Source organism: uncultured Tateyamaria sp., assembly GCF_947504105.1.
Taxonomy (GTDB): Bacteria; Pseudomonadota; Alphaproteobacteria; order Rhodobacterales; family Rhodobacteraceae; genus Tateyamaria.
This window is the reverse complement of the sequence record NZ_CANNGP010000005.1, coordinates 1-180,442: the sequence shown is the minus strand read 5'-3', so window position 1 is coordinate 180,442 and position 180,442 is coordinate 1. Positions and strand designations below refer to the sequence as shown.

The following is a 180,442-nucleotide window of genomic DNA, read 5'->3' as shown; positions in this document are numbered from 1 at the left end:
CTTGGTGGCCACGATGAGCAACAAACCCTCTCTTAGCAAATACCGCTATTTGGACCCATAGGCGCTGACGTCAGACAGCAGACAGGTCTGCTTCACATCCAAATCGACGGGCGAAACGTACTGTGCCCGACAGAACGATGGCGAGATCAACGCAGTCGCCCATAGTCAGCCTTTGTCCGGCTCGGAACGTACGGGGCTGGATGCATCCGTTTGAATCCAGCCTGCTGCTTTGCAAATGCGCCAATCTGTCGGTTATGTGGCGTGCCCATGGCATTTCCGAATTCCATCCCGGTGTTTGCTTGGCTCAGAATAATTGATGGGCGAAAAGCGTCGTTGAGATTTGTCAATGCGACCTCAGCGGAGGCCGAAATAGACAAGCAAGCTTGCGAGGAAGCTGACCAGGACCAGCACGGAATCCAAACCCACATTGCCGATCTTCGGTTTGCGACGGATCAGGAGGCCGGTCAGGAAGATTGCGGTGACAACGATTGCCATGCCCAACGAAGCGAGTTCCATCGGCGTGTTCGAACGCAAGATAGGACCGGATCGATAAAGAACATCTGCGGGAAGAACCAGCATGAGCATAATCAGATTGCTCCCAAATATATTGGAGATCGCCATTGTGTAGGACCCTATCCGCACTGCAGCGATACTTGTCGTTAGCTCGGGCAGAGAGGTTGCGCCAGCCAGTAGGGTCACACCGATGAAACTGGAACCTAGCCCGGTCTGTAAGGCCAAGCGCTCCGCGCTGGTCACGAGCAGAATGCCAAAGATGAGGATCAGTGAACACGCGATCAACGCCTGCAACAGCAGCGCAGACGTCGATGAATGCATCAAACCGGTGGGCGCCGGAAACGGCAATGGGTCAGGATCAGGCAGGTCTACCGGGACCCAGTCATTTGCCCCGTCATATGTGCGCAGTAGCCACAGCGACCCTGCATAGACAAACGCAATGACAACCGAACCCAAACCCACTCCGGCGATGGCAATGGGTTCGCCCACCATCAGGACTACGATCATCAAGCTGAGCATGAGAACCAACAGCGTGGCTTCGAGCGCATGATTTGCCTTGCGCGGATAGTTTGTGATTGCTCCGCGTGCCCAGAAATCCGACATTGCTAGGATTGCTGTCTGCAATGCGATGCCGCCGAAAAGATTGTTCAGCACCAGCGCGCGCGTTGCGTGCACCGCGGCGGTAAGGGTGGTGGCGATTTCGGGAAGCGACGTTGCCACCGATAGAAACACAAGGCCAACCACAGATTTGGCCAGCGTTAGCCGATCTGACAATGCGTCAGCGAGATAGGCGAGGCGCGCCCCGGCGACCCAGACGGCAAATGCGCTTGCCGCAAACGTGACGAGGCTCAGCGCAAGGCTGCTCGTGATATGTTCCATACCGCTGATCTACGTACTGGACCGGTGAGGATACTGACATTTCTCAAGGGCGGGGCAGGGTGTGCAGCGAGAGATTTGAGCGAGATCAATGGCGGCGGCCGGACAGCACGTAAGATACGACCAAAAGGATGGTCGTCATGTTCTCTAATGCGCGAACAATCGTCACCGTTTTTGGGTTTGGGATACGCGTCGATCCCAGTTGGATTTTGATTGCGGCATTGATCGCCTGGAGCTTGTTTCAATATACCTTTCCTCTGGCCTTGCCCGGTCTGACGCAGTGGACTTACGCGGCAATGACGATCCTGGGTATGCTGCTCTTTTTTGTTTCTTTGATAGGGCATGAGTTGGCGCATGCCTTAACCGCAAGAAGATTCGGGGTCGAAACAAAGGGCATTACCCTGTTTCTGTTTGGTGGTGTTGCCGAACTGGCCCAAGAACCGAGAAAGGCAATGCACGAATTCTGGATCGCACTCGCCGGGCCGTTGATGAGCTTGGCGCTGGCCTTTGCCTTCGGCAGCTTTGCAGCGGTGAGCGAGGTTCTGATTGGCGGCGGAGCCGTTGTAGAAGTGTTCCGCTACCTTGCGCTGATCAACTTGGTTCTTGCCCTTTTCAACCTGTTACCCGCCTTTCCGCTGGATGGCGGGCGAATCCTGCGCGCGTGGCTGTGGCAGCGTAGTGGCGATATGCTGGCTGCAACAGAAACCGCAGCGCGGTCGGGCACAATTCTGGCGTACGGGTTGATGGGTTTGGGGCTGCTTGGATTGTTTCAGGGCGTGCTCATTGCCGGATTCTGGCAGATACTCATTGGCCTTTTCATACTCGCGGCTGCGCGCAGCAGTCTTGAGGCGCAGCGGATGAAAACCTATTTCGGCACCCGGCAAGTGCAAGCGCTGATGACCACGGATGTTGTAACCACCGGCCCGAACACCACGCTTGCGGCATTGGTAAACCGAACAATGCTGGCCAACGGTATTGGCTTTGTGCCGGTCGTTGAAGATGGCCGCCTGCTCGGCCACATAGACACTTGCGTGTTGGCCAGAATTGATCGCGAAAACTGGGCCAACACCACCGTCGACGATATCTTTGTAGAGTTGAAGCAAGCCACCTGCATCCCGCCGGATATGCTGATACTGGAACTCTTTGACCGTATTGCGCGGACTGGCCAACGCAAGTTCATGGTTGTTGAAAGCCGCCAATTGCTCGGGGTGATTTCTCTGTCCGATCTCACTCGATACCTGGGATTGTTGGCTGATCTTGGAAAAAGAGGGGTGGAAGTTGCGGCGGCCCGCACATAATCGCGTAACCGCTTGACCTGTATTATGCCGTTTTGATCAACTTGGTCGAGTGTAACCCTGAAGCAACCTGGTCAAAGCCATTGGATCACGCCAGAGACGCAGCCCTGTTAACCGCCCTGATGGAGGCCGCCGCCGATGCGATCATCGTGTCCGACAGCGAAGGTACCATCCTGCGCGCCAACCCTGCGTCGGGCCAGTTGTTCGGATGCAAGAGCGGTGAGCTGATCGGACAAAGTGTCAACGTTCTCATGCCCGAGGCCCTGGCCAAAGTGCATGGCGATTTCATGGCACATCACCTCAAGACCGGAGAAACACGCATCATCGATATTGGTCGAGATGTAGAGGGCCGACGTCAGGATGGGACGGTGTTCCCCTTGCATTTGTCTGTGGGGCGCGCCGTCATCGACGATCAGGCGGTATTCATTGGCATCTTGCACGACCTCACGGAACGCCATGCGGCGCAAGAAGCATTGGCGCGGTCGCAGCGGCTTGATGCGGTGGGACAATTGACCGGCGGGATCGCGCACGATTTCAACAACCTTCTGACCGTTATCATTGGCAACCTGGAATTGTTGCAGATGCGTGGCACGACGGAAAAACAGATTGATCTCATTAACGATGCATTGGCGTCGGCTGAATTGGGGGCCGATCTGACGTCGCGTCTTCTGGTTTTTGCGCGAAAAGGAAACCTCAAACCTGTTGAGGTCGATCTGCGCGAACAATGCCGTGACGCTCTCGCCATCCTCAAGCGCACCATCGGAGAGCGGTACACGATCCGCACAGATTTTGCCAAAACACTCAGCCCGGTCATGATCGACCCAGTGCAGTTGCAATCCACTTTGATCAATCTGGCGCTGAATGCCCGTGACGCAATGCCGGGTGGGGGCGAGTTCCTGATTTCGGTTGCGGATGTCACGATCGACGATGACTACATGGCTCAGGAAACCGATATCGCGCCGGGTGACTATGTCCGGCTGTTCATCAGCGATGATGGTGCCGGGATGACGCTTGATGCACAGCGCCGTGCGTTCGAACCATTTTTTACAACAAAGGCTGCCACCGGCGGTACAGGTTTGGGGCTGGCCATGGTGTATGGTTTTGTTCGGCAATCCGGGGGGCACATCACGCTCTACAGCGAACTGGGGCATGGTACGAGCTTCGGGCTCTACTTTCCCGCCCTGCGGGCAGCGCGTTTGGCCGATGATACAAACTTGAACGCAGATGCTGGCGATATGCCGCGCGGGAACGGTCAGGTCGTTTTGGTTGTCGAAGACAACCCGCGTGTACGCAAGCTCTCACTCGAACGCGTACGCGATCTGGGCTACCAGGCGCTGGAAGCTGCGAACGGAGACGAGGCCTATGCTCTGCTGCGCTCGGGCAGGCATGTTGATGTGGTGTTTTCCGACCTCGTGATGCCTGGGTCGTTAAATGGATACGGCCTCGCCGCCAAAGTGCGCGAAATGCTTCCGCATGTAGGGATACTGCTGACGTCTGGCTATGCCAGTGATGTCATTACCAGCAAGATGGGTCCAGCAGGGGATCATAGGATTCTGCACAAACCGTATCGCCATTCTGATCTGGCCGAGCGACTTTACGCACTTTTGTGAAGTGATCCGTTTGCCTGTTTACGTTTTACCTCGCAGGCAAAGGTATAGCCGACACCGCGCACTGTTTTGATCAGGCGTGGCTCTGAAGGATTCCGTTCAATCTTTTTGCGTAGCCGGGCCACCTGATTGTCGATCGTTCGATCGAGGGGGGACCATTCAACACCTCCGGTCAGGTCCATGAGCTGATCGCGCGACAAAACCCGTTTGGGCCGCTCCAGAAACACTTTCAACAAGTTGAAGTCTCCGCTGGTCAGTGCGCAATCGGTGCCGGTGCGGTCGATTACCTGCAAGCGGTCTGGTACCGCAATCACTCCATCGAAATGGTACGCTGCGCTGCCCGGAATTCCGGGCGAGATATGGGTACCCTTGTGTGCGTCCGCCTCGGCAAATTGATGGCGGCGCAGGACTGCACGGATGCGGGCAATAACCTCGCGCACGTGGAAGGGCTTGGTGATATAGTCATCTGCCCCGATCTCGAGGCCCACAACGCGGTCGATTACGTCATCCTTGCCTGTGACCATTACGATCGGCACAGTTGAGACTGCGCGGATTTCGCGCGCGATATCAAAGCCACTTTCGGTTCCCAGGTGAACGTCAAGGGTCACCAGGCTGAGGTCAGTTGATGCAATACATGCGCGTGTCTCGACGTCATTACAGGCTTCGGTCACTGCGAATCCATCATCTTCCAGCACGTTCCGCAGCAGGGTCCGTACTTTCAGATCGTCTTCCACAACCAATATTGTCGGCTGCTGTCCCACGTCGCGCTCCACCGGCTTGGCTCATATGCGCCTGCTGCTCACAGGAACGCACGTATGTGGTCCCGAGATGCATTACAATTTGATACAAAACTGTCAGATCGAAGTGTACGTCAGAATACATGACCGGTCCACCAACGTTCCCGCACTTATCAGGGGACTTCGAATGTACGTCACATTGTCTGCGGAAAACCGCCCGATCCAGGACCTGCACTCAGCTCAGAGCGTTGCGCGAAACGCGCTCCCAGCACGCCTCAAGGCGGGAAAGCATCTGTATCACGAAGGGGATGAGGTTGAGTACGTATACCAAGTTGTCGGTGGCGTTGTACGCTTGACCCGCATGCTGGAAAACGGTCGGCGACAAGTCATCGCCTTCGGTTACCCCGGAGACATCATTGGATTTCCTGCAGACGGATGCCACCACGCAGATTGCGAAGCCCTGGTCGATACGACGATCCGTGCATACCGGCGGGCCGCCTTGGACCATGGCGACGGCGACCCTGATCTGCATATGGCACTTCTGCAGGCCGCCCTGCAGGAGATCAGCGCCATGCAAGACCATGTGATGATGCTGGGACAGAAATCGGCAGCTGAGCGAGTCGCATCTTTTCTGAACGTGATTACAAGCCGCCATGGTGAGAACCAGGGTGTTCACCGTCGGATCGCTCTGCCCATGTGTCGCAATGACATAGCCGACTTTCTTGGCCTGACCACGGAAACCGTCAGCCGGTCCTTTACGGCATTACGCAAAGCAGGTGTTATTGCGCTTGATGGGGCGCAAACAATCACCGTGCTGAGATCCGATGCCCTTTTGGAGCTGTCACGTGGCGCCGACTAAGGCGCTTTCCAATATTCGCGCATCTCTTCCGGCAGACATGCCCGGACATCCTCGATCTCGCCTCGGCTGATCCGAACGTTCAACAGATCAAAGACGTAACGAACGTCTTCGGGTCCCCGGAACTCGGCTGTGTCTTGCATTGCGTCGAGAATGGTAGGCTCGAGTTTGAGCGATGTTTTGGGTAACAGCTTTGGCTGCCAGCCTTCGAACATGATTCCGCGGATCAGTAGCGGCAGCTGCGCTGAAAACTGCGCCATCTCATCCTGGGGCAATCTGTCACGCAACAAATGCAACACTGTACGCAGCAGGCGTAAGGTGCTGCGTTTAGATGCATAGCCTACCCGTTCCGCCAGTTCATTGATCCACTCATGCGTCAGGTGCACAGTTTGATCGATAACTTCGAGGCCTTGACTGGACATGGGCATTCTCCTTTTCAGCTTGAGGCGTCAGTGTCATCTACCGGGCGCATATCCGCGTCCAAGGCGGGATCGATATCGGGAACCAGGGCAAGAAAGGCGGCATGGGTCATTGCGCCGACGCCCAACAGGACGAGGGTGTAGTTTGCGACCCAGCCAACGAATGGAATGAAGTTCAGCAGCGCCACCACGATTATGGCCGCTGCAAAGACGACAAGTCGCGTGACGATGGCGGGGTCAATTGCTCCGCCCAGGCCGGTCCACAAGCGCATGGCGATGGCATAGGCCCCCAATGCATAGGCGAGGGTCCAGAGCAATATAACTGCCAGCAGGGCGACGGGCACAAAAGGCAATCCGACAATGGTCAATGCCATGACCGGGATTGCCCCCAAAAAGATCGATAGGCCAACGACCCCTTGTAGCAGCGTCCGGCCTGGTGCTGCTCCGATCGACTTGCGCAGCCAGGAAACCTGTCGGGGCGCAAAGCCAAGCGCGATGGCGCCCAGCAATACAAAAAACAACAGGGTGACGAGAAAGCCAAAGAACACCGATGCAAATGTCGGAAAAACTGGCATGTCCCGAATACCAGTCCATTCACGTTTCAGAACGCCACCGGAAAAGGCTTCGAACACCACGCGCGTGGCGGGGGCAACGCGTTCTGGCACATCAGTCTTCTCTTTTGTTGTATATATAAGGCGACCCGACACCACTCCCTCGGGACCAAAGCGCAGGGTGCGGGCGAAAATACGTACATCCCCGGCAACGGGTGCGTTCAGAAGCACATCGCGCCCCGTCACGGACAACGCTCCATCTATTGGACCTTCGATTTTAACTGTGGCGCCCGCCAATCGGGCGTTACCTGTAACGCGTGATGTGGCTTCGGTCCGGACTGTGACGCCTGCTGCGGAAAAATCTTGAGCCACGGTACCCTTTAGCGTGACGGTTGCCCCCGCCGCATAAGCGTCTTCGCGGACCCCGGCATCAATCACCACATCAAAGCCCGAGGCATGAAAATCACCGTCCGTCTGGCCCAACACCGTCGTGGACCGGCCCATGGCAAAAACGTCGCCGGTGGCATCCAGTGTTTGGGTCAAAGTCTCTCCTGTGACAAAGGTGTCGCCACCGTTTTCCATTACATTCGTCTGTGCCCAGCCTTGCGAGACGGACAAAAGGACTGCCATTGCCACGGCAGATACGTATCTCGTCAACATGCCAACCGCTCCCAAATATTGATGGCAATTGGATAGCGCTGGATATCAAAGCCGGATTGACAACGATCAATTGGGGCAGGGCCGGATTTGCTAGATCAAGATGACGGAGCCTCAATCATCCAGAAAAGGAGCGCCACAATGTCCAGACCAAATCTTCCCAAGCGAGCAGGCGGCTTCTACCCGCCGTTTTTTCAGTCTTTCCAGAATGAAATGGCTCAGATGCTTGACCACTTGCGGGGTACCGCAGTTCCGCAACCAACCGAGGATTTCTTTTCGAGCGGGGCGATGCTGGTGCCTGCGATTGACGTGGCAGAGACAGAAACGGGGCTTGAAGTCAGCGCAGACATCCCCGGCGTCAGCAAGGATGATATTGATGTCATGGTGCAAGGCGACACGCTGGTGATCAAGGGCGGGAAAAGCACTGAACGCGAGGAAAAAGAAAAGGATTATCATTTGGTCGAGCGGCACCGTGGCAGTTTCCGTCGCCATATTCCGCTGGGATTTGTTCCTGCTGATGGCGCAGTGGACGCGAACTTTTCCAACGGGGTTCTCACGCTCAAAATCGAGCGGCCCGAAAACGCACCAACCGGCGTTCAGAAAGTCAGTATTGGCACATCGTGACTGGCATGATCCGGTCGCCATTGCAGCCGGATTAATCTTCTCACTCCGGAGGGGGATCTCATGGAACCGAAGACCATCCTTGTATGTCTGACCACCAAGGAGCACGCGGCGACATTGATGAAGGTAGCCGTACCATTGGCCCGGCGCACAGGCGCACATCTGATCGGCTTGCACACCTTGGAGGCGCTCGAGGTCTATCCCGGGATCGCTGTGCATGTGCCCGCCACGGCATTTCAGGCGTTTAGCGCCAGTCAGCAAGCGGTTGCGGAAGAGATCAAGGCGATCTTTGAATCCTATACGGATGTCGAAGATTTCGTCGGCGAATACCGCCTCGTGCAAGCCCAGTCGAATACCGCCTCGGAACGAATGGTCGAAAGCGCGCGCGCTGCAGATATCGTCATAATGGCGCATGAGGACAAGGAGGTCGATCGATACGATCAGCGCCGGGCACAGGCGGACGTCATTCGACAAAGTGGTCGTCCGGTTATTGTGGTACCGCATGATTACGAAGGGCCGGAAATTGGCAACAAGGTTCTGCTGGGTTGGAGTGAAGCGCGCGAAGCTGCGCGCGCGGCCCATGACATGCTGATGGTGGCGAAACCAGAAGCAGAGGTGGTTGTTTTGCGCGTCAAGAACAACACGCTGAACGAGATGCAGGATTCCGACATGCTTGATATAAGCACGGCCCTGGCACGTCACGGGCACAAGGTCGAACTACGCCATCTCAACCAAGCGGGCACGGCTATCGCGAACGTCTTGATGGATTGCGCTTTTGAAAAAGGGGCTGACTTGGTCGTCACTGGTGCGTTCGGTCACTCCTACGCCTATGACTTTGTGGTGGGCGCGACCAGTAAAGCACTGCTGAGACATGCGAAGTTGCCGGTCCTGCTGTCCAAGTGAGCAACGCTGCTACACCTGCTCGCGTGGTTAAATCGCCCGACCTGTCGTTTTTACATGGAAACATCGGTGTGTTCACTCACCGACTTAGCTCCATAGCTTGATGCTGAAAGAACACCTCCACGCAAGCGCTTTGTCAGGCGTGGCTCTGGCTTTTGACGCCTAAACCCGAATAGCCGATTCCATAAGTCCAGCACGCACCCTGCGTTCCTTGGACTTTCCATTTGAACGTGCTCTTTACACGGTCTTGGCGTCGGTTTGCCAAACTATGTCGCAGCCGTGGCATTCGAAAGTATCGCTATCCTTCCCCGGCGTCGTCGCAAAAACGTCCCGCGTAGTGTGGAATGGCGGAAAATCACGTAAGTATATGAAAAACAGTGATTATTGGCGGAGAGACAGGGATTCGAACCCTGGGTGGGCTTGCACCCACAACGGTTTTCGAGACCGCCCCGTTCGACCACTCCGGCACCTCTCCGCGGGGGTCTGGTGCGCTCAATTACGGTGTACGAGGCCGACGCGCAAGACAGTTTTTCGCCAAAGCCGCTCACACAGGGAATTTGATGGACGCGCCCGCAAAAACGCATACCCTTGGCTCAATGACCAATATGCCCGAGCAGACAGAAATGAGGTATCATATGCGCACCCTTCGATATGGATTTGCAGCCCTGATCCTGACACTTGCCACATCCCTGTCCGCCTTTGCGGCAGATCGGGCGAAGCTGCAGGATTTCCTTGAAGTCACAGGTTTCGACGTGGCGCTGGAGAGTATCCGCCTGTCTGCCAGCTCTGCCCCCGAAATGCTGGGCTTGCAGGCCGAAGACTTTGGCACCGAGTGGACGCGATTGACACAGGATGTCTTCAAGACCGAGGTTATGCATGATCTAGCGTTAGACATTCTGGAAAAGACGCTTGAAGATGAAATGCTGACCCACGCGGCTGAATTTTATGCATCTGACCTCGGGCAGCGTTTGGTCAAAGCCGAGAATGCCAGCCACATGAAAGAAGACGATGCGTTGAAGCACGATAGCGGGGAAGCTATCGTTGCAGGGCTTGAACGCTTGGACAGTCCAAGGCTCGAACACCTCAAGCGGATGAACAAAGCATCTGACAGTGCCGGCGTCAGTGTGCGCGCAATTCAGGAAATACAGGTGCGTTTCCTGATGGCTGCGGCTGCTGCCGGCGTGATCGAATTGCAGCTGGACGAGCCGGACTTGCGGGAACTCCTGTCCAGTGACGAGGACGTTTTGAAGGAAGAGATTGCGGCAAGCGCACTGACTGGTGCGGCATACACTTACCAGTCCTTTTCTGATGAAGAAGTGCTTGAATACGCCAAAGCGCTCGAAAATCCCAAGATGCGCCGTGTGTATGACCTGATGAATGCTGTCCAATACGAGATCATGGCCAACCGGTTCGAGGCATTGGCCCGGGCCATGCAGACACTGCAACCCAGCCAGGAGCTGTAGATGCGCCTTGCCGTTTTCAGCTTTTCGCTGTGGATGCTCGCACAGTCGGCATGGGCAGATGTCAATCGCCTGATCGACGCGATGGGTGTTCCCGAACTGATCGCTGCATTCGTCACCGAGGGATTGGAAGCGGGTCAATCGATTGACGAGGTGTTTTTGAACGGGCAGGGCGGCGATGTGTGGGTGGACACAGTGCGCCGACTATATGATCCGTTGCGGATGGAAACCGAATTGCGCAGGGTGATGGCAGAACGACTGGATCCGGATGTCGCGGCGCAGGCACTGCTGTTCTTCGAAAGTGATCTAGGCGCGCGGATCATCACGTTGGAAGTGCAGGCCAGGCAGACTTTTCTGGATGACACAGTTGAGGAAGCAGCGAAAGCCAGCCCGACTGCGCAGGGCGAGCAGGTGACTGACTACCTCGTTTCACGAGACTTGATCGAGCGGAACACCGATGTCGCCGTTGCCGCACAGGCCGCGTTTTTGGAAGGATTGTCAGACAGTTCGGGTCGCAGCGAAGACGCTCCTGATATGGATCAGTTGCGCGCCCGGATTCTGGTCGACACAGAGGGCTGGTTACGTGGGTACAATGCGCTGGTACAATCAGCGATGACCAAGGACGACATCGCCATCTACACTTCATTCTGGGAGACCGATGTCGGGGCAGCTGTAGATGATGCGCTGTTTCTGGCGTTTGGTCAAAGTTACACCACGCTTTCATATGCACTGGGTCAGGCTGCCGGGCGTCTCCTGCCACAAAATGAGCTTTGATGGCGGGCTACGGTTGGTGGTTGATCCACATAGTCTTTATCAACAAGTAATGAGATATTTGGGAAAACTGCCGTGTTCTCCAGAGTTCTGAACGAGCAGCCTCGTTGCTCAGAGACCAGTTGCCACTGTGCGAATCTAATACGACGTCACAGCAGGGTAGGTTTTGTCAGCCTCAGCACCATCCGCTTGCGCCAATTCAGGAAACAACAAATTTCTGGTAAGGGTAGTGTCATGCTCAACCTATTTTTGGCAGACAGGATCATCGGAACAATCCTCTGCTTCGGTTAGAACTGTGGGCGCGTTTTTCTGCAGCCAGCAAAGTTCTGCCGAAACGAATAGCGTCGACGGTCATGTCAGGCCCTTGACTTGCTCTTGGAATACTTCAATAAGCGCCCACTCTGACAACGGATACGTTGTTGGATCATATGGATATCGCCCGGATGGGCGCGCTGTCTGAGGTGGCATATGCCGTGAACACCCGGGATCGGGGACCACACGACGCGGAAGCAAAAAGGAAAGACGCATGTTCGCGGTTATGAAAACCGGCGGCAAACAGTACAAAGTTCAATCGGGCGACACGCTCCGCGTTGAAAAACTGGCCGCAAATGCAGGTGACAAAGTCCAATTCAACGAAGTTCTGATGGTTGGCGGCGACAAGCCCCAAGTCGGTTCCCCCGTTGTTGCAGGCGCAGGCGTACAAGCCGAAGTCATCGAACAGATCAAAGGCCCCAAGACGATCAACTTCGTCAAGCGTCGCCGGAAGCACAGCTCGAAGCGCACCAAGGGTCACCGTCAGCAACTGACGCTGGTCAAGATCACTGACATCCTTGCCTCGGGCGCGGACAAGTCCGGTGTGATGGCTGCCGAAAACGGCGCAGGGTTTGGCGTGGCCGCCGTAGTTGCCGCTGCCGCAGCCCCGAAGAAAGCCAAAAAGGCCGCAGCGCCCAAAGCTGAAGCCCCGAAGGCTGAAGCACCCAAGGCAGAGCCCAAGAAAGAAGCCAAGAAAGTAGCGCCCAAAAAGGCTGCAGCCGGTGGCGACGATCTGAAGGAACTGTCCGGTGTTGGCCCCGCACTTGAGAAGAAGCTGCACGAAAACGGTGTAACAACTTTCGCGCAGATTGCAGCATGGACCCCAGAGGACGTTGCTGATATGGACGAGAAACTGTCTTTCAAAGGCCGGATCGAGCGTGAAGGCTGGATCGCTCAGGCCCAAGAAAAGACCCAAGGCTAAGGAGAGAGACGCATGGCACATAAAAAAGCAGGCGGTTCGTCCCGTAACGGTCGCGACTCCGCTGGCCGCCGTCTTGGCGTGAAACTCTATGGTGGCCAAGCGGCCATCCCCGGCAACATCATCGTGCGTCAGCGCGGCACCAAGTTTTGGCCGGGCGAAGGCGTAGGCATGGGTAAAGATCACACGATCTTTGCGACTGTCGATGGCGCCGTCACATTCCACAAAGGCCTCAAGGGTCGCACGTTTATTTCCGTGCTCCCAGCCGCGGAGGCTGCTGAATAAGCCGTACCCGGAAGGTTTTGACAAAATCAGGGATCGGCGGAAACGCCGGTCCCTTTTTCGTTTCCGTCCCCCGCCAACAGCGAGGAGGGTCTGATGACAGGCCTTATGAAAACCGAACGTCTGACACTGCGCGCGCCTCGGAAAGAGGATGCGGCGAATATTGCTGCGCAGGTTGGTGATCTAGAGGTGTCCCGCTGGCTGACGCGCGCGCCACACCCTTATGGGCTGTCTGATGCGAGAGAGTTCATTGACGCGGTCCAAAGTGGGAACGGAAACGTGTTTGTCGTTTGTGCAGGTACACAGCTTGTGGGGTGCATCGGGACGGAGAGCCAACTCGGCTATTGGTTTGGCAAGAACCATTGGGGCCGCGGATATGCGTCCGAAGCATGCAGGGCAATGATCGAACGCCATTTCAATCAAGGTCACTCAGAGTTGCAGAGCGGCTATTTTGCTGAGAATGCGCGCTCGCGCCATGTGCTGGAAAAGTTGGGTTTTCTCCGGACATCGCAAGAACAGGTGCGCAGCCCGGCGACAGGCGACTGTCACGTGCTGCAGCGTATGGTCTTGACCCAAAGCATGTGGGAGACGCAGGCATGACCGAGTCAACCAAACAGGTGCTGCGCGGTCCACGCGTTGTGCTCCGCGACGTGGTTCCAGGTGATGTCGATGCACGTTTTGCGTTGGGAAACACCCCGGACATCGTCAAGATGTTTGGGGGGGATCCAGGGCAGGTGCGGGATATCACCCGCGATGCTGCAGAGGCATGGGTGGCTGCACAGCAAGAGGACCGCCACGCTTGGGTGATTGACGTCGATGGTGTCTTGTTAGGCGCCATCCGTCTGCACATGATCAACCGCGCCGACAAGCGGGCCCTCATTGGTATCGGCATCCTCGATCCCAATGCTTTGGGGCAGGGGTATGGCACCGAAGCAATGCGCCTGCTGGGCGCGCATGCATTCGATGACATGGGGTTACACCGGTTGGGTTGTCGGGTGCTGGCATTCAACGCCCGCGCTATTGCCGCCTACAAAAAAGTGGGGTTTGTCGTCGAGGGACGTGAACGCGAGTCGGCGTTGATTGAGGCGGAGTGGCACGATGATCTGATCATGGGTCTGATCGACCGCGATCTGATGCGTTTATCATGAGCGTCGCGGCGATGTCCTTTGCGGTGTTTGCGGCCAGTCAGGTTGGAACACCGGGCCCTGCGAACATGGCGCTTCTGGCAACAGGGGCACGGTATGGTTTCCGTGCCGCCTTGCCATTCGTGGCGGGCGTCGCACTCGGCAAACAGTTCATCATTTGGCCTGTTGGATTTGGTTTGATGGAACTGGCCGCTCGTGCACCATGGGTTTTTGAAACACTGAAGTGGGTATCAGCCGTCTATATTATTTGGTTGGCTTGGAAGGTCTCTCAATTGCGTCTCGGCGTATCCGGTCCGGCGGTCGATGCTCCCGGATTTCTGGCGGGTCTCATCGTGCATCCTCTAAACCCGAAAGCATGGGCAATGATTGTGGCGGGTTTCACAGGTTTTGTGACACCTGGGACCGATCCCGTTATCGCTACGGCAACGATTGGTGGAATATTGCTGACGACACAGGTGCTTTTGCACCCACTTTGGACACTTGCGGGTGATCGTATTGCGCGAACCCTCGCAGGAACGTCTGCGGAACCTTATTTGATGTATTGCCTCGCGGCCCTGACAGTCGCGTCGGTTCTTTTTGTTTTGTTTGGAGGAGGGACATGACTGTGGAGATGGAAAAAATCGTGACCCAGGATGTGATCGAAACAGAGCGCTTTGTACTGCGCCCGCTGCGCCGGTCAGACATGGGGTTGATCGAGATGTACACGAGCGATCTGCGTGTGGCCCGCAACACGCAATCCATCCCACATCCCATCCCACCGGGCATGACCGAAGCTTTTTTGGCACGTGCCATGGCAGATGAACGTGAGGAAGACGTATGGGCCATGGATGGACTCAAATCCGGTGGCGCCGAAATAATGGGCCTGATCTCGTTGACGCGGATGGATCGCAACCAATCCGAGGTCGGATATTGGGTCGCCCCGTATTTCTGGAACACCGGGCTTGCGTCCGATGCGGTTCAGGCCCTTGTTGACGCAAACCCGATGAACAACGCCACGATGTTTGCCAGCGTGTTTCAGGACAATCCGGCCTCGGCTCGCGTGTTGACGCATTGTGGTTTTGAGTATTTGGGCGACGCCGAAGGGTTTTCGGTCGCGCGCGATGCGACCGTGCCCACATGGACCTATAGTCGCAAACTCTGATTGCGGGGGCTGGGCCCCCGCGCTAGGACACCATTCATGAAGTTTCTTGATCTGACCAAGGTCTACATCCGTTCGGGTGCAGGCGGAAATGGGTGCATCTCGTTTCGGCGCGAAAAATATATTGAATACGGCGGTCCTGACGGTGGCGATGGCGGCGGCGGTGGCTCGGTCTGGGCCGAGGCGGTTGACGGACTGAACACGCTGATCGATTTCCGCTACCAGCAGCACTTCTTTGCCAAGAACGGCCAACCGGGTATGGGTCGGCAACGCACGGGCAAGGACGGTGACGGTATTCTGCTGCGTGTCCCCGCGGGGACAGAAATCCTTGACGAGGATCAGGAGACGGTGATTGCCGATCTGGTGAATGTCGGTGATCGGGTCGAGCTGGCGCGTGGCGGCAATGGCGGTTGGGGCAACTTGCATTTCAAATCAGCCACCAACCAGGCACCACGTCGCGCCAATCCCGGGCAGGAGGGGGTTGAACGTACTCTGTGGTTGCGTCTGAAGTTGATCGCTGATGTGGGGCTGCTGGGCCTGCCCAACGCGGGCAAGTCGACCTTCCTTGCCACCACGTCGAATGCGCGGCCCAAGATCGCGGATTATCCCTTTACCACTCTGCACCCGAACCTCGGCGTCGTGGGCGTGGACAATACGGAATTTGTGGTCGCGGACATCCCCGGCCTGATCGAAGGTGCGTCCGAGGGGCGGGGCTTAGGTGATCTGTTTCTGGGTCACGTTGAACGCTGTGAGGTCTTGCTGCATCTGGTGGATGGCACTTCCGAGACGGTGGCCGAAGATTATGCGACCATCATTGGTGAGCTTGAGGCCTATGGCGGTGATCTGGCAGACAAGCCGCGCGTGACCGTACTGAACAAGATTGATGCTTTGGATGAAGAAGAACGGGCCGACGCCTGCACCGCGCTCGAGGAAGTATCGGGCGGCCCGGTCATGCTTATGTCGAGCGTTGCACGAGACGGTGTGACGCAGGTCCTACGCACACTCCGCGGCCAGATCGATGATGACCGCCTCCGTCACCGCCCGCAGGAAGAGGCCGAGCCATGGCGCCCCTGACCAAGGCTAAGAGGCTTGTGGTCAAGATCGGGTCGGCACTGTTGGTCGATCGAGCTACGGGCGCGCTGCGCAATGACTGGCTGGCGGCACTGGCACAGGATGTCGCTTGGCTGAGATCGCATGGTGTTCAGGTCGTGCTCGTGTCGTCCGGGTCCATTGCGCTTGGGCGTGGCGTTCTGGGATTGCCTGCAACTGATCTTGCTTTGGAACAATCGCAGGCCGCAGCAGCGGTGGGACAAATCCGACTGGCGCGGGCCTATGAAGAAGCGTTGGCGCCGCACGACATCACCACCGCGCAGGTGCTGATGACACTAGAGGACAGCCGTGACCGCCGTCGCTATCTGAATTCCCGGGCCACGCTTGAGCAATTGGTTGGCTTGAATGTCGTGCCGATCGTCAATGAAAATGATACGATCGCGACGGATGAAATCCGGTTCGGCGATAATGACCGGCTGGCCGCCCAGATCGCGGCGACCATAGGGGCTGATGTTCTTGTCCTGCTTTCGGATGTGGATGGGTTCTACTCTGCCAATCCCGCAGATGATCCGAGCGCAAAGCGCTATGATATTATTGATGATATCACGCCAGAGATTGAGACGATGGCGGGTGACGCCGGGTCCGGTCTGTCAAAGGGTGGAATGAAGACCAAACTTATGGCGGCAAAAACTGCGACGGCGGCGGGATGTGCAATGGCGATCTGCCACGGTGCTGCCTTGCGCCCGCTCGCGGGGCTTGAGACAGGTGCGAATGCCACATGGTTTACTGCTACACTTGACCCGCAAGTTGCCCGTAAGCGTTGGATCGCTGCAATGAAACCGCTTGGCACAGTGACATTGGATACGGGCGCTGCACTGGCATTATCAAGAGGAAACAGCCTCTTACCTGCCGGAGTTCACGCGGTTTCGGGAATGTTTGGCCGTGGTGACCCGGTGGCGATCACAGGTCCGGATGGGCATCAACTTGGTTTGGGCCTCAGCCGCTACACAGCAGAAGAAGCACAAAAGATCAAAGGCCACCGGAGTGCCGAGATCGAGATGCTGCTAGGATATCCGGGACGAGCTGCCCTGATCCACCGCGATGATATGGCGCTGTGATCTTCTTCTGACTATAAATACGACCGCCGGAGGCACATTGATCTGCGGCGCACCGCCTGAAAAAGGACGTGATCCATGAAAGACTTCGCCGACATTCCCGCATTGATGGTCGATATCGGCATTCGCGCAAAATCCGCCTCGGCGATACTTGCCTTTGCCAATGCCGAGCGTAAGCATGCCGCTCTTGTCAGCGCTGCGGAGCATGTCTGGAACAGCCGTGATGCAATCATCGCCGCCAACGCACTGGACATGGAATTTGGTCGGAACAAGGGCTTGTCCGATGCCATGATGGATCGCTTGCGACTGGACGAAGACCGCATCCGCAGGATTGTCGACGGCCTGCGTGCTGTGGCTGAGCAGTCCGATCCGGTGGGTGAGGTGCTGGCGGAATGGACGCAACCTACGGGGCTGAACATCCAGCGCGTCCGCACGCCTTTGGGTGTGGTGGGCGTTGTTTATGAAAGCCGCCCCAATGTGACGGCGGATGCTGGTGCGTTGTGCCTCAAGGCCGGGAATGCAGTCATCTTGCGCGGTGGATCTGAGAGCTTTCATTCATCTGGTGCGATCCACGCCGCCCTGCAAGCTGGCTTGCGCGATGCGGGCCTGCCCGAGGATGCTGTTCAGTTGGTGCCGACGCGCGACCGCGCCGCGGTTAGCGAGATGCTGACCATGACCGACACGATTGATGTCATCGTCCCCCGCGGCGGCAAGGGCCTTGTCGGCCTTGTGCAACGGGAGGCACGGGTGCCAGTCTTTGCCCACCTCGAAGGGATCGTGCACATCTACATCGACAAGCATGCGGATCCCGAGAAAGTGCTCAAGGTCGTGTTGAACGCCAAGACACGGCGCACAGGCATTTGTGGAGCCGCCGAGTGTTTGTTGATCCATCAGGATGTCGCGCCCACCATTGGTCAAGGGGTCGTTCGCGCGTTGATGGGCGCGGGCGTGCGTGTCCATGCCGATCTGGAGCTTCAAACCATCGAAGGCGTGTTGGCCGCAACTGATGGCGACTGGGGCAAGGAATATCTGGATATGGATATCGCGGCACGCGTGGTTCCCGGAATTGATGCCGCGATTGAGCACATCCGCACCCATGGCTCAAATCACACGGATTGTATCCTGACCGAGGATGCAGGCGCTGTTGCCCAGTTTTTCAACGAACTCGACAGTGCGATCCTGATGCACAACGCCTCGACCCAGTTTGCGGATGGGGGCGAGTTCGGTATGGGGGCGGAGATCGGCATCGCGACGGGCAAGATGCACGCACGCGGACCGGTGGGTGCAGCGCAATTGACCAGTTTCAAGTATCTGGTGCGCGGTGACGGAACTGTACGGAGTTAAAACCTGATCGTAAGCCGCTCTGGCAGAGTTTCGGTTTTCAGCGTTCGCTTTGCGTCCGCCGCTACTGCGGGCAATAGAGCAAATTGTACATGTGCTGGCGCCAGGTCGTCGATGACATCGCCCATTAGAAGGCCCCAAAGCGACGCATCGATACTTTGTTTCGTGGAATGCCCAACGATGTCCCAAGCGCCGTTGCTGCACGCTATCTCGATCCGCCCGCCATAAGGCAGGGCAGTTTCCAGGCACTGCACCGCAAGAAAGGCCATGCGCACCGCCCAGCGTGGTTGCGGGTCAAGCGGACCATAGACGACTTTCAGGCGTTCGCCGCGCATGCTGTCCGACAGGATCGATACGATCTCGGCCCGGCCCAAGAGTTGGTCACTTGCTGCGCCGTAAGCAATGCGAAAGAACCGGATGCGTGCGCTTGCGTTGCCCACGCTTTCAGAAATCAGATCAAGTTCCGGGCCCTCGTGCCCATCGGACATGCCGAGCAATTCCAGACCGTTGTTGATGGCCCCGATTGGCGATATGAGATCATGACAGATGCGGCTGCCGATCAATGCAGCCAAGTTGATATTGCTTTGGCCCATCAGCGGCCCCCCAGGTGAAAAAGTAGTAGAGGGCCGTAAATGGAAGATCTGAACGCCATTCTGGCCCCCGGCATGTTGGTGCGTCACCCCCAATACGACGATTGGGGCATTGGACAGGTCCAAAGCAACGTAGCAGCCAAGGTCACCGTGAATTTTCCCAATGAGGGCAAGGTGGTGATCGATGGGACACGGATTGCCTTAATCCCGGTCTTTGATGCCTGATCATCCTTTCTGAAACCTTAACGTGTTGCAACCTCTGGTCGCATACCGACCGGATCTCTACACTTTTCCAGGATATGCCGCTACACCGCCCGCGATGAGCCCGACCAAAGACCCTGAATTTCGCGTAAGCCTTGTGAACGACCCAGACGACCTGCGGGCGGCGCAGGCGTTGCGCTATGATGTATTTGTGCGTGAGTTGGGCGGTGGTGGCGTGATGGTCGACCACGATGCGGGCCTTGAATGCGATCGTTTTGATCCCTTCTTTGATCATCTCATCCTGCATGACGACGCGGTGGGCGGGGTCGTTGCCGTCTACCGCATGCTACGGGCTGAACGGGCCGAGGCTGCAGGGCAATTCTATTCCGAGGATGAATATGATTTGGCGCGGCTGCGGGCCACGGGTCGACGATTGTTGGAACTGGGCCGATCCTGTGTGCACCGCGACTATCGTGGTGGCCCCGCGATGTATCATCTTTGGAATGGGCTTGCTGCATACGTTGCCGAGCATAAGATCGACATCATGTTTGGTGTTGCGTCGTTTCACGGAACGGATGTGCAGGCCTTGGCACAGCCGTTGTCGCTGCTCCACCATCGCCACCTTGCGCCCGAGACACTTCGTGTGACGGCGCGCGCGCCGCATGCGGCCACGATGAACCTGATGCCCGAAGACCAGATCGATCGTCGCGCGGCTATGGTGGAAATGCCTGCGCTGATCAAAGCTTACCTACGCCTTGGTGGTGTCGTGGGCGAGGGGGCCTATGTCGATCATGCCTTTAACACAACGGACGTGTGTTTGATGATGGACACCGCTGCCATGTCTGAGCGCCAGAGGCGAATTTATGGAGCCGTTTCATGAACATGACGTGGGATGGTGCACCGCCACCTGATCATGTGGTGCGGGGGAAAATGGCGGTTTTGCGCGTCCTTTGGCGTGGGATCGGGATCATGTTGATCATCTTTGTCGGATTGGCACTGCTTTTACCCGTACGTCTGATCGAGCGCCCGTTTTTTGGACTGGCGCGTCCCTGGACACCCTGGATCACACAGGTGGTGTGCCGTCTGTCGCTGTTCTGGCTGGGTCTATCCTATGTGCGCACGGGGAAGCCGATGAAGGGGCGGGGTGCAATCGTGGCAAACCATTCGTCATGGTTGGACATCTTTGTTCTGAATGCGGCGGATCGCATCTATTTCGTATCGAAATCCGAAGTGGCGGGCTGGCCCGGCATCGGAACACTGGCCCGCGCTACGGGTACGTTGTTTATTGCGCGTGATCCACGGGCTGCGCGAATCCAGACAGAACTGTTTCAGGAACGGCTGCTTGCCGGTCAGCGCCTGTTGTTCTTTCCCGAAGGCACCAGCACCGATGGGTTGCGTGTGTTGCCATTCAAGACCACGCTCTTTGCATCGCTCTTTGCATCGTTCTTTGCCGAGGACTTGCACCCACATCTGTATGTGCAGCCCGTCACCGTTGTATATCACGCGCCGCAAGGGCGTGATCTGCGCACCTATGGCTGGTGGGGCGACATGGGGTTTGGCACGCATTTGTTGGCTACGCTTGCCCTGCCGCGACAAGGGCGGGTCGAAGTGATCTATCATCCGCCTTTGGCCGTGTCGGATTTTGCGGACCGCAAGGCATTGGCAGCCGCCGCCGAGATTGCGGTGCTGAACAGTCATGAGCCTGCGACCAGTCAACGCAAGGTAAACGATGGCGCTTGAATTTAACCTTTTGTTGCGCGGGATGCAGAACTGCCGCAGGCTGTTTCGCCTGTCACCCCTAGTGCCCTCCATGCGCGGGGGATGCATCGGCCTATGACAGATCACCTATTGTCCACCAGATACTGTAGTTGGGTGACCCGGTAGTTGGGTGACCCGAAGGACGCGCTTGAGCGCGACACCGTTTTCAGGCGCAGGTGGCTGATGTGCTCGCAATTTTCCTGAGCCCTATGCATGCTGGCGATTGGGGCTTGCCATTTCGGGACGGTTGGCATAATCGGCGCGCACAACTCCGCAGTTCGGGGCGGGCAGATGGGGGAGACATCCCCAGATGTCCACCGGTTGGTGCATATGCGCTGATACCCCGGGCAAGGCGAAAACCGGAAAAGGATAAAGCACATGGCTCTTCCCGAGTTCTCCATGCGCCAGCTGCTCGAAGCAGGCGTACATTTTGGTCACCAGACACAGCGCTGGAACCCGCGCATGTCGCCCTTCATCTATGGCGCGCGCAACGGCATTCACATCATGGACCTGACACAGACGGTTCCTATGCTGGACCAGGCCCTGCAAGCGGTGCGTGACACCGTTGCAAAAGGCGGTCGCGTTCTGTTCGTTGGCACCAAGCGTCAGGCGGCACAACCCATCGCGGATGCGGCCGAGAAATGTGCACAGTATTATATGAACCACCGTTGGCTGGGTGGCACGCTGACCAACTGGCAGACCGTGTCGCAATCCATCAACCGCCTGAAGGCGATTGATGAGCAGTCCGAGAACGGGTTCGAAGGCCTGACCAAGAAAGAGCGTCTTGGCATGGAACGTGACCAGGGCAAACTGCAAGCCTCGCTGGGCGGTATCCGCGAGATGGGCGGTCGTCCTGACCTGCTGTTCGTCATCGACGTCAAAAAAGAGGCTCTGGCCGTGGCCGAGGCCAACAAGCTGGGCATCCCGGTCGTGGCTGTGGTCGACACCAACTGCTCGCCTGATGGTGTCGATTACATCATCCCTGGCAACGACGACGCGGCCCGTGCCATTTCGCTGTATTGCGATCTGGCATCGCGCGCGGCACTTGACGGCATGAGTGCTCAACTGGGTGCGGCTGGTGTTGACCTGGGTGCCATGGAAGAGGCTCCGGTTGAAGAAGCTGTGGCCGAAGAGGCCCCTGCAGCAGAAGCAGCCGCCGAAGCGCCTGCTGAAAGCTAAGCCTGTCACACATCTGACATGTGCGGCGGGCTAAGCCCTGCCGCACCCCATACCTATTTGAGGAGAGCCAAGAGATGGCAATCACAGCAGCATTGGTGAAAGAACTGCGCGACAGCACCGGCGCGGGCATGATGGACGCGAAAAAAGCGTTGACCGAAACCGGTGGCGACATGGAAGCCGCTGTCGACTGGCTGCGCACCAAGGGTCTAGCGAAGGCTGCCAAGAAATCGGGCCGGACGGCTGCCGAAGGTCTGGTTGCCGTCGTTGTGGACGGTGGCACTGGCGTCGCGGTTGAAGTGAACTCGGAAACCGACTTTGTTGGCAAGAATGCCGAATTCCAGGAGATGGTGTCGGGTATCGCCACTACCGCTCTGGGTGTTGACGATGTCGAAGCATTGGTTGCTGCCGACATGGGTGGCAAGTCCGTGGCCGATGTGGTGACCGACAAGATCGCCACCATCGGTGAAAACATGAGCGTGCGCCGCATGGAGAAGATCTCGGGCGGTACGGTTGTATCCTACGTCCACAATGCCGCGACTGTCGGCATGGGCAAGATCGGCGTTCTGGTTGCCATGGATGGCGGTGATGAGGCGTTCGGCAAGCAGGTTGCGATGCATATCGCGGCTGTGAACCCTGCCGCTTTGTCCGAAGCCGACATGGACCCCGCCGTGATCGAGAAGGAAAAGCAGGTTCAGATGGATATTGCTCGCGAAAGCGGCAAGCCAGAGCAGGTTATCGAGAAGATGATCGTTGGCCGGATGAAGAAGTTCGTCGGCGAATCAACCCTGTTGAACCAAGCCTTTGTTGTGAACCCCGATCTGACTGTCGAGGCTGCCGCCAAAGAGGCTGGTGCCACGATCACTGGCTTTGCCCGTCTGGAAGTGGGCGAAGGCATCGAAGTCGAGAAGGAAGACTTTGCAGCCGAGGTTGCGAAAGCCGCTCAGGGCTGATCTTTCCCTTGCATTGAGTTTGAAACGGCGCGTCCATGGGGCGCGCCGTTTTGCTTTGGAGGGGAGATGCCTGTGCTGGATGTCGGAGAGGGTCATCGGCTTTGGTTCGAACAGGCCGGGCAGGGCGTCGACGCCTTGGTATTGCATGGTGGCCCCGGGTCTGGCTGCAAGCCCGACCACTACGATCTCTTCGATTTGTCGCGATACCGCGTGACGCTGCTGGATCAACGCGGCTGCGGTCGGTCGACGCCCGTGGCGTCGGAGACGCTTGATGCGTTAAAGGCCAACACGACGCCTCATCTGATCGCGGACATTGAAGCGCTGCGCAGACATCTGGGCGTGGAAGCGTGGGTGCTGTTCGGCGGATCATGGGGATCGACGCTGGCACTGGCCTATGCGCAGGCCTATCCGGCGCGCGTGCGTGCTATGGTTTTGGCGGGAGTCGCGACAACGACTGAGCGGGACTTGTGTTGGCTTTACGGACACGTAGGGAACATATTTCCCGAAGCTTACAAAGCTTTTTGCGCGCAAGTGCCTGAGGTTAGCAGCCAACCTGCAGCAACGCGGGAACGGATCCGCGCCTATGCCGGGCTATTGCGTGATCCGGTGCACGCCCAGTCTGCGGCGGATGGCTGGTGTCAGTGGGTGACGGGCATCTTCGGTGGTGACATTCATGCCCCGGGGTCACGCTATGCCGACCCCACCTTTCGGCTGGGCTTTGCTCGGATTGTCACACATTACTTCGCTCAAGGTCCGTGGATGGAGGATGATCAATTGCTGCGCGGCGTCCCAACCATCGCGCATATCCCCTGCACCATGATCCACAGCCGGTTCGATCCATCCTGCCCTCTGCGTGCACCATGGGAATTGAAACAAGCCTGGCCGACTGCAAGCCTGCAGGTGTTAGGCGGTACATGCCATTCGGCTCTGGATTGTGAGATGACCGACGCCATTCGGTCTGCGATGGATTCTTTGGCAGTTTGAATACGGGGGTGGACGGGATCGCGTTTGGGGGCGCAATCCCGTCCGTTTGTCGGCGTCCTTGGCCACGGGGATGAGACACGTGGACGCTACAAATCCGACCCACCTGCTGATCAATACACAGGCGAGCCGGGTCCGGAAGAACCGGTCGAAACGTAGAGCCCTCGTAATTGCGAGAGGTCCGCTTCGCTGTTCCCTGGCTAAAGCCACCACTCACGGAACATGAGTACAATGCCAAATTTACCCCACGTTAGCAAAGTGGGGGATTCCTTACCTGATGGTCAAAAATTTCAAATGCCGTCGCGGAAGTTGTATTATTATGTCAAATTGACAGGCTTTTGATCCAGAAAACCATAAAGTGACTGTCGAGAATCAAAGTGCGAAAGCTTGTTCCAACGATTGCCATGGCGTGGTCGCCTGCAGTGTCGCCCGATCAAACGTCGTTAGGTTCCCACCACCGCCGGGTCCTTGGTCATGGTCTCGGCTGATTGGGGTCGCGGCGCAGGCACAGTAGAGCAGGGTGCCAACCGCACCATGTCCGACGACAAGCATGTCACCAGGCGGTGCGGCCTGCGTCATGTGCAAGATGCTGGAGAATATACGATCCTGTGCATCCTTCGCGCGTTCCCAGCCGCGAATTGACTGGTCTGGGTCGGCAAAAAACGCATCCGCTGTAGTCTCGAATTCGGGTGGCGGTAGGTAACCCGTTGAAGCTCTGTCATTTTCGTAGCTGTCTTTTGCTACGGTCACATCCAACCCCAACGCTGCCGCGAGCGGAGCAGCCGTGTCGCGCGCTTTGCGTTCTGGACTGGTAAACACCGAAAATGTGTCTTGCAGTCTATTGGCAATGACCTGGGCCAGCGCGTTAATCCGTGTCTGACCGACACTGTTGAGCGACCACTCTGTCACCGGAACGCGGGGATCTATCTGAACTTGCGGATGGCTCAGATATCTCAACTGCGGGCGATGCGCCATTAGGCCTCGAGAATGAACATCTGGTTTGCAAAGGCGGCCTTGAGCACAGCCTGCGCTGTGGTTTCAACGGCCAGGGCCTCACGCGCGAGGCGAAGATGCTTTTCAACTGTGGCGGATGTCAGTCCCATGAGAACTGCAATATCCTGCATAGTTTTGCCGTCGCCCACCCATTCAAGCGCTTCACGCTGGCGCTTGGTCAACGAGCGGTTTGGTGCGGTATAGGGCAGCGTGAGAATCTTGAGATGCGCGACATTGTTCATCAGGTGGATGTCACGACCATGTTCGGCCCATACGGCATCGACTTCCTCTTGTGTCATGCCTTCGCGAGCGGTCAGCGCAATGGCGCCCTTGGACCGCGCCGAGACCGACTTGAAGCTGATGGTGTAGCCGACGGTCACGCCCATCGAATAGTTGAACTCGAGAACGCGCTGTTCGGATGCGCTCAGTGTTTCTGTGGACTGCATCTGCGCCAGTATGCCCCAGCTGCACGCGCCCTCGTTGTTCAACGCCCAATTGACCATGGGCGCGTGAGCGTAGTGCTGTTCGCCAAGAAATACGTCCGAATAGGCGCGGTCGTGATTTGTGAGGATGATAAAATCCTCCGGATCACCAAGTGAATTGCCGGACCGGTAGCGCGTAAAACCGTAGATCAGTCTGTCAAAGCCGTACTCTTCCATCTTCTTGGTGTGGGCTTCCCACAGCTCTTCGATGGTTTGACAATTTGACAGTCTGTGCAAATAGCTTTTCACGTGCGCGCCCCAAGATGCCCGATCAATGCGTCCAAGGCCAGAGTATAGCCGCTCACCCCAAAGCCGCAAATCATGCCTATCGCGACCGGCGCAATATAGCTGTGATGGCGAAATGCCTCGCGTGCATGGATGTTGCTGAGATGCAGTTCGACCACTGGCAATTCTGTTCCCAGGATCGCGTCATGCAGCGCGATGGATGTATGTGTGTATGCGCCCGCGTTCAAAACGATCCCGTCATGCGCACCCTTGGCCGCATGGATTGCATCAACCAGCGCGCCTTCGTGATTGGATTGGGCGCAAATGACCTCAATCCCTTGGGCGGTGCCGTGATCGCGACAAAGCTGCTCGACCTCGGGCAGTGTGGTCGCGCCGTAAATCTCGGGCTGACGTGTGCCGAGCAGGTTCAAATTGGGACCATTCAGGACCAGAACAGAAGTCATGGGAAATAAACCTTAGATTTGCGCCGGTGTTATCCATTATGTCCTGCATCTGTCCAGTGCGGCGTTACGCGGATGCGTCAAACACAGCCAATCCAAGCCATTCTGCAACAAGTGCGGGCGTTTCTGACCCGTCGATTTCGATCATCAGTGCAAGGGTACGCAATAGCTCCGTTGCGTTGCGTTTGGTAACTTGGCTGAGGGTGAAGCGCCCGCGCAGCCGGTCGCCCGGGCGCACGGGTGTCAGGAATCGCAAGCGATTGAAGCCATAGTTGATACCCATGGTCTGTCCATCCATGAGGGGAAAGCAGTCATAGGCGAAGCGTGAGGCAAGGCTGAGTGTCAGGAACCCGTGGGCGATGGTGCTTTCAAACGGCGTGTCTGCAGCGCGTTCAGGATCAATATGGATCCACTGATCATCATGTGTTGTGGCTGCAAATTGGTCGATCATTGGCTGATCGACCGAGATCCAGTTTGATACGCCTACTTCGGTGCCGATTTGCTGCGATAGACTGGCAAGCGCGTCGTCAATGCTCATGGATCAGCGCCCACGCGCACCATGCGCTTTCCCGTATTGTCGCCATGCAACAGGCCGATAAGCGCTTGCGGTGCATTTTCCAACCCTTCAACGATATCTTCCGTAACCTTGATCTTGCCTTGCGCGACCCAGGCTTGCAGGGCCCGTGTTGCCTTGGCGTCATCGCGGGCGAAATCCATGACGATGAAGCCCTCCATCCGGAGTCGCTTGACCACGACAACACCTGGCAGGTTGCGCGGGCCGGTTGGGTTCGGTGTGTCGTACTGGCTGATCGCGCCGCAGCATGCAACGCGGCCGCGTTCATTCATGAGGGCGAGTGTGGTTTCCAGAATGTCACCGCCCACGTTGTCAAAGTAAACGTCGACCCCATCAGGACAGGCATTGCTCAATGCTTTGAACACGCCACCCGCGCGATAGTCTACACAGGCGTCAAAGCCAAGTTCGTCGGTGACGAAGGCGCATTTCTCGGGCCCGCCGGCGATCCCCACGACACGGCAACCGAGCGCCTTGCCGATCTGGCCGACATAGCCGCCGACGGACCCGGCCGCTGCGCTGACCACGATGGTTTCACCTGCAAGCGGTTGACCGATCTGCAGGAGTCCATGAAAGGCTGTCTTGCCAGCAATGCCATAGACGCTGAGCAGATGGCTCAGCGGTTGGACCTTGGGCAGCTTCTGTAGCTTGTGGGCGGGGCGGGTCACGTGGTCAGCCCAGACGCTCTCTGCTGCGACGATGTCACCAGGTGCAAGGTGCGGCGACTTGCTCTCCATCACTTCGCAGATCGAATAGGTTGGCATGGGGTCGCCCGCATGCACCGCATCGCGATAGGTGGCCCCTTGCATCCACGACCGGTTGGCGGCGTCGATGCTCATGAGGATCGTTCGCAGAAGTACCTCGCCGTCCTGTGGTACTGGCATCGGAGTGTCCTGCAGCTCGAAATGCTCGGGTCCAAGCACAGCTTGCGGAAGGTTGGCAACAACGATCTGACGGTTGGTCATGAGATGGCTCCTGTGTATGAGGGGGCATGACAAAAGAATATCGCCAGCCTGTTTATGCGCCGCCCAAGGGGGCAACAGATGTGTTTCTGATCCGGCACGGGGAAAGCGCGCCTGCGCGCGCCGGCATGAGTTTTCCGATGAAAGATGGCAGCGGTGATCCCCCTTTGCATCCGCAAGGTGAGCGACAGGCATTGGCCGTTGGTGAGCGATTGAAACATGAAGCGTTTGCAGCGCTTTACGTGACGAAGTTGACGCGCACGCACCAGACGGCTGCCCCTTTGGCGGCGCATCTGGATATGACCCCGATTGAGAACCCTCATCTGCACGAGGTGAATCTGGGCGATTGGGACGGCGGTCTTTATCGAATCAAGGCTGCAGAAGGTGACCCGATCTACAAGCGCGTGAGGGAAACGCAGGATTGGTCTGCGATCCCGGGCGCCGAAACACGGGATGCATTCTTTGGCCGCGTGCGCAGGGGGCTGCTGACTGTTGCTCAGGCGCATTCGGATCAACGCGTCGCCGTCTTTGTCCATGGCGGCGTAATCGGTGCTGCACTTGCGATTGCCACCGGCTCGGAGCCGTTTGCCTTTCTGGGCGCCGCCAACGGCTCGATCAGTCGCATGGTGATACATGGCGAACGCATGATTGTGCGGGGGTTCAACGAAACGCAGCACCTGGACCACCTTTAACCGTTTGTCAGCACGACCTTGCCCTGGACCTTACGGTCGGCGATCAAGTCCAACGCCCTAGCGGCGTCTTGCATGGGGAAGCTGGCCGATATGTGCGGCTTCACTTGACCTTTCTCATACATCTCAAAGAGTTCTGCGATGTTTTGCATGTGGCCCGCCGGATCGCGATAGATGGACGCGCCCCAGAACACGCCGACGATCTGGCATGATTTCAGCAATGTCAGGTTCAATGGGATCGATGGGACGCCCGCCGGGAACCCAACCACGAGGAACCGGCCGCCCCAGGCCATCGACCGGATCACCGGCTCGGCATAGTCGCCGCCAACGGCGTCATAGGCCACGTGGACACCTTCCGGGCCTGCGACCTTCTTGATGTCGCCCGACAACGCCTTTTGTGCGTCGCGGTCCATCGCGCGCGGGTAGATGATGGCGTCGTCTGCGCCCAAGCCGCTGCAGAAATCCGCCTTTTCCTTGGAACTTACGGCCGCAATCACCCGGGCTCCGGCCGCTTTGCCCAGTTCAATGGCCGCAGCACCAACGCCGCCCGCGGCCCCAAGGATCAGAAGCGTCTCACCCTTCTTTAATTCTCCACGGTTTTTCAACGCATAATAAGACGTTCCGTATGTAAAGATAAAGCACGCGGCCTCGTCAAAAGGCATGTTGTCCGGGATCTTCACACAAGAAGTCGCCGGAGCGCACAGATGGGTTGTGAAACCGCCAAAGCCGGTCATCGCAAGGACGCGGTCGCCTACCGCCAGTTGCGACACGCCATCGCCCAATGCTTCGACCACGCCGGATACTTCGCCTCCGGGGGCGAAGGGCCGCGGCGGTTTGACCTGATAGAGATCGCGAATGATGAGCGTGTCGGGAAAGTTGACGCCCGCAGCTTTCACCGCGATCCGCACTTCACCTTTCTTGGGTTCGGGCGTTGGCCCGTCGGTCCATTCAAGTGTTTCAGGGCCACCGGGCGCGGTGCTGAGCATGGCGTGCATATCGGGTCCTCCCACCCATGACGTTACGGCAGGGGTGCAATGTGCCTGCCTTTGTCTCATCCTGCAGTTGAGGAGGCGCGGCTGTAAAGCCGTGGGCAGGGCGACGTAACGGCAGCCGGCAGATCGGAGGAGAGAACCATGGATCCCAAGACCCTTTTTTCATTGGACGGAAAGGTTGCGTTGGTCACAGGCGGCGCAACAGGTATTGGGCGGATGGCTGCCACCGGCCTGATGATGGCAGGCGCCCGTGTGTTGATCGCAAGTCGCAAAGGGGATGCCTGTGAGGCCGTGGCGGCCGAGTTGAACGCCATGGATGCGCCAGGTTCCGCCGACGGGTTTGCAGGCGATGTCGGCAGTGAAGAAGGTATAGCGGCGCTGGTCGCTGCGGTATCGGCGCGCACCGACAAACTGCACATCCTGATGAATAACTCCGGTGTCACATGGGGCGCGCCAATGGGGCAATTTCCGCATGAGGCGTGGGAAAAGGTGATGAATGTCAACGTGGCAGGCCTGTTCCACCTCACGCAAAGCTTGCTGCCGATGTTGATCAAGAGCACAACGGCGGATGATCCTGCGCGCGTGGTTAATGTTGGATCTGTCATGGGCGACACACCGCTAGGCGACGGCGCATATTCCTATGCCGCGTCCAAGGCCGCCGTCCTGCATATGACCAAGATCATGGCCAAGGAGCTGGCATCTCACCACGTGACCGTGAACGCGCTGGCCCCGGGCCCGTTCGTGTCGAAGATGACCGCCTTTGCAACTGCTGACAAAGGCATGCGTGACAAGGTTGGGTCAGATGTTCCCCTTGGCCGCGTGGGCCGCGATGAAGACATCGCCGGTTGCATGCAGTTCCTGTGCGGGCAGGGCGGTGCATATCTGACCGGTGCCATCCTACCCGTATCCGGCGGCATTCAGGTGATGTCAGGTCCAAACCTGTTCCGGGCGGCGCTGGAAGGATGATCCGCTTCGACGATCAGGTTGCGATTGTCACCGGCGCTGGGGCTGGCTTGGGCCGGTCTCATGCGTTGGGCCTGGCCGCGCGCGGTGCGCGTGTCGTGATCAACGATATGGATGACGCAGGCGATGTGGTGGCCGAGATCGAAGCTGCGGGTGGGCAGGCGATGGCCATCGCGGCAGATGTATCCGACCCGCGGGCTGTTGGCGAAATGGTCGCACAGGTCATGGATCGGTGGGGTCGGATCGACATCTTGATCAACAATGCGGGCATCCTGCGTGACAAGACATTTTCAAAGATGGATATGGCTGATTTTGCCAAGGTCATCGACATCCATCTGATGGGCACGGCGCAGTGCTGCCATGCCGTGTGGCCGCTCATGCGCGACCAAGGCTATGGCCGCATCGTTCTGACGGCATCTGGTTCAGGGCTCTACGGTAACTTCGGGCAATCAAATTACGGTGCTGCCAAGGCCGGAATGGTCGGACTGATGAATGTGCTTCACCTTGAAGGTGCGCGCGATGATATCCGGGTCAATACACTCGCGCCCACCGCCGCGACGGCAATGACGGAAGGGTTGCTGCCGCAAGCGGCGCTTGACCTGCTTCAGCCAGAAACCATTACGCCCGGTGTGCTTCACCTTGTAAGTCGGGATGCACCAAGCCGCACGATCCTTTCAGCGGGCGGAGGTACGTTTGCCGTGACGCAAATCACGGAAACCCAGGGCGCCTTGATCAAAGGTGACATTACGCCCGAGGCGGTCGCCGAAGCATGGTCGGATATCACCGACCCAAGAGATGCCGAACCGCTGGAAAACGCCTTTGCCCAAACGCGCAAATACGCGTTGCGCGCGGCGAGGGCCAAGGGGGGCGATCTTGACTGGTAGATGCCAATACGCCTTCATCTTGCCAAGTAAACTCCGGGGTCCGGGGCAGCGCCCCGGTCCATCGCTTTCAATTCAAACAAGGACCAGATAAATGCGCGACGCTGTCATCGTCTCTACCGCTCGTACTCCCATCGGCAAAGCCTATCGCGGGGCGTTCAATGCGACGACGCCGCAAACGTTGGCGGCACATGCGATAGAAAACGCGGTGAAACGTGCCGGTGTTGATGGGGCAGAGGTGCAGGATGTGATCCTTGGCGCGGCCTTGCAGCAGGGTCACACCGCCGGAAACATTGCGCGACAGGCGGCCATTCGGGCCGGATTGCCTGTGACTGTAGCGGGCATGAGTGTCGACCGGCAATGCGCGTCCGGCATGATGGCCATTGCCGCGGCGTCAAAGCAGGTCGTGCAAGATGGGATGGATGTGGTCATCGGCGGTGGGGTCGAATCCGTGTCGATGGTGCAGACACCCGAGATGCGGACGCATGGCGATCCATGGCTCAAAGCCAAAAAGCCAGAGATCTACATGACCATGTTGGAGACGGCCGAAACCGTCGCCGCCCGCTACGGGATCAGCCGCGCGGCACAAGACCGCTATGCCGTACAGTCGCAGGCCCGCACGGCCGCCGCCCAGGAGGCAGGTAAGTTCGCGGATGAGATTGTGTCCGTAGCGACCATCATGAAGGTGCAGGACAGGGAAACCAAAGCCATCTCGGAACATGAAGTCACGCTGGAGAAAGACGAGGGCAACCGGCCCGGCACGACCTATGAGAACGTCGCGGGACTAAAGCCGGTTTTTACGGACGGTATCCATGTTGCTCAGGGCGAATACATCACCGCAGGAAATGCGTCGCAGTTGTCAGATGGTGCATCCGCCGCGGTGGTGATGGAGGCGTCTCTGGCTGAAAAGAAGGGGCTGGTACCGCTTGGCCGCTGCATAGGCGTGATGGCTGCAGGATGTGAACCGGACGAGATGGGCATTGGTCCGGTCTTTGCCGTGCCGCGCTTGCTCGAGGCGCATGGCCTTAAAATGGATGACATCGGTCTGTGGGAACTCAACGAGGCTTTTGCCGTTCAGGTGCTGTATTGTCGGGACACCCTTGGCATTCCCGATGAGCTGCTGAACGTGAACGGCGGTGCAATCTCGATCGGTCATCCCTATGGCATGTCGGGCGCACGAATGGTCGGGCATGCACTGATCGAAGGCAAACGGCGTGGCGCAAAACATGTCGTATGCACGATGTGCGTTGGTGGCGGGATGGGGGCGGCTGGCCTGTTCGAGGTACTTTGACATCAATGCTGCGTGAACCGGCGACGCCTTACTTGGAAAGAAAGAAGACTGGACCATGGCGGACAACATGATGGCACAAGACAGATTGCCAACCGCGCTGCGGGGGTTGCGCATTCCGATGATCGCGGCCCCCTTATTCATTATTTCGGTGCCCGAACTGGTGATTGCTCAATGCAAGGCCGGCATCGTCGGGTCGTTTCCCGCGCTGAACGCCCGCGAAGGTGAAGGTGATCCCCCGCTTCTCGATGCGTGGCTGACCCAGATTTCGGAAGAGCTTGATCGTCACAATCAGGCAAATCCGGACACACCAGCCGCCCCTTTTGCAGTCAACCAGATCGTGCATCGGTCGAATGCGCGACTTGGGCGGGATCTTGAGATTTGCGCCCGGCACAAGGTGCCGATCTGGATTACGTCGCTGGGCGCAAGGATCGAAGTGAACGAAGCCGCCCATTCCTGTGGGGGCGTGGTTTTGCACGATATCATCAACAACAGGTTTGCCCGCAAGGCGATCGAAAAGGGTGCTGACGGGCTGGTCGCTGTCGCCGCCGGTGCGGGCGGGCATGCAGGCCAACAATCCCCCTTTGCCCTGATCCGCGAAATTCGGGAATGGTTTGACGGCCCATTGGCCCTATCCGGTGCCATTGCCACGGGCGAGGCGTTGCTGGCCGCGCGCGCGCTTGGAGCGGATTTCGGCTATGTCGGATCGCCTTTCATCGCAACGGACGAGGCCAACGCAGTGCAGGGATACAAGGACATGATTGTGGACAGTGGGGCCGAGGATATCGTCTATTCCTCTCTCTTTACCGGGGTGTGGGGCAACTACCTGCGCGGTTCGGTCGAGGCGGCTGGTATGGACCCCGACAACCTGCCTACAGCAGATGCGACATCGATGAACTTCTCTTCAGGCTCGTCAAAGCCAAAGGCATGGAAAACCATTTGGGGATCCGGGCAAGGTGTGGGTGCGGTAACATCCGTAGGTCCCGCGGCCGCAATCGTTGACCGGATGGCACAGGAATATGCAGAAGCCAGGGCGCGGCTGGCACAGGATTTTGCAGGGACTTAGGCATGGACACCCAGACACTCGATACGGCGGCTGTTTCGGCCTTTCTAAAAGACAAGCTGCCGGGCTTCGACAAGGCCATCGAGGCGACGAAGTTCGCGGGGGGCCAATCAAATCCAACCTTTCTGTTGCAAACGGGCGCCGGGAACTATGTCCTGCGTCGCAAACCACCCGGTCAGCTCCTGAAATCAGCTCATGCCGTGGATCGCGAGTTCCGGGTGCAAAAGGCGCTGTACGGGTCCGACGTGCCCGTCGCCAGAATGCACGTGTTGTGCCAGGACCCATCCATCATCGGTTCGGATTTCTACGTGATGGACCATGTGCCGGGTCGAAATTTCAATGAACCGACCATGGATGGCCTAAGCAATGCTGACAGGACCGCCGTCATTGCGGATATGAATCGCGTATTGGCTGCCTTGCACGAGGTCGATATCGATGCAGTTGGGTTGGCCGACTATGGCCCGCCGGGCCACTACTTGGAACGACAGGTGGGACGCTGGACCAAGCAGTATCGGGCATCCGAGACCCAGGATATCCCCGCCATGAACACGTTGATTGAACGGCTTGCGGCGGACATGCCAGAAGATGATGGACAGCGGACGCTGGTGCATGGCGATTACCGTATCGACAACATGATTTTCGAATCCGAGGGCACGCGCTGTCTGGCCGTGCTCGATTGGGAGCTCAGCACGATTGGCCATCCCTATGCTGACCTTGCGTCAGTAATCATGCAGTGGCAATTGCCCCCCGGGTCGCAAGGTCGCGGACTGATGGGCGTGGAGCGCGCGAGTTTAGGGCTGCCATCAGATGAGGAATTTATCGCGGATTACTGTCAAAGACGCGGTTTGCAACGCGTGGACAGGTTTGGTTTCTTTGTGGCCTTTTGCTTTTTCCGCATGGGTGCGATCATTCAAGGTGTTCTTAAAAGAGCCATTGATGGCAATGCATCCAATCCGGAGCGGGCCATGCAAGTGGGTGCCTTTGTTCCCGTGTTCGCTGATAACGGACTGAAGGCATTGAAAAATGATAAATAACAATAAGCTAAGAAACCAAATTAAAGTGAAAGGTGAAGTTTCTGTGTCGGCGGCAATCCAATGCCCGAACTCAACCTAGACGCTTGACTTATCCTGTGCCTGTGCAACGCTGGACCTATCCCGCCTCGTAAACTGGCCCGAAAGAGGTCGCCCGGGCGGTCCGCGCTCTAGGGAGGAACATAATGCGCACTAAGACGATTCTTGGGCTGACCACGGCCCTCACCTTGGCCGTCAGCGCCTTTGCTGCTGGCGCTGACACCATCAAGATCGCCTTTATCGACCCATTGTCTGGCCCGTTTGCCGGGACTGGCACCAACGGTCTGCACCAGTACCAATTCGCCGCCGAAGAGCTGGTGAACAAGAAAGGCGGCGTGCTTGATGGTGACATGTTCGAGATTGTCGCCTTTGATAACAAGATCAGCCCCAAAGAGTCGTTGATCCAGCTGCAGGTCGCGATTGATCAGGGCATTCGCTACATCGCGCAAGGCAATTCATCGGGCGTGGCCAACGCGCTCACCGAAGCGATCAACAAGCACAACCGCCGCAACCCGGACGGCCGGGTGTTGTTCCTGAACTATTCTGCCGTGGATCCGGCGCTGACAAACGACAAGTGCAACTTCTGGCACTTCCGCTTTGACGCCAATGCAGACATCAAGATGGATGCGCTGACCGACAGTATCGTCAGCAATGATGCCATCGAAAAGGTCTATATCATTGGGCAGGACTACAGCTTCGGCAAAGCTGTGGCGGCTGCAGCAGTCAAGTATCTGGGTGAAAAGGCGCCCGAGATCGAAATCGTCGGGAACGAGTTACACCCCATTGGAAAGGTCAAGGATTTCACCCCCTACAGCCGCAAGATTGTCGCTTCCGAGGCGGACGCTGTAATCACAGGCAACTGGGGTGCCGATATGGTCGGTTTGGGCAAATCTGTGCTTGAGAATGGATTTACGGGTCCGATCTACACGTACTACGCGGCAGCGGATGGGATCACTGCCGCCTTCGGTGATGCCGGGGTGGGTAGCTTGCGGCTCGTGGCAGAGGGTCAGTTGAACCCACCGGCAAATGACACCGCGTCAGAATATATTCAGGCGTTCAAAACCAAATATCCGGATGGCAATTTAAGCCAGGCCCGTATCACCAACGTGATCGAGATGTTGGCCAAGGCGATCAACGAAGCCGGGACAGCAGATGATGTCGTGCCGGTCGCGTATGCACTTGCGGGAATGGAGCACGAAAGCCTCTGGGGTGGCCAACTCATGATGCGCGAAAGTGATCATCAGTTGATCCAGAACGTACATATCATGGAGCATACCGATGACGTGGTGTACGACTACGACAATTCCGGTTTCGGCGTGAAGGTGGTCAAAACGGTCGAGATGGCCGCGGCCGACAGTCCCACAAGCTGCCAGATGCGTCGCCCGTGATTTGATCCGGTGGGGCCGCGTTTCGTTGGCCCTGCATGCTTCTTTTGACCAAAAATACGACGGGGAGTTTGAGGGGGGGAACCCCTCAAACTCAAACAGAAATCGCGTCGCGCAAGCGGCATTGGGATCACGCCTGATATGGACCTTATCCTTGTCAATCTGATCGATGGACTTGTGACCGGCCTTCTGCTTTTCATGCTGTCAGCGGGCTTGACGCTCATCTTTTCCATGATGGGCGTGCTCAACTTTGCCCACGCCAGTTTTTACATGCTGGGCGCATATTTTGCCTTCCAGATCAGCCTGTACATCGGTTTCTGGATGGGCTTGCTTATCGCACCGCTTGTTGTTGGTGTGCTGGGTGCAGGTGTGGAACGCTACGGGCTCAGGCGTGTGCACCAATATGGCCACGTGCCAGAGCTGATCTTTACCTTCGGCCTCGCGCTACTCATCGAAGAGGTGGTGCAGTTCATCTGGGGCAAGAACCAGATGCCCTACGCCACACCCGAGATATTGCAGTTCACCGCGTTCTCCATCGCAGGCAATTCTATCCCGGCCTACAAGATATTCATGATCTTTATTTCGATCGCGATCTTTATTGGATTGCTTTACGTCCTGACGCGGACGCGCGTTGGCATGATCATCCAGGCCGCCCTGACATATCCCAAAACAGTCGAGGCTTTGGGGCACAATGTGCCGCTGATCTTCATGGGTGTGTTTGGCGTCGGTACGGCGCTTGCTGGTGTGGCTGGCGTCATCGCGGGGCCTGTGCTGGGCACATTTCCGGGTATGGCCTTTGTCCTTGGCTCAATCGTTTTCGTCACAATCGTCATTGGCGGGCTGGGCTCGCTTTGGGGCGCGCTTGTCGCTTCTTTGCTCATCGGTTGGATCACAACCTTTTCCAAGGCATACAATCTGCGGATGGAAGATCTGCTCACATGGGCAGGCTTTACCAAGCCCGAACCGATCTGGGACAGCGCTTGGCGTGATTTATGGTCGATCACCAGCCCACAGATCGCGGACATCCTGCCATATATCCTTATGGTTTTGATCCTGATCTTCCGTCCTTATGGCCTGTTCGGAAAGCGTGACGCATGACAGATCAGTTCACCTCAGACCCGACAAAAGCTGCACAGCGGATGCGCGCCGGTTCTATGGTCATCCCACTGATGCCATGGGGGATCGCAGCAGTATTGCTGATGGTTCTGCCGTTCATTTTTACGGCCAATTCTGCCATAACCATTATGAACCAGATGGCCATCACGATCATCTTTGCCCTGGCATACAATATGCTGCTGGGGCAGGGCGGCATGCTGTCCTTCGGCCACGCAGTCTATGCCGGTGTTGGCGGGTTTGCCTGTGTTCATATCATGAACATGGACGATTTCTTTGCCGGTATCCCGCTGCCCGTTCTGCCCATTTTTGGCGGTCTCATGGGTATGGGACTGGCGACTATCGTCGGAAGCTTTTCAACCCGCAAGGCGGGTACGGTTTTCGCCATGATCAGCCTGGGCGTTGGCGAACTGATCGCGGCCTGTTCTGTCATCATTGTCGCCTTTTTCGGTGGCGAAGAGGGCATCTCGGGCGACCGCACTTACGGCATGCCGTTCTTCGGCGTCGAATTTTTGCAACAGATCGAGGTCTACTACCTGATAACTGCATGGCTTCTGATATCTGCTGCACTGATGTATCTCTACTCCCGCACTCCGCTCGGCCGTATGGCAAACGCCGTACGCGACAACCCCGAGCGGGCCGAATTTCTGGGCTTCTCCGCACGCTGGGTCCGCTTCTTTTCCTTTGTCGCATCCGGTTTTTTCGCAGGGGTCGCAGGTGCGCTTTTTGCCGTCAACTACGAAATATTGACCGAAGAAAACTTGAACACTACGCAGTCCGGGCTCATCCTGCTTGCCACCTTCTTGGGCGGTGTCGGTTTCTTCTTTGGACCCATTCTGGGCGCCATAGTGTTCACGTTGGTGCAGACCGTGCTGAGCCTGCAAACCGAACTATGGGGGTTTTATCTTGGCATCGTCTTTGTCGTGACGGTGATGTTTTTTCCCGGTGGGCTCGCAGGGCTGATCATGATGCATGTGCCAGCCATGCGCCTTGGCAAGTTGGGTCGGCTGGGCATACCCTACCTCAAGACGCTAGGGGCGGGTGCCGTTGGATGCTTGGGGGGCGCCGCGCTGATCGAAATGACGTTCCATCTGCGCCATGCAAGTGCGGGTGATCATAGCATGACCCTTTATTGGATCACATTCGACAGTCACACCATGCTGCCTTGGATTGTAGCGATCGCGGTCACTTTGATCGGCTTTGGCGTCGCGCGCGCCACGGCACCCGCACTGGCCGAGGCGTGGAATGATGCCAACACACCTGACGGAACCCCACGATGAGCGCCGCGCTGGAACTAGACGGGCTCAAGAAGTCCTTTGGTCAAACCGAGATCATTCGCGGTGTGGACCTCAGCATCGGCAAGGGTGAACGACACGCGATCATCGGGCCCAACGGGGCAGGTAAATCGACGCTTTTCAACTTGATCACGGGTCGCTTTCCCCAGTCCGACGGAGCAATCCGCCTGCACGGGCAGGATCTGGCAGGCAAAGCCCCATTTCAAATCAACCGCATGGGCCTGTCGCGCAGTTTTCAGATCACCAACATCTTTCCCAAGATGACGGTATTTGAAAACGTGCGGTGTTCGCTGCTCTGGTCCATGGGGTACCGTTACAATTTCTGGTCCATGGTAGGGCGCAGCCGCGCACTGACCAACGGGGCAGACCAGATCCTCGAACAAATCAACCTGACCGCCCGCCGCGATTTGCCGGCTGGCGTGCTCAGCTATGCCGAACAGCGCGCGCTTGAGATTGGGATCACGATCGCAGGTGGGGCGGATGTTATCATGCTGGACGAACCCACCGCTGGGATGAGCCACTCGGAAACCGACTATATCGTCGATTTGATCCGCACGGTGACGACAGGCAAGACGCTTGTGATGGTCGAACATGACATGGGTGTCGTCTTTGGCCTGGCGGACCAGATATCGGTGTTGGTCTACGGCGAAATCATCGCCACAGGCACGCCCGAGGCGGTACGGGCCAACCCCAAGGTTCAGGAAGCCTACCTTGGCGAAGCACTGGAGGCACACTGATGCTCGATGTCACTGACCTGCATGCCTATTACGGCAAATCCCACATCCTTCAAGGCGTTAACATTCAGATCGAAGAGGGTGAGATCGTGGCCCTGCTGGGCCGCAATGGCGTGGGACGGTCGACCACGTGCAAGGCTGTGATGGGGGAAGTGGAACCGCACGGCTCGGTCAAGTTTCGCGGACAGGAGATTGCGGGCAAGAAAGCCTACGAAGTCGCCAATCTCGGCATCGGCTATGTGCCTGAAAACCGTGATATCTTTCCCGGTCTCACAACGCGGCAGAACCTTATTCTCGGCCTGAAACCCGGGCAGAAAGACGGGCAGGGACGCTGGTCGATGCAGGACATGTTCGACATGTTCGAAAACCTCTCCCGTCGCGCCGATGTGGAAGCATCGGTGCTGTCAGGCGGGGAACAACAGATGCTGACCATGTGCAGAACGCTGATGGGTGACCCGGACCTGGTCATGATTGACGAACCCACCGAAGGGCTTTCCCCGCAAATGGTACAGCGCGTGGCCCATTTGCTTCAGGAAATCGCGAAACGCGGGATTGCGACGTTGCTGGTGGAACAGAAGCTCTCGATCGCGCTCGACATCGCGCACCGCGTCTATGTCATGGGGCACGGGCAGGTAGTGTTTGACGGTACACCAGACGACCTGAAGGCGCGTGATGACATCCGCAAAGAGTGGTTGGAAGTCTAATTGGCTTGACACCACCTCTGGGGTGACCGCGACCGTTGGGTCACAGTGCGGCGGCGACCTTGTATGCTGGCCGCATCATCAGCCGATCAACATATGCAGCCAGCCGCGGCATCTGTGACAGGTCGATCCCAATACCTTTGGCCGAGATCGCCGCTGACCCGGTCATGATATCCGCCGCCGAGAAGTCGCCCGCCAGGTAATCTTTCCCATTCAGCGCCACATCGATGGGCCCCAACATCTGTCCGAGCAGCTTTTTCGCTCGCTTTGCATGGATTTCGGACTGTCGTTCGGGCGGCAAAAAGAACGTTTCGACCATATAGCTGTTCACTTGCGGCATCAGCATGCCTTCCGAGTAATGCAGCCATTGCAAATAGGCGGGATACGCGTTGCTGCCCACAGCCGGTCGGAACCGGCCATCGCCATGCCGCGTCACAAGGTATTCAAGGATCGCGCCGCTTTCCATGATTTGCACGTCGCCATCAACAAGTACCGGGACCCGGCCCATCGGATGAATATCTGCGCGGTACTCCGGACTGCGCATGGCAGGATCGCCGAGGGCATAGGTTTCAAGCTCGTAGTCCAGCTGCATCTCTTCGAGAAGCCAGGCGACCCGTATGGCTCGGCTGCGCGGCGCGAAATAAAGCTTGAGCATAGTAATCCTCCCTCAACTTCAGGCTATCGTCCTGTCTTTTGTCTTGGCAAGGCCGCGTGGCCTCGTATCGTGGCGGAATGTCACTGACCCTCGATCCGAACCGCCTTTTCCGTATCCAGACCTGGGCAGATCGTTACACATCAGAGCAGAGATTTGCCGGCTTGTCCGTCCTGATCCATCAACATGGGCAGGAAATGCTGTTCGCTCAATCCGGTGTGCGCGACCTTGTGACCGGGACCGATTTTGATCGGAACACCGTGGCACGTCTATATTCGATGACCAAACCCATCACATCCTTGATCCTCATGATGCTGGTCGAGGAAGGCGCTCTGCATCTGGACGCACCGCTGTCCCGTTTCCTGCCCGCGTTTGGCGAAATGCGTGCGCTTCGGACCGGTGCCGTCGATCTGACACAGACGGAACCCTGTGCAACCCCGACACTGCACCAGCTGCTCACGCACCGATCGGGGCTGAGCTACCCGTTCAATCCCGGTGTTCTGCCCGAGGCAATGGCGGATCTGGATCTTCTGTTCAAACCCACCTCTGGTACATTGGCCGAACAATGTAACGCGCTGGCTGGCTTGCCGCTGGCGTTCGCGCCGAGGCAACGCTGGGAATACTCAGTTGGCATCGATGTGATTGGCCGGGTAATCGAGGTCGTCACGGGTCAATCGCTTGATCACGTGTTCCGCGAACGCGTGCTGGATCCACTTGGCATGGAGGATACCGGGTTTTCGGTACCAGACGACACGCTCGGCCGATTTGCCAGTCTCTATACACCGCTTGCCGGGGATGCGATGGACCTGAACACCACCGCAAATGGTGACAGTTCGCTCAGGCTCTTTGATGCTGCTGCACACTCTCCGTTCCGGCGCACCACCTGTTTCAGCGGCGGCGGCGGTCTGGTCGGGACAATCGACGACTACATGGCATTCGCCGAGTGTTTGCGGGAACGAGGGCAGGGGTTGATCTCATCCTCGACCGCCGAATTCATGATGTCGAACCACTTGGCTGGCGACATCGCGAGCCTTGGCCCTGCCAGCTTTGCCGAACAGCCGATGGAGGGGATGGGGTTCGGGATTGGCGGTGCGGTTGTCATAGACCCGGCGCGCAGTCGGGTGCAGTCTTCCATCGGGGACTTCAGCTGGGGTGGCATGGCGTCCACCTTTTTCTGGGTCGACCGGGCGCATGACCTGAGCGTCGTGTTCTTTACTCAACTCAGTCCATCTTCAAGCTACCCGGCGCGGGCCGAACTCAAAGCGCTGGTGCATGGTGCATTGATGTGACAGGACAAAATCCATGACAGATGCACATCAGACGTTGTTGGACCTTCTCGCCGTAGAGCGGCTTGAAGTCGATTTGTTCCGTGGAACCGGGCAGGGTGGCGAGACACCCACGCGCATTTTTGGCGGTCAGGTGATCGGGCAGGCATTAGCGGCAGCTTATCGCACAGTCGAGGACCGGTTGTGCCATTCGTTGCATGCCTACTTTATCCGTCCGGGCGATCCGTCCATCCCGGTCATCTACCAGGTCGACCGGGCGCGCGACGGCGGCAGTTTTACCACGCGCCGCGTTGTTGCTATCCAGCATGGGCGGCAGATCCTGAACATGTCGGCATCCTTTCACGCGGATGAAGACGGCTGGTCGCACCAACACCCCATGCCGGATGTCGAAGGCCCAGACCACCTGTCCGACCGCACAACGCTACGCGAAGCCGTGGTGGATCGGATACCTGCGAAGTTCCATGAAGAGTTCCTGCGCCCGCGCCCGATTGATATCCGAGAGGTCGCACCGCGCGATTTTTTCACTCCGGAGCCAATGGATGACCGCAGCCACCTGTGGTTCCGCATGGCAGCCGCGCGTGGCATCAGCCCACAATTGCAACACTGTCTTCTGGCCTATGCGTCAGATCTGAACTTGCTGGGGACTGCTTTGCGTCCTCATGGGCAAACCTGGTTTACGGGTCGCGTGATGGCAGCAAGCCTGGATCACGCCATGTGGTTCCACGCCCCGGCAGAGTTCTGCGATTGGCACTTGTACACCATGGACAGCCCGTGGTCGGGCAAGGGCAGGGGCTTCAACCGCGGCATGATCTACGACAAGCATGGAACTCTGGTTGCCTCTGTGGCCCAAGAGGGGCTCATTCGGCCGATCACGCCAAAAGCTTAAGCCGTGTAGGCACGGTTCAATTTCTGCATCCCGACAATCCAGCGGTCATAATCAGCTGTCTTGAGTTGCATGTACTTACGCACATTTGCGTGCGGCAAGACCAGGAACGTTTCATCCCGAATGGCGTTAAGACAGGCCTTGGCGGCATCCTCCGGTTCAAGCATCCCGTCGATTGCTGCGACGTGGTCTTCGTGGCCTTCGGTCATTGCGGTGCGCACGGCCTGTGGGCACAATACAGATACCTTGATGCCTGCGTCCCCGTGTGTGATGGCCAGCCATTCTGCAAGGCCAACGGCGGCGTGTTTTGTCACGCCGTAGGGCGCAGAGCCGATCTGGTTCAACAGGCCAGCCGCTGACGCCGTGTTCAGCAAATAGCCGCCACTGCGCTTGGTCATCAGCGGTACAACATGCCGGGCGGCCCACACATGCGCCATCACATTGATATCCCACAACCGTTGCCAGTCCGTATCGGGTGCATCTGCACCGCCTTCAACCAATACGCCTGCGTTGGAACAGAAAATGTCGATTGGACCGACAGTCGTTTCCGTGTTGTCGATCAGTGTTTTGATCTGTTCCTCATTCGAAACATCAGCTTCGACCGTTGTGCCATTGATATTGCGTGCAGTTTCTTCCGTTCCTGCAATGTCTTTGTCGGCGCAGACAACGTGTTTTGCGCCCGCATCAGCAAAAGCGATGCAAAGCGCGCGTCCAATGCCGCCGGCTGCGCCCGTGACAACTACAATCTTGTCTTTGATATCCATGAAAAGCCTCGATGCAGGCGTGCTGGTGGCGACACCTGTTCACAGTAGGTCGCAATACGCGGGATGCCAAGGCTCGCTCAGCTCGCGGCAATTACTTGCGCGGATCAGAGCGATAACTCCATGGCCATTCAATCAGGGTTGCGACGTCAGCGCCACCATTCGGAACCTTGGTTTTGGGGCAGGTCCTCGATCATCGTAACCCGCATGTTCGAGGATAGTTCGTTGAACGGTTCCATAAAGTGCTTGGTCAGCTCCGGGGCAAGTGTCGTTGTTAGGCAAATATGGAACGACACAGCCTCTGGATCAGGAAATTCTGTCGCTGCATCTTTGATGCTTTGTGCGCCGAACAGCATATCTTCGGCAATCGTGACGACGGGTCGACCAAAGGCCGTCAGCCGTGTTTCGTCGCGTATTGGAATGCAGATGCCTATTCCCTGCTCTTTTCCGACTTCCCGATCTGGTTGGACAGCGCGGGTTGCGAAACGTGGCACACATCTCAGGCACTGCTGAAATTTCCGACTTTTGTAACTGCCAAAACATATTCCAGGTCTCGTAAATTCATCGTGCGCAGCGCGTCATTTTCTTCATCTGATATTGCCGCGCAGCACCTGTATCACAGTTCCAGCGGTGCGCATGGTGGTCTGTCGTCAGAGCGCTGCAACCGGCCCGTACACGTTCTCTGGCAAGCAATGCGTTCAACGACCGACGGAAACCCCGTGCCTGCACGTTCAATGCAGACAACCTGAGATTCGGAGGACGCTTATGCCAATGTTGCCCCGACGTCGGACTTCTCGAAGTGCTTTGCCTGAAATGGCTCGGGTTGCGTCGGCGAAGGTGACGCCGGTCTTCCGCCTTTCGCCTGTTGCCAACACTGGTCGGTACTTTCCCCAAAAGGTGTTGCGATGAGACCTTTGGCGACACTGCCTCTTTCCAGCCCGTTTTTCATCACGTGGTTCCTGGCCAGCGCAGCACTTGCGCAGGACGGTTTCGCCCTGACCAGTCCAGTCATTGACCCCGGTGGATCACTGCCCGCCGATCTGAAGTGCACACGCGATGGTGGGGATGGTCTTTCTCCTCCGCTTGCATGGTCCGACACACCTGAGGGTACCAGAAGCATCGCCGTTTCCATGCATCACTATCCGCGAGGAACGCTTGAAGGGGTCGATACGCCCAGCCACTACTGGTTGTTGTGGAACCTTCCTGCGACCACGAGCACTCTGGAACGTGGTAATCCGGGCTCGATCGGGGATGAAGGGGCAGACAAGGACATGCGGGGCGTCGGCTACACGCCGCCCTGTTCGCCACCCGGTCCGGCCCATGAATACATCATCACCGTCTATGCGCTGGACGCAAAACCCACAGCACTTCCGTCGGTGGATGATCCCACCGTGGACTGGCAGCAGATGATGTTGGCGCTCGATGGGCATGTGCTCGCGTCATCAGACTTGCGCTTCACGAATTGAATCAACACGAAACGTCGTTCAAACTGCGCGCGTGAACGGCCAGAGAAAGCAGATCGTAAACGACATGTTTTGCCGCCTTCGTAGCTGACCGACAACAGGGTTGTATGCCAAGCTCGTGGCGTTCCCGTAAGGTATGGGCGGATTTGCGGACAAATTTCAACCATTCAAAGCGTACTGTAAGTAAAAAAAGTTGCACACTGGGAAATATTCTGCCAGCGTTTGATCCGCACTCCTTGCCAAACGAATTGGGGAACTCTTTGAAAGACGGCGCTTCGACCCACTGCCACATCGACGGGCGCGCGATAGCGGCACGCATCCTGAACGAATGCCAAGCCTACGTTCTGGCCAACCCGTCGGTCGCGCGCCTGGTTTCGGTCTCTATTGGCGACGTGCCCGAAATCGAGGTCTATGTACGCAACCAGACACGGGGTGCAGAACGCGCTGGTTTGCCATTCGAGACGCAATTCTGGCCAAAGAATATCACGCAGGAAGACGCCAAGGCGCGTATTCAGGCCATGAACGACGACGCGGAAACGCTTGGCATCATTCTGCAACGCCCTGTGCTCGCGCATATCAACCTGCGCTCGCTGCAATCGGCGATCCACCCGCTCAAGGATGTCGAGGGGATGAACCCTGCGTCGATCGGCAATATCGTCTATTCAGACGTGGCGCTGGCCCCGTGTACGGCGGCCGCCAGCGTTGAGTTGATCAAGGCAACGGGGCTCGACCTCAAGGGGCTCGAAGTTGTGATGATCGGCCATTCGGAAATCGTCGGAAAACCGGCGGCCATGATGCTGATGGCCGAGGGGGCGACAGTCACCGTCTGCCACCACCTGACACGGTCGGTTGCGATGCACTCGCGCCGTGCGGACGTGGTCGTTGTGGCCGTGGGCATCCCGCATTTTCTGGGACCCGACATGATCAAACCGGGGGCTGCCGTCATCGATATCGGGATCAATCAGATCGATGGACCAGACGGCACGCCAAAGATCGTGGGTGACGTGGATACCGATACCGTGGGTGAGATCGCGGGCTGGATCACCCCGGTGCCGGGTGGGGTTGGGCCGGTCACGGTGGCGATCCTGATGCGCAATGCGACGGTCGCGCACCAGCGGCAGGTCGCGGCAGGATGGATGGACTGACATGGGCAAGGCGCAAAACCGCTTCGATGTGGCCGCGGAGATCACAAATGCGGACATCTCGCGGAACATTGAAATCTACGTGAGTAAGGGGTTCAGCGGGCTCGAACTGTCGTCAGTCACCCACGTGCTCGCAACCGCCAATACACTGCTGGGGCGCGCTCTTTTTTCATGGCGGTTCAGCACCGATGCGCCGGGCTTCGTGACCAGCGACCAGGGCGCGCTGGTGCGCGGCGAGCCGTCGGTGGGGGATCACCGGCTGGCGGACATGATGGTCGTCGTGGGCGGTCGGAACGCCGCCAAGGGAACTTGGTTGCCACGCATCCGTGCGATGCAACGCAAGGCCCGCACGGTGGTGCTGTTGTCGGACGCCGCGACCGGCTACATCAAGGCGACCAAAGCGCCTGCAGGCCGTGTCACAACCCATTGGCGCGATATCACGCCCCTTGTCGAAACAGGGTACCACCCGAAACTCACCACGCATCTCAGCGAAAACTCTGACGGCATCATCACGGCCGCTGGGGCAGGGGCCACGCTTGAACTGATGGTGGGCTTGATCGCGCCGCACCTGACCAGCCCGCAGGTGGCCGAGTTGGGCAATCACCTGCTGCTGCAAACCATCCGAAAGAGTGACGCGGAACAACCCAAAAGCATCGCCGACAACGAAGGGCTCTTTGACGCGCGCCTGACCGAAGTGATCCGGCTGATGGAAGACACGGTGAACGAACCGCTGTCGATGGACGAGATCACCGCGCGCATCGGCGTATCGACCCGTCACCTCGAGCGGGTGTTTCGCACCGTCTTCAATGATACACCGGCACGATTCTACAAACGTTTGCGCGTCAAACGCGCCCGCACGATGATCGAAGAGTCGCTCTTGCCCATGATTGATATCGCGGTGGCTGCCGGGTTCGGGTCTTGCACAACGATGACAAAGGCGGTCAAAGCCGAATACGGCCTTACGCCGTCCAAGATGCGGGAACGCAAGAACGTGCAGCTTTTGACCTATGACCGGCACTAAATCGCGAGATATCCAATTGCTGCAAAAACGGTCATGATCCCGACCCACTGGATGCGCGCCACGGCTTCGCGCAAAAAGATGGCCGCAAGCGTGATGGTCAACACACCAAAGGTCGATGCGGCCACGGATGCAAACGCCGGGTATGCGTAGCTGCCCGCCAGCATCACTGCGCCTATGGCCATTGCATCAAGCACACCCATGATCATGAGAACTGGCAATGCTGACCGAACGGGTGCCAGCGGTTGCCGCAGCATCAGGGCCAGTATGGCGACCACGGCGACCGCGCCGATACGCGCCAGGGCGATCGCGGTCATTTCGGTGTTCTCGGCAACCGATAGCTGGCCAAGGGCAAAAGATGTTGCAAACCCGATTGCAGCCAAGACCGACCAGATGACGGCCGATGCTTTCGGGCCCGAGCTGTCATCGTCTGCCGACGTAATTGCAACAAACGCACAGCCGCCCACGATTATCAAAACAGCGAACCATTGCCACGCCGTGACCGCCTGACCATTCATCACGGCCCAACCCACCGATAGGATGGGAAAGCTGGCAACCACCGGGGCCACCACACGGACTGGCCCGATGGCCAGTGCCTTGTAGAAGGACAGGCCCGTCACTCCAAAAACAATCCCGGAAAGGGTGGCAAGCCATGCGGCGTAGGGCGTGATGCTGCTTGTGTCCAACAGCACCGAAAGAACAGCGGTCATCACGCAGCCTGTCACGAGCACGGGAAACAGCGATGGAAACACGCCCACCTTCTGGGAAATGTAGCGGACCAATGTGTCGTGCACGCCCCAACAAAACGCCGCAATCAGGCCCAACGTCAGCGCCTCCATGGCTGCGCCACCGCCGCTTCGTTCGATTTTCTCACGCGGCGATGCCCCTTTTGTTTGCAGCGGATGAGCGAGGCGAGTATTCTCACAGTTAAATAATTATTCCGCTAGTGCAAATTTGCACGGCGTGGGAGGCGACGATGCTTGATGACCCCTATCCCAAGGTAACGCCGGGGCCGCCGCGCCCCAGCCAGATCATCCAGCCAGCGCAATTCTCGATGCCCCCGGGCACGGAACGCTATGTCGTGCAGGGTGGCGGCGCCATTCTTATCCGGGTCGAGGCCGGGGACCTTGTGACGGTGATCAACGACGAGGGCGGGCAGGTTTGCGAGGCCGTCAGTGCTGATGGTAACGGCCGCACTGCCGACAGTATACTAGACCGTTCTGCAGATGCGGCGGCAGATGGATTACGCGCGCTTTTGACCGGCAACGACCAATCCTTGCGTGGTCTGCGCATGGGGCTGGATGCGCGCAAGATCGACATCGGTCAAGCCTGTGCCGTGCGTTTGTTTGATACGGGCACACGGGCCAAAGCCGAAGAGGTGATGCGTGTCACGCGTGACGGTACACTTGTCATTGCGGCGCCGGGCGGTGCCATGGATGCTGAGGTTCAGAACACCACCACACCTCTGACCGTGATGATCCGGCGGACGACGATCAAAAGCCACGTCAAGTTCGAGCTGCCCGACCCACTCGCCGATCCCGTGGCCGACATCCGCGTGCACACCCAGACGGCCGAGGCCTTCTTTGTCAAAGCGGGCGATTACGTCCAGATCATCGATGTGGATGGCCGCCAGTGCACGGATTTCGAGTGCTTTTCGGCCCGCAAGCTCGACAAGGGGATCGAACACGCGCTGGACGTGACGACGACACGCACGCTGATGGGCCACGCCTATCCCATGCCTGGCCTGCACGCGAAGTACTACGATCAGGAAATGCTGCCGCTGGTCGAGGTGGTGCAGGACACCTGCGGGCGCCACGATGCCTTCGCGCTGGCGTGTTCCGCCAAGTACTACGATGACATCGGCTATCCCGGCCACGTCAATTGCTCGGAAAACTTCAACACCGCGCTGGCTGAGTTCAACGTCACAGGCCGCTCCGGCTGGATGGCGATCAACTTCTTCTTCAACACCTATCTGGACGAATACGGGGTCATGTACTCGGATGAACCTTGGTCGCGCCCCGGCGACTATGTCCTGCTGCGCGCCCTCACAGATATCGTCTGTGTGTCCTCGGCCTGCCCAGACGACACCACCGCCGCCAACGGCTGGAACCCGACAGACATCCACGTGCGCACCTATAGCGGGCGCGAGACCTTCCAACGCAGCGTCGCCTACCGACCGACCCCCGATGCGGACCCAAAAATGACCAAACAAACCGGCTTTCATGATCAATTCGCCAAGCACACCCGCAACTTTGTCGAATACAACGGCTACTGGCTCGCCAACTGCTTTGCCGAAGCGGGCCCAATTGAGGAATACTGGGCCTGCCGCAAACAGGCCGTGATCATGGACCTCTCGCCACTCCGCAAGTTCGAGATCACCGGCCCGGATGCCGAAGCGCTCTGCCAATACGTATTCACCCGCAACATGAAAACGCTGGCGGTGGGCGGCGTTGTCTACACGGCCATGTGCTACGAGCACGGCGGGATGATTGACGACGGCACCGTGTTCCGGCTGGGCAAAGACAACTTCCGTTGGATCGGCGGTAATGACTATGGTGGCGACTGGCTACGCGAACAGGCGGAGAAACTTGGGCTGAAGGTGCTGGTGCGCTCCTCGACCGACCAACTCCACAACGTCGCCGTGCAGGGCCCCGAAAGCCGCGACCTTTTGCGCAAGATCGTCTGGACCGCGCCACATAATCCAGAGTTCGACCAGCTTGGCTGGTTCCGCTTCACCCCCGCACGGCTGATGAACGAAAGCGGCACGCCCTTCGTCATCTCGCGCACCGGTTACACGGGCGAGCTGGGCTACGAAGTCATGTGCCACCCCAAACACGCCCCCGAAATCTTCGACGCGATCTGGGAGGCGGGGCAGGGGCACGGCCTGCGCCCCATGGGGCTCGAAGCGCTCGACATGGTGCGGATCGAAGCCGGGCTGATCTTTGCCGGCTACGATTTCTCGGACCAGACCGACCCGTTCGAGGCGGGCATTGGCTTCACTGTCCCGCTCAAGTCCAAACCCGACGATTTCATCGGGCGCGACGCGCTGATCCGGCGCAAGGAGCACCCCAGCCGCAAGCTTGTCGGCCTCGACATCGACAGCAATGTGCAGGTCGATCACGGCGACTGCATCCATATCGGCCGTGCGCAAGTGGGTGAGGTGACATCGTCCATGCGCTCGCCACTGCTGGACAAAAACATCGCCCTCGCCCGCATCGACGTCGCCCACGCCGACATAGGCACCCAAGTCGAGGTCGGCAAACTCGACGGCCACCAGAAACGGTTGCCCGCCACCATTGTATCCTTCGCCCACTACGACCCGAAAAAAGAACGGCCCCGCTCATGATCCGCCGCGCGGTCCTGATCGGGCTCCTGACCCTTGCGCTCCCCGCCCATGCACAGTCGGTCAAGCTCAAGGCGCACGAGATTGACGCGCTCTTGTCCGGCAACACCGCCATCGGCAAATGGGAAGGCACCGCCTACCGCCAGTATTTCGACCCGGACGGGACAACGATCTACGCGCAGGAAGGGGCACGTTCCGCCCGCGGACAATGGCGCACAGATGCGGACAAAGACGAATACCAAAGCATCTGGCCCGGCGATGCCGACTGGGAAGGATGGTTCGTCATGGAGTGGGCAGGTACGTTCTATTGGGTCAGCAAAGCAACGCCTCCGACGCCCTTCGATCTGGTCGAAGGGGAACGGCTGGTCGCCCCATGATCCGCGCCGCAGCCCTTCTACTTCTGTGCACTACCACCGCTCGTGCGGGTGCGTATTGTGCGGACCTGACCGCACTCACCGATCACACAACCACTGAAATCGCACTTCTCGATGGCACGCCGGGTACCTGCACCACATCACTGGACCTCACAGGCGCGCGCGCCATCAACTGCCGCTGGCCCTTCGACTATCGCGCTGATGCCGCGATGGATGCCTTTATCGCTCTGCTCAACGCAACCGAACACTGTCTGAACGCCGATGGCGTCACGGACCAGGATGTCAATCACCCCGACAGCTACGACCTGCGCACGTTCGATACCGAAACGGCGCAGGTCAGTGTTTCAATCAAGGACAAGGGCGCTCTGCAGCAGACCTATGTCTTCCTGCGCGTCGCCCCAGCACGCTAGTTTTGCAAATAGACCTCTAGGCTGTCATCCAACGCATCCACCCACGGCGTGTGGTGGATGGGTGCCATCGACCCTGTCATCACCGACGCATAGCAATTGTCGCGGAACGTCATGATGCCCTGCTTCTTGTGGCCCTTCCACGCTTTGAATGCCTGGCACGCGCCTTCGACATCGAATGACGGGTAGTCCGTCTCGGCAATCAGCTCCTTGATGTAATCGCCCTGATACCAGATCGCGTCGTAGTCATCCGCGCCTGCATCCTCGCGCGCCACGCGGTCGACCACATCGGCCTCCATCTCAGCCTTTGACGGCATCGCGATCTTGCCCATGATCGCGTCGCGCACCCACCAGGCCTGCGCATCGAACATGTTGAAGGTGAACCACTGGTCCTGCATGCCCAGATAGAACAGGGCCGGGTTATCCACCCATGCCACGCCTTTATACAGGTCCGCCGTCGCCAGCCGGTTCGCCGTCTTCAGGCGCAATTCTTCGGCCATGAAGGGGAAATGGTGCTGATATCCCGTGCACAAGATCACCGCATCCACATCGCGGCTTGTGCCATCCTTGAAATGCGCCGTCTTGCCGCTCACATGGGTCAGCAGCGGCACTTCTGCCCAGTTGTCCGGCCAGTCATAACCCATCGCCGCCGTGCGGTGTGACACTGTGATCGACTTGGCCCCGTATTTCCAGCATTGCGATCCGATGTCTTCGGCGGAATAACTGGTGCCGACAATCAGGATATCCTGATCCTTGAATTCCAACGCATCGCGAAAATCATGGGCGTGCAGCACCCGGCCCTTGAAGCTCTCGAAGCCCGGAAACTCCGGCACATTTGGGGTCGAGAAGTGGCCCGATGCACAGATCACGTGATCGAACTCTTCCGTGTATTCACGGTCATTCGGCAAGTCCTTGACCGTCACACTGAAGGTGCCGTCCTCGAATTCAACCCGGCGCACCGCCGTCTCGAACCGGATCCAGTCTCGGACGCCCGCCTTGTCCACACGGCCCTGAATGTAGTCGAACAGAACCGCGCGGGGCGGATACGATGCGATCTGTTTGCCGAAATGTTCTTCAAAGGAATAGTCCGCGAATTCGAGGCCTTCCTTGGGCCCATTGGACCACAGATAGCGGTACATCGATCCGTGCACCGGCTCGCCATATTGGTCCACGCCGGTACGCCACGTATAGTTCCACAATCCCCCCCAGTTGGACTGCTTTTCGAAGCAGACGATCTCGGGAATATCCTCGCCATTCTTCTTGGCCGATTGAAAGGCACGCAATTGTGCGAGGCCCGAAGGACCCGCCCCGATGATGGCGATACGTTTGGGCATTGTGCGACTCTCCTGCAGTGAATTAGTTTGATTCAATTCGACCGAGATCATCCCTGTAAGTCAACTATTTTGCACCTCAGTAAAAAATATGAGGTGACTTTCACGTTCGCCTGGTGTTCGTTCTGTGCAGGTTGAACAGCGAAGGGGGCACGTTCATCATGACGAAGCCGCATTTCAGTTTCTGGTTTGTCGCCGGACTTGGACTGGTCTGGAACCTAATGGGATGCCTCAATTTCATCACCCAGATGAATGCCGAGGCAGTGGCTCAAATGCCCGAGCTCTACCAACTCATCATCGAGGCGCGCCCACTTTGGGCCACGCTTGCCTTCGGTCTTGCGGTCTTTGGCGGGGCGGTTGGGTGCATACTGCTTTTGCTCCGCCACCGGGTGGCGACCGTGGCTTTGCTGGTATCCTTGTTGAGCATCGGCGTGACTGTGATCCAGACACTGTCAGTGGTCGGTTTAGCTCCAAGCACAGCACTTGCGCTGCTCGTCGGCGCGGCGCTTTATTGGTACTCAACAATCGCCGCCCGCACGGGATGGTTGCGCTAGACCCCGCGACCGCCCGTCATCCGCGTCAGCTTGCCAGAAATCCGGTTAATTTTCGAGAAACGCACCGCACGCAGGATCAACCCCCTGATCCCGCTTACAGATATCAAAACAGTTGAGATCCCGTGACGCCACCGAACAGGCTGTCCCCGCGGGGACAAACCTCAGATATCAAGCGTGTTGTCCTTCTCCCATTGCGAGAAGTGGGCGGTAAAGTCGTTCCACTCCTGCGTCTTCATCTTGATGTAAGAGGCCGAGAATTCCTCTCCCATCGCGGCTTTTAGACCCTTGTCCTTGTCGTATTCACGAAGGGCATCCAGCATGTTCAGCGGCAGCTTGGGCGCGCCGCGCACCTTGTGGCCTTCGGCATACATGTCGATGTCGTGGCGCTTGCCCGGATCGGCTTGCGTGCGGATGCCATCCAGACCTGCCGCAATGATGACGGCCTGCAACAGATAGGGGTTCGTCGCCCCGTCCGGCAGCCGCAATTCGAACCGGCCCGGCCCCGGTACACGCACCATGTGGGTACGGTTGTTGCCCGTCCATGTGACGGTGTTGGGCGCCCATGTCGCACCTGACATCGTGCGCGGGGCGTTGATGCGTTTGTAGCTGTTGACGGTCGGGTTCGTGATCGCGGCGAGGGCGCTTGCATGCTTCATGATCCCGCCTAGGAAATGGCGTCCCTTTTCCGACAGGCCCAGTTCTGCTGTTTGCGAGCTGTCATTGGGCTCCATCGCGAACACGTTGGTCTTCGCATCGGCACCCGGCGCATCCCAGACCGAGATGTGGGCGTGGCAACCGTTGCCCGTCAGACCCTCTACCGGCTTGGGCATGAAAGTGGCGCGGAAACCGTGTTTTTCCGCCACGGATTTGGTCATGAACTTGAAGAAGGAATGCTTGTCCGCGGTGCGCAGCGCGTCGTCGAACTCCCAGTTCATTTCGAACTGACCGTTCGCATCTTCGTGGTCGTTTTGATACGGTCCCCAGCCCAGATCGAGCATGTAATCGCAAATCTCGCGCACCACATCATAGCGGCGCATGACCGCCTGCTGGTCGTAGCAAGGCTTGGCCGCCGTATCGTATTCGTCGCTGATCTGATTGCCATCTGGCGTCATCAGGAAGTACTCGGCTTCGATGCCGGTCTTGACGTGCAACCCTTCGGCGGCGGCCTCGTCAATCAGGCGGCGCAGCACGTTGCGGGGGGCCTGGGCGACGTCCTCGTCCTCCATCACGCAGTTGCCTGCAACCCATGCCACTTCGGGTTTCCACGGCAATTGAATGACCGAAGACGGGTCCGGCACGGCCAGCATGTCGGGATGCGCCGGTGTCATGTCGAGCCAGGTGGCGAAACCCGCAAAGCCTGCGCCGTCTTCCTGCATGTCGGCAATGGCTTGCGCGGGCACCAACTTGGCCCGTTGACCGCCGAAGAGGTCAGTAAAGGAAATCATGAAATACTTGACGCCATTCTCGGCGGCGAACTTGGCAAGATCAGTGGTCATCTATCTGTTCCTGTTGGTCTTTTTATGTGGTGAGGGCGCGTGCTGTGATGGCCGCGCCCTTCGTTGAGTGATTAGTAAGAGGTGCCGGGCTTGCCGGGGTACCAGTCGGTCCCAGCGAGCGGAATCTTGGCCATCGCCGCCGCCTCAAGCGTCAGGGCGCACAGGTCCTCAGGCTCCAGATTGTGCAGGTGGTTCTTGCCGCAGGCCCGTGCGATGGTCTGCGCTTCGAGCGTCATGACCTTCAGGTAGTTGTTGAGCCGTCGCCCGCCCTCGATAGGGTCAAAGCGTTTCATCAACTCGGGGTCCTGAGTGGTAATGCCTGCGGGATCTTGCCCCTCATGCCAGTCATCATAGGCCCCGGCAGTGGTGCCAAGCGCGTTGTACTCGGCCTCCCATTTTGGGTCGTTGTCCCCCAGCGCGATCAGCGCGGCGGTGCCGATGGCGACGGCGTCGGCACCAAGGGCCATCGCCTTGGCAACATCCGCACCCGTACGGATGCCGCCCGAGACTACAAGTTGCACTTCGCGGTGCATGTCGAGATCTTGAAGCGCGCGCACGGCCTCGCGGATACAAGCCAGGATGGGCTGGCCCACATGTTCGATGAACACGTCCTGCGTCGCGGCCGTGCCGCCCTGCATCCCGTCCAGCACGACAACATCAGCGCCTGCTTTGACCGCCAAGGTAGTGTCGAAGTAGGGGCGCGCGCCGCCGACCTTGATATAGATCGGCTTTTCCCAATTGGTGATCTCGCGCAGTTCGAGGATTTTGATTTCCAAATCATCGGGGCCGGTCCAGTCGGGGTGACGACAGGCCGAGCGTTGGTCGATCCCTTTTGGCAGGTTGCGCATTTCAGCGACGCGGTCGCTGATCTTTTGCCCCAACAACATGCCGCCGCCGCCGGGCTTGGCACCCTGACCGACGACAATCTCGATCGCGTCGCAGCGGCGCAGATCGTCCGGGTTCATGCCATAGCGTGAGGGCAGGTATTGATAGACCAGCTTGTTGGAATGGCCGCGTTCCTCTTCGGTCATGCCACCGTCGCCGGTTGTCGTCGACGTGCCTGCCATGGTGGCGCCACGGCCCAATGCCTCTTTCGCGCTGCCCGACAGCGCGCCGAACGACATGCCTGCAATTGTCACGGGGATGTCGAGTTGGATCGGATTCTTGGCAAAGCGTGTGCCGAGGGTGACGTTGGTATCACAGCGCTCGCGATATCCTTCGAGCGGATATCGTGAGATTGAGGCACCCAGAAACAGAAGATCATCGAAATGAGGCAGCTTGCGTTTCGCTCCGCCGCCGCGAATGTCATAGATGCCCGTTGCTGACGCGCGCCGGATCTCAGCATTAACGGGGTTTGAGAACGTGGCCGACTGGATCGGCAGCGTGCGCGGTGCGCCGTTTTGCTCGTCTTTCATGGTCTGGCCCTCAATATGCGTTGTCGATGTTGAAATTGTAGAGTTTGCGCGCCGATCCGTAGCGTTTGAATTCGGATGCCTTGGCGTCGCAACCGCCACGTTCCAGCAACTCTTCGAGGATGGTGATGTGTTCAGGCCGCATCTCTTTCTCGATGCAGTCGGCACCGAGCGATTTCACCGAACCGCGCACAAATAGGCGCGCTTCATAGAGTGAATCGCCCAGTGCCTCGCCCGCATCCCCGCAGACCACCATATTGCCCGATTGCGCCATGAAGGCCGACATGTGCCCGATATTGCCGTGCACGATGATGTCGATCCCTTTCATCGAAATACCGCAGCGCGATGACGCGTTGCCCTTGATCACCAGCGTGCCGCCATGGCCCGTGGCGCCCGCATATTGCGAAGCATCCCCTTCGACCACGACCATGCCGGACATCATGTTTTCGGCTGTGCCCGGCCCGACGGAACCATGCACATGCACGGTCGCCTGCTTGTTCATGCCGGCGCAGTAGTAGCCAGTAGAGCCTTTAATGTTCACTTCGATCGGTGCGTCGAGACCTACGGCAATTGCATGGCTGCCCTTTGGGTTCACGATTTCCCAATGTGTCTGGTTGCTATTGTCTGCCTGCGCGTGCAGGGTGGAATTGAGCGCACGTAGCCCCTGTGCTTCCAAGTCAAATGTTTGCATTTACGCCGCTTTCTCTTGCGCGGTTGGGGCCGCATTGTGCGACCAGAAATAGACGGTTGCGGGCTCTGGCTCCCACACCTTGGCAGTGTCGATGCCGGGCAAGTTCACAAGCGCGCGGTATTCGGAGCCGAAAGCCACGTATTGATCGGTTTCGGCCATGACAGCGGGCTTGCAGGCGATGGGGTCGCGGACAACGCCGAAGCCGTCCTTGGTGCCCACAACAAAGGTAAAGAACCCGTCGAGGTCATCGAGGCTGGAGGTCAGCGCCTCACCCAGGGTCGATCCGGTCTGCATTTTCCACGTGAGGTAGGCGGCGCCCACTTCGGTGTCGTTTTCGGTTTCGATATGCACGCCAAGTCGACGCAGTTTGCGGCGCAGCGAGTTGAGGTTGGACAGCGATCCGTTGTGCACAAGGCACTGGTCAATCCCCGTGTTGAACGGGTGCGCGCCCATGGTTGTGACTGCCGACTCAGTTGCCATGCGCGTGTGCCCGATACCGTGCGTTCCGGACATTTGCCGAATGTCGAAGCGGTTTGCCACATCTTTGGGCAGTCCGACCTCTTTGTAGATTTCGAGGGTCGAGCCGTGGCTCATCACCCGCAGATTGGGCCGAATTTCACTGAGAATTTCGCGGGCTGCGGGCACCTGATCAGCCTGCAATGAGAGGACGGCGTGCGTGTCCTTGATATCCATCGACACCTTGCCCTTGACCCGTTTGCGCAAGTCGTTGTCGAGCTTGTCAAGGTCGACAACAGGCGCGTTGGATTGAACGGTCAGTTTTGCGTTACCCGTTGTTTCGTCACCGTAAATTGCAATCCCAGCGCTGTCAGGTCCACGGTCTGTCATGGTGATCAGCATGTCGGTCAGCATGTCGCCTAGCTGTGGTTCCAACGCGGCGTCTTTCAGAAAAAGTCCGACAATCCCGCACATGGCGATGGCCCTCCCAAAAAGTGATCTGTCGTTCGACTCGAACGCTAGCATCGTTACATCACATGCTCAACCAATGGGAAACTATTTTTCACACCAGTTAAAAAAAGAGTCGCCAGATGAAACATGTCGTGGTTCACTTTGGCCAGCGTCGCGCACTGCATACGACGGCGCACAAAGCCAACAGTCCAACACGGGGGTTCATCGTGGAAGAGCAAATCGCAGAATTGATGGCCCAGATTGCCGCGCTGCAGAGCAAGGGTGGTGTAACCAACACCATGTTTGCCGAGACATTCTATTATCTGACCATCCCGCTGATGATCATCATTCACGCGGGGTTCCTGGCTTATGAGATGGGGGCGTCGCGCCTGAAGAACGTGCTGAGTTCGGGGGTGAAGAACATCCTGGCTTTCGCGTTCATGATCCCGACTTTCTATTTCTTCGGATGGTGGGTGTATTGGGGCTTCCCAACTGGACTGCCCGGTGCGGCAGGCCCCGCAGGCATCTCGGGTGTGGAATACGCCAACGCGATCGCATGGGGCTGGGGTGAGAGTGCCCAGTACATGGGGCCGAACATCGCGGATCAGGCATCCGGCGTGTTCTTTGGCGCCTTTGCGCTGTTTGCCGCCACCACAGCCTCCATCATGTCGGGCGCTGTGATCGAGCGTATCCAGACCGTCGGCTTTGTCATCCTCGCTGTCGTCCTTGGGTCGTTCGCGTGGGTCGTGGCCGCTGCATGGGGCTGGCACGCAGATGGCTGGCTGGTCACGCAGTGGGGCGTGTATGACTTTGGTGCGGCGGGCCTTGTGCACGCGGTGGCAGGGTTCTTTGCCCTGGGCGTTCTGATCAACCTTGGGCCGCGTATCGGCAAGTTCAACGCAGATGGCACGGCCAACCACATCGCAGGGCACAACATGCCCCTGACGGTGACGGGCCTGATGCTGATCATCGTGGGATTCTGGGGCTTCCTTATGGCCTGCGTGATCGTGCCCGGAGAGGCGTGGAGCTGGTTTGCAGACAAGCCATCCACCATCTACGGCACACCCATCACGTTGTCGGCGCTGGCCTTCAACATCCTGATGGCGGTTGCGGGCGGTATCATCGGCGCATGGGTGCTGACGCGTGATCCGTTCTGGATGATGTCGGGTGCGCTTGCGGGCATCATTTCGACCGCGTCCGGTCTGGATATCTACTATCCGGCGCTGACATTCATCGTCGCCTTCTCGGCCGGCGTGATCCTGAAGCCTTGCGCCACATGGCTGGAAAACCGCGGCATCGACGATGCGGTGGGTGCGGTCACTGTGCACGGGACCATCGGCCTTTATGGTGTGGTCCTGCTGGGCGTGTTCGCCTCTGGCTATCCGTCGCTGCAAGGGGCGGCAGGCGAAGTACCGACCATCAGCCTGATCGGTCAGATCGTCGGTGCGGTCGTGTTCTTCCTGCTGGGCTTTGTTCCGGGATATGCCGTGTCATATGTCTTGAAGATGTTGGGCATGCTGCGCATCCCTGAAGGCGCGGAAATCGCAGGTATGGACATGGTCAAGGTCCCGGCCGAGGGCTACCCCGAAGGCATCCCTGCACCTGGCGTCAACCTGGCGCCCGGCGAGTAATCGAACAGAAAAAGGACGAAATCATGGGTTTTCCATATGACGAAGCAAGCTGGTCGGTTGTCGACGGTGCGATGTTCATGGGCTGGGGTTCAGGCATGCCTGGGCTCTACACGCTGATCGCAGCAGGGATCTGCGTGGCGGTGCTGCTATTTGGACAAAGGACCGAAAGCGCAAAGACCAAGCAATTCGAGAAGTAAGCATGCCAGACGTGCGTAAGGGGCGGCCATGGGTCGCCCCTTACTTGTTCGGCATTTGCCCGGCAGGAAAAAAAGTTGCATAGCATTCTTGCTTTTCAAAATAGGCTGATGCTCAATACGCCCCAACAAGACTCATAAAGAACAGGGAACACCACCATGGCCATTCTATGGAGAACCTCGGCACTTGCCGGACGACACGCGGAAATCGGCGGCGAGTTGGAAGACTGGAATGGCATGGGCACTGCGTGGTTCTACGACAACACGCCTGAGCGCGCCAAAGCCGATTACGAGGCGATCCGCACCAAGGCTGGCCTGATGGACGTGTCGGGCCTGAAGAAGGTGCATGTGGTGGGCGAGGACGCGGCATATGTCATCGACCGGGTCACGACCCGTAATGTCGAAAAGATCGCGCCGGGTCGGGCCGTTTACGCCTGCATGCTGGATGATCGCGGGCTGTTCGTGGACGACTGCGTGATCTACCACATAGCGGTCAACTCGTGGCTTGTTGTGCATGGCACAGGTATTGGAATGGAGCAGCTGACGACCGTTGCTGCCGCCAAGAACTGTTCCGTGATCATGGATGATGACCTACACGACATGTCGTTGCAGGGTCCGAAGGCGGTCGACATTCTGGCCAAGGACATTCCCGGCATCCGCGATCTGGCCTATTTCGGGATCATGCAGACCCGCCTCTATGGCCGCGACGTGATGATCTCACGCACTGGCTATACTGGCGAGCGCGGCTATGAAATCTTCTGTCGCGCCAAGGATGCGGTGCATATCTGGGACAACGTGTTGGCAGCGGGTGGCGACGACGTGCGCCCAACTCAGTTCTCGACCCTCGATATGCTGCGGATTGAATCGTATCTGCTGTTCTATCCTGGCGACAACTCCGAAACCTTCCCGTTTTCAGACGGCACACCTGCGGGCGACAGCCTGTGGGAACTGGGCTTGGATTTCACCGTCTCCCCCGGCAAGGAGGGCTTCATTGGATCCGAGAACCACTATGCTATGAAGGGCAAAGAGCGGTTTAAAATCTACGGCGTGCAGTTGGAAGGTGGCGCCATGGATCAAATGGAAATGTTTGCACGGGTCCATCACGACGGCAAGGATGTGGGTGTCATCACCTACGGCCTGTCGTCCGAGCTGAACGGTTATTCCGTCGCCATAGCGCGACTTGACCCGTCCGTAGCAACCTCCGGCACCAAACTGACCGTGGTTCAACCGGACGGCACGGAACTCGCCGCGACGGCCGAAGAAATGCCGTTCTATGACAAGGACAAGTCGATCCGCACCGCCAAGGGCTGATTTTTCAAAGGGCGCGAGGAAAGACCCCGCGCCCTTTTCACGTGACGAGGACAGGTATGTCGAAATTCGAATTTCCCCCGTCGATCAAAAGCAGGCCGGTCTATGGCACGCTTGAGGCACGACCGGGCAAAGGGCATCTGATGATTGCGGATGCCGAAGGGGCCGAGGCGATCCTTGGCATCGCAACACCCGATCTGATGGCCAAGACCCACATCATCTATATCCCGCGCGGTGCCGGATTTACCGACCAGTTGCGCGCACTGAACCCCGCGCAGTTTTATGAGGGGCCCACCTATGCCGCGTCGGTGCAGCGCATCCGCCGTGTCTTGCAGGACGCGCATATGGGGTTGCAGGTCTATCTGACCGGCACCGAAGGGTTGATGGGCCAGGCCCAGAACGAGGCGATGCAGGCAGGCATCCCGCACACCGCCATTCAGACCGAACATCGCGGGTCCGTCGCCCGTCGGATGCAGTGCGTGCACTGCAAAGGCATCACCGAAGATGTGGAAACCGACCCGTTTCAATGCAGCCATTGCGGGCTGAACCTGTTTGTCCGTGACCACTATTCCCGTCGGTTGGCCGCCTATCAGGGTGTGTGCATCGACGCCGAGGATCCGGGCAATGTGCCCGCGCCGAAGGGGATTTACGAATGAGTGCCGCCCCGCAGAAAGCCAAGCCCGGCGCCGAAAAGATCGACGTTGTCGTATCGGCGGTGACCCCGATCAATGACCTTGTCACGCGGTTCGAATTCAAGCGGCGCGACGGCGCATTGTTCCCGCCCTTTTCCGGCGGCGCGCATACGGTTGTGACCATGCAGGACGGGGATCGCACCCGCTTGAACCCCTATTCGCTGATGTCGGACCCTGCCGATCTGAATACCTATGCGATTTCCGTGCGTCGTGATGACGAAGGGCGCGGTGGGTCGCTTTTCATGCACCGCAGCGTGTCCGTCGGCGACGAGATGACAATCACCTTCCCGGTGAACCTGTTCTCGCTCGACCTGCGCGCACGCAAGCATGTGTTTTTCGCGGGCGGCATCGGGATCACCCCGTTCATGTCGATGATCGCTCAATTGGAGCGGCAGGGTGGCGCGTGGGAGCTGCACTATGCCTGCCGGACCGAGGCGTTGGGCACCTATGTGGATCAACTGACCTACAAGCATCCCAATAAGGTGCACGTCTATTACGACGATCAAAGCCAGGCGATTGCGCTTGAGGATTTGCTGGATGGCCAACCGCTGGGCACGCATGCCTATGTGTGCGGACCCAAGGGGATGATCAATTGGGTGCATGCCACCGCGTCGGCCGCCGGATGGCCGGATGCCAATGTGCATTCCGAAGAGTTCCTGGCGCCCGAACCCGGTGTGCCCTTCGAGGTACGCCTGTGCCAGTCCGACAAGACGATCACCGTGGGCGAGCATGAAAGCCTGCTGGAAGCCATCGAACGCGCGGGCGTCGAAGCGCCGTTCCTGTGCCGGGGCGGGTCCTGCGGGCAGTGCGAAACGGACGTGGTGGCCCATGACGGGGCATTCGTGCACCGCGACCAATGGCTGGACGACGACCAACACGCCAGCGGACAGAAAATCATGCCCTGTGTGAGCCGCTTTGTCGGCCCCCTTCTGGAATTGGACAGATAAGATGACCATTCAATTCAACGACGAGACGTTCCGCGACGATTATTCGTTCCACAACTCCGATTGGGCGATCAAACGCTTTCCGTTCCCGTTCCATGAAGACAGCTACATGTACGCCGTCAACATGGAGCAGCACCGGGGTGGACCCGCCGGGTCCGTCTATGAAAAGCGGTTTGATGTGGACGAGCACTACGTGGCCGAGATGCGTGACCGGGCGATGGTCTTGGCGGACGATCCGTTGCGCTGCCAGTCGCTACCACACATGACGCTTGCCGGGTGGGACCTGCTGGAGCTGATCATGGTGTCGAAATCCGAGGACTACCCGGATCTGTTCGAACTGTACCGCGATGGCGATCAGTGGCGCTGGGTGAACAAGCCCTTGGGCATCGACGACAGGTTCACGTTTCTTGACGACACGACGCTGCCCTATGGCCCGATGGAATACATCACGCGCCAGACCCAAGGCGATTTCTGTGTGCTGGATCAGCGCGAGGGCAACTTGTGGATGGATGCCGGTATGGTGACGACGCAGGCCGATTGGAGCCTTGATTTCGACATCGGCATGAACTTTTTTGAGTGGCACGCGCCTGTGCCGTTGGCCCACGAAAAGGGTATCTTCGTGCGCGCACTCAAGTTCCTGCTAAACATCCAGCAAGGTGCGCCCGCACGGCGGCTCAATTGGACAATGACAGTCAATCCGCTGCTCGATACCAGCCCCGAAAACTACCACAAGTGGGGCATTCAGAAGACCACACTCACGCCCGAGAACCTTGGCGCAAAGCAGCATCTACGGGTCGAGTTGCAGACCTTTTTCCGTCTTCCGCGGTCCAACGGGCTGGTGTTCCCGATCCGGTGCTACCTGTGCAGCTTTCAGGACCTCATGACGATGCCCAAATGGGGTCGCCGCTTGCACCGTGTTGTGCGCGATCTGCCCGAGGAACTGGCGACGTATAAAGGATTTATAGACAACAGGCCTATGATGCTCGACTACCTGTCGCAGTTTGATGACGGGCAACCTACATCGGCCGGCGTCTGGCCGGATTTCGAGGCTGAACCACCGCTAGCCAAGTGACGTCAAGTGTTTTGCGGGTAGCTGATGACTGATAGGTAACGCGCGGGCAGGGTCACAAGCTTTTCCGGACCGTGCGGGGCGTCGGCATCAAAAAATAACGTGTCACCGGGTTTGAGTGGATAGACATCATCGCCGTGCCGGTAATCCACTTCTCCTTCGAGCATGTAGATCGTTTCGATCCCGCCATGTTGGAATGCAGGAAAAACGTCCGACTCAGCGGTGAGCGTGATCAGGTACGGCTCGACAATCACGCCGGATGCGTTCGATCCGATATGGCCCAGAAGGTTATACTGATGGTTGGCGCGTGTGCCCTCGCGATCGATCGACACGCCTTCACCGGATTTCGTGTGTACGGCCTGCCGACTTTCCTCGAACCGTCGGAAAAAGCTGGTCAAAGGAACGGACAGCGCATTTGCCAGCAATTGCAAAGTTGTCAACGACGGGGATGTGTTGCCATTTTCGATCTTGGACAACATCCCGATGGACAGACCGGTGCTTTGCGCAAGCTCGGCGACCGTGACCTCTTGTTGGCGGCGGAACGCTCGGACCTCGCGACCAATCGCCACCTCCAGAACTTTCTCGCGTTCACCATCGCGTGTGCTGTGCGGATTTTGGGTAAGTTTATTGACCACGTCGGCGTCTATCTTTTCTACGTTCACAACATCCGCTTTCTATGCAGGCCTTTGGCCGGAAACAATTCGGTTCTCGATATATGTTGGTCCAACATAGGATGAAATTTTCCCATGAGAACGTAAAAGTTGACTGAGAGTGAAATAATGCAGATCGGCTTTCTAATCTTTCCGGGCTTTCCCATGGCGTGCTTAACGTCCGTGATCGAACCATTGCGCGCCGCAAACGAGATCGCGGGGCGGCAGGTGTTCGAGTGGTGCCTGATGTCCGAGGGGGGCGACAAAACCGTATCAAGCGCGCGCATCGGCCTTGAGCCGGATATGGCTTTGGCGGACCTGGATCCTATTGACTTGCTCTTTGTTCTGGGTGCGCCCAACAGCCTGTTTGCAAACGCCAATGCGGGCAATGGAGCCTTGCGGCGTCTGGACCGGCATGGTGGTATCCTGGGTGCGATCAGCGGTGGTGTCTTTGTGCTTGCTAGATCCGGCTTGGTTGCCGGACACAAATGTTCGGTTCATTGGTGTTACGAGGCAGCGTTTCGCGGCGAATTCCCCGATATCGATATGACGGATGACGTCATCACCATGGACCGGAGACGATATACGGTGTCGGGCGCAGCCGCTGCCTTTGATCTGGCGCTGCACTTGATCGAAGATCGGTTGGGCGGCGACATTGCGCATGAAGTTGCCTGTTGGTTTCAACATCCGACGGTCCGTGGTGACCGTGTTCAGCAGCGCGTGCCCAGGCGTCCAAGTGCCGTGCCCGACCTTCCCATTCTGGTCGCGCGCGCTGCAACGCTGTTTGCTGAACGGATTGAACAGCCCATTTCGATTGCCGATGTCGCGGGGCATCTCAACGTATCCCCGCGCCAGATCGAACGTGCCTTTAAGAAGGCAACGGGCCAGAGCCCGACCCATTACTACCGCGAGATGCGGATGAAAGCGGCGCGCCAGTTGGTGCTGTATTCCAAGGACACCGTTCTGAGTATCGCGCACGCCGTCGGTTATACCTCTGCGACGCCGTTGATGATCCATTATCGGGATGCGTTCGGCGTATCCCCGCAAGAGGATCGGCAACGGATCAATTCATTTCGCGTGCAGGGCCATGTCCCGCTGCCACCCGCTTAAAGCGCTGATGTCATGGCCGTTGTTATGGCATGATGCAAAGATCCTGCAGACGCGCGGGGGCCAAGAATACGGACCATATGATCTGGCTTCATGCAGATTACGAAACATCCAAGGTGGTGGATCGACGTGCGCGTCGCGTCGCCTGTTTTGAATTGCAGCAGGTTGATGTTGTACAGCAGTTCCAGCACGGCGAATACGCGCGGGCCAGAAAGGTCAAAGCACGCCCATGCATCGGTTTGTTCCGTAACAGATGCAATGCCTTCAAGCTGCGATTTCAAGGTTGCAGCGATATCCTCGTGCGTGGCGAAATCGGCGCTGATCATCCATTGATCCGGGCCCATCCAGACGGCTGAATAGTGATCCGTTTGCCAGGTTTTTCCGGGACTTGGTGCCTGTGCCCCGATCAACGCTTTCAAGTGTTTGGCGCAGGCCTGTTCCCGACCTGCGCGGGCCGCGACCGAGGCGAGCGCCAGGTCCGGGACTTCGGCCAGAGTGGTTTCACCTACCGTGTCGACGCGCGGTGTTGTGCCGCCAAGGGCTGTGATGGGCTTTAGGTCATGCACGAACGCGCGCTCCTTCCGGGTCGACGAAATGGGCCGACACAACTTCAACTGCGACCGAGAGATCGGTGACGGGTGAAACAAGACGTAGTGTTTCGCCGTGCCGGTTGCCGCCATCCTTGAGGAACCCCAACCCGATCATGCAGCCCAGCGTGGGCGAGAAGGCGGCCGAGGTCACATAGCCCTGATCATGCGCGGCATCCACCGGCCCGGCGGCCCGCATCAGATGTCCCCCGGCGGTGATCTTGTCGCTTGTGTTCACCGGACGCAGGCCCACTTGCATCAGGGTGTCCGCCTCGTTCAGGCCGGGCCGTTCGGACAGTTTTGACCCAATGCTGTCCTTGGCTTTGGAGACCATGCGCCCCATGCCAAGGTTCAGCGCAGTTGTGGTGCCGTTGAGCTCATTGCCTGCCGCGTGGCCCTTTTCGATGCGCATCACGCCAAGCGCTTCGGTGCCGTAGGGCGTGACGTCGAACTCCTCGCCCTCAGCCATCAACCTGCGCATGAGCGCGTCGCCGTAGCGTGCTGGGACTGCGATCTCAAACGCCAGTTCGCCCGAAAACGAAATCCGGAAAAGCCGCGCGCGCAAGCCGCTACAGATCGTGATGTTGCCGCAGGCCATGAACGGGAAGCCTTCGTTCGAAATGTCGTAATCGGAGTCCACTATCTTTTGCAGCAGGTGGCGAGAATTGGGGCCTGCGACCGCGTATTGCGCCCAGGCTTCGGTTGTCGAGATCAGTTGCACGTCCGCATCTGGCATCAGGCATTGGCGCACGAATTCCATGTGTTGGTAGGCGCGTGCCGCGTTGGCAGTGGTCGTGGTGACCACGAACTGATCCTCGGCCAAACGGGCCGCCGTGCCGTCATCCATGGCGATCCCGTCCTCGCGCAACATCAATCCATAGCGTGTCTTGCCCACCGCCAGCTTGGCAAAGCCGTTGCAGTAGACCTTGTTCAGGAAGGTAGCCGCGTCGGTGCCCTGCACGTCGATCTTGCCCAGCGTGGTGCAGTCGCACACCCCGACCGAGGCGCGGGTGGCCGTCACCTCGCGGTCAACCGATTGCCGCCAGTGGGTTTCGCCGGGCAGGGGGAACCATTGCGCGCGCAGCCAGTTGCCAACCTCGACAAAAACCGCGCCACGTTCTTCCGCCCAATAGTGTGATGGGGTCAGGCGGGTCGGGTGGAATTCCTTGCCGCGCATCCGACCCGCGAGCACCCCTATGGAGGTAGGTGTGTAGGGCGGGCGGAAGATGGTGGTGCCGACCTCGGGGATCGATTTGCCTGCCAGTTCAGCCATGATGGCGAGCCCACCCATGTTGGACGTCTTGCCTTGGTCCGTGGCCATGCCAAGAGTGGTGTAGCGTTTGAGATGTTCGACAGAGCGGAAGCCTTCCTGATAGCTGAGCTTCACATCTTTCACGGTGACGTCGTTCTGTTGATCAAGCCAGGCACGTGCGCAACCCTCGACATACCAGAACGGCGTTTGCGCAACCGGCGCATCTTCGGCTCGGGGCAGGGCGGGTGCGCGGCCCTTCAGGCCCAATGCCTTGCGTGCTGCATCCGCACCGGATTTGAGGGCGCCATGGGTCGAGAACGCTCCGTTTGCAGCACCCGCGACGCTCATCCCGGGGGGCAGGGTGCCGCCCGGGGCAAATGCGGCGAGGGCGTCATTCCAGGCAGGCCGTCCGCGTTGATGGCAGGTCAGATGGACGTTGGGGTTCCATCCCCCCGATACGCCCAGGGCACCGCATTCAATGGTGCGTGCCGTCCCGTCGGCCAGCCGCACATCGACAAAGGTCAGGCCCAAACGCCCCTTGGTGTCCGTCACATGTGCGCCTTGCAAAACCTCGTAGTCGCGGCTGCGCGGCGCATCGGGGCGGATGTCAATTACGCCAGCAATCTTGACCCCTTTGGCATGCAGATCGCATGCGGTGCGATGGCCGTCATCGTTGTTGGTGAAGATCGCAACGCGCGGCGCAGGTGTTGCGGCCCAGCGGTTGGCGTAGGCGCGCATTGATGCAGCGAGCATGATGCCGGGCCGGTCGTTGTTTTCGAAGGCGATAGAGCGTTCAGTGGCGCCCGCGCAAAGCAGCGTTTGCGCGGCATAGATGCGCCATAGGATTTGGCGAGGTTTGCCCTTGGGTGGAGTGACAAGATGATCACTGATCCGCTCAACTGCGCCGCAGATGCCGTGATCGAAGGCACCGATCACCGTTGTGCGTGGCATCAGGCGCACGTTTGACAGGGCGCTGAGTTCGGCGACGGTCTGCGTGGCCCAGTCAGCCCCGGCCATGTCGGCCACCGCAAACGTCTCGGCATTCAGTCGACCGCCCATGCGAAAATCCTCGTCTGCGAGGATCACGTGTTTGCCTGCTCGGCCTGCGGTGAGCGCGGCACTCAGGCCGGCGGGGCCCGCGCCGATGATCAATAGATCGCAATGGCGGAAGCCTTTGTCGTACTCATCCGGGTCAGCCTGCATCGACAGGGACCCAAGGCCGGCCGCTTTGCGTATGATCGGTTCGTAAATCTTTTCCCAAAACGCGGCAGGCCACATGAAGGTCTTGTAGTAGAACCCTGCCGTCAGGAAATTCGAGAAGCGGTCGTTGATCGCCATGGCGTCGAAGGCCAGACTGGGCCAGCGGTTTTGTGAAGTTGCGGACAGGCCGTCGAACAGTTCCGCGGTCGTGGCCCGGGTATTGGGTTCCTGTCGTGCGCCGCTGCGTAACTCGACAATGGCGTTGGGTTCCTCTGACCCTGCGGTCAGTGGGCCGCGGGGACGGTGGTACTTGAATGATCGCCCCATGAGGCGGACGTTGTTGGCAAGAAGAGCCGACGCGAGCGTATCACCTGGATGGCCTGCGTATCGTTTGCCGTCAAAGGTGAATTCGAGCGCGGTGTTGTGGTCGATCTGACCACCCGAGAGCCTATTTGCCTGGGTCATGCCTTTGCCCCCTGTTACGGGCAAGTTCCACTGCCGTGATTTCATGCGTGGTCGTGTCGCGTGTCACGATCAGGATCGACCGGTCGCCACCCTCATGAAACCATAACTCGCGGTGAGCGCCAGCAGGGTTATCACGCAGATAGGCATAGTCATGCCAATCCTCGGGGGTGGCGGTTTCTGGGTCGGGGCGGTTCATCAGCTCCGCCGCACCAAGATTGACAAATTCGGCACTGTCACGTGGGCCAAGCAAGGGATGGTTGATGATCATATGCGGCCCCTCAGTGCAGGTTGGGCTGATTGCCCATCCCTTTTTCGTCGATCATGTGGCCGGTGCGGAACCGATCGAACCGATAGGCGGTCGCTGTCTCGTGCGGCTCGTCATTGGCCAAAAGGTGGGCAAACGCATAGCCTGAGGCAGGCGTGGCCTTGAACCCGCCGTAGCACCAGCCGCCGTTGAAATAGAGCCCATCGATATGAGTGCGGTCGATGATGGGAGAGCCGTCCATACTCATATCCATGATCCCGCCCCACATGCGCAACAGCCGCGCGCGTCCAATCATGGGCATGATGGCCATGCCGCCCTCGCATACGTCCTCGACCACAGGCAGGTTGCCCCGTTGGGCATATGAGTTGTAACCGTCGATATCCCCGCCAAAGACCAGCCCGCCTTTGTCGGATTGTGAGACATAGAAGTGGCCTGCCCCGAAGGTGATGACACCTGGCAGGACAGGTTTCAGCCCTTCGGACACAAAGGCCTGCAAGACGTGAGATTCGATGGGCAAGCGCATACCTGCCTTGGCCATGAGACGGCTGGAATTGCCTGCCACCGCGCAGCCCACGCAGCCCGCACCAATGAAGCCCTTGGAGGTTTCCACGCCGAAGCATTTGCCGTTTTCGATGCGAAAGCCCGTCACTTCGCAGTTCTGGATGATATCAACGCCGCGGCCGTCAGCAGCGCGGGCATACCCCCATGCAACCGCATCGTGGCGCACGGTGCCACCCCGTCGTTGGGCCAGACCACCCTTGATGGGGAAACGTGCGTCATCAAAATTAAGGAACGGGTATTCCTGCCGGATCTGCGCCTCTGACAACAGCTCGGCATCAGCGCCGTTCAGGATCATCGCGTTCCCGCGTCGGATGAAGGCATCGCGTTGCGCGTCGGAATGGATCAGGTTCATGATGCCGCGCTGGGACACCATGGCGTTGTAGTTCAGGTCCTGTTCCAGTCCTTCCCACAGCTTGAGAGAGAATTCGTAGAAGGGTTCATTTCCGTCCAGCAGGTAGTTTGAACGGATGATCGTGGTGTTGCGCCCGACATTACCACCGCCGATCCAACCCTTTTCGATGACAGCCACACGGCGTTCGCCATAAACCGAGGCAAGGTAATGCGCAGTGGCAAGTCCGTGCCCGCCGCCGCCGATAATGACGATGTCATAGTGCGCCTGCGGTTCAGGATCGCGCCATGCCGGTGTCCAGCCCTTGTGGCCGGTCAGCGCCTCTTTGATCACCTTGAACCCGGAATAACGCATGGAATCGGACCTCCTCACCCACAGGTACGCCGTTTTTTAGATTGAATTGATCCTGAGACCCGACATGGAACCTTTGAAATCGGACATCCAGGGCAATTTTGCTGCCTCTGATGCGATCACAAACACATCTCAGGAAGAAAAAAACTTGCTTGATAGGAAAATAATGCAAGAGTGTTCGTCACCAAGAAATGGCGCATTGTCGGGATTCGAATATCGGACCATGGCGAGAGAACCATTCGTGATGATCAAGCGACGAAACAGTCGCGTACCACTAGGGAGACTATCAATGAACAAGTTTACAACTGCGTTGACGGCGGGTGTGTTGGCGTTCGCGCCAATGACGCTTTTGGCCGAAGACAGCAGCGATCCAATTGTGATCCCGATCCACAACTGGTCCTCGCAAATCGTGATGAGCCACGTTGTCGGTCAGATTTTTGAATCGATGGGCAACAATGTCGAGTTCGTGACCACGGACAGTCAGGCCGTGTATGAATCGGTCCGCTTGGGTGACGTGACGCTGGAGCTGGAAGTGTGGGAAGGCGCGTTCGGTGCATCCTTCCGCGCGGCGTTGGAAAAGGGAGGTCTGCATGATGCGGGCGACCACGACGCGGTGACCCGGGAAGACTGGTGGTATCCGATGTGGACAAAAGAGGCGTGCCCCGGTTTGCCGAGCTGGGAAGCGTTGAACGAGTGCGCAGCCGTGTTCGCAACAGCGGAAACAGGCGACAAGGGTCGTTACCTTGACGGTCCCGTTGACTGGCTTAAGCACGGTCAAGAGCGTGTCGAAGCGCTTGGCATGGACTTTGTCGTTGTAAATGCGGGCTCCGCCGCTGCCCTCTGGGCAGAGATCGGTGCAGCCGAGGCCGACAAGCGCCCTGTCGTGGTGTTCAACTGGACGCCCAACTTTGCCGAAGCCGTTTGGCCAGGTGAGTTCGTCGAGTTCCCCGAGTGGGTCGATGGCTGCGATAAGGACCCCGCCGTGGGCCCCAACAAGGATGCGCTTTACGACTGCGGCAACCCTGCTGACGGTTACCTGAAAAAGGCGGCATGGGATGGCATGAAAGACAAATGGCCAGGTGCCTATGACGTGCTGACCAAGATCTCTTTCACCAACCCGCAGATCGCGGAAATGGCACGGTTGGTCGATGTTGAGGAGATGGAACCGGAAGAAGCCGCCGCAGAGTGGCTCGAAGCAAATCCGGACGTCTGGCAGGGCTGGACCTCTTAAGGTCGCAGAAATCTGTTGAGCAATATCGCCCGTCCGGGGAAACACTCCGGGCGGGCGTTTTAGCCACTGAGGCCCACTCGGTGAGGAGAGAGCATACCATGACCGCCGATACGGTGATTTCCTGCAAAAACGTCTGGAAGATTTTTGGGCCTGACCCCGAGAAGTATCTGAGGTCCATGCCGGCTGACCACAGCTTTGATGACATTCGGGCTGACGGTTACATTGCCGGGGTCAAAGATGTGTCGATTGACGTCTCGCGGGGCGAAATGCTGGTGATCATGGGGTTGTCCGGCTCTGGCAAGTCGACACTCGTACGCTGCTTTTCACGCCTGCACGACATCACGGGTGGGTCGATCGTTGTCGAAGGACAGGACATCATGTCCCTGTCGGAGAAAGAGCTGATCGAGCTGCGCCGCAACAAGATGGGCATGGTGTTTCAATCCTTCGGGCTGCTGCCGCACCGCACGGTACTGGAAAACGTGGCGTTTCCGCTTGAGATGCGCGGGCAGGACAAACACACGCGGCGCGAGCGGGCGCTTGAGGTCGTCAAGCTGGTTGGGCTTGAGGGCCGCGAAGAATACTTTCCCCGAGAGCTGTCAGGAGGGCAGCAGCAGCGCGTCGGCATCGCCCGTAGCCTCGCCATCGAGCCGGATATCTGGTTTCTGGACGAGCCGTTTTCGGCACTTGACCCGCTGATCCGGCGCGAGATGCAGGACGAGTTCCTGCGTCTGCAGGGCTTGCTGGGCAAGACCATTGTATTCATCACCCACGACTTTGACGAAGCGCTGCGTCTGGCCGACCGGATTGCGATCATGAAGGACGGTGCAGTCGAACAGTGCGACACGCCTGACCAGATCGTGCTGAACCCAGCCACCGAATACGTCCGCAAATTCACCGAAGAAATCGACAAGGCCCGCGTGGTTCATGCTGGTGTTCTCGCGCAGGCAAATGCGTCAGGGGAGGGGGAGCCGGTGGATGCCAAGGCGTCCGTACAAGACCTTGCCCGCCTTTTGGTACATGATACCCGCGCCGTTATTCCGGTTGCGACTGGGGGTAGGGTGATCGGCGGCATGGATAGGGCAGCTGCACTGGATATCCTGTTGGAGGCCAGTTGATGGCCGACGTGGCAAACACGCTGAAGGATACTGCACCCGCGATCGGGCATTGGACCCGAGGCAAGCTTGCGCTGGTTCTGGTCGGTCTCGCTATTGCGCTGACCATATTGCACCACCTGGGTCTTTTGCAGGACGTGCTGTTCCGTATCCCAGAGGCGATGGTCCCGCCCTTTGCACTTTGGCTGGATGCAGTCTTCAACTTCATCAAGGACGATCTTGGGCTGCTTGTCTTTACTCGGACGCTGACGGAAGGGCTGGAATGGTTGCTGGACGTGACCGCCAATCTGATGTTCGGGAAACGGCGTTGGCCGTTCCTTGGTCCGATCCCCTGGACCGCCGTTGCAGCTGTGGCAGCTGTTATCGGTTACTACCTGGGGGGCTGGCGCATGGCGGCGCTGGGGGCGGGGACGTTTATCTGGACGGCGCTGATCGGTCAGTGGAAGATCGCCATGGAAACCATGTCGGTCCTCATGGTTGCCGCACCTTTGGCGTTCTTCATCGGCTTGGGCCTTGGTATTCTTGCGTGGAAGTATGCAGTCGTTAACCGCGCCATCAAACCGATCTTGTCGGTTCTACAAACGCTGCCTTTTTTCACCTACCTTCTGCCCGCCGTGATTTTTTTCAAGGTTGGGCCAACAGCGGGCGCGGTGGCTACAACAATCTATGCCATTCCTCCCATGATCCTGATGACAACGCTTGGCTTGCAAAAAGTCCCGTCAGAGGTCGTTGAAGCGGGTAACATGAGCGGCTGCACCAAGTGGCAGCTCTTGCGCCATGTCTATCTGCCCTCGGCCCGGACCGAGATCCTTGTAGGCGTCAACCAGGTCATCATGCTGTGTTTGGCCATGGTTGTTCTGACGGCCTTTATCGGCATGCCTGGGCTTGGGGCCAAACTGCTTGCAATGATGGGCAGTTTTAAATTGGGACGGTCATTCGAGATCGGAGTGACCATCGTGCTCCTGGCGGTCACGCTCGACCGGATGTCGAAGGCGTGGGTGGTCAAGCAACCCGAGCATTTCGAACGCGACACGCCGTGGTGGCGTAAGCATATCACGTTGCTGACCGGCCTCGCCGTATTCGTGTTTTTTTGTATCACCTCCCAATTCGTCGACGTTTTTGCCGAGATTGGACGCAAGCAGAACTTCAGCCAAGGCAAGGAGATCGATACGCTGATCAAGCAATTCCTTGCTCTCGACCCGGTGCAGAACACCACGGGCGCCATTCGCTATGTGCTGAATGTCTGGATCCTGAACCCGTTCCGCGATTTCCTTTTGTCGATCCCGACACCAGCGTTCATCCTCTTCGTCGTTGCCTTTGCGCTTGCCTTGGGCGGCAAGCGGCCTGCCATCTACGGTGCAATATTTTTTAGCCTCGTGGCACTATCCGGTTGGTGGGACCGGTCGGTGATCACACTGTATTCGGTGATTTCCGCGGTGACGCTTGCTTTGTTGATCGGCGTGCCACTTGGTATTGCCGCCGCACGATCGGAGAGGTGGTCGCAGCGCGTGTTGCTGGCTTGTGATACCGCTCAAACTTTCCCAAGTTTTATCTATCTCATCCCGGCGATCATGTTGTTTGGCATCACGGCAACATCTGTTGTCATGTCTATCCTGATCTTTGCGATGGTGCCGCTGACCCGTTACACGATCGAAGGGCTGCGGACCGTACCCCCGGAGATGACAGAAGCGGCTGACATGGCGGGCGCCACCCGGATGCAGAAGCTGTGGAAGGTTCAGTTGCCACTGGCGTTGCCCACCATGGCAGTCGGGTTCAACCAAGCGATCATGTTCGCGTTCTTCATGGTGATCATTGCAGCTTTCATCGGCACTCAGGATTTGGGGCAGGAGTTGCAGCGCACGCTTGCGGGTACCGATCTGGGTAAGAATTTTGTCCTGGGCATTTGTGTTTCGTTGATGGCTCTGACGTTTGACCTGACCATTATGAAGTGGGCGGCGGATCAGAAGAAAGCGCTGGGACTACCGGAATGAATTCAGCGCGTGTCTGAACGGCCGGAGAGAAGTATTGCTCAAGTTCGATGGTTTTGCCCAGTTGGCCCATTGAACCGAAAATGAAGCCGACGCCCACGTATCCGTCCCGCCGACCCGATCTTGCCTATGGTTGCCCCGTGTGGTCGGGGTGAAGAGGCGGCATGATGGATGATGACGTCAATTGGGGACCCACGTGTCAAACATGTCGAAGATCCGGCGGGGCATTGGCTCATGGCGATAGAGACTTCTTCGACAAGATAGGCTTATTACAGACATTTTCTGCTGCGTGTCGTCAGATCAAGGAGATCTGACGCTCGATAGTGGAAATATACGGTTTGGCCGGGGCCGATAAGGCCAGCTTTTAACGCAAAGTTCAAGTTCGTCTGACGTTCCACAATGTGTGTGGAACGTCGCAAGCCTTTGACTCCATACAGCAAATTTTTTTGAATCTGATCAGTGGGTTGCATTATTAAATTCTAATCCAGATTGAAAAACAGCCCTAAGGTGTGCTCACATCAATGCCGGATTTGGGACGTGCTAAACCGATATGTGCAACAAGGGCCAGCGAAGTGATCCGAATTACAATCCCATGTGCGGCCACGGCAACGACACCCAAGGTGCCGATGACTAGTGTCGGTGCCGTCAACATCCCCAGTTCAGCCAGGTTTGTTACCCCTATCGGCAAGCCCCGCCTCAACATCTCCAAGATATGGATGTGCCCACTATGGCGGCCAGATATTTACGGCTGAAGTCATCGATCACGTTCAGGATACGGAACCGGCGACCACGTGACAGACTGTCAGATACGAAGTCCAGCGACCACCGTTGGTTCGGTCCCATAGGGACCGAACCAACGGTATTCTGATGCCCACTGCGCGCTTGCGACCGTCCCGTTTACGAACAGTTAACCCTTTTTCACAGTAGATCCGATACAGTTTCTTCCAGTTCACGCGCCAGCCTTCGCGCTTCAGCAATATGTGCAGGCGGCGATATCCAAAGCGCCACAGCTCGGACGACAACTCATTCAATCGTTCTCGCAGGCCACTGTCCTCAGGGCGTTTAGACACACGTCGATAAACACGCGGATCAATCCCAGCCAATGCGCAGGCGCGCTTTTGATTGTATCGCTTCTCTTTCATGGCCCAGACCGCAGCATTGCGTCGCGATCCAGGCCTCAAAAGTTTTTTCCAGCATTTCCTTGAGTGTGGATACGTCCATCATCTGCTCGGCCAGCAGCTTCTTGAGCTTGGCATTTTCAGCCTAAAGCGCCTTTAGCTTCTTGGCATCCGACACTTCCATGCCGCCATACTTCGAACGCTATTTGTAAAAGGTCGCATCGTTCACACCGTGCTTCCGACACAGTTCTTTCGCGCCAAGCCCCGCCTGATTTCCCTTCAATATCCCGATTATCTGCTCTTCGCTGAAACGGCTTCTCTTCATCGTCTGTCTCCTCAGTTGCAGAACAGGCTAACTCAAAAAAAACCGGACGCTTCAGGGGAGCCGGTCACTACCTCGAAAGCAGACCTTTTGATCACGCTAATGGATAGGCGAGACGACACGCTTCAGATTGCTCTCACAAAAGCACGACCGTGGAGACGAGAGGCGAGGCGAGGTTCCATCCGCGAACCTAGGATTAGGACACGCACGACGAAATAATTTATGAGCGCTCTAGGAGTGGACATTCGGTTCACAGCTGCAATTTGAGAAGTTGCATTGTAGGCATGGAGGCCTGCCTGAGCGCTCACTTTGTCAGTCGGACACTTCGCGAGATGGGGTTTGTGCCAAGGATCGTTTCTGCGATCTACGTGAAGCCTTTCAATAAAGGGCAAAAGAACGATTACAACGACGCAGGGGTGATTGCCGAAGCGGCGCTTCGACCCAAGCCGCAGACGGTGTCCGAGAAGAGTAAGATATTACCATGCGCAAGGGTCTAGGGCCAAGACGGTATAGTCATTTCGCCTGGATTCGAGTCTCAAAATAGGAGTCTCATTTTTAAGGGACATTCACATGAGTCCTCAAGGCCTGCGCGAATTCACATAATCATAATTATGTAATATTTTTAGATATGCTGTATTGTGATAATACTTTTCATATCAGCCAGTTAAGCGCAATATCTTACCTAACCCAAGGCATATCCAGCGCCGCGGACTGTCCGCACTGGATCAGCACCACCAAAGAATGTCAGCGCCTTACGCAGCCGACCGATGTGTACGTCAACAGTTCGTGTATCAACATAGATGTCACGACCCCAAACGCGATCCAGCAGTTGCTCACGACTCCAAACTCGTCCCGGTTTCTCCATAAACGTGCTGAGAAGCCGAAACTCTGTTGGGCCAAGCTTCAACTCATCTCGACCACGCATGACCTTGTGGCTTTCGGAGTCCAGAATGATATCGTCAAACTCAAGTCGCTGACCAACGGTTGCAGGCCTGACACGGCGTAGTTGGCTACGAACGCGTGCCATCAGTTCGATGACAGAATACGGCTTGACCACATAGTCGTCCGCACCTGTTTCAAGGCCACGCACCTTGTCAACTTCCTCGGATCGTGCGGACAGCATAATTACAGGAATACTGCGCGTTTCGGGCTTGATCTTGAGTCGGCGGCAAACCTCAATCCCGGACAGGTTTGGCATCATCCAGTCCAACACGATGATATCAGGCATTTCTTCGTCAACGAGCAAAAGTGCTTCTTCACCGTTCTGAGCGCGGCTCACGGCAAAACCCTCTGCTTCGAGATTGTAGGCAAGCACTTCACGTTGCGCCAGTTCATCTTCAACAACCAGAACACGGGGTTGATCGACGGACATCGTTTCTGTCTCCTACACCTGAACGGATGTTTTATCAGCCTTCTGGCGATTTTCCTCTGGGGTCGACCCAGTGACCAGATAAACGACCTGTTCCGCAATCGATGTCACGTGGTCCCCCATGCGTTCGATGTTCTTTGCAATGAAATGAAGGTGCATACATGCAGTGATATTGCGCGGATCCTCCATCATAAAGGTCAGGAATTCACGGAACAGAGCATTGTACATCTGGTCCACTTCCGCGTCTCGATCAATTACATCCTGAGCCAGTTCGGCGTCACGCGCCACATAGGAGTCCAATGCGTCCTTGAGCATGCGCTCAACCTCTTTGGCCATGCGACGCAGAGCTCCCGCACTGTCGTTCACCGGTGCCATCTGTGACAGAACGCTGGTGCGCTTGCCCATGTTTTTTGCATAGTCTCCAATACGTTCGAGGTTTGCACTCACCTTGATAACGGACAGAAGAAGCCGCAGGTCGATCGCTGTCGGTGCGCGCAGCGCAATCACGCGGGCGGCTTCTTCATTGATCAATTCCTCAAGTTCATCTATGGCCTTGTCGCCCTTGCGAACCTGCTCTGCTCGCTCTTCATCGCGAGTTTCAAGGCTGATGGCGGCCTCCAGGATGGCGTTCTCGACCAGACCGCCCATCTTCATGATCTGCGCCTGGATCGCTTCAAGGTCCCTATCAAAGGCCGATGCGATGTGTTGGTCTTGCATTGATCTGCTCCTTAGCCGATGCGGCCAGTGATGTAGCTTTCGGTGCGTGGGTCGACTGGGTTGGTAAAGATCTGGCCCGTCTCGCCGTATTCCACAAGGTTTCCAAGGTGGAAGAATGCTGTCTTCTGGCTGACCCGTGCGGCTTGCTGCATCGAGTGCGTGACGATCACGACCGAATAGCTTTGGCGCAACTCGTCGATCAGCTCTTCGATCTGCGCCGTCGCGATCGGGTCAAGCGCCGAACATGGTTCGTCCATCAACAACACCTCGGGCTCAGTTGCGACGGCACGGGCAATACAAAGACGCTGCTGCTGACCGCCTGACAGACCGGTGCCAGGTGCATCAAGGCGGTCTTTCACCTCGTCCCATATCGCGCCCCGGCGCAAAGATTTCTCAACAAGTTCATCGAGTTCTGCCTTGTTCTTGGCCAAACCGTGGATGCGCGGACCATAGGCCACGTTATCATAGATCGACTTCGGGAACGGGTTGGGCTTCTGGAAAACCATGCCAACCTTTGCGCGCAGTTGAACTGGATCAACCTTTGAGTCGTAGATGTCCTCGCCATCGATATGAATGTCTCCAGTGACGCGACAAACATCAATTGTGTCGTTCATCCGGTTGATACAACGAAGAAAAGTTGACTTTCCGCAACCCGATGGACCGATGAATGCGGTGACGGTCTTGTCGTCTATTTCGACATCCACGTCCTTGATGGCGTGAGTCTCACCGTAATAGACCTGCACACCTTTGGCCGCGATCTTGACGTCGTTTGTATCCACGTCTCTCTCCAGAATTCTCATGTCGTTCATGGCAGCCCCCTACCAGCGGCGTTCGAACCGGCGCCGCAAGATGACAGCGATGGTGTTCATGGTGATCAGGAACAGCAACAGAACGATGATGCCGCCCCAAGCCTTTTCCGTAAAGACCGCGTCGGAACGGGCGGCCCAGTTATAGATCTGTGCGGGCACAGCTGAATTCGGCTCGATGAACCCTTCAACAAACGTGTCGGGGTAACGCGCGACGAAGCCCACCATACCAATCAGCAGCAGCGGTGCAGTTTCACCGAGCGCCTGCGCCAGACCAATAATCGTACCGGTCAGGATGCCCGGTGCAGCCAGTGGCAAGACGTGATGGAAAACCGCCTGCATCTTCGAGGCCCCTACCCCGAGCGCGGCATCTCTGATTGACGGCGGCACTGCCTTGAGCGATGCGCGTGTCGAAATGATGATCGTCGGCAGAGTCATCAGTGTCAGTACCAATCCGCCAACCAGCGGAGCCGATTGTGGCAGATGTGCGAACTGAATGAACACGGCCAGACCAAGAATACCAAACACGATGGATGGTACGGCAGCCAGGTTCGAGATGTTGACCTCGATAAAATCGGTAAACCGGTTCTTGGGAGCAAACTCTTCAAGATAAATGGAGGCCCCCACCCCGATCGGCAGACTGAGTACGAGAACAACGAGCATCATGAAGAATGAGCCCAGTACGGACGCACCGATACCCGCCCCGCCAGGGTTGTCGACGCCGGTGTCGACGCCTGTAAAGAAGTTCCAATTGAACACCTGTTTTATCAACTTGGCTTCACGCATGGCGTCGATCAAATCGAAATCCTCGGGCATGAAGAAGCGGTTTCCGCCTTGCAAATCTTCGCGTTCGAATGTCCCTTTCAGGTAGCGATCCACGCGAGATGCGGCCGCAAGTTCGAATGAGACAGGCGCGCCCAGTTGATCCTCATTGGCACGATAAAATGCACGCAGATCGCCACCCACCTTGCCCAGAAGTCGTTCGATGGATTTCTCATCAAACTCGATCTCGACGCCCTCGCTCTCCAATGTGTCGGTAAGGGAAGTAACGAAGTAATCGGTGTAAATACCGGTTTTCAATAGTGCTTCTTCGGCAGTGTTGTACTGTTCTAGCGTCAGGGTGAACGGCACTTCTACAACCGCCTGACGGAACGCAGGCAGGCCCGAACTCAGAATCGCGGCAAGCAGCGCAACAAGAAAGAACATGCCGGTACAGATTGCACCGATGCCATAGGCGCGGAACCGACGCTCAGACGCGTTTCGTTTTTTGGTGCGCGCGTCTTCGTGTACAAGCGACTTGATTGGGCGCGCCGCCTCGGGTGGTGTCATGGCTGCGTCAGTCATTACTCATACTGCTCCCGATATTTACGCACGATGTAGAGGGCAAAGACATTGAGCCCGAGCGTCATGATGAAAAGGGTCATGCCAAGGGCGAAAGCAACGAGGGCTTCGGGCGATGCAAAGTCGCTGTCGCCCGTCAGCTGTGACACGATCTTGGCCGTCACGGTTGTCATGGCTTCGAAAGGGTTGAGGCTGAGGCGGGCTGCGGCCCCTGCCCCAAGTACGACGATCATAGTCTCACCGATGGCGCGGCTGGCTGCCAACAAGATTGCGCCGACAATACCGGGCAAGGCTGCAGGCAGCACGACCTGCTTGATGGTCTCAGACTTGGTCGCGCCCAGCCCGTACGACCCGTCACGCATGGCTTGCGGGACCGCGTTGATGATGTCGTCCGACAACGAGCTGACAAAGGGGATCAGCATGATGCCCATGGCCAGGCCGGCGGTCAGCACGGCGCGTTGCCCCTGCATCCACCCCAACCCATTGTCGCCGAAGACGGACAAAAGGATCGGGCCAATCGTCAACAAGGCAAAGAGGCCGTAGACGATTGTCGGGATACCGGCGAGGATCTCAAGCATCGGCTTGGCGATACTACGCATCTTGGGGCCCGCGTATTCCGACAGATAAATCGCCGCGAACAAACCGACCGGTACAGCGACCAAAAGCGCCACAAGCGAAATGTAAAGCGTGCCCCAAAGCAGCGGAATGATACCAAGGCTCGATGCGCCACCCCGACCCGAAAAACTGGGTGCCCACTGAAGCAAGAAGAAGAATTCGGATGCTGGGTAAAGTCGGAAAAATTCGATCGTGTTAAAGATAAGCGACAGAACGATACCGATTGTGGTGAGGATGGCGACTGATGCGGCCGCGATTAAAAGGGCCAAGACGCCTTGTTCGACCGTGTTGCGCGCCCGGAAAGACTTGGCGCTTTCCATTGTGCCCCAAACGGCTCCGGCCACTGCGACAATCAAAACCGCGATGGTCATCAACATATTCGATGTCTGGCTCAACGCGCGATAGGCTTGCGCGGCGTGTAGTACAGTTTGCGTGATCTGGCTGGTCACAACTTGACCTGCATCTCGCAGTCGCTGCGTGAGATCGGTAAGATCGCTTTGGCTATTCCGGGCCATTCCGTCGTCAAGCAACCCTGCATCAACCGCATTTTGAAGCCCATCCGCAGTGCGGCGCACTTCGGACATCACAAGGCCGATATTCGCCCCTCCCGCTATTTCGCTTTCAGGTATCATCTGTTCGACGCGGTTGTCGATGAACAGAGGTTGGACGAGCAACCAGAGCAGCATCAATCCAAATGCGGGAACGACAGACTTCATAAATGCGTTGGAGCCATAGTAGATCGGCAGCGAATGCAGATTGCGGCTGTCACCGTCAGCGCTGGCAAGTGCACGTCGGCGCCCCGTGAAGAACCCAAGCGCCGAGATCGCTAAGACGATCAGCGTGAGCCAGATAACAGGCATATGTCCCCCAAAAACGAAAGCCGCGCGCTGGCGGTCTTGTTAGTAGAAACCGGGCGGCGGTCTGTCGCCGCCCGGCCTGATTGTCATGGCAGTCGGTCAGACTACGAGTTGCTGCCCATGGTTTCTTCGTCTGCGATCATTTGCTGTGTGTCAGCCAACTCTGGATCGGACACCAGCCCGTAAGCCGCCAGCGGACCATCGGGGCCAGCAACCTCGTTAGACACGAAGAACTGAGCGTACTCTTTGAGACCGGGGATCACGCCGATGTGGGCTTTCTTGATGTAAAAGTACAGCGGACGCGACACGGGGTATTCACCCTTGGCGATCGTCTCAGTCGTGGGTTGAACACCTGACATTGTAGCCACTTTCAGCTTGTCCGTGTTGTTTTCATAGAACGCCAGACCAAACACGCCGATTGCATTTGTGTTGGCGTCGATCGAAGCCAGTGTTTCGGTGTAGTCGCCATCGATGTCGACCGAACGACCATCGGTGCGCACGCTCAGGCAGGCATCCTCTGCATCGTCTTCAGACATACCACCAGCGATCATGGCCTCCATGGCGCCTGTCGCTTCGCAGCCAGCGGCGATCACTTTTTCTTCGAACACTTCACGTGTGCCGTGCTTGGTGCCGGGGATGAAGGCCAGAATGTCAGCTGCGGGCAGTTCGGCGTTGAAATCGGACCATTGCGTGTGCGGATTGTCGACCAGAACACCGTCAACCATGACCTTGGGGGCCAGAGCGTTAAAGATATCGGACGGAGTGAAGGCAGTGTATTCAGGACCTTGGATTTGCGACGCAAAAACGATGCCGTCATAACCGATGCGAACTTCGATGATGTCGCTCACACCGTTGTCGGCACACGCCTTGATTTCCTTGTCGCGGATCGCACGTGAAGCATTCGCAACATCGGTGTGTTCAGTGCCGACACCCTGGCAGAAGCGCTTGAGGCCAGCCGAGGACCCACCCGATTCCACAACTGGCGTCGGAAAGTCGAAGTTTTCACCAAAAGCTTCGGCAACAATCGATGCGTAAGGCAGAACGGTGGACGAACCGGCAACCTGAACCTGGTCACGCGCCACAGCAGCGGTTGCCGCCATCGCGGAAAGGGCCAGCGCCGATGTGGTGAGTTTCACAAAGGACATGAATGTCTCCTGTCTGAGCATTTTCTTTATGATCCCCCCCATGAGGATCTTGGCGCCCGTCTAGGCACCGCTCGCAATCCTTTTGTGACAAAGGCGTAACAGTTTTATGACAGTGAGCGGTTTGTCGCGGCGTCACCCGAAATTTTTCTGAATGGGTAGGATGACTGTAAACGATGCGCCCTCACCAAGCGTGCTTTCTACACGCAAGCGACCCCGGTGACGGTTGACGATGTGCTTGACGATGGCAAGGCCAAGTCCGGTGCCTCCAAGCGCGCGGCTCCGGTGATCGTCTGCACGATAGAAGCGTTCGGTAATGCGCGGTAAATGCACAGGATCAATGCCCGGACCATAGTCCACGATCTGGACCCGTACGCCGGGCGCGCGCAAGGCAGGCTCGCGGGCGCTGGTGGTCATGCGAATGCTGATACGACCACCCGATCCACCATACTTGATCGCGTTTTCCGTCAGATTGGTGAAGACCTGCTTCAACTGGTCCGGGTCTCCGATCAGGTGCACAGTCTCACCTTCGAACTCACGCTCGAATGTCACGCCAGCTTCGTCAGCCAGAGACCGCAGCGTCCGCAGCGTCGAATCCAACACATCGTTCAGAACGACGGCTTCTGTCGGACGCACGCGCTCATCGCCCTCGACGCGGTTCAGTGACATCAAGTCTCCGACCAGCCGGTTCATTCTCTCGGCCTCATCCTGCATGATGTTCAAGAAGCGTTCAGCGGCCGCCGGGTCATTGCGTGCAGGTCCGCGAAGCGTTTCGATGAAACCCATGAGCGCGGTCAACGGTGTGCGCAATTCGTGGCTGACATTAGCGACGAAGTCACGACGCATTTGGCTGGTCTGCTCGACATGCGTGACGTCTTCGAAGACCAGTAGCGCCACACCGCTGCTATTGCGACCCAAACCGGCCACAGCGCGCACGCTCACGCTGAAGGTCGTGTCCTGCGCACCATCATTGCCCAGATAGTGAGTCTTTCGCGGCTTGCCGTCCTGCATTGTAGCTTCGATAGCATCCAGCAATGCAGGCTGTCGCAGCATCGTGACATAGTTCCGGTCCAGCGCCTGTTGGCCAATTAAAGTCAGTGCCTCGGCGTTGGCTGCCATGATACGTTCCGACGCGTCGATGGCCAGCGTTGGCAAAGGAAAGGCGGCAAGCAAAGCGCCAAGCACATCGTCACCCATCGCCTACCCCTTTTACGCCAGTGCGGCCTGCACGGCGCGCGTAAAGACACCGCACAGCACGTCTGGGTCTTCCAGGCCAACTGAGATGCGGAAGAAACCTTCCGTCATCCCCAATTCTGCACGTTTTTCTGCTGACAGCGCACGATGAGATGACGATGCGGGATGAGAGATCGTTGTGCCCACATCGCCCAATGTCGGAGCAAAGTTTAGTCCTTCGGCGCCACGGGAAAAGGCATTGGCCGCCGCCCGCCCGCCCTCAATCTCGAAACTGACCATGTTGCAATATTGGCCCTTGAGCAGAGCTTCGGCCCGTGCGTGGTCCGGATGGTCGCGCCGGGCTGGGTAGATGACCCGTTTGACACCCGACAATTCAGACAGATATTCGGCCAAGATCGCAGCCGTTGCTTGTGCGCGGTCATAGCGCAGGTCGAAGCTCAGAAGCCCCCGTTCCGCCAGCCAGCAATCAAAGGGGCTGGGTGTCATACCGGTTGTTACCGTGAATACGCGCAAACGATCGTTGATCTCTTTGTCTCTGGCTGCGACATAGCCCAGCATTACGTCGGAATGGCCAGACAGCAGCTTGGTCAAAGAGTGGATGACGATATCCGCGCCGTGATCAAACGCCCTGAAAGCACGGGGGGTGGTGAACGTGTTATCGATGACAAGAAGCACACCCGCCTCTTTCGCAAGAGCGGACAGACCAAGCACATCAGCGACACGCAATGTTGGGTTCGACACAACCTCGACAAGGATCATCTTTGTTTCCGGCCGGAGTGCCGCACGCACTGCACTTGCATCACCTGGATCAACCATTGAGGTCTGAATACCCAAACGGGGCAAATCCTCGGACATCATGCGCAGCGACCGACCATACAACTGGTTGCCGCCAATCACGTGATCACCTGATGTGTGCAACCCCAAAAGCACAGCAGATACTGCCCCCATGCCTGACGAGGTGAGCACACCCATATGCGGTGCATCCTCCATTCGGTCGATGGCCTGGGCCACGACATCTGCGTTCGGGTGCCCTTCACGACTATAGGTATATCCGTGCAGATCGCCGTCATATTGCGCATCCAACATGTCAGGTGTGTCCGAGGCGTAGACGACAGACGGGCTAAGTGGTGTGACAACCGGGCGAGACGCGCTGTCCGGCAATGCCGTGGGCCGAACCAGGGACCCTTTGGAGTTCGAGATCATTCCAGAAATTCCGTGTGGTAGGTCTGAGAACTGTATGCAATATCCACGCTCAACCAACAGGGCCGCGGCAGATACACGGCAATTAGATCCACCAGATCCTTTTGCAACGCGGCCGTGAACGGAGCGTTTCGATGCGGCTTGGCCAGCAGGGCCACGGATGCCTTTAGATGCGTATGATGAAAAGCGGGCGCGGGATAAGCCCTGCCCTTGGTTTCACCGGCCCCATCATCATGGCGTAGGATACAGGCCTCTATATCCGCCAGGATGGCGTTTGCATCGATGTTAAGATCGCCTGAGTAGCTGAGTTCGCAATGCGGCATCAGACCGCCACCTCAATCATCTCATCGCGAAACTTGCGCATATTCTCCTGGTAATGAAGGGCCGAGGCGCGCAACCCTTGGATAGCTTGTTCATCAAGGTCCCGCACGACTTTACCGGGCACTCCCATGACCAGCGATCCATCGGGGATCTCTTTGCCCTCAGTGATCAGGGCCCCTGCCCCTATCAGGCAGTTCTTGCCGATCTTCGCACCGTTCAGAACTGTCGCTCCCATGCCGATCAGGCTGTTTTCCCCAATGGTGCAGCCGTGTAGCATGACCTTGTGACCGATGGTGCAGCCCGGGCCGATCGTCAGTGGGTATCCCAAATCGATATGCATGACACAGTTTTCCTGTACATTGCTTCCCGCCCCAATTCGGATGTCTTCGTGATCTGCGCGGATAGTGCAACCGAACCAGACACTGACCCGGTCTTCGAGGATCACTTTTCCAATCACGTTGGCGTCGGGCGCAACCCATGTATCATCAGCAATTTGTGGGCGGTCGTCACCCAGTGCATAAAGTGTCATGGCAACTCCTCGAACTCGGTTTGAAGCGCGCGTACGTGGTCGGTCAGTTGTGGCTGCTGCGAACGACGTAAACGCGTGGCCGTTATGACGGTTTTCAAGTGGTCCTCGGTCTCGTCCAGATCGTCGTTGACCAACACGTAGTCATACCCGCCCCAGTGACTGATCTCATCCCAGCTTTTTTGCATGCGGCGGGCGATGGTATCTGCATCGTCTTGCGCACGGGTTTCCAGGCGACGGCGTAATTCAGCGATCGACGGCGGCAGGATAAAAATCGACAGGGTGTGCTGTCCTAGAACTGAATTTGTGATCTGTTGCGCACCCTGCCAATCGATGTCGAACAGGACATCACTACCCTTGTTGATCGCGTGTTCTACCGGACCCTTTGGTGAGCCATAGAAATTGCCAAAGACGTGAGCGTGCTCCAGCATTTCGCCATTGGCAACTTGGCCTTTGAACTCGGCTTCGGAAATGAAGCGATAGTGTTCGCCGTCCACCTCACCCGGTCGGGGCTCACGTGTGGTAGCCGATACGGAAAAGGATAAATCTGGATCCCAGTTGCGCAACCGCCGCGCCAGTGTGCTTTTGCCGGCGCCTGAGGGCGAACTGAGTATGATCAAAAGACCACGGCGGGTTTGGGCATCGTTCATCTTGTCATTCCACGTTCTGCACTTGCTCTCGCATCTGATCAATCAGGGCTTTAAGGGCCAGTCCAACAGCCGTCAGATCAGCGTTCTGGGCTTTTGAGCAAAGCGTATTGGCTTCGCGATTGAACTCCTGCATCAGGAAGTCGAGCTTGCGGCCGACGGCTCCGCCGTCGTTCAATAGCGCCCGCGCAGCGCTGACATGTGTATGCAAGCGATCAATCTCTTCCGTTACATCAGATTTGACGGCCAACAAGGCAAGCTCTTGGGCGACACGGTCCGGGTCCGCACCGTCCGTGTTATCCAGAACGCGGGCCAGGTTGCGTTTCAAGTTTGTTGCCACATCGTCTTTGCGTGCCTCTGCCAGATCGGCCGCTTCCACAGTCAGCCTTTCAACTTCGGACAGTTGACCCAACATCACATCGCGCAAGGACGTGCCTTCACGAACACGCATGTCGTCGAACGCATCCAGCAGCACAGGCACTTCTGCCAGCAGAAACGCACGCAACGGTGCCGGGTCGTCCTGTGCCGACCCTGCATCCATAACCCCGCGCATATTTGCAATGTCAGTAGCACGTGAAGGCGCCAGCGACAGACCTTGATCCATTGCCTCGGCTTCGATGGCAAGCAGGTTCTGAACAACGGCACGCATGGTCTCTTCGTTCAGAGATAAACTTACCGCAGCATCCTCACGTGTGATGCGCAGGGACAACGTGACATTGCCCCGTTTCGCACACGCCGTGACCAACGGACGCAGTGCCGTTTCCAATCCGTCGATCCAATCCGGGACGCGCAATCGCACATCCAACCCCTTACCGTTTACACTGCGGATGTCCCACGCCCAGCGAAATGGGGAAGATGCGCCTGTGGCCGCGGCGAAACCAGTCATGGATCGCAAGGCGACGTCTTTGGATGTTTTCGTCATGTTATTGCGTTTAGGGGGTAGTTCACGGCGGGGCAAGCCACTGCCCCTACTCGCGGACGCAAGATCGGGATTAACCACTTGTTAGCTTTCTTCGAGCGGTTTCCTGCAAATTTGATATGCTTTGCATCATTCCCATTGCAATCGGTCCAACGGACCACGTGAGAGTATGTACAGATGGACAAATCAGACCTTACCCCGCACAATGTACGTGCTATGACAGAGTTCCGCGCAGAGACTGGTTTTTCGGCGATTTCGCAGGTTGAGGCCTATTGGGAAGGCTTGCGCGGCACCCGTTTGATGCCCAAACGGTCCGAGATTGACCCGCGCGGTATTGAATCAGCGCTTGAATACACGTTCGTTCTTGAACGGATTGCACCGGGAATGGCACGCATTCGGATTGCAGGCAGCCATCTGGGCGATCTTATGGGCATGGAAGTGCGTGGCATGCCGCTGACATCACTGATCACACCGCCCTGTCGCCGCCAGATCTCTGATGCCATTGAAGATGTCTGCCAACGTCCTGCAATGTGCGAATTGCGCATGAGCGCCGAGACAAACATTTCCAAGCCACAGATGGAGTGCCGTTTGCTGCTGCTGCCACTCAAAAGCGATCTTGGCGATGTAAGCCGGATTCTCGGGTGTTTGGTCGCACAAGGTGACATTGGACAGACACCACGCCGATTCAGCGTGGTTGGTACGCGTATTCGGCCAATTTCGTCGCCGTCTTCGGTACCGGCAACCATTAAACCAGCTCTAGAGCCCGAACCAAAGCGCGCCCGTGTGGATGGTTTTGCTGAAAGCCAGAAACGCTTTGAAGCTTCAACGACCCGGCCCAATGTTCCTTATCTGCGACTGGTCAAGTCGGACGATAACTAGAAAACGAAGTCCCGAGTTCCAGAGATGCGCCGGACGTTTTGTCTGGCGCATCCTTTGTTTGATCAGCTCGCCGCGCGGGCTTTTGCGCGGGTGGCGCGCAATTGCGACAACTCTTCCGCCACAAGGAACGCCAATTCCAGTGATTGCGACGCATTGAGACGCGGATCGCATGCCGTGTGATAGCGGTCGCTCAGGTCTTCTTCCGTCACTGCACGTACACCACCAGTGCATTCAGTAACGTCCTGTCCCGTCATTTCGAAATGGACGCCGCCGGGTACTGTACCTTCGGCAGCATGAACGCCAAAGAATTCACGTACTTCACGCAGGACACTGTCGAACGGACGGGTCTTGTATCCGGTCGAAGACTTGATGGTATTGCCGTGCATCGCATCACAGACCCAAACGACCTCTGCGCCCTCCTCGCGCACGGTGTTGATCAGGCGCGGCAGGTGTTCACCTACAGATCCGGCACCAAATCGGGCGATCAGAGTCAGGCGGCCAGCCTCGTTCTCCGGGTTCAACTTGTTCAGCAACACCTTGAGGTCTTCGGTAGCCATGCTGGGGCCGCATTTCAGACCGACGGGGTTCTGAACACCGCGTGCAAATTCAACATGTGCGCCATCAGGCTGACGCGTGCGGTCTCCGATCCAGATCATGTGACCCGATCCCGCCAGCCATTTGCCGGTGGTTGAGTCGATCCGTGTCAGCGCTTCTTCGTACTCAAGCAGCAGCGACTCATGGCTGGTATAGAATTCGACGGACGAAAATTCATGCGTGGTATCCGCATCAATGCCAGCCGCGGCCATGAAGTCGATAGTGTCCTGAATGCGGGCTGAGATTTCGCGGTACTTTTCCGCCCCTGCCCCATCGGCAAAGCCCAACGTCCACGAATGCACCATATTCATGTCGGCAAAACCACCGGTCGAGAATGCACGCAGCAGGTTCAGCGTGGCCGCTGCCTGAGTGTAGGCCTGCAGCATCTTCCGTGGGTTCGGAATGCGCGCCTCTGGAGTGAAGTCCAGCTCATTGATGATATCACCACGGTAGCTGGGCAATTCCACGCCATCCACCACCTCGGTCGGAGCCGAGCGCGGCTTGGCGAACTGGCCCGCCATGCGACCAAGTTTGATAACCGGAACCTTTGCTCCGTACGTCAGCACCATAGCCATCTGCAACATAACTTTGAAGGTGTCGCGAATGCTATCTGCGCTGAACTGGTCAAATGCCTCGGCACAATCACCGCCCTGCAGCAGAAATGCGTTGCCGCGAGATGCATCGGCGAGATGAGCCTTTAGCCGCCGCGCCTCGCCTGCAAACACCAGGGGAGGATACTTTGCAAGTTGCGCCTCAACCGCGTTCAGTGCCGCAGTATCGGTATAATCGGGCATCTGGATCCGGGGCTTGGCGCGCCAGTCAGACTTTGTCCAATCGCTCATCTTGTCTCTCCGCAAAAGCTGTTAGCGGTCTCATGACCGGGGCCTTCTATACAAAAGCTATGCGGGGGACACCATATCACAAATGCGCCCTCTTGACGTGGCGTTTACACCGTGATCAGGCTGACGAAACCTCCGGGTCAGGACGCCCGGCAATAAGAACAGGACACCTACCGAGATGTCGCTCTCTCGCCCGGCTACAGAGCCTCGCCAAGAAGTCGCCAAACCCAAGCGTTTTGTGTTTGTCCTACTTGATAACTTTACGTTGCTCTGTTTCTCCGCCGCGTTGGAAAGTTTGCGCATTGCCAACCGTATGGCAAACCGCGAACTCTATTCGTGGAAGATCATTGGTGAGGGCGGGGACGTCGCCCAAAGCTCTGCGGGCACAGGGTTCCAATTGGACGGCGATCTGGACGAGTTGACCCGTGATGATGTGGTCATGATCTGTGGCGGCATCGATGTGCAGGCTGCCACGACCAAACGTTTGCTGAGTTGGATGCGCCGCGAAGCGCGCAAAGGTGTTCCGATGGCGGGGCTTTGTACGGCCGCCTACTCCCTTGCGAAGGCGGGGCTGTTGGATGGTAAGAAAGCAACGATTCACTGGGAAAACCAAGACAGCTTTACCGAGGAATTTCAGGAAGTCGAGTTGACGAAGTCTGTTTTTGTCATCGATGAAAAGCGTTTGACCACGGCCGGCGGCACGTCTTCGATCGACCTGATGCTGAAACTGATCGCAGATGACAACGGCGAAGACCTTGCCAACGCCGTAGCGGATCAGTTGATCTATTCATCCATTCGCACAGATCAGGATACACAACGATTGTCCGTACCCACCCGCATCGGGGTTCGGCATCCGAAGTTGAGCCAGGTCATCCAGATCATGGAGCAGAATATAGAGGAACCGATAAGCCCCTCCATCCTTGCCAAGGATGTCGGCATGTCGACCCGACAGCTCGAACGTCTGTTTCGCCGCTACCTGAACCGAAGCCCAAAGCGCTACTACATGGAATTGCGTTTGCAGAAGGCGCGGAACCTGTTGATGCAGACAGACATGAGCGTCATTAACGTGGCATTGGCCTGCGGATTTGCATCACCGTCGCATTTCTCAAAGTGCTATCGAGCGCACTACGATACGACCCCCTATCGCGAACGGGGCACGCACGCAGCACGTCTATCTATCTGATACCCTGCCATGCCCCCCCAGGCTGCGAAAGCTAGTCGGTGCTGCCTCGGAACCCCGTTGCCACAACAAACTTCTCCGAACTGTCGGCGCGCGACGCCGGTGGTTTGACATTGGCGACCTTGTCAAAGCGTTGTTTGAGCAGCTTTTGCAAGCTGCCCTCTGCCCCGCCAGCCAGAACCTTGGCAACAAACGTTCCTCCGTCATCCAGAACGTCAAAGGCAAAGTAGGCTGCTGCCTCGCACAACGAGATAATACGCAAGTGATCAGTTTGTTTGTGACCAGAGGATGCAGCGGCCATGTCCGACATCACCACGTCCGCCTTGCCGCCCAACCATTCCTTTACCTTCAGGTCTGCGTCATCTTCCATGAAGTCCAGCTGGTGCAACTCGCACCCGGCAATCGGTTCCATTTCCTGCAGGTCGACCCCAAGAATGGTGCCGACCGCCTTACCCGATTTTTCACCAAGAGCATTCACGCGTTTCACGGCAAGCTGACACCAGCCGCCGGGCGCCGCGCCCAAATCCACCACACGGGCACCAGGAACCAGAAAACGATACTTGTCATCCAGTTCCATGATTTTGAACGCCGCACGCCCGCGGTAGCCTTCGGCCTGGGCCCTTTTGACATACGGGTCATTCAGTTGCCGTTGAAGCCACCTGGTTGAAGACAGCTTGCGTCCTCGCGCGGTCTTAACCTTGACCTTAAGATCACGTTGGCCGCGTCCGGATGTATTCTTGCCTGTCGGGGTCTTGGCCACGTTGCCACCTTTCAGTTTCATACCGGCGCGCTGCGCACTGTGTTCCGTTTCAAGAGACCGCGAATATAGGGCTCAACACACAGAAATGCATGCCGTGCCTACCATTTTCCGCAATGCGTCTTGCCGATAACATCGATTGACCGGTGGCGCATCTGCTTATTCCAAAGGCCCGCAATCATGCAGACGCTGCCATCGGGCAAAGCTCATTAAGTTTTTCTTCGTTGGACCGACCAGCGTCAAATCCGTTGATCATCCAACACGCCATCCGCGCTCATCTGTGCATAAAGCAAACCCTCGCGCAGACCGCGGTCGGCCACTGACAGACGGTTTGTCGGCCAGCACCGCATCAATGCCTGAAGGATTGCGGCTCCGGACATGATAAGTGCGTGCCGGTCTGACCCAATACGCGGATCAGCACGCCTCCCTCCTGGACCCAAAGCGAGGTAGGAACGGATGACCGTATCGATCTGGTCTGAGGTCATGCGCAGACCGTCTACCTTGGTTCGGTCATACCGTTTCAGACCAAGATGCGAGGCAGCAACTGTCGTGACAGTGCCAGATGTTCCGATGATTTGGAAACGCTCAGTCGGCTCCGTCGCATGATAGGGAGAGAAGTCAGCCAGGTTTTCCTCAAAGAACCAACTCATAAGGGCAAATCGTGCCGCATCATCATCCACGTCGTTGAACTGTTCGCGTAAAGTCGCCACGCCCAAAGGAACACTGATCCAATCCACAACACGTGCTTCGGGCATGTCGGATGCGGCTTGTTTGAAACCGGAATGAAGGCGCATGATTGACTGCGGCCGGTCAGCGCGCGGGACTTGTGACAGGTCCAGCCATACAAGCTCGGTTGATCCTCCGCCGATATCGACCACCAAAAGGTTTTCGGTTTTTGGGCTGACCAGTGGTGCGCAGGATACAACGGCCAGCTGGGCCTCTTCTTCGGGTTTGATGATATCCAGTCGCAAACCGGTTTCGTGCTGGACACGCTGAACAAAATCCTTTGCATTCAGCGCTCTGCGGCAGGCTTCGGTTGCGACAAGACGCATTCGCTTAACCTTGTGACGCTTCAGTTTCTGCTGGCAAATCCGCATGGCCTGTACGGTCCGTGACATGGACCCGCGCGACAGCTTTCCCGACTTCTCCAGACCGAGGCCGAGTTGCACAGATTTCGAGAAACTGTCCACAACCTGAAACCCCGCGCCCTTCGGCTCGGCTATCAACATGCGACAACTATTTGTACCCAGATCAAGCGCGGCGTAAAGCTCGGGCGATCCTGGGGCACGCGGAACGGGCTTGGCCCCCTGTCGGGAGCCTTTAGTCTTTGTCGCGCCCGAACCTTGGGGACGCTTTGGCGCCATCTTCTGCGCCTTTCATAACGGGTTGAGCCGACGATATGTCCTGTGACGTGATCGCGCAAGTGGCTTGATCAGGCCACCGCGTGTACGTGTCTGCGCTCAAATGGATTGTCAAAAAAAGGAGCAATATGAGTGTATTCGTCCTCAAGAAGGACCCGCAAAACGCGCTGCGTTTGAACGGAAAGATCGCCCAGATGAAGGTGCCGGTCGCTCGAATTGAAGTGGGGGATGACAACGTCGCGTCCTGTGTGGGCACTAAGCTCCGCGCCCAGATCAGCCATTTCGTTGGTACGAAAGACGCTATTGTAGGCTGACCAATCTGTTCCGGTGAACAACGCGGTTGGCAGGGTATGATGCTTGATATCCGATGACGTCGCGATATAGGCGCTCAGGTTCTGAAAAAAGTAGTCGGGATCTGGCTCAGTAGGCAAATGCACCCTGCCCCGTCTGATCTTGCGGCAATGGCTAAGAATACCCAGCCCCTCAACACGATTTGTATAAACAGCAAGCAGCCGTTTGAGAGGATCGCGCACGACAGTGAAACGATAATGATTTTCCAGAAAATCCCATCTGTGCCTGCGAAACCGCATAGTGGGATAGATGGCATGCACTTGTTTTTGCCCAAGTGTTTCAGCAAGGTCATGTGCTTGCAGTGGATCAAGCGCAGCAAGTGCCGCCTTGACGGACGAACACGCAGCCTTTGGCACAGCCATATAGGCCAGCCGATGGGAATCGACTCGAATAACCATTATTTCCTACCCGACATTTTTTGTCTTGTTTGCGCCATTTTACCCAAGCGACGGCCCAGCCAAACAGGCATAAAATCGAAAATGCAGCGCTGTTGCAAATCAGAGTCAGTGAGTGCGAAGTCGCAACGGTGGTTTCCTTTGTCGAAAATGAGCCGCAGACACCCTAGATCGTCGCGTAATTAGGGCGAAAGCCATGCGGAGGAATCACATGCCTGATGTCACAATCGTCTACTGGCGCGACATCCCTGCCCAAGTGATCGTGGGCAAGGGGCGGCGTGGCTCCAAACGTCAGCTTGAGGAGCGGTTTGAGCAAGCTATCGATAGAGCTGCAATGAAGGTCAACGCCAAGGATGCCGACGCTTATCTGGCCGAATGGCGCAAGGCTGAACCATACACCGTCGATGGCGATCCAGCAGAAGTGGCGGAAAGCGAAGCTGTTCGGCTTGAAACGGAATACGACCAAGCGCGCATCAAGGCGCTGATTGACAACGAGGGATGGGCGTAACGCCCAAACACAGGGAGGTGCCGCAATGGCATTGCTGAACTTCAAACGTGACGACGGTCCAGTGGCCGGTGCCCTCTCGCCAGAGGTAGAGACGTTTCTTCAGGGGTATTCCATCGAAGTGATGCCGCGCACATCCCAGAAGGTAGATGATTTTCGCGCCATACTGCCCGCAGGCACACGCGTCTACATTGCCCACATCGAAGGGACACCGATCGAAGACATGGTGGCCACAGCCAAGCGCTTGAATGCCGAAGGCTTTCCCGTCATGCCACACTTCCCCGCGCGCATCATCAAGGATCAGACAACACTGAACGATTGGATCGCCCGGTATCAGGGTGAGGCAAATGTCGATCAAGCGCTGCTGTTGGCGGGCGGTGTCGATCAACCCCATGGTGATTTCCACAGCTCGATGCAGTTGATGGAAAGCGGTGCCTTTGACAAGGCAGGTTTCAAGCGCCTGCATGTGGCAGGACACCCCGAAGGCAACAAGGATATTGATCCTGACGGTGGAATGAAAGCCGTCGACGAAGCTCTTGCTTGGAAACAAAAATTTTCTGAACGTACCGACGCAGAAATGGCCATTGCCACACAGTTCGCCTTCGAGGCCGGCCCGATTATAAAATGGGCTGACAGCCTCGGGGCTGCCGGTGTTGACCTGCCCATTCATATAGGGATCGCGGGCCCCGCCAAGCTGCAAACCATGATCAAGTTTGCGATCGCTTGCGGCGTAGGGCCATCGCTGCGCGTGTTGCAACGCCGAGCCAAGGATGTGACCAAACTGTTGCTGCCGTTTGAGCCTAACGAAGTCGTGTCGGAGCTTGCCTCACACAAGGCTGCGAACCCCGGCTTCAACATCACTCACGTGCATTTCTTCCCCCTTGGCGGGATCAAGGCCAATGCCAATTGGGCGATTGAAAACGGAGGCTCTTCGGCTATTCCAGCTGCTGTAGGCTAACTTCACTCATAACCGTCCTGAAAAGGTTTCAAGCCAGAGCCTCTCGCGCATCAGCTTCGCGCGCGTTAGGTGTCTTTCCCAGTCGGCGGGATGTCGTTTTGACCTGCGCAGCAATGCGGGAATCGGATCAACACTCCGCAAAACCCAACGTACAAAGGCCGCGCCCATGACCCGCACTGTTGTCGAATCCAAAACCAAGACCGCATTGATCGGCTTTGATCAACCCTTCTGCGTGATTGGTGAACGGATCAATCCTACGGGCCGCAAGATCTTGAACGAAGAGCTGGAGCGAGGAGATTTCTCGCGCGTCGAAGCCGATGCGGTGGCGCAGGTCGCGGCAGGCGCAACCGTGCTTGATATCAACTCGGGCGCTGTTTTCTCGAACAAGATGGCCGAAGACCCGCGCTATGCCGACAACAATTTTGTCGAGCCGGAGCTGATGAAGCAGTTGGTTCAGCACGTTCAGGCCGTGACCGACTGCCCGCTCTGCATCGACAGTTCAGTGCCCGGTGCATTGGAGAACGGCCTGGCCGCTGCCGAAGGTCGCCCGCTTCTGAACTCCGTGACTGGAGAAGAGGAACGACTGGACCTCGTTCTGCCTCTGGTCAAGAAGTACAACGTGCCGGTCGTGGCCATCTCGAATGACGATACGGGTATTTCCGAAGATCCGGATGTCCGTTTTGCCGTCGCCAAGAAGATAGTAGAGCGCGCAGCGGATTTTGGTATTCCGGCCCATGACATTGTCGTCGACCCGCTGGTCATGCCCATAGGTGCAATGGGCACTGCTGGCTTGCAAGTCTTCACGCTCGTACGCCGCTTGCGGGAAGAGCTGGGTGTCAACACAACGTGTGGGGCATCGAATATTTCGTTCGGCTTGCCCAACCGGCATGGCATCAACAACGCCTTTCTTCCCATGGCCATGGGCGCTGGCATGACGTCCGCCATCATGAACCCTGTTGCGCTTCCCGTTGGCCCCAGCAAAATTGCCGAAAAGCGGGCCGAGGTCGAAGCTGCAGGCATTGTTCTGCCACAAGGAATGGATGATGAAGCATTCGTGCAGATGTTTGGCATCGGATCCACGAAACCGCGGGCTGGCAAAGAGATGGAGGCCATACGTGCGGCCAACTTTCTGACCAACAATGACGAAGGTGGTGGTGCATGGATCCAGTTCAACCGTGTCGCCCCAAAGGCCGGTGAAGAAGGACGCGGGCGCGGCGGCCGGGCGGGCGGACGGCGACGCGGCTGACTTCAAGACACTGACAAACAATGAAACTGCTTGAGGTGCTATCTCGAGCAGTTTTTTTGTGCTCACCAGTTTGCAAAGCACAGGGTCAGTAACCCGGTTTTAACAGACCGTCCGCTAAACCCCACCTAGGCTTTGCAATCAGGAGGGAACGGATGATCCGCCGGAAACTTGCATTTTTTCATGAACTCCATGTCTGATGCTTTACTCCTGCCCGAACGTCTAGATGCGGTCACAGCACCAGCCCTCGTCTCGCAATTGCTGACGAACAGTAGCGGTGCCATACGTCTCGATGCACGACGCACCAGCCACGTCGACATGTTTGGAGCGCAAGTGCTGCTGAGCGCGAGATGTACGGCCCAAGCAAGAAATTCCGCTTTTTGCATTCTGCACGTTCAAGACTGCGTACAAGACCAGCTGACGTCCATTGGACTTGCTCATCTGACACAACCGGAGGAAGACACATGAGCCTCGAAGTACTTGCTGTCGATGACAGCCGGACGATGCGCGACATGATCCGGTTCGCTCTTGAGCCCGCGGGCTTCACCGTACACACCGCCGAAGATGGCGTACATGGTACAGAAGTGCTCGACGCGATAGACCCGGATGTCATCATCACCGACATCAATATGCCGCGCATGGATGGGTTTGGCTTCATCGATGCGGTTCGCGACCGTGGCCAGTACAAGGCAACGCCAATCTTGGTGCTGACAACAGAAGCGGCCCCAGAGATGAAGATGCGCGCGCGCAACGCAGGGGCAACTGGCTGGATCGTTAAACCGTTCGACCCTGTGAAATTGGTAAAGGCATTACAAATGGTCGCAGGATAACGGTCGGATGACGTCTTCGGACCCCATGGCAGAAATTCGCGCGTCGTTCTTTGTCGAGTGTGAGGAGCTGCTCGAGGCATTGCAGGACGGGCTGCGTGAACTTGATGAAGGCACAGATGATGGTGAGACGATCCATGTCGTGTTTCGCGCAGTCCATTCCATCAAGGGTGGTGCTGGGGCTTTCGGATTCGAGAGCATGGTACAGTTTGCACACCAGTACGAAACGGTCTTGCATGCCGTACGCTCAGGCGAAATTGCAATTGAACCTGATCTCCTAAACCTTTTCTTTCGCGCGACTGATCATTTGTCGGACCTCGTTCGCACCCATCGGGACGGGCTGGACCCCCCTAAAACTGAAAGGGCGGCGCTACTCGGCGAATTGGAGGCAAAAACCGGCTCTGTGCCGCACGTTGAGACAGTGGAAGAAATCGCTTTCGAACCGATCAAGGTTGATGTCGCTCAGACAGTGATGTGCGAGGATGCTCCCACGAATGCTTTAACATACGACATCGTCTTCGCGCCGGAGCCGGAGGCATTTGAAACCGAGCACGATGTAGCAGCTTATCTTACCGTTCTATCGGGCCTGGGCGAGCTTGAGGTCCACTGTGACACAAGCCGATTACCGACGCTCAATCAATTGGTGCCACAGACCGTTTACCTGAGCTGGTTGTTCACTTTGACGACAGAGTTTAGCCAATCCGAAATCGTATCTGTGTTCGAGTCTATAGATGGCGCGTGCGACCTGCAAATCTCTGCCCGCTCACACGTCAATGCACCAGAAATCACCCCCACACTGAGCGTAGATAGATCCCCAATCCAGCAGCCGCGAAAGACAGATCAGCGCGCCGTACGGTCTGTAACGAGCAAAGCTGTTGTGCGCGTCGATGTAGATCGGATCGAACGCCTGGTTAACCTTGTTGGCGAACTGGTGATCAACCAAGCAATGCTAAGCCAAAGCCTGGTTGATGTAGGGCTGCCCCCGCACTCTGACGCCGTGAACGGGCTGGAGGAATTCCAGCGATTGACACGCGATATTCAGGACAGTGTGATGATGATCCGGGCGCAACCAGTAAAGTCGCTGTTCCAGCGTATAGCACGGATTGTACGCGAAGCTTCGGCATCCGTTTCCAAGGATGTGCGGCTTGTTACCGAAGGCGAAACGACCGAACTCGATAAAACAGTGATCGAACGCCTGGCTGAGCCGCTGACTCACATGATACGCAACGCGGTTGACCACGGTCTGGAACCTGCGGACGCACGGACAGCAGTTGGGAAACCAGCACAAGGTCAAGTAAGGCTGAGTGCCGCACACAAGTCCGGTCGTGTTGTGATCAACGTGTCAGACGACGGTCGCGGTATAAATCGGAAGAAGGTTCGACAAATTGCAATCGACAAGGGGCTTCTGCCGCGCGATGCAACCTTGACGGATGCCGAGATTGACAACCTTCTGTTTTTGCCGGGGTTTTCAACCGCCTCCGACGTCTCGGACTTGTCCGGGCGTGGCGTGGGGATGGACGTGGTGCGCACGGCTATCCACGGTTTGGGCGGGCGGATCACCATCAATTCCACACCGAACATCGGAACATCTTTCAGCATATCACTGCCTTTGACGTTGGCAGTGCTTGATGGCATGGTCGTTGCTGTAGCCGGTGAAACATTGGTCGTACCTTTGAACGTGGTCACCGAGGCTTTTACCCTATCCGAAACGGCTGCCGAGCAAGTCCAGCCTGGTCGCTTTGTATTGCGGGTGCGTGACGGTTTTGTGCCGCTTTTTGATCTTGGCGCCGCTCTTGGATATCGGCCCCCATGTGACACCTTTATCAACCGTGTGGCCCTGCTTTTAACCTTCGACGATAAGACGCGTGTGGCCCTCGTCGTCGACGAGATTCAAGATCAGCGCCAGGTTGTGATCAAGGGGCTCGATGATAGTCATTATCGCGCGCCAGGGATCGCAGCAGCCACGATACTCGGGGACGGACAGATTGCATTGATCCTAGACCCCGCTGATATCGTTGCAAACGCACCCAAAACGCAGGCGCGTGAGCGCGTCATGGTAGAGGCATGAACATGAGCGAAGCAGATACGGCGAAACCAATAGAATTGTTAGCATTCAAATTGGGTGATCACGAATACGCTCTCGACATCATGAACGTCCGGGAGATACGCGGCTGGACACGGGCAACTCCAATGCCGCTTGCGCCTAGTTTCATGCGCGGCGTCATCAATCTGCGCGGGACGGTGTTGCCGGTCATGGATTTGGCTGAGCGCCTGGGTTTGCCCAAATGCGGCCAAAGTGACCGGAACGTAATCATTGTCATCAAACATGGTGAAGGCATGACCGGACTGCTTGTCGGTGCTGTATCGGATATCGTGGCGCTCAACGAAGAGGACATGCAAGCACTGCCGGATGCAGCCCCGTCCGACGGTTCCGGCGTCATCAGGTCGCTGACCCTGATAGAGGATCGCATAATACGGGTCTTAGACTTAACACAAATCTTGGTGCGGGCAGAAAGTGACGCCGCTTGATGCGACAGATTCCAGGCCAACCCTGGTTGGACGATCGACAGTTTCATATGATCGCCTCGCTCGCCCATCGAGAGAGTGGCATCAAGCTGGCGCGCGAGAAAAAGCTGATGGTACAATCTCGATTGCGGCATCGGTTGCGGGCTCTAAAGCTGGGTACCTTCTCAGATTATGCCGATCACGTGCTGTCACAAGATGGTGCTGAAGAGCGTCGCTTCATGATCTCAGCACTGACCACGAACGTGTCCCACTTCTTTCGCGAAGCACAACACTTCGAATTGATGAGCGAAAGACTTATACCTGTTTTTCGTAAACGCATGGACCGAAATGAGCGCATCCGCATCTGGTCCGCTGGATGCTCGAACGGGCAAGAACCATACTCCATTGCAATGCACTTGCTTCGACAAGAACCGGCGCTTGCCTCAGCGGATTTCCGAATTCTTGGAACGGATATTGACCCACATGTTATCCGGCAGGCGAAGACCGGCAGATACACTTCATCCCAATTGGCGGGTTTGGCACAAGCTGATTTGGAGCAATTCACGGTTGCAAGTGGCGACAGCCAACCTCACCGTCATATGACCGAAGTGTTGAAGAAGATCGTCCTGTTCAAAGAACTGAACCTTATTTCAGATTGGCCCATGCGGTTCACTTTTGATGCCATCTTTTGCCGGAATGTCGTCATTTACTTCGATCAGGTAACTCAGACGCAGCTTTGGCCAAAGTTTAGCAGTGCGCTTGCGCCTAGTGGTCTCTTTTTCCTCGGGCATTCGGAACGCATTTTGTCACCGGACAGCTATGGATTTCGTTCTGTAGGGCCAACGGCATACAGCAAGTGTTGTGAAGTGTCCGGCGCAGCGCGATAGGATACAAAAATGGCCCTACGAGATCAGATTCGAATTATGGTCGTTGACGACATGACAACCAGTCGCGGCTTGATTGCACAATCGCTTGAAGCATTTGGGATACGCCACATCTCCACCGCTCCAAATGGGGCAAACGCTCTGTCGCTTGTTGCCCGCGCGCCCGTGCACCTAGTCATTTCGGACTACAACATGCCGAACGTGGATGGGTTGAAACTTCTACATTCATTACGGAGTGGCTTCAGGACAAAGGACATCGGATTCATTCTGGTTACAGGCACGACCGAACAACGGATCATCGACTGCGGACGCAAGCTGGGCATGAACAACTATATCAGAAAACTATTTAAATCTAAGCAGTTGCGAAGGTGTCTTGAAGCCGTAATGGGGCCTCTGTAATGTCTCAACACGACGCGATGCCAATTCCCACCAGCCTTGTACTGTCGCGTATGGCTAATACGCTCGAAACACTGACTTGTGAGATGTCCAAAATCTCTCAACTGGTATCAGAATTGGCCAAGCAGTCTTCCTTAACCCTTTCAGGCGACCAGATTACGCGACTGCAAAATATGGACCGGATTTGCCAATCATTGCAGGACCTCTCAATCATTTCAAAATCGCTGGCAACGCAATCGCAAGAAAAGTTGTTTTCATCAGAAAATCTGCGGCTGGCAGAGACGAGATCAATCCTCGCTCCGGACGACACGGACAGTGTCCAGCCTGATTCTGGTTCAGTGGAACTGTTTTAACCGGGTGCGTGAATGTCGGTCACTCAGAACAACTCGAGGCCGTTACCACCCGGTGCTGCCACAGCGATGTCACGTACAGTCGTGTCCGTGACTTTTAGCATTGCCCGGCCCGTACCGGGCCAGAACCGCAGGTTTCTGGCGCGATATCCGCCCAGCGACTGTGTCATCACAGGAATACCTTCTTGCGCAAGATAGGACAGGGTAAAGGTCGCATTTTTTGCTCCGATATCCGAAAAGCCTGACATCATTTGCGCGCCACCAAAAACCTTGGCTCTCATTCTGCTCCGGACGGCGCCAAGTTTGATCAGGTCGTTTATCAACACCTCCATCGCATTGATGCCGGACAGCGCGCTGCGAGTGTCTCCGCTGCCAGACGTTGCCAGCAGCATATGGTTCATGCCCCCGACATGCACCACAGAGTCCCACAGACAGCAGGCCACGCAGGAGCCCAGCAAGGTCGAGATCACAATGTCAGGCGCAGAACCGATGGCGTGTTCACCTTGCGTGATATACAGGATCTGCTGCATGGTGTGATTTACGCCATCCCTTTGAGCCGCGTGGCCGTGCGCGTACTGGTCTGCCTCAGATTGGACTTCCGTTCTTCCGCCCCTTTGACCAAGGCGACAGCGGGCATCCCGCAGGCGGCTGACAAGCATTCAAATTGCGCAAAAAGCCAACTTGCACACAGAGTTGGGATCTTATTGGCGTAGCTCACCCAAGTCCCGACCAGCAACATCGTGCCAATCTGTCGTCCTCCAGCTGCAGCTGATCCGATGAAGACGTAAACCGAAACACACAACATGTTCACGTGGAACGGCCAGAATGCCCCAACCTCCCGCGCATTACGTTGCCACTCCAAGCCAGCAGCTTGATTGAGAGCCCGTATGAAACCGCGATATCTTTGTTCGTCCCGCTCGGCAGACTTCCAAAAGCCTGATTTGTTTATGGGTACCTGGACAAAGTGCTCGGCGACCTGTCCCGAGGCTACAGGCGACTTGGGTTGAGCAACCGGAACGTTCTCCGGAAATTGAGGACAGATATGTTCCATGGCGGCCAGATCACCATTGGAAACGCTCGCCGGGACGGGAGGGGCTGCATGGGACTCTGCGGGAAGTTCGTTACTTATGGTTCCAATGCGACAAAGCGACATTTGAATGCGCCCGTTCACGAGCAATGTCTTTCCGCACACTGATCTGCCCGCCAATGCGTTTCCCATGGCGGGCAGAGTACGTTCTTATCGATGAATTTGGTGTTAATTTGACCTTGGCTTGCCACTTCCTAGGGCACACCACATCATCAGGCGGTGACCGCCTTCATGAACCGATCCTTGATCACGACGGGGTCCATGGTGATGACCGGCATCTTGGCGTTGCCGCTATCGCATTTGACAACCATGACGGTCATTTTCTGCTCAGCAATTGCCTTTTCAAGCGCAGGGCCGGTGTCAACGTCCATCACCTCGACTACGTTATCGCAGCCTGCCGCCCGCGCCATACCAGCCAGCGACGTCTTCTTGCCAGTATAGGTCGGCTGGTCCCCCGTCGATCCATAGGAGCCGTTATCGATGATCATCAAGATGTAGTTGTCAGCAACGTTGTTGGCGATGGTCGGCAAGGTGCACAGATTGGTCAGCACCGACCCGTCCCCATCGATAGAAATGACAGTCTTGTCTTGCGCCAGTGCAAGGCCCAGTCCGATCGATGATGACAGTCCCATCGTGCCCAACATGTAGAAATTTGTCGGCTGGTCGTCGATGGCGTGAAGCTCCTGGCTCGGGATGCCGATATTACACACAACCAGTTGATCGCGCAGGATGGGGGCAATTTCCTTAAGGATTTCAGAACGGATCATTGGTCGCCATAGCCTCCCCAGAAGTTGGCGTCCGTCAGGATCGCCACGGGTTTGTTGCACATGAATGTGTATTTCAGGATCATATCCAGTTCTTCCACATCTGACTGTTTGTGGAAGTGGTAGGTGGGGATGTTCATCTGCGCCAGCAGTGCCTTTGTATGCACGGCCATCTCGACCTGACACGCCACCGGCTCGCGCAATTCACCGCGATACGAGATCAGCATGGGCAATGGCATCCGGTAATACTGTATCAGCGTTGCCAGCGTGTTGATCGTCACTCCGATGGCCGTGTTCTGCATGATGATCGCTGGGCGTTTGCCCCCCATCCATGCACCAGCGCAAAGGCCCATTCCTTCGTCTTCCTTGTTCGAGGGGATGTGAAAAATCTCGTCGTGGTTGTCGATCTCTTCGATGACGCCCGCAAGCTGCTTGCAGGGCACCGTCGTTACGAATGATATATCGTTCGCCACGAGATCGTGGGTGATCTTCTTGTCTATGTTCATGATCCTGGGGTCTCCGGCATCAGGGGTGGAGGATGATCTTTGGCGCGGCAACGGCCCCGCTGCGCAAGTCGGCGAACGCGCTTGCGCCAGCAGATAATGGACGTTCTTCCGTCCAGTCGAGTGCACCAAGCCGACCATCGAAAATGGCAGCGCATGTGTCTCGGAAGTCCTGTGGTGTATAAGTGTATGTTCCTATGAATGTAATTTCCTGCAAAGTCATGCGCCGAATGTCGAGCCCACCGGTGTTTTCGCCCAGTCCGATGTGAACAATGACGCCGCCGGGTTCCGTGAGTGATGAAGCTGAAGCCCGAGTAGCGGCGTATCCCACGGCATCCACAACAAGACCGTAGCTGCCTGTCCCCGCGGGGACACATGGAAGATCACATTGTTTTTCAAGAAAAAGACGTCTTGCGTCATTGGGCTCTGCAATCGTTACATTGACTATGCCTTGCGCTTTCAATGCCAAGGCTGCGGCCAGACCGATGGCGCCTCCTCCAAGAACAAGGGCCGACCTGTTGGCCGCAGGATCCAGAGCCGAAAGGCCAAGGCGGACAGCATGCCAACTGACGGCAAGTGGTTCTGCCAACGCGGCCTTGTTCAGAGATACGTCCTTTGGCACTTCGACTAGGTTTGCCGGACGCATCGCCACCAGTTCGGCAAATGCACCTTCGCGCGGCGGCATTGAAATGATCTTGCGATCAGCGCACAGGTTGTCGCGGCCTGACACGCAGGCGACGCAGCGCCCACAACCCACAAGTGGATTGATGGTGACACGTGTCCCGTCGCAGGTCCCACCCACGATCACACCTGCAGCTTCGTGCCCAAGGATCAGCGGAGCGGGTCGCCGGTTATCATGTCCCAGATATGCATGCATGTCTGATCCACAGATACCCGAGGCAGCGACACGCACCAGTTCCTGTTCCGGCCCCGCCACAGCGTCGGGCACGTCACGGAACGTCAGTGTTTCGACGCCATCGTAAACTAGTGCTTTCATAATGCGGCTCCTCTCCTTCGCCACGACGCCAGCAAAGCTGCAGGTGATGCGAAATGGGTCAGCCTTCTGCACTCAGGTCAAAGTTTTCGCCGGGGAAATACTTGGCCAGACGAACATCCGCCGACCGCGCATGCCCCTCCATCCCCTCGAGACGCGAAATGCGTGCGGTTGCTTCGGCTACCGGTTTGGATCCTTCGCGGGTCGCCCGCTGCCATGTGACAATCTTCATGTATTTGTGCACCGACAGCCCACCGGTATAGTTGGCCGCCCCCGATGTTGGCAGGACGTGGTTCGTGCCCGATGCCTTGTCACCATAGGATACGGTTGTCTCCTCGCCAAGGAACAGGGAACCATAACATGTCAGCCGCTCAAGCCACCAATCCAGATCCTCGGCCTGCACTGTCAGGTGCTCCGGGGCATAATCGTCGGAACAGGCTGCCATCTCTTCACGATCTGAGCACAGGATAACCTCGGCATAGTCGCGCCATGCTGCGGTGGCGTTTTCACGGTTCAGCTCGGGCAGATCAGCGATCAAATCCGGGACCATGCCCATCACTTGCTCGGCCAGATCACGACTGTCGGTGACAAGCCAGACGGGTGAGTTATAGCCATGCTCGGCCTGGCTCACGAGGTCTGTTGCCACAATGTGCGCGTCGGCCTGTGCGTCCGCAAGGATCAGACTATCGGTCGGGCCTGCGATCATATCGATGCCTACGCGCCCGAACAGGATGCGTTTGGCTTCGGCCACGAACTGGTTTCCAGGACCGACAAGAATATTCGCCTTTGGCAGACCAAAAAGACCAAAAGTCATAGCCGCCACACCCTGCACGCCGCCCATGGCCATGATCTTGTCCGCTCCACAGATATGCGCCGCATAGACTATGGCCGGGGCCACACCCACACCGGGCCGTGGAGGCGAACACGCGGTGATGTGTTTACAACCCGCGACCTTGGCGGTGGTCACCGTCATGATGGCACTGGCGACGTGGCTGTAGCGTCCACCGGGGGCATAACAGCCCGCGGCATCCACTGGGATGGCTTTCTGACCTGCGATCAGGCCCGGAACGACTTCCAATTCAACATCCGCAACCGTAGCTTTTTGCGTTTCTGCAAATCGGCGCACATTGTCGTGGGCAAACTGAATATCGTCTTTCAGCTTGTCTGGAACTTGCTTGATAGCGGCTTCGATCTCGGCCTTGGTCAACAGTACATTACCTTCGTACTTGTCGAACTTCTTAGCGTATTCCAAAGCTTTGGCATCGCCCCCAGATTCGATATCGGACAAGATATCAGTCACAATCTGATTGACGTCAGACGCCCCTGATTTTGATGTGAGGGTCGCTTTTTTAAGGTATTCACGTGCCATCGGATGCCTTGCTTCACTTAGAATTCCGGCGCACGCTATGGCCTTGTTGTCAGGCGACGCAAGGTCAGTCAGGGCGGGATGTGCGACATTCACGAACAAGTCGCCACACTTTCGAATATTCGAAAGATGTGATGCGATAACGTCTCAATTTTGGGGGCTTCCGCGAGTGCAGCATTCACATCCTGAATACTGCAAGGTGGAAGCACCGCCGGACATACACGTCCGGCGGTGCATGGGTGTTAGCCGTCGATCAGGGCATTCAGCGTCGCGGATGGGCGCATGATGTCTGCCACTTTGTCTTCGTCCGTGTTGTAGTAGCCACCGAGGTCAACCGCTACGCCGCGACCGGCCATCAGCTCGTCCGAAATCATGTCAACCTTGTCGGCAAGTGCTGCGGCCAGATCCGCAAAAGATGCTGCAAGGTCCGCGTCATCGGATTGAACCGCCAATGCCTCTGCCCAGTAGAGAGCGAAGAAGAAATGGCTGTCACGGTTGTCCGGTTGGCCAACCTTTCGACCCGGTGACTTGCCCTCACCCAGCAGCTTGATGATGGCGGCGTCGGCGGCGTCACCCATGATCGCTGCCTTGGCATTGCCGTGCGCCTCGCCAAAGAAACGCAGGCTTTCCGCGATGGCGCAGAACTCACCCAAGCTGTCCCAGCGCAGGTGGTTTTCTTCGACCAGCTGTTGGACGTGCTTCGGGGCCGACCCGCCTGCCCCGGTTTCGAACATGCCCCCGCCGTTCATCAGCTTCACCACAGAGAGCATCTTGGCAGATGTGCCCACTTCGAGGATGGGAAACAGGTCCGTCAGGTAGTCACGCAACACGTTGCCGGTGATGGCGATGCAATTGTCACCCGCCGTGATGACGTTGAGCGCGTGGCGTGTGGCTGCTGCAGGGTCCATGATCTGGAAAGTGTCCAACTTGCCTTTGGCGTCCAGCAACGGCGTGATCATCTTGATCAGTTCCGCGTCATGGCCGCGCGTCTTGTCCAGCCAGAAGACCGACGCGTAACCTGTTGTTGCTTCGCGCGAAATTGCCAGATCGACCCAGTTCAAAACGGCTTCTTTGCGAGTGGAGGCCATGCGCCAGATGTCACCCGCTTCGACGTCGTGGCTGGTCAGCACGTCACCATTGCCTGCGATTACCTTGACGGTGCCGTCTGCTGGAATTTCAAATGTGGTGGGGTGCGAGCCGTATTCCTCCGCCTTCTTCGCCATAAGGCCAATATTCTGCACGGTGCCTGCGGTTGTCGGGTCCAACGCACCATTGGCTTTGAAAAAATCGACCGTCTCGGCATAGACCGGGGCGTAAGAGCTGTCGGGGATCACGCAGTTCGTGTCGCCTTCGTTCCCGTCTGGCCCCCAACCTTTGCCACCCGCACGCAGCACGGCGGGCATCGACGCGTCGATGATCACGTCCGACGGAACATGCAGATTGGTTATGCCCTTGTCTGAGTTCACCATGTACATGGGCGGTCGGTTGGCCATCACGGTGTCGATCTCGGCCTTGATCTCTGACCCGTTGGGCATGCCCGCCACCACGTCCAGCATGGCCCCCAGACCGGAGTTCGGGTTTACCCCCGCCGCTACGAAATCGTCGGCGTATTTGTCGAAGACGGGCTTGAGGTAGGCACGTACGGCGTGACCAAAGATGATCGGGTCCGACACCTTCATCATCGTGGCCTTCATGTGCAGCGAGAACAGTGTGCCGTCAGCCTTTGTTTCGTCAATGGATTTGGCAAGAAAGTCCATCAGGGCTGCGCGCGACATGTATGTGGCATCCACAATGGTGCCTTCCTGCATGTCGAGACCGTCCTTGAGAACGGTCACGGTGCCATCGGCGGCTATGTGCTCGATCTTCAGCGCACCCGCCTGGTCTGCAGTCAGCGTTACCGACGTTTCGTTCGACCGGAAGTCGCCCGCGCCCATAGTCGATACTTTTGTCTTGCTATCCGCGCTCCACACGCCCATCGAATGTGGGTTGTCCTTGGCGTAGGCCTTGACGGCCGCGGGGGCCCGGCGGTCCGAATTGCCCTCGCGCAGGACCGGGTTCACTGCAGACCCTTTTATGGCGTCATAGCGTGCGCGGATACCCTGTTCTTCGTCCGTGGCCGGTGCTTCCGGGTAGTCGGGTACATCAAAGCCCTGCCGTTGCAGTTCCTTAATCGCCGCTTGCAATTGCGGAACGGAGGCCGAGATGTTGGGCAGTTTGATGACATTCGCGTCGGCGGTCGTCACCAAGCTACCAAGGGCGGCCAAATCGTCACTTTGCGCTTGTGCGTCTGTCAAACGCTCAGGGAAGGTCGCCAGAATGCGGCCTGCGACCGAGATGTCGCGCGTCGAAACGTCGATACCAGCAGCTGAGGCAAATTTACGCACGATGGGCAGCAAGGACGCCGCCGCCAGTTGCGGCGCCTCGTCAGTGACGGTGTAGATAATGTCGGGAGCGGCGTCTTGGGGCATAAGGCAGTCTTTCGCTTGTTTCAGACAAGAGGGGCGCGCGATACAGAGTTCTGCACACCATGGTATGCCGTGCAGATAACGGGTCATGGACCAAGGCTCAATGCCAGTCACGCAAGCGCGACAATTGTATCCGTTTCCCACGTCTTGAGCGCAGATATTACGATGGAATGCCGGTGTAAAATATCAAAAACTCGCTGAATCCCCTACATGTGGCAACGGACATGCCGCATTTCAAAGTGGAGCAGATGAGCCTTTGGAGTGTCCGCGCCGCGTAGGATCGGTAAAAGTGCGGCCATTCTTTATATTCCGCACAGTTGACGCACAGCATTTTCACGGCAATGCTCAATCTATGAGCAGAATACAAACGATGTGCGCTGCGCTCGTCGTTATGGCCAGCGGGATCGAACAGGCGGCCGCCGACAGTGACATCGCGTTCTCCTTCGCCGAATGCGCTGGCCGTTTCTCGGCCGAAATGGAGCATGCGTGGCTACTGAACGACCCGGCTGCAAACGCATTTGAACAAGACCGCGCATCCTTTGTCAGTTTGACCGATGCATCCCTTGCACCCGGTCAAGGTCGTGCGATCCTGAGCCACAGAATTGAAGTGAAGCTTGCACACGCTGCGCTGTTGCAGCAGTCAAGTTTTGGAACACGACCAGATCGCGCCACAATGGCGCGACGCGTCGCCGACCAGCATCTTTCGACCTGTCGAACCCTTCTGCTTGGCAGTTAATCACACCCCATCGCTGTTCTGTGAAAACGGTATCGTTGCGGGCCTTGAGCCTGCTCACGTCAGGTTGCACAGTGCGGAAATCTGACTGTGATCCTCCGAAAGGCCACTCATGACCGCTGCGTCCCAAATCCTTCTTGGCAGCACCCTCCTGACCATGTGCGCCCTGATCCACGTGGGCGTCGTCGCAATCCTTGTTCCTTTTCTATCGCACATGGCAGATTGGCTGGAACGATCCGGCTCAGGTTTGCGGACACTGATCATCACCGGCCTCAATGTTCTTATACTCCTGATTGCGCACACGCTTCAGGTTTGGTCGTGGGCCCTTGCCTTTTTCGCGATGAATGCTTTCGATGACTTTCCGACCAGCATTTACTTTTCGACAGCCACATACACGACCCTGGGATACGGTGATCTGCTGCTTGATCCGGGACTGCGCATTTTTGGTACGTTCGCTGCAATCACGGGCTTGCTGACCTTTGGGATCAGCACTGCGCTTCTGATGGGGGTTATCGTCAGGTTGTTGCCGTCCATTGACGACGAAGATTAGAGGTCGTGTTCTGTTGAAGGATCTGTGTTCGGATCCGGATCAAGGTCGTTCACAAGTTGAACCGCGATTGCAATTGGAACCCGCCTTAGGGCGCTAACCACGTACCGCGCCACCCATCGCTCCGAACATATTCGGCGCGGCGGTGCCTCTCTCCCAAATGCACCAGATCAATATGATCCACCCTGCAGTGCAACACTGCAAACCTGTCGCGCACAGGCGGTTTTTTATAGCCAAACACCTCTTTGATAGGCGTGCCCGGATCAGGCATCGTACCATAGGATACGCGAGAGGTTGGCGGCACTTGCACCCAAGCATCCTCCGCCGCTTTGCCTGTCAGAATTTCGGCAGTTGTTGTCAGACGAATCTGAACCTGTGATCGAGGTATCCAAACGTGAATCGCGGCCCTGGGCGATGCTTTCAGCGCTTTGACTTTTGGCGTAAGGATATCTGTATGTACTTCGACGACAGCCTCGGCTTGTGCGGCATGGCGCAGCGCAACTGTTCGGGCTTCGGGAAGGCCCTCGGGTGACACCGTAGCAAAGGTCGGATAACGCGCCGGCGACTGGCTGTCTGCAACACCCTGCTGCAAGTGCCGCCAACCTTCGTCTAGGAACGCGGCAAGATTGCCCAGATCACTCATAGCCTGTCATCTCCAGATACCCCACGCCCGAATGGCTGCCGGTGATTGTTACGGGCCCTTCCCAATAAGGAATGGTTAGCGGCATCCAAGCGTTTGTATTCATCGCCGCCACCACAGCATCAACGCCTCTGTCTGGCAATTGGACCCGCCAAGTCGTCGGCACTTCGCGTCCGGCTACAGCGCTTCGCACAATTGGCTCAGCAGTAAAGGCACCATCCGGATATGCTGTCGTGCCGCCATCCGCCTCAATCCAGGTCGACGCGTTATACAGCGTTCCATCGCGTTGACGCAGCTGAAAGCCCATCAGCTTGTCACCGCTATCGAAAGACAATGAAAACCAGTCCCAACCCAATTGTGTCTCGGACAGTGGTTGCGAAGACCATTCACGATCTAACCACGCGTTACCCGTGACCTGTACCGATCCGGTCGGCAACATCAGGGTGCCGGTGATCCGATAGAACGGCTGCGAATAATAGTAACTCGCCTGCCCGTCCGCAGATTTGACCGAATATCCGCCCTGCCCTTGAAAAACCAGTGGCCCGTCCGCATGCATTGTCATGTTGTAGCCAAAGTCCGGGCCCTGTGCGCTTAACTTAAGCGTATCCAGATCTGGTCCTTCCATGACCCACTCATCGATCCACGCGCGAAACGGGTCGGCTTGCACTCCGGCCAGTTCCAAACCGCCGCGTGCAAAACGTTCAGTCGCAAAGTGTCCATCGGGTGTGGTCACCGCTGCATGGGCAAACCAGATTTGTGGCGACGCCCAACCGTCGACCTCGCCCGGAGCCAAAGCTGAGCGGAACAACGTCCATTGCAAGCCGTATGGGGTACCGTCGGCGGCCTGCATGTTGGCCGTTAGATACCACCATTCGATCCGATAGTCGGGATGTGGGCCATGATCGACAGGAAAGTCGAACTGCGGGTCGGGCTGCGGCATAGCGAAACCTTCGGCATCGGAACCAAGACCCGCAAAGCCCTGCGCCAGCGCAGCAAGGGGCCAAAACATCAGAAGGATCAGTACTTTAACGTTCATGGGCAAACACTTTGAGCAGCGCATTTGGAGGCGTCCGCATCAATCGAAGTGCGGGCCATGCCGCAGCGGCAATGGCGGCGAGCAGGGCATACAGTCCTAAACGTGCGTAGTCTGCGGGAAACAGGAACATGGGCAAGCGCCAGCCAAACGCCTCGACATTGATGATGGCCAACAGTACCCAAGTCAATCCAAGCCCGACAGGCAGGGCAAAGGCACATACAACCGCTGCAAATACAACAGCACGGATCAGTTCCAGTTGACCGATCCGCCGCCGGGTCAACCCAAGCGCCCAGACCGGGGCCAGTTGCGGCACTCGCAGATCGGCGAGGGTCAGCAAGCTCATCAATATGGCAAAACCGGCAACCGCCAGCGTCAATACATTCAGAGCAGCGGTCACGGTAAAGGTGCGGTCAAAGACCTGTAGCGAAAAGGCCTTGAGCGCTGATTGATCGGTAATTGCACCATCGGCCACGCCCATTTCGTGGGTCAGGATGGCGCGGACCTGCCTCGGATCATCGGTGCGCATGCCAAATTGGCGCGGTGTCACCTCGGGATACTGGTCCCGAAACCGCGCCTCGCCCACGATCAATTGCCCCTGCGGGTTGCCATAGTCCGCTACGATAGCTGCAATGGGCACGGAATAGTCCGGAGCAATGTCGACCATATCCCCGATCCAAAGGCTCGCACGGCGCGCGAGTTGCTCGTTTACGATGGCTGCGGCACCCGCATCGACCTGGTCCCATGCCGCGGGCACGGAGTCCAGAAACACCCAGTTTTCGCGATATGTTGCGCCCACACGCACACCGAACAGTCTTACTGGCTGATCGACGATCTGTGTTTCAATCGCGAGCAATGGCAGGACTGTGATGCCGCGCCGCGCCATGTCGGCCTCGATCATCGTGGCCTGTGCCGTATCGGCAGCCTCGACATAAAGCTCGGACGCAAGTCGTTGATCCAGAAAAGCGACAAAGGTCAGGCGAAAACTCGACACCATGGTTGCAACACCGATATTCGCAGATATCGCGAGCAAGAGCGCCATCAGGGCAAGGCTCAGGCCCGGTAGCTGTTGGCGGGTGTCAGCCCAGAACCAGCGGCTGACCGGGGTTCTGGCTGCATTCTCTGCGGTCCTGAGAATGGGGCGCACCACGATGGGCAAGGCCAGCGCCGCCCCGATCAGAAAACAACCCAGCAGCGCAAATCCGGCAACCAGCCCCTGCCCGGCCCATACCAAGCCAGCGGCGCAGGTCAGCAATGCAAAGGCGACGACAGCTTGTATGCCTTGTGCCCGACCCGATGTCATGGCCCATGCCCGGGGTCGAGCGCTGGACAACAGAGGCATATGTGCGATTTGCCACAGCCGCACGCTCGCAGCGGCAACCGCTCCCAGAACAGCAATGGCAAGTCCCGATGCCCACCATGAGGCCCTGAACTGAAGCGCCCCGGCAACTTCGGCCCCATACAGTCCGCGCAGGGTGACCGCGACATCGGGCAACAAGACGGCGGCGACTAGATACCCGAGCAGAACACCAAGACCCGCCCCGACAACCGCAAGCAAAAGAACCTCGATCAGCATCAGCGCAATCAGACGCGGCAAGGAAACACCAAGCGCACGCAGGGTTCGCACCACCCCCCGGCGCTGCTCAAAGGCAAGGCCGATCGTACTGTAGACGATAAACAGGCCCACCGCGAAACTGAGCAGGCCAAAGGCCGTCAGGTTCAAGTGGAAGCTGTCGGTCAACTCGCCCATATCCGCTGTTTGGCTTGCGCGTTGCAGCCGCAGGGCTGGGGCCACATCGCCCAGGTCGGGCCTTGCCATCGGTTGTACGGGCTGCACCAGTAGGCGCGACAGGTCATCACGCCCGAGAAGTTGTTGCACTACACCGATGTCCCCCACCGCGATCCCAGGTGCGATAGCAGGATCGATGACAGTTTCGACTCCTACCTGCAACCTTACGCCAGTGTCGGCATTTGCATAAAGCTTACCGGGAGTCAGGAATGTACCCAGATCACCCGTCTGGACAACTTGACCAATCCCAAATCCGGCTGGGGATGACAGGGGGTCAAAACCAAGCAACCGGACCCCGTCCAGCCGTCCTTCCACCACGGGTGACACAAGCCAGCCCGCACGCCGCAGTGCCACGAAGTCTTGTTGCGCGATACTCTCGCCCGCCTGCGGCACGATCTGATCAAATTGCCCCTCACCCAGCGTCGCGGCCGCAGCATCATAGCTGGCCCGCGCTTCGGCATTGATGGCCTGCACCCCCGACCACAGCGCCGTTGCCAGCGCAAGACCCGCCAGGAATGCAAAAAGCTGCAAAGGATTGCACCGCCAGTGTGACAACAACGCGGCCAGACACGCTCGCGTCATACCAAGTTCCCCTGGCTTAGATGCAGGCCGCGGTCCATACGCGCGGCAATAGTGGGAGAATGCGTCACCAACAGCAGCCCTGCCCCAGTATCTGCCACGAGGCGCAGCAACTGGTCCATGACTTCGGCTGCCGTGCCTTCATCCAGGTTGCCGGTCGGTTCATCAGCAAGCAGTACTTTGGGACGGGCAGCGATGGCACGGGCAATGGCAACGCGTTGCTGTTGACCGCCAGACAACGCTTCGGGGTATTTACGCAACTGATCAGCCAAACCCAGTTCATTCGACATCCGGTCAATCAAGTCTCTGTCGACGCGCCCCGACAGCCGCGCCTGAAACGCGATGTTGTCGCCAACGGTCAGCGACGGGATCAAATTGAACTGTTGAAAGACAACCGCCACATCGTTGCATCGCACCGCTGCACGCGCGCTGTCAGACATCGGCGCCAGATCTTGGCCCGCCACGCGCACCACGCCAGCATCAGCGGTTTCAAGGCCACCGGCAATATGCAAGAGCGTGCTTTTGCCGCTGCCGGACTCACCGGTCAACGCGAGTGTTTCACCTGCGTTAAGCGCGAGGTCGACACCGCGCAAGACCGGTACCGCTGTACCACCGTTGGCAAAGGATTTCTCGACACCAATAAACTGCAGAACTGGATCTGAGGCCGTCATGCGTGATCCGTATACGCAGTCATAAACGCTGCCATGGGCAAACGCGCGCGCAATCGGCTCGCCAGTAAAAACATGCCAGCGACCTTGCGCTGAATATACAGCAGATCCATCGGCATCGGTGGCGGGACAAAACCGTCCGCAGCCAGCGCTTCCCCTTCGCGCTGCAAGCGTCGATACAGGTCCGATGTTGCAAGGTCGAGCAGCGGCGCCGCGCGGATTTCGGCGAAGACAGACATGATCATATCGAGGATACGAGTGCGAAACCGCTCTGCGACCGTTTCGGGTACCAGCCCCATCATCTCCACTATGTTCGCTACGTCAGCACGGTCATTTCCCAACCCGGCTTGCATCAAGGCGCGCATCTGTTCTGCAAGCGTGCGTGGTACGGTGCGGGTCGCCCCGAAATCCAGAAGCACGACGCGCCCAGTTACCGGATCATATCTGTAATTCGCAAAGTTTGGGTCGGTCTGCATGGTGCCAAACGCAAACAGTTCGCGCAGCATCAGATTGCATAAGACGCACATGACGTTGTCACGTGTTTCTTGCGGCATGCCTGCAACACTCTCTATCCCGTCCGACGGAACGAAGGTCATCGCAAGGACCTTTCGTGACGTCAACGGTGCATACAAACGCGGCAGGGTCAGGTGCGGATCGTCCTGTAACAGATTGGCGAAATGCTCAAGATGCGCCGCCTCAGCCAGATAATCTGCCTCTTCCTTCAATTGCATACGGGCTTCATCCAGATATGGATCCAGTGCAAATCCCTCGGGCATCAAACCCGACAAGCGGATCAAGCGGCCAATATTCGCGACATCGCTATCGATACTGTGGGCGATACCGGGGTATTGCACCTTTATTGCCAGCTCGGTGCCGTCCGGCAACTGCGCCCGGTGCACTTGTCCAATCGACGCAGCCGCAATGGGTCGAACATCAAATCGCGCAAACCGCCTGCGCCACCCCGCGCCCCATGCCGCGTCGAGCACGTCGCGCAACTGTTGTGGCGGCATGAAATCCGCATCCGCACGCAACCGCGCCATGATATCTGCCAATTCGGGAGCAAGCACATCGCCCGTATCCATCGACACCAGCTGGCCGATCTTCATGGCCGCGCCACGCATGCGCGCCAGCTCATCCGCAATGCGTCGCATGTTTGCAGGCGTCAGTAGCAATTCACGCGCTGCGGGGCGGCGGCCCTGCCCCAACTGCCGCACGCCATCAACTGCCATACGTCCTGCCACGCCCGCAGCAAGCGACCCCATGCGGCCAAGGCGCGATGCACGGCCCGCGGGCACCGCCAGCGGACGCGACAGGTTTGAATGATCGGTCATGTGCCTCGTACGTCCTTGCTTGCCAACCAACCTAAGCGGCAAGGTGGCGAAATCAATCAAACCAGACGTGATTGCAGCCAAACCGGCAAACGAATTTCGGTCGCTTACCCGCGCTGAACAACAGACACCGCAACCGTAAATGGTAAACTCGGGTAAGGGTGGCGGACAGGAAGGGATTCGAACCCTCGAGACGGTCTCCCGCCTACGCACTTTCCAGGCGCGCGCCTTCGACCACTCGGCCACCTGTCCACCGCCGTCTCTATCGAATGAAGGTATGGGGATGCAAGCGGGTAGCGCGTGATTTTTTCAGCCATCCAAATGCAGATAGACACGGCGGTTCATCCGCCCTTTCTTTTCGATCTTGCCGATACGCAGTGCGCCGATCTCGCCGGTACGGGCGACATGGGTGCCACCGCAGGGTTGCAGGTCAACGGTCGTGTCACCTTCACCGATACGGATCAGGCGAATCTCGCCTGCACCGCGCGGAGGCTGCACCGACAATGTCTTGACCATGCTTGGATCGGCATCCAGCTCTGCTTCGGTGATCCACTCGGCACTGACACGCATGTCACTGGTCACATGGGCATTCAACCTCTCTTCAAGGCTGTCACGGTCTTCGGGCGCGTCGGCCATATCAAAATCTAGCCGCCCACGCCCTGCCCCGATGGAGCCGCCGGTCACACCAAAGGGCAGCACCACAGACAAGAGATGAAGCGCTGTATGCACACGCATGTGGGCGTAGCGGCGTTCCCAATCCAGGCTTTGCATGACAGTGGTGCCGACCGGGGGTAACGCGCGCGGCTCAGCCGGAACAAGCACAATGCTCTCTTGATCCCCCTTGATCGCTGTTGCGATATTCAAAGCGCCACCATTCCAGCTCAGTGTTCCGCTGTCGCCGGGTTGTCCGCCGCCGGTGGGGTAAAACACGCATTGATCCAGAACGATCCCTCCCTCGGGCGTATGGCCCATCACCACACCGTTGACATCACGGGTATAGGCATCTTCACGGAACAAGGGGATTGTCATTTGCCATCTCCATCTTCGGCAGGCGTATCAGGGTCCATGTCGTTTTCGTCCAGATGCTCTACGGTTGGGACCGTCTTTGGCGCTTTTTCAGCCTTGCGCCCGGGTTGCAATACCTCGGGATTGCGCAACCATACGTCCCGCTGGGCAAAGGGTATCTCGATCTCCTCTTCCTCGAACCGCGCCGCGATCTGGTGATTGATCTCGTTCTTGACGGCCAACATCCAGTTCACATCGCGCAGAATGATACGGATTTCGAAATCCAGACTATCGGCGCCAAATCCCATGAACAGAACTGCGGGCGGCGGATTGGCCAGCGCCATGGGGTGCGCATCAGCAATCTCCTTGAGCACAGCCTCGACCCGGCGCGTATCCGTGCCATACGCGACACCTACAGGGATAATGACACGGCCCACGGTATTGCCACGGGTAAAGTTGGTCACTGTCCCGGAAATAAGGTCCGCATTCGGGACAATGACGTCCGTGCGATCAAAGGTCTCAATCCGCGTGGACCGGACCGAGATCGAACGGACATAGCCCATCTGCCCACCCACTTCGATCCAATCCCCTTCGGAAATGGGGCGCTCGATCAGAAGGATGATGCCGGAAACAAAGTTTGACACGATGGTCTGCAGGCCAAAGCCGATGCCAACAGACAAGGCACCCGCAACAATGGCGAGGCTCGAAAGGTCGATCCCTGCCGCCGTGATCGCGATCAGCGCAGCCAGGAAAATGCCGACATAGCCCAAGCCCGATACAATCGCGACCTGTCCGCCGGGATCTATCCTCGTTTTGGGCAAGACAGAGGTCTTGAGCGCACTTTGGATCCCTCGGGTCATCAGGTAACCTAGGGTGAAGACAACAACGAGCGTAAAGAAGCTACCCGGTGAAATGGTCATGTCGCCGATCGTCAGACCAGAGCGCAGGGTCGCCCACACCTCGGTCAAATCGGTCACGCGCGCGCCCCAAATCAGCGACAGTGGAATAATCGCCAACAGCACGACAAGAAAACCAATCAATGTGGGCGCCAGGCTGTCGCGCGCGCCTTCACCCGGCCGCAGTGTCGCATAGGCGTCGCGGATCACGCCCTGCAGCAAAACCACCGTGCCGATTAGCGCGAGCGTCAGGATCATTGGATAGGTCAGGAACTGTGCTGCCGCTCCGTACCCTAAAGCCGCAAGGACGGGTGCAATCAAGCCCACCGCAATGACAGCCCGACCGATGGTGCCGACGATGCGGTCGCCATAAGGTATTTCCTGGTCGGCATCTTTCGCGGCGTCGCGGACACGGCGCCGCAACAACCATCCCAACCGCGTTAGGATCAGGCAGGCGAGAACGACAAGCGGAAAATTCAGAACCGCATCCGCACTTGGATCATACCGGTCAAAATCAGAAAACTGGCCCAGAAGAACGTAGAAGGCAAAGACAATGCCAAGCGTGACGGCATAGATGCGTCCCTCGGCGCGGCGGCCTTTGGGGATGGCAAGCGGCGCGCGCAATGCATCATCTTTTGGAAACAGTCGGCTCGCCAACCACCGAGAGAAGAACAGCACCAGTCCAACAACCTCGAGCGTATCCAGCAGAAGATCTCCGCGCGGGCCGAAAAGCTGCGTGGCACGCACCGCCCGGACAAAGGCGACCAGCCCGAGCATCGGAAAAAAGATCTGCCCAAGTGACACAATGAAGCCAGCAACCTCGGCGCTTGACCGCGTGTCACCCCTCTGAATGCGCACCGCCAGTAATTCGGACCAATAGCGAGAGCGCGTCAAAAGAACCGCACCCACGATCAGAAGAATGACGACAAGCGGCAGGTTATCCCGCGCGTTCGCACGGCGAGAAGGGTTGTGCCATGCCTGTCGCACTCCGGCAGCGATCGCTATCGTTGTATCCTGTGCATGGCGCAGCGCGCCCGGCCAATTGGTGGGATTGACCGGCCATGGCCCCATGTTCAACAATGCGTCTGTCTGGCGCTGGCGCAGGATATCGTCGATTTCGGTGATGACGCCATTGGCGCGGCTGAACGCTTCCTCAGCCGTGCGCCGGGGGGTACTCAACCGTTCAAGCTGGGCATTCAGTTCCGTGCGACGCTCCGCGATCTCGGTGGCCTCGTTCTGCCCGTCTTCGGGTGCCGGGCCCAGAGCGCCAATCTGGTCACGCAGCGTTTGCAAACGGCTGTCATTGGCATTCAGCTGGTTTTGAAACTGCTGACGCCACCCGGCAACCTCTGCCCGCAGAATTTCAAATGCCTGATCCGAGGCGCGGGCTGTTTCAACCGCGCGTTCGGCCCGCGTGGCAGTGCTTTGCCACTGTTCGTAGTCCGGTCCATCGGCCTGCGCGGTCGCCAATGTCGCAAGCAACGCCAGACACGCGGACAGAAATGCAGCGCGCAACCACGCCGCGGGCATCATACGTCCTCAAAGACGCCGGGAATGCTTGAAGGACCTTGTTCAAGCCACTCAGGCACCGGCAATTCCTTTTCCCGGAGGAATTCGGGATTGAACAGCTTGGACTGATACCGCGTGCCAAAATCACACAGGATGGTGACGATCGTGTGGCCCGGTCCCATGTCCCTGGCCATCCGAATGGCACCCGCCACATTCACCCCCGAGGATGCACCGAGACAAAGCCCCTCATACTGTAACAAATCAAAGACAATAGGCAGCGCTTCGGCATCCGAGACGTTGTAGTTGAAGTCCGGTGTGAACCCTTCAAGGTTTTTCGTGATGCGCACCTGTCCGATCCCTTCTGCAATCGAACTGCCCTCCATCGCGATTTCTCCGGTCGTGTAGTAGCTGAAAAGTCCTGCGCCATCCGGGTCGGCGAGACCAATCTTGACGCCCTTGGGTTGCAACACATCGGCAACGCCAGCCAGCGTTCCGCCCGAGCCAACGGCACAAATAAAACCGTCAACCTTGCCGTCTGTCTGTTCCCAGATTTCAGGCGCGGTGGTTTCGATATGGGCCTTGCGATTGGCGACATTGTCGAACTGATTGGCCCAGATTGCGCCATTCGGCTCCGTCTTAGCCAGTTCCTCGGCCAGACGACCCGAATAGCGGACAAAGTTGTTAGGGTTGCGGTAAGGGGCGGCAGGCACCTGCACCAGCTCGGCTCCGGCCAGGCGCAGCATATCTTTCTTTTCCTGGCTCTGCGTCTCGGGGATCACGATGACCGTCTTGAATCCCATCGACGCGCCGACCAGCGCAAGGCCGATGCCCGTGTTGCCGGCTGTCCCTTCGACAATCGTGCCGCCCGGGCGCAATGCTCCGCTTGCGACAGCTTCTTGAATGATGGACAGCGCGGCACGGTCCTTGACCGACTGGCCCGGGTTCATAAATTCGGCCTTGCCCAGAATGGTACATCCAGTCTCTTCGCTGGCGCGGCGCAGCTTGATCAGAGGCGTGTTTCCAATGGCCGAAGCCAGATCAGGCGCGTAACGCATGGGCGAGTTCCTTTTGTCATTCACGAAAGGTGTAGCTGTGGTGTCCGGCGACCTCAAGCCGCGTTGGGTCACACAGAGGCGCGCAAACGCGCACGGTGGCGGGCCAGCCAAAACGCAAGCAGCGCCAGCGGTGCATTTGCAACCCGCCGATCATCTGCCATCGCAAGCAGTTCAGCATAGGACATAAGGTGGCTGCGGATGTTCTCACCCTCATCCTCTTGTCCGCCAATCCCCGCACTGCCATCAGGCAAATCGCAAATCCCGACGAACAAATGAAAGAAATCGGTCACGGCCCCCGGCGACGCATAGCATTCACCCGCCGGCTCCAAAGTGCGGAACTCCAATCCTGCCTCTTCAATCCCTTCCCGCCGCGCCGCCTGTTCGGGCGTTTCACCGGGATCAATCAAGCCGGCGACCGGCTCCATTTGCCAACGCACTGGGTCGTTCCGGCCGATCGGGCCCAGACGGATCTGCTCCACAAGCAAAATCCGATCGCGAACAGGATCGTAAGGCAGTACAATAGCGGCATCCGAAGATACAAAAACCGCGCGTTGCATTGGTTCTGACATGCCACCGTCAAACGTCTCGTGACGCAGGGCGACCTCATCCATGGCAAAGAAGTTGGTGTGTGCCCGTGTGTGCGACAGGACATCGACGCGTCCCTCAAGAACCCCCTGCCCGTGGCGCCCTGACTGCGCCAACACCTTGCTCCAGGCGCGGGCGCGGATGCGGGGAAACCGATTGGCCACCTCGTCCGCTGTCAGCTTTCCAAAGCCGTCCATGACTTCTTCGGCAGCCCAAACCGTCATTGACCCCCAATGATCCAGCCACACGGCAAAGTCCCAAACGTTTGCAATAGATGGAACTGTTTCGCCGGGTAAATAGACGCTCGCGGCCTCGCCCGAGGTCAGGGTGATAGCGCGCAATTCATAGGCAAAGCCGCCTTCGTAATAGTTCAGCCGCGCAATATCCCCGGCTGAAAGGTCACGAACAATGACACCCGACGTTTCCGCCCCACCTTGTGCACGTAGCACTGGATAAAGCCCACCAGGCTCAGAATAGGCCGCATAGCCCTGCAAGGAGGCCGAAGAGAAATCGATAACTTCGGCACGACGCCCCAGCACACATTCCAGCAACGGCACATGCCGGAGCGTGCCGTAGAAAAACAGATTTTCCATAGTGTTACCGCCAAGTGCGCCAAGCATATTCGGTCAGGATACCAGTGATCATGCCACCGACCAGCAAGGTTGCCCAAATGGGGATCGTGCTCATCAGCAGCGCCCACTCCGATCCGATCTGAAAGATCGCAACCAGAGCCTCGAACGCACCATCGTAGCGGTTTTTCATGGCGATGCGCACCATCTCGTTGCAGGATTGAACGAACAGGCACCAGAACACCATAACAACGGGACCGGTCAGCCCGACATTCACGGCCGAGGTCATACCCCGCCCTGCGCGCGGACCTACCACCATCCACCCGGTCAAAAGCCCAACCGCTATATTCACGTAGGTGAACCAACCGAAATTCGTATCTTCCTCGAACAGCGGCATGATCATGCCGGACACGACAAAGGCCAAAAGACCAAGGCCCAAGGCGGCCACCAATTTGGCTGCGTTAGGCATCGTTTTGATCTTCCATGGCTACCCGGGTCTTTTGATCGTGATCTGCGTTACGTCGCAGTTGGCACTTTCAAAGGTCGCCGCGCAAGAGGTCAGATAAAAATTCCACATCCGCCGGAATCGGTCGTCAAAACCCATATCTGCGATCTGATCCCACCTTTGGTTGAATGTCTCATGCCAACGGCGCAGCGAGATGTTGTAGCTTTGCCCAAACTCAACCGATCGTTCGATCCCCAGGCCCGCCTTGATGATCTGTTTACGAAGCGCCGACGGACTGGGCAGCATACCGCCCGGAAAAATGTACTTCTGAATGAAATCCACACCGCGTTTGTAGACCTTCCAGCGCCGATCCTGCACCGTGATGATCTGCAGTGTCGCGTTTTTGCCAGGCTTCAAGCGATCCCGGACGGTGTCAAAGTAAACGGGCCAGTATTTCTCGCCCACCGCTTCGAACATCTCGATACTGGCAATGCCATCATAGGTGCCGCGTTCGTCCCTGTAGTCTTGCAGCTTGAAATCAACAAGTTCAGAAAGACCAGCTTTTTCAATGCGCTCCCGGGCATACTTAAATTGCTCTTCGCTAATGGTGAGACCCGTGACCTTCAACCCACGTTCCTTGGCAGCATATTCCGCGAACCCACCCCAACCGCATCCAATCTCCAGGATATGATCGCCGGGCTGCGCACCCATCTGATCCACCATACTGGCATATTTCGCGATCTGCGCGGCCTCGTGGCTTTCCTGTCCCGTTTCAAAGAGGGCCGAAGAATATGTCATCGTGTCATCGAGCCATAGGCCATAGAACTCGTTTCCCAAATCGTAGTGGTAGCTGATGTTCTTCCGCGCCTGCTCGCGGTGGTTGCGTTGCAACCAAAAGCGGAACTTCTCGAACCGGCGCACCAGACCCATTCCGGGAAACCCGTCATAGATATCGTCATTGTCAGCATGCACCCAATCCATGAAAGCTTGCAGATCCGGGGTGCTCCACCATTCGTCAAGGTATGCGTCGCAAAACCCCAAATCCCCTTCGCGGATCAGGCGCGCAAACAGATCATCATTGTGGATATGCAACTCGGCCACCGGACCGGGGTTTGGCCCCTCGGCCCGAAAGCAACGGCCATCGGGTAGAACAAAGTCTACACGGCCATTGTTTGTCCCCTGCGCCATGGCAAAGACACGGGCAAAATAGCGTGGCAAGCCCGTCTGGCCGTCAGTCGTGGTAAGGATCATGCGGTTTCCCCATTACGCATTTCTGTCAAGTTAGCTTGACAGTTGACATCGCGCAACCATGCGCACGCGGTTGTCATCAAAAATTACGTTTTTCGTAAGCACTTAGCGCCCTTTTGCGGCCTTTATCTGCAGGCACCACAGGACCCGGATAAACGTCGTTCGGGGACAGGTTCCACGCTCTCGGGATCGCCCTGAAATATGACACCGCCTCGGGTGCAGGGTTGCGACGCCCTTCTGCGATCCAGCGGCTCACGTAGTCACGGTTCTTGTCAAACTTGTCGAGCTGAGTGACCGGGTTGAACACCCGGAAATAGGGTGTTGCATCGGGGCCTGAACCTGCCGACCACTGCCAGCCCATTGCATTGCTGGCCGGGTCCCAGTCGATCAGGCACTCCTCGAACCAGTGCTGTCCGACGCGCCAGTGAGTCATCAAGTGTTTGCATAGATACGACGCTACAATCATACGGCCCCGGTTGTGCATGCGGCCCGTCGCATACATCTCGCGCATCGCTGCATCGACGAATTGGATACCGGTACGCCCCTGTTTCCAAGCGACGACCTCCGCGGTGTCGTCCTTGTTCCATGGGAACGCGTCCCAACCGTCTTTCCAATTCTGGTCCAGTATATGCGGCGTGTGATGCATGAGGTGATATGCAAACTCGCGCCAAACGAGTTCTTTCAAAAAGGTTTCGGCACCGGCCTTGCCTTCGTGCAGTGCCCGTAGGCCCGCGTGCCAGCATTGATGCGGGCTGATCTCTCCGAGGGTGAGGTTTTCCGACAGGTTCGAGGTGCGATCCTCTGCCGGGATGTCCCGCCCATCATCGTAGCTTGCAACCTTGCCATCGATGAATACGCCAAGCCGCGACTGCGCTGCACGTTCCCCAAGGCGAACATGCGGGCGGACGATCTCTGCTCCCCGGTTCATTGCGGCGCCGAGCGCCCAATCTGCCAACACTTCGCTGTCAGGCCAGACTTCAGGCGCGGGAACGCGACTTGGTGCAGACAGAGGCGCGTCAACATTCCGGTCCTTCACCGATCGCCAGAACGGGGTATAGACCTTGTAGAATCCACCGGTCTTTGTCTCTGTTGTCCAGGGTTCGAACATCAGGTGGCCGCCATAACTGCGAGCCTCAACACCAGCATCCTTTAAGACAGACTTGATCTCGGTATCGCGCGCGACCGCTTGCGGGTCATAAAGGCGCGACCAATAAACTGACCCTGCCCCCGTATCGGCAATCAGCTTTTGCAAGACCTCAAGCGCATCACCCGAGCGAAAGATCAGCTTGGTGCCCTTGTCTGCCAAGGACTGGGCCAGATGCTCAACACCCAATCCCCACCGCCATTTCGGGGCTGCGCCCAGATCGTTCACACTTGCATCACGGATGACGACGGGAATGACTGGGCGCCCGCTGTCGCAGGCCGCTTTTAAGGCAGGATGGTCACTTAGCCGCAAGTCACGGCGAAACCACATGATAATCGGTGTGCTGCTCAAGGCCCCGTTCCTATTGGTTATCGAGAGTTACGTAGAACGCGGTCGGATGGATCAAGTTGTGGCAGCATGCCTTTACGTCAAAGAACCCTGTCCAAGGCCGTCAAAAGCTGATCGATCTCTGCATCACTCGTGTAATGCGTGAAACTCAGGCGCAACACACCCCGGTCTGGATCAACGCCCATGGCTTGCAGGGCACGTACGGCGTAGAAGTCACCGCCAGCAGCCATAATGCCATGATCCGCAAGGCGAGCGGCAATGCCTACCGGATCACGACCCAGATCCAATGCGATAGTCGGTGCGCGGATTGCGGGATCGGTCGGGCCAATGACACGCAGATCGTTGCGGTCCTTCAAGACATCCATGACACGGGACAGCCCGTCGATTTCTCGTGCGCGCATGAGATCATGAACGACGTGTCCCCGCGGGGACACTTGTGTGTCTGCACCGCTTGTATGGTGCTCATAAAGGGTATCCACATAATCTGCCATGCCCGCACAGGCTGCCACCTGTGCGTGATCGGGACCTGCGGGCGTGAACCTTTTGTGCAAGCTACCTTCATTGAAATAGTGCCCCTGGTTTGGCAGCAACTCTGCCAGAGTGCGGCGGATCACCATCAACCCCTGATGTGGTCCATATGTCTTGTAAGCCGAGAACAGGTAGATGTCGGGTCCGAGATGGCCGACGTCAGGAAAGCCGTGCGGGGCATAGCTGACCCCGTCGACGCAAACAAAGGCCCCGGCGGCATGGGCAAGCGCAGTGATCTCGGTTACCGGGTTGATCTCTCCCACAACGTTCGAGCAATGCGGGAAGCAGACCAGACGCACACTTTCATCAAGGATGTCTTCGAGCGTAGTGGGATCCAGGTGCCCGCTGTCCGGATCCACCTGCCATTCGCGCACGTCAATCCCGCAGTCCACCAGACGCCGCCACGGGCCGCTGTTGGCTTCGTGGTCCTGATTGGTGACCACGATCGCCTCGCCGGGTTGCATCATCTGGGCGAAAGCCTGTGCCAGAACATATGTGTTCTGCGTGGTCGATGGGCCAAAGCTCAACTCGTCCGTATCCACTCCGAGGATGGCCGCCATACGGTTGCGTGCCTCATCCATCTCTTGCCCGCCCAGACGCGAGGCTTCGTAATCGGCATAGGGCTGCACCTTGCGCTGCGCGTAGAAGCGGAACAGGCGATCAACGACCTGTTTGCAAGTGTAGCTACCTCCAGCATTTTCAAAGAAAGCCTGCCCCTGCAATGAAGGTTCGGCGAAGGCAGGGAATTGCGCGCGCACAAACTCAAGATCAAGGGACATCGGCCGGTACTCCGTCTAAAGATAAAAAGGCCCCAACCAGATGGTCGGGGCCTTTCGATGCTATCCCAGTTGCCCCAAAGGACAACTGAAAAGTCAGGTTTTATTCGGCCGGCGACAGGCCATTGCCCGTCGCACCTGGAATTTCCGAATGCACGGCTGGTACGCCCGCGGCCTCGCGGCGACCGTCATTATAGATCGCCTTGATCAGCGCGATACACATCAGCGCCATCACGATCGAGAACGGCAACGCCCCGATCACCATGGCCGTCTGAATGGCACCTGTCCCGCCGGAGATCAGCAGGCCTGCCACAACAAGGCCAAGGGCTGAACCCCAGAATAGGATGTGGGGACGCGCTTTTGGACCTTCGTCACCGGCCGCGTTGATGGTGTTCACGATTAGCACGGCTGAGTCAGCGGATGTCACAAGGAACGTCATCAGCAACACAACGATCAGAACCGCCATGCCCCACGCCAAAGCCTGAGCAATCGGGGCCAACATGAACTGGGTCATGGCAAAGATCTTGTCGCCATTGGCCGCGTCCAGAATAACGCCATTGGCATCGCCATTCAGTTCAAGGTCAATGGCTGTGCCACCGGCCCATGAGAACCAGACAAAGCACATCAGCGACGGAACGATCATGGCACCCAGAACGAACTCGCGGATGGTCCGACCGCGCGAGATGCGCGCCAGGAACAGACCCACAAACGGTGCAAATGCGATCCACCAGGCCCAGTAGAACACGGGCCACCAGCCCTGCCACTGTGCAAGAAGGAACGCTTCGGAGCCGTCAACGCCGTCAGACGCGTAAACGTTGAAGCTGAGCCATGGCAGTGCGATCAGGTAGTCCCAGATCCCAACGAAGAAGGCTGCTGCACCAAAGAAAGTCGCACCAAACAGGATGAAGAAGCCCAGAAGGACAATCGACAGAACCATATTGATATTGGACAACCATTTGATGCCTTTACCCACGCCGGACAACGCCGACAGAGTTGAGGCTCCCATAATGACCAAGAGTGCAACGATGATGCCCAGTGTCGTCGCCGAACCATCTTCAAGCACCAGCCCGCCAATCCCAATGCGGGTCAGTCCGGCCACGAATTGCTCGACACCGAAACCAAGTGTCTGTGCCACACCAAGGATCGTCGCGACAACGGCCACAATATCAATGATGTTGCCCAGCAGCCCCGACAGAGAGGAACCGAACAGTGGCGTCAGTGACGATCGGATCGTCAACGGCAGGCCTCGGCGATAGCTGAAGAAGGCAAGCGCAAGTCCCGCGATGGCGTAGCATGCCCAAGCGCCCAGCCCCCAATGCAAGAAAGACCAGACATAGGCTTCACGGACGTTATCCTCGCCAAGCGCTGTCGTTGCACCCTGAATAACCGAAGGGTTGTTTTTGAAATGTGCCACAGGCTCGGCCACAGCCCAGGTCAGCATACCAACGCCAATACCGGCACCGAACATCATCGAAAACCATGAGAAATTGCTGAATTCCGGCTTTTCGCCTGGTTGACCCAGATTTAGGCGCCCAGCGGTCGGCCAAATCGCCAGCCCAAGGCAAACGAGCACGAAAAACGTAACGACCCAGATGTACCATGCGGCAAAGTTTGACAGAATGACGCTGTTCCAGTCGCCCAACACGGTGCCCGCCTCTGTTGGCCAGACGATGCACCAAACGACGAGCACACTGATGATGACCTTACTGACCACCGCGACGTTGACACTGAAGCCGCGATAAAAACCCGTGTCGGCGGTTTTTATCGGCAACTCCGTCAATGGAGGTTGAATAGACATAGATACCTTCCTGTTGTCATTTTTATGACATCAGCAAACCACGGGTAGAGACATAAACGAAGGGTTAATTGGTGCCGCAGAGGTCGCATTGGACGCCAGAACGCCGTTTTTGTTTCCGAAATGAAAAAAGGTGTCTGATTTTCAATGCATTGGGCCTTTCTGTGTATTGAAAAGGACGTGTCCACGTCAATTGAGCGTCTCATTTCTTGAGATTCGGAACCCTGCTTGCATCACAGATTTCGCATCGTCCAACACGCGCATGACCCAAGAACTGGCAAAAAATGTCAAATTGAGGCCGTTTGCTGTCGCGGATAAGCCAGTCTTCGCTCAAAACCCTGCCACGCTTTATGCACAAAACGTGAAAACACACTTAATACTGGTCTCATTTCTCGATCTGCGGGAAATCGTGTACCCTATCTCATGCCAAAGCCACGCAAGATGGCGGGCGAACCCAACAGCAGGGAGCCACGTTCATGGCACTTAAGGAACCGTTCACGGACCTTGATATCACCAAACAACAGTCAGGGTTCTACGAAGGCTACAGCCTTCCCATCGCACTCAAGTCCAAGGCCGTAATGGTCGCCCTTGTGCTGTGGGCCATCATCTTTCCCGTCAGCGCGAATGGCACGCTTGACGACTGGAATTGGGCGCTCTTGCAGGGTTTCAATGCCTTTTACATTATTTCGGTCGGGTGCTTTGCCTTCTTTCTGTTTGCTCTTGCGATCCTTCCCACGGGCAAGCGCAAACTGGGCGGGCCAGAGACGGTGCCCGAGTTTTCCAACTTTTCTTGGTTCTCGATGATGTTCGGCGCGGGCCTTGGTGTCGGGTTGATGGTGTTTGCCACTGCCGAACCGCTTGGACTTTGGGGCTCGAACCCCGAGACTGTCGCCGGCAATGTGGTTGGGAACACACGCCCGAAGCACTGACCTCGGCGTACCGCTACACTTTCCTGCACTACGGGTTCCACGCCTGGGCTATTTACGTGGTCACCGGGCTGAGCCTAGCCTACTACGCCTATACCCGCGATATGCCCCTGACCATCCGGTCGGCGCTGACGCCAATATTGGGCAAGGTCGCCAACGGCATCGTGGGTCACATCGTTGATGTGCTGGGCGTCGTCGCCACCATCCTCGGCGTGTCCGTCACGATCGGATACGGGGTAAGCCAGTTCGTTGACGGCGTTTATGCCGTGACCGGAATGAGCTGGTTGATGGGTGTGGCCGAGGGGGATGCGCCGCCAACGCCGTCCACCGTTGGTCTGTTGTCGGCACTGGCCGTTATCATGTTTCTTTCGATCCTGTCCGCCGTGTCGGGTGTGGGTCGTGGGATCAAATACCTGTCGAACCTCAACCTTGTGCTGTCGATCATCCTGCTGCTGACCTTCGTGATCTTTGGCAGCTTCGTGTTCGCGATGACGACATATGGCACGGCATTGGTGGACTACATCATCCAGTTCATTCCGCTCAGCTTTGAGGCGTATAGCCCGCTGGGCCAAGATGCGTTTGCCGCGAACCTGCCGGAAGAGGCCGCGCCGATGGCTGCCGATCTGTATAGCGGGGCAACAAACGCCTGGGGCAGTGTCGATGGCTTTACCGGCGGCCTCGAAGGGGTCGCAGCATCGCTGCCGCCTGAAACGCAGGCGGCGGCCTATGAAGCCGGCGCCCAAGGTCGCCTGTTCGGCTGGCAATCGGGTTGGACAACCTTCTATTGGGCGTGGTGGATTGCCTTCTCTCCCTTCGTCGGTCTGTTCCTGGCGCGCATCTCGAAAGGCCGCACGATCCGCGAGTTCATCTTGGGCTGCGTGTTTGCCCCGGCTCTGGTCTGCTTTGCCTGGATGACCATATTGGGCGGAACAGCGATCGATCTGGAACTGCAGGGTGTGGCAGATGGGGCCATTATCGGCGCGTCGAACACCAACAAGTTGTTTGTGACCCTCAGCTACATGATCGAGGGTGGCTTCCTATCGGTCATCACCATCATGTGCGTGGTGCTGATCATGACCTTCCTTGTCACCTCGGCTGATTCCGGCATCCTTGTGATGAACACCATCATGTCGGGTGGCGCACAGGAAACGGGCATCAAACACCGGATCATCTGGGGATTGATCATGACAGGTGTCATTGGCGGATTGATCATTGCAGGGGCCTCGGGCCGCGGGGGTGATCCACTGGCGTCGCTTCAAGATGCCATGATCATCGGTGCCCTGCCCTTCACCATCATTATGGTTCTGATGATGGTGTCGCTGGTCAAGGCACTGTTCAACGACAGCCGCCGCGCCAAGTCGGACGACGCGATTGGACAACCGGCGGAATAGACCGACTTATCAGCCACAAAGGGGCGCTCTATTGGCGCCCCTTTTTCAATTATTATGATTATGTCAGACTAAAGCGCGGCGCGGATCGCCTCTGCATGCGCCTTGATCGCATCCATGTCTCCCATCGTGCCCGCCGGGCGCATCGACACACCTTCGTGTCGGGGATGGATATGGAAATGCAGGTGAAACACCTCTTGCCCGCCTGCGGCTTCATTGAATTGCTGTAGGGTGACACCGTCGGCCCCAAATGCGGTTTTAGCCGCGTTCGCAACCTTCCTGACCGTCGACATGACTGCGGCCAACTGCGCATCGTTGGCATCTAGGACATTGCGGCAAGGAGTTTTCGGGATCACCAGACAATGCCCGTCCGTGCGCGGCATGATATCCATGAAGCACAGCGTATCATCGTCTTCGTAGACTGTTACGTTGGGGATCTCGCCCCGCAGGATCTTGGCGAAAATGTTCTGGTCGTCATAGGCGGTCATCGCGGGTCTCCGAAAACTGTTCAAAGACCCGTCTAGACCGATCAGGCGTTCACGTCGACCACGACGCGGCCCTTGATTTGCCCTTTCAGGATATCCGCACCCAGCTTTGGCAGATCGGACAGAGTGGCGGGCTGAACCATGGCTTCGAGCTTGTCCATGGGTAGGTCCTTGGCAACACGCTGCCACGCGCGGACGCGGTTGTCATAAGGTTGCATGACACTGTCGATGCCTAAAAGGTTCACACCGCGCAGCAAGAATGGGATGACCGTCGCGGGCAAGCCCGCGCCCCCTGCCAGACCGACGGCCGCGACTGACGCGCCGTATTCCATTTGACCCAAAACACGCGCCAGCATTGCACCACCGACGGCGTCAACACAGCCGCCCCAGGTTTCACCCTCAAGCGGGCGCTTGGTGGTTTCATTGATCTCTTCGCGTGCAACAATCTGGCTCGCGCCAAGTGACGTCAGATAGTCGGCTGTTTCAGGCCGCCCCGTAACGCCTGCAACGGTATGACCCAAGTGCGCGAGAATGGCTGTCGCAACCGACCCAACACCGCCGGCAGCCCCCGTGACCAGAACAGGTCCGGATTTGATCCCATGATCTTCCAGCGCCATCACCGCCAGCATTGCCGTAAAACCAGCAGTGCCCACGGCCATCGCCTGCCGGGTATCGAGGCCCTCAGGCAGCGGCACCAGCCAGTCCGCTTTGACCCTCGCCTTTTGCGAATAGCCACCCCAATGCGCTTCACCGACACGCCAGCCGGTTAACACGACCTTGTCGCCGGGCTTGTAACGATCATCGTCTGATGCCTCGACGGTCCCGGCAAAGTCGATGCCCGGCACATGAGGGTATTTGCGGACCAACCCGCCGCCCGGGCCAATGCAAAGACCGTCCTTGTAGTTCACGGTTGAATACTCGACCGCCACGGTTACCTCGGCTTGCGGCAGATCATCCAGCGACAGTTCCTGCACCGCAGCGGACGTCTTGCCACTTTCTTCGTCCTTGTTGACCACCAGTGCATTGAACATCTTGTTCTCCATTTTTCGGGGGATGATCCCCTGCTTCATCTTGCAAAGTAAACTTCGGGGTCCGGGGCAGCGCCCCGGTTCCACGTTTATAACCAGAACGCCTCTTGTACCGTGGCCCGGCATATCCCATCGAGGGTGTCGACTTCGAGGTCAGTTCCGGGATCCCAATGTGTCATCCGCACCATACCGATGGCGACATTGGTCTTGAAGTCTGGCGACCATGCAGCCGACGTTACCTGCCCCACGCGTTTGCCGCCGGCCAAAAGGGGCCAAGGTCGGTCACAGGTCGGCACCGCATCCCCATGGATAACGATGGGGCGAATTTGCTGAACCGGCCCTTCCTTGGACACGCGCAAAAGCGCGTCACGTCCGATACAACCGATAGCCGTCTGGGTGTCGCAGAACCGCCCCAACCCGCACTCATGCGGTGTGTTGTCGTCGGTCATGTCATTGCCATAGCTCAAGAGCCCACCTTCGATCCGCTCAATGGCATTGGGGCAGCCCGCACGGACCTGTAGGTCTTCGCCTGCGTTAAACAACGCGTCCCACAGCGGCATGCCAAGCGCGCTGTCTGGCACATAGATTTCGAACCCGCCCTGCTTGGAGTACCCCGAGCGTGCAATCGCAAGATCGCAGCCTTCGAACTGGAACATATCGAAACGGAAGAAACGGATGTCGCGGATACGATCGCCGAACACGCGCGCCATGAGTTCGTCGGCCTTTGGACCTTGAATGGCGAGGGGTGACACGTCCGGTTCATCCACCAGCACATCAAGCCGGTAGCCGTTGGCGATCCCCTTGACCCACAAGAGCAGGTCGCTGTCAGCAATGGAAATCCACCACCGGTCCTCGCTGAGCTTTACAGCAACGGGGTCATTCAGCATGCCACCTGTCTCATCCACTATGGGGACGTAATAGCATTGCCCGGGCAGCATCCGGCGCAAATCGCGCGGAGTCAGCATCTGCATCAGGCGGCCTGCATCAGGACCGCGCAGCTCGACCTGCCGTTCGACCGAGACGTCCCAGACCTGCACATGGTCTTTGAGATGGCGGTAATCTGCCTCGACGCTTTCGAACACGGTCGGCAGCAGCATGCGGTTGTAGATGGTGTAGGCTTTGACGCCTGCCGCCTCGACCCCGTCCGAAAACGGCGTACGGCGCAGGCGGCGCGATGGAGAGATAACGGCCATCAGTCGTCCTTTGGCATGAACACAATATCAGTAACGGGAGCGGTCAGACCGGTGGCCGTCATCATGGCGTGGACCTGACCCCGGTGGTGGGCGTGGTGGGTGAAAAGGTGCACCACGCAGGTTTCAAGCGGCATTTCAAAGCCCTGCTGTAAGGTGCCGGAATACCAAGACAAATCGCCTTTGAGCGCCACAGTGTCGAGGCGGTCACCCCAAAGGCGGATCGTGCCGTCCATGCGGAAGCGCTCTGCACTCCAGACCGCGAATGTCGGGGTGAATTCCTTATGCTGTTCGGGCGGAACAGACGGCGGAGGCAGGTCCGGGTCGAACCGGCTCATCCAGATCGTGTCGCCCCACAGGATGTGGTTAAGCGTCGCCATGATGGACCCGAAGAAAGCACCGCGATCCTTGCGCAGGTCCTCGTCCGGCACGCCTGTGAGCATTTCCGTCAGTTGGCGGTTCTGCCAGGCGTTGTAACGGGCCATGGTACGTACATAACCCGCGTCGATCATGGCTTGGGACCTTTCCAGTCGATCGGGCAGATTTCCGCGGATTTGCCGCCGAAGTCCCAGATGCGGCCGTAGTCGCGCACCTTGGATTTCACGCCGCGGGCTGCGATGATATCCGGCCCCATCCAGTACTTGGAGTTGGTGATCATAACCGGGTGATCCTCGGACTTGCCGGTGATCATCTCGATCTCGCCCTGGATCTTGCGCCCGATATAGAGGCCGCGTTTCTTGCCCTCGCGCACGATCTCGACCTTCTCGCGTTCGGCGCCTACGATGTCGCTGACCAGCATGGTGAAGAGACCCGTAGTGCCGCCTGCGGCGCCAGAGAAGATCTGCAGGATGCCATTGTAGGCCTTGCCGCTTGCGCGCTCGTCCACATAGGCCGCGACGCGCCAGCCGCCTTCCCCCATACGACCAGGGATATCGACCATCAGGCCGACGTTCAGGCCGCTCAGGTCCTCGCCTTCGAAATGCCCTTCGTCAATGGCAATGGCCATCCACGCGTGGCAATGCCCTTCGGTGGGCGGGTGCGCGCCAAGCGAGACGACGCAGGGACAAAAGAGCTCGCACGAACAGTTGAGAAACAGTTCGCCCTTGATAGCCCATTCGGTGGGCGACATCTGCCGCCGGCCCGGGTTGGGCATCCGGCTGTCGATGCGCTGACTGACCGGCAACTTATCCGCGTCGGGGCGTTTTTTCACGGCCATCTTATCCTCCTGAAACAACGGGATATGCGAGCACACCGATACCACCCAGCACCAGTAGAACCCCCATGGGTTTTGCAACAACATGCCCGATCTGGGGCAGTTTTTCGATCACCATAAACAGCGTGGCAAGGCCCATCCACAAAAGGCTCATCACGCCGCCGACAAAGCCAAGGGCCATGAAGCCCCAACAACAGCCCACGCAAAACGCGCCGAGGCCTAGCCCCATGCGCAACCCGCCCGCAAAGCCGGTGCGCCAGTGGCCGAGAAAATAGGTCATGGGGCTATGGCAGACGCCATGGCAGATTTCCTTCGCTCGGGTGAATTGGAACAGACCGACGGCCAGCAGAAGCAGGCCCGCAAATGTGGTGGTCTTGGGTATGCCCAGCATGTCGATGATGCCACCATAAAGCAAGGCCAGTTGCACAGCCGAGATCAGCGCAGCAAAGGCGACCCAAACCACGAAGTAGCCCAGTAGCACACCCAGCCACCCTGCCCGCGTGCCGTTTGCCGACACCATCAGGTCCTCGTAGCTGCGCAAGGTCGGCACCAATGTCGGCAACATCATAGCGGCCATCATGATCGCCCACATGGCAAACAGCGGACCAAAATTGGCCATCGGCATGTACATGGGCATGCGCGGGTCCATGGCAGCCATGCGCGCGCCCATATCTCCTGGGCGACCAAAAAGGTCCACGTCCATGGAAAGCGACATGGAATACAGGACCCACCACGACGCCAAAATCGCGCCGAAGAACCCCAGCCAGAGGGTCGAACGAACGATGTGCGACATGTGTCCTCCCTGACCTCATGCGACTCAATGCTTGCCAGATTAAATGTCAGACATTAAAATGTATGACAAATGAAAATTGATCCCGACAGCACAGTTGATCTCTCTGCCCAGATTGCCAAGGCGATCCGGGATGCCATTATCGCAGGTGATTTGATTGTGGATCAACGGCTTCCAAGCGAGGCCGAGCTTGCCGATCACTTTGACGTATCCCGGCCCACGGTGCGCGAGGCCCTAAAGCGACTCGCGGCGCAATCGTTGATCAGAACCCAGCGCGGGGCCACTGGCGGCGCTTTCGTGAACCGCCTGCGGTTCGAGGATGCTTATGCCCAGCAGGTCACGACCTCGACCCTGTTGCTGTCCATGAATGCTGTCAGTTTCGATGTCGCCTGTGAAGCGCGCTATGCGCTGGAGCGTGCCTGTGCCCCGCTTTCCGCGGCGCGCCGTACGCCGGATCATTTGGCGACGATGCGGGCGGAAATTCACCGTCAAGGCCAGCCCGGCCTCACCGACGAGGCGTTTTGTGCCTCTGATGTCACCTTTCACCGGGCCTTGGTGGATGGCGCAGGCAACAAGGTACTCAGCTATCAGCTTGCCGGTGCGGTCGAGGCGATGCAGCCCCTTATGAACATGATCACGTTCACCGCCCGGTCGCGCGAAGCGATTGTGGCGCTGCACACGGACATCGCGGACGCGGTCGAGGCTCGGGACGCCGCCAAGATCGACGCGACATTGGTTAAATTAGAAGCCTACACGCGAGAGCTGGCCCATTCGGTCGTCACTGCCCGCGCGCAAAAGGCCGCAGAAAAGGAGCACAAGACCGCCTGATCCTTCCCCCAAAAGTCGCAAAGGCATCCGAGGGGTCGGGCACTGATCGTCAACCATACGTCAGGGAGGACGCTATGAATTTAAGACCCGATCCCACATTTCACCCCTCGCCCAAGATGGCCATGGAAGCCCCGGTTGAGAAATTGGCGTTTACGCTGATGCTCAGCCCTGATGGGACCAAACCCGATGGCCTTGCGGTTGTCGATGTTGATCCCACGAGCGACACTTACAGCCAGATCGTCCATGAGCTTTATGTCCCCAACCTTGGTGACGAGTTTCACCATTTCGGTTGGAATGCCTGTTCTTCGGCGCTCAGCCCCCTCACCGGCCACGCGTTTCTTGAACGCCGTTACCTGATCATTCCTGGCATCCGGTCGTCGCGCATCTACATTATTGATGTAAAGGAACCGCTCAAAGCCAAGATCCACAAGATCATCGAACCCGAAGAACTGTTTGACAAGACGGGCTATTCCCGCCCTCACACCATTCACTGCGGACCCGAGGGCATCTATGTATCGACCCTGGGCGGCGGTGGTGAGGATGGCACCGATGGCCCTCCCGGTATCTTCATCATGGATTGCGAAACCTTCGACATTCTGGGCCGCTACGAGATGGACCGCGGCATTCAGGACAAGCATTACGATTTCTGGTGGAACCTGCCGCGCGACTACATGGTCAGCAGCGAATGGGGCCTCCCGCCGCAATTCGAAAATGGTGTGGTGCCAGAGGATCTTCTGTCCAACAAATACGGCCACACGATCCACTTCTGGGACCTGCGCGGGCGTAAGGTAACGAAGTCCATCGACCTGGGAGAAAATCACCAGATGGCGCTGGAAATCCGCCCAGCCCACGACCCGGTCAAGGAATATGGGTTCTGTGGCGTGGTGGTTGATACCACCAACCTGCAGGGTGCGATCTTTACCTGGTGGCGGGATGAGGACGGTGAATGGCAGGCCAAAAAGACGATCACCATCGACCCCGTGCCTGCGGACGCGGACGACCTGCCCGACCTCCTCAAGGGCTTTGGTGCGGTGCCACCGCTGGTCACAGACATCGACCTGAGCCTCGATGACAAGTACCTCTACGTTGCCTGCTGGGGCCTTGGTGAAATGCATCAATACGACGTGTCCGATCCGATGAATCCCGTGCTCGCTGGCAAGGTCGAAATTGGCGGCATCGTCAAGAAAACCAAACACCCCAATGGCAAGGACTTTGGCTACGGCCCGCAGATGGTCGAGATCAGCCGCGACGGAAAACGCGTCTACTGGACCAACTCGCTCTATTCCACCTGGGATGACCAGTTCTATCCCGGCGAGCGCGGCGCGGCGATGGTCATGGCCCATGTGGGTGAAAACGGCGGACTGACGCTGGATGAAAACTTCTGGACAAAGTTCCCTGAAGGCTACCGCAGCCACCAGATCCGGCTTGAGGGTGGCGACTGTTCGACGGACAGTTTCTGCTACCCATCGGTCTGATGGACCTTACGACCACGGCGGGCCTCTGGCTCGCCGTGATCCTCTCCGGCCTCTATCACGGGCTGAACCCCGGTATGGGCTGGCCGCTTGCCGTGTCGTCCGCCCTGTTCGAACGCAAGCGCAGTGCGCTTTGGCCGGCGCTCGGGGCGCTGTCCTTGGGTCATTTTGCGGCAATGCTCGGCATCCTGCTGCCATTTTCGCTGATGACGCTGCTCATTGACTACGAACGCGAGATCCGCATTGGCGCCGGGTTGGTCGTGATCACCATGGGCCTTTACCTTGCCATCACACGCAAACACCCTCGGTTCCTCGCGCGCATTCCCCCGCACAAGCTGACACTCTGGTCTTTTTTGGTTGCGCTTGCACATGGGGCAGCGCTGATGCTGGTGCCCATCTATCTTGGTCTTTGTGCGATCGAGGAACTGGACGCAGGCCATCGCGCGGCCTCTGCCCTTATGGCAACAACAGCGTTGGCACTTGGAGTTGCTGTACTACACACGGTGGCGATGATGGGATCGGGGGGCGCTGTTGCCTATGCCGTGCACCGCTGGCTAGGTCTACAATTCCTGAGCCGTAGCTGGTTTGATCTGGAATTGGTCTGGGCCCTCAGCCTGATTGTCGTGGGCGGCGTTGGCCTGTGGACGGCGGTCTGAAAAAGGCATTGACCTAGCCGAACAAGGCCGCAACTGTCAGGCCAACGACGTGCAGTGCCAGGTTTCAAACTATGTTGCGATTGATCGACAAGACCCTTGGCAAGTGGTTGCGCCACGTCTTCTTTGCCATTGTGCGTACCTATTTCGCGCTTTTCTACAACGTGAGTTGCTCAGGTAAGCAATTGCTGCAAGACACGCCGGGCGCGCTGATCCTCGCGACCCATGTCAGCCGCTTCGACGGCCCATTGATCGCTGCTATACTTTACACCACGCAACGCATCCGTCCGGTGGTACATTACAATGAATACCACAACTGGATGCAGTGGTTCCCCCTGTTCGTGGCGCGCGCCATCCCGGTCAGCTCACCCAAGAGCTGGGCGCCAGAAAAAAGACAGGCCCGGAAAGAGGCGAGCATGCAGCGCATTCTTGCAGCGCTGGGTCGCGACGAAAGTATTTTGCTTTTCCCCGCCGGTCATACCCGGCAGCAAGAACCAGAGCTGATCGCACCGCATCTGTCGGGCGCATACGATATTTTGCAAACCAATCCAAACCGCCCCGTTCTGTTGCTTAGGCTGGATGGGTTGGGCAGGTTTCAACACGCAAGGTACGACTATTTCTGGACGTTCATCGGCATCAAGAAAGGCCGCCGCCATATATCAGTCGATATCAAGACCGTGCTGGACCTCAATCTGTCTATGGATCTTGCGTCATTCAACAAGGACCTCGAGGATCGGCTGAACACACCCATCGCGACAGAGTTTTAGTCCAGTGAGCTTCCGCTTGCCTTTGGACCCACCCCGCCCTAGCTGGCGCTCATGATTGACATACTCAACATCATCGCAGCCTTACTGACAGTTGCTTTCGGGCTTTTTGGTTTTGTGGCACCCCGATACACGGCCTCGGCGCTGGACCTCGTACCGACGGACAGCACCATGGGGCTTAGCGAAATGCGCGCCTCGGTCGGCGGACTTTTCGTTGTCACCGGCAGTGCCGCCATCTGGATCGACGCGCCATTGGCATATGCAATGATCGGCTTTGCCTTTGTCGGCGCGGCCCTAGGGCGGTGTGTATCGCTGATCCTGGACAAACCCCCAGTGAAGAAGGTGTTGATCTTCGGCGGGATTGAGGCCGCGCTGGCTCTGTGGTTCACAATCGCAAATATTTAATTGATAAATCATATGTTACAATGAGATAGATCATATTTTTAATGTTTGCCTATATCCCCTCTGTTTCAAAAAGATGCGTCTAAAGCCTCCTGAAGATTGCAACCGGCATTCGGTTCGCCTATGTCATTGATGTCCCTCGGGACTATGGACATAAACGCGCTCGTAATAAACGGATCGGACCCGGGGGCGGTACCCGGCGGCTCCACCAAATATCCTGTCGTTTGCGGGATCATGGGGCCGAAACAGGATCGACGGACGTCTAAAGGTGTTAGCTTTGTCTCGGCTGTCTGCCACCGTTACCGGCGAAAACAGTACAATTGCAAACGACAATCGTGCTCCGGTTGCTATGGCTGCGTAAGCAGTCCTAGTAGAACCGACTTTAAGCCCTAGCGCCTAGCAGCGTTAGGCGGGGTTCGCAGGCACCTGGCAACAGAAGCCTGCATTTTCAAAAGACTTTTGTGTTTTCACCACACCTTCAAGGATTGTTAAGGCCCGGGCGCTATCGCTGTGGATGGAATAGTCTATTTGAGGACGAGGCGCGCATGCCGCACAAGGTCAAAACCCTGCAAGGCTGGTACGACGAGGTGTGGATCAAGGGTGACCTTGAGGCGATCCCGAAATTCCTTGCGCCCAACGCTCGCTCGCGCGGGATCATGGGTGACACACCCTTTTCGATAGAGGATCTGACCGACCTGGTGACGATGGTACGAGAACTGCTTGGCCCCATCGAAATCACCTTGCCCATCACGATGGAGCAGGATGATTGGCTATCAGCGCTGGTAGAGATCAAAAGCCACTCGGCAGACACGGGCGATCCTGTGCATGTTTTCGGGCAGGTGATCGCAAGGTTCGAGGGGACGCAGATGGTGGAGATTTACACGGGCACCGACTCCCTGACGCTGTTCGAGCAGCTAAGCCTGCTTCCCGAGAACGCAATGGCCGTGATGCTGGGTGGCACAAGGCTGCGATAAAGCTGGCGCAATCCCGTACCGGTGATGAAACGTGCCCTTGCTTGCAGCGATCCCGCCAGTGTGTGGTGCAAAGCCAATGCTACCACTCGACCCGCATCACGCTTCTGAATGCAGCTAAGTAAACTGCCCTGCTGGACCACGCGGATCGACAGATTGTGTATATGCCTGAGACACCTACGGCCGCTTAGGCGGACTTCGGTAAATTCGGTAAAGCGGTCTGTTGGAACCAAAATCTTTGGCGCTGCACTCCACAAGGGTTGACGGGCTGAGCATCATTGCGCACCGTGGCTTATGGGGAGATCGCGACTGCCCCATCAGGCTTGATACACATGCTGGCCCAAACGTCGCATCCTTTTGTTGTGTTTAAAGGATGCCGCTATGGACCACACACATCACTCTATTTCTGCCACCGAATTGCTGTCTGTCTTGGGCACGGGCCGTGCGCCCCGCCTGATCGACGTTTGCGTGCCCGAGGACAGTGCCGCCGCCCCTTGGCGCTTGCCCGGTGCACGACATGTTCCACACCGCAGTGTATTAAACTGGGCGAGATCGCAGGATTCGGACGCACCTGTTGTCATCATATGCCAAAAGGGTTTGAAATTGTCGCACGGCGCAGCTGCACAGTTGCGCAGCATGGGCTTTGATGCCCGCGCGCTGACAGGTGGCAACCATGCCTGGCGCACTGACGGTCGTCCGCACCTGGCGCTAGATACCGCGCCGGACCCCGGTACATCCTGGGTGCTTCCGGCGACCCATGACGCGCGGGCGTGTATCACGGCTTGGCTGATCCTGCGCTGGTACGATCCCGATGCCGCACTACTCTGGGTGACGCCCAAGTACGTCATAGATGTTGCCATGCGCTTTGACGGCAATGCACTACCCAATCCAATGCCGCTTGGGCAAGCTTTTGTGGCATTGGGGCTCATCTGCCCTGATCTTGTGGATTTCATTACAGCTGTAGATACCGGAGCATTTTGCGGCGCGGCCTTGCTTGCCATGTTGCCCAATCTTCATGAACGTGATGAAGACTTGGCCCGTGCCGCCCTGCCGTTTCTCGACACTGCCTGGCTGGTGCATCGTCAGTCCGCCGGGCAGGAGGCCACGTGATGGAACAAAGCTGGTCGCAGATGACCCGCGTTTTCGGGCGCATCGGTTTGCTGTCCTTTGGCGGACCTGCAGCGCAAATCGCGTTGATGCACGATTCACTTGTGACTCGTAAAAAATGGCTGACAGAGGATCAATACCTGCGCGCGCTTTCGCTCTGCATGCTTTTGCCGGGACCCGAAGCCATGCAGTTGGCCACCTATGCCGGCTGGCGGCTGCGCGGTATGTCCGGTGGGGTGCTGGCAGGGCTGCTGTTTGTTGTTCCCGGGGCCGCGGTGATACTGGTGCTTGCGCTTGCCTACATTCGGTTCGGTGACGTACCGCTGGTTCAGGCGGCTTTTCTCGGGATCAAGGCGGCGGTCATCATCGTCGTGCTGCAGGCACTTTTACGACTAGGTCAAAAGGCCCTGACCGGCCCCACAGCCTGGATACTCGCCGGATCAGCCTTTATCTCCCTTTTTGCACTCGGTATCCCCTTTCCGCTGGTTGTCGTTGTTGCAGGCCTTGTCGGAGCACTTCGCAAACCTGCACTGGCTCGGGCCCGGCCCTCCACCCCGGTGCATACACAGACCTTACGTAACGTCGCGATCTTCGGTGCCTTGTGGGCAGCCCCACTGATCGTCTTGTGGCTCACGGCCCGGACCTTCCTGCTTGAGATTGGACTGTTCTTTTCCAAACTCGCCATCGTGACCTTTGGCGGTGCCTACGCCGTGCTTGCCTATATGACCCAGCAGGTCGTGCAGGATCACGGATGGATCACCACCGGCCAGATGATCGACGCGCTGGGACTGGCAGAGACCACGCCCGGACCACTGATCCTGGTGACCGAATTCGTCGCCCTGCTTGCTGGATACGCGCAGAGCGGGCTAGGGATGGCCGTGGCCGCGGGGGTGCTGACGCTGTGGGTCACCTTCGTGCCCTGCTTTCTTTGGATCTTCGCAGCAGGACCGTACCTGGATCATATCGCCGCGCGGCCCCGGCTGTCAGCCGCCTTGCAGGCCGTCACGGCGGCAGTGGTTGGGGTGATCCTGAACCTGTCAGTTTGGTTCGCCCTGCACGTCCTGTTTGCCGACGTGGGGAAAGCCAGCATGAGCGCCCTTCCCGTCCCAGACGTCGCAACGCTCAACATATGGGCCGCCGGGCTCACGGCCATCGCGGCACTTTTAATGCTGGGCTTGCGCGTCGGTTTGCTGGTCACATTGACGGGCATGGCGGCTATGGGTTGCGCTCTTTCGCTTTTGGGACTGGTTTAATCGCTGACAACGCGCTCCACCTCTTCCCTCTGCGTCAAATTGGGATATGGTTGGAACTCGCAGCACGAGGATCACCATGAGCCGGAGCATTGATTACGGCAACCTGATGCACGAGGCCATGCGGGGCCTCATCCGGAAGGTGTTGACGGATGTTGCCCAGAACGGACTACCGGGCGCGCATCATTTCTTTATCACCTTCGACACAAGCCACCCGGATGCCGAACTGGCCGACTGGTTGAGCGACCGCTATCCAGGTGAGATGACCGTGGTGATGCAGCATTGGTATGACAAGCTGGATGTTGGGACCGAAGGGTTTGCGGTGACGCTAAACTTCGGGGACGCGCCCGAACCGCTGTATATACCTTACGACGCGATCAAGACATTTGTTGATCCGTCGGTCGAATTTGGCCTGAGGTTCGAGACCCAGGGTGAAGACGATGATGAAACAGCACCGGCAACTCCGCCCGAAATCTTGCCCAGTCGTGCCCCAGCTGCGCCCAAGCCGACGCCTGAGGATGGCGCAAAGGTAGACGATGACGGCAAAGACGCTGAAATCGTGTCACTCGACAGCTTCAGGAAGTAGTCGGCACATTTATTCCCGAGTCAGAAAAGTTTCGACTGCGCGCAGGATTTCACCGTCCTGAATATTCTGAAAGTGTAAATTAAGCCCGCCTTCGGCAAGCGTGCGATCGTACTGTTGCAAGCTGTAACCACCATCGGTATCCACGAACAGCGAATAGACGGTCAATGTCTCTCCGTCGATACGCGCCCAGACGTAGGGTTCACCCTTCATTGGATCCAGCTGAACCTCGTGGCCGAAAACGTTCTTCCTCTGTGCAGCAGCATAAACGTCGCCCCGACCACTTGGGACAAAATCAATAGTATAGGACTTTTTGGACACTTTGCCCGACGCCCTATACGTGACTGACGTCCAAGTTACCGTGAACCCCTGCTTGGTTTCGTTGATCTTTACGCTCATATCGCGCGGAATCTTCGTGCCATCGGACTGTATGACTTCAGCATTGCCGGAGTAGTAGCCAACGAACGGTGCAACATCGGCCCGAACCGGTGCCGCAAGAGCCAAAACCGCAAAGCCCAGTACAAACAAGGCAGCCATCACAGGCCGCATCGAGCCGCCAAAAAGTGCGCGTGAAACGATCATGACGTGGTCCTTTTTCCTCCTATTCAGTTAGATATAGGAACGCCCGCACACGGATGCACCCTTGCTTCGCCAATGTGTGATCATATCAGCAACGAACCGGCCCACCGGTCCTTGTCTGCAAAGCCCGCGCCCGGTAGATGCAAGGCACAAAGACGACACGCGCAGAAGGAGCCGCCCGATGGCCGACACCCGCACTGAATCCGACAGCTTTGGCCCACTGGAGGTTCCCGCCGACAAGTATTGGGGAGCACAAACGCAACGCTCCATCATGAATTTCCCGATTGGTTGGGAAAAGCTGCCTATCGCCGTGGTGCGAGCGCTTGGTGTGATCAAGAAGGCCTGCGCCATGCAGAACAAGGCACAGGGCACGCTTGACGCAAAGCTGGCCGACGCGATCATCGAAGCCGCAAGCGAAGTGATAGCTGGCAAGCTTGACGACAACTTTCCATTGGTTGTCTGGCAAACAGGGTCCGGCACCCAGTCGAACATGAACGCAAACGAAGTGATCGCGAACCGTGCCATCGAAATTCTTGGTGGCGTGATTGGGTCGAAAGAACCCGTGCATCCCAACGATCACTGCAATATGGGCCAGTCATCAAATGATACATTTCCGACGGCCATGCACATATCGGCCGCGATGACCGCGCGCGATGTATTGCTACCCGGGTTAGAAAAGCTGCACGCTGCCCTCGAGGCAAAAGTGGCCGCATTCGATGGCATCATCAAAATCGGGCGCACGCACACACAGGACGCGACGCCGCTCACACTCAGCCAGGAATTTTCAGGCTACAGCCACCAGGTTGCCATGGGCATCCAGCGGGTGAAAGACGCGCTGGGTCGCATCTATGAACTGGCCCAGGGCGGCACGGCGGTTGGCACCGGCCTGAACACCAAAGTTGGTTGGGCCGAAGCGGTTGCGGGCCACATGGCCGACATCACCAACCTGCCCTTTGTCACCGCCCCCAACAAATTCGAGGCGCTCGCCGCCCATGACGCTATGGTCGAGATTTCCGGCGCGTTGAAGACCGTTGCCGCCTCACTCTTCAAGATTGCCAATGACATCCGCTTGCTGGGGTCCGGCCCCCGCTGCGGTCTGGGCGAGTTGGTTTTGCCCGAGAACGAGCCCGGGTCGTCAATCATGCCGGGCAAGGTGAACCCGACCCAGTGCGAGGCACTGACACAGGTCTGCGCGCACGTGATGGGCAATGACGCCGCCGTGGGCTTTGCCGGATCACAGGGGCATTTTGAGCTGAATGTTTACAAGCCGATGATGGCCTATAACGTGCTGCAATCCATGCAGCTGCTCGGTGACGCCTGTTCCGCCTTCACCGACAATCTTGTGGATGGGCTGCAGGCCGATGAAACCCGCATAGACAAGCTGATGCGCGAGTCGTTGATGCTGGTCACTGCGCTTGCACCCGAGATTGGCTATGACAACGCCACCAAGGTCGCCAAGACGGCGCACAAGAACGGCACCACTCTGATCGAAGAAGCCGTAAAGCTGGGCTTCGTCACCGAAGAGAGGTTCAACGAAGTCGTGCGCCCGGAAAACATGATCGGACCCAAATGAGCACTCCCATCAACCTGAACAAGGTCCGGAAGGCCCGTGCGCGCGCTGAGAAGAAAGCGCGCGCCGACGTCAATACGGTTGCGTTTGGGTTAACCAAGGCGGAGAAAAATCTCGCAAAGCGCGAAAACATCCGGTCTGCGCGAGATTTGGACGGCAAAGCCGCCGAAACGTCCTTGTATGGTGCGAATGGTAACGACAAAAAGCCATAAATCTGCGGCATGTTCCTTGCGTTGAGAGTTATAGGTGTTCCATGATACAGCCCCATGACACAGCCGAGCGTGACCGCATCCGTGCCTTGCGCCGTGCGCGCCGTTACATTAGTGCCAACGAAGGAACGTTGGCGCGCGTGTTGAACACGTATGAGCGTATTGCTCAGCTCGACCCGTCCCGACGGTTCTGGGCCGAGCAGTGAGCGCCCGACCACAAAAGCACTCCCTTACCCTCAAAGGGCACCGAACCAGCGTGTCGCTGGAGCCCGAGTTTTGGGACGCCTTCCGTGCTATTGCAACTGAAGAAAAGCGTCCAATCAACGACTTGGCCGCCGAAATTGATGTTGGGCGCGGCGATGTTGGGCTTGCCTCGGCCATACGCGTCTTTGTGCTCAAGCGGGTGATGGAACGGTAAGCATGGTGTGGGTCATCTGACCACAAATCTTGTACTGCCGTGATCCGGCCTCTCGATTATGAAACCCATAGCGCAACCTGTTCCGGGTCAAACTACATCTTCTACGCGGTTTTTTGCGTTGAAACCCCTTACGCTACAGAAGCCTCGAAGATCTGCTTGATGTTTCCGCCCAAAGCCGCATGAAACCCGTCATCGCTCATATCGCGCTGCAATCCTTCGGTCAGCGCGCGACTGAAGCTCGCAATCATCTTGTGATTCTGCGCTAAACGGGCGCTCGCATCCTGCGTGGAATACCCGCCGGACAGGGCTACGACCCGCTGCACGCGCGGGTGATCCGCGAGAGCATCGTAAATGCCGGGCTGCTCGGGCAAAGTCAGCTTGAGCATGATATCCTGCCCATCAGCCAATGCTTCGGTCTGTGCCATCAACGCTTCGGCCAACATCGCCTCGGCCTCGGCCTTGGTCTTGGAATGAATGTTCACCTCGGGTTCGATGATCGGCACCATGCCCGCGGCGATCACCTCATGCGCGACCTCGAACTGGTTTGAAACGATGGCTTTGATGCCGTCAGCATTGGCACCGTGGACCACAGACCGCTCTTTGGTGCCGTAGATGCCCATCCCCTTGGCCGCCGCCAATGTGTCTGCCAGCCCCGGAATGGGTTTGAGCAGCTGCACGTCGTCCGCTTCGTCCCGCAAACCCTTGTCAATCTTCAGAAACGGTACCACGCCACGCTTGTCCCACAGATAGGACGGGACAGCTTGACCTTCGATTTGTTCACGCAGTGTCTTTTCAAACAGGATCGCGCCGATCACCTTGGCACTGGTGAAATCCGGGCTCAGGATAATGCGCGCCCGCATCCTTTGAATCTCTGCAAACATCTCATCCTCGGATCCATAGTCCGAGGCATCTACACCGTACAGCGCCAGCGCCTTTGGTGTGGACCCGCCAGATTGATCCAACGCGGCAATAAAACCGCTTCCGTTTTCCATCTGATCCCGCATCTTGGCAAATTCGGTCATACTGCGCTCCAAAGTCATGGCTACAATTGTCCCAGACCTAGCCTATTCCCGGCACACACGTAATCCCGCAAGTCCCTGTTTGCGCTATCTTTTGCTCAAATTCAGCCAGATTCCGCTTTGAGCGCGTACCGTCAGGTGCGCCACGGGTACCGGGGCTTGCCCATCTACTGGCGATACGGCGACATCGCGCAACAAGCGAGCGAGAATCAGCGGCCCCTCAACCATGGCGAACCCTGCGCCTGTGCACACCCGTGCACCGGCGGAAAAGGGAATGTAGGCATCACGCCCGCATGTCTTGCCGTTCTCGGTCTGCCACCGCCCCGGATCAAAGTCGTCAGGCCGCTCCCACAACCGCTCATGACGGTGCAAATGCCACGGGCTCAGCACCAGTTGGCTGCCTTTGCGCACGTCGCGATCCCGAAAATGTTCCGGACGGGTTGCCTCGCGCACCATCATGGGTACGGGCGGGTACAGGCGCAGTGTTTCGCGGAACACGTCACGTGTAACCGGCAGCTTAGACATCACAGAAAAGTCACACGCGTCTAATGCCCGCGCTTCCTGAGCCACCTTCTCTTGCCACTCCGGATACAGCGCCATCAAATACAGTGCCCAAGCCAACGCTGACGCACTGGTTTCATGGCCGGCCAGAAAAAAGATCGCAACCTGATCCACCATCTCTGCGGGCGTAAAAGTCTCTCCTGTCTCGGGGTCGCGGGTGGTCATGATCTTAGTGGCAAGATCGTCAGGTGCCGTGCCTGCGGCAATCTCTTCGGCGCGCCGATCCACCAGTTGCGCAATCAACGCTCGGATGCGCGCGGCACTTGCACGCGTGTCCCGCCGAAACAGACGTGGCATCCACCGCGGCAAGGGGACAAAAGCCGCAAGGTTCAGAATTGGCTGGCTGCGCTGATAGGCCCGAAACTCGTGAAAGACGGCGCTGGCCAGCCTGTCTTGGATGGGGATTGAGAACAGAGTGCGGAAGATGACATCGGCAGCGGCATGGCTGGTCTGTTCCTCGATCTCCACCACGCCTTCCGGCAAGCGGGCAGCTGCCGCCTCGGATGCATCCCACATAGCGGGGAACGTCTCGCGCAGGCGTCCGCCTTCAAATGCCGGATCAATGATACGCCGCTGCCGTTTCCATATCTCACCATTGGTCAGAAACACAGAATTTCCCAACAGTGGGCGCAAACCCTCACCCACTCGGTTCGACTTGGGAAAGTCCTCTGGCCGGTCCTTCAGCACCGTTTTCACCAACTCGGGCTGATTCATCAGGTAGCTGCGAAAGAATGGCGTGCGAAACTCGGCCATCCATGCGCGGTACAGACGCGCAGGCTGCGCCGACAGAATATCCTGCCGGAACAACTGCATATAGCGCCACAGCGACACACGGTCGGGGCGGCTGGGAGGTTTAGGTGGTATCATGCGGCAACCGACGTGTATTTGGACACCGCGTGGTCGATCCGCGACTTCGACGGCGGACGGTCTGCATAACGATCAGCCAGTGTCAGCGGCCCCGCCGTAATCTGGAAGTAATCATAGTCCTTGGGCCGGTCGAAGGCACAGAGGTACTGGAAATGCAGTCGGAAGAAGCGCCAGCGCAATTCCTTCCACCGCGCGGGGCTCAGGGTCTGGGTGAAGGCGGCAGAGAACACCAACGGCCAGCGTTTGTTCGCGGGCGCCACGCCCGAGACAGAGACAGGGTCGCAGAGCGCAAAGGCGCAACCATCACCTGGGGCCGTAACATCCACCCAAGTCAACGCATCCTGTGCCGACAGGTACTGCAAGTCTGCCCGCAACCGGTGCGCCTCCGGCAGGAAAGACACCATGGGCACAACCTGCCCCAAGGACAGGAACGCAAGTGCAGGCCCGTTGGCAGGCACACGCCCCCCCCGGATCAGGTCGGCCAGGATCGACACGGCCAGATGGGCGCCAGACGAATGGCCTACGATCAATACCTCGTCGACCTCCTCCGACAGCGCCGCCGCTATGCTGTTCTGGAACCCGCGTAGGCGCTTTTCCAACGCAGGAGGATTGGCCCCCCTGGACGCGGCGGAATAAGTATAGTCATGCATTAGATAGTAGGCAAAGATCTTGCCGTCTTTTGACTTGAACCAGCGCAGCAGCCCAACGCAGGCCACCACCCCGGCAGCCAAACCAGCCCATGCACCGATAGTTCCGAACGCAGCCCCCACGCGCCACAACACGTACCACAGCGCCATAGCCAACAGTGCTTGCCCCAGCAACATACCGACGGGATAGAGTGCCGCAATAACGGGCCCCTTGCGCAACCGCATCAACCGGCGCAGCGCGCCCGAAGCAATATAGGTCCACGCCGTACGTACCAATTGCAGATAGGTGCCGGGGATCGATGCCTCCATCGAATCGCGCACGATATCGGACCACACCAGGACCTCGATATCCGCATGCACGTCTGTATCGTCGATACAGGCATCCACCTGCCATCCGTAGTGTTCGGATTTGGGTGTGGGGCGCAAAGCAATCTCATAGTCCGAGATGTCAGCCTGCGCCGCGCCTTCCTTGCGGTAGAGTTCGCGGTAACGACGCGGGTGAATCGGGTCATATCCGGGAATGTAGAATACCCGGCGACGCGAGATAGTTTTGTGATGCGGCCTGCTCATTCAAATGCACCTTTTGGTGCACTTTAGCGACCTTCTGCGTCCAAAGTAAGGCTGAGGCTGGCGCGGTCTTTGAGTCATTTTCGACTTGAAAGCCAGTGGAAGTCGCGTCGACGTCCAACCGATCTTTGTGCCCAAGACTGATCAGCCCAAAGTGGCCAGTGCCGGGAATTGTTCCAGAAGCCAGAAAGAGAACCGGGTGAACAGGCCAAACAGCATTGCCGCACCCACAATCACCAACATGCCGCCCATCACCTTCTCAATCAGGCCCATGTGGCGCTTGATCCGATTCATAAAGCCCATGGCCCGGGTCATGAACATAGCCGCAAGCAGGAACGGAATACCCAGCCCTGCGGCATAGATACCCAGCAAGAACGTGCCGCGCGTGACAGAGGCTTCAGACGCGGCCAGTGTTAGGATCGCACCCAGCTGTGGCCCGATGCACGGCGTCCAGCCAAAGGCGAAGGCAAGACCAAGGATATACGCGCCAAAGGACGATCCCCCCTGATCGCCCGCGTCCATCCGCGCCTCGCGATCCAGAAACGGAATTCGGAACACGCCCAGAAAATGCAGACCAAACACCATGATGACCGCACCCGAGACTTGGGCGAACAGCACTTGGTTCTGCAGGAAAAACGCACCGAATGCGGACGCTGCAAAGCCCAGGATGATAAAGACTGTCGATAAGCCCAGCACAAAAAATAGGGCTGTCACTGTGGCGCGGCTACGACCCGAGCGGCCTTCCGACATCTCTCCTACACTCATGCCTGACATATAAGCCAGATAGGGCGGCACGATAGGCAACACGCAGGGACTGAGAAAGCTGATGATGCCCGCCAGAAGCGCCACGCTCATGGCCGGGATCAGGCTTGCGTCGATGATATCAATTCCGAACATGCATTCCACCTAGCGACACTTGGCGTCCACGTCACGTGCCCTGCGGTCACATGTCTGTGGACAGGGTGTAACATCACGCCTATCTCGGCAATCATGGACGACGCATACACACTCGACGCTGTGGGACTTTTGTGTCCCCTGCCCGTACTCAAGGCACGCAAACGCCTGCAAGCGCTCGCAACCGGCGATATCCTGATCATCTCGGCAGATGATCCAGCTGCCGTGGTGGACGTGCCGCATTTCTGCGCCGAAGCTGGCCATGTGTTGGTGTCTGCCGACACCGACGGCCCCATACAACGCTACGCTATCCGCAAAGGATAAAGGGGCGCGCCACCGGCACGCCCCTCACTTTACTTCCCTAACGACCACCAGCCGCGTTTTTTGGGCTTCGGCGGCTCATCCGGAGCAGATGTTTCGGCCACCGGTTCTGGCGCTGGCGCGGCTTCAGCCGCAACGGGCTCCGGCTCTGCCGTGGCGGGGACCTCCGAAACCGCGGCAGGAGCAACCTCATCCTTCGGTGCAGCGTCTTCCTTCGCCTTGGTCTTGGATGCTGAGCTGCGCGACCGGGTCGACCGTGTTGTCGTCTTCTTAGGCTTTTCGTCTGCAGTGGCGGCGTCCTCAGCGGTTGCCTCTTCTGCTGCGGGGGCATCCTTCTTGGCCGTGGTCGACTTAGATCGCGACGTGGACGAGCTGCTGCGCGACGTGCTGCGTGTGCGCGTGGGTGTTTTCTTGGCCGGTGTCGAAGTCTTAGTCTTTGTTGCCTTGGCTTCGGGCGCGTCTGCGCTTTCAACGGTATCTTCCGTTACGTCTTCGGCACTGGCCTCAACAGGGGCTGTGTCGTCCTCTGCCTGAGGTGTATCGCCTTCTGCAGTGGTCGTGGACTTACTGCGGCTGCGGCTGCGACGACGCCGGCGACGACGCTTGGGCTTGGGTTCGTCATCTTCACCGACCGGGACTTCGGACGCCTCAGTAACCGCGTCCTCATCCTCGTCCACCTGATCCATGATCGATGTGTCGACAGAAACCACCGGGGCTTCGACCGACTTGACCACACGGGTGGCTGTCTTGAATTTCTCAAGCGCGAAATCCGGGCTGACCAGATGCGGATCCCCTTCGATGCGGACTGATAGACCGTAACGGCCTTCGATCTGTGCAATATGCTCGCGCTTCTGATTCATCAGAAAGTTAGCGATACCCACCGGACACTTCACCAGAACCTCACGGGACCGACGGCGGGTGCCCTCCTCTTCAATTTGGCGCAGAATGGACAGAGCCAGGTTATCATCCGAGCGGATCAGACCGGTGCCGTGGCACGCCTGACATGGTTGGGTTGTCGCCTCGATCATGCCGGGACGCAGACGCTGGCGCGACATCTCCATTAGGCCGAAGCCCGAAATGCGGCCAACCTGAATGCGCGCCCGGTCGGTTTTCAGTCGATCCTTCATCCGCTTTTCTACAGCCGAGTTGTTCTTGCGCTCATCCATGTCGATGAAATCGATGACGATCAGACCGGCAAGGTCACGCAAACGCAATTGACGAGCCACTTCGTCGGCGGCCTCCAGATTGGTCTTGAGCGCGGTTTCCTCGATCGACCCTTCCTTGGTCGCTCTTCCCGAGTTCACGTCGATCGCGACCAGCGCTTCGGTTACGCCGATCACGATATAGCCGCCCGACTTCAACTGAACAGTCGGATTGAACATGCCTCCGAGATACGTCTCGACCTGATAGCGAGCAAACAGCGGCAGGCTGTCTTGGTACTGTTTCACGTTCTTGGCGTGGGACGGCATGATCATCTTCATGAAGTCCTTGGCGATGCGGTAGCCGCGTTCGCCCTCGACAAACACCTCGTCGATCTCGCGGTTGTAAAGGTCGCGGATGGACCGTTTGATCAGGTCGCCTTCTTCGTAGATTTTGGCAGGTGCGATGGACTTGAGCGTCAGTTCGCGGATCTGCTCCCAGAGGCGCTGCAAGTACTCATAGTCACGTTTGATCTCTGCCTTGGTTCGCTTTGCCCCCGCTGTGCGCACAATCAGACCGGCGCCTTGCGGCACCTCGATCTCGTTTGCGATTTCCTTGAGCTTCTTCCGGTCAGCTGCGTTGGTAATCTTGCGAGAGATACCGCCGCCGCGCGCTGTGTTCGGCATCAGGACACAGTAGCGCCCAGCCAGCGACAGATAGGTTGTCAGGGCCGCACCCTTGTTGCCGCGCTCCTCCTTGACGACCTGCACAAGCAGGATCTGGCGAACCTTGATAACTTCTTGAATCTTGTAGCGGCGCGGACGTGGTTTGCGCGGAGGTCGAATGTCCTCGCTGTCGTCCTCGTCGGCTACGGATTCGATGCTGTCATCTTTGGATGTGGCATCGGACGCCTTCGCTTTGACTTCGTCTTCATCATCATCTGCATCCGGAGCATCATCCGAAGCAGCCACATCTTGCTCTGCCTCTTTTGCAGCTAACGTTTCAGGCGCTGCGTCGACTTGATCAGCGTCGGCCTCGACCGGCGCGGCCTCATCACCGGTCGTTTCAGAAACACCATCGTCGGATTCCACCACATCCTCACCGGATTCGGGTGTTTCGACCGGGGTCTCCTTGACCGTTTCCATGGGCGAGGAGGCCTCTCCCTCAGGCACGGCCACATCGACCTCTACGTCAGAGGTTTCAAGATCGATGGTCTCCATACCTCCGATCTCGGTCGACACCTTGGCATCGGTATCAGCGGTTTTCGACGCCTTGGACTTCGACCGCGACGACCGCTTGCGTGTCGGTTTGGGCTTGTCCTCTTCCTCGTCGCGCGCCTTCATCGACTCTGCATAGGCGCGCTCTTCTTCCATCAACGCCTCACGGTCAGCGACGGGGATCTGGTAGTAATCCGGGTGGATTTCCGAGAATGCAAGGAAGCCGTGGCGATTGCCGCCATAGTCCACGAACGCCGCCTGAAGCGACGGTTCGACCCGTGTTACTTTTGCGAGATAGATGTTGCCAGCAAGCTGGCGTTTGTTTTCGGATTCAAAGTCGAACTCCTCGACCTTATTTCCGTCGACCACCACAACGCGGGTCTCTTCCGCGTGGGTGGCATCGATAAGCATTTTCTTTGGCATGAAAGTCCATTGCGCGCCCGCAATCGTCCTGCACCAGGCGGCGCAAGCGTATTGGGGGCGTGTCTTGTCTGAGCGAATATGGACGCGCTGCAGACAAGGCCGGAAGGGCCTTCTGCTCGGAACTGTACTGTCCTCACGCGCGTCATCGCGGTTCTCTCCGACACGGCGCGTTGGTGCGGCGTGTCCGTTCATAAGCTGCGCCAGACCTCAGCCCGCGTCAGCAACTCGTGGCCATCTCTGGCCCAATCGGTCTGTTGATGGCGGCAGGAAGTCCTGCCCGACATGCTCAACAGCGAAACTCAACCGGGGCAGCGTCTAGATGCGCCGCAATCCCGCCTGCTCAATAAAGGGGATGCAGACAGGAAAGACAATGGGCAATCGCACATCAGTCGACGGCACCTACTGAAACGCCTGTCACAAGAGCCACTGCACGCCAAAGATCGCGTGCTACATACTGACCGAGATCGGGTAGTGGTTGATCTGGATCGCGCAGATCGGGGACTTGTACAGCGATGCACCCTGCCCCAACGGCAGCAGTTATTCCGCTGTCGCTGTCTTCAAAAGCAGCGCAACGCGTGGGATCGACGTTCAGAGCAGCGGCCGCGTGCAAATAGGGTGCGGGATCTGGCTTGCGCGCCCGCACTTCATCACCACCTATGACCACCTCAAAATGAGACAGGAGCCCAGCGCGATCCAAGTGCCGACGCGCCGTGCGCCCACTTGTAGAGGTAACAACGGCCATCCGTGCACCCTGTTCGACCAGTCGCGCCAGACTGTCACGCACTGTCGGGCGCAATGGCACGGCTTGAGCCACACGTCGGTCGACTTCAGCGTGCCACGCGGATTCAAACCACATAAGATCGAAATCAGGACCGAGAAACATCTCTATCCGCTGACGTGCAGCATCGCCTGAGACACCGATAAGCGTCAGGAAATGCGCATCGACGGCGGCAGGCGTAAAGCCCTTAGGCACCAACAAGTCGCGGGCCACAGCGGCATAGACGCGCTCACTGTCCAAAAGCAAACCATCCATGTCAAAAAAAAACGCATCTGGTACCATTACAGGCCGTCTTTCCGGTTCGGTCGCACTTCTCTTGCCACGGGTACCGTGCATATGAAATGACCGCCGAAAGCATCGGCGGTCACTTGTTTCAATAAGATGTCACGGGGCGTGATCAGAGATACTCGGACCGCTGTAAACCATATTTCGCCATCTTCTCATTCAGGGTCCGGCGCGGCAGGCATAATTCTTCCATGACCGACGCGATGGATCCCTTGTGGCGGCGCATCGTGTTGTCAATCAGCATCCGCTCGAATGCCTCGACATACTCCTTGAGCGGCTTGCCTTCCGTGGTCATCACGGGCTGCATTTCCTCGTGATCATTCATCAGCAGGGACGCGATGGACCCGGTGCCACGACGAGCCTGCAAAACCGCACGTTCCGCAATGTTGATCAACTGACGAACGTTACCCGGCCATGGCGCCTGCAACAGCTGCGCAGCTTCTTGGGCCGACACCTTGGGCGCTTCGCAGCCATACTCGTCAGCGAACTGATCGCTCAGACGGGTGAACAAGGTCAGGATGTCTTCGCCACGTTGGCGCAACGGCGGCACGGTGATCTTTAGGGCAGCCAAGCGGTAGTACAAGTCGGGACGCAACGCATCCTCACAGGTGCGGCCAGCTTCTTGCATATTACAAATGCCAACGATCCGGGTCTCGGCCGGTGTACCTTGCTCATTGATCACAGACAAAAGCCGTGCCTGAAGGGCTTCGCTCAATGCCTCGATGTCCTCTAGGACAAGTGTGCCGCCACGCGCCTCTTCGATTGCGGGCAAAGCAGTGTCCTCGGGCAACATCGGGCCAAACAGGCGCTTGGCCAGCGCCTCTTCCTCCCAGGCCGAACAACTGACCAGCACAAATTTCTTGCCTGCGCGGCTGCCCACAGCATGAAGAGCATGCGCGACCAGGGTCTTGCCTGTGCCCGTCTCGCCGTCGATCAAGACGTGACCATCGGCCTGTCCCAGATCCAGAATGTCCTCGCGCAGACGCTCCATAACCGGCGACTGGCCGATGAGCTTTTTCATCAGTTGCCCGCCATCCGACAACTCGCGCCGCAGGGCACGGTTGTCCATGGTCAGGCGGCGGGCGCCGGTTGCGCGTTTGGCCAGTTCGCTCATCCGATCAGGGTTGAAGGGTTTCTCGAGAAAATCGAACGCCCCCACCCGCATGGCTTCAACCGCCATGGGCACATCCCCGTGGCCGGTAATCATTATGACAGGCAGTGCGCTGTCATTGCCCATCAGCTTCTTGAGAAACTGCATCCCGTCCATACCCGGCATCTTGATGTCGGAAATCACAATGCCAGGATATTCGGGGCCGAGCACCTTCAGCGCGTCCTCGGCACTGGCAAAGGTTTCTGTGTCATAGCCTGAAAGGGCCAGCCATTGGCTGATGGATTGACGCATGTCCTGCTCATCATCAACGATGGCAATTTTCATGGCTTGTGTCATCGGTGGTTACTCCGCCGCTCTGATCTTCGTGTTTTCATCTCCCGACCCCTCGTCACCGAGAATCGGAAGCTGCATTTCAAAGACGGCACCGCCCGCTTGTCCGTTGCGAGCAACCAACCGTCCGCCTAAATCGTTTACGATGCCGGAAGAGATGGCAAGGCCCAACCCTACGCCGTCGCCCGGCTGCTTTGTGGTGTAGAATGGCTCAAACAAACTGTCCAAATCCTCAATACCAGGTCCATTGTCGCGAACGGTCAGGGTCGCCGTCTCACCTGCCGACAGGATAATATCAACCTGCGGCTCCCGTTCAGACTTGGTGGCATCAATGGCATTGCGCAAGAGGTTGACCATCACCTGCTCGATCCGCATCCGGTCCCCCATCACCTCGATCGGCGCCGGGGGCACCACGCGGTTGATCAAAACCCGACGTTGCCGCAGCTGGGGCTCCATCATCGATAGGCTGGACGCCAGCGCATCGCCCATGTTTACAGGGCTGAGCGCGTCCTGACCCTTGCGTGCGTAGGACTTCAACTGGCGGGTAATTGCTCCCATCCGCTCGATCAAATCATCAATGCGACCAAAGCTGACCAACGCCTCGTCCGGACGGTTCCGGCGCAAGAGCAAGCGCGCGCCTGCCAAGTAAGTTTTCATCGCAGCCAGCGGTTGGTTCAGCTCGTGGCTCACAGCCGCAGACATCTCACCCAAAGCTGCGAGTTTTGATGATTGTTCAAGGGTTTGCTCAGCCTGGGCAAGGTCCTCCTGCACGCGTTTCCGCTCGGCAATTTCTCGCTGCAACTGCACATTCAGGTGGCGAAGCTCTGCCGACTCCCGCGCGAACAGCGCGAGCCGTAACGCGGACCGACGACTCATTGCATAAAACGCAAGCGCCAGCAGAATGGCGAATCCCATGATCTCTAGCGCTAGAACCCCGTTCACGCGCTCTCGGACACTGGCATAGGTGGTAAAGGACGTCATACGCCAGCCACGGAAAGGAATGCGTGCTTCCAGCCGCATCACTCCCTCACCCTGCAAATAAGCGTCAGGGGGCAGTGCGGTCCAATCGGCCGTTGCACGAATAGCGCGCTCGATGGCGCTTTGTGGAGTTTGGCGGGCCAGCGCCTCCTCTTCCGTGCGTCCTCGCCAACGGGGTTCAGTGCTAAGGATGATCTGTCCTGCGCTATCAGTCACAAGCACAGCGGCAGAGATACCGGCCCAGGCGCGTTCGAACTTTTGCAGGTCTACTTCGACCGCGATCACACCCAAAACATCGCCCCCGGCGGTTACGCGGCGGGAATACGTAAAGTCAAATCCACCAGCTTCACGCTCCGTCAGGGTAAAGATGGTGCCGCTTGCACGCATTGCGTTGATGAAAAAGGGTTCGGTCCGGTGATTTGATCCCAAACGGTTACGGTCGGTTGCCGCAACCGTACGCCCGTCGCGATCCAGTAAGTAAAGATTGGCGGCACCGATCTCTTCCACAAAGGAAATCAGGCGCTGGGTCGATTGTTGATAGTCCTGGCTGTTTAGCGCTCCTATCAGCGTAGGGTCGCGTGCCAGAAGTTGCGGCACAATCTGGTTCTGGCGCAGCTCGCTCAGCAAGTTCCCAGAATACAACGCAAGCCGAAGTTCGGCGCGGTTCCGCGTCGTCTCGGTAAAGCGGTCGGTCAGCAGACGGTTGGTGAAAAACACCGTGGTAACCGCCGCAACGGTCAGAAGAACAAGTGCGATGCGGACACGCCAACTTGTGGCGGGTGTGCGGGGCGCTGGGGTACGAGCAGCAACTGACATAAATGGAACCTACGGCGTCGACGGTTCCGGCTCAAGTCACGCGGACGTCAACTGGCCCACCACTGCGCGGAAGAGCGCCTGTCCGTCTGTGCCGCCATGGCCGGGATCCGCTGCCCGTTCTGGGTGGGGCATCATGCCAAGGACACGGCGGTTTTCAGACAAGATGCCCGCAATATCATGCAGTGAACCGTTCGGGTTGAAGGTGTAGCGGAAAGCGATACGGTCATCTGCCTCCAGCGCGCTCAGCGTGGCGTCATCCGTGAAATAATTACCATCGTGGTGTGCAATGGGAATGTCGACCACGTCACCTGCATTGTAGCCTTCGGTAAATGCCGATTGCGAGGTCTCGACCTTCAGACCAACAGTCTTACATATATACTTGAGGCCCGCATTGCGCAGCAGAGCGCCTGGCAAGATGCCGGTTTCGGTCAGCACTTGGAAGCCGTTGCACACGCCAAAGACATATCCACCCCGTTCGGCATGGCTTTTAACCGCTTTGCAGATGGGCGAATTGGCGGCGATGGCTCCGCAGCGCAGGTAGTCACCAAAGGAAAAACCACCCGGCACACCCACCATATCGATACCCGCAGGCAGGTCGGTATCCTTGTGCCAGACCATCTCGACATCCGCGCCCGCATTGCGGAAAGCGACGGCCAAATCCCGGTCACAGTTCGATCCGGGAAAGACGACAACAGCGGCCTTCATGGCATCTCGACCCGGTAGCTTTCGATCACGGTGTTGGCCAACAGCCTCTCACACATGGCCGTCACATCTGCTTCGCTGGTGCCGTCTGCCAAGTCTAGTTCAATGACCTTACCCTGTCGCACCCCATTGACCCCATCAAAGCCCAGAGCCCCCAAAGCGTGGCGCACGGCCTCGCCCTGCGGATCCAGAACGCCGTTTTTCAGCATCACATGTACGGTCGCTTTCATGTCGGTCTCTTTCAGTTGATAAGCGTTGGTTTGGAAATCGGGGCCGCGTTCTTGGGCATTACACCCAGACGGCGGGCCACCTCGGTATAAGCATCCGTCAGATTGCCGAGGTCACGGCGAAACACATCTTTGTCCAGCTTCTGGCCCGTCTCGATGTCCCACAAGCGGCAGCTATCCGGGCTGATCTCGTCCGCGATGATCAGGCGCATGAAGTCACCATCATAGACGCGGCCAATCTCGATCTTGAAGTCCACAAGGCGGATGCCAACGGCCAGCATGACGCCACTGAGGAAGTCATTCACCCGCAGGGCCAACGACAGAATGTCGTCCATGTCCTGCTGGCTGGCCCAGCCAAAGGCAGCAATATGCTCTTCTGTGACCAGCGGGTCGCCCAGCTTGTCGTCCTTGTAGCAATATTCGACGATAGGACGGGGCAGCTGCGTGCCTTCTTCGATCCCAAGCCGTTCACTCATCGTTCCGGCCGCATAGTTGCGCACGATCACCTCAAGGGGCACGATCTCGCAGGCGCGGACCAACTGCTCGCGCATATTCAGACGCTTCATAAAGTGCGTTGGCACGCCGATTTGACCGAGACCCGTCATGAAAAACTCGCTCAGACGGTTGTTCAAAACGCCCTTGCCTTCGATCACGTCCTTTTTCTGGGCGTTGAAAGCGGTGGCGTCATCTTTGAAGTACTGAACAATCGTGCCGGGCTCGGGACCTTCATACAGAATCTTGGCCTTACCCTCGTAAATCTTTTTGCGTCGCGCCATGGGCGTCCTTTCGCGTGTGCGGGGTGTTGAGTCTGCCCGCCGATGGGCACCTCATAAGCAATCGACCCAAATGCCGCAAGCAATGGGGTTGCACGGCGCGCCCTGGCCTGCATATCTGGAACAAAGACAAGCCAGAAAGGGGGTGGCCGATGAGCACCTTTGACGAGCGCGAAAGCGCGTTTGAAAACAAATTCGCCCATGATGCAGAAATGCAGTTCAAGGCAGACGCCCGCCGCAACAAACTGTTGGGCCTGTGGGCCGCGAGCCTTATGGGCAAGACCGGTGACGCAGCGGCGGAATATGCTAGCGAAGTGGTGAAATCCGACTTCGAAGAAGCTGGGGACGAAGACGTCTATCGCAAGGTCTCGGGCGATCTGGGTGACAAGTCCGACGAGGCGACGATCCGTGCCAAGATGGCTGAACTGATGGCCGAAGCCAAAGCGCAGTTAATGAAAGAAATAGAGTAATATCAAAACACTGCAGTTTGTATATGATGTAAGTTAAGGCGCGCACCTTACCCGGTGTGCGCCTTTTGATTTGCATTTTCACCAGTTGCCGTCAGCCCGTTAAGGTTTGGCACACCCTTGCCCGCTAGCCCTTGATTGGGGACTGTGGGAAAGAGGTAGGTTCATGCACAGGTTTCAGGCGCGGGCGGTGGCGCTCACCGCATTTCGGATCGGTCTGCCAATGCTGATCCTCGTCGCATGCGCGATGCTGTTGGCCCGGCAAATCCCTATGGATGTGCTGGTGACCCTGCCGCAACAACTGGCCGATATCTCAGCATTGCAATGGGTTACGGCCGCGTTTTTGACCATTGGCAGCTTCTTTGCCGTCGCTCAATATGATGTGCAGGCGCACCGTACACTTGACACCGGCGTGTCGGAAGAACGCGCCCGAATTACCGGGGCAGTCGGAATCGCCATTGGACAGACTGTCGGCTTTGGTCTGGTGTCTGGCGCATTGGCGCGCTGGCGCATGCTGCCCGAGATGAATGTCGCTCAGGCGCTGAAATTGTCCACGTTTGTATCGCTGACATTCGTCGTCGCCTGGGCCTGTATCACAGGGTTGGTCAGTGCTATCCTGCCAGCCCCGGCCTGGACGACAGCCCTGTCAGTTGGCGCTATTTTACTACTGCCCGCCTGTGCCTGTTTGTTGTTCTGGTGCCCCACCTTCAGCATTGGTCGCCACGCAATCCCTTTACCCAGCTTGCGCGTCGCCGGGTCGATCCTGGTTTGGGCACTGGTCGACATGGTTCTGGCGGCAGCGGCATTGTGGGTATTGCTGCCGTCTGGAACGATGGCCTTTACCGTCCTGCTGCCACTGTTCATGGTCGCACTCGGCTGTGGATTGATGTCAAACACCCCCGGCGGTGTAGGCCCGTTCGAATTGGTACTGGTGTCTGCCCTGCCCGCTGGTGCCGGAACGGAAGCCGGCGTGTTGACAGCCATTCTGGCCTTTCGGATCGTTTACTATGCCGGGCCTGCCTGTGTGGCCATGTTGGCCATGCTGCGCCCGTTGCCCGCTGTCGCCACAACCAGCTCTCCCACATTTCAATGGGAGGCGTTGCCCCGCAGCGAAGCTCAGGCTCTGCGCCAAAACGGTGGCATGTTGGCACCCGTGACATCCGATACCAACGCGCCTGTATGGCCAACCCAGCAGACCCAAACTTTGTTCACGGATATCAAGGGTCCCGCCGAAGCTGGTGTACTGATTTGGTTGCGCCGCGCCGCGCAGGCACGGGGGCGCGTGCCCGTCATTTACAAGTCCAACCAGCGGCTTGCGCAGGCGGCGCGGCATAGCGGATGGGCCGTGTTACGCATTGCCGACGACGCGATCGTGGACCTCCCGCACTACCAACTCGACAGCCCCTTGCGGCGCCGATTGCGCCGCAAGCTGCGCGCAGCACGAAAGGCAGGTGTGACCGTGCTGTCAAATGCACCTTTGCCCCGGCAAGCCGCCGCAGAGGTCGATGCACGGTGGCAAGCCCATTGCGGCCATGCACGCGGTGGAAGCATGGGGAGATACTGTCCTTATTATGTTTCTGAACAGTGGGTTATGAGCGCATATTCGGGTGAAAAATTAGTTGGATTTGTAACATTTCATCGCGGAGCATACGATTGGTGTCTGGACATCATACGCTACGCGCCAGATGCGCCCGACGGCACGATGCATGCGCTTGTGCATCAAGCCCTTCTGGATGCCCAAAGCAAGGGTTGCACACGCGTAAGTCTGGCATCGGTCACCGCTTGCGCGGACCCTGCAAGCGCCGTTTGGCGTTGGGCAGCACAGGTGGCCCTCCGCCATGCCGGGGGCACGGGCTTGCGCCAGTTCAAATCGGCCTTTGCGCCCCGATGGGTACCCAGATATGCGGCGGCACCCACATGGTTTGGTCTGGCTCTGGGATTGGCAGATATCGCGCGCACGATACGCGCACCAAACCCGCTTCCCGCACGTCCGCCCGAAACGAATGCAAACGCAGCTCATCAAGAAGATGAGAATTATGAACTGGCTTCACGTTCGGCGGCATGACATGTGATCAAAACTCTTCGCGCGAAAAGGTTTGATCATGTCCGATCCTCTGACCACTCTACTGGCCGAAAAAGGCGTCCTTCTGGCAGATGGCGCCACGGGCACAAACCTGTTTGCCATGGGTCTGATGTCAGGTGACGCGCCCGAGCTTTGGAATGAAGATGAACCCGATAAGGTGCGCACTCTTTACAAAGGTGCGGTCGATGCGGGTAGCGATATCTTTCTGACCAATTCTTTTGGTGCAAATGCATCACGCCTGAAACTGCATGATGCAGGCCACCGCGCGTTCGAGTTGAGCCAAATGGCGGCCGAGCTTGGCCGGGATGTGGCCGATGCCGCCGGGCGCAAGGTCATCGTTGCAGGCTCGGTTGGGCCAACGGGCGACATCATGGAACCTGTCGGCAGCCTAACCCATGCGGACGCGGTCGAGATATTTCACGAAACGGCTGCCGGATTGAAGGCAGGCGGCGCGGATATCGGTTGGCTTGAAACAATATCGGCTCCTGAAGAGTACACCGCAGCAGCCGAAGGGTTTGCCCTAGCCGAGCTGCCTTGGGTCGGCACCATGAGCTTCGACACGGCGGGTCGCACCATGATGGGTGTGACCAGCACGGACATGGCGACCTTGGTTTCTGGCCTGAATTTCCCGCCTTTGGCCTTCGGTGCCAATTGCGGCACGGGCGCATCTGACCTGTTGCGCACTGTTCTTGGTTTTGCAGCCACGGGCACGACATTACCCATTATCGCTAAGGGGAACGCCGGTATTCCAAAGTATCATGACGGACATATTCACTATGATGGCACGCCGGAGTTGATGGCAAACTATGCCACCATGGCGCGCGATTGCGGTGCGACCATCATTGGCGGATGCTGCGGTACAACCCCCGCCCACCTCGAGAAGATGCGAGAAGCATTGGACACCCATTCCGCGCGACCGGCCCCGTCGCTGGACGCGATTGTGGCAGCTTTAGGTGCATTTTCGTCAGCCACTGACGGCACAGGCGACGATGGCAACCGCCCGGCCCGCAAGCGCCGTGGACGGCGTGCCGCTTAGAGCAGGTTTAGCTGGGCGCTTGGTTCGTGCGGCGACCGAAAGAGGTCGGTGCGCATGGGTGCCAGTTTTTCTTTCAACCCCAAACGCTTGATGGCCACTTGAAACCGATGCGCGACAATCTCGGCATAGGGTCCCTCGCCCCGCATGCGGTGCCCCCAACGGGCATCGTAATCCTTGCCCCCATGCATTTCGCGCAGGCGCGACATGATGCGGTGCGCGCGGTCGGGATAATGCACGGCCAGCCATTCCTGCCAGAGCGGCGATACCTCTCGCGGCAGGCGCAGCATGATCCAGCTGGCACTGCCCGCGCCTGCCGCCTTGCCCGAGGCAAGGATCGCCTCAAGCTCGGGGTCGGTCAGCGCAGGTACCATGGGCGACGCCATGATCCGAACCGGAATGCCCGCTCCTGTCAACCTGCGCACGGTTTCCAGCCGTCGCCTGGGCGTGGGCGCACGAGGTTCCATCGCGCGGCAAAGCATTGGATCAAGCGTCGTGATCGACAGACCGACCCGGGCCAAACCCCTGGCGGCCATACGGGAAAGGATGTCCATGTCGCGCTCAATCAGCGTGCCCTTGGTCACGATCGCGACAGGGTGATCGCATTCCTCAAGCACTTCGAGGCATTGGCGCATGATGCGATGCTCACGTTCGATCGGCTGATACGGATCCGTATTCGTGCCGATGGCGAGCGGCGCAACCTTGTAGCGTTTGCGCGCCAACTCATCCCGCAGCACCTGGGGCGCATCGGCGCGCGCCACCAGCCGCGTTTCGAAATCAAGACCGGGCGACAGGCCCAAATAGGCGTGGCTCGGCCGGGCAAAGCAGTAGACGCACCCATGCTCGCACCCGCGATACGGGTTGATCGATCGGTCAAAGGGCAGATCCGGCGAGCGGTTGTACGTTATCAAGCTGCGCGGTCGTTCGATGCTGACCTCGGTCCGCAAGGTCGGCAGATCTTCCTCCATCTCCCAGCCGTCCGTCTCGGCGTGGCGGCTGACCGTCTCATAACGGCTGACCGCGTTGGTCACGGCGCCACGCGCCTTGGGAGTGCGGGTCTGCAGATCGGGTTTCATGCGCCCAAAATAGAACACAACAAGAACATATACCAGATAAGATACACCAACCGGGCGTGCCGCGGCATGCGACGGCACACAAAAAGTGGTCTCTCGCGTCGCACGCGAAGCGGGCCATGTCGTAATCCGGACAGTCCGGCTGCGACATTCTGAACGATAAATCGAAAAACAAGGCACCGGGTCCGGCACCCATGCAAGAGGATTGCCAATGTCAGATGAAGACGAAATCATCCTGTCCGAACTTGATGACGAAGAGCTTGTCCAACAGATGTTTGACGACCTCTATGATGGTCTCAAGGAAGAGATCGAGGAAGCGGTCAACATCCTGCTCGAGCGCGGCTGGGTGCCTTACGACATCCTGACCAAGGCTCTGGTCGGGGGTATGACGATTGTGGGACATGATTTCCGCGACGGCATTCTGTTCGTGCCCGAAGTGCTGCTGGCTGCAAACGCGATGAAGGGCGGCATGTTCATTCTAAAGCCTTTGCTGGCTGAAACCGGTGCACCACGCGTGGGCAAGATGGTCATTGGCACCGTCAAGGGTGACATCCATGATATTGGCAAGAACCTCGTGTCGATGATGATGGAAGGCGCAGGCTTCGAAGTGGTCGATCTTGGCATCAACAACCCGGTCGAAAACTACCTGGAAGCCATTGAACAGGAAGGCCCGGACATTTTGGGCATGTCGGCGCTGCTGACCACAACAATGCCTTATATGAAGGTCGTGATAGACACGATGGTCGAACAGGGCATTCGGGATGACTATATCGTTCTGGTCGGTGGCGCGCCCCTGAATGAAGAGTTCGGCAAGGCCATCGGCGCCGACGCCTATTGCCGCGACGCGGCCGTGGCAGTCGAAACGGCCAAGGAATTCGTGGCCCGCAAGCACAACCAGATGGCGGCAGGCTAACTGTCCTGTCGCCCCGGCCCAACCGGAGAACGACATGCTGCTTGATACACCGATCTGCGACTTTGGCGCGCCAGCGCCACAGTTCAGCCTCACGGACGCGCATGGCGCCGTGCATAACCTGTCAGACCACATGGGTCAGAACGGCATGCTTGTGGCGTTCATCTGCAATCATTGCCCCTATGTCATCGCGATTGCGGACCGACTGGCGGCGGATGCGAAGGCCCTGAAAACACTGGGTATCGGCGTGGTTGCCATCAACGCCAATGACTATGCCGCCTACCCCGCTGATGCCCCGGACAAAATGCCCGGTTTCGCGAAAAAACACAGGTTTGACTTTCCCTATCTCATCGACGCGGATCAGTCCGTTGCGCGCGCCTATGGCGCTGTCTGCACACCCGATTTCTTCGGCTTCAACCGCGATGGACAGTTGCAATACCGAGGGCGGCTAGACGACACAGGTATGGGTGACGCCAAAGATCGCGTGCCCGAGTTGCTAAACGCCATGCAGCAGGTGGCCGAAACCGGACACGGTCCCCAAGACCAGACGCCCAGCATGGGGTGTTCGATCAAATGGCGCTGACAGACGCCCAATTGACTGACTCTGGCCTGCCCGCCACGGGCGCGGGACGTATCTTGCTGATTGCCTGCGGTGCGCTCGCTCGCGAGATACTGGATCTCAAACGCACAAACGGCTGGGATCACATGGATCTGACCTGCCTGCCCGCCAAGTACCACTTGTTCCCTAACAAGATCACCGAGGCCGTGCGTGACGCGGTCACCAAGCACCGTGACGCTTATGAAACCATCTTTGTGGTCTATGCGGATTGCGGGACGGGCGGCCTGCTGCAAGCCGCCTGTGCCGAGATGGGTGTAGAGATGATCTCGGGCCCACACTGCTACAGTTTTTTCGAGGGAAATGAAAGATTTGCAGCGCAAAGTGAAAGTGAAATCACCACCTTCTACCTAACTGATTTCCTCGTCCGCCAGTTCGAAGCCTTCGTAATCAAACCCATGGGGCTCGACCGCCATCCCGAACTGCGAGACATGTATTTCGGCAATTATGAAAAGCTCGTTTACCAGGCCCAGACCAATGATCCGAGCCTTACCGAGAAGGCGCGCGCCGCGGCGCACACACTGGGACTGGCCTTTGAACGTCGCTTTACAGGCTATGGTGACCTGCAAACCACTCTGACGCGACTCTAACAGCACCTTCTTCTGAACGTAAATACGACGGGGGCGCCGCAGGCGGGGGCAGAGCCCCCTGAATCATGGTGTCGCCTCTGGCGGCCTTGGGATCACGCAGCTGCAGCCACCAACTGGATCCGCTCGATCATGGCCCGAAGCCCATTTGACCGTTGCGCCGACAGGTGGTCGTTCAGCCCCAGCCGCGCCATTTCAGCCCGCGCATCCACGGCACGTACCTCGGCCACCGGCAAGCCATTGTATAGCCTGCGCAGCACTGCAATCAGCCCCTTCACGATCATTGCATCGCTTTCGCCGTCAAATCGGAATATCCCGTTTTCGATCTGCGGATGCAGCCAGACCTGGCTGGCACAGCCGTCAACCTTGGTTGCAGGCACCCTGAGCGCAGCGGGCAGCGGGTCCATCGCCTTGCCCTGCTCGATCACATAGCGATAACGGTCTTCCCAATCTTCGAGAAACTCAAAATCTTCCACGATCTCTTCAAAGCTGGCCGTTGCCATCCGGTGTCCCCACATCATGCCTGTGCCTTTGTGACCTAGGCGCAGCAGCCGCAAAGGTCCAGAGCAGCAATGGATGCTTTTCAACAGCGGCTGCATCCGGTACCACATGTGCCAAAAGCAAATATGCGAGCGGACAATGCGCCTGATCTTACCTACCCTTCTGGTTGCCACGTTGACCCTGTCGGCCTGCGCCGCTGTGCGTGACAGCCGGGTGAACCCGATCAACTGGTTTGGCAACAGCCGGTCCGGACCAGTTCAGCCCGACCCAAGGGCTGCGACCAACCCGCTGATCCCGGAAACGCGACGGGCGGGCCTGTTTTCCAGTCTGCGCGACCAGACGGAACTCTATGTCGGCACCCCTATTGATCAGGTCACTGATCTGGTGATTGAACCGGTCCCCGGAGGCGCCATCGTACAGGCCACCGGTATCGCGGGCGAGGACCGCGTGTATGACGTGCGGTTGACCACCGATAGCGACGAAAACCTGCCCGTTGACGGTGTGCTGACCTATCAGTTGCGGGGCATTCACTCCGACCGCCCCACACGCACGCTCAGCCAGCGGGTACGCACGGTCACAGCCGCACGCCGTCTCACCGATCAGGAATTGTCCGAGATCAGCGTGATCCGAGTCGAGGGACTGCGGAACGCGCAGTCAACCACGCGTCGCTGACCTCCTGTATCAATCCAGCGGGATGATCTGAACATCGGCCCCCTTGGCCGTAAGGGCCACGCGCCCGTCACACAAACGCAGTGCGTCTGTCCCAAACACCTCTGACCGCCAACCCTGAAGCGCAGGCACGTCCCGCATGCCGGCCGCCAGCGCATCCAGATCCGCAGCCGACGCAATCAGCTTCGCCGCGACACCCGCGCTTTCAGTCTTGGCCTTGAGAAGCACGCGCAGCAGATCGGCAAGGGCCGGGTTCACCTGAAGCTTTTCACGCGATCGGTCCGGGCGCGGCATGGTATCGGGGTCCATATCGACCCCGCGTTTGACCGCAGCCAGGATTCCATCCGCTATATCGCCCTTTCGCGCCTCGCGCAGCAAAAGCCGCGAGCGGCTCAGATCTTCAAAGGATTTCGGCTTGTTGCTGGCCAGCTCGACCAGCGCGTCATCCTTGAACACACGGTTGCGGGGGATGTTGCGGGCTTGTGCATGTGTTTCGCGGAAGGCGGCCAGTTCTCTTACCAACGCCAAGAAGCGGGCCGAATGCGTGCGTGTCTTGACACGCTTCCAGGCATCCTCGGGTTTGACAATGTAAGTGTCAGCGCTCAGCAGCGTTTGCAGCTCTTCCGATACCCAGCGCGCGCGCCCGCTTTCAGCCAGCTTGGCCGCAAGGAATTCGTAGATTTGACGCAGGTGCGTGACATCGGCAATCGCGTAGGTTTTCTGTGCGTCCGTCAGGGGTCGCCGCGACCAATCGGTAAAGCGCGAGGTCTTGTCGAGTGACTGCTTAGCGATCTTGCGCACCAGCGTCTCGTATCCCACCTGTTCGCCAAAGCCGCAGACCATTGCGGCCACCTGCGTGTCGAACAGCGGCTCAGGAAAGACTTGCGCATCGACATAGAAAATCTCGAGGTCCTGTCGCGCGGCGTGGAATACCTTGACCACGGCGGTGTCACGAAACAGCTCGTAAAGCGGTTCCAGCGACAAGCCGTCAGCCAGTGGATCGACCAACACGGCATTGCTGTCATCGTCGCCCGGCATCGCCAACTGCACAAGGCAGAGTTTGGAATAGTAAGTCCGTTCGCGCAGGAATTCTGTATCGACGGTCACATACGGGTGCGCGCGGGCCTCGGTACAGAATTCAGCCAACGCGTCCGTGGTTGTGATAGTTCTCATGTGCGGTTCTTTTTGTTGCTTTTCACCGTCCGGTTGTCCGGTCCTACACCAACGCGCCCACGCTGGCTAGAGCAGGAGCGGTGTCATGTTCCCGGACGCAAATCGGCGCAGCACGGCCGGATATAAAATGTGCTCTTGCTGCAGCACCCGAGCGGCCAGATCGTCGGGCGTATCGCCCACACGGACAGGCACGCGGGCCTGCCCGAGGATCGGGCCGTCATCCAGTTCGGGCGTGACCAGATGCACGGTGCAGCCGTGCTCGGTATCGCCTGCCTCAAGCGCTCGGGCATGGGTGTGCAAACCACGGTACTTGGGCAAAAGCGAGGGATGAATGTTCAGCATGCGCCCGCGCCATGGCGTCACGAAGCCTGCCGTGAGGACGCGCATGAACCCGGCCAGGCAAATCAGGTCCAACTCAAAGGGATCAAGGGCTTCCGAGATCGCCACCTCAAACCCGGCACGATCCTTTCCGAAAGGCCGGTGATCGACCACCACGGTGGCAAGCCCGGCGTCTTTCGCCCACGCGATGCCACCAGCATCGGCCTTGTTCGAAACAACGACGATCGGCGTGGCGGGGTGCGACGCATCCATGTCCTCTACCAGCGCACGCATGTTTGATCCGCCACCCGAGACAAAGATCCCGACACGTTTGTTCAAAGAAGCGCCCCGGAGTAGCGCACGCCCTGCCCTGCTTCGACCGCGCCGATCCGGGTGACGACCTGCCCTTCGGCTTCGAGTGCGGCTGTCACATCGGCTTCAGAGGCCGGGTCCACAACCACAACCATCCCGATACCGGCGTTGAAGGTCTTGAGCATTTCGGCTTGATCCATGCCGCCTTGCGCCGCAAGCCATTGGAAGACCGATGGCAATTCCCATTTGTCCAAATCCACATGCACAGCCATCCCCTCGGGCAGCACACGCGGCAGGTTTTCGGTCAGACCACCGCCGGTGATGTGGGCAAAGCCGTGCACGCCGCCTGCCTTGATCGCAGCCAGCGCCGCCTTGACGTAAAGGCGCGTGGGCGTCAGCAGGGTCGCGCCAAGGCGTCCCTCGCCCCATGGGCAAGCATCGTCCCAGCCAAGCCGAGAGGTTTCGACGATCTTGCGGACCAGGGAGTACCCGTTGGAATGCACACCGTCTGAGGCCAATCCCAAAAGCACATCGCCCTCAACCACGCCCGCTGGCAGGGCCGCGCCCCGCTCCATCGCGCCGACCGAGAAACCGGCAAGATCAAAGTCACCCGCAGGATACATTCCCGGCATCTCTGCGGTCTCACCACCGATCAAAGCACAACCGGAGGCTTCGCAGCCGCGCGCGATCCCTTCGATGATCCGCGCTGCCTGATCGAGTTCCAGTTTGCCCGTGGCGAAGTAATCTAGAAAGAACAGCGGTTCCGCGCCCTGGCAGACCAGATCATTGACGCACATTGCCACCAGATCGACACCCACGCCGTCCACGTTTCCGGTATCGATAGCGATCCGCAGCTTGGTCCCGACACCATCCGTGGCGGCCACCAGCACCGGATCGACAAAACCGGCAGCTTTCAGATCGAACAATCCCCCGAAGCCACCCAGCCCGGATGCAACCCCTGCCCGTTTCGTGGCTGCGGCAGCCGGTTTGATCCGCTCGACCAGAGCGTTGCCTGCGTCGATATCGACACCGGCCTGCGCATAGGTCAGTCCGTTCTTGTTACTGTTCATTCTCAATCTCCCCGGGGGCTCGCCTGCCCCTTAACGTGAAGACAGGTGGCGTTGCAAAAGGAAATGCAGTTCTGCGCCGCTGCGCCGCGTTTCACGCGCCCCTCACGGCGCGTCACCCTCTCGTGACACCTCATATTCGAGGCTGCGAGAACGTGACACAGTTCTTGCACCAACCACTCAAAGGACATCGCCATGACGTTTCACCGCCTGCTCATTGGATCATCCCTGACGGCGATTTCGCTGTCCGTACCCGCTGCCCAGGCCGAGATTGTCGATATTCAGGATGGCGGCTTTTCTTTTACCTTGGGTGGTCAGATCAACCGCGCCTTCCTGTTCACGGATGACGGAGTGGAGAGCAATGAATTCTTCGTGGACAACGACAACTCATCGACACGGTTGACCGCGCGGGCAGCTTACAGCTTCGGAAACTATATCTTCGGTGCCCTGGTAGAGTACGAGTTCGAGTTCTCCTCATCAAATTCCGTCAGCCAATTGAATTCGGACATCAGCTCATCCGTTTCCAACGAACGCAAGTTCGAGCTGTTTGCGAACACGCCCTACGGTAACTTCGCCTATGGACAAGGCGACGCTGCCTCGAACGGGATTTCAGAGATTGACCTGTCGGGAACAGCCCTTGGCAACTATTCCGACGTAGGCCTGATTGCGGGTGGCCAGATATTCCGCACGGCTACGGGTGGTTTTAGCGGCAACACTGTCAGCAATTTCTTCTCCAACTTCGACGGTATCAGCAGGGTCGAACGTTTCCGCTACGACACGCCCACGTTCGGCGGTGGTTTTGTTGCATCCGTTTCCTTCGGCGAAGACAGCAATAACGACATTGCCATCCGGTACACACGAACGTTTGGCGATGTGCGTGTGCGTGGCGGTATCGCCTATGCCCAGATTGACGAGGTGGATCGGTTTGCGGGCTCAGTTTCGGCCTTTCACGACCCTACTGGCCTGAATGTCACCTTTGCATCCGGGACCGACGACCTGGATACAGCCGGTCGTGAAGACCCCGGCTTTAATTATGTGAAACTGGGGTATCAGAAGCAGGATCTTCTGCCGTGGGGCAGCACGTCATTCGCTGTCGATTTCTATGATGGCAGCGATCAGGCGGTGAACGGCAGCGACTCTGAAAGCTACAGTATTTTCGCGGTGCAAAAGATCGATCGACTGAACACCGAGGTCTACGGCGGCTTCCGCACATTCAGCGCGGAAACGCCGACCGAATCCTTTCGGGATATCGACGCTGTCTTTATCGGTGCACGCTACCGGTTCTAAGCCGTCGCCTGTCTTGACACCCGGGGTGGCGATGCTATCCCCGGGATCAGGCGGGCCTGTAGCTCAATTGGTTAGAGCAGAGCGCTCATAACGCTTTGGTTGCGGGTTCAAGTCCTGCCGGGCCTACCAACCGCCCTTCATGCTTTGCGGACATGCCAGCCGACCGTCATAGTGACAACCGTATCACCGTCGCGGTCGCGGATATCCACACTGATGTCGAAGGCCGTCTTGCCCACGTCTTGCAATTCCTTGACCAGTTCGGGGCCCGGACGTTCGGTTTTGGCATGCGCTTCGAGCCGACCCTTCGCGATCTTGACGTAAGAGATGCTGGCACCCGAGGCGACGGGCCGCGCCTGAAAGATCATCGGGCCAAAGGCCCCGGCGAGGGCGGCCCCAGATGCAGCCTCACCCAATGTGAACATGGCGCCGGCATGCTGGGTCTGGATATGGTTCGACGTCTCGGGCCGCTGTTCGAGCGCCGCCATACCGATGCCGTCGCCCACCTCGATCAGGTCGACACCCACGTGGTTGGCAAAGGGCACCGCCTTGCCGAGTTGGTCGCGGATCATGTCATACGGTGTCATTTCGGGCGCTCCTGCTGTGCTGTGTCGCCAGTAAAACCGATCCGTCCTGCGCGGCAAGCGTGCCGCTGCGGCACGTCACCGGGCGATGACGATATCGGCACGCAGACCACCGAGCCGCTCGCTTTCGCCGAGGCGCAGCACGCCACCATGGGCGCGCGCAATGTCGGTGGCGATGGCCAATCCCAGCCCGACACTACCGCCTTTGTCCTGATTTCGGGACGGATCAAGACGGGTAAAGGGGCGCTGCGCATCAGCGCGGCGGTCTTCTGGAATGCCCGGACCATCATCTTCGACCCGGAAGCGCAGCGACTTCTCGGTAAGTGCCACGCTGACCTCGGCGCGCCTGCCGTAGCGCACCGCGTTGCTGATCAGGTTACCAAGCGCGCGGCGCATCGCTATCGGGCGCAGCATGACCGTGCCCTGCCCATTCACCTCGTGCAACGTCACCGGTTGATCACCCCGCTGCGCATCTTCGACAAGTGTTTGGGCCAGTGCAATCGGATCGACCGCCTTCGGCTCGCTTTCCCCGTCGCCCTTCGCGAAGTCAAGAAACGCGTCGATCATGTTCTGCATGTCGTCGACATCTGCTTCCAGCGCTTCGCGGTTGTCGTCATCCACCATCGAAAGGGCCAAACGCATCCGCGTGAGAGGCGTGCGCAGATCATGGCTGACGCCTGACAACATGAGTGTCCGTGTCTCCATCTGCCTTTCGATCCTGTTGCGCATATCGACAAAAGCAGTACCCGCTGCCCGCAACTCAGTGGCACCCGCCGGTACATAGGCCAGATGACGTCCCCGCCCAAAAGCTTCGGCGGCCCTTGCAAGCCTTCGGATCGGGCGCAGCTGGTTGCGCAGATAGATAAACGACACAAAGGTCGTCAGGACCGAGAAGACGACCATGTAAACCAGCAATTGGTGCGGGTTCCGGGCCGAAACGCGGCGTCTGTCAAAGGTGATGGAAACCGGCCCGGTTCCGCTTTCGACTGCAACCTGCACCAAACCGCTCCCGGACAGATCGAAGGAACGGATCGCAGGGATTGTCTCCCCCAGACGTCGGATCACAACACGCCCGGAAAAGTCATCCCAATCGCGTTGATTGGGTGCATCCAGCGCCTCCTCCGGAATACGCTGCACAATCATGGCCAGCGGACCGGTTGCATCGAGCACGGCCTGCGTCACATCGGCATCAGGTGGCAGATCGGACAAAACGTTCAATACCAGGTTTATCTCGCGCTCGACCGTGTCAGCCATCTGAACCGTCACACCTTCGAAATGGCGCTGGGCGAAAAGGACAGACACGACAAGCTGCACCACAACGACCGGCAGCAGAAGGATCAGCGCGGCGCGCGCGTAGATGCCACGGGGCATATAATGTTTGAGCCAGGCAAAGGACATGGCGTAAACCCTATCGAGCCGCGATCCCGGACGAAAGACCACCATGCTGCCGCCAGACGATTTTGATCCACCCATAGGTATCTCCGAGGTGCTGGAACCCGGACTGCGCCGCATCGTGGCACCGAATCCATCTCCAATGACCTATCGAGGCACCAATACATACCTTGTGGGCACAACCGCTCTGGCAGTGATCGACCCGGGCCCAGACAGCGCGGCGCACCTTGACGCGGTCATGGGAGCAATCGGTTCAGAACAATTTGTATCGCATATCATCGTGACACATGCACATCTGGATCATTCTCCTTTGGCTGCCCCCCTTTCCAAGGCCACAGGCGCACCCGTTCTCGCGTTTGGAACAGCAACGGATGGACGAAGCAGCATCATGCAAAGCCTAGTGGACAACGGGCTTGTGGGTGGAGGAGAGGGTGTCGATATCTCCTTTGCGCCCGACACCCGACTACGCGACGGGGATGTGATCAACGGCCCGGATTGGCGCCTCGACGTCATTCACACACCGGGGCATCTCGGCAATCATATCTGCCTTGGGTTTGGCGACGCTTGCCTGACGGCGGATCACGTCATGGGATGGGCCAGTTCACTGGTGTCTCCACCTGACGGCGATCTGACAGATTTCATGGCCTCCTGCGAAAAGCTGCGCAGGAGGCGTTGGCGCGTTTTCTATCCCGGGCATGGAGGCCCAGTGATCGACCCGACCGCACGGCTGGAGTGGTTGATCGCACATCGTCGCACCCGGGAAGCCGCCATTCTTGCGACGCTTGACAAAGGGCCCGCCACCGCAGTGCAGATCGCCCAACTTGTCTATGTGGATACGCCCAAGGCTCTCTTGCCTGTTGCCACGCGCAACGTATTGGCTCATCTGATCGACCTGATGGGTCGATCAGAGATCGAAGCCAGCGATCCATTGGCACATGACGCCCGTTTTGCACGCATTGGTGGAGTTTGATTTTTTTGTTCACGGGCCTGCAAAACCCTCTGGACGACCTGAATCGGCCTTGCTATACGGCGCGAACCGTTCCGGCGTAGCTCAGCGGTAGAGCAGTTGACTGTTAATCAATTGGTCGTAGGTTCGATCCCTACCGCCGGAGCCAAAATATCTCAGTAAAATCAGCGCATTGCGTCATTTCACCAAATGACTGCGGCGCTTATTTTCTGTACCTAGGTACGCCATCGTTTCAGGGCAATCTATCCCCACTTTTTTCGACTAGGCTGGCTTCAAGCGTCCGAAAGCTCATCAATCCGCAGCTCTCGGCCTGTGGAATCCACGAATCGATCAAGGCTCATGTCCCCCGATAGGAAGATGTCAGCCTTGCGCTTGCCCATGACCTCTTCGACAAAACCACGCGGTTGGCGTCGCAACCATTGCTCATAGGTCGGCTCTAGCGCACCCCCACCTCCGACAAACACTGGCACCATGACAGAACGGCAATTGAAATGAGCCGGGGGTCGTGGCCCTTCGAAGGGTTGATAGACCTCGCCAGACCGGGCGCGACAAATCGCGGATGTCTTGCCATCGAGAACCGATGTCCAACGCAGCCCGCGCAAGTTCTCCAAATCCGTGCTGGCCACATCGTCGAGAACCGTTGCCTGCGCATGGGCGTAGAGCGTTCGCGCTGTGCCCAGAATGAAATTGGCGGTTCGGGGGAATACCGTCTGGCGTAGCCCGCCGATAACCTGCCCCACGCCTTGCCCAGCCGTGACCGCAGATCGCACCAGACGCGCGGTGCGGGACGTGTCGGACATTTGCAGCGCGTCTAGGTGTCCATCGACCGACAGGCCGTAAGCGGGCCGCGTCAGCACGTTTGAGACGATCCCGGCCAAGGTAGCGCGGCCAAATTTTCGGGCGCGACCAAAGCTAGACACAAACTCAGCTTCGCTCTTGATCATCGGTTTCAGGTCATCGACCATTTTGCCGCTAAGTCGTTCATGCGCATCCCGACGGATTTCGTCCACAGCTTCGATTGTCGATTCAAGACTGCGCACACCGCGCAACCGCTTGGCCAGCGTAGCCACGGTGTCTTCGTCAGCCTGAGAAATGATCTTGTTCAGCTCACGGGCAGTTCTTGCAGACACAGCCCGCATCCGCACGGCACGCCGCACGAAGGCGTCCAGCGTTTCATCATTGTCCATAGCGTTGCTCCAACCATGCTTCACCATGCCGTTTCGCGGCGTCTCGCCATTGCTGCGCCCGCGCCATAAAGATGCTCACGATCTGATCTGAATAGCCCAGAGCCTTGGCCATCTGCGCATCGCCTTCGGCGGTCTTGGCCAAGCCCATGCAAAAAAGGTAATCGTCGTTTTTCTTGTACAGCCCCGGGTGGACCGATTTAGGCTTTGCCATCGCGCAGAACTTCCAACGCTTGGTCCAAGCAATCCCGGCACAACACAGCCGACATTTCGGCCAAATACGCCCAAGGGTGTGGATCATAGAGCGCGGGTTCGTCGGACTCTTTGGACTGACTTGCGTAAACACTTGCTGCATCCGCCAGAATCACGGCCCGCTTGGCCTCAGCTCTGGCCTGTACCAGCAAGGGCCAAATCAAAGGATTGCCTTGCGCAGCTTGCTCAACATCTTTCAGCTCTTGATATACAATTTCAGATTTGGCCCGCTCCGAGTTTGCTTTGCCTTCTTCGCCAACCGATTTCAGGAAGGAAGCAACTTTTACAAACATATCATCGCCGTTCGTGATGCCTCCTTGGTACAGGGATTCAAGAACCTTCCAAGCATCCATCGCTTGATCGGCAGAAACGCGAGCGCTGGTTTCAAAATTCATGCGAAATCTCCATTGGCTGCGATTGGGCCTTCGGACTCCAACCGTTCTTCGTTCACTTCGATGTCGAATGCCGATGACAATGCACCCCGGCGCTTCAACTCGGACAGCGCGTCAATGCGGCTGATGTCCCCCAGTTCGCGCAAGCGAATGATGGATTGCGCATCCGAGTCCGGTGCTAGAAAGTCGATGGACATGGAAAACGCTGGGCGCGTGCTCTGCCCCCAAATCTCTTGCGTCAGGGCCAACGCCTCATTGACAGCTTCGATGAAAGCCAGCGCATAACCCTGAAGCGGGGCCAGTGCGGAATTGGCATTCACGACGGCTCCAGTTGCGGTTTCCACGCTTGGGCGTTTCTTGGTGATCTGAGCGCCAAACGTCGCGGCCCGCTCTTCCAATGCCTTCAAATCATTCATGAGAATTTGGACGGCTGTGCCCGTGTGTTCGACATAGAAAGCCGTGGAATCCGGGTCAAGCTCGATCAAGGCGTGTGGCCCGACGATCAGTTGGCTTTCGTCATAGCTGCCCCCTTGGACCGCCAGCATTGGAAAGCTGGCGACACGCAGGGTTGTGTCCAAATCAGAGCGCTTGCGGGCGTGCGAGATTTGGAGCTCTGCCAGATCGCGCAAGGGTGGTTCACAAGCCAAGATGCCTTCGCGTTCGATGAAGAACGGGACCAGCGGAATCCGCCCAAGGGTGTTTGCCTCGGTCGAATGCACCGCCCATTCTTTGTCTTCCCGATAGACTTCGATCAGCTCAGGCGTCATCCGCACAATCTCAGGCGTTTTGACCTCTTCAAAACCGTCGATTGCGGTGACGCTGCGGTGATAGCGGATTTCAGACAGATCGCCGTTGCCATCCAGTGCGGCGAAAAACAGGTCGCGCGGGTCGATGATGCGCCACCGGGGGCGGTTTACGCCCGGTTCAATCAACAGGTGTGCGCAGCCAAATTTCAGCCCGCAAGCGAACCAATCCCGCAGGAAAGTTGGTGCGGCGTGTTTCTGGTGGTCAACATCGGGCAAGAACTCATCACGCCACGGCGCGGCATCGTCGGACATATCAAAAACCGGATCACGGCTGAATGTTCGCCCGGTCAGTTCTTCGACGGTTTGCCGCAGGAAATTGAACGCAACCAAGTTGTCCAGACGTTCGGCATAAGCTTCGCTCGGCTCGCTGTGGTGCTGTGGGATGTAGACAGAGCCATGTTGGCGCAATGCCTCAGACCCCGCGTAAACGTCCGCAATCATCTGCCACACGGGCGACATGGATTGGAATTCAATCGATGGCGTCGATACATCCGCTTTGGATTTCTGGGCCATCAAATGTCCTCCCTGAGTTCGTCGAGACCATTCTGAATGGGGTTTGAGGACTCGTTGAAACTGCCATCCCATTCGACGCGAGTTTCTTTGCTCTTCGCTGGTGCATTGCGATGCGCCGACAGCCCAGCATTGATCTTGTCTTGCGCAGAGCGATGGACGTATTCGCCCACGGTTTCTGCGGCTTCGGACGCGACAGCTGCGATTGCCTTGAAACCATCGGTTTGGAACCGCTCATCGAGTACGCCAAACCGGGCCAGCTGTGCATCGCGGCGCTGGCCCAGAACCTTGCGTTCTGCCTTCGCCGTGTCTTTCAAATCTTCGATCTGAGAATCCGCGTCCGACAACGCCTCAGCGGTCGCACCGTTCGCGGCCAACTTGTTGCGATGCACCTTAGCCAAGCCCAATTTCAGCTTGTTGTGTGTTGCAATGCTCATGCGCTTACCCCTTCCTCTGCGTTTTCAGCCCCGCCCGAATCTTCTCCGTCGGGGTCTTCGTCTTCGGTTCCGCCGTCGGTGTCATCACCCGGCGTTTCCCCGCTGCTATCCGGTCCAGTGTCGTCACTGGCTTGGTCGGGTTCGGCAGTGTCAGTTGCGTCGTCATCGGGGGTATCCTCTTCGGTTTCGTCCTCTTCGGCTGGGGCAAACAGAGCTTCGTTTTCATCGGCCAACGCCTCAGCGGGCCGAACATCGTTCAAGAGCTGTCCTAAGGCGATTTTCTCAGGCGTTGTCGGGGTGCGGCCATCGGCCAAAATGCGGGCCAGCTTCTCACTCGCAGTGATCAGGTTGACCGCTTCGCTGGCGTTCGGGTGGTCTGCGTCGAACTCCGGTAGGTCGATGATGCGGGCCAGTTTCTTGGACGTGAGCGGACGTTGCGCCCCCGGCATGTTGTCGAGAATGCCGATAGCAGCCCCGGCAAACGCCAATGCCTCTTCATCGCCCGCATTGGCTTTGGCGACGATCCCGGGCAACGCAGCCTTGAAGCCATGCGGCCCAAGGGACTGCAAATAGCTGTGGGCATTCGCCCCGGTGCTGTTGAAACTGTGGGATTGAAGATACTTCACCCGCGTTGCCACGGGGGTGAGATTGGCCAGAGCGGTCGATTTGACGGCTGCGGCTTCGGCGCTCAGCCGTCGCGCATCGTCGCGCACGGTTTCGCCGTCCTCTGCTTTGAACCGCAAATCCAGCGCGCGACGATACAGATCGCGGCCAAATCGGTTCATTTCAGCAGTTTGCAAGTTGGGCATGGCAGTTCGGTCCTTTCACCTCGGGAACTACAGGTGAAAGGAAAATACCGAACCGATTGCGCTCACTTCAAAGCAGTGGCCACAATTGGCGAATTTCATCACATGTTGTGTCGCGCCACCCCTTGAACACAATATCGTGAGAACCCACTTAAGTTGAAATTTCTTAAACCCAAGGCAAACATGATTAACCATTGGAGATACGTGCGGCCAAGATTTAGGTCGGCTTTATCAAATTTAGCACTGACTGACGCGCAAATCGCCGACGGTTTTGGTAAGTCGAGAGGGGTGGCAGCAAGCCTAAATCGGCACTATTGGGATAGCTCAGACGGGGATGCCAACAAGTTAATTGTGGGTTCTTGGGGCAAAGGAACCGCGATTAGGCCGCCAACAGACATTGACCAATTTTGCATTCTCCCCAACGAAGTATTTCATGACTTTAATCTGCGTCAGGGTAACGTCCAAAGCCAGTTGCTACAGGCTGTAAGGAATGTACTTCTGGGTTCTTATCCTCAAACCAACATGCGTGGCGATGGGCAAGTTGTTGTCGTTTCTTTCAATTCCGTAACCATAGAAGTCGTTCCGGCTTTTCATGCTCAAGGTGGCGGCTATTTGACCTGTGACACGAATAACGGAGGTAGCTGGAAACAAGTTTTTCCGATAGGGGAAATGGAAATCTTGTCGGCAAATGATAACAACTATGGCGGAAACCTCAGAAAACTCACAAAGCTATTGAAGCGTTGGAAGCGGGAATGCGAGGTACCAATCAAAAGCTTCCATATTGAACAACTTGTTAGAGAGTGCCTAGATCAAAGCACTTACTCCCGACAGGATGAATATTACTTCGATTGGCTTATTCGCGATGTCTTAGCCTATATGATCGGAAGAGTTGGGCAGTCATTTTGGATGCCCGGGTCAAATACTCTTGAGATGATCCAGTTGGGCGATGCATGGCAATCCAAAACGGAAACGGCTCATCGTCGTGCCGTGAAAGCATGTGGCTACGAATATGATAACATGGAAGTTTCAGCAGGCTTAGAGTGGCAGAAATTGTTCGGGTCGGTAATCCCAACTTCGGTGGACTGATATGAAAGAAACACTGCGCACAGAGTGCTTAGAGCAAGCGCGAAACACCCTCTACACGTCAACGTCTTTCTATGTTTGGCTTAGATGCCTGGTGCCCGTCCGTTGAACTCGGCCTGTTTGGCCAGGGCGGTGTCTGTTACGCTGCTTGGGCAGCGTAACGCCAGGGG

General features: G+C 57.8%; 184 protein-coding genes, 4 tRNA genes, 1 other RNA gene and 3 pseudogenes. 95 read left to right on the top strand and 97 right to left on the bottom strand.

The features are described from left to right. Positions 1 to 354: 354 nt before the first annotated feature. Positions 355 to 1,392: a hypothetical protein gene (locus tag Q1A75_RS05575; protein WP_299554564.1), complete on the bottom strand. Its 1,038-nt coding sequence runs from the start codon at positions 1,390 to 1,392 to the stop codon at positions 355 to 357. Between the two features lie 128 nt (positions 1,393 to 1,520). Here Q1A75_RS05575 and Q1A75_RS05570 point away from each other — a divergent pair, with 128 nt between their 5' ends. Beyond that, positions 1,521 to 2,687, top strand: coding sequence for a site-2 protease family protein (locus Q1A75_RS05570; RefSeq protein ID WP_299591899.1), 1,167 nt, complete (start codon positions 1,521 to 1,523; stop codon positions 2,685 to 2,687). An 80-nt stretch (positions 2,688 to 2,767) separates the two neighbouring features. Further along, the gene (locus Q1A75_RS05565; RefSeq protein WP_299554558.1) at positions 2,768 to 4,294 is read left to right on the top strand and encodes a PAS domain S-box protein; all 1,527 of its coding nucleotides are present in this window, start codon (positions 2,768 to 2,770) and stop codon (positions 4,292 to 4,294) included. Here the strand turns inward: Q1A75_RS05565 and Q1A75_RS05560 are convergent. Then, positions 4,279 to 5,052, bottom strand: a complete 774-nt coding sequence (locus Q1A75_RS05560; protein ID WP_299554555.1) for a response regulator — start codon at positions 5,050 to 5,052, stop codon at positions 4,279 to 4,281. The genes Q1A75_RS05565 and Q1A75_RS05560 overlap by 16 nt on opposite strands. A 163-nt stretch (positions 5,053 to 5,215) precedes the next feature. Between Q1A75_RS05560 and Q1A75_RS05555 the strand changes: the two genes are divergently transcribed. Next, the gene (locus Q1A75_RS05555; RefSeq protein WP_299554552.1) at positions 5,216 to 5,887 is read left to right on the top strand and encodes a helix-turn-helix domain-containing protein; all 672 of its coding nucleotides are present in this window, start codon (positions 5,216 to 5,218) and stop codon (positions 5,885 to 5,887) included. Here the strand turns inward: Q1A75_RS05555 and Q1A75_RS05550 are convergent. Further along, positions 5,884 to 6,306: a DUF2267 domain-containing protein gene (locus Q1A75_RS05550; RefSeq protein ID WP_299554549.1), complete on the bottom strand. Its 423-nt coding sequence runs from the start codon at positions 6,304 to 6,306 to the stop codon at positions 5,884 to 5,886. The genes Q1A75_RS05555 and Q1A75_RS05550 overlap by 4 nt on opposite strands. 14 nt (positions 6,307 to 6,320) lie before the next feature. Continuing rightward, positions 6,321 to 7,514 carry a hypothetical protein gene (locus Q1A75_RS05545; RefSeq protein ID WP_299554547.1) on the bottom strand — a complete coding sequence of 398 codons (1,194 nt, stop codon included), beginning with the start codon at positions 7,512 to 7,514 and terminating at the stop codon, positions 6,321 to 6,323. Positions 7,515 to 7,652: 138 nt separating this feature from the next. Between Q1A75_RS05545 and Q1A75_RS05540 the strand changes: the two genes are divergently transcribed. Continuing rightward, positions 7,653 to 8,135, top strand: a complete 483-nt coding sequence (locus Q1A75_RS05540; protein WP_299554544.1) for an Hsp20/alpha crystallin family protein — start codon at positions 7,653 to 7,655, stop codon at positions 8,133 to 8,135. A gap of 60 nt (positions 8,136 to 8,195) precedes the next feature. Continuing rightward, entirely contained in the window at positions 8,196 to 9,035 is an 840-nt protein-coding gene (locus tag Q1A75_RS05535) for a universal stress protein (protein WP_299554541.1), read from the top strand. 382 nt (positions 9,036 to 9,417) lie between these two features. On the opposite strand, the gene Q1A75_RS05530 is transcribed toward Q1A75_RS05535, so the two are convergent. Continuing rightward, positions 9,418 to 9,507: transfer RNA gene (locus tag Q1A75_RS05530), tRNA-Ser, on the bottom strand. 160 nt (positions 9,508 to 9,667) lie between these two features. On the opposite strand from Q1A75_RS05530, the gene Q1A75_RS05525 reads away from it, so the two are divergent. From Q1A75_RS05525 to Q1A75_RS05475, 11 genes are all read left to right on the top strand, one after another. Next, on the top strand, positions 9,668 to 10,495 hold the full coding sequence (locus tag Q1A75_RS05525; RefSeq protein ID WP_299554538.1) for a DUF2059 domain-containing protein: 828 nt from the start codon (positions 9,668 to 9,670) through the stop codon (positions 10,493 to 10,495). Further along, complete coding sequence (locus Q1A75_RS05520; protein ID WP_299554535.1) at positions 10,496 to 11,266, top strand: DUF2059 domain-containing protein; 771 nt, start codon at positions 10,496 to 10,498, stop codon at positions 11,264 to 11,266. Positions 11,267 to 11,789: 523 nt separating this feature from the next. Then, complete coding sequence (locus Q1A75_RS05515) at positions 11,790 to 12,497, top strand: 50S ribosomal protein L21 (RefSeq protein ID WP_299554533.1); 708 nt, start codon at positions 11,790 to 11,792, stop codon at positions 12,495 to 12,497. A gap of 12 nt (positions 12,498 to 12,509) precedes the next feature. Next, positions 12,510 to 12,779: a 50S ribosomal protein L27 gene (rpmA, locus tag Q1A75_RS05510; protein ID WP_189370744.1), complete on the top strand. Its 270-nt coding sequence runs from the start codon at positions 12,510 to 12,512 to the stop codon at positions 12,777 to 12,779. A 93-nt stretch (positions 12,780 to 12,872) separates the two neighbouring features. Beyond that, complete coding sequence (locus tag Q1A75_RS05505; protein ID WP_299554530.1) at positions 12,873 to 13,376, top strand: GNAT family N-acetyltransferase; 504 nt, start codon at positions 12,873 to 12,875, stop codon at positions 13,374 to 13,376. After that, positions 13,373 to 13,924 carry a GNAT family protein gene (locus tag Q1A75_RS05500; protein ID WP_299554527.1) on the top strand — a complete coding sequence of 184 codons (552 nt, stop codon included), beginning with the start codon at positions 13,373 to 13,375 and terminating at the stop codon, positions 13,922 to 13,924. Before Q1A75_RS05505 ends, Q1A75_RS05500 begins: the two co-directional genes overlap by 4 nt. Continuing rightward, positions 13,921 to 14,523, top strand: a complete 603-nt coding sequence (locus Q1A75_RS05495) for a LysE family translocator (protein ID WP_299554524.1) — start codon at positions 13,921 to 13,923, stop codon at positions 14,521 to 14,523. The genes Q1A75_RS05500 and Q1A75_RS05495 overlap by 4 nt, the downstream gene beginning before the upstream one ends. A gap of 2 nt (positions 14,524 to 14,525) precedes the next feature. Further along, positions 14,526 to 15,062, top strand: coding sequence for a GNAT family N-acetyltransferase (locus Q1A75_RS05490; protein ID WP_299554573.1), 537 nt, complete (start codon positions 14,526 to 14,528; stop codon positions 15,060 to 15,062). A 36-nt stretch (positions 15,063 to 15,098) separates the two neighbouring features. Then, on the top strand, positions 15,099 to 16,133 hold the full coding sequence (obgE, locus tag Q1A75_RS05485) for a GTPase ObgE (RefSeq protein WP_299554522.1): 1,035 nt from the start codon (positions 15,099 to 15,101) through the stop codon (positions 16,131 to 16,133). After that, entirely contained in the window at positions 16,121 to 17,227 is a 1,107-nt protein-coding gene (gene proB / locus Q1A75_RS05480) for a glutamate 5-kinase (protein WP_299554519.1), read from the top strand. The genes obgE and proB overlap by 13 nt, the downstream gene beginning before the upstream one ends. A 75-nt stretch (positions 17,228 to 17,302) precedes the next feature. Further along, on the top strand, positions 17,303 to 18,568 hold the full coding sequence (locus Q1A75_RS05475; protein ID WP_299554516.1) for a glutamate-5-semialdehyde dehydrogenase: 1,266 nt from the start codon (positions 17,303 to 17,305) through the stop codon (positions 18,566 to 18,568). Here the strand turns inward: Q1A75_RS05475 and Q1A75_RS05470 are convergent. Beyond that, complete coding sequence (locus Q1A75_RS05470) at positions 18,565 to 19,158, bottom strand: histidine phosphotransferase family protein (protein ID WP_299554513.1); 594 nt, start codon at positions 19,156 to 19,158, stop codon at positions 18,565 to 18,567. The two genes, Q1A75_RS05475 and Q1A75_RS05470, sit on opposite strands and share 4 nt — an antisense overlap. A 39-nt stretch (positions 19,159 to 19,197) precedes the next feature. Between Q1A75_RS05470 and Q1A75_RS05465 the strand changes: the two genes are divergently transcribed. The 6 genes from Q1A75_RS05465 to pip all read left to right on the top strand — a co-directional run bounded on the left by Q1A75_RS05465 (position 19,198) and on the right by pip (position 24,227). Then, positions 19,198 to 19,380 (top strand): DUF3553 domain-containing protein, encoded by a 183-nt coding sequence (locus Q1A75_RS05465; protein WP_299554510.1) that lies wholly within the window; start codon positions 19,198 to 19,200, stop codon positions 19,378 to 19,380. Positions 19,381 to 19,474: 94 nt separating this feature from the next. Further along, positions 19,475 to 20,236 carry a GNAT family N-acyltransferase gene (locus Q1A75_RS05460; protein ID WP_299554507.1) on the top strand — a complete coding sequence of 254 codons (762 nt, stop codon included), beginning with the start codon at positions 19,475 to 19,477 and terminating at the stop codon, positions 20,234 to 20,236. Continuing rightward, a complete protein-coding gene (locus Q1A75_RS05455) occupies positions 20,233 to 21,096 on the top strand; it encodes a lysophospholipid acyltransferase family protein (protein ID WP_299554504.1) in 864 nt (287 codons plus the stop codon). The genes Q1A75_RS05460 and Q1A75_RS05455 overlap by 4 nt, the downstream gene beginning before the upstream one ends. Positions 21,097 to 21,492: 396 nt before the next feature. Then, a complete protein-coding gene (gene rpsB, locus Q1A75_RS05450; RefSeq protein WP_299554502.1) occupies positions 21,493 to 22,293 on the top strand; it encodes a 30S ribosomal protein S2 in 801 nt (266 codons plus the stop codon). A gap of 74 nt (positions 22,294 to 22,367) precedes the next feature. After that, positions 22,368 to 23,243 (top strand): translation elongation factor Ts, encoded by an 876-nt coding sequence (gene tsf, locus Q1A75_RS05445; RefSeq protein WP_299554499.1) that lies wholly within the window; start codon positions 22,368 to 22,370, stop codon positions 23,241 to 23,243. 66 nt (positions 23,244 to 23,309) lie between these two features. After that, the gene (gene pip / locus Q1A75_RS05440; protein WP_299554496.1) at positions 23,310 to 24,227 is read left to right on the top strand and encodes a prolyl aminopeptidase; all 918 of its coding nucleotides are present in this window, start codon (positions 23,310 to 23,312) and stop codon (positions 24,225 to 24,227) included. Between the two features lie 369 nt (positions 24,228 to 24,596). Here pip and Q1A75_RS05435 read toward each other — a convergent pair whose 3' ends face one another. The 5 genes from Q1A75_RS05435 to Q1A75_RS05415 form a co-directional block, all read right to left on the bottom strand. Further along, positions 24,597 to 25,199 (bottom strand): histidine phosphatase family protein, encoded by a 603-nt coding sequence (locus tag Q1A75_RS05435; protein ID WP_299554493.1) that lies wholly within the window; start codon positions 25,197 to 25,199, stop codon positions 24,597 to 24,599. Further along, positions 25,199 to 25,948, bottom strand: a complete 750-nt coding sequence (locus Q1A75_RS05430; RefSeq protein ID WP_299554491.1) for a LuxR family transcriptional regulator — start codon at positions 25,946 to 25,948, stop codon at positions 25,199 to 25,201. Before Q1A75_RS05430 ends, Q1A75_RS05435 begins: the two co-directional genes overlap by 1 nt. Then, a complete protein-coding gene (gene aroQ, locus Q1A75_RS05425; protein ID WP_299554488.1) occupies positions 25,945 to 26,388 on the bottom strand; it encodes a type II 3-dehydroquinate dehydratase in 444 nt (147 codons plus the stop codon). Before aroQ ends, Q1A75_RS05430 begins: the two co-directional genes overlap by 4 nt. A 64-nt stretch (positions 26,389 to 26,452) precedes the next feature. After that, positions 26,453 to 26,923, bottom strand: a complete 471-nt coding sequence (locus Q1A75_RS05420) for a MaoC family dehydratase (RefSeq protein WP_299554486.1) — start codon at positions 26,921 to 26,923, stop codon at positions 26,453 to 26,455. Continuing rightward, on the bottom strand, positions 26,920 to 27,921 hold the full coding sequence (locus tag Q1A75_RS05415) for an NADP-dependent oxidoreductase (protein ID WP_299554483.1): 1,002 nt from the start codon (positions 27,919 to 27,921) through the stop codon (positions 26,920 to 26,922). Before Q1A75_RS05415 ends, Q1A75_RS05420 begins: the two co-directional genes overlap by 4 nt. A gap of 26 nt (positions 27,922 to 27,947) precedes the next feature. Here Q1A75_RS05415 and Q1A75_RS05410 point away from each other — a divergent pair, with 26 nt between their 5' ends. Continuing rightward, positions 27,948 to 28,610: a histidine phosphatase family protein gene (locus Q1A75_RS05410; RefSeq protein WP_299554480.1), complete on the top strand. Its 663-nt coding sequence runs from the start codon at positions 27,948 to 27,950 to the stop codon at positions 28,608 to 28,610. On the opposite strand, the gene Q1A75_RS05405 is transcribed toward Q1A75_RS05410, so the two are convergent. Further along, entirely contained in the window at positions 28,607 to 29,602 is a 996-nt protein-coding gene (locus tag Q1A75_RS05405) for an NADPH:quinone oxidoreductase family protein (RefSeq protein WP_299554478.1), read from the bottom strand. The two genes, Q1A75_RS05410 and Q1A75_RS05405, sit on opposite strands and share 4 nt — an antisense overlap. Before the next feature lie 138 nt (positions 29,603 to 29,740). On the opposite strand from Q1A75_RS05405, the gene Q1A75_RS05400 reads away from it, so the two are divergent. The 10 genes from Q1A75_RS05400 (at position 29,741) to Q1A75_RS05355 (ending at position 40,095) form a co-directional block, all read left to right on the top strand. After that, entirely contained in the window at positions 29,741 to 30,565 is an 825-nt protein-coding gene (locus Q1A75_RS05400; RefSeq protein ID WP_299554476.1) for an SDR family NAD(P)-dependent oxidoreductase, read from the top strand. Continuing rightward, a complete protein-coding gene (locus tag Q1A75_RS05395) occupies positions 30,562 to 31,446 on the top strand; it encodes an SDR family NAD(P)-dependent oxidoreductase (protein WP_299554473.1) in 885 nt (294 codons plus the stop codon). The genes Q1A75_RS05400 and Q1A75_RS05395 overlap by 4 nt, the downstream gene beginning before the upstream one ends. A gap of 91 nt (positions 31,447 to 31,537) precedes the next feature. Continuing rightward, positions 31,538 to 32,734, top strand: coding sequence for an acetyl-CoA C-acyltransferase (locus tag Q1A75_RS05390; protein WP_299554470.1), 1,197 nt, complete (start codon positions 31,538 to 31,540; stop codon positions 32,732 to 32,734). Between the two features lie 55 nt (positions 32,735 to 32,789). Continuing rightward, positions 32,790 to 33,797 (top strand): nitronate monooxygenase family protein, encoded by a 1,008-nt coding sequence (locus tag Q1A75_RS05385; protein WP_299554467.1) that lies wholly within the window; start codon positions 32,790 to 32,792, stop codon positions 33,795 to 33,797. Positions 33,798 to 33,799: 2 nt separating this feature from the next. Next, positions 33,800 to 34,828: a phosphotransferase family protein gene (locus tag Q1A75_RS05380; protein ID WP_299554464.1), complete on the top strand. Its 1,029-nt coding sequence runs from the start codon at positions 33,800 to 33,802 to the stop codon at positions 34,826 to 34,828. Between the two features lie 182 nt (positions 34,829 to 35,010). Beyond that, the gene (locus Q1A75_RS05375; RefSeq protein WP_299554461.1) at positions 35,011 to 36,252 is read left to right on the top strand and encodes a branched-chain amino acid ABC transporter substrate-binding protein; all 1,242 of its coding nucleotides are present in this window, start codon (positions 35,011 to 35,013) and stop codon (positions 36,250 to 36,252) included. Between the two features lie 138 nt (positions 36,253 to 36,390). Beyond that, complete coding sequence (locus Q1A75_RS05370) at positions 36,391 to 37,347, top strand: branched-chain amino acid ABC transporter permease (protein WP_299554458.1); 957 nt, start codon at positions 36,391 to 36,393, stop codon at positions 37,345 to 37,347. Next, positions 37,344 to 38,642 (top strand): branched-chain amino acid ABC transporter permease, encoded by a 1,299-nt coding sequence (locus Q1A75_RS05365; protein ID WP_299554455.1) that lies wholly within the window; start codon positions 37,344 to 37,346, stop codon positions 38,640 to 38,642. Before Q1A75_RS05370 ends, Q1A75_RS05365 begins: the two co-directional genes overlap by 4 nt. Further along, positions 38,639 to 39,394 carry an ABC transporter ATP-binding protein gene (locus Q1A75_RS05360; protein WP_299554452.1) on the top strand — a complete coding sequence of 252 codons (756 nt, stop codon included), beginning with the start codon at positions 38,639 to 38,641 and terminating at the stop codon, positions 39,392 to 39,394. Before Q1A75_RS05365 ends, Q1A75_RS05360 begins: the two co-directional genes overlap by 4 nt. Further along, a complete protein-coding gene (locus Q1A75_RS05355; RefSeq protein ID WP_366142180.1) occupies positions 39,391 to 40,095 on the top strand; it encodes an ABC transporter ATP-binding protein in 705 nt (234 codons plus the stop codon). Before Q1A75_RS05360 ends, Q1A75_RS05355 begins: the two co-directional genes overlap by 4 nt. Before the next feature lie 40 nt (positions 40,096 to 40,135). On the opposite strand, the gene Q1A75_RS05350 is transcribed toward Q1A75_RS05355, so the two are convergent. Next, the gene (locus Q1A75_RS05350) at positions 40,136 to 40,747 is read right to left on the bottom strand and encodes a glutathione S-transferase family protein (RefSeq protein WP_299554446.1); all 612 of its coding nucleotides are present in this window, start codon (positions 40,745 to 40,747) and stop codon (positions 40,136 to 40,138) included. A gap of 77 nt (positions 40,748 to 40,824) precedes the next feature. Between Q1A75_RS05350 and Q1A75_RS05345 the strand changes: the two genes are divergently transcribed. Both Q1A75_RS05345 and Q1A75_RS05340 read left to right on the top strand, forming a co-directional pair. Further along, a complete protein-coding gene (locus Q1A75_RS05345; protein WP_299554443.1) occupies positions 40,825 to 42,033 on the top strand; it encodes a serine hydrolase domain-containing protein in 1,209 nt (402 codons plus the stop codon). 13 nt (positions 42,034 to 42,046) lie between these two features. Further along, positions 42,047 to 42,916: an acyl-CoA thioesterase II gene (locus Q1A75_RS05340; RefSeq protein ID WP_299554440.1), complete on the top strand. Its 870-nt coding sequence runs from the start codon at positions 42,047 to 42,049 to the stop codon at positions 42,914 to 42,916. Here the strand turns inward: Q1A75_RS05340 and Q1A75_RS05335 are convergent. Then, the gene (locus Q1A75_RS05335) at positions 42,913 to 43,677 is read right to left on the bottom strand and encodes an SDR family oxidoreductase (protein WP_299554437.1); all 765 of its coding nucleotides are present in this window, start codon (positions 43,675 to 43,677) and stop codon (positions 42,913 to 42,915) included. The two genes, Q1A75_RS05340 and Q1A75_RS05335, sit on opposite strands and share 4 nt — an antisense overlap. A 146-nt stretch (positions 43,678 to 43,823) precedes the next feature. Continuing rightward, positions 43,824 to 44,168: a hypothetical protein gene (locus Q1A75_RS05330; protein WP_299554434.1), complete on the bottom strand. Its 345-nt coding sequence runs from the start codon at positions 44,166 to 44,168 to the stop codon at positions 43,824 to 43,826. A 411-nt stretch (positions 44,169 to 44,579) separates the two neighbouring features. Between Q1A75_RS05330 and Q1A75_RS05325 the strand changes: the two genes are divergently transcribed. The 3 genes from Q1A75_RS05325 (at position 44,580) to Q1A75_RS05315 (ending at position 47,300) form a co-directional block, all read left to right on the top strand. Then, positions 44,580 to 45,140, top strand: a complete 561-nt coding sequence (locus tag Q1A75_RS05325) for a YbhB/YbcL family Raf kinase inhibitor-like protein (RefSeq protein WP_299554431.1) — start codon at positions 44,580 to 44,582, stop codon at positions 45,138 to 45,140. A 257-nt stretch (positions 45,141 to 45,397) separates the two neighbouring features. Next, positions 45,398 to 46,282, top strand: a complete 885-nt coding sequence (locus Q1A75_RS05320) for a bifunctional 5,10-methylenetetrahydrofolate dehydrogenase/5,10-methenyltetrahydrofolate cyclohydrolase (protein WP_299554428.1) — start codon at positions 45,398 to 45,400, stop codon at positions 46,280 to 46,282. 1 nt (position 46,283) lies between these two features. Continuing rightward, positions 46,284 to 47,300: a helix-turn-helix domain-containing protein gene (locus Q1A75_RS05315; RefSeq protein ID WP_299554425.1), complete on the top strand. Its 1,017-nt coding sequence runs from the start codon at positions 46,284 to 46,286 to the stop codon at positions 47,298 to 47,300. Here the strand turns inward: Q1A75_RS05315 and Q1A75_RS05310 are convergent. Further along, positions 47,297 to 48,136: a DMT family transporter gene (locus Q1A75_RS05310; protein ID WP_299554422.1), complete on the bottom strand. Its 840-nt coding sequence runs from the start codon at positions 48,134 to 48,136 to the stop codon at positions 47,297 to 47,299. The genes Q1A75_RS05315 and Q1A75_RS05310 overlap by 4 nt on opposite strands. A gap of 137 nt (positions 48,137 to 48,273) precedes the next feature. On the opposite strand from Q1A75_RS05310, the gene Q1A75_RS05305 reads away from it, so the two are divergent. The 3 genes from Q1A75_RS05305 to Q1A75_RS05295 are packed head-to-tail and all read left to right on the top strand — an operon-like array spanning position 48,274 to position 51,424. Then, on the top strand, positions 48,274 to 50,643 hold the full coding sequence (locus Q1A75_RS05305) for an aminomethyltransferase family protein (RefSeq protein ID WP_299554419.1): 2,370 nt from the start codon (positions 48,274 to 48,276) through the stop codon (positions 50,641 to 50,643). Next, positions 50,640 to 51,017: a hypothetical protein gene (locus tag Q1A75_RS05300; protein WP_299554416.1), complete on the top strand. Its 378-nt coding sequence runs from the start codon at positions 50,640 to 50,642 to the stop codon at positions 51,015 to 51,017. Before Q1A75_RS05305 ends, Q1A75_RS05300 begins: the two co-directional genes overlap by 4 nt. Further along, positions 51,014 to 51,424 carry a hypothetical protein gene (locus tag Q1A75_RS05295; protein WP_299554413.1) on the top strand — a complete coding sequence of 137 codons (411 nt, stop codon included), beginning with the start codon at positions 51,014 to 51,016 and terminating at the stop codon, positions 51,422 to 51,424. Before Q1A75_RS05300 ends, Q1A75_RS05295 begins: the two co-directional genes overlap by 4 nt. Here Q1A75_RS05295 and Q1A75_RS05290 read toward each other — a convergent pair. Beyond that, complete coding sequence (locus Q1A75_RS05290; RefSeq protein WP_299554410.1) at positions 51,421 to 52,755, bottom strand: NAD(P)/FAD-dependent oxidoreductase; 1,335 nt, start codon at positions 52,753 to 52,755, stop codon at positions 51,421 to 51,423. The genes Q1A75_RS05295 and Q1A75_RS05290 overlap by 4 nt on opposite strands. Before the next feature lie 158 nt (positions 52,756 to 52,913). On the opposite strand from Q1A75_RS05290, the gene Q1A75_RS05285 reads away from it, so the two are divergent. Then, positions 52,914 to 53,306 carry a hypothetical protein gene (locus Q1A75_RS05285; protein ID WP_299554407.1) on the top strand — a complete coding sequence of 131 codons (393 nt, stop codon included), beginning with the start codon at positions 52,914 to 52,916 and terminating at the stop codon, positions 53,304 to 53,306. 161 nt (positions 53,307 to 53,467) lie between these two features. Here Q1A75_RS05285 and glnT read toward each other — a convergent pair whose 3' ends face one another. The 4 genes from glnT to Q1A75_RS05265 all read right to left on the bottom strand — a co-directional run bounded on the left by glnT (position 53,468) and on the right by Q1A75_RS05265 (position 57,835). Further along, positions 53,468 to 54,802 (bottom strand): type III glutamate--ammonia ligase, encoded by a 1,335-nt coding sequence (glnT, locus tag Q1A75_RS05280; RefSeq protein ID WP_299554404.1) that lies wholly within the window; start codon positions 54,800 to 54,802, stop codon positions 53,468 to 53,470. A 71-nt stretch (positions 54,803 to 54,873) separates the two neighbouring features. Continuing rightward, a complete protein-coding gene (locus tag Q1A75_RS05275) occupies positions 54,874 to 56,217 on the bottom strand; it encodes an FMN-binding glutamate synthase family protein (protein ID WP_299554401.1) in 1,344 nt (447 codons plus the stop codon). 10 nt (positions 56,218 to 56,227) lie between these two features. Continuing rightward, on the bottom strand, positions 56,228 to 56,905 hold the full coding sequence (locus Q1A75_RS05270; protein ID WP_299554398.1) for a GXGXG domain-containing protein: 678 nt from the start codon (positions 56,903 to 56,905) through the stop codon (positions 56,228 to 56,230). After that, on the bottom strand, positions 56,906 to 57,835 hold the full coding sequence (locus Q1A75_RS05265; RefSeq protein WP_299554570.1) for a glutamine amidotransferase family protein: 930 nt from the start codon (positions 57,833 to 57,835) through the stop codon (positions 56,906 to 56,908). A gap of 203 nt (positions 57,836 to 58,038) precedes the next feature. Here Q1A75_RS05265 and Q1A75_RS05260 point away from each other — a divergent pair, with 203 nt between their 5' ends. The 6 genes from Q1A75_RS05260 to Q1A75_RS05235 all read left to right on the top strand — a co-directional run bounded on the left by Q1A75_RS05260 (position 58,039) and on the right by Q1A75_RS05235 (position 63,652). Further along, positions 58,039 to 59,442, top strand: coding sequence for an ammonium transporter (locus tag Q1A75_RS05260; RefSeq protein WP_299554567.1), 1,404 nt, complete (start codon positions 58,039 to 58,041; stop codon positions 59,440 to 59,442). Between the two features lie 23 nt (positions 59,443 to 59,465). Then, positions 59,466 to 59,639, top strand: a complete 174-nt coding sequence (locus Q1A75_RS05255; RefSeq protein WP_299554396.1) for a hypothetical protein — start codon at positions 59,466 to 59,468, stop codon at positions 59,637 to 59,639. A gap of 156 nt (positions 59,640 to 59,795) precedes the next feature. Then, entirely contained in the window at positions 59,796 to 60,947 is a 1,152-nt protein-coding gene (locus Q1A75_RS05250; protein WP_299554393.1) for an aminomethyltransferase family protein, read from the top strand. A gap of 56 nt (positions 60,948 to 61,003) precedes the next feature. Beyond that, on the top strand, positions 61,004 to 61,600 hold the full coding sequence (gene dmmA, locus Q1A75_RS05245) for a dimethylamine monooxygenase subunit DmmA (RefSeq protein WP_299554390.1): 597 nt from the start codon (positions 61,004 to 61,006) through the stop codon (positions 61,598 to 61,600). Continuing rightward, entirely contained in the window at positions 61,597 to 62,583 is a 987-nt protein-coding gene (locus tag Q1A75_RS05240) for a PDR/VanB family oxidoreductase (protein ID WP_299554387.1), read from the top strand. The genes dmmA and Q1A75_RS05240 overlap by 4 nt, the downstream gene beginning before the upstream one ends. Position 62,584: 1 nt before the next feature. Continuing rightward, a complete protein-coding gene (locus Q1A75_RS05235; protein ID WP_299554384.1) occupies positions 62,585 to 63,652 on the top strand; it encodes a DUF3445 domain-containing protein in 1,068 nt (355 codons plus the stop codon). A 2-nt stretch (positions 63,653 to 63,654) separates the two neighbouring features. On the opposite strand, the gene Q1A75_RS05230 is transcribed toward Q1A75_RS05235, so the two are convergent. Beyond that, the gene (locus tag Q1A75_RS05230) at positions 63,655 to 64,284 is read right to left on the bottom strand and encodes a helix-turn-helix domain-containing protein (RefSeq protein WP_299591896.1); all 630 of its coding nucleotides are present in this window, start codon (positions 64,282 to 64,284) and stop codon (positions 63,655 to 63,657) included. 144 nt (positions 64,285 to 64,428) lie between these two features. Here Q1A75_RS05230 and Q1A75_RS05225 point away from each other — a divergent pair, with 144 nt between their 5' ends. Then, on the top strand, positions 64,429 to 65,409 hold the full coding sequence (locus tag Q1A75_RS05225) for a GlxA family transcriptional regulator (RefSeq protein ID WP_299554379.1): 981 nt from the start codon (positions 64,429 to 64,431) through the stop codon (positions 65,407 to 65,409). Here Q1A75_RS05225 and Q1A75_RS05220 read toward each other — a convergent pair. From Q1A75_RS05220 to Q1A75_RS05205, 4 genes are read right to left on the bottom strand one after another with little or no spacing between them, the layout of a single operon-like run. Then, positions 65,406 to 65,972, bottom strand: a complete 567-nt coding sequence (locus Q1A75_RS05220; RefSeq protein ID WP_299554376.1) for a sarcosine oxidase subunit gamma — start codon at positions 65,970 to 65,972, stop codon at positions 65,406 to 65,408. The genes Q1A75_RS05225 and Q1A75_RS05220 overlap by 4 nt on opposite strands. Continuing rightward, positions 65,965 to 68,910 carry a sarcosine oxidase subunit alpha family protein gene (locus tag Q1A75_RS05215; protein WP_299554373.1) on the bottom strand — a complete coding sequence of 982 codons (2,946 nt, stop codon included), beginning with the start codon at positions 68,908 to 68,910 and terminating at the stop codon, positions 65,965 to 65,967. Before Q1A75_RS05215 ends, Q1A75_RS05220 begins: the two co-directional genes overlap by 8 nt. Then, a complete protein-coding gene (locus Q1A75_RS05210) occupies positions 68,894 to 69,178 on the bottom strand; it encodes a sarcosine oxidase subunit delta (protein ID WP_299554370.1) in 285 nt (94 codons plus the stop codon). Before Q1A75_RS05210 ends, Q1A75_RS05215 begins: the two co-directional genes overlap by 17 nt. 10 nt (positions 69,179 to 69,188) lie before the next feature. Next, positions 69,189 to 70,439, bottom strand: a complete 1,251-nt coding sequence (locus Q1A75_RS05205) for a sarcosine oxidase subunit beta family protein (RefSeq protein ID WP_299554367.1) — start codon at positions 70,437 to 70,439, stop codon at positions 69,189 to 69,191. A gap of 286 nt (positions 70,440 to 70,725) precedes the next feature. Between Q1A75_RS05205 and Q1A75_RS05200 the strand changes: the two genes are divergently transcribed. From Q1A75_RS05200 to Q1A75_RS05190, 3 genes are all read left to right on the top strand, one after another. Beyond that, positions 70,726 to 71,667, top strand: a complete 942-nt coding sequence (locus Q1A75_RS05200) for an ABC transporter substrate-binding protein (RefSeq protein ID WP_299554365.1) — start codon at positions 70,726 to 70,728, stop codon at positions 71,665 to 71,667. A 98-nt stretch (positions 71,668 to 71,765) separates the two neighbouring features. Then, on the top strand, positions 71,766 to 72,782 hold the full coding sequence (locus Q1A75_RS05195) for a glycine betaine/L-proline ABC transporter ATP-binding protein (RefSeq protein ID WP_299591894.1): 1,017 nt from the start codon (positions 71,766 to 71,768) through the stop codon (positions 72,780 to 72,782). Beyond that, the gene (locus Q1A75_RS05190; protein WP_299591892.1) at positions 72,782 to 74,770 is read left to right on the top strand and encodes an ABC transporter permease subunit; all 1,989 of its coding nucleotides are present in this window, start codon (positions 72,782 to 72,784) and stop codon (positions 74,768 to 74,770) included. Before Q1A75_RS05195 ends, Q1A75_RS05190 begins: the two co-directional genes overlap by 1 nt. 499 nt (positions 74,771 to 75,269) lie before the next feature. On the opposite strand, the gene Q1A75_RS05185 is transcribed toward Q1A75_RS05190, so the two are convergent. Continuing rightward, positions 75,270 to 75,470 (bottom strand): MATE family efflux transporter, encoded by a 201-nt coding sequence (locus tag Q1A75_RS05185; protein ID WP_299591890.1) that lies wholly within the window; start codon positions 75,468 to 75,470, stop codon positions 75,270 to 75,272. A 5-nt stretch (positions 75,471 to 75,475) separates the two neighbouring features. Further along, positions 75,476 to 76,210: pseudogene (locus Q1A75_RS05180) on the bottom strand (transposase); the annotation flags it as partial. Between the two features lie 269 nt (positions 76,211 to 76,479). Here Q1A75_RS05180 and Q1A75_RS05175 point away from each other — a divergent pair. Further along, positions 76,480 to 76,677: pseudogene (locus Q1A75_RS05175) on the top strand (IS110 family transposase); the annotation flags it as partial. Positions 76,678 to 76,889: 212 nt separating this feature from the next. Here the strand turns inward: Q1A75_RS05175 and phoB are convergent. The 12 genes from phoB to Q1A75_RS05115 all read right to left on the bottom strand — a co-directional run bounded on the left by phoB (position 76,890) and on the right by Q1A75_RS05115 (position 87,864). Then, positions 76,890 to 77,579 carry a phosphate regulon transcriptional regulator PhoB gene (gene phoB, locus Q1A75_RS05170; RefSeq protein WP_299591888.1) on the bottom strand — a complete coding sequence of 230 codons (690 nt, stop codon included), beginning with the start codon at positions 77,577 to 77,579 and terminating at the stop codon, positions 76,890 to 76,892. 12 nt (positions 77,580 to 77,591) lie between these two features. Continuing rightward, the gene (gene phoU, locus Q1A75_RS05165) at positions 77,592 to 78,293 is read right to left on the bottom strand and encodes a phosphate signaling complex protein PhoU (protein WP_299591886.1); all 702 of its coding nucleotides are present in this window, start codon (positions 78,291 to 78,293) and stop codon (positions 77,592 to 77,594) included. Positions 78,294 to 78,304: 11 nt separating this feature from the next. Next, positions 78,305 to 79,102, bottom strand: a complete 798-nt coding sequence (gene pstB, locus Q1A75_RS05160; protein WP_299591884.1) for a phosphate ABC transporter ATP-binding protein PstB — start codon at positions 79,100 to 79,102, stop codon at positions 78,305 to 78,307. Positions 79,103 to 79,111: 9 nt separating this feature from the next. Next, the gene (pstA, locus tag Q1A75_RS05155; RefSeq protein ID WP_299591882.1) at positions 79,112 to 80,443 is read right to left on the bottom strand and encodes a phosphate ABC transporter permease PstA; all 1,332 of its coding nucleotides are present in this window, start codon (positions 80,441 to 80,443) and stop codon (positions 79,112 to 79,114) included. Then, entirely contained in the window at positions 80,443 to 81,915 is a 1,473-nt protein-coding gene (gene pstC / locus Q1A75_RS05150) for a phosphate ABC transporter permease subunit PstC (RefSeq protein ID WP_299591880.1), read from the bottom strand. Before pstC ends, pstA begins: the two co-directional genes overlap by 1 nt. Before the next feature lie 101 nt (positions 81,916 to 82,016). Next, positions 82,017 to 83,057 carry a substrate-binding domain-containing protein gene (locus Q1A75_RS05145; protein ID WP_299591878.1) on the bottom strand — a complete coding sequence of 347 codons (1,041 nt, stop codon included), beginning with the start codon at positions 83,055 to 83,057 and terminating at the stop codon, positions 82,017 to 82,019. A gap of 132 nt (positions 83,058 to 83,189) precedes the next feature. Further along, positions 83,190 to 84,251 carry an ATP-binding protein gene (locus tag Q1A75_RS05140; RefSeq protein WP_299591876.1) on the bottom strand — a complete coding sequence of 354 codons (1,062 nt, stop codon included), beginning with the start codon at positions 84,249 to 84,251 and terminating at the stop codon, positions 83,190 to 83,192. A gap of 12 nt (positions 84,252 to 84,263) precedes the next feature. After that, complete coding sequence (locus Q1A75_RS05135; RefSeq protein ID WP_299591874.1) at positions 84,264 to 85,451, bottom strand: aminotransferase class I/II-fold pyridoxal phosphate-dependent enzyme; 1,188 nt, start codon at positions 85,449 to 85,451, stop codon at positions 84,264 to 84,266. Beyond that, on the bottom strand, positions 85,448 to 85,771 hold the full coding sequence (locus tag Q1A75_RS05130; protein WP_299591872.1) for a hypothetical protein: 324 nt from the start codon (positions 85,769 to 85,771) through the stop codon (positions 85,448 to 85,450). The genes Q1A75_RS05135 and Q1A75_RS05130 overlap by 4 nt, the downstream gene beginning before the upstream one ends. Continuing rightward, positions 85,771 to 86,298, bottom strand: coding sequence for a gamma carbonic anhydrase family protein (locus Q1A75_RS05125; RefSeq protein WP_299591870.1), 528 nt, complete (start codon positions 86,296 to 86,298; stop codon positions 85,771 to 85,773). The genes Q1A75_RS05130 and Q1A75_RS05125 overlap by 1 nt, the downstream gene beginning before the upstream one ends. Continuing rightward, positions 86,295 to 86,945 carry a guanylate kinase gene (gmk, locus tag Q1A75_RS05120; RefSeq protein ID WP_299591868.1) on the bottom strand — a complete coding sequence of 217 codons (651 nt, stop codon included), beginning with the start codon at positions 86,943 to 86,945 and terminating at the stop codon, positions 86,295 to 86,297. Before gmk ends, Q1A75_RS05125 begins: the two co-directional genes overlap by 4 nt. Positions 86,946 to 86,949: 4 nt before the next feature. Beyond that, entirely contained in the window at positions 86,950 to 87,864 is a 915-nt protein-coding gene (locus Q1A75_RS05115) for a YicC/YloC family endoribonuclease (RefSeq protein WP_299591865.1), read from the bottom strand. A 213-nt stretch (positions 87,865 to 88,077) separates the two neighbouring features. On the opposite strand from Q1A75_RS05115, the gene Q1A75_RS05110 reads away from it, so the two are divergent. Then, a complete protein-coding gene (locus Q1A75_RS05110; protein ID WP_299639091.1) occupies positions 88,078 to 88,740 on the top strand; it encodes a PAS domain-containing protein in 663 nt (220 codons plus the stop codon). 62 nt (positions 88,741 to 88,802) lie between these two features. Here Q1A75_RS05110 and Q1A75_RS05105 read toward each other — a convergent pair whose 3' ends face one another. Then, positions 88,803 to 90,176 (bottom strand): class II 3-deoxy-7-phosphoheptulonate synthase, encoded by a 1,374-nt coding sequence (locus tag Q1A75_RS05105; protein ID WP_299591861.1) that lies wholly within the window; start codon positions 90,174 to 90,176, stop codon positions 88,803 to 88,805. A 175-nt stretch (positions 90,177 to 90,351) separates the two neighbouring features. On the opposite strand from Q1A75_RS05105, the gene Q1A75_RS05100 reads away from it, so the two are divergent. Then, entirely contained in the window at positions 90,352 to 91,356 is a 1,005-nt protein-coding gene (locus Q1A75_RS05100; protein ID WP_299591859.1) for a GlxA family transcriptional regulator, read from the top strand. Between the two features lie 31 nt (positions 91,357 to 91,387). On the opposite strand, the gene Q1A75_RS05095 is transcribed toward Q1A75_RS05100, so the two are convergent. The 3 genes from Q1A75_RS05095 to Q1A75_RS05085 form a co-directional block, all read right to left on the bottom strand. Next, positions 91,388 to 92,113: an RlmE family RNA methyltransferase gene (locus Q1A75_RS05095; RefSeq protein ID WP_299591903.1), complete on the bottom strand. Its 726-nt coding sequence runs from the start codon at positions 92,111 to 92,113 to the stop codon at positions 91,388 to 91,390. A 236-nt stretch (positions 92,114 to 92,349) separates the two neighbouring features. Then, on the bottom strand, positions 92,350 to 93,474 hold the full coding sequence (locus tag Q1A75_RS05090; RefSeq protein ID WP_299551146.1) for a Ppx/GppA phosphatase family protein: 1,125 nt from the start codon (positions 93,472 to 93,474) through the stop codon (positions 92,350 to 92,352). A gap of 68 nt (positions 93,475 to 93,542) precedes the next feature. Continuing rightward, a complete protein-coding gene (locus Q1A75_RS05085; protein ID WP_299551149.1) occupies positions 93,543 to 94,220 on the bottom strand; it encodes a sulfotransferase family 2 domain-containing protein in 678 nt (225 codons plus the stop codon). A 208-nt stretch (positions 94,221 to 94,428) separates the two neighbouring features. Here Q1A75_RS05085 and Q1A75_RS05080 point away from each other — a divergent pair, with 208 nt between their 5' ends. The 10 genes from Q1A75_RS05080 to Q1A75_RS05040 all read left to right on the top strand — a co-directional run bounded on the left by Q1A75_RS05080 (position 94,429) and on the right by Q1A75_RS05040 (position 101,888). Then, positions 94,429 to 94,725 (top strand): virulence factor, encoded by a 297-nt coding sequence (locus tag Q1A75_RS05080; RefSeq protein ID WP_299551151.1) that lies wholly within the window; start codon positions 94,429 to 94,431, stop codon positions 94,723 to 94,725. Positions 94,726 to 94,750: 25 nt separating this feature from the next. After that, entirely contained in the window at positions 94,751 to 95,680 is a 930-nt protein-coding gene (locus Q1A75_RS05075) for a methylenetetrahydrofolate reductase (RefSeq protein ID WP_299551154.1), read from the top strand. Between the two features lie 166 nt (positions 95,681 to 95,846). Beyond that, positions 95,847 to 96,926, top strand: coding sequence for a methyltetrahydrofolate cobalamin methyltransferase (locus Q1A75_RS05070; protein WP_299551157.1), 1,080 nt, complete (start codon positions 95,847 to 95,849; stop codon positions 96,924 to 96,926). Positions 96,927 to 97,106: 180 nt separating this feature from the next. Then, positions 97,107 to 97,391 (top strand): STAS domain-containing protein, encoded by a 285-nt coding sequence (locus Q1A75_RS24265; protein ID WP_366142179.1) that lies wholly within the window; start codon positions 97,107 to 97,109, stop codon positions 97,389 to 97,391. Further along, on the top strand, positions 97,388 to 97,753 hold the full coding sequence (locus Q1A75_RS05065) for a response regulator (RefSeq protein ID WP_299551159.1): 366 nt from the start codon (positions 97,388 to 97,390) through the stop codon (positions 97,751 to 97,753). The genes Q1A75_RS24265 and Q1A75_RS05065 overlap by 4 nt, the downstream gene beginning before the upstream one ends. A 7-nt stretch (positions 97,754 to 97,760) precedes the next feature. Continuing rightward, the gene (locus tag Q1A75_RS05060; protein ID WP_299551162.1) at positions 97,761 to 99,818 is read left to right on the top strand and encodes a chemotaxis protein CheA; all 2,058 of its coding nucleotides are present in this window, start codon (positions 97,761 to 97,763) and stop codon (positions 99,816 to 99,818) included. Beyond that, entirely contained in the window at positions 99,815 to 100,279 is a 465-nt protein-coding gene (locus tag Q1A75_RS05055) for a chemotaxis protein CheW (RefSeq protein ID WP_366142177.1), read from the top strand. The genes Q1A75_RS05060 and Q1A75_RS05055 overlap by 4 nt, the downstream gene beginning before the upstream one ends. Before the next feature lie 47 nt (positions 100,280 to 100,326). After that, on the top strand, positions 100,327 to 101,142 hold the full coding sequence (locus Q1A75_RS05050; protein WP_299551165.1) for a CheR family methyltransferase: 816 nt from the start codon (positions 100,327 to 100,329) through the stop codon (positions 101,140 to 101,142). Positions 101,143 to 101,151: 9 nt separating this feature from the next. After that, positions 101,152 to 101,538 carry a response regulator gene (locus tag Q1A75_RS05045; RefSeq protein WP_299551168.1) on the top strand — a complete coding sequence of 129 codons (387 nt, stop codon included), beginning with the start codon at positions 101,152 to 101,154 and terminating at the stop codon, positions 101,536 to 101,538. Next, complete coding sequence (locus Q1A75_RS05040) at positions 101,538 to 101,888, top strand: hypothetical protein (protein WP_299551171.1); 351 nt, start codon at positions 101,538 to 101,540, stop codon at positions 101,886 to 101,888. The genes Q1A75_RS05045 and Q1A75_RS05040 overlap by 1 nt, the downstream gene beginning before the upstream one ends. Positions 101,889 to 101,911: 23 nt before the next feature. Here Q1A75_RS05040 and Q1A75_RS05035 read toward each other — a convergent pair whose 3' ends face one another. From Q1A75_RS05035 to Q1A75_RS05005, 7 genes are all read right to left on the bottom strand, one after another. After that, positions 101,912 to 102,415: a chemotaxis protein CheD gene (locus Q1A75_RS05035; protein WP_299551174.1), complete on the bottom strand. Its 504-nt coding sequence runs from the start codon at positions 102,413 to 102,415 to the stop codon at positions 101,912 to 101,914. Positions 102,416 to 102,423: 8 nt separating this feature from the next. Continuing rightward, complete coding sequence (locus Q1A75_RS05030; RefSeq protein ID WP_299551177.1) at positions 102,424 to 102,936, bottom strand: hypothetical protein; 513 nt, start codon at positions 102,934 to 102,936, stop codon at positions 102,424 to 102,426. 248 nt (positions 102,937 to 103,184) lie between these two features. Continuing rightward, positions 103,185 to 103,739 (bottom strand): sulfopyruvate decarboxylase subunit beta, encoded by a 555-nt coding sequence (gene comE, locus Q1A75_RS05025; RefSeq protein ID WP_299551180.1) that lies wholly within the window; start codon positions 103,737 to 103,739, stop codon positions 103,185 to 103,187. After that, a complete protein-coding gene (gene comD / locus Q1A75_RS05020) occupies positions 103,736 to 104,242 on the bottom strand; it encodes a sulfopyruvate decarboxylase subunit alpha (protein WP_299551183.1) in 507 nt (168 codons plus the stop codon). The genes comE and comD overlap by 4 nt, the downstream gene beginning before the upstream one ends. Positions 104,243 to 104,261: 19 nt before the next feature. Continuing rightward, entirely contained in the window at positions 104,262 to 105,236 is a 975-nt protein-coding gene (locus Q1A75_RS05015) for an alcohol dehydrogenase catalytic domain-containing protein (RefSeq protein ID WP_299551185.1), read from the bottom strand. 58 nt (positions 105,237 to 105,294) lie between these two features. Beyond that, positions 105,295 to 106,602: a histidinol dehydrogenase gene (gene hisD, locus Q1A75_RS05010; protein ID WP_299551187.1), complete on the bottom strand. Its 1,308-nt coding sequence runs from the start codon at positions 106,600 to 106,602 to the stop codon at positions 105,295 to 105,297. 239 nt (positions 106,603 to 106,841) lie between these two features. Next, on the bottom strand, positions 106,842 to 109,067 hold the full coding sequence (locus tag Q1A75_RS05005; RefSeq protein ID WP_299551189.1) for an NADP-dependent isocitrate dehydrogenase: 2,226 nt from the start codon (positions 109,065 to 109,067) through the stop codon (positions 106,842 to 106,844). 349 nt (positions 109,068 to 109,416) lie between these two features. Here Q1A75_RS05005 and Q1A75_RS05000 point away from each other — a divergent pair, with 349 nt between their 5' ends. Both Q1A75_RS05000 and Q1A75_RS04995 read left to right on the top strand, forming a co-directional pair. Continuing rightward, positions 109,417 to 109,800, top strand: coding sequence for a hypothetical protein (locus tag Q1A75_RS05000; RefSeq protein ID WP_299551191.1), 384 nt, complete (start codon positions 109,417 to 109,419; stop codon positions 109,798 to 109,800). A 109-nt stretch (positions 109,801 to 109,909) separates the two neighbouring features. Continuing rightward, entirely contained in the window at positions 109,910 to 110,347 is a 438-nt protein-coding gene (locus Q1A75_RS04995) for an ion channel (RefSeq protein WP_299551193.1), read from the top strand. A gap of 85 nt (positions 110,348 to 110,432) precedes the next feature. On the opposite strand, the gene Q1A75_RS04990 is transcribed toward Q1A75_RS04995, so the two are convergent. From Q1A75_RS04990 to Q1A75_RS04920, 15 genes are all read right to left on the bottom strand, one after another. Further along, complete coding sequence (locus Q1A75_RS04990) at positions 110,433 to 110,987, bottom strand: pyridoxamine 5'-phosphate oxidase family protein (protein ID WP_299551197.1); 555 nt, start codon at positions 110,985 to 110,987, stop codon at positions 110,433 to 110,435. Further along, positions 110,980 to 112,020 carry a lipocalin-like domain-containing protein gene (locus Q1A75_RS04985; RefSeq protein WP_299551200.1) on the bottom strand — a complete coding sequence of 347 codons (1,041 nt, stop codon included), beginning with the start codon at positions 112,018 to 112,020 and terminating at the stop codon, positions 110,980 to 110,982. Before Q1A75_RS04985 ends, Q1A75_RS04990 begins: the two co-directional genes overlap by 8 nt. Next, positions 112,010 to 114,388 (bottom strand): ABC transporter permease, encoded by a 2,379-nt coding sequence (locus tag Q1A75_RS04980; protein WP_299551203.1) that lies wholly within the window; start codon positions 114,386 to 114,388, stop codon positions 112,010 to 112,012. Before Q1A75_RS04980 ends, Q1A75_RS04985 begins: the two co-directional genes overlap by 11 nt. Next, on the bottom strand, positions 114,385 to 115,056 hold the full coding sequence (locus Q1A75_RS04975; protein WP_299551206.1) for an ABC transporter ATP-binding protein: 672 nt from the start codon (positions 115,054 to 115,056) through the stop codon (positions 114,385 to 114,387). Before Q1A75_RS04975 ends, Q1A75_RS04980 begins: the two co-directional genes overlap by 4 nt. After that, positions 115,053 to 116,384, bottom strand: a complete 1,332-nt coding sequence (locus tag Q1A75_RS04970; protein ID WP_299551209.1) for an AarF/ABC1/UbiB kinase family protein — start codon at positions 116,382 to 116,384, stop codon at positions 115,053 to 115,055. The genes Q1A75_RS04975 and Q1A75_RS04970 overlap by 4 nt, the downstream gene beginning before the upstream one ends. Before the next feature lie 159 nt (positions 116,385 to 116,543). Beyond that, positions 116,544 to 116,633 (bottom strand) — tRNA-Ser (locus tag Q1A75_RS04965). A 57-nt stretch (positions 116,634 to 116,690) separates the two neighbouring features. After that, a complete protein-coding gene (locus tag Q1A75_RS04960) occupies positions 116,691 to 117,410 on the bottom strand; it encodes an alanyl-tRNA editing protein (protein WP_299551212.1) in 720 nt (239 codons plus the stop codon). After that, complete coding sequence (locus Q1A75_RS04955; protein WP_299551215.1) at positions 117,407 to 119,812, bottom strand: DUF3772 domain-containing protein; 2,406 nt, start codon at positions 119,810 to 119,812, stop codon at positions 117,407 to 117,409. The genes Q1A75_RS04960 and Q1A75_RS04955 overlap by 4 nt, the downstream gene beginning before the upstream one ends. Then, positions 119,812 to 120,846, bottom strand: a complete 1,035-nt coding sequence (locus tag Q1A75_RS04950; protein ID WP_299551217.1) for a cysteine synthase A — start codon at positions 120,844 to 120,846, stop codon at positions 119,812 to 119,814. Before Q1A75_RS04950 ends, Q1A75_RS04955 begins: the two co-directional genes overlap by 1 nt. A gap of 68 nt (positions 120,847 to 120,914) precedes the next feature. Then, positions 120,915 to 122,024, bottom strand: coding sequence for an NUDIX domain-containing protein (locus tag Q1A75_RS04945; RefSeq protein ID WP_299551220.1), 1,110 nt, complete (start codon positions 122,022 to 122,024; stop codon positions 120,915 to 120,917). A 4-nt stretch (positions 122,025 to 122,028) separates the two neighbouring features. After that, complete coding sequence (locus tag Q1A75_RS04940) at positions 122,029 to 122,469, bottom strand: TrgA family protein (protein ID WP_299551223.1); 441 nt, start codon at positions 122,467 to 122,469, stop codon at positions 122,029 to 122,031. Between the two features lie 18 nt (positions 122,470 to 122,487). Further along, positions 122,488 to 123,696: a cyclopropane-fatty-acyl-phospholipid synthase family protein gene (locus Q1A75_RS04935; protein ID WP_299551226.1), complete on the bottom strand. Its 1,209-nt coding sequence runs from the start codon at positions 123,694 to 123,696 to the stop codon at positions 122,488 to 122,490. Positions 123,697 to 123,772: 76 nt separating this feature from the next. Then, positions 123,773 to 125,188 (bottom strand): deoxyribodipyrimidine photo-lyase, encoded by a 1,416-nt coding sequence (locus tag Q1A75_RS04930; protein ID WP_299551229.1) that lies wholly within the window; start codon positions 125,186 to 125,188, stop codon positions 123,773 to 123,775. A gap of 77 nt (positions 125,189 to 125,265) precedes the next feature. Further along, positions 125,266 to 126,492: an aminotransferase class V-fold PLP-dependent enzyme gene (locus tag Q1A75_RS04925; RefSeq protein WP_299551232.1), complete on the bottom strand. Its 1,227-nt coding sequence runs from the start codon at positions 126,490 to 126,492 to the stop codon at positions 125,266 to 125,268. Between the two features lie 100 nt (positions 126,493 to 126,592). Further along, positions 126,593 to 128,287, bottom strand: a complete 1,695-nt coding sequence (locus Q1A75_RS04920; RefSeq protein WP_299551235.1) for a BCCT family transporter — start codon at positions 128,285 to 128,287, stop codon at positions 126,593 to 126,595. A 473-nt stretch (positions 128,288 to 128,760) separates the two neighbouring features. On the opposite strand from Q1A75_RS04920, the pseudogene Q1A75_RS04915 reads away from it, so the two are divergent. Then, positions 128,761 to 130,601 (top strand): annotated as a pseudogene (locus tag Q1A75_RS04915) (BCCT family transporter). Between the two features lie 68 nt (positions 130,602 to 130,669). Here the strand turns inward: Q1A75_RS04915 and Q1A75_RS04910 are convergent. From Q1A75_RS04910 to Q1A75_RS04885, 6 genes are all read right to left on the bottom strand, one after another. Continuing rightward, a complete protein-coding gene (locus Q1A75_RS04910) occupies positions 130,670 to 131,086 on the bottom strand; it encodes an HIT family protein (protein WP_299551238.1) in 417 nt (138 codons plus the stop codon). A 41-nt stretch (positions 131,087 to 131,127) separates the two neighbouring features. After that, positions 131,128 to 132,114 (bottom strand): acryloyl-CoA reductase, encoded by a 987-nt coding sequence (acuI, locus tag Q1A75_RS04905; RefSeq protein ID WP_299551241.1) that lies wholly within the window; start codon positions 132,112 to 132,114, stop codon positions 131,128 to 131,130. A gap of 86 nt (positions 132,115 to 132,200) precedes the next feature. Next, positions 132,201 to 133,304, bottom strand: coding sequence for a dimethylsulfoniopropionate demethylase (locus Q1A75_RS04900; protein ID WP_299551244.1), 1,104 nt, complete (start codon positions 133,302 to 133,304; stop codon positions 132,201 to 132,203). After that, positions 133,304 to 133,813 (bottom strand): DinB family protein, encoded by a 510-nt coding sequence (locus Q1A75_RS04895; protein ID WP_299551247.1) that lies wholly within the window; start codon positions 133,811 to 133,813, stop codon positions 133,304 to 133,306. Before Q1A75_RS04895 ends, Q1A75_RS04900 begins: the two co-directional genes overlap by 1 nt. Continuing rightward, positions 133,810 to 134,517: a DUF1326 domain-containing protein gene (locus Q1A75_RS04890; RefSeq protein WP_299196282.1), complete on the bottom strand. Its 708-nt coding sequence runs from the start codon at positions 134,515 to 134,517 to the stop codon at positions 133,810 to 133,812. Before Q1A75_RS04890 ends, Q1A75_RS04895 begins: the two co-directional genes overlap by 4 nt. Before the next feature lies 1 nt (position 134,518). Then, on the bottom strand, positions 134,519 to 135,307 hold the full coding sequence (locus Q1A75_RS04885) for a DUF2182 domain-containing protein (RefSeq protein WP_299551251.1): 789 nt from the start codon (positions 135,305 to 135,307) through the stop codon (positions 134,519 to 134,521). A 69-nt stretch (positions 135,308 to 135,376) separates the two neighbouring features. Here Q1A75_RS04885 and Q1A75_RS04880 point away from each other — a divergent pair, with 69 nt between their 5' ends. The 10 genes from Q1A75_RS04880 (at position 135,377) to Q1A75_RS04835 (ending at position 143,337) form a co-directional block, all read left to right on the top strand. Next, positions 135,377 to 136,132, top strand: a complete 756-nt coding sequence (locus tag Q1A75_RS04880; protein ID WP_299551254.1) for an FCD domain-containing protein — start codon at positions 135,377 to 135,379, stop codon at positions 136,130 to 136,132. 74 nt (positions 136,133 to 136,206) lie between these two features. Beyond that, the gene (locus Q1A75_RS04875; protein ID WP_299551257.1) at positions 136,207 to 137,607 is read left to right on the top strand and encodes a selenium-binding protein SBP56-related protein; all 1,401 of its coding nucleotides are present in this window, start codon (positions 136,207 to 136,209) and stop codon (positions 137,605 to 137,607) included. Next, the gene (locus tag Q1A75_RS04870) at positions 137,607 to 138,260 is read left to right on the top strand and encodes a hypothetical protein (RefSeq protein WP_299551260.1); all 654 of its coding nucleotides are present in this window, start codon (positions 137,607 to 137,609) and stop codon (positions 138,258 to 138,260) included. Before Q1A75_RS04875 ends, Q1A75_RS04870 begins: the two co-directional genes overlap by 1 nt. A 71-nt stretch (positions 138,261 to 138,331) precedes the next feature. Continuing rightward, positions 138,332 to 139,024 (top strand): 1-acyl-sn-glycerol-3-phosphate acyltransferase, encoded by a 693-nt coding sequence (locus Q1A75_RS04865; RefSeq protein WP_299551263.1) that lies wholly within the window; start codon positions 138,332 to 138,334, stop codon positions 139,022 to 139,024. 51 nt (positions 139,025 to 139,075) lie between these two features. Then, a complete protein-coding gene (locus Q1A75_RS04860) occupies positions 139,076 to 139,426 on the top strand; it encodes a DUF4345 family protein (protein WP_299551266.1) in 351 nt (116 codons plus the stop codon). A gap of 92 nt (positions 139,427 to 139,518) precedes the next feature. After that, positions 139,519 to 139,870: a transfer-messenger RNA gene (gene ssrA, locus Q1A75_RS04855) on the top strand. 98 nt (positions 139,871 to 139,968) lie between these two features. Continuing rightward, on the top strand, positions 139,969 to 140,397 hold the full coding sequence (locus Q1A75_RS04850; RefSeq protein ID WP_299551269.1) for a nuclear transport factor 2 family protein: 429 nt from the start codon (positions 139,969 to 139,971) through the stop codon (positions 140,395 to 140,397). Positions 140,398 to 140,775: 378 nt separating this feature from the next. Then, a complete protein-coding gene (locus Q1A75_RS04845; RefSeq protein WP_299551272.1) occupies positions 140,776 to 141,504 on the top strand; it encodes a rhodanese-like domain-containing protein in 729 nt (242 codons plus the stop codon). Further along, complete coding sequence (gene chrA / locus Q1A75_RS04840; RefSeq protein WP_299551275.1) at positions 141,504 to 142,754, top strand: chromate efflux transporter; 1,251 nt, start codon at positions 141,504 to 141,506, stop codon at positions 142,752 to 142,754. The genes Q1A75_RS04845 and chrA overlap by 1 nt, the downstream gene beginning before the upstream one ends. Before the next feature lie 76 nt (positions 142,755 to 142,830). Further along, on the top strand, positions 142,831 to 143,337 hold the full coding sequence (locus Q1A75_RS04835; protein WP_299551278.1) for a ClpXP protease specificity-enhancing factor SspB: 507 nt from the start codon (positions 142,831 to 142,833) through the stop codon (positions 143,335 to 143,337). 9 nt (positions 143,338 to 143,346) lie between these two features. Here Q1A75_RS04835 and Q1A75_RS04830 read toward each other — a convergent pair whose 3' ends face one another. Then, a complete protein-coding gene (locus Q1A75_RS04830) occupies positions 143,347 to 143,916 on the bottom strand; it encodes a hypothetical protein (RefSeq protein ID WP_299551281.1) in 570 nt (189 codons plus the stop codon). A gap of 178 nt (positions 143,917 to 144,094) precedes the next feature. On the opposite strand from Q1A75_RS04830, the gene fumC reads away from it, so the two are divergent. From fumC to Q1A75_RS04810, 4 genes are read left to right on the top strand one after another with little or no spacing between them, the layout of a single operon-like run. Continuing rightward, positions 144,095 to 145,486: a class II fumarate hydratase gene (fumC, locus tag Q1A75_RS04825; protein WP_299551284.1), complete on the top strand. Its 1,392-nt coding sequence runs from the start codon at positions 144,095 to 144,097 to the stop codon at positions 145,484 to 145,486. After that, positions 145,483 to 145,695, top strand: a complete 213-nt coding sequence (locus Q1A75_RS04820; protein WP_299551287.1) for a DUF4169 family protein — start codon at positions 145,483 to 145,485, stop codon at positions 145,693 to 145,695. The genes fumC and Q1A75_RS04820 overlap by 4 nt, the downstream gene beginning before the upstream one ends. A gap of 41 nt (positions 145,696 to 145,736) precedes the next feature. Next, the gene (locus Q1A75_RS04815) at positions 145,737 to 145,898 is read left to right on the top strand and encodes a hypothetical protein (RefSeq protein WP_299551290.1); all 162 of its coding nucleotides are present in this window, start codon (positions 145,737 to 145,739) and stop codon (positions 145,896 to 145,898) included. Beyond that, complete coding sequence (locus Q1A75_RS04810; RefSeq protein WP_299551293.1) at positions 145,895 to 146,110, top strand: ribbon-helix-helix domain-containing protein; 216 nt, start codon at positions 145,895 to 145,897, stop codon at positions 146,108 to 146,110. The genes Q1A75_RS04815 and Q1A75_RS04810 overlap by 4 nt, the downstream gene beginning before the upstream one ends. 128 nt (positions 146,111 to 146,238) lie before the next feature. On the opposite strand, the gene Q1A75_RS04805 is transcribed toward Q1A75_RS04810, so the two are convergent. From Q1A75_RS04805 to Q1A75_RS04790, 4 genes are all read right to left on the bottom strand, one after another. Next, the gene (locus tag Q1A75_RS04805) at positions 146,239 to 147,132 is read right to left on the bottom strand and encodes a fructose bisphosphate aldolase (protein ID WP_299551296.1); all 894 of its coding nucleotides are present in this window, start codon (positions 147,130 to 147,132) and stop codon (positions 146,239 to 146,241) included. An 84-nt stretch (positions 147,133 to 147,216) separates the two neighbouring features. After that, positions 147,217 to 148,557, bottom strand: a complete 1,341-nt coding sequence (locus Q1A75_RS04800; protein WP_299551299.1) for a cytochrome P450 — start codon at positions 148,555 to 148,557, stop codon at positions 147,217 to 147,219. Next, positions 148,554 to 149,774 (bottom strand): hypothetical protein, encoded by a 1,221-nt coding sequence (locus tag Q1A75_RS04795; RefSeq protein ID WP_299551301.1) that lies wholly within the window; start codon positions 149,772 to 149,774, stop codon positions 148,554 to 148,556. Before Q1A75_RS04795 ends, Q1A75_RS04800 begins: the two co-directional genes overlap by 4 nt. Positions 149,775 to 149,915: 141 nt before the next feature. Next, positions 149,916 to 150,668: a cytochrome c biogenesis protein CcdA gene (locus tag Q1A75_RS04790; protein WP_299551304.1), complete on the bottom strand. Its 753-nt coding sequence runs from the start codon at positions 150,666 to 150,668 to the stop codon at positions 149,916 to 149,918. Positions 150,669 to 150,761: 93 nt separating this feature from the next. Between Q1A75_RS04790 and Q1A75_RS04785 the strand changes: the two genes are divergently transcribed. Beyond that, positions 150,762 to 150,989: a sulfurtransferase TusA family protein gene (locus Q1A75_RS04785; RefSeq protein WP_299551307.1), complete on the top strand. Its 228-nt coding sequence runs from the start codon at positions 150,762 to 150,764 to the stop codon at positions 150,987 to 150,989. A 29-nt stretch (positions 150,990 to 151,018) separates the two neighbouring features. Here Q1A75_RS04785 and Q1A75_RS04780 read toward each other — a convergent pair whose 3' ends face one another. The 7 genes from Q1A75_RS04780 to purC form a co-directional block, all read right to left on the bottom strand. Next, a complete protein-coding gene (locus Q1A75_RS04780) occupies positions 151,019 to 153,766 on the bottom strand; it encodes a ribonuclease E/G (RefSeq protein ID WP_299551310.1) in 2,748 nt (915 codons plus the stop codon). Between the two features lie 385 nt (positions 153,767 to 154,151). Next, positions 154,152 to 154,826: an HAD family phosphatase gene (locus tag Q1A75_RS04775; RefSeq protein WP_299551313.1), complete on the bottom strand. Its 675-nt coding sequence runs from the start codon at positions 154,824 to 154,826 to the stop codon at positions 154,152 to 154,154. A 115-nt stretch (positions 154,827 to 154,941) separates the two neighbouring features. After that, positions 154,942 to 156,276, bottom strand: a complete 1,335-nt coding sequence (locus Q1A75_RS04770; RefSeq protein WP_299551316.1) for a sigma-54 dependent transcriptional regulator — start codon at positions 156,274 to 156,276, stop codon at positions 154,942 to 154,944. Between the two features lie 6 nt (positions 156,277 to 156,282). Continuing rightward, positions 156,283 to 158,064, bottom strand: coding sequence for an ATP-binding protein (locus Q1A75_RS04765; protein WP_299551319.1), 1,782 nt, complete (start codon positions 158,062 to 158,064; stop codon positions 156,283 to 156,285). Between the two features lie 36 nt (positions 158,065 to 158,100). Further along, the gene (gene purQ / locus Q1A75_RS04760) at positions 158,101 to 158,769 is read right to left on the bottom strand and encodes a phosphoribosylformylglycinamidine synthase subunit PurQ (RefSeq protein WP_299551321.1); all 669 of its coding nucleotides are present in this window, start codon (positions 158,767 to 158,769) and stop codon (positions 158,101 to 158,103) included. Further along, on the bottom strand, positions 158,766 to 158,996 hold the full coding sequence (gene purS / locus Q1A75_RS04755) for a phosphoribosylformylglycinamidine synthase subunit PurS (protein ID WP_299551324.1): 231 nt from the start codon (positions 158,994 to 158,996) through the stop codon (positions 158,766 to 158,768). Before purS ends, purQ begins: the two co-directional genes overlap by 4 nt. A gap of 11 nt (positions 158,997 to 159,007) precedes the next feature. Next, a complete protein-coding gene (gene purC / locus Q1A75_RS04750; protein WP_299551326.1) occupies positions 159,008 to 159,769 on the bottom strand; it encodes a phosphoribosylaminoimidazolesuccinocarboxamide synthase in 762 nt (253 codons plus the stop codon). 149 nt (positions 159,770 to 159,918) lie between these two features. Here purC and Q1A75_RS04745 point away from each other — a divergent pair, with 149 nt between their 5' ends. From Q1A75_RS04745 to bmt, 3 genes are all read left to right on the top strand, one after another. Continuing rightward, positions 159,919 to 160,236 (top strand): DUF1476 domain-containing protein, encoded by a 318-nt coding sequence (locus Q1A75_RS04745; protein ID WP_299551329.1) that lies wholly within the window; start codon positions 159,919 to 159,921, stop codon positions 160,234 to 160,236. Between the two features lie 163 nt (positions 160,237 to 160,399). Further along, on the top strand, positions 160,400 to 162,298 hold the full coding sequence (locus Q1A75_RS04740) for a phosphatidylglycerol lysyltransferase domain-containing protein (RefSeq protein ID WP_299551332.1): 1,899 nt from the start codon (positions 160,400 to 160,402) through the stop codon (positions 162,296 to 162,298). A 37-nt stretch (positions 162,299 to 162,335) separates the two neighbouring features. Next, positions 162,336 to 163,352: a betaine--homocysteine S-methyltransferase gene (bmt, locus tag Q1A75_RS04735; protein ID WP_299551335.1), complete on the top strand. Its 1,017-nt coding sequence runs from the start codon at positions 162,336 to 162,338 to the stop codon at positions 163,350 to 163,352. On the opposite strand, the gene Q1A75_RS04730 is transcribed toward bmt, so the two are convergent. Then, positions 163,349 to 164,425 carry a PA0069 family radical SAM protein gene (locus Q1A75_RS04730; protein ID WP_299551338.1) on the bottom strand — a complete coding sequence of 359 codons (1,077 nt, stop codon included), beginning with the start codon at positions 164,423 to 164,425 and terminating at the stop codon, positions 163,349 to 163,351. The genes bmt and Q1A75_RS04730 overlap by 4 nt on opposite strands. Before the next feature lie 208 nt (positions 164,426 to 164,633). Here Q1A75_RS04730 and Q1A75_RS04725 point away from each other — a divergent pair, with 208 nt between their 5' ends. From Q1A75_RS04725 to Q1A75_RS04715, 3 genes are read left to right on the top strand one after another with little or no spacing between them, the layout of a single operon-like run. Next, positions 164,634 to 165,335, top strand: coding sequence for a B12-binding domain-containing protein (locus Q1A75_RS04725; protein WP_299206865.1), 702 nt, complete (start codon positions 164,634 to 164,636; stop codon positions 165,333 to 165,335). Between the two features lie 34 nt (positions 165,336 to 165,369). Then, entirely contained in the window at positions 165,370 to 165,915 is a 546-nt protein-coding gene (locus tag Q1A75_RS04720) for a thioredoxin family protein (protein WP_299551341.1), read from the top strand. After that, complete coding sequence (locus Q1A75_RS04715; RefSeq protein ID WP_299551344.1) at positions 165,906 to 166,538, top strand: DUF1638 domain-containing protein; 633 nt, start codon at positions 165,906 to 165,908, stop codon at positions 166,536 to 166,538. Before Q1A75_RS04720 ends, Q1A75_RS04715 begins: the two co-directional genes overlap by 10 nt. A 92-nt stretch (positions 166,539 to 166,630) precedes the next feature. Here Q1A75_RS04715 and Q1A75_RS04710 read toward each other — a convergent pair whose 3' ends face one another. Further along, positions 166,631 to 167,038: a SufE family protein gene (locus Q1A75_RS04710; RefSeq protein WP_299551394.1), complete on the bottom strand. Its 408-nt coding sequence runs from the start codon at positions 167,036 to 167,038 to the stop codon at positions 166,631 to 166,633. A gap of 136 nt (positions 167,039 to 167,174) precedes the next feature. Between Q1A75_RS04710 and Q1A75_RS04705 the strand changes: the two genes are divergently transcribed. Beyond that, complete coding sequence (locus tag Q1A75_RS04705) at positions 167,175 to 167,708, top strand: hypothetical protein (protein WP_299551347.1); 534 nt, start codon at positions 167,175 to 167,177, stop codon at positions 167,706 to 167,708. A gap of 9 nt (positions 167,709 to 167,717) precedes the next feature. Here the strand turns inward: Q1A75_RS04705 and rnd are convergent, their stop codons facing one another. The 3 genes from rnd to purM form a co-directional block, all read right to left on the bottom strand. After that, positions 167,718 to 168,878, bottom strand: coding sequence for a ribonuclease D (gene rnd / locus Q1A75_RS04700; protein ID WP_299551350.1), 1,161 nt, complete (start codon positions 168,876 to 168,878; stop codon positions 167,718 to 167,720). Positions 168,879 to 168,944: 66 nt separating this feature from the next. After that, positions 168,945 to 169,535 (bottom strand): phosphoribosylglycinamide formyltransferase, encoded by a 591-nt coding sequence (gene purN, locus Q1A75_RS04695; protein WP_299551353.1) that lies wholly within the window; start codon positions 169,533 to 169,535, stop codon positions 168,945 to 168,947. Continuing rightward, positions 169,532 to 170,578, bottom strand: a complete 1,047-nt coding sequence (gene purM, locus Q1A75_RS04690; RefSeq protein WP_299551355.1) for a phosphoribosylformylglycinamidine cyclo-ligase — start codon at positions 170,576 to 170,578, stop codon at positions 169,532 to 169,534. Before purM ends, purN begins: the two co-directional genes overlap by 4 nt. 192 nt (positions 170,579 to 170,770) lie before the next feature. On the opposite strand from purM, the gene Q1A75_RS04685 reads away from it, so the two are divergent. Then, positions 170,771 to 171,862: a hypothetical protein gene (locus tag Q1A75_RS04685; protein ID WP_299551358.1), complete on the top strand. Its 1,092-nt coding sequence runs from the start codon at positions 170,771 to 170,773 to the stop codon at positions 171,860 to 171,862. A gap of 52 nt (positions 171,863 to 171,914) precedes the next feature. Further along, positions 171,915 to 171,991: transfer RNA gene (locus tag Q1A75_RS04680), tRNA-Ile, on the top strand. An 8-nt stretch (positions 171,992 to 171,999) separates the two neighbouring features. On the opposite strand, the gene Q1A75_RS04675 is transcribed toward Q1A75_RS04680, so the two are convergent. Next, positions 172,000 to 172,446, bottom strand: coding sequence for a DUF4442 domain-containing protein (locus Q1A75_RS04675; RefSeq protein WP_299551361.1), 447 nt, complete (start codon positions 172,444 to 172,446; stop codon positions 172,000 to 172,002). Positions 172,447 to 172,521: 75 nt separating this feature from the next. After that, positions 172,522 to 173,841 (bottom strand): ATP-binding protein, encoded by a 1,320-nt coding sequence (locus Q1A75_RS04670; protein WP_299551397.1) that lies wholly within the window; start codon positions 173,839 to 173,841, stop codon positions 172,522 to 172,524. A 43-nt stretch (positions 173,842 to 173,884) separates the two neighbouring features. Between Q1A75_RS04670 and Q1A75_RS04665 the strand changes: the two genes are divergently transcribed. Beyond that, positions 173,885 to 174,805 carry an MBL fold metallo-hydrolase gene (locus Q1A75_RS04665; protein WP_299551364.1) on the top strand — a complete coding sequence of 307 codons (921 nt, stop codon included), beginning with the start codon at positions 173,885 to 173,887 and terminating at the stop codon, positions 174,803 to 174,805. A 70-nt stretch (positions 174,806 to 174,875) separates the two neighbouring features. Further along, positions 174,876 to 174,950, top strand: a tRNA-Asn gene (locus Q1A75_RS04660). Between the two features lie 124 nt (positions 174,951 to 175,074). Here the strand turns inward: Q1A75_RS04660 and Q1A75_RS04655 are convergent. Genes Q1A75_RS04655 through Q1A75_RS04630 form a run of 6 tightly spaced genes read right to left on the bottom strand, consistent with a single transcriptional unit; the run spans position 175,075 to position 179,192 of the window. Continuing rightward, entirely contained in the window at positions 175,075 to 175,989 is a 915-nt protein-coding gene (locus Q1A75_RS04655; protein ID WP_299551367.1) for a phage minor head protein, read from the bottom strand. Beyond that, the gene (locus Q1A75_RS04650) at positions 175,979 to 176,200 is read right to left on the bottom strand and encodes a hypothetical protein (RefSeq protein ID WP_299551370.1); all 222 of its coding nucleotides are present in this window, start codon (positions 176,198 to 176,200) and stop codon (positions 175,979 to 175,981) included. The genes Q1A75_RS04655 and Q1A75_RS04650 overlap by 11 nt, the downstream gene beginning before the upstream one ends. After that, on the bottom strand, positions 176,187 to 176,633 hold the full coding sequence (locus Q1A75_RS04645; RefSeq protein WP_299551373.1) for a hypothetical protein: 447 nt from the start codon (positions 176,631 to 176,633) through the stop codon (positions 176,187 to 176,189). Before Q1A75_RS04645 ends, Q1A75_RS04650 begins: the two co-directional genes overlap by 14 nt. Beyond that, entirely contained in the window at positions 176,630 to 177,949 is a 1,320-nt protein-coding gene (locus tag Q1A75_RS04640; protein WP_299551376.1) for a DUF4055 domain-containing protein, read from the bottom strand. The genes Q1A75_RS04645 and Q1A75_RS04640 overlap by 4 nt, the downstream gene beginning before the upstream one ends. Then, positions 177,949 to 178,383 carry a hypothetical protein gene (locus tag Q1A75_RS04635; protein WP_299551379.1) on the bottom strand — a complete coding sequence of 145 codons (435 nt, stop codon included), beginning with the start codon at positions 178,381 to 178,383 and terminating at the stop codon, positions 177,949 to 177,951. The genes Q1A75_RS04640 and Q1A75_RS04635 overlap by 1 nt, the downstream gene beginning before the upstream one ends. Then, complete coding sequence (locus Q1A75_RS04630) at positions 178,380 to 179,192, bottom strand: hypothetical protein (protein WP_299551382.1); 813 nt, start codon at positions 179,190 to 179,192, stop codon at positions 178,380 to 178,382. Before Q1A75_RS04630 ends, Q1A75_RS04635 begins: the two co-directional genes overlap by 4 nt. 153 nt (positions 179,193 to 179,345) lie before the next feature. Between Q1A75_RS04630 and Q1A75_RS04625 the strand changes: the two genes are divergently transcribed. Continuing rightward, positions 179,346 to 180,275 (top strand): hypothetical protein, encoded by a 930-nt coding sequence (locus Q1A75_RS04625; RefSeq protein WP_299551385.1) that lies wholly within the window; start codon positions 179,346 to 179,348, stop codon positions 180,273 to 180,275. The last annotated feature ends 167 nt before the right edge of the window (positions 180,276 to 180,442 follow it).

Coding starts and splice junctions, on each gene's coding strand:
- Q1A75_RS04790 (WP_299551304.1), bottom strand. CDS start 150,668: ATGTTCGGAATTGATATCATCGACGCAAGCCTGATCCCGGCCATGAGC.
- comD (WP_299551183.1), bottom strand. CDS start 104,242: ATGAACATAGACAAGAAGATCACCCACGATCTCGTGGCGAACGATATA.
- Q1A75_RS04870 (WP_299551260.1), top strand. CDS start 137,607: ATGGACCTTACGACCACGGCGGGCCTCTGGCTCGCCGTGATCCTCTCC.
- Q1A75_RS05110 (WP_299639091.1), top strand. CDS start 88,078: ATGACAGAGTTCCGCGCAGAGACTGGTTTTTCGGCGATTTCGCAGGTT.
- gmk (WP_299591868.1), bottom strand. CDS start 86,945: ATGAACGATGCCCAAACCCGCCGTGGTCTTTTGATCATACTCAGTTCG.
- rpmA (WP_189370744.1), top strand. CDS start 12,510: ATGGCACATAAAAAAGCAGGCGGTTCGTCCCGTAACGGTCGCGACTCC.
- Q1A75_RS05090 (WP_299551146.1), bottom strand. CDS start 93,474: ATGGCGCCAAAGCGTCCCCAAGGTTCGGGCGCGACAAAGACTAAAGGC.
- Q1A75_RS05300 (WP_299554416.1), top strand. CDS start 50,640: ATGATCCGCCGCGCGGTCCTGATCGGGCTCCTGACCCTTGCGCTCCCC.
- purQ (WP_299551321.1), bottom strand. CDS start 158,769: ATGAAGGCCGCTGTTGTCGTCTTTCCCGGATCGAACTGTGACCGGGAT.
- Q1A75_RS05035 (WP_299551174.1), bottom strand. CDS start 102,415: ATGCAGCAGATCCTGTATATCACGCAAGGTGAACACGCCATCGGTTCT.
- Q1A75_RS05460 (WP_299554507.1), top strand. CDS start 19,475: ATGAGCCCGACCAAAGACCCTGAATTTCGCGTAAGCCTTGTGAACGAC.
- Q1A75_RS05310 (WP_299554422.1), bottom strand. CDS start 48,136: ATGGAGGCGCTGACGTTGGGCCTGATTGCGGCGTTTTGTTGGGGCGTG.
- Q1A75_RS05085 (WP_299551149.1), bottom strand. CDS start 94,220: ATGGTTATTCGAGTCGATTCCCATCGGCTGGCCTATATGGCTGTGCCA.
- Q1A75_RS04655 (WP_299551367.1), bottom strand. CDS start 175,989: ATGGACAATGATGAAACGCTGGACGCCTTCGTGCGGCGTGCCGTGCGG.
- pip (WP_299554496.1), top strand. CDS start 23,310: ATGCCTGTGCTGGATGTCGGAGAGGGTCATCGGCTTTGGTTCGAACAG.
- Q1A75_RS04860 (WP_299551266.1), top strand. CDS start 139,076: ATGATTGACATACTCAACATCATCGCAGCCTTACTGACAGTTGCTTTC.
- Q1A75_RS04845 (WP_299551272.1), top strand. CDS start 140,776: ATGGACCACACACATCACTCTATTTCTGCCACCGAATTGCTGTCTGTC.
- Q1A75_RS05520 (WP_299554535.1), top strand. CDS start 10,496: ATGCGCCTTGCCGTTTTCAGCTTTTCGCTGTGGATGCTCGCACAGTCG.
- purS (WP_299551324.1), bottom strand. CDS start 158,996: ATGAAAGCGACCGTACATGTGATGCTGAAAAACGGCGTTCTGGATCCG.
- Q1A75_RS05570 (WP_299591899.1), top strand. CDS start 1,521: ATGGTCGTCATGTTCTCTAATGCGCGAACAATCGTCACCGTTTTTGGG.
- Q1A75_RS05395 (WP_299554473.1), top strand. CDS start 30,562: ATGATCCGCTTCGACGATCAGGTTGCGATTGTCACCGGCGCTGGGGCT.
- purC (WP_299551326.1), bottom strand. CDS start 159,769: ATGGCGCGACGCAAAAAGATTTACGAGGGTAAGGCCAAGATTCTGTAT.
- Q1A75_RS05265 (WP_299554570.1), bottom strand. CDS start 57,835: ATGTGCGGGATTGTCGGACTTTTTCTGAAAGACGCCGCGTTGGAACCA.
- Q1A75_RS04805 (WP_299551296.1), bottom strand. CDS start 147,132: ATGACCGAATTTGCCAAGATGCGGGATCAGATGGAAAACGGAAGCGGT.
- Q1A75_RS05350 (WP_299554446.1), bottom strand. CDS start 40,747: ATGCTCAAGCTTTATTTCGCGCCGCGCAGCCGAGCCATACGGGTCGCC.
- Q1A75_RS05030 (WP_299551177.1), bottom strand. CDS start 102,936: ATGGAACATATCTGTCCTCAATTTCCGGAGAACGTTCCGGTTGCTCAA.
- Q1A75_RS04960 (WP_299551212.1), bottom strand. CDS start 117,410: ATGACAATCCCCTTGTTCCGTGAAGATGCCTATACCCGTGATGTCAAC.
- Q1A75_RS04835 (WP_299551278.1), top strand. CDS start 142,831: ATGAGCCGGAGCATTGATTACGGCAACCTGATGCACGAGGCCATGCGG.
- Q1A75_RS05305 (WP_299554419.1), top strand. CDS start 48,274: ATGCTTGATGACCCCTATCCCAAGGTAACGCCGGGGCCGCCGCGCCCC.
- Q1A75_RS05475 (WP_299554516.1), top strand. CDS start 17,303: ATGAAAGACTTCGCCGACATTCCCGCATTGATGGTCGATATCGGCATT.
- Q1A75_RS05105 (WP_299591861.1), bottom strand. CDS start 90,176: ATGAGCGATTGGACAAAGTCTGACTGGCGCGCCAAGCCCCGGATCCAG.
- Q1A75_RS04890 (WP_299196282.1), bottom strand. CDS start 134,517: ATGGCCGTGAAAAAACGCCCCGACGCGGATAAGTTGCCGGTCAGTCAG.
- Q1A75_RS04800 (WP_299551299.1), bottom strand. CDS start 148,557: ATGATACCACCTAAACCTCCCAGCCGCCCCGACCGTGTGTCGCTGTGG.
- Q1A75_RS04635 (WP_299551379.1), bottom strand. CDS start 178,383: ATGAGCATTGCAACACACAACAAGCTGAAATTGGGCTTGGCTAAGGTG.
- Q1A75_RS05275 (WP_299554401.1), bottom strand. CDS start 56,217: ATGAAAGACGAGCAAAACGGCGCACCGCGCACGCTGCCGATCCAGTCG.
- Q1A75_RS05365 (WP_299554455.1), top strand. CDS start 37,344: ATGACAGATCAGTTCACCTCAGACCCGACAAAAGCTGCACAGCGGATG.
- Q1A75_RS05455 (WP_299554504.1), top strand. CDS start 20,233: ATGAACATGACGTGGGATGGTGCACCGCCACCTGATCATGTGGTGCGG.
- Q1A75_RS05015 (WP_299551185.1), bottom strand. CDS start 105,236: ATGAAAGCACTAGTTTACGATGGCGTCGAAACACTGACGTTCCGTGAC.
- Q1A75_RS04645 (WP_299551373.1), bottom strand. CDS start 176,633: ATGAATTTTGAAACCAGCGCTCGCGTTTCTGCCGATCAAGCGATGGAT.
- Q1A75_RS05410 (WP_299554480.1), top strand. CDS start 27,948: ATGACAAAAGAATATCGCCAGCCTGTTTATGCGCCGCCCAAGGGGGCA.
- Q1A75_RS05005 (WP_299551189.1), bottom strand. CDS start 109,067: ATGCCCCAAGACGCCGCTCCCGACATTATCTACACCGTCACTGACGAG.
- Q1A75_RS04875 (WP_299551257.1), top strand. CDS start 136,207: ATGAATTTAAGACCCGATCCCACATTTCACCCCTCGCCCAAGATGGCC.
- fumC (WP_299551284.1), top strand. CDS start 144,095: ATGGCCGACACCCGCACTGAATCCGACAGCTTTGGCCCACTGGAGGTT.
- Q1A75_RS05205 (WP_299554367.1), bottom strand. CDS start 70,439: ATGCGTTATTCCGGGTTCAAGGTGATCAAAGAGGCGCTGACCGGCCAC.
- tsf (WP_299554499.1), top strand. CDS start 22,368: ATGGCAATCACAGCAGCATTGGTGAAAGAACTGCGCGACAGCACCGGC.
- Q1A75_RS04925 (WP_299551232.1), bottom strand. CDS start 126,492: ATGTCCCTTGATCTTGAGTTTGTGCGCGCGCAATTCCCTGCCTTCGCC.
- Q1A75_RS05250 (WP_299554393.1), top strand. CDS start 59,796: ATGGCCATTCTATGGAGAACCTCGGCACTTGCCGGACGACACGCGGAA.
- Q1A75_RS05075 (WP_299551154.1), top strand. CDS start 94,751: ATGGCATTGCTGAACTTCAAACGTGACGACGGTCCAGTGGCCGGTGCC.
- Q1A75_RS04740 (WP_299551332.1), top strand. CDS start 160,400: ATGCACAGGTTTCAGGCGCGGGCGGTGGCGCTCACCGCATTTCGGATC.
- Q1A75_RS05345 (WP_299554443.1), top strand. CDS start 40,825: ATGTCACTGACCCTCGATCCGAACCGCCTTTTCCGTATCCAGACCTGG.
- pstC (WP_299591880.1), bottom strand. CDS start 81,915: ATGCCTGTTATCTGGCTCACGCTGATCGTCTTAGCGATCTCGGCGCTT.
- Q1A75_RS04765 (WP_299551319.1), bottom strand. CDS start 158,064: ATGTCAGTTGCTGCTCGTACCCCAGCGCCCCGCACACCCGCCACAAGT.
- Q1A75_RS05285 (WP_299554407.1), top strand. CDS start 52,914: ATGACGAAGCCGCATTTCAGTTTCTGGTTTGTCGCCGGACTTGGACTG.
- Q1A75_RS05290 (WP_299554410.1), bottom strand. CDS start 52,755: ATGCCCAAACGTATCGCCATCATCGGGGCGGGTCCTTCGGGCCTCGCA.
- Q1A75_RS04630 (WP_299551382.1), bottom strand. CDS start 179,192: ATGCCCAACTTGCAAACTGCTGAAATGAACCGATTTGGCCGCGATCTG.
- Q1A75_RS04650 (WP_299551370.1), bottom strand. CDS start 176,200: ATGGCAAAGCCTAAATCGGTCCACCCGGGGCTGTACAAGAAAAACGAC.
- Q1A75_RS04865 (WP_299551263.1), top strand. CDS start 138,332: ATGTTGCGATTGATCGACAAGACCCTTGGCAAGTGGTTGCGCCACGTC.
- Q1A75_RS05360 (WP_299554452.1), top strand. CDS start 38,639: ATGAGCGCCGCGCTGGAACTAGACGGGCTCAAGAAGTCCTTTGGTCAA.
- Q1A75_RS04880 (WP_299551254.1), top strand. CDS start 135,377: ATGAAAATTGATCCCGACAGCACAGTTGATCTCTCTGCCCAGATTGCC.
- Q1A75_RS05495 (WP_299554524.1), top strand. CDS start 13,921: ATGAGCGTCGCGGCGATGTCCTTTGCGGTGTTTGCGGCCAGTCAGGTT.
- Q1A75_RS05135 (WP_299591874.1), bottom strand. CDS start 85,451: ATGATCTCGAACTCCAAAGGGTCCCTGGTTCGGCCCACGGCATTGCCG.
- Q1A75_RS05465 (WP_299554510.1), top strand. CDS start 19,198: ATGGAAGATCTGAACGCCATTCTGGCCCCCGGCATGTTGGTGCGTCAC.
- Q1A75_RS04950 (WP_299551217.1), bottom strand. CDS start 120,846: ATGCGTTACGCGCCTGATCTGGCTTCGGCCATTGGAAACACGCCTCTG.
- Q1A75_RS05270 (WP_299554398.1), bottom strand. CDS start 56,905: ATGCAAACATTTGACTTGGAAGCACAGGGGCTACGTGCGCTCAATTCC.
- Q1A75_RS05210 (WP_299554370.1), bottom strand. CDS start 69,178: ATGATCATCAACCATCCCTTGCTTGGCCCACGTGACAGTGCCGAATTT.
- Q1A75_RS04745 (WP_299551329.1), top strand. CDS start 159,919: ATGAGCACCTTTGACGAGCGCGAAAGCGCGTTTGAAAACAAATTCGCC.
- Q1A75_RS05405 (WP_299554478.1), bottom strand. CDS start 29,602: ATGCACGCCATGCTCAGCACCGCGCCCGGTGGCCCTGAAACACTTGAA.
- Q1A75_RS05200 (WP_299554365.1), top strand. CDS start 70,726: ATGAACAAGTTTACAACTGCGTTGACGGCGGGTGTGTTGGCGTTCGCG.
- Q1A75_RS05240 (WP_299554387.1), top strand. CDS start 61,597: ATGAGTGCCGCCCCGCAGAAAGCCAAGCCCGGCGCCGAAAAGATCGAC.
- Q1A75_RS05385 (WP_299554467.1), top strand. CDS start 32,790: ATGGCGGACAACATGATGGCACAAGACAGATTGCCAACCGCGCTGCGG.
- Q1A75_RS04955 (WP_299551215.1), bottom strand. CDS start 119,812: ATGCCCGCGGCGTGGTTGCGCGCTGCATTTCTGTCCGCGTGTCTGGCG.
- Q1A75_RS05555 (WP_299554552.1), top strand. CDS start 5,216: ATGTACGTCACATTGTCTGCGGAAAACCGCCCGATCCAGGACCTGCAC.
- Q1A75_RS04885 (WP_299551251.1), bottom strand. CDS start 135,307: ATGTCGCACATCGTTCGTTCGACCCTCTGGCTGGGGTTCTTCGGCGCG.
- rpsB (WP_299554502.1), top strand. CDS start 21,493: ATGGCTCTTCCCGAGTTCTCCATGCGCCAGCTGCTCGAAGCAGGCGTA.
- Q1A75_RS04940 (WP_299551223.1), bottom strand. CDS start 122,469: ATGCCTAACGCAGCCAAATTGGTGGCCGCCTTGGGCCTTGGTCTTTTG.
- Q1A75_RS05050 (WP_299551165.1), top strand. CDS start 100,327: ATGATCGCCTCGCTCGCCCATCGAGAGAGTGGCATCAAGCTGGCGCGC.
- Q1A75_RS05540 (WP_299554544.1), top strand. CDS start 7,653: ATGTCCAGACCAAATCTTCCCAAGCGAGCAGGCGGCTTCTACCCGCCG.
- bmt (WP_299551335.1), top strand. CDS start 162,336: ATGTCCGATCCTCTGACCACTCTACTGGCCGAAAAAGGCGTCCTTCTG.
- Q1A75_RS05045 (WP_299551168.1), top strand. CDS start 101,152: ATGGCCCTACGAGATCAGATTCGAATTATGGTCGTTGACGACATGACA.
- Q1A75_RS05380 (WP_299554464.1), top strand. CDS start 33,800: ATGGACACCCAGACACTCGATACGGCGGCTGTTTCGGCCTTTCTAAAA.
- chrA (WP_299551275.1), top strand. CDS start 141,504: ATGGAACAAAGCTGGTCGCAGATGACCCGCGTTTTCGGGCGCATCGGT.
- Q1A75_RS04935 (WP_299551226.1), bottom strand. CDS start 123,696: ATGATCCTTACCACGACTGACGGCCAGACGGGCTTGCCACGCTATTTT.
- Q1A75_RS05215 (WP_299554373.1), bottom strand. CDS start 68,910: ATGACCCAGGCAAATAGGCTCTCGGGTGGTCAGATCGACCACAACACC.
- Q1A75_RS05080 (WP_299551151.1), top strand. CDS start 94,429: ATGCCTGATGTCACAATCGTCTACTGGCGCGACATCCCTGCCCAAGTG.
- Q1A75_RS04725 (WP_299206865.1), top strand. CDS start 164,634: ATGTCAGATGAAGACGAAATCATCCTGTCCGAACTTGATGACGAAGAG.
- Q1A75_RS04945 (WP_299551220.1), bottom strand. CDS start 122,024: ATGGAAAATCTGTTTTTCTACGGCACGCTCCGGCATGTGCCGTTGCTG.
- pstB (WP_299591884.1), bottom strand. CDS start 79,102: ATGAACGACATGAGAATTCTGGAGAGAGACGTGGATACAAACGACGTC.
- purM (WP_299551355.1), bottom strand. CDS start 170,578: ATGAACAGTAACAAGAACGGACTGACCTATGCGCAGGCCGGTGTCGAT.
- Q1A75_RS04665 (WP_299551364.1), top strand. CDS start 173,885: ATGCTGCCGCCAGACGATTTTGATCCACCCATAGGTATCTCCGAGGTG.
- Q1A75_RS04775 (WP_299551313.1), bottom strand. CDS start 154,826: ATGGTACCAGATGCGTTTTTTTTTGACATGGATGGTTTGCTTTTGGAC.
- Q1A75_RS05225 (WP_299554379.1), top strand. CDS start 64,429: ATGCAGATCGGCTTTCTAATCTTTCCGGGCTTTCCCATGGCGTGCTTA.
- Q1A75_RS05525 (WP_299554538.1), top strand. CDS start 9,668: ATGCGCACCCTTCGATATGGATTTGCAGCCCTGATCCTGACACTTGCC.
- Q1A75_RS05255 (WP_299554396.1), top strand. CDS start 59,466: ATGGGTTTTCCATATGACGAAGCAAGCTGGTCGGTTGTCGACGGTGCG.
- Q1A75_RS04715 (WP_299551344.1), top strand. CDS start 165,906: ATGGCGCTGACAGACGCCCAATTGACTGACTCTGGCCTGCCCGCCACG.
- Q1A75_RS05115 (WP_299591865.1), bottom strand. CDS start 87,864: ATGACGAAAACATCCAAAGACGTCGCCTTGCGATCCATGACTGGTTTC.
- Q1A75_RS04995 (WP_299551193.1), top strand. CDS start 109,910: ATGACCGCTGCGTCCCAAATCCTTCTTGGCAGCACCCTCCTGACCATG.
- Q1A75_RS04705 (WP_299551347.1), top strand. CDS start 167,175: ATGCGCCTGATCTTACCTACCCTTCTGGTTGCCACGTTGACCCTGTCG.
- Q1A75_RS04815 (WP_299551290.1), top strand. CDS start 145,737: ATGATACAGCCCCATGACACAGCCGAGCGTGACCGCATCCGTGCCTTG.
- Q1A75_RS04830 (WP_299551281.1), bottom strand. CDS start 143,916: ATGATCGTTTCACGCGCACTTTTTGGCGGCTCGATGCGGCCTGTGATG.
- Q1A75_RS04900 (WP_299551244.1), bottom strand. CDS start 133,304: ATGGCCGTTATCTCTCCATCGCGCCGCCTGCGCCGTACGCCGTTTTCG.
- Q1A75_RS04895 (WP_299551247.1), bottom strand. CDS start 133,813: ATGATCGACGCGGGTTATGTACGTACCATGGCCCGTTACAACGCCTGG.
- Q1A75_RS04910 (WP_299551238.1), bottom strand. CDS start 131,086: ATGACCGCCTATGACGACCAGAACATTTTCGCCAAGATCCTGCGGGGC.
- Q1A75_RS05545 (WP_299554547.1), bottom strand. CDS start 7,514: ATGTTGACGAGATACGTATCTGCCGTGGCAATGGCAGTCCTTTTGTCC.
- Q1A75_RS05575 (WP_299554564.1), bottom strand. CDS start 1,392: ATGGAACATATCACGAGCAGCCTTGCGCTGAGCCTCGTCACGTTTGCG.
- Q1A75_RS05065 (WP_299551159.1), top strand. CDS start 97,388: ATGAGCCTCGAAGTACTTGCTGTCGATGACAGCCGGACGATGCGCGAC.
- Q1A75_RS05550 (WP_299554549.1), bottom strand. CDS start 6,306: ATGTCCAGTCAAGGCCTCGAAGTTATCGATCAAACTGTGCACCTGACG.
- Q1A75_RS04920 (WP_299551235.1), bottom strand. CDS start 128,287: ATGTCTATTCAACCTCCATTGACGGAGTTGCCGATAAAAACCGCCGAC.
- Q1A75_RS05185 (WP_299591890.1), bottom strand. CDS start 75,470: ATGTTGAGGCGGGGCTTGCCGATAGGGGTAACAAACCTGGCTGAACTG.
- phoB (WP_299591888.1), bottom strand. CDS start 77,579: ATGTCCGTCGATCAACCCCGTGTTCTGGTTGTTGAAGATGAACTGGCG.
- hisD (WP_299551187.1), bottom strand. CDS start 106,602: ATGGCACGTGAATACCTTAAAAAAGCGACCCTCACATCAAAATCAGGG.
- Q1A75_RS04975 (WP_299551206.1), bottom strand. CDS start 115,056: ATGACGGCCTCAGATCCAGTTCTGCAGTTTATTGGTGTCGAGAAATCC.
- Q1A75_RS05415 (WP_299554483.1), bottom strand. CDS start 27,921: ATGACCAACCGTCAGATCGTTGTTGCCAACCTTCCGCAAGCTGTGCTT.
- rnd (WP_299551350.1), bottom strand. CDS start 168,878: ATGAGAACTATCACAACCACGGACGCGTTGGCTGAATTCTGTACCGAG.
- Q1A75_RS05515 (WP_299554533.1), top strand. CDS start 11,790: ATGTTCGCGGTTATGAAAACCGGCGGCAAACAGTACAAAGTTCAATCG.
- Q1A75_RS04970 (WP_299551209.1), bottom strand. CDS start 116,384: ATGACCGATCATTCAAACCTGTCGCGTCCGCTGGCGGTGCCCGCGGGC.
- Q1A75_RS05130 (WP_299591872.1), bottom strand. CDS start 85,771: ATGCCGCATTGCGAACTCAGCTACTCAGGCGATCTTAACATCGATGCA.
- pstA (WP_299591882.1), bottom strand. CDS start 80,443: ATGACTGACGCAGCCATGACACCACCCGAGGCGGCGCGCCCAATCAAG.
- Q1A75_RS04685 (WP_299551358.1), top strand. CDS start 170,771: ATGACGTTTCACCGCCTGCTCATTGGATCATCCCTGACGGCGATTTCG.
- glnT (WP_299554404.1), bottom strand. CDS start 54,802: ATGACCACTGATCTTGCCAAGTTCGCCGCCGAGAATGGCGTCAAGTAT.
- Q1A75_RS05060 (WP_299551162.1), top strand. CDS start 97,761: ATGACGTCTTCGGACCCCATGGCAGAAATTCGCGCGTCGTTCTTTGTC.
- Q1A75_RS05040 (WP_299551171.1), top strand. CDS start 101,538: ATGTCTCAACACGACGCGATGCCAATTCCCACCAGCCTTGTACTGTCG.
- Q1A75_RS04985 (WP_299551200.1), bottom strand. CDS start 112,020: ATGAACGTTAAAGTACTGATCCTTCTGATGTTTTGGCCCCTTGCTGCG.
- Q1A75_RS05140 (WP_299591876.1), bottom strand. CDS start 84,251: ATGGGTGACGATGTGCTTGGCGCTTTGCTTGCCGCCTTTCCTTTGCCA.
- Q1A75_RS05315 (WP_299554425.1), top strand. CDS start 46,284: ATGGGCAAGGCGCAAAACCGCTTCGATGTGGCCGCGGAGATCACAAAT.
- proB (WP_299554519.1), top strand. CDS start 16,121: ATGGCGCCCCTGACCAAGGCTAAGAGGCTTGTGGTCAAGATCGGGTCG.
- acuI (WP_299551241.1), bottom strand. CDS start 132,114: ATGTTCAATGCACTGGTGGTCAACAAGGACGAAGAAAGTGGCAAGACG.
- Q1A75_RS05470 (WP_299554513.1), bottom strand. CDS start 19,158: ATGGGCCAAAGCAATATCAACTTGGCTGCATTGATCGGCAGCCGCATC.
- Q1A75_RS05195 (WP_299591894.1), top strand. CDS start 71,766: ATGACCGCCGATACGGTGATTTCCTGCAAAAACGTCTGGAAGATTTTT.
- phoU (WP_299591886.1), bottom strand. CDS start 78,293: ATGCAAGACCAACACATCGCATCGGCCTTTGATAGGGACCTTGAAGCG.
- Q1A75_RS04710 (WP_299551394.1), bottom strand. CDS start 167,038: ATGGCAACGGCCAGCTTTGAAGAGATCGTGGAAGATTTTGAGTTTCTC.
- Q1A75_RS04785 (WP_299551307.1), top strand. CDS start 150,762: ATGGACGACGCATACACACTCGACGCTGTGGGACTTTTGTGTCCCCTG.
- comE (WP_299551180.1), bottom strand. CDS start 103,739: ATGATCCGTTCTGAAATCCTTAAGGAAATTGCCCCCATCCTGCGCGAT.
- Q1A75_RS05325 (WP_299554431.1), top strand. CDS start 44,580: ATGAGACCTTTGGCGACACTGCCTCTTTCCAGCCCGTTTTTCATCACG.
- Q1A75_RS04640 (WP_299551376.1), bottom strand. CDS start 177,949: ATGGCCCAGAAATCCAAAGCGGATGTATCGACGCCATCGATTGAATTC.
- Q1A75_RS05335 (WP_299554437.1), bottom strand. CDS start 43,677: ATGGATATCAAAGACAAGATTGTAGTTGTCACGGGCGCAGCCGGCGGC.
- Q1A75_RS04795 (WP_299551301.1), bottom strand. CDS start 149,774: ATGAGCAGGCCGCATCACAAAACTATCTCGCGTCGCCGGGTATTCTAC.
- Q1A75_RS05340 (WP_299554440.1), top strand. CDS start 42,047: ATGACAGATGCACATCAGACGTTGTTGGACCTTCTCGCCGTAGAGCGG.
- Q1A75_RS04990 (WP_299551197.1), bottom strand. CDS start 110,987: ATGAGTGATCTGGGCAATCTTGCCGCGTTCCTAGACGAAGGTTGGCGG.
- aroQ (WP_299554488.1), bottom strand. CDS start 26,388: ATGACTTCTGTTCTGGTCCTGAATGGTCCCAATTTGAACCTGCTCGGC.
- Q1A75_RS04730 (WP_299551338.1), bottom strand. CDS start 164,425: ATGAAACCCGATCTGCAGACCCGCACTCCCAAGGCGCGTGGCGCCGTG.
- Q1A75_RS04980 (WP_299551203.1), bottom strand. CDS start 114,388: ATGACGCGAGCGTGTCTGGCCGCGTTGTTGTCACACTGGCGGTGCAAT.
- dmmA (WP_299554390.1), top strand. CDS start 61,004: ATGTCGAAATTCGAATTTCCCCCGTCGATCAAAAGCAGGCCGGTCTAT.
- Q1A75_RS04770 (WP_299551316.1), bottom strand. CDS start 156,276: ATGACACAAGCCATGAAAATTGCCATCGTTGATGATGAGCAGGACATG.
- Q1A75_RS05295 (WP_299554413.1), top strand. CDS start 51,014: ATGATCCGCGCCGCAGCCCTTCTACTTCTGTGCACTACCACCGCTCGT.
- Q1A75_RS05100 (WP_299591859.1), top strand. CDS start 90,352: ATGTCGCTCTCTCGCCCGGCTACAGAGCCTCGCCAAGAAGTCGCCAAA.
- Q1A75_RS05500 (WP_299554527.1), top strand. CDS start 13,373: ATGACCGAGTCAACCAAACAGGTGCTGCGCGGTCCACGCGTTGTGCTC.
- Q1A75_RS05370 (WP_299554458.1), top strand. CDS start 36,391: ATGGACCTTATCCTTGTCAATCTGATCGATGGACTTGTGACCGGCCTT.
- Q1A75_RS05435 (WP_299554493.1), bottom strand. CDS start 25,199: ATGGCGCATCGCCCGCAGTTGAGATATCTGAGCCATCCGCAAGTTCAG.
- Q1A75_RS05390 (WP_299554470.1), top strand. CDS start 31,538: ATGCGCGACGCTGTCATCGTCTCTACCGCTCGTACTCCCATCGGCAAA.
- Q1A75_RS05375 (WP_299554461.1), top strand. CDS start 35,011: ATGCGCACTAAGACGATTCTTGGGCTGACCACGGCCCTCACCTTGGCC.
- Q1A75_RS05235 (WP_299554384.1), top strand. CDS start 62,585: ATGACCATTCAATTCAACGACGAGACGTTCCGCGACGATTATTCGTTC.
- Q1A75_RS04670 (WP_299551397.1), bottom strand. CDS start 173,841: ATGTCCTTTGCCTGGCTCAAACATTATATGCCCCGTGGCATCTACGCG.
- Q1A75_RS04720 (WP_299551341.1), top strand. CDS start 165,370: ATGCTGCTTGATACACCGATCTGCGACTTTGGCGCGCCAGCGCCACAG.
- Q1A75_RS05420 (WP_299554486.1), bottom strand. CDS start 26,923: ATGAGCATTGACGACGCGCTTGCCAGTCTATCGCAGCAAATCGGCACC.
- Q1A75_RS05190 (WP_299591892.1), top strand. CDS start 72,782: ATGGCCGACGTGGCAAACACGCTGAAGGATACTGCACCCGCGATCGGG.
- Q1A75_RS04850 (WP_299551269.1), top strand. CDS start 139,969: ATGCCGCACAAGGTCAAAACCCTGCAAGGCTGGTACGACGAGGTGTGG.
- obgE (WP_299554522.1), top strand. CDS start 15,099: ATGAAGTTTCTTGATCTGACCAAGGTCTACATCCGTTCGGGTGCAGGC.
- Q1A75_RS05125 (WP_299591870.1), bottom strand. CDS start 86,298: ATGACACTTTATGCACTGGGTGACGACCGCCCACAAATTGCTGATGAT.
- Q1A75_RS05400 (WP_299554476.1), top strand. CDS start 29,741: ATGGATCCCAAGACCCTTTTTTCATTGGACGGAAAGGTTGCGTTGGTC.
- Q1A75_RS05145 (WP_299591878.1), bottom strand. CDS start 83,057: ATGTCCTTTGTGAAACTCACCACATCGGCGCTGGCCCTTTCCGCGATG.
- Q1A75_RS05535 (WP_299554541.1), top strand. CDS start 8,196: ATGGAACCGAAGACCATCCTTGTATGTCTGACCACCAAGGAGCACGCG.
- Q1A75_RS05505 (WP_299554530.1), top strand. CDS start 12,873: ATGACAGGCCTTATGAAAACCGAACGTCTGACACTGCGCGCGCCTCGG.
- Q1A75_RS05055 (WP_366142177.1), top strand. CDS start 99,815: ATGAACATGAGCGAAGCAGATACGGCGAAACCAATAGAATTGTTAGCA.
- Q1A75_RS04820 (WP_299551287.1), top strand. CDS start 145,483: ATGAGCACTCCCATCAACCTGAACAAGGTCCGGAAGGCCCGTGCGCGC.
- Q1A75_RS05070 (WP_299551157.1), top strand. CDS start 95,847: ATGACCCGCACTGTTGTCGAATCCAAAACCAAGACCGCATTGATCGGC.
- Q1A75_RS24265 (WP_366142179.1), top strand. CDS start 97,107: ATGAACTCCATGTCTGATGCTTTACTCCTGCCCGAACGTCTAGATGCG.
- Q1A75_RS05000 (WP_299551191.1), top strand. CDS start 109,417: ATGAGCAGAATACAAACGATGTGCGCTGCGCTCGTCGTTATGGCCAGC.
- Q1A75_RS04780 (WP_299551310.1), bottom strand. CDS start 153,766: ATGCCAAAGAAAATGCTTATCGATGCCACCCACGCGGAAGAGACCCGC.
- Q1A75_RS04675 (WP_299551361.1), bottom strand. CDS start 172,446: ATGACACCGTATGACATGATCCGCGACCAACTCGGCAAGGCGGTGCCC.